This window comes from Pseudomonas sp. IAC-BECa141 (genome assembly GCF_020544405.1).
Taxonomy (GTDB): domain Bacteria; phylum Pseudomonadota; class Gammaproteobacteria; order Pseudomonadales; family Pseudomonadaceae; genus Aquipseudomonas.
On record NZ_CP065410.1, the window covers coordinates 4,120,209 to 4,350,894 of the forward strand.

The 230,686-nt window shown below is 59.9% G+C and carries 203 protein-coding genes, 2 tRNA genes, 3 rRNA genes and 4 pseudogenes (2 of these 212 only partly in view); 95 read left to right on the plus strand and 117 right to left on the minus strand.

Annotated features, from left to right (window positions below):
- The 11 genes from I5961_RS18770 to I5961_RS18820 all read right to left on the minus strand — a co-directional run.
- A protein-coding gene (locus tag I5961_RS18770) for a head maturation protease, ClpP-related (RefSeq protein ID WP_227233033.1) crosses the window boundary here: on the minus strand, positions 1 to 616 show its 5' portion. It extends 554 nt beyond the left edge of the window; 616 of the gene's 1,170 nt are visible here — the first part of the coding sequence; it begins with the start codon at positions 614 to 616; its stop codon lies off the left edge, out of view.
- The gene (locus I5961_RS18775; RefSeq protein ID WP_227233034.1) at positions 613 to 2,091 is read right to left on the minus strand and encodes a phage portal protein; all 1,479 of its coding nucleotides are present in this window, start codon (positions 2,089 to 2,091) and stop codon (positions 613 to 615) included. The genes I5961_RS18770 and I5961_RS18775 overlap by 4 nt, the downstream gene beginning before the upstream one ends.
- Complete coding sequence (locus I5961_RS18780; RefSeq protein WP_095139911.1) at positions 2,091 to 2,297, minus strand: phage head-tail joining protein; 207 nt, start codon at positions 2,295 to 2,297, stop codon at positions 2,091 to 2,093. The genes I5961_RS18775 and I5961_RS18780 overlap by 1 nt, the downstream gene beginning before the upstream one ends.
- Before the next feature lies 1 nt (position 2,298).
- Positions 2,299 to 4,344 (minus strand): phage terminase large subunit family protein, encoded by a 2,046-nt coding sequence (locus tag I5961_RS18785; RefSeq protein ID WP_227233035.1) that lies wholly within the window; start codon positions 4,342 to 4,344, stop codon positions 2,299 to 2,301.
- 4 nt (positions 4,345 to 4,348) lie between these two features.
- Entirely contained in the window at positions 4,349 to 4,939 is a 591-nt protein-coding gene (locus I5961_RS18790) for a terminase small subunit (RefSeq protein ID WP_227233036.1), read from the minus strand.
- Positions 4,940 to 5,104: 165 nt separating this feature from the next.
- Positions 5,105 to 5,449, minus strand: coding sequence for a phage holin family protein (locus I5961_RS18795; protein WP_227233037.1), 345 nt, complete (start codon positions 5,447 to 5,449; stop codon positions 5,105 to 5,107).
- Between the two features lie 526 nt (positions 5,450 to 5,975).
- The gene (locus tag I5961_RS18800; protein WP_119739013.1) at positions 5,976 to 6,335 is read right to left on the minus strand and encodes a hypothetical protein; all 360 of its coding nucleotides are present in this window, start codon (positions 6,333 to 6,335) and stop codon (positions 5,976 to 5,978) included.
- Positions 6,328 to 8,544 (minus strand): VapE domain-containing protein, encoded by a 2,217-nt coding sequence (locus I5961_RS18805; protein WP_227233038.1) that lies wholly within the window; start codon positions 8,542 to 8,544, stop codon positions 6,328 to 6,330. The genes I5961_RS18800 and I5961_RS18805 overlap by 8 nt, the downstream gene beginning before the upstream one ends.
- A complete protein-coding gene (locus I5961_RS18810; RefSeq protein WP_227233039.1) occupies positions 8,534 to 8,761 on the minus strand; it encodes a TraR/DksA family transcriptional regulator in 228 nt (75 codons plus the stop codon). The genes I5961_RS18805 and I5961_RS18810 overlap by 11 nt, the downstream gene beginning before the upstream one ends.
- Positions 8,754 to 9,272 (minus strand): phage regulatory CII family protein, encoded by a 519-nt coding sequence (locus I5961_RS18815; RefSeq protein WP_177413691.1) that lies wholly within the window; start codon positions 9,270 to 9,272, stop codon positions 8,754 to 8,756. Before I5961_RS18815 ends, I5961_RS18810 begins: the two co-directional genes overlap by 8 nt.
- Before the next feature lie 331 nt (positions 9,273 to 9,603).
- Positions 9,604 to 9,837 (minus strand): hypothetical protein, encoded by a 234-nt coding sequence (locus I5961_RS18820; protein ID WP_139055606.1) that lies wholly within the window; start codon positions 9,835 to 9,837, stop codon positions 9,604 to 9,606.
- A gap of 98 nt (positions 9,838 to 9,935) precedes the next feature.
- Here I5961_RS18820 and I5961_RS18825 point away from each other — a divergent pair, with 98 nt between their 5' ends.
- From I5961_RS18825 to I5961_RS18875, 11 genes are all read left to right on the plus strand, one after another.
- Positions 9,936 to 10,583, plus strand: coding sequence for a LexA family protein (locus tag I5961_RS18825; RefSeq protein WP_139055607.1), 648 nt, complete (start codon positions 9,936 to 9,938; stop codon positions 10,581 to 10,583).
- Between the two features lie 41 nt (positions 10,584 to 10,624).
- On the plus strand, positions 10,625 to 11,542 hold the full coding sequence (locus I5961_RS18830; RefSeq protein ID WP_227233040.1) for a hypothetical protein: 918 nt from the start codon (positions 10,625 to 10,627) through the stop codon (positions 11,540 to 11,542).
- Between the two features lie 344 nt (positions 11,543 to 11,886).
- Positions 11,887 to 12,243 (plus strand): hypothetical protein, encoded by a 357-nt coding sequence (locus tag I5961_RS18835; protein ID WP_227233041.1) that lies wholly within the window; start codon positions 11,887 to 11,889, stop codon positions 12,241 to 12,243.
- A 279-nt stretch (positions 12,244 to 12,522) separates the two neighbouring features.
- Complete coding sequence (locus tag I5961_RS18840; RefSeq protein WP_227233042.1) at positions 12,523 to 13,113, plus strand: hypothetical protein; 591 nt, start codon at positions 12,523 to 12,525, stop codon at positions 13,111 to 13,113.
- A gap of 10 nt (positions 13,114 to 13,123) precedes the next feature.
- Positions 13,124 to 13,408, plus strand: a complete 285-nt coding sequence (locus I5961_RS18845) for a phage antirepressor KilAC domain-containing protein (RefSeq protein ID WP_123595049.1) — start codon at positions 13,124 to 13,126, stop codon at positions 13,406 to 13,408.
- A gap of 158 nt (positions 13,409 to 13,566) precedes the next feature.
- Complete coding sequence (locus I5961_RS18850) at positions 13,567 to 13,884, plus strand: pyocin activator PrtN family protein (protein ID WP_227233043.1); 318 nt, start codon at positions 13,567 to 13,569, stop codon at positions 13,882 to 13,884.
- A 57-nt stretch (positions 13,885 to 13,941) separates the two neighbouring features.
- The gene (locus I5961_RS18855) at positions 13,942 to 14,541 is read left to right on the plus strand and encodes a hypothetical protein (protein WP_227233044.1); all 600 of its coding nucleotides are present in this window, start codon (positions 13,942 to 13,944) and stop codon (positions 14,539 to 14,541) included.
- Positions 14,538 to 15,080 carry a phosphohydrolase gene (locus I5961_RS18860; RefSeq protein ID WP_227233045.1) on the plus strand — a complete coding sequence of 181 codons (543 nt, stop codon included), beginning with the start codon at positions 14,538 to 14,540 and terminating at the stop codon, positions 15,078 to 15,080. Before I5961_RS18855 ends, I5961_RS18860 begins: the two co-directional genes overlap by 4 nt.
- The gene (locus tag I5961_RS18865) at positions 15,077 to 15,331 is read left to right on the plus strand and encodes a hypothetical protein (protein ID WP_227233046.1); all 255 of its coding nucleotides are present in this window, start codon (positions 15,077 to 15,079) and stop codon (positions 15,329 to 15,331) included. Before I5961_RS18860 ends, I5961_RS18865 begins: the two co-directional genes overlap by 4 nt.
- Positions 15,328 to 16,083, plus strand: coding sequence for a DNA cytosine methyltransferase (locus I5961_RS18870; RefSeq protein WP_227233047.1), 756 nt, complete (start codon positions 15,328 to 15,330; stop codon positions 16,081 to 16,083). Before I5961_RS18865 ends, I5961_RS18870 begins: the two co-directional genes overlap by 4 nt.
- A gap of 12 nt (positions 16,084 to 16,095) precedes the next feature.
- Positions 16,096 to 16,365 carry a pyocin activator PrtN family protein gene (locus tag I5961_RS18875; RefSeq protein ID WP_227233048.1) on the plus strand — a complete coding sequence of 90 codons (270 nt, stop codon included), beginning with the start codon at positions 16,096 to 16,098 and terminating at the stop codon, positions 16,363 to 16,365.
- A 246-nt stretch (positions 16,366 to 16,611) separates the two neighbouring features.
- On the opposite strand, the gene I5961_RS18880 is transcribed toward I5961_RS18875, so the two are convergent.
- Positions 16,612 to 17,262 carry a hypothetical protein gene (locus tag I5961_RS18880; RefSeq protein WP_227233049.1) on the minus strand — a complete coding sequence of 217 codons (651 nt, stop codon included), beginning with the start codon at positions 17,260 to 17,262 and terminating at the stop codon, positions 16,612 to 16,614.
- A gap of 322 nt (positions 17,263 to 17,584) precedes the next feature.
- On the minus strand, positions 17,585 to 18,676 hold the full coding sequence (locus I5961_RS18885) for a tyrosine-type recombinase/integrase (RefSeq protein ID WP_227233050.1): 1,092 nt from the start codon (positions 18,674 to 18,676) through the stop codon (positions 17,585 to 17,587).
- 102 nt (positions 18,677 to 18,778) lie between these two features.
- Here I5961_RS18885 and dusA point away from each other — a divergent pair, with 102 nt between their 5' ends.
- Entirely contained in the window at positions 18,779 to 19,798 is a 1,020-nt protein-coding gene (dusA, locus tag I5961_RS18890) for a tRNA dihydrouridine(20/20a) synthase DusA (RefSeq protein WP_227233051.1), read from the plus strand.
- A 23-nt stretch (positions 19,799 to 19,821) separates the two neighbouring features.
- On the opposite strand, the gene I5961_RS18895 is transcribed toward dusA, so the two are convergent.
- The gene (locus I5961_RS18895; RefSeq protein WP_085700470.1) at positions 19,822 to 20,655 is read right to left on the minus strand and encodes an undecaprenyl-diphosphate phosphatase; all 834 of its coding nucleotides are present in this window, start codon (positions 20,653 to 20,655) and stop codon (positions 19,822 to 19,824) included.
- A 507-nt stretch (positions 20,656 to 21,162) separates the two neighbouring features.
- Between I5961_RS18895 and I5961_RS18900 the strand changes: the two genes are divergently transcribed.
- From I5961_RS18900 to I5961_RS18910, 3 genes are all read left to right on the plus strand, one after another.
- Positions 21,163 to 21,903 carry a winged helix-turn-helix domain-containing protein gene (locus tag I5961_RS18900; RefSeq protein WP_227233052.1) on the plus strand — a complete coding sequence of 247 codons (741 nt, stop codon included), beginning with the start codon at positions 21,163 to 21,165 and terminating at the stop codon, positions 21,901 to 21,903.
- 294 nt (positions 21,904 to 22,197) lie between these two features.
- The gene (locus tag I5961_RS18905; protein ID WP_085704598.1) at positions 22,198 to 22,857 is read left to right on the plus strand and encodes a winged helix-turn-helix domain-containing protein; all 660 of its coding nucleotides are present in this window, start codon (positions 22,198 to 22,200) and stop codon (positions 22,855 to 22,857) included.
- 382 nt (positions 22,858 to 23,239) lie between these two features.
- A complete protein-coding gene (locus tag I5961_RS18910; RefSeq protein ID WP_085700473.1) occupies positions 23,240 to 24,634 on the plus strand; it encodes an undecaprenyl-phosphate glucose phosphotransferase in 1,395 nt (464 codons plus the stop codon).
- Positions 24,635 to 24,792: 158 nt separating this feature from the next.
- On the opposite strand, the gene I5961_RS18915 is transcribed toward I5961_RS18910, so the two are convergent.
- The 6 genes from I5961_RS18915 to galE all read right to left on the minus strand — a co-directional run bounded on the left by I5961_RS18915 (position 24,793) and on the right by galE (position 30,991).
- Positions 24,793 to 26,871: a YjbH domain-containing protein gene (locus I5961_RS18915; protein WP_227233053.1), complete on the minus strand. Its 2,079-nt coding sequence runs from the start codon at positions 26,869 to 26,871 to the stop codon at positions 24,793 to 24,795.
- The gene (locus tag I5961_RS18920; RefSeq protein ID WP_085700475.1) at positions 26,868 to 27,599 is read right to left on the minus strand and encodes a capsule biosynthesis GfcC family protein; all 732 of its coding nucleotides are present in this window, start codon (positions 27,597 to 27,599) and stop codon (positions 26,868 to 26,870) included. Before I5961_RS18920 ends, I5961_RS18915 begins: the two co-directional genes overlap by 4 nt.
- Before the next feature lie 29 nt (positions 27,600 to 27,628).
- Positions 27,629 to 28,294 carry a YjbF family lipoprotein gene (locus I5961_RS18925; RefSeq protein ID WP_227233054.1) on the minus strand — a complete coding sequence of 222 codons (666 nt, stop codon included), beginning with the start codon at positions 28,292 to 28,294 and terminating at the stop codon, positions 27,629 to 27,631.
- 11 nt (positions 28,295 to 28,305) lie between these two features.
- A complete protein-coding gene (locus tag I5961_RS18930) occupies positions 28,306 to 29,421 on the minus strand; it encodes a polysaccharide biosynthesis/export family protein (protein WP_176247771.1) in 1,116 nt (371 codons plus the stop codon).
- A gap of 89 nt (positions 29,422 to 29,510) precedes the next feature.
- Positions 29,511 to 29,747, minus strand: a complete 237-nt coding sequence (locus tag I5961_RS18935) for a hypothetical protein (protein WP_003226528.1) — start codon at positions 29,745 to 29,747, stop codon at positions 29,511 to 29,513.
- A 227-nt stretch (positions 29,748 to 29,974) separates the two neighbouring features.
- Complete coding sequence (gene galE, locus I5961_RS18940) at positions 29,975 to 30,991, minus strand: UDP-glucose 4-epimerase GalE (RefSeq protein WP_085700478.1); 1,017 nt, start codon at positions 30,989 to 30,991, stop codon at positions 29,975 to 29,977.
- Between the two features lie 379 nt (positions 30,992 to 31,370).
- Between galE and galU the strand changes: the two genes are divergently transcribed.
- A complete protein-coding gene (galU, locus tag I5961_RS18945) occupies positions 31,371 to 32,204 on the plus strand; it encodes a UTP--glucose-1-phosphate uridylyltransferase GalU (RefSeq protein ID WP_085700479.1) in 834 nt (277 codons plus the stop codon).
- Positions 32,205 to 32,251: 47 nt separating this feature from the next.
- A complete protein-coding gene (locus I5961_RS18950; protein WP_085700480.1) occupies positions 32,252 to 32,659 on the plus strand; it encodes a mannose-1-phosphate guanylyltransferase in 408 nt (135 codons plus the stop codon).
- Between the two features lie 3 nt (positions 32,660 to 32,662).
- Here I5961_RS18950 and I5961_RS18955 read toward each other — a convergent pair whose 3' ends face one another.
- From I5961_RS18955 to I5961_RS18990, 8 genes are read right to left on the minus strand one after another with little or no spacing between them, the layout of a single operon-like run.
- Positions 32,663 to 33,811 carry an SGNH/GDSL hydrolase family protein gene (locus tag I5961_RS18955; RefSeq protein ID WP_227233055.1) on the minus strand — a complete coding sequence of 383 codons (1,149 nt, stop codon included), beginning with the start codon at positions 33,809 to 33,811 and terminating at the stop codon, positions 32,663 to 32,665.
- A gap of 12 nt (positions 33,812 to 33,823) precedes the next feature.
- Positions 33,824 to 34,867: an acyltransferase family protein gene (locus I5961_RS18960; protein ID WP_227233056.1), complete on the minus strand. Its 1,044-nt coding sequence runs from the start codon at positions 34,865 to 34,867 to the stop codon at positions 33,824 to 33,826.
- 12 nt (positions 34,868 to 34,879) lie between these two features.
- The gene (locus tag I5961_RS18965) at positions 34,880 to 35,983 is read right to left on the minus strand and encodes a hypothetical protein (RefSeq protein ID WP_085704586.1); all 1,104 of its coding nucleotides are present in this window, start codon (positions 35,981 to 35,983) and stop codon (positions 34,880 to 34,882) included.
- Positions 35,974 to 37,206, minus strand: coding sequence for a polysaccharide biosynthesis C-terminal domain-containing protein (locus I5961_RS18970; protein WP_227233057.1), 1,233 nt, complete (start codon positions 37,204 to 37,206; stop codon positions 35,974 to 35,976). Before I5961_RS18970 ends, I5961_RS18965 begins: the two co-directional genes overlap by 10 nt.
- Positions 37,203 to 38,315, minus strand: coding sequence for a polysaccharide pyruvyl transferase family protein (locus I5961_RS18975; protein WP_039772772.1), 1,113 nt, complete (start codon positions 38,313 to 38,315; stop codon positions 37,203 to 37,205). Before I5961_RS18975 ends, I5961_RS18970 begins: the two co-directional genes overlap by 4 nt.
- A gap of 14 nt (positions 38,316 to 38,329) precedes the next feature.
- Positions 38,330 to 39,406, minus strand: coding sequence for a glycosyltransferase (locus I5961_RS18980; RefSeq protein WP_227233058.1), 1,077 nt, complete (start codon positions 39,404 to 39,406; stop codon positions 38,330 to 38,332).
- 41 nt (positions 39,407 to 39,447) lie between these two features.
- The gene (locus I5961_RS18985) at positions 39,448 to 41,670 is read right to left on the minus strand and encodes a polysaccharide biosynthesis tyrosine autokinase (protein ID WP_085700487.1); all 2,223 of its coding nucleotides are present in this window, start codon (positions 41,668 to 41,670) and stop codon (positions 39,448 to 39,450) included.
- 38 nt (positions 41,671 to 41,708) lie between these two features.
- The gene (locus I5961_RS18990) at positions 41,709 to 42,149 is read right to left on the minus strand and encodes a low molecular weight protein-tyrosine-phosphatase (RefSeq protein ID WP_011335170.1); all 441 of its coding nucleotides are present in this window, start codon (positions 42,147 to 42,149) and stop codon (positions 41,709 to 41,711) included.
- Between the two features lie 291 nt (positions 42,150 to 42,440).
- Between I5961_RS18990 and I5961_RS18995 the strand changes: the two genes are divergently transcribed.
- Positions 42,441 to 43,382 carry a glycosyl hydrolase family 5 gene (locus I5961_RS18995; protein ID WP_227233059.1) on the plus strand — a complete coding sequence of 314 codons (942 nt, stop codon included), beginning with the start codon at positions 42,441 to 42,443 and terminating at the stop codon, positions 43,380 to 43,382.
- Positions 43,383 to 43,570: 188 nt separating this feature from the next.
- A complete protein-coding gene (tal, locus tag I5961_RS19000) occupies positions 43,571 to 44,497 on the plus strand; it encodes a transaldolase (protein WP_085700489.1) in 927 nt (308 codons plus the stop codon).
- Positions 44,498 to 44,570: 73 nt separating this feature from the next.
- Here tal and rssC read toward each other — a convergent pair whose 3' ends face one another.
- The 3 genes from rssC to I5961_RS19015 all read right to left on the minus strand — a co-directional run bounded on the left by rssC (position 44,571) and on the right by I5961_RS19015 (position 47,246).
- Positions 44,571 to 45,053 (minus strand): anti-sigma factor antagonist RssC, encoded by a 483-nt coding sequence (gene rssC, locus I5961_RS19005; protein WP_024013621.1) that lies wholly within the window; start codon positions 45,051 to 45,053, stop codon positions 44,571 to 44,573.
- Positions 45,053 to 46,234, minus strand: coding sequence for a two-component system response regulator RssB (rssB, locus tag I5961_RS19010; protein WP_085700490.1), 1,182 nt, complete (start codon positions 46,232 to 46,234; stop codon positions 45,053 to 45,055). Before rssB ends, rssC begins: the two co-directional genes overlap by 1 nt.
- A 322-nt stretch (positions 46,235 to 46,556) precedes the next feature.
- Positions 46,557 to 47,246, minus strand: a complete 690-nt coding sequence (locus tag I5961_RS19015) for a VacJ family lipoprotein (RefSeq protein WP_227233060.1) — start codon at positions 47,244 to 47,246, stop codon at positions 46,557 to 46,559.
- A gap of 185 nt (positions 47,247 to 47,431) precedes the next feature.
- On the opposite strand from I5961_RS19015, the gene I5961_RS19020 reads away from it, so the two are divergent.
- Both I5961_RS19020 and I5961_RS19025 read left to right on the plus strand, forming a co-directional pair.
- The gene (locus I5961_RS19020; protein WP_085700492.1) at positions 47,432 to 48,052 is read left to right on the plus strand and encodes a phosphatase; all 621 of its coding nucleotides are present in this window, start codon (positions 47,432 to 47,434) and stop codon (positions 48,050 to 48,052) included.
- Between the two features lie 108 nt (positions 48,053 to 48,160).
- The gene (locus tag I5961_RS19025; protein ID WP_085700493.1) at positions 48,161 to 48,424 is read left to right on the plus strand and encodes a DUF4404 family protein; all 264 of its coding nucleotides are present in this window, start codon (positions 48,161 to 48,163) and stop codon (positions 48,422 to 48,424) included.
- A gap of 63 nt (positions 48,425 to 48,487) precedes the next feature.
- Here I5961_RS19025 and queF read toward each other — a convergent pair whose 3' ends face one another.
- Positions 48,488 to 49,318: an NADPH-dependent 7-cyano-7-deazaguanine reductase QueF gene (gene queF / locus I5961_RS19030; protein WP_085704574.1), complete on the minus strand. Its 831-nt coding sequence runs from the start codon at positions 49,316 to 49,318 to the stop codon at positions 48,488 to 48,490.
- Positions 49,319 to 49,379: 61 nt separating this feature from the next.
- On the minus strand, positions 49,380 to 49,913 hold the full coding sequence (locus I5961_RS19035) for a plastocyanin/azurin family copper-binding protein (RefSeq protein ID WP_085704572.1): 534 nt from the start codon (positions 49,911 to 49,913) through the stop codon (positions 49,380 to 49,382).
- 154 nt (positions 49,914 to 50,067) lie between these two features.
- Between I5961_RS19035 and I5961_RS19040 the strand changes: the two genes are divergently transcribed.
- Complete coding sequence (locus I5961_RS19040; protein WP_011335179.1) at positions 50,068 to 50,748, plus strand: heavy metal response regulator transcription factor; 681 nt, start codon at positions 50,068 to 50,070, stop codon at positions 50,746 to 50,748.
- On the plus strand, positions 50,748 to 52,085 hold the full coding sequence (locus I5961_RS19045) for a heavy metal sensor histidine kinase (RefSeq protein WP_227233061.1): 1,338 nt from the start codon (positions 50,748 to 50,750) through the stop codon (positions 52,083 to 52,085). Before I5961_RS19040 ends, I5961_RS19045 begins: the two co-directional genes overlap by 1 nt.
- Positions 52,086 to 52,208: 123 nt before the next feature.
- Here I5961_RS19045 and I5961_RS19050 read toward each other — a convergent pair whose 3' ends face one another.
- The 3 genes from I5961_RS19050 to I5961_RS19060 all read right to left on the minus strand — a co-directional run bounded on the left by I5961_RS19050 (position 52,209) and on the right by I5961_RS19060 (position 55,458).
- Positions 52,209 to 53,453, minus strand: a complete 1,245-nt coding sequence (locus tag I5961_RS19050) for a lipoprotein-releasing ABC transporter permease subunit (protein ID WP_227233062.1) — start codon at positions 53,451 to 53,453, stop codon at positions 52,209 to 52,211.
- Positions 53,454 to 53,516: 63 nt separating this feature from the next.
- On the minus strand, positions 53,517 to 54,200 hold the full coding sequence (lolD, locus tag I5961_RS19055) for a lipoprotein-releasing ABC transporter ATP-binding protein LolD (protein WP_170929775.1): 684 nt from the start codon (positions 54,198 to 54,200) through the stop codon (positions 53,517 to 53,519).
- A gap of 7 nt (positions 54,201 to 54,207) precedes the next feature.
- On the minus strand, positions 54,208 to 55,458 hold the full coding sequence (locus tag I5961_RS19060; protein WP_007953013.1) for a lipoprotein-releasing ABC transporter permease subunit: 1,251 nt from the start codon (positions 55,456 to 55,458) through the stop codon (positions 54,208 to 54,210).
- 94 nt (positions 55,459 to 55,552) lie between these two features.
- Between I5961_RS19060 and I5961_RS19065 the strand changes: the two genes are divergently transcribed.
- Both I5961_RS19065 and I5961_RS19070 read left to right on the plus strand, forming a co-directional pair.
- Positions 55,553 to 56,134, plus strand: coding sequence for a PilZ domain-containing protein (locus I5961_RS19065; RefSeq protein ID WP_085704564.1), 582 nt, complete (start codon positions 55,553 to 55,555; stop codon positions 56,132 to 56,134).
- Between the two features lie 13 nt (positions 56,135 to 56,147).
- The gene (locus tag I5961_RS19070) at positions 56,148 to 56,870 is read left to right on the plus strand and encodes a glycerophosphodiester phosphodiesterase (RefSeq protein WP_227233063.1); all 723 of its coding nucleotides are present in this window, start codon (positions 56,148 to 56,150) and stop codon (positions 56,868 to 56,870) included.
- Between the two features lie 42 nt (positions 56,871 to 56,912).
- Here the strand turns inward: I5961_RS19070 and sthA are convergent, their stop codons facing one another.
- Both sthA and I5961_RS19080 read right to left on the minus strand, forming a co-directional pair.
- Entirely contained in the window at positions 56,913 to 58,307 is a 1,395-nt protein-coding gene (gene sthA / locus I5961_RS19075) for a Si-specific NAD(P)(+) transhydrogenase (RefSeq protein WP_007953019.1), read from the minus strand.
- 197 nt (positions 58,308 to 58,504) lie between these two features.
- Entirely contained in the window at positions 58,505 to 59,554 is a 1,050-nt protein-coding gene (locus tag I5961_RS19080; protein WP_227233064.1) for an FAD:protein FMN transferase, read from the minus strand.
- 53 nt (positions 59,555 to 59,607) lie between these two features.
- Between I5961_RS19080 and I5961_RS19085 the strand changes: the two genes are divergently transcribed.
- Positions 59,608 to 60,900, plus strand: coding sequence for an MFS transporter (locus tag I5961_RS19085; protein WP_085704560.1), 1,293 nt, complete (start codon positions 59,608 to 59,610; stop codon positions 60,898 to 60,900).
- A gap of 65 nt (positions 60,901 to 60,965) precedes the next feature.
- Here I5961_RS19085 and I5961_RS19090 read toward each other — a convergent pair whose 3' ends face one another.
- Complete coding sequence (locus tag I5961_RS19090; protein WP_085700501.1) at positions 60,966 to 62,429, minus strand: glyceraldehyde-3-phosphate dehydrogenase; 1,464 nt, start codon at positions 62,427 to 62,429, stop codon at positions 60,966 to 60,968.
- Between the two features lie 354 nt (positions 62,430 to 62,783).
- Between I5961_RS19090 and mfd the strand changes: the two genes are divergently transcribed.
- From mfd to I5961_RS19105, 3 genes are read left to right on the plus strand one after another with little or no spacing between them, the layout of a single operon-like run.
- Complete coding sequence (gene mfd, locus I5961_RS19095) at positions 62,784 to 66,233, plus strand: transcription-repair coupling factor (RefSeq protein ID WP_085700502.1); 3,450 nt, start codon at positions 62,784 to 62,786, stop codon at positions 66,231 to 66,233.
- Between the two features lie 10 nt (positions 66,234 to 66,243).
- A complete protein-coding gene (locus tag I5961_RS19100; protein WP_085700503.1) occupies positions 66,244 to 66,810 on the plus strand; it encodes a CsiV family protein in 567 nt (188 codons plus the stop codon).
- A gap of 11 nt (positions 66,811 to 66,821) precedes the next feature.
- A complete protein-coding gene (locus tag I5961_RS19105; protein ID WP_227233065.1) occupies positions 66,822 to 69,512 on the plus strand; it encodes a DEAD/DEAH box helicase in 2,691 nt (896 codons plus the stop codon).
- 114 nt (positions 69,513 to 69,626) lie between these two features.
- On the opposite strand, the gene I5961_RS19110 is transcribed toward I5961_RS19105, so the two are convergent.
- The 3 genes from I5961_RS19110 to I5961_RS19120 all read right to left on the minus strand — a co-directional run bounded on the left by I5961_RS19110 (position 69,627) and on the right by I5961_RS19120 (position 72,254).
- The gene (locus I5961_RS19110) at positions 69,627 to 70,364 is read right to left on the minus strand and encodes an S-methyl-5'-thioinosine phosphorylase (RefSeq protein ID WP_007953033.1); all 738 of its coding nucleotides are present in this window, start codon (positions 70,362 to 70,364) and stop codon (positions 69,627 to 69,629) included.
- Between the two features lie 13 nt (positions 70,365 to 70,377).
- The gene (gene nagZ / locus I5961_RS19115; protein ID WP_227233066.1) at positions 70,378 to 71,388 is read right to left on the minus strand and encodes a beta-N-acetylhexosaminidase; all 1,011 of its coding nucleotides are present in this window, start codon (positions 71,386 to 71,388) and stop codon (positions 70,378 to 70,380) included.
- Between the two features lie 158 nt (positions 71,389 to 71,546).
- Positions 71,547 to 72,254: a TetR/AcrR family transcriptional regulator gene (locus I5961_RS19120; RefSeq protein ID WP_085686822.1), complete on the minus strand. Its 708-nt coding sequence runs from the start codon at positions 72,252 to 72,254 to the stop codon at positions 71,547 to 71,549.
- Positions 72,255 to 72,484: 230 nt separating this feature from the next.
- On the opposite strand from I5961_RS19120, the gene lexA reads away from it, so the two are divergent.
- Positions 72,485 to 73,093 (plus strand): transcriptional repressor LexA, encoded by a 609-nt coding sequence (gene lexA, locus I5961_RS19125; protein WP_007953044.1) that lies wholly within the window; start codon positions 72,485 to 72,487, stop codon positions 73,091 to 73,093.
- Positions 73,094 to 73,103: 10 nt separating this feature from the next.
- Positions 73,104 to 73,577, plus strand: coding sequence for an SOS-induced cell division inhibitor SulA (gene sulA / locus I5961_RS19130; protein ID WP_085700507.1), 474 nt, complete (start codon positions 73,104 to 73,106; stop codon positions 73,575 to 73,577).
- An 86-nt stretch (positions 73,578 to 73,663) separates the two neighbouring features.
- On the opposite strand, the gene I5961_RS19135 is transcribed toward sulA, so the two are convergent.
- From I5961_RS19135 to I5961_RS19165, 7 genes are all read right to left on the minus strand, one after another.
- A complete protein-coding gene (locus tag I5961_RS19135; protein ID WP_007953047.1) occupies positions 73,664 to 73,897 on the minus strand; it encodes a hypothetical protein in 234 nt (77 codons plus the stop codon).
- A gap of 106 nt (positions 73,898 to 74,003) precedes the next feature.
- A complete protein-coding gene (locus tag I5961_RS19140) occupies positions 74,004 to 74,528 on the minus strand; it encodes a DUF6586 family protein (protein ID WP_085700508.1) in 525 nt (174 codons plus the stop codon).
- Positions 74,529 to 74,699: 171 nt separating this feature from the next.
- Positions 74,700 to 77,330 carry a type I DNA topoisomerase gene (gene topA / locus I5961_RS19145; RefSeq protein WP_007953057.1) on the minus strand — a complete coding sequence of 877 codons (2,631 nt, stop codon included), beginning with the start codon at positions 77,328 to 77,330 and terminating at the stop codon, positions 74,700 to 74,702.
- A 114-nt stretch (positions 77,331 to 77,444) separates the two neighbouring features.
- The gene (locus I5961_RS19150) at positions 77,445 to 77,681 is read right to left on the minus strand and encodes a DUF1653 domain-containing protein (RefSeq protein WP_007953059.1); all 237 of its coding nucleotides are present in this window, start codon (positions 77,679 to 77,681) and stop codon (positions 77,445 to 77,447) included.
- 99 nt (positions 77,682 to 77,780) lie between these two features.
- Entirely contained in the window at positions 77,781 to 78,956 is a 1,176-nt protein-coding gene (gene fadA / locus I5961_RS19155; protein WP_085700510.1) for an acetyl-CoA C-acyltransferase FadA, read from the minus strand.
- Between the two features lie 29 nt (positions 78,957 to 78,985).
- Positions 78,986 to 81,133 (minus strand): fatty acid oxidation complex subunit alpha FadB, encoded by a 2,148-nt coding sequence (fadB, locus tag I5961_RS19160; protein ID WP_227233067.1) that lies wholly within the window; start codon positions 81,131 to 81,133, stop codon positions 78,986 to 78,988.
- A gap of 540 nt (positions 81,134 to 81,673) precedes the next feature.
- Complete coding sequence (locus I5961_RS19165; protein ID WP_085700512.1) at positions 81,674 to 82,111, minus strand: hypothetical protein; 438 nt, start codon at positions 82,109 to 82,111, stop codon at positions 81,674 to 81,676.
- 103 nt (positions 82,112 to 82,214) lie between these two features.
- Between I5961_RS19165 and I5961_RS19170 the strand changes: the two genes are divergently transcribed.
- Complete coding sequence (locus I5961_RS19170) at positions 82,215 to 82,652, plus strand: universal stress protein (RefSeq protein ID WP_085700513.1); 438 nt, start codon at positions 82,215 to 82,217, stop codon at positions 82,650 to 82,652.
- A 76-nt stretch (positions 82,653 to 82,728) separates the two neighbouring features.
- On the opposite strand, the gene I5961_RS19175 is transcribed toward I5961_RS19170, so the two are convergent.
- On the minus strand, positions 82,729 to 84,651 hold the full coding sequence (locus tag I5961_RS19175) for an ATP-binding cassette domain-containing protein (protein ID WP_085700514.1): 1,923 nt from the start codon (positions 84,649 to 84,651) through the stop codon (positions 82,729 to 82,731).
- 215 nt (positions 84,652 to 84,866) lie between these two features.
- Here I5961_RS19175 and I5961_RS19180 point away from each other — a divergent pair, with 215 nt between their 5' ends.
- Positions 84,867 to 86,795: a transglycosylase SLT domain-containing protein gene (locus I5961_RS19180; RefSeq protein ID WP_227233068.1), complete on the plus strand. Its 1,929-nt coding sequence runs from the start codon at positions 84,867 to 84,869 to the stop codon at positions 86,793 to 86,795.
- 89 nt (positions 86,796 to 86,884) lie between these two features.
- On the opposite strand, the gene I5961_RS19185 is transcribed toward I5961_RS19180, so the two are convergent.
- Together I5961_RS19185 and I5961_RS19190 are read right to left on the minus strand one after the other, a co-directional pair.
- Positions 86,885 to 87,910 carry a Fic family protein gene (locus I5961_RS19185; RefSeq protein ID WP_227233069.1) on the minus strand — a complete coding sequence of 342 codons (1,026 nt, stop codon included), beginning with the start codon at positions 87,908 to 87,910 and terminating at the stop codon, positions 86,885 to 86,887.
- A gap of 65 nt (positions 87,911 to 87,975) precedes the next feature.
- Positions 87,976 to 89,751: an ABC transporter transmembrane domain-containing protein gene (locus tag I5961_RS19190; RefSeq protein WP_170929777.1), complete on the minus strand. Its 1,776-nt coding sequence runs from the start codon at positions 89,749 to 89,751 to the stop codon at positions 87,976 to 87,978.
- Positions 89,752 to 90,010: 259 nt separating this feature from the next.
- Here I5961_RS19190 and I5961_RS19195 point away from each other — a divergent pair, with 259 nt between their 5' ends.
- A complete protein-coding gene (locus I5961_RS19195; protein WP_085613114.1) occupies positions 90,011 to 90,190 on the plus strand; it encodes a PA1571 family protein in 180 nt (59 codons plus the stop codon).
- 57 nt (positions 90,191 to 90,247) lie between these two features.
- Here I5961_RS19195 and pdxB read toward each other — a convergent pair whose 3' ends face one another.
- Positions 90,248 to 91,390, minus strand: coding sequence for a 4-phosphoerythronate dehydrogenase PdxB (gene pdxB, locus I5961_RS19200; protein WP_085700517.1), 1,143 nt, complete (start codon positions 91,388 to 91,390; stop codon positions 90,248 to 90,250).
- A 179-nt stretch (positions 91,391 to 91,569) separates the two neighbouring features.
- Between pdxB and I5961_RS19205 the strand changes: the two genes are divergently transcribed.
- On the plus strand, positions 91,570 to 92,979 hold the full coding sequence (locus I5961_RS19205) for an MATE family efflux transporter (RefSeq protein ID WP_085700518.1): 1,410 nt from the start codon (positions 91,570 to 91,572) through the stop codon (positions 92,977 to 92,979).
- Positions 92,980 to 93,029: 50 nt separating this feature from the next.
- Here the strand turns inward: I5961_RS19205 and tusA are convergent, their stop codons facing one another.
- A complete protein-coding gene (tusA, locus tag I5961_RS19210; protein WP_085700519.1) occupies positions 93,030 to 93,281 on the minus strand; it encodes a sulfurtransferase TusA in 252 nt (83 codons plus the stop codon).
- 65 nt (positions 93,282 to 93,346) lie between these two features.
- Positions 93,347 to 94,420 (minus strand): 23S rRNA (cytidine(2498)-2'-O)-methyltransferase RlmM, encoded by a 1,074-nt coding sequence (gene rlmM, locus I5961_RS19215; RefSeq protein WP_085700520.1) that lies wholly within the window; start codon positions 94,418 to 94,420, stop codon positions 93,347 to 93,349.
- Between the two features lie 222 nt (positions 94,421 to 94,642).
- Here rlmM and acnA point away from each other — a divergent pair, with 222 nt between their 5' ends.
- A complete protein-coding gene (gene acnA, locus I5961_RS19220; RefSeq protein WP_085704546.1) occupies positions 94,643 to 97,384 on the plus strand; it encodes an aconitate hydratase AcnA in 2,742 nt (913 codons plus the stop codon).
- Positions 97,385 to 97,674: 290 nt separating this feature from the next.
- On the opposite strand, the gene I5961_RS19225 is transcribed toward acnA, so the two are convergent.
- Positions 97,675 to 97,836, minus strand: a complete 162-nt coding sequence (locus I5961_RS19225) for a hypothetical protein (RefSeq protein ID WP_227233070.1) — start codon at positions 97,834 to 97,836, stop codon at positions 97,675 to 97,677.
- Complete coding sequence (locus I5961_RS19230; RefSeq protein ID WP_085704544.1) at positions 97,823 to 98,311, minus strand: SRPBCC family protein; 489 nt, start codon at positions 98,309 to 98,311, stop codon at positions 97,823 to 97,825. The genes I5961_RS19225 and I5961_RS19230 overlap by 14 nt, the downstream gene beginning before the upstream one ends.
- Positions 98,312 to 98,506: 195 nt before the next feature.
- Between I5961_RS19230 and I5961_RS19235 the strand changes: the two genes are divergently transcribed.
- Together I5961_RS19235 and I5961_RS19240 are read left to right on the plus strand one after the other, a co-directional pair.
- Positions 98,507 to 99,427, plus strand: a complete 921-nt coding sequence (locus tag I5961_RS19235; RefSeq protein WP_085704542.1) for an ADP-ribosylglycohydrolase family protein — start codon at positions 98,507 to 98,509, stop codon at positions 99,425 to 99,427.
- Positions 99,428 to 99,482: 55 nt separating this feature from the next.
- Entirely contained in the window at positions 99,483 to 99,887 is a 405-nt protein-coding gene (locus tag I5961_RS19240) for a lysozyme inhibitor LprI family protein (RefSeq protein WP_085704540.1), read from the plus strand.
- 112 nt (positions 99,888 to 99,999) lie between these two features.
- Here I5961_RS19240 and peaD read toward each other — a convergent pair whose 3' ends face one another.
- From peaD to I5961_RS19265, 5 genes are all read right to left on the minus strand, one after another.
- Positions 100,000 to 101,121: a quinohemoprotein amine dehydrogenase subunit beta gene (gene peaD / locus I5961_RS19245; RefSeq protein ID WP_085704538.1), complete on the minus strand. Its 1,122-nt coding sequence runs from the start codon at positions 101,119 to 101,121 to the stop codon at positions 100,000 to 100,002.
- A gap of 28 nt (positions 101,122 to 101,149) precedes the next feature.
- Positions 101,150 to 101,473: a quinohemoprotein amine dehydrogenase subunit gamma gene (gene qhpC, locus I5961_RS19250; protein WP_008016081.1), complete on the minus strand. Its 324-nt coding sequence runs from the start codon at positions 101,471 to 101,473 to the stop codon at positions 101,150 to 101,152.
- Position 101,474: 1 nt separating this feature from the next.
- Entirely contained in the window at positions 101,475 to 102,905 is a 1,431-nt protein-coding gene (gene peaB / locus I5961_RS19255; RefSeq protein WP_085704536.1) for a quinohemoprotein amine dehydrogenase maturation protein, read from the minus strand.
- 98 nt (positions 102,906 to 103,003) lie between these two features.
- Positions 103,004 to 104,584, minus strand: a complete 1,581-nt coding sequence (gene peaA / locus I5961_RS19260; RefSeq protein ID WP_227233071.1) for a quinohemoprotein amine dehydrogenase subunit alpha — start codon at positions 104,582 to 104,584, stop codon at positions 103,004 to 103,006.
- A gap of 583 nt (positions 104,585 to 105,167) precedes the next feature.
- Complete coding sequence (locus I5961_RS19265; RefSeq protein ID WP_085686895.1) at positions 105,168 to 105,368, minus strand: hypothetical protein; 201 nt, start codon at positions 105,366 to 105,368, stop codon at positions 105,168 to 105,170.
- A gap of 357 nt (positions 105,369 to 105,725) precedes the next feature.
- On the opposite strand from I5961_RS19265, the gene I5961_RS19270 reads away from it, so the two are divergent.
- On the plus strand, positions 105,726 to 107,216 hold the full coding sequence (locus tag I5961_RS19270) for an aldehyde dehydrogenase family protein (RefSeq protein WP_085700529.1): 1,491 nt from the start codon (positions 105,726 to 105,728) through the stop codon (positions 107,214 to 107,216).
- Between the two features lie 16 nt (positions 107,217 to 107,232).
- On the opposite strand, the gene I5961_RS19275 is transcribed toward I5961_RS19270, so the two are convergent.
- The 7 genes from I5961_RS19275 to I5961_RS19305 form a co-directional block, all read right to left on the minus strand.
- Positions 107,233 to 108,528, minus strand: coding sequence for an FAD-dependent monooxygenase (locus I5961_RS19275; protein WP_085704532.1), 1,296 nt, complete (start codon positions 108,526 to 108,528; stop codon positions 107,233 to 107,235).
- Positions 108,525 to 109,202 carry a S8 family serine peptidase gene (locus I5961_RS19280; protein ID WP_227233072.1) on the minus strand — a complete coding sequence of 226 codons (678 nt, stop codon included), beginning with the start codon at positions 109,200 to 109,202 and terminating at the stop codon, positions 108,525 to 108,527. Before I5961_RS19280 ends, I5961_RS19275 begins: the two co-directional genes overlap by 4 nt.
- Positions 109,192 to 110,910: an ABC transporter ATP-binding protein gene (locus tag I5961_RS19285; RefSeq protein ID WP_227233073.1), complete on the minus strand. Its 1,719-nt coding sequence runs from the start codon at positions 110,908 to 110,910 to the stop codon at positions 109,192 to 109,194. Before I5961_RS19285 ends, I5961_RS19280 begins: the two co-directional genes overlap by 11 nt.
- Positions 110,910 to 112,814 (minus strand): sigma-54-dependent Fis family transcriptional regulator, encoded by a 1,905-nt coding sequence (locus I5961_RS19290; RefSeq protein WP_227233074.1) that lies wholly within the window; start codon positions 112,812 to 112,814, stop codon positions 110,910 to 110,912. The genes I5961_RS19285 and I5961_RS19290 overlap by 1 nt, the downstream gene beginning before the upstream one ends.
- A 248-nt stretch (positions 112,815 to 113,062) precedes the next feature.
- Positions 113,063 to 114,088, minus strand: a complete 1,026-nt coding sequence (locus tag I5961_RS19295; RefSeq protein WP_227233076.1) for a histone deacetylase family protein — start codon at positions 114,086 to 114,088, stop codon at positions 113,063 to 113,065.
- A 3-nt stretch (positions 114,089 to 114,091) separates the two neighbouring features.
- Positions 114,092 to 115,330, minus strand: a complete 1,239-nt coding sequence (locus tag I5961_RS19300) for a Zn-dependent hydrolase (RefSeq protein ID WP_227233077.1) — start codon at positions 115,328 to 115,330, stop codon at positions 114,092 to 114,094.
- A 22-nt stretch (positions 115,331 to 115,352) separates the two neighbouring features.
- Positions 115,353 to 116,663: an MFS transporter gene (locus tag I5961_RS19305; protein WP_227233079.1), complete on the minus strand. Its 1,311-nt coding sequence runs from the start codon at positions 116,661 to 116,663 to the stop codon at positions 115,353 to 115,355.
- Positions 116,664 to 116,826: 163 nt separating this feature from the next.
- On the opposite strand from I5961_RS19305, the gene I5961_RS19310 reads away from it, so the two are divergent.
- Positions 116,827 to 117,762 carry a LysR family transcriptional regulator gene (locus I5961_RS19310; RefSeq protein WP_085704518.1) on the plus strand — a complete coding sequence of 312 codons (936 nt, stop codon included), beginning with the start codon at positions 116,827 to 116,829 and terminating at the stop codon, positions 117,760 to 117,762.
- Here the strand turns inward: I5961_RS19310 and I5961_RS19315 are convergent.
- The 3 genes from I5961_RS19315 to I5961_RS19325 are packed head-to-tail and all read right to left on the minus strand — an operon-like array spanning position 117,756 to position 120,735.
- Complete coding sequence (locus I5961_RS19315) at positions 117,756 to 118,685, minus strand: 2-hydroxyacid dehydrogenase (protein ID WP_227233080.1); 930 nt, start codon at positions 118,683 to 118,685, stop codon at positions 117,756 to 117,758. The genes I5961_RS19310 and I5961_RS19315 overlap by 7 nt on opposite strands.
- On the minus strand, positions 118,682 to 119,437 hold the full coding sequence (locus I5961_RS19320) for a class II aldolase/adducin family protein (protein ID WP_011335215.1): 756 nt from the start codon (positions 119,435 to 119,437) through the stop codon (positions 118,682 to 118,684). Before I5961_RS19320 ends, I5961_RS19315 begins: the two co-directional genes overlap by 4 nt.
- On the minus strand, positions 119,434 to 120,735 hold the full coding sequence (locus I5961_RS19325) for an MFS transporter (RefSeq protein WP_227233082.1): 1,302 nt from the start codon (positions 120,733 to 120,735) through the stop codon (positions 119,434 to 119,436). The genes I5961_RS19320 and I5961_RS19325 overlap by 4 nt, the downstream gene beginning before the upstream one ends.
- Positions 120,736 to 120,879: 144 nt before the next feature.
- On the opposite strand from I5961_RS19325, the gene I5961_RS19330 reads away from it, so the two are divergent.
- On the plus strand, positions 120,880 to 121,839 hold the full coding sequence (locus tag I5961_RS19330; RefSeq protein WP_085700540.1) for a LysR family transcriptional regulator: 960 nt from the start codon (positions 120,880 to 120,882) through the stop codon (positions 121,837 to 121,839).
- A gap of 12 nt (positions 121,840 to 121,851) precedes the next feature.
- Here I5961_RS19330 and mrdA read toward each other — a convergent pair whose 3' ends face one another.
- From mrdA to I5961_RS19360, 6 genes are all read right to left on the minus strand, one after another.
- Complete coding sequence (gene mrdA / locus I5961_RS19335) at positions 121,852 to 123,744, minus strand: penicillin-binding protein 2 (RefSeq protein ID WP_085700541.1); 1,893 nt, start codon at positions 123,742 to 123,744, stop codon at positions 121,852 to 121,854.
- Positions 123,745 to 123,946: 202 nt separating this feature from the next.
- Positions 123,947 to 124,062, minus strand: a 5S ribosomal RNA gene (gene rrf, locus I5961_RS19340).
- 156 nt (positions 124,063 to 124,218) lie between these two features.
- Positions 124,219 to 127,109: ribosomal RNA gene (locus I5961_RS19345) — 23S ribosomal RNA — on the minus strand.
- A 237-nt stretch (positions 127,110 to 127,346) separates the two neighbouring features.
- Positions 127,347 to 127,422, minus strand: a tRNA-Ala gene (locus I5961_RS19350).
- A 10-nt stretch (positions 127,423 to 127,432) separates the two neighbouring features.
- Positions 127,433 to 127,509 (minus strand) — tRNA-Ile (locus I5961_RS19355).
- A gap of 123 nt (positions 127,510 to 127,632) precedes the next feature.
- A 16S ribosomal RNA gene (locus I5961_RS19360) occupies positions 127,633 to 129,169 on the minus strand.
- The 16S, 23S and 5S rRNA genes sit together here with 2 tRNA genes alongside, the layout of an rRNA operon.
- Before the next feature lie 657 nt (positions 129,170 to 129,826).
- Between I5961_RS19360 and rhtA the strand changes: the two genes are divergently transcribed.
- Both rhtA and I5961_RS19370 read left to right on the plus strand, forming a co-directional pair.
- Positions 129,827 to 130,714 carry a threonine/homoserine exporter RhtA gene (rhtA, locus tag I5961_RS19365; protein ID WP_227233083.1) on the plus strand — a complete coding sequence of 296 codons (888 nt, stop codon included), beginning with the start codon at positions 129,827 to 129,829 and terminating at the stop codon, positions 130,712 to 130,714.
- Between the two features lie 168 nt (positions 130,715 to 130,882).
- A complete protein-coding gene (locus I5961_RS19370) occupies positions 130,883 to 131,164 on the plus strand; it encodes a hypothetical protein (RefSeq protein WP_085700151.1) in 282 nt (93 codons plus the stop codon).
- A gap of 7 nt (positions 131,165 to 131,171) precedes the next feature.
- On the opposite strand, the gene I5961_RS19375 is transcribed toward I5961_RS19370, so the two are convergent.
- Complete coding sequence (locus I5961_RS19375; RefSeq protein WP_085700150.1) at positions 131,172 to 131,741, minus strand: TetR/AcrR family transcriptional regulator; 570 nt, start codon at positions 131,739 to 131,741, stop codon at positions 131,172 to 131,174.
- A gap of 92 nt (positions 131,742 to 131,833) precedes the next feature.
- Between I5961_RS19375 and I5961_RS19380 the strand changes: the two genes are divergently transcribed.
- Together I5961_RS19380 and I5961_RS19385 are read left to right on the plus strand one after the other, a co-directional pair.
- Complete coding sequence (locus I5961_RS19380; RefSeq protein ID WP_227233085.1) at positions 131,834 to 132,562, plus strand: SDR family oxidoreductase; 729 nt, start codon at positions 131,834 to 131,836, stop codon at positions 132,560 to 132,562.
- A 37-nt stretch (positions 132,563 to 132,599) separates the two neighbouring features.
- Positions 132,600 to 133,190, plus strand: coding sequence for a 2-hydroxychromene-2-carboxylate isomerase (locus tag I5961_RS19385; protein ID WP_227233086.1), 591 nt, complete (start codon positions 132,600 to 132,602; stop codon positions 133,188 to 133,190).
- On the opposite strand, the gene I5961_RS19390 is transcribed toward I5961_RS19385, so the two are convergent.
- Entirely contained in the window at positions 133,187 to 134,185 is a 999-nt protein-coding gene (locus I5961_RS19390) for a zinc-dependent alcohol dehydrogenase family protein (RefSeq protein ID WP_227233088.1), read from the minus strand. The two genes, I5961_RS19385 and I5961_RS19390, sit on opposite strands and share 4 nt — an antisense overlap.
- A gap of 112 nt (positions 134,186 to 134,297) precedes the next feature.
- Between I5961_RS19390 and I5961_RS19395 the strand changes: the two genes are divergently transcribed.
- On the plus strand, positions 134,298 to 135,206 hold the full coding sequence (locus I5961_RS19395) for a LysR family transcriptional regulator (RefSeq protein ID WP_227233089.1): 909 nt from the start codon (positions 134,298 to 134,300) through the stop codon (positions 135,204 to 135,206).
- On the opposite strand, the gene I5961_RS19400 is transcribed toward I5961_RS19395, so the two are convergent.
- The 4 genes from I5961_RS19400 to I5961_RS19415 all read right to left on the minus strand — a co-directional run bounded on the left by I5961_RS19400 (position 135,199) and on the right by I5961_RS19415 (position 139,424).
- Positions 135,199 to 137,007: an aminopeptidase P family protein gene (locus I5961_RS19400; RefSeq protein ID WP_227233091.1), complete on the minus strand. Its 1,809-nt coding sequence runs from the start codon at positions 137,005 to 137,007 to the stop codon at positions 135,199 to 135,201. The two genes, I5961_RS19395 and I5961_RS19400, sit on opposite strands and share 8 nt — an antisense overlap.
- Before the next feature lie 57 nt (positions 137,008 to 137,064).
- On the minus strand, positions 137,065 to 138,231 hold the full coding sequence (locus I5961_RS19405; protein WP_227233093.1) for an aminotransferase class V-fold PLP-dependent enzyme: 1,167 nt from the start codon (positions 138,229 to 138,231) through the stop codon (positions 137,065 to 137,067).
- Positions 138,232 to 138,437: 206 nt separating this feature from the next.
- Positions 138,438 to 139,052, minus strand: coding sequence for a LysE family translocator (locus I5961_RS19410; protein ID WP_085700143.1), 615 nt, complete (start codon positions 139,050 to 139,052; stop codon positions 138,438 to 138,440).
- Positions 139,053 to 139,154: 102 nt separating this feature from the next.
- Positions 139,155 to 139,424, minus strand: coding sequence for a hypothetical protein (locus I5961_RS19415; protein ID WP_085700142.1), 270 nt, complete (start codon positions 139,422 to 139,424; stop codon positions 139,155 to 139,157).
- A 124-nt stretch (positions 139,425 to 139,548) separates the two neighbouring features.
- Here I5961_RS19415 and I5961_RS28865 point away from each other — a divergent pair.
- Positions 139,549 to 139,633 (plus strand): annotated as a pseudogene (locus I5961_RS28865) (hypothetical protein); the annotation flags it as partial.
- A 103-nt stretch (positions 139,634 to 139,736) separates the two neighbouring features.
- Here I5961_RS28865 and I5961_RS19420 read toward each other — a convergent pair.
- On the minus strand, positions 139,737 to 140,102 hold the full coding sequence (locus tag I5961_RS19420) for an antibiotic biosynthesis monooxygenase family protein (protein ID WP_085700141.1): 366 nt from the start codon (positions 140,100 to 140,102) through the stop codon (positions 139,737 to 139,739).
- Between the two features lie 90 nt (positions 140,103 to 140,192).
- On the opposite strand from I5961_RS19420, the gene soxR reads away from it, so the two are divergent.
- From soxR to I5961_RS19475, 11 genes are all read left to right on the plus strand, one after another.
- Positions 140,193 to 140,651 carry a redox-sensitive transcriptional activator SoxR gene (soxR, locus tag I5961_RS19425; RefSeq protein WP_085700140.1) on the plus strand — a complete coding sequence of 153 codons (459 nt, stop codon included), beginning with the start codon at positions 140,193 to 140,195 and terminating at the stop codon, positions 140,649 to 140,651.
- 235 nt (positions 140,652 to 140,886) lie between these two features.
- Complete coding sequence (locus I5961_RS19430) at positions 140,887 to 141,345, plus strand: VOC family protein (protein ID WP_085700139.1); 459 nt, start codon at positions 140,887 to 140,889, stop codon at positions 141,343 to 141,345.
- 144 nt (positions 141,346 to 141,489) lie between these two features.
- Complete coding sequence (locus I5961_RS19435) at positions 141,490 to 142,365, plus strand: alpha/beta fold hydrolase (protein WP_227233094.1); 876 nt, start codon at positions 141,490 to 141,492, stop codon at positions 142,363 to 142,365.
- Between the two features lie 254 nt (positions 142,366 to 142,619).
- On the plus strand, positions 142,620 to 143,819 hold the full coding sequence (locus I5961_RS19440) for a PepSY-associated TM helix domain-containing protein (protein ID WP_227233096.1): 1,200 nt from the start codon (positions 142,620 to 142,622) through the stop codon (positions 143,817 to 143,819).
- On the plus strand, positions 143,816 to 144,358 hold the full coding sequence (locus I5961_RS19445; RefSeq protein ID WP_085700136.1) for a thiamine pyrophosphate-binding protein: 543 nt from the start codon (positions 143,816 to 143,818) through the stop codon (positions 144,356 to 144,358). Before I5961_RS19440 ends, I5961_RS19445 begins: the two co-directional genes overlap by 4 nt.
- Positions 144,355 to 144,687: a hypothetical protein gene (locus I5961_RS19450; protein ID WP_085700135.1), complete on the plus strand. Its 333-nt coding sequence runs from the start codon at positions 144,355 to 144,357 to the stop codon at positions 144,685 to 144,687. The genes I5961_RS19445 and I5961_RS19450 overlap by 4 nt, the downstream gene beginning before the upstream one ends.
- Positions 144,684 to 145,250, plus strand: a complete 567-nt coding sequence (locus I5961_RS19455) for a DUF6162 family protein (RefSeq protein WP_227233098.1) — start codon at positions 144,684 to 144,686, stop codon at positions 145,248 to 145,250. Before I5961_RS19450 ends, I5961_RS19455 begins: the two co-directional genes overlap by 4 nt.
- A 35-nt stretch (positions 145,251 to 145,285) precedes the next feature.
- A complete protein-coding gene (locus I5961_RS19460) occupies positions 145,286 to 146,215 on the plus strand; it encodes a metal ABC transporter substrate-binding protein (protein WP_085700133.1) in 930 nt (309 codons plus the stop codon).
- Positions 146,212 to 147,042, plus strand: a complete 831-nt coding sequence (locus I5961_RS19465) for a metal ABC transporter ATP-binding protein (protein ID WP_227233099.1) — start codon at positions 146,212 to 146,214, stop codon at positions 147,040 to 147,042. The genes I5961_RS19460 and I5961_RS19465 overlap by 4 nt, the downstream gene beginning before the upstream one ends.
- Positions 147,042 to 147,941, plus strand: coding sequence for a metal ABC transporter permease (locus I5961_RS19470; RefSeq protein WP_085700131.1), 900 nt, complete (start codon positions 147,042 to 147,044; stop codon positions 147,939 to 147,941). Before I5961_RS19465 ends, I5961_RS19470 begins: the two co-directional genes overlap by 1 nt.
- On the plus strand, positions 147,942 to 148,841 hold the full coding sequence (locus tag I5961_RS19475; RefSeq protein ID WP_227233101.1) for a metal ABC transporter substrate-binding protein: 900 nt from the start codon (positions 147,942 to 147,944) through the stop codon (positions 148,839 to 148,841).
- A 159-nt stretch (positions 148,842 to 149,000) separates the two neighbouring features.
- On the opposite strand, the gene I5961_RS19480 is transcribed toward I5961_RS19475, so the two are convergent.
- From I5961_RS19480 to I5961_RS19500, 5 genes are all read right to left on the minus strand, one after another.
- A complete protein-coding gene (locus I5961_RS19480) occupies positions 149,001 to 149,225 on the minus strand; it encodes an MbtH family protein (RefSeq protein ID WP_007917715.1) in 225 nt (74 codons plus the stop codon).
- 83 nt (positions 149,226 to 149,308) lie between these two features.
- The gene (locus I5961_RS19485; RefSeq protein ID WP_227233102.1) at positions 149,309 to 150,721 is read right to left on the minus strand and encodes an aspartate aminotransferase family protein; all 1,413 of its coding nucleotides are present in this window, start codon (positions 150,719 to 150,721) and stop codon (positions 149,309 to 149,311) included.
- A gap of 141 nt (positions 150,722 to 150,862) precedes the next feature.
- Positions 150,863 to 151,348, minus strand: coding sequence for a GNAT family N-acetyltransferase (locus tag I5961_RS19490; RefSeq protein ID WP_085700128.1), 486 nt, complete (start codon positions 151,346 to 151,348; stop codon positions 150,863 to 150,865).
- 106 nt (positions 151,349 to 151,454) lie between these two features.
- A complete protein-coding gene (locus I5961_RS19495; protein ID WP_085700127.1) occupies positions 151,455 to 152,777 on the minus strand; it encodes an ATP-binding protein in 1,323 nt (440 codons plus the stop codon).
- Complete coding sequence (locus I5961_RS19500) at positions 152,777 to 153,457, minus strand: response regulator (protein WP_085704475.1); 681 nt, start codon at positions 153,455 to 153,457, stop codon at positions 152,777 to 152,779. The genes I5961_RS19495 and I5961_RS19500 overlap by 1 nt, the downstream gene beginning before the upstream one ends.
- Before the next feature lie 324 nt (positions 153,458 to 153,781).
- On the opposite strand from I5961_RS19500, the gene I5961_RS19505 reads away from it, so the two are divergent.
- Positions 153,782 to 154,465, plus strand: a complete 684-nt coding sequence (locus tag I5961_RS19505; protein ID WP_227233104.1) for a hypothetical protein — start codon at positions 153,782 to 153,784, stop codon at positions 154,463 to 154,465.
- Between the two features lie 54 nt (positions 154,466 to 154,519).
- Here I5961_RS19505 and I5961_RS19510 read toward each other — a convergent pair whose 3' ends face one another.
- Complete coding sequence (locus I5961_RS19510) at positions 154,520 to 154,780, minus strand: hypothetical protein (RefSeq protein ID WP_227233105.1); 261 nt, start codon at positions 154,778 to 154,780, stop codon at positions 154,520 to 154,522.
- Between the two features lie 26 nt (positions 154,781 to 154,806).
- Between I5961_RS19510 and I5961_RS19515 the strand changes: the two genes are divergently transcribed.
- From I5961_RS19515 to dsbG, 4 genes and pseudogenes are all read left to right on the plus strand, one after another.
- Positions 154,807 to 155,298 carry a hypothetical protein gene (locus I5961_RS19515; RefSeq protein ID WP_227233106.1) on the plus strand — a complete coding sequence of 164 codons (492 nt, stop codon included), beginning with the start codon at positions 154,807 to 154,809 and terminating at the stop codon, positions 155,296 to 155,298.
- Between the two features lie 109 nt (positions 155,299 to 155,407).
- A pseudogene (dsbD, locus tag I5961_RS19520) lies at positions 155,408 to 157,137 on the plus strand (protein-disulfide reductase DsbD).
- A complete protein-coding gene (locus I5961_RS19525) occupies positions 157,137 to 158,009 on the plus strand; it encodes a TlpA disulfide reductase family protein (RefSeq protein ID WP_227233108.1) in 873 nt (290 codons plus the stop codon). Before dsbD ends, I5961_RS19525 begins: the two are co-directional and overlap by 1 nt.
- On the plus strand, positions 157,985 to 158,755 hold the full coding sequence (gene dsbG / locus I5961_RS19530; RefSeq protein ID WP_064378573.1) for a thiol:disulfide interchange protein DsbG: 771 nt from the start codon (positions 157,985 to 157,987) through the stop codon (positions 158,753 to 158,755). Before I5961_RS19525 ends, dsbG begins: the two co-directional genes overlap by 25 nt.
- 34 nt (positions 158,756 to 158,789) lie before the next feature.
- Here the strand turns inward: dsbG and I5961_RS19535 are convergent, their stop codons facing one another.
- From I5961_RS19535 to I5961_RS19545, 3 genes are all read right to left on the minus strand, one after another.
- Positions 158,790 to 159,827 carry a hypothetical protein gene (locus I5961_RS19535; protein WP_227233109.1) on the minus strand — a complete coding sequence of 346 codons (1,038 nt, stop codon included), beginning with the start codon at positions 159,825 to 159,827 and terminating at the stop codon, positions 158,790 to 158,792.
- 32 nt (positions 159,828 to 159,859) lie between these two features.
- Positions 159,860 to 160,684: an alpha/beta fold hydrolase gene (locus tag I5961_RS19540; RefSeq protein ID WP_227233111.1), complete on the minus strand. Its 825-nt coding sequence runs from the start codon at positions 160,682 to 160,684 to the stop codon at positions 159,860 to 159,862.
- Between the two features lie 149 nt (positions 160,685 to 160,833).
- The gene (locus I5961_RS19545) at positions 160,834 to 173,832 is read right to left on the minus strand and encodes a non-ribosomal peptide synthetase (protein ID WP_227233112.1); all 12,999 of its coding nucleotides are present in this window, start codon (positions 173,830 to 173,832) and stop codon (positions 160,834 to 160,836) included.
- A 381-nt stretch (positions 173,833 to 174,213) separates the two neighbouring features.
- Between I5961_RS19545 and I5961_RS19550 the strand changes: the two genes are divergently transcribed.
- The gene (locus I5961_RS19550) at positions 174,214 to 174,768 is read left to right on the plus strand and encodes an RNA polymerase factor sigma-70 (protein WP_227233114.1); all 555 of its coding nucleotides are present in this window, start codon (positions 174,214 to 174,216) and stop codon (positions 174,766 to 174,768) included.
- A gap of 71 nt (positions 174,769 to 174,839) precedes the next feature.
- Here I5961_RS19550 and I5961_RS19555 read toward each other — a convergent pair whose 3' ends face one another.
- From I5961_RS19555 to I5961_RS19565, 3 genes are all read right to left on the minus strand, one after another.
- Positions 174,840 to 175,853, minus strand: coding sequence for a GNAT family N-acetyltransferase (locus I5961_RS19555; RefSeq protein WP_227233115.1), 1,014 nt, complete (start codon positions 175,851 to 175,853; stop codon positions 174,840 to 174,842).
- Positions 175,854 to 175,940: 87 nt separating this feature from the next.
- Complete coding sequence (locus I5961_RS19560; RefSeq protein WP_227233117.1) at positions 175,941 to 176,738, minus strand: substrate-binding periplasmic protein; 798 nt, start codon at positions 176,736 to 176,738, stop codon at positions 175,941 to 175,943.
- Positions 176,739 to 176,829: 91 nt separating this feature from the next.
- Positions 176,830 to 177,453, minus strand: coding sequence for a TetR/AcrR family transcriptional regulator (locus tag I5961_RS19565; protein ID WP_007955773.1), 624 nt, complete (start codon positions 177,451 to 177,453; stop codon positions 176,830 to 176,832).
- Positions 177,454 to 177,647: 194 nt separating this feature from the next.
- Here I5961_RS19565 and I5961_RS19570 point away from each other — a divergent pair, with 194 nt between their 5' ends.
- The 9 genes and pseudogenes from I5961_RS19570 to I5961_RS19605 all read left to right on the plus strand — a co-directional run bounded on the left by I5961_RS19570 (position 177,648) and on the right by I5961_RS19605 (position 186,929).
- Positions 177,648 to 179,438 carry an acyclic terpene utilization AtuA family protein gene (locus tag I5961_RS19570; protein WP_227233118.1) on the plus strand — a complete coding sequence of 597 codons (1,791 nt, stop codon included), beginning with the start codon at positions 177,648 to 177,650 and terminating at the stop codon, positions 179,436 to 179,438.
- A 12-nt stretch (positions 179,439 to 179,450) separates the two neighbouring features.
- A complete protein-coding gene (locus I5961_RS19575) occupies positions 179,451 to 180,320 on the plus strand; it encodes an SDR family oxidoreductase (RefSeq protein ID WP_227233120.1) in 870 nt (289 codons plus the stop codon).
- A 3-nt stretch (positions 180,321 to 180,323) separates the two neighbouring features.
- Entirely contained in the window at positions 180,324 to 181,940 is a 1,617-nt protein-coding gene (gene atuC / locus I5961_RS19580) for an acyl-CoA carboxylase subunit beta (protein ID WP_227233121.1), read from the plus strand.
- A 29-nt stretch (positions 181,941 to 181,969) separates the two neighbouring features.
- Entirely contained in the window at positions 181,970 to 183,127 is a 1,158-nt protein-coding gene (gene atuD / locus I5961_RS19585; RefSeq protein WP_085700109.1) for a citronellyl-CoA dehydrogenase, read from the plus strand.
- The gene (locus I5961_RS19590) at positions 183,124 to 183,921 is read left to right on the plus strand and encodes an enoyl-CoA hydratase/isomerase family protein (RefSeq protein WP_227233123.1); all 798 of its coding nucleotides are present in this window, start codon (positions 183,124 to 183,126) and stop codon (positions 183,919 to 183,921) included. The genes atuD and I5961_RS19590 overlap by 4 nt, the downstream gene beginning before the upstream one ends.
- Before the next feature lie 67 nt (positions 183,922 to 183,988).
- Positions 183,989 to 185,464: pseudogene (locus tag I5961_RS19595) on the plus strand (acetyl/propionyl/methylcrotonyl-CoA carboxylase subunit alpha); the annotation flags it as partial.
- Between the two features lie 135 nt (positions 185,465 to 185,599).
- Positions 185,600 to 185,950: pseudogene (locus tag I5961_RS28870) on the plus strand (acetyl-CoA carboxylase biotin carboxyl carrier protein subunit); the annotation flags it as partial.
- 69 nt (positions 185,951 to 186,019) lie between these two features.
- Positions 186,020 to 186,562, plus strand: coding sequence for an exonuclease domain-containing protein (locus I5961_RS19600; RefSeq protein ID WP_085700103.1), 543 nt, complete (start codon positions 186,020 to 186,022; stop codon positions 186,560 to 186,562).
- Between the two features lie 82 nt (positions 186,563 to 186,644).
- Positions 186,645 to 186,929, plus strand: a complete 285-nt coding sequence (locus I5961_RS19605) for a pyrimidine/purine nucleoside phosphorylase (RefSeq protein WP_085700101.1) — start codon at positions 186,645 to 186,647, stop codon at positions 186,927 to 186,929.
- A 70-nt stretch (positions 186,930 to 186,999) separates the two neighbouring features.
- On the opposite strand, the gene I5961_RS19610 is transcribed toward I5961_RS19605, so the two are convergent.
- Positions 187,000 to 187,806, minus strand: a complete 807-nt coding sequence (locus tag I5961_RS19610; protein WP_227233126.1) for an MOSC domain-containing protein — start codon at positions 187,804 to 187,806, stop codon at positions 187,000 to 187,002.
- 90 nt (positions 187,807 to 187,896) lie between these two features.
- Complete coding sequence (locus I5961_RS19615; RefSeq protein WP_003226705.1) at positions 187,897 to 188,832, minus strand: chemotaxis protein CheV; 936 nt, start codon at positions 188,830 to 188,832, stop codon at positions 187,897 to 187,899.
- Positions 188,833 to 189,284: 452 nt separating this feature from the next.
- Between I5961_RS19615 and I5961_RS19620 the strand changes: the two genes are divergently transcribed.
- The 3 genes from I5961_RS19620 to I5961_RS19630 all read left to right on the plus strand — a co-directional run bounded on the left by I5961_RS19620 (position 189,285) and on the right by I5961_RS19630 (position 191,789).
- Positions 189,285 to 189,755 (plus strand): hypothetical protein, encoded by a 471-nt coding sequence (locus I5961_RS19620; protein WP_085700097.1) that lies wholly within the window; start codon positions 189,285 to 189,287, stop codon positions 189,753 to 189,755.
- A gap of 484 nt (positions 189,756 to 190,239) precedes the next feature.
- Positions 190,240 to 191,133, plus strand: a complete 894-nt coding sequence (locus I5961_RS19625) for a sensor histidine kinase (RefSeq protein WP_227235622.1) — start codon at positions 190,240 to 190,242, stop codon at positions 191,131 to 191,133.
- Entirely contained in the window at positions 191,130 to 191,789 is a 660-nt protein-coding gene (locus tag I5961_RS19630) for a response regulator transcription factor (protein WP_085683400.1), read from the plus strand. The genes I5961_RS19625 and I5961_RS19630 overlap by 4 nt, the downstream gene beginning before the upstream one ends.
- Here the strand turns inward: I5961_RS19630 and yegS are convergent.
- Positions 191,773 to 192,690: a lipid kinase YegS gene (gene yegS, locus I5961_RS19635; protein ID WP_227233127.1), complete on the minus strand. Its 918-nt coding sequence runs from the start codon at positions 192,688 to 192,690 to the stop codon at positions 191,773 to 191,775. The genes I5961_RS19630 and yegS overlap by 17 nt on opposite strands.
- 314 nt (positions 192,691 to 193,004) lie before the next feature.
- On the opposite strand from yegS, the gene I5961_RS19640 reads away from it, so the two are divergent.
- Positions 193,005 to 193,313, plus strand: a complete 309-nt coding sequence (locus I5961_RS19640) for a hypothetical protein (RefSeq protein WP_227233129.1) — start codon at positions 193,005 to 193,007, stop codon at positions 193,311 to 193,313.
- Positions 193,314 to 193,369: 56 nt separating this feature from the next.
- On the opposite strand, the gene glp is transcribed toward I5961_RS19640, so the two are convergent.
- Entirely contained in the window at positions 193,370 to 194,596 is a 1,227-nt protein-coding gene (gene glp / locus I5961_RS19645) for a gephyrin-like molybdotransferase Glp (protein WP_227233130.1), read from the minus strand.
- Complete coding sequence (gene moaB, locus I5961_RS19650) at positions 194,580 to 195,119, minus strand: molybdenum cofactor biosynthesis protein B (protein WP_007955742.1); 540 nt, start codon at positions 195,117 to 195,119, stop codon at positions 194,580 to 194,582. Before moaB ends, glp begins: the two co-directional genes overlap by 17 nt.
- An 81-nt stretch (positions 195,120 to 195,200) precedes the next feature.
- On the opposite strand from moaB, the gene mobA reads away from it, so the two are divergent.
- Both mobA and I5961_RS19660 read left to right on the plus strand, forming a co-directional pair.
- On the plus strand, positions 195,201 to 195,803 hold the full coding sequence (mobA, locus tag I5961_RS19655; protein ID WP_085704438.1) for a molybdenum cofactor guanylyltransferase MobA: 603 nt from the start codon (positions 195,201 to 195,203) through the stop codon (positions 195,801 to 195,803).
- 78 nt (positions 195,804 to 195,881) lie between these two features.
- On the plus strand, positions 195,882 to 196,103 hold the full coding sequence (locus I5961_RS19660) for a YgdI/YgdR family lipoprotein (protein ID WP_039770418.1): 222 nt from the start codon (positions 195,882 to 195,884) through the stop codon (positions 196,101 to 196,103).
- Positions 196,104 to 196,186: 83 nt separating this feature from the next.
- On the opposite strand, the gene I5961_RS19665 is transcribed toward I5961_RS19660, so the two are convergent.
- The 3 genes from I5961_RS19665 to I5961_RS19675 all read right to left on the minus strand — a co-directional run bounded on the left by I5961_RS19665 (position 196,187) and on the right by I5961_RS19675 (position 197,869).
- Positions 196,187 to 197,080 (minus strand): pseudouridine synthase, encoded by an 894-nt coding sequence (locus I5961_RS19665; RefSeq protein WP_227233132.1) that lies wholly within the window; start codon positions 197,078 to 197,080, stop codon positions 196,187 to 196,189.
- 69 nt (positions 197,081 to 197,149) lie between these two features.
- Positions 197,150 to 197,467, minus strand: a complete 318-nt coding sequence (locus I5961_RS19670) for a hypothetical protein (RefSeq protein WP_007955735.1) — start codon at positions 197,465 to 197,467, stop codon at positions 197,150 to 197,152.
- A gap of 165 nt (positions 197,468 to 197,632) precedes the next feature.
- Complete coding sequence (locus I5961_RS19675; protein ID WP_085700083.1) at positions 197,633 to 197,869, minus strand: glutaredoxin family protein; 237 nt, start codon at positions 197,867 to 197,869, stop codon at positions 197,633 to 197,635.
- Between the two features lie 191 nt (positions 197,870 to 198,060).
- Here I5961_RS19675 and I5961_RS19680 point away from each other — a divergent pair, with 191 nt between their 5' ends.
- Positions 198,061 to 199,773 (plus strand): cation:proton antiporter, encoded by a 1,713-nt coding sequence (locus tag I5961_RS19680; RefSeq protein ID WP_227233134.1) that lies wholly within the window; start codon positions 198,061 to 198,063, stop codon positions 199,771 to 199,773.
- On the opposite strand, the gene I5961_RS19685 is transcribed toward I5961_RS19680, so the two are convergent.
- Positions 199,770 to 200,978, minus strand: coding sequence for an ammonium transporter (locus tag I5961_RS19685; protein ID WP_085700079.1), 1,209 nt, complete (start codon positions 200,976 to 200,978; stop codon positions 199,770 to 199,772). The two genes, I5961_RS19680 and I5961_RS19685, sit on opposite strands and share 4 nt — an antisense overlap.
- Before the next feature lie 318 nt (positions 200,979 to 201,296).
- Here I5961_RS19685 and I5961_RS19690 point away from each other — a divergent pair, with 318 nt between their 5' ends.
- From I5961_RS19690 to I5961_RS19725, 8 genes are all read left to right on the plus strand, one after another.
- Positions 201,297 to 201,611 (plus strand): DUF883 family protein, encoded by a 315-nt coding sequence (locus I5961_RS19690; RefSeq protein ID WP_085700077.1) that lies wholly within the window; start codon positions 201,297 to 201,299, stop codon positions 201,609 to 201,611.
- Between the two features lie 2 nt (positions 201,612 to 201,613).
- On the plus strand, positions 201,614 to 202,000 hold the full coding sequence (locus tag I5961_RS19695; protein ID WP_085700075.1) for a phage holin family protein: 387 nt from the start codon (positions 201,614 to 201,616) through the stop codon (positions 201,998 to 202,000).
- The gene (locus tag I5961_RS19700; protein ID WP_064598290.1) at positions 201,997 to 202,335 is read left to right on the plus strand and encodes a hypothetical protein; all 339 of its coding nucleotides are present in this window, start codon (positions 201,997 to 201,999) and stop codon (positions 202,333 to 202,335) included. Before I5961_RS19695 ends, I5961_RS19700 begins: the two co-directional genes overlap by 4 nt.
- 123 nt (positions 202,336 to 202,458) lie before the next feature.
- Entirely contained in the window at positions 202,459 to 203,622 is a 1,164-nt protein-coding gene (locus I5961_RS19705) for an EAL domain-containing protein (RefSeq protein WP_085700073.1), read from the plus strand.
- A gap of 68 nt (positions 203,623 to 203,690) precedes the next feature.
- The gene (locus I5961_RS19710) at positions 203,691 to 205,019 is read left to right on the plus strand and encodes a deoxyguanosinetriphosphate triphosphohydrolase (RefSeq protein WP_085704434.1); all 1,329 of its coding nucleotides are present in this window, start codon (positions 203,691 to 203,693) and stop codon (positions 205,017 to 205,019) included.
- Positions 205,020 to 205,343: 324 nt separating this feature from the next.
- Positions 205,344 to 205,982: a response regulator transcription factor gene (locus I5961_RS19715; RefSeq protein ID WP_227233136.1), complete on the plus strand. Its 639-nt coding sequence runs from the start codon at positions 205,344 to 205,346 to the stop codon at positions 205,980 to 205,982.
- 8 nt (positions 205,983 to 205,990) lie between these two features.
- Positions 205,991 to 209,635 carry a transporter substrate-binding domain-containing protein gene (locus I5961_RS19720; RefSeq protein WP_227233138.1) on the plus strand — a complete coding sequence of 1,215 codons (3,645 nt, stop codon included), beginning with the start codon at positions 205,991 to 205,993 and terminating at the stop codon, positions 209,633 to 209,635.
- A gap of 48 nt (positions 209,636 to 209,683) precedes the next feature.
- Positions 209,684 to 212,626, plus strand: a complete 2,943-nt coding sequence (locus I5961_RS19725) for an HD domain-containing phosphohydrolase (protein ID WP_227233139.1) — start codon at positions 209,684 to 209,686, stop codon at positions 212,624 to 212,626.
- Here the strand turns inward: I5961_RS19725 and I5961_RS19730 are convergent, their stop codons facing one another.
- Together I5961_RS19730 and I5961_RS19735 are read right to left on the minus strand one after the other, a co-directional pair.
- Positions 212,627 to 213,109 (minus strand): GAF domain-containing protein, encoded by a 483-nt coding sequence (locus I5961_RS19730; RefSeq protein ID WP_085700063.1) that lies wholly within the window; start codon positions 213,107 to 213,109, stop codon positions 212,627 to 212,629.
- Positions 213,106 to 213,996 carry an ATP-binding protein gene (locus I5961_RS19735; RefSeq protein ID WP_085700061.1) on the minus strand — a complete coding sequence of 297 codons (891 nt, stop codon included), beginning with the start codon at positions 213,994 to 213,996 and terminating at the stop codon, positions 213,106 to 213,108. The genes I5961_RS19730 and I5961_RS19735 overlap by 4 nt, the downstream gene beginning before the upstream one ends.
- A 124-nt stretch (positions 213,997 to 214,120) precedes the next feature.
- Here I5961_RS19735 and I5961_RS19740 point away from each other — a divergent pair, with 124 nt between their 5' ends.
- A complete protein-coding gene (locus tag I5961_RS19740) occupies positions 214,121 to 216,484 on the plus strand; it encodes a response regulator (RefSeq protein ID WP_371917935.1) in 2,364 nt (787 codons plus the stop codon).
- Here the strand turns inward: I5961_RS19740 and I5961_RS19745 are convergent.
- The 3 genes from I5961_RS19745 to msrB all read right to left on the minus strand — a co-directional run bounded on the left by I5961_RS19745 (position 216,468) and on the right by msrB (position 217,907).
- A complete protein-coding gene (locus I5961_RS19745) occupies positions 216,468 to 216,929 on the minus strand; it encodes a MarR family winged helix-turn-helix transcriptional regulator (protein WP_227233141.1) in 462 nt (153 codons plus the stop codon). The two genes, I5961_RS19740 and I5961_RS19745, sit on opposite strands and share 17 nt — an antisense overlap.
- Complete coding sequence (locus tag I5961_RS19750) at positions 216,926 to 217,411, minus strand: glutathione peroxidase (RefSeq protein ID WP_085700054.1); 486 nt, start codon at positions 217,409 to 217,411, stop codon at positions 216,926 to 216,928. The genes I5961_RS19745 and I5961_RS19750 overlap by 4 nt, the downstream gene beginning before the upstream one ends.
- Before the next feature lie 100 nt (positions 217,412 to 217,511).
- The gene (msrB, locus tag I5961_RS19755) at positions 217,512 to 217,907 is read right to left on the minus strand and encodes a peptide-methionine (R)-S-oxide reductase MsrB (RefSeq protein WP_085700159.1); all 396 of its coding nucleotides are present in this window, start codon (positions 217,905 to 217,907) and stop codon (positions 217,512 to 217,514) included.
- A gap of 225 nt (positions 217,908 to 218,132) precedes the next feature.
- Between msrB and I5961_RS19760 the strand changes: the two genes are divergently transcribed.
- Together I5961_RS19760 and htpX are read left to right on the plus strand one after the other, a co-directional pair.
- Positions 218,133 to 219,344 (plus strand): pyridoxal phosphate-dependent aminotransferase, encoded by a 1,212-nt coding sequence (locus tag I5961_RS19760; protein WP_007955711.1) that lies wholly within the window; start codon positions 218,133 to 218,135, stop codon positions 219,342 to 219,344.
- 303 nt (positions 219,345 to 219,647) lie between these two features.
- Complete coding sequence (htpX, locus tag I5961_RS19765) at positions 219,648 to 220,535, plus strand: protease HtpX (protein ID WP_085700052.1); 888 nt, start codon at positions 219,648 to 219,650, stop codon at positions 220,533 to 220,535.
- A 59-nt stretch (positions 220,536 to 220,594) separates the two neighbouring features.
- Here the strand turns inward: htpX and I5961_RS19770 are convergent, their stop codons facing one another.
- The gene (locus tag I5961_RS19770) at positions 220,595 to 221,248 is read right to left on the minus strand and encodes a thiopurine S-methyltransferase (protein ID WP_227233143.1); all 654 of its coding nucleotides are present in this window, start codon (positions 221,246 to 221,248) and stop codon (positions 220,595 to 220,597) included.
- 102 nt (positions 221,249 to 221,350) lie between these two features.
- On the opposite strand from I5961_RS19770, the gene I5961_RS19775 reads away from it, so the two are divergent.
- Positions 221,351 to 222,118 carry a DODA-type extradiol aromatic ring-opening family dioxygenase gene (locus I5961_RS19775; RefSeq protein WP_227233144.1) on the plus strand — a complete coding sequence of 256 codons (768 nt, stop codon included), beginning with the start codon at positions 221,351 to 221,353 and terminating at the stop codon, positions 222,116 to 222,118.
- A gap of 78 nt (positions 222,119 to 222,196) precedes the next feature.
- Here the strand turns inward: I5961_RS19775 and I5961_RS19780 are convergent, their stop codons facing one another.
- Complete coding sequence (locus tag I5961_RS19780; RefSeq protein WP_085700046.1) at positions 222,197 to 223,870, minus strand: DEAD/DEAH box helicase; 1,674 nt, start codon at positions 223,868 to 223,870, stop codon at positions 222,197 to 222,199.
- Between the two features lie 422 nt (positions 223,871 to 224,292).
- Between I5961_RS19780 and I5961_RS19785 the strand changes: the two genes are divergently transcribed.
- Positions 224,293 to 225,084 (plus strand): crotonase/enoyl-CoA hydratase family protein, encoded by a 792-nt coding sequence (locus tag I5961_RS19785; protein WP_085700045.1) that lies wholly within the window; start codon positions 224,293 to 224,295, stop codon positions 225,082 to 225,084.
- A gap of 145 nt (positions 225,085 to 225,229) precedes the next feature.
- Here the strand turns inward: I5961_RS19785 and I5961_RS19790 are convergent, their stop codons facing one another.
- On the minus strand, positions 225,230 to 225,985 hold the full coding sequence (locus I5961_RS19790) for a spermidine synthase (protein WP_227233145.1): 756 nt from the start codon (positions 225,983 to 225,985) through the stop codon (positions 225,230 to 225,232).
- 150 nt (positions 225,986 to 226,135) lie between these two features.
- Here I5961_RS19790 and I5961_RS19795 point away from each other — a divergent pair, with 150 nt between their 5' ends.
- Positions 226,136 to 227,482 (plus strand): class II 3-deoxy-7-phosphoheptulonate synthase, encoded by a 1,347-nt coding sequence (locus I5961_RS19795; protein ID WP_064383296.1) that lies wholly within the window; start codon positions 226,136 to 226,138, stop codon positions 227,480 to 227,482.
- A 131-nt stretch (positions 227,483 to 227,613) separates the two neighbouring features.
- Here I5961_RS19795 and I5961_RS19800 read toward each other — a convergent pair whose 3' ends face one another.
- Together I5961_RS19800 and I5961_RS19805 are read right to left on the minus strand one after the other, a co-directional pair.
- Positions 227,614 to 228,840, minus strand: coding sequence for a winged helix-turn-helix domain-containing protein (locus I5961_RS19800; protein WP_085700041.1), 1,227 nt, complete (start codon positions 228,838 to 228,840; stop codon positions 227,614 to 227,616).
- 64 nt (positions 228,841 to 228,904) lie between these two features.
- Positions 228,905 to 229,120, minus strand: a complete 216-nt coding sequence (locus tag I5961_RS19805; RefSeq protein ID WP_085700039.1) for a DUF1127 domain-containing protein — start codon at positions 229,118 to 229,120, stop codon at positions 228,905 to 228,907.
- 97 nt (positions 229,121 to 229,217) lie between these two features.
- On the opposite strand from I5961_RS19805, the gene I5961_RS19810 reads away from it, so the two are divergent.
- Entirely contained in the window at positions 229,218 to 230,072 is an 855-nt protein-coding gene (locus I5961_RS19810) for a LysR substrate-binding domain-containing protein (protein ID WP_170929765.1), read from the plus strand.
- On the opposite strand, the gene I5961_RS19815 is transcribed toward I5961_RS19810, so the two are convergent.
- A protein-coding gene (locus I5961_RS19815) for a sulfite exporter TauE/SafE family protein (protein WP_227233147.1) crosses the window boundary here: on the minus strand, positions 230,062 to 230,686 show its 3' portion. 125 nt of this gene lie beyond the right edge of the window; the window shows 625 of its 750 coding nt (coding positions 126-750); the start codon falls outside the window, past its right edge — the gene reads right to left on this strand; it ends in the stop codon at positions 230,062 to 230,064. The two genes, I5961_RS19810 and I5961_RS19815, sit on opposite strands and share 11 nt — an antisense overlap.

Genomic DNA, 230,686 nt, shown 5'->3' on the forward strand with positions numbered 1-230,686 from the left:
CTTTGACCTTGACGCCGTCGCCGATCTCATCGGCCAGACCCAAGGCCACCGCCTCATTCGCCGTCAACCAGGTCTCGGCCGCCACCAGACGGCGCAGTTCGGTTTCATCGATGTCCGGCGCCTTGGCCTTGTACGCCGCGATGATGGCTTCCATGGTCTGGTCCAACACATCGGCGACCTTGCGAAAGCTCTCGGCGTCGCCGGCGGCGTAGGTCCACGGGTTGTGAATCATCAGCATGGCGTTAGACGCGATCACCACCCGGTGCGCGCCACACACGGCCACGCTGGCTGCGCTTGCCGCCAGAGCATCGACCCGACCAGTGCAGCGCTCGCCCAACCGCGACAGCGCGTTATGCATTGCCAGCCCATCGAACAGATCACCGCCGACGCTGTTGAAGGCCGCCACTACGGGCGACACGCCGTCGTCCATGGCGCGCAGATCCTGGACAAACTGATTGGCGGTGACGCCCCAGGTACCGATCTCGCCGTAGACGAACACTTCAATCGTGCGCTGCTCGGCTTCGCCGTTAGCCTGCATGGCGTACCAGCTCTTGTCCGAGACCTGCACCCGCTCGCCGGCCTTGTTGTAAATGCGCGGTCGCGCCTGTTTGCTCATGGTTGCTCCTTGTCGTCGAATGACTCGATGACGTCGAGGGTGTTGTAGTTGAGGCCCAGGCGAACGGCCCGGGCGAGGTCGGCGGCGTTTTCCGCATCGACCGTTTCGGCGTCATAACCGGTGCGCAGCACCATCTCGCTGCGCGAGGCGAAACCGGCCTTCACTTCCATCGTGCGCGCCTGCACGTCCTGCACAGGCTGGATGTAGGCCCAGCCCTGCGGTACCCAGCGAGTACGCAGATACTCGCGTCGTCGCTGGGCGTAATCCTTGAGCACCAGCGCACCAGACAGCACCGCCATATCCATCCACGCTGCACGGACCGGCCGGCACAACTGGTGCACGTAGACGCTGAATTGCAGTTGCTCCAGCCGGCGACGAAACTCGTTGAGCACCACGCGCAAAGCACGGTCGTTGATTTCGCGCATGTCACCAGTAAGAATTTCGTAGGGCGTACCGGTGCCAGCGGCAGCGGCCATCAATTGCTGTCGCATGAAGTCCGGGTAGTTGTTGCCGGCGTCGGGCGGTTTGGAGAACTCCACCTCTTCGCCCGGGCCGAGCTCCTGCATGGTTCCGGGTTCGAGCGCGACCATCGGCGTGAAGCCATCTCGGTCCGTGACCAGCGGCGCACCGGTGACCGGATCACGCGGCATGGGACCCGATTCAGGCGTAGGTCGGGTGATGAAGCCAGCGAACAGGTTGGCCACCTCCTGGCGAAACAGCACCGCGTCATCGTAGTTGTCCAAGCTGCGCAGACGCTTGAGCACCGGCGACAAGCGCGGCACGCCACGCAACTGGCCGGGTTCCAGCGGCTCGAAGATGTGCAGCACCTGCGTGGCCGGCACGCGCACCAACTGGTTGTAGCCGGAATTCAACGACGAGGGATCGCCCGGGTGCGAGCGGTACATCCAGTACGCCACGCGCTTGCCGAGTGAGTTGAACTCGATGCCGGCACGGATCACATTGCCGTCGCGGGTTGTTTCGAACTTGTCGTGCGGCACGAACTCCGGAGCGAGCAACTGCAGTTGCAGCGGCACCGCATGACCATCGTCCATGCTACGTGGCCGCAGACGAATGAAGCATTCGCCGGAGGTTTCGACGGTGCGTGCGGCCAGCGCCTGCTGGCCATAGAAGTCGGTCAGGTCATCGGCGTCCGACTCGTCAACCCAGTCCTCCCACAGTTCCTGCAGTTGCTTACGCAGGGCGTCGTCGTCCGTCTTCGGCCGGGGGTTAATGCCGGTGCCGATCAAGTTGCTGACGCGTTTGTCGATGACGTTGAAAGCATACGGGTCGTTGCGCACTGCCGCCCGCGAACGTGCACGCAGGTTACGCAGGGCCGGAGTGTTGATGGTGTTCAAGCCACTGTCAGGTGCATCCCAGCCTGCGGAGCGACGGCCCTCCCCGGCGCCTTCGTAACTGGCCTTGATGTTCGACGGCAGCAAGAATCCGTTACGGGTTAGCGTCGGATAACGAGCCATTACAGTCCCTTGCCTCCGTGGTAAAGCCGGACCACGCGTGAACGCGGCCCGGCGGCATTGAGCAGTGAGGTGCGAATTTCTTCACGGGCCTGCAGCAGCTCGTTGATGGTTCGGTACTCGACGGTACGATCGCCGAAGCGCACGGTTTTTTCACCGCGCGCGATGGCCTTCTCGATGACGTCGAGGTGCTGTTGGGTAAAGGACATATCAGCGTCTCTTCAGATAACCGCTGGTAGAGCTGCGGCGTTGAGATGGCGAGGCTGCAGGTCGTGCGGGTGCGACAGGAGCAGCCGGTGTTGGTGGGGCCAGTTGAGCTTGTCTGACCGCAGACGGCGGCGGAGATGGCTCGGCTGTTTGGGTTTGATCAACACGCTCGGCCTGAACAGACTTGGTCGGTACATCATCGAACAACCCGGACTGCGCCAGAGCCTGCCGCACCCGATCCCAGTCGTGTTCCTGGTAACGGTTGATGCCGAGGTAGTGCGCCATCGCCAGGCAATACACCATCAGGTCGAGTGCCTCGTTGCGCTCAGCCTTGCCCTTCACCCACTCGATGCGTTTGTGGCCGCGGATGTAGCGAGCGACCTTACGCTCGGCGACGCACTGGGCGAAGAACTCATCCGGCAAGTCGTTGGCAAAATGCAGCGAACCCGGACCATCCGGGAACGGGTAGCGGTTGTAGATCCAGTCTTTCGCCGTGTCGGTACCGACGAACCACAGCTCGGCACCGTGACGTTCGGTCTGGCCTTTCCAGGTCACGTCAACCATCGACGGGCGCTGGGCAATCACCGGGCGCCCGGGCTTACTCGCGCCCTTGATGGCGAAGATGTTGCGCCAGCGACGCACGCGGCAGAACTGGTAGACTTCGTCGGTGTGGTGACCACCGGAGTCAACACCGGTAGCGAGAATCGCCAAACCGACGCCGCAGGGATGCCGGTAGCGCGCCTTGAGTTTCTCGTCCAATACCGCCCAGGTGCGTTCATCGGCCGGGTCGCCCCAAATGATCTGGTGATCAACCACCCAACGTTCCATGCCGATCCCGAAGCCCATCACCATCAGCTCCAGGCGGTTGGCCTGAACGTCGACGGCACCGGTCAGCATCATCACACCGGCCGGTATTGCGCCAAGGCTGTAGGTTTCGAGCCGCGCCCGAGCGATCAACACTTCAGCTTTGGTCTGTTCGAGCGCACTGTCCCAAACCTTGGCCAGACGGGTGTTGTAGAACACCTGCATGAGGCTTGTATCGCCTTGGGCTTGCGCTTTTTTCGCGTCTTCAAACTCTATGGCGAGCGAAGTCCAGTCCATCCAGCCTGTCGGCGAGTACAGGGCGCTGAGATGAAAGCCAACCGTCTTGCCGTCACCGGTACCGTGCGCACGCCATTCACCGCGAGCGAGCATGTCGCTCTTGTGGTGTTCCTCGATCAGCACGTCACAGTCCAGCCCGGACGCCGCGCATTTGTAATGCACGACGCTGAAATCGGCTGAATAGAGTAGGTTTTCCCACTCAAGCACTTGCATATGCCCACAATGCGGACATGGCACGTAGTAGTGACGCTGATCGCTGGACTCGAACAGATCGGCAATTCGCGAGGCGCCCTTAATCGTCGGCGAGCTGGAAAAGTAAATCTTCGCGTTGCGACCGAAGTTGGTCGCACGCGTCTCTGCCAGCCTGATGGGATCACCCTCCTGACCGACGTCGTTCTCCCAGCGGTCGACCTCGTCGCCGTAGATGTAGCGTGCCGACAGCTCCGATAGATTGGCCGCAGAACCGGCGGTGGTGACATACAGCGAACCGCCCTCGAATTCCTTGGTGTCCATCGTATTGCGTGCGTCCCGCGAGCGGGTGGCCGCGACCCGCTCGCGCAGCACTGGAGTGGCTTTGATGGTCTTGCTGATGCGCCCCGACACTCGCTTGGACAGGCCGAGGCTGGGCAACAGCGCCAAGATGTTCGACGGCGCCATATGAATCAGTCCGCCCATCCAGTTGAGCGCGATCTGGGTTTTCATCAACTGCGAAGCCACCATGGTGACCACGCGTCTGCAGGGATGAGCCGGCGACAGGCAACGCATCGGCTCACGGGCATAAGGTGTGCGCGAGGTACGGTATTGGCCGGGCTCAGGGGCACCGGTGTCCCGAGGAATCCGCATGTACTCATCGGCCCATTCATCAATCCAGAGATCGGGGTCGGGACGCAGCCCACGGAAGTAGTTCTCACGGTACACCTGTGCACCGTCAGAAAATTCCGTGTGCATAGGTTCAGTTCAATGTTAAGGCGTGATCAAGGTCCGCTGAAGAAAGGCGCTCGGCTTCCTCCAGCGTTCGACGGATTGTCGCGGTGAGGTGTTTTTCGATCTGCCAAGGATCGGTCATTGCCGCCAAGTCGTAAGACAGCTGCGGCAGCGGTCCGAACAACTGGTCGCGAAGTAATCTGCCCGCGTCGTAGGCGCCAGTCTCGACTGCCTCCCTCGACACCAGCGAACCTTGCGCCTTGCCCAGCTCGATCTCAGCCAGTTTGGCCATGTTGTGCTCGCGCAGTGCACGGGACTTCTGGTAGTCCGGATGTTTGCCGTCGACTGGGATCAGTTGCGGCGGCGCAGCCGTGGAAGTCGACTCCGTCAGGGGCGACAATTGGCTGTAAACGTCACGCTGAATCCGGTCTTGCTGGTGGCGGTCAGCGACAGCGGCCTTACTGGGGTCGCTGGTTTTATCGAGCAGAGCCTCAGTGGCTTCCAGATCGATCTTGCCATTTGCGGTGAGCACCAACCGATCCTGGCTGGCCAATTTTGAAACATAGGATTTGGCCCAACCGCGCCGGGCCGCAAACTCCGTTTTGGTGATGATTGTCATGGTTAATTCTCCAGTTCACCGGCGAGTTCACCGCCAGTTCACCTGTTCACCTCAGTTCACTAAGCTGGTGAACCGTCCGCTAACACAGTCCCGCGGGTTTCCGACCCCGTGTCCCTCAGATACCCCTAGGGTCCCCGGCGGTTTTCGGCGCACCAGATCGGTGCATCACCCCTGTTCACCCCCGGTTGGCGGGACTTCGCAGACGCCCAGCCGCTTGGCAGCCCATCGTTCGTACAACCCGATGGCCACATCGGCACCGGCCATCGCCGTCAGGCAACCCAAGGCGCCCGCCGTCCAGATCGACATGCCGGCAGCAATCATCAGCATCATCGCCGACACACCGCAGACAATGCAGGCACCGGACCGAAGCGCGAGGCGGCGCAACAACGCCCAGCCCCGCGCCCCATCCTTGTCAGCCCGCCACATCTCCCCCGATACGCCGCCGACCAGAGCCAGGACGATCACTAACCAGATCGGCATCTCTGCCAGCGCTTGTTGCTCGTTTGTCATCGCCAATCCCTAAACGCAAAAACCCGGCGCAATGGCCGGGTTTGGTGGTGTGGTGCCTGCCGCTCTCTGCGGTCGCACCTATCGAAGATGACTACTTTTTACAGGTCGATTCCGGTGGCAGCAACCCCGGTTTAATGCCACCCGGCGAATATGTGGGTAACACCGGGTGAACGCCTAGCGAATGTCGGCGAATATCCCATCCCGGCATTCTGCTGTTTCGGCGGCGTCCCATCTGTCCCACCATTCAGAATCAAAGTGGGACGCCTGAGAGCACCTAAATTCAGGGCTTCGCCCCACTGTCCTACTTATTTCTCTCCCTTCTCGTGTAAAGGAAGAATTTAAAGAACACGCATGCGCGTGAAACGCGCGTATTGCCGCCCGCTACGCTTACACGGGCGGGAGGCACTTTCTAGCGGGACGGTGGGACAGCCCAACAACGACAAGGCCCGCACCTGTCCCACGGCATCAAAACGCAGCGGGACAAGACGGGCCAGTGGGACAACAACAGCCGGACGAATGCCTGGGGTCACGCAGCCAACCCCATCATCACGCCGAAGATCTGCAGGTGTGCCTCATGCAAACGCTGGTAGTACGTGTCGCGGCCACAACCGCAGTGCGCGTACCGCAAGCGCATATCAACGTCGAGCGTGCAGTAATGCTCCCGCACAACCGTCACCAGCTCGGGCGCCAGATGCTTGGTCACGATCAGCTCGATGTCGAGAGAACTCTCCAGCGGCGCACGGAAGGCCCGCCGTCCACGGATCAGTTGCCCATTGCTCTCCATCATCATGGCAACCATGTTCCCCCCAGCAAGCCCCCCTTTCGAATGCTCGGAATGCAGCTCCTGCGCCCACAACCGAAGCAGCGAATCGATCTCCTTAATCAAAGCAAGGCTCCTGAATCGGTTCCCGCTTCAACGCCGAAGCACCGCCCCACCCTGCAGGCTTCTTGTAAGCCCACGGCCGCTGCCCACTCTTCACCAACGGCGGTAGCCGAACCCGCCGCCACCCCAACCGATGCATGATCGCCCCGACCCGCATCTGTTCCGGCTTACCCCAATGCCCGAAATCCAGTTTCAACGCACTGGTAAGCACATCGCTGCCGGTGGTGGTCTCGCCAATCTGCGACTCTTCCAGCCAGGTCAGAATCGGCCCTTCCCATTCGTCCACCACAAAGCGTTCGTCCTGCTCTTCGCCGAACATCGCCGCCTCATCCAGCGTCACCCACCAGAGGTCGCCTGCGTCGTAACAGAACACCGCCTCGGCCCACAGCTGATCGCGGATCGAACGCAACAGCTCCAGATCCACCTTGGTACACGCCACCGGCCAGTAACGCCGGTTACCGGTCGCGTCCTTCAAGTACTCGTCCTGGTTCGTCGTCCCCACGAACACGCACTGACGCGGAACGTCCATCGTGCGACGGCCGTAACTCTCGCGGTAGGTATCGGTGGACGCCGAGAAAAACTGCTTGGCCTTGGTACTCTCGGCCTTGTTGAAACTGTCCAGCTCGCCCAGCTCGACGATCCACTTGCCCCGGATCGCCTGAAAGCCGTCCTTGTCGCCGAGGGCAAACGGCGTATCCATGAACCACTCGCCGCCGAGAATACTCATCGCCGTCGACTTACCGGCGCCCTGCGCGCCCTCAAGGATCATCACCGAGTCAGCCTTGCAGCCCGGCTTCATCACCCGCGCCACGGCCGACAACATCCAGCGCTTGCCCACCTTGCTCGAGTAATCGGTGGCATTCACGCCCATGACGTCCGTAAGCCAGCTCTCCAGGCGCGGCACGCGATCCCACTCAAGCTTGCGCAGGTACTGCCGCACCGGATGAAACGCATGGTCATGCGCAACCACGCTAACCGCCTCGATCACATGTGACGCCTTCACCCGCAGGTTGTACTGCTGCGCGAGCCACTTCATCACCCGCACGTCATCGATGTCCGCCCAATCGCCCGTGCCGCCGCCATACGGTGCAGCACGCAGCTTCACGATCTTCGAACTGAACGCGCTGTAAATAATCACCCCGGCCCAACGTTCATCATTGGCCAGGATCAGCTCGACGTTCTGCATGTGCGCAATCAGCGCGCCGCTTTCACTTCGAGCCAGCATGTCCTTCCAGCCACCAGCGGCCGGCGGCTTGACCACCGCCAGTACCTGGCGACGCACCGCTTCCAAACCTTCAGCAACATGCAGGTCGTTGAAGTCGGTCCACTTGATCTCCCGCTCACCGGAAAAGATCGGCGCAACCACCTGGCCACCAACGATCAGCGCCGCGTTGTTGGCCTTCTCTTCACCAGGGTTCCACGCATCGCCATTCGGCTTCGTGGTCTTCCAGTCGTCATCCCGGCAGATGATCAGCGGGCAGCCGGCGAACCGCTCGCGCATCGCCTTACACACCACCAGCAGGTTGCCGGCATCAAACGCGATAGCCACGGTCAGCGAAGTCGCCATGTGCAGGCTTGCGCCCGTGGCGTAGCCCTCACATACCAGCACTGGCTCGCCCGGATCTGGATGCGGACCGATCAGGTGAAAGGCGCCCTCCTTCGACATCCCGTAGGGCCAATACGACTTATCCCGGCCGGTGTCTTCCTGCTTGGTTGGAAACACCACCTGCAGGCCAACAATCTCGTCTCGCACGTTGGACATCGGCACCAGGAACGCACCGGTGCGCGGCGCATACCGAACACCAATACCTACGATCTGCTTACGATCCAGATAGTCGCTACGGCCCTTCTCCGGCATGCGCTTGAACATACCCGCCGCACGCTTGGCCGCACGACGCGCTGCACTGGCAGCGATCTCGGCAGCCCGGCGCTTTGCCTCTTCCTGCCGAGCGCGCATGACCTCACGCTCTTCCGGCGACATTCGCCCGGCCTTGACCTTGATCTTCTGCGACTCACCCGAACGCCAGTCACCGAACGCGCCGAAAATCAGCGTCTCGCCCTTCTCGGTGCGATGCTCATGGGCGATGTACCAGCCGTTTTTTTCCTTGCCCTTGTCCTGTGCAGTCTTGCATCGGGTCAGCTTACCGAACACCAATGGCTGCGCAGGCTCAAGCCCGTAATCCGCGAATTGCCCCATGACCTCATCGAGCATAAATGGCCCCCAAGATCTCATCGACCTCTTGGCAGCTCACGCATTGAGTACAGCCAGGAACAGCGATGCGGCGCCCCTCAGGGATCGGATTTTCACAGTTCTCACAGAACAGAAACGAATGCGCCGCCAAAGCGGGCTTGGCGGCGTTGCGTGCAGCGAGCGCTTGATCGATGCGCTCTTGCACCAGGTCATTAGCGAAGTCAGCGATATCAGCCACGATCAACACCCCGCGTCGTCTGGTTGACATACGTGGCGCGGTTGAACAGCCCCAACAGCCCCTGAATCCCACGAAACACCTGCAGGCGAATCGCGGCTAGTTCCTCATCGGAAACAACCCCATCGCCAATGCTCTTTGCCCAGGTATCCGCCAGATCAGCCACCTGCCGGAAGTACTCGGCAATCCCGGTGGTCAACGTCTCCGGCATGTCATTGGTGTACGCCTCGGCCAGCTCCTGCCAAGTCGTGTCACCGACCAACGCATGCACCGCATCCAGAATGCGGCGATCCTTGGTCAGCTCCAGAATCTCGCCGAACTCTTGAATGTTCACCGTGTGGCTTGGGTGGGTTGGGGAAAGCTTGTGCTGCAGCGTGGTCGCATTTCGGCCGGTGGTGGCGGCGATAGCAGCGGCGCCGCCGGGGTAGTCCCTTGCAGCATGGTAAAGCGCAAGATCGAGCGGCAGAACTTCCCGCTGCGCCCGGTCTAGAGAGCTCAGAATGATACGGCTCATGGCATTAATCCTTGTAAGTTGCCAGTGCCGCGCGACATGCAGTGGTGATACATTTGCCGCGTGGCTTGAAAGGGCCCAAACGCCGGCTAGATCTTCGGGATCAATACCGGCACCGTGCCGGAGCGAACAATCCGTTGTTCACCCCTGGCGCAACAGCTGCCCAATCTGTGGTGGAAAAGGCAGCAACACCAAGGCTTCCGAGCCTTGGAAAAGCGCGATAAAGAGAGGTGGTTGCATGTGGTGTGCCCGCCTACCTATATCGCGACCCGACAGCGCTGTGGTGGTGCGTGTCGGGAGGAACTGGGCGGCCTTTGGGTCGCCTTTTTTCTACCTATGCTGCTCGAACTTCAGGATCACTCTCAACAACGCCAAAATGCTCTAAAACCTCGAACAGCGACACACTGCCCCCGCTCTCACGGGCCAGCGCTTTTATCAGCGAAACGCTCGGGTCTTTGCTCGCATACTTAACGTGGAGCCTTAGGTAACTGACCGCAATGTGGCAGCGCCCTGCATAGGCCGTAAGCGCTTCATGATTCATTTGGTTGATATATTCGCGCAGATTCATGGGTGTACCTCCTGACCCACAAATTAACCCATGGGGTTATTTTTTTCAATACCTACAAGATAATTCACCTCTAAGGTTAATACAGACAGACTCTGCTAATGAAAATTTCAGATACTCGTCTTCAAAATTTCCGCAGAGTCTTAGCTGAAAAAAAGCTAAGGCTGACCGATATCGCTGACCTGCTCAGCAAAGCGCCAGCGCAGGTCAGCGCCTTCGGAGGAAAAAACCCTACAAAAGGGATCGGTGATCAAATTGCGCGCGAAATTGAGCGTGCTTTGCATCTGCATAGCGGGTATCTCGACATGCCTTATGGGCTAGGTGAGTTCAATAACGCCACCTTGTTGAGTCATACAGGACGAAAATTGCCAGTGATGGGATCAATCGCTGCTGGAGCGTGGTGCGAACAAGAAGCGAACTTCGACCCAAGGGATGCGGAAGAATGGATCGATGCCCCTGGGCCTGTTGGGCCGCGAGCGTTCATCCTTCGAGTGGAAGGCATGAGCATGGAGCCAAAATTTATAGAAGGCGACAAGATCGTCATCGACCCCGCACTTGAGGCATTACCAGGTCATTTTGTTGCAGCCAAACGAACAAGTGATCAAGCTGCGACGTTGAAACAGCTAAGACAAGAAGGTGGTGAGCAATATCTTTTTGCATTAAACCCTGACTGGCCTGACCGGATAATCCGAATGACCGAAGAGTGGAGTATCTGTGGAAGAGCTAGATGGAAGATTTCTGACCTTTGAAATAAATCACATCACCTACAACACCAAGGACATGGATTTATATGGAAATAATTAACGGCCAAGTTTGGTACACTTACACATCAAAACTATTCAAACAGTTTGACTTGACGGAAGCCGCAAAAAAACTAATCAACTCCGACGCATTTGCTTTCGCCTCAAGAGATAACGGAGAGCTATATTACAAATCAAACAACAGGGTTGAAACCAGACAGCTATCTTACAAATTGAATGCCACAGGAACAGGCATGACCGTGACTGGTCACTCTGACTTCGTAGACAGCAAACAGAACAACTACACTTTGCTTTCTTTCTGGAAAGATATAGCTTTAAAACTTTCACGACTCAGACTATTCAGTGAGGGCTTTGGCTTTCCGGAAGATTTCATTCGCGCATTCATGAATCCCATATTCATTCGAATTGGCACAGACGAAGAATATCGTGAATTTATTCCCTACGTAAACCTATACTCTAGCGGATTAATTCAAACCACACTTATCCCAATGAACGAAAGCGACGGCGAGAGTCTGTACCCGTTCATTACTGACTCAGTCAACTTAGCGATGAGAGGTATTACGTCTGTATTAGCTACAAAGGCGTACACAAAAGAACTGTTACGCATAGATTACGATTGCTCGGGCACATTTAAAAAGCTCAGAGAAATCAAACATCTGATGACACTTGACAAAAATTTGGAATTATTTCGAAAGGAGCATGAGGCAGGCATTGAAAAACTAACTGTGTACGAGCATGTGTTGGGACCATCAATTTTATTATCCGACATATGCTTAAGCATTATGGATGTTTGCGGAAATATACTTTCCCGCCCCCGAACAGCGACACCTGAATACTGGCTTCAAAAAGCCATTAGACCTGTACTTAGAAATGGCACGTGGAGAGGAAAACCCTGCGTATATATTCAAGAACATACAAATCAAAAAACCTTTCAAACGAAAATATAGAACACAACAAAACACTTGTACAAAGTGTAATGAGCCGATGTTTCCTGAAGGACGGGAGCGATTCCTCTACAAAGCCTCTAGTAGACTTACGACTACTCAACGACTATAGCCACTTCCACTCTTTCGGGGTATCTTTATCGATAGCATCCGATTCAGCTTTAGAAGCGTTAAAGACACTAAAATCTTTTACGTTCGATAACATCATAGCAGATTGCCAAATCAAGAACGAAATAGCAGAGTACATAAACAGTTCTTATGAAGGCTTTATAGATGCAATCGGCCATTGCAACTCAAATTCGACATTATCCAAACTCAGTCTAGAGCTTATTCTATTCGAAGAACGCATGATTCGATCTTCTAGCAACTCCGGAGAAATAGCTCACTTCATAGGCACATTGAAAAATGAAGACACAATAAAAAACAATCTTTCAATACTTACTGGAAAAATGACATCAACTGACAAACTTTTAGACTTAACAGATAGAATTAGCAAAGATCAATTAAACAAGACTCTGACCATTCTTTTCGGAGTCATTGCGTCAGCCACTTTATCACCCGAACTGATCCAACCTGCAGTCAAATCGCTTGGCATCGAGTCAATCAACGCCACGGATTTTGAAATGCCACTGAAAGCTATCTGCACCACTGCAGCGCTTGTCGTTGTCTTTGTAATCGTGTGGTGCGTTAGCAAACGAAAATAGGTTAGGCGCAACCTAAAACACCCTCAAAGGTTCAATTTTCGATTGACCAGTTAACCTTTTGGGTTAATATCGACCTCACTCTTCCACCACAGAGCGAGGCAAAACCATGCACACCACAGCAACCCTACACGTCCATCCAGCTGCTGCTGACCCCTTCCGAATCTTTGAGATCCGCCGCTTGGCCCGCGAAAGCGGCTGCTCATTTGTCACCAGCAAACCGAAGCAGCAAGCTCGTACTGCCCCCACCCCATTCGATCCGAACGGCGGAGGGCACGCAGCATGATCAAGTTCAAAATCGACAACCGCACGCTGCAGTTGCTCAATGCCCAGGTCAACCTGACCGAGACCTTCAACCACGTCCTCCGGACAGCGCCCAAGCGTGAGTGCCTGGCGTTCCGGCTCAAAGTCGAACGCGGCGCAACAGAGAGCACCTTCGTCGTCGAGCTGGGCAGCGAACGCCACACGTTGACCCTGCAGAACGACAAGAAAACGCACCTCAAATTGGCCGACTTCATCGAAGAAATCGCCAATGGCCCGTTCGACGCGAGCAACACCAGCGACTTGGTGCACCGCCCGCACGCCAGCCGCGAATACGGCCGCTTCGAAGTCTCGGACAAGCAACGCGTGTTCGAGCTGGTGCGCACCGGCGGCGTGCTGAGCCTCGACATGGGCTTCGACTACCCCCTACAGGTCGCTCTGCACCGCACGCAATCACGCTCAGGTGTCACCACCATCCTGAGCATCGGCAACAAAAGCCCGCACACCCGTTGCTTCACCGCGTACGGCACCGATGTCGAGATCTACGGCAAGGTCACCGAGTCCATCAACTACCTCGCTGCAGCGGCCACCCCAGCCGCGCACGCGGCATAAGGGGGGCGCAATGGAACGCAACCTCGCCCAAGCCGCAACCCAACTCGGCCTCACCCGGCCAAAGCTCATCGCTCGCATGCGGGAAAAAGGCCTGCTGAACGAGAAGAACCTACCGGCCTACCCCAACCGCGACCGCGATTACCTGCGCATCAAGGACGGCCAGTGGTACCACGACCAACTCGGCATGCAGTACAGCCAGTCGACCAGGGTGAAACAACCCGGCATCCGCTGGCTGGCCGAACAGTTGGGCATCGACCTGCCTGCCATCCCGGCAGACAACCGTGACGTGGCCTAGGGAATACGCCCGCCAGATCATCGCCATGCGGACACGAGAGGAGCGCAACGCCGCGCTCCTCGCAGTGCCCGAACATCTGCGCGAGCTGACTAAAAGACACTGCCTGAATGCCTGGAACCACCCGGCCAGAAAACAACGCAAGGAGGCCCCACAAAGCCATGAGTAACACAGCACAAAACCCGCTGCGCCTGCACCCAGCACCGGAATCAGCCACCGTCGAACTGCTCTACCGCATCTTCGGCGACGTCCTGATCCCGCTGGACAAAGTGCGCGAGCAGTACTTCCGCAATCTCAACGAGCAATCCTTCGTCGCCGAGATCAGCAGCGGCCGCATCCAGCTCCCCATCACCACACTGGACACCAGCCGCAAGGCACCGAAGTACGCCCACATTCGCCACGTCGCCTCGCTGATCGACATCCGCGCCTACAAGGCCGACGAAGACATGAAGCGGCAACAGGACGACAGCAACGAGTAATCACCAAAACCGAACGGCTGCCACCACCAGCCAATGACATCACCAGGAGCACACCACATGACTGCAATTCAAATTTACGCGCTGATAGCAATCCTCCTCATGATGGCCGCCATCTATTGGCTCGCCTACCGGAACGGTTTCAGTAGTGGCCACGACGAGGGCCAATCACAGGGCTACAGCGAAGGCTATGACGTCGGCGGCTGCGTTGGATTTCAAGATGGAATGGAAGAAGGCAAAGCCATTCAGAGCGCTGATCACTCGGAAGAGATCCGCAACCTGACACATTCCCTGGATCAGGCGCGCGACCAGTACAAGCAGTTATACAAACACTACGAACGCGCCCAGGCTGCCTCGAAACTCGGGGAGCATGATCGTCTGACCCTTCTGGATATTGCGGAGAAGTTGCGGATAGCCGCCGCCACTTTCAACGCGCTGCGCACGGGCAAGGCCATCACTCGCGAAACGAACGCCCTACGCGATCAGGCTCTCGCCATGGCTGACTTACTGAAGCCCGCCGCAATCATAGTCGATGCAAAGGTCGAGATAGCGCCTCTTAGTATTTCTCTCAGCACTGCCGACGCGGAAAAGGCTGCCGTGTTTTTCCAACAGCTACACAAAGATGCCACCACGCATACGGCCGTAGGAGGTGCGGCATGAGCGAGATCATCACTTTCACAGGCAAGCGCGTCGACCTCTACGACCCTGAAGTCGAACTGATCGACCCGCGTGACATTGCACACGCTCTAGCCAATCTGTGCCGATTCAACGGCCACACCCGCGAGTTCTATAGCGTGGCGCAACACTGCTGCTTGGTAGCCGATCTGGTGCCAGAGGAAGACAAATTGGCTGCCCTGCTGCACGACGGAACGGAAGCTTACGTCGGCGACATGGTGCGCCCCCTCAAGCAGTGGATGACTGCCTACCAGGACCTCGAGGACTGGATATGGAAGCGCATCTGCACCCGGTTCAATCTTGACACCGAACTGCCTGCAACCGTGCGACAGGCCGACCTGATAGCACTGGCCACCGAGCGCCGCGACCTCATGCCAACCGATCCGGCTATCTGGGATTGTCTGGTTGGTATCGAACCTTCTGCCGAAACCATCCGCCCTTGGTCACCCAACGAAGCTCGACACAAGTACCAGCAGCGCCTGATGGATCAACTCGCTATCGAACACCGGAGGAAAGCGGTATGACGCACGCACAGAACGCCACCCACCGCCTGGCCGCTTTGCTCCGCAACAACAACGGGATCGCCACGCCTGTAAACAACAGCAGCTGCGCAGCAGCAAGCATCATTGCCTCTTCCCGCAGCACTGCCGAGGGACTGATACCCCACGAAAAGCTGCGCGAGGCAGCCACGCCCAAAGCAACGCTAATCGCTCAGAATCGCCCGCCCGCGCAGCTTGTTAAGGGGGATAAGCGTCCGTCATTGGAGGCCGCGTGAATGAGTTGGCTCTTTTCGCAGGCGCTGGTGGCGGAATACTCGGCGGCCACCTCCTCGGCTGGCGCACCATCTGCGCCGTTGAGCGTGATGCCTACGCGGCACAGATTCTGGCGCAACGACAAACCGATGGACTGCTCCCGCCTTTCCCGATTTGGTCTGACGTGTGCAGTTTTGACGGACGACCATGGCGAGGCCTTGTTGACGTGGTTTCGGGAGGATTTCCTTGTCAGGACATCTCGGTCGCAGGTAACGGTCTCGGTATCGCAGGCGCTCGCTCAGGACTGTGGCGGCAGATGGCACGAATTACCGATGAGGTACGACCGCGCTACGTCGACCTGGAGAACTCACCATTGCTTGTGGGAAGAGGACTTGCCGTGGTGCTCGGTGACCTTGCCGAAATGGGGTATGACACGCGATGGGGTGTTATCGGAGCGGCTGACCTCGGCGCCCCTCATCAGCGGGACCGGATCTGGCTCATCGCAGAAGGCACCCGTCAGACGCTGGCCAACACCCGTGGCGAGCATGGCAAAGGGATCCTCCCCGGCCGCATTGACTCGCCGTTCCGGGGCCGACCGCTCGAACGATCGCCTGGATCACGCCGTGATGGCACTGGATGGTGGTCATCTGAGCCCGGAATGGGCCGAGTGGCTGATGGGGTGGCCCATCGGGTGGACCGACTTAAGGCCATTGGCAACGGACAGGTTCCGGTCGTGGCAGCGAGCGCATTCAACCTATTTTGCAACAGACAATAACTAGGAGGCTGCATGAACACCCTTTTCCTGTTGATGGCCCAGTACAACGGTCAGGCAGTTATTTCCCTGGACCGAGTATGCGCCGATTACATGAATCTGACCGTGGAGAAATTCAAGCATAAACGCCTGTCGGGAGAGATCGATATACCGGTGGTTCGCCTCGGTGCCAATAGCCAGAAAGCCGGGCTCGGCATCCACCTGAAGGATCTTGCCGACTACATTGATCGACAGCGTGACAAGGCTACTCGCGAACAGAATAAATTGATGGGCAGGGCTGCATAAGATTGTGCTCAGATTTGACCTAACACAGCTACAGCTCAAATCTAAACTAATCTGATAGGCAGCTCCGTGCCATAAACAGACGTTGCTAAAATCCATAAACTGCTACACATGAACGTTTATGAGATTGCAAGACCGCCAACTGGATATGCCTGACCTACAGGCAGATGGAAATTAATAGAGGTGCCTTACTCAGGCACCTATTGGATTTTTTTAAAAAAAATTCCGGCAGCTCTGGGGGCCGTAATCTTAACCTGCGCTCTGATTTTTATATAGGGCCGACTTATGTAACTCATCTTTCAATTTTTGGAACTCGCTGCCCAGTTTCTGTACTCCGAAGTAGAAAAGAGAAAACGTTTCATACATCCCCCTGGCCGTACATATCAAATCGCTAACATCATTGGGATGTAGTGCAACCTTGTCTGACTTCATAAAAGCTTGCAAGAACTCCCCACGGCCATGCGTAAAGAGTGAAAACTTTTCGTATTGAGCCAGACCCTGCTTGGTGAACTGTATGAACGCTCCTTCCAAACCATTCTTACCTTCTTTCCCAAACTTATCGAGTGCAGTCGCCATACCAAAGAACGAAGGGAAATCCTTCTCTCCAGAAACTAATGGTTTTACATCCGTTTTTTTAGGTTTTTCGATAAGCTCCAGATATATAGCTTTGGTATATACTTCCTGAAATGAACGAAGAATTACTATAGCAGGGAAAGGTTTGAAGTTGCCGATCATCATTAAAAAAGAGTCATAAAAATGAGTGCACATCCTGAAGTAAGCACGATTCAGATTAATATAGTCATCATCAGATGGCTCTTGCTCACCATTACTTAGCTCCTCGATAAGTAGAAAGTTTTTTACAGCCTCATCATAGGTAGCTTGTAGTTCTTCAGCACTCATTCCTGCATCCTTGTTATATTGAGTTGAACGGAATCAGCGAATCCCATTAATTTTAACAACACCTGTTCTTTCCTGTAAGGCATTTTCAACAGCACGAACTTGTTATTTACTAATCAAGTAAACTCTATCCCGTTCTGCATCATCACTTCTGCGAGCGCGTCACTCAGAAAACGGGCTTAACAGCCAACGCCTGCTAATCGCTCAGAGCAGACTGTCAGATTTGATTGTGTGCTGCCAGCGAAAACCGTCAGCTCAAGTCTGAGCTAATATACCTGAGACGCAAATAAAAAAAGTAGAGCTCACGCTCTCCTTGGTTAGACATTTACATTAAAATCCTTTTCAACCATTTCCAGTTCAAATAAACATCCGCATTGCCTCGAAGATGGGTATAACGACGAAGCGAATTCCAGTCCCGATGCCCGGATACGCTCGACACTCTGGGAATGTCCCAGTCCATCTCGAACAGCCGGCTCACCCCTTCGTGCCGCAGGTCATGGAAGTGCAGGTCCTTGATACCTAGGAGCGGGCAGGCCCGGGTGAAGGATGCCGACACCGATTTACCGTTATACGGAAAGATTTCATCGGCCACTTTTGGCATAGCTTGAATGATCGCCCATGCCTCATCGGGAAGATGACACCACACGTCATTGCCGATCTTCTGCCCGGGGTTCTTCATGTCCCGCACCAGCACCGCTTGCCGGGCGCAGTCGAGATCGTCCCAACGCATTCGGGTGATCTCCTCCTGCCGGCGCGTCGAAAAGATCGCGAAGGCGATCAGCTTCGGCATATCGATCTGGGCTTTGCGTCGACTCTGCATCTCGAAGTAATGCACCATCAACTTGTCCAGCTCCTTCAGCGTCGGCCGGCGGTTGCGCTCTTTGCTCTTGCTGACCATGCCCAGCTTGCGCAACACCTTGCGCGCATCAGGCATGGCCAGAGGATCCACCTCGTAGCCCCACGCTGGCCGCGCCACAGAAAGGACCGCCCCCAAGTGCGAGAGATCATTGCCGACCGTCTGCGCCTGAACGCCGCCACCCTCTTTACCCATCCGCCACTGCGCGAACTCCACAAGCTTCTGACTGGTCAGGGCCGAGTCATCAAGGTCGCCCAACCACGTATTCTTGATCGCCTTCAGCGTCGCATTCTTGGTCTTGCCCAGCGGCCGGATTTTTTCGTACTCATCCAGGTACTGTTCGATCATCTTCCTGATCGTCACACCCTTGCGGTTCGCGCGCTCAATCGCACCGGGCTCAGCCAGCTCCGTCTCACGCCGCTTGATCCACGCCTGAGCGACCTGCTTTCGGTCGAAGGTTTGGCTTTCCTGATAAACTGTGCGCCCGTCCCGATTGATCCGTATCTGCGCCGTGTAGGCCGTCGAGTTGTCCTTGCGCTTGCGTGATGTGATCGTGCCCATTTCCAGTTGCTACATTGCCGAATTCGGTTGCTACATTGTAGCAACCGACCTCAGAAAACAAGGAAAAATGGGTAAAAACCGCTGTATAAAAGATCAGTATCAATGAATTTCGAAAAACCTGAAGCGCCCGTAAACACTAGCCATACCCGTTCCGAGCCGTCTCGCCGCTTCAGTGTGGCCCCGATGATGGATTGGACTGACCGTCATTGCCGGTACTTCCTACGCATCCTGTCGAAAAACGCCCTGCTCTACACCGAGATGGTCACCACCGGCGCGTTGCTCAATGGCGATCACGAGCGTTTCCTGCGTCACAACGAGGCCGAACATCCTCTGGCGTTGCAGTTGGGCGGTAGTGTTCCGCTGGACCTGGCCGCTTGCGCACGCATGGCGCAGGAGCACGGTTACGACGAGGTGAATCTGAACGTTGGCTGCCCGAGTGATCGGGTGCAGAACAATATGATCGGGGCGTGCCTGATGGGGCATCCGCGGTTGGTGGCGGATTGTGTGAAGGCGATGCGTGATGCGGTGTCAATTCCGGTGACGGTGAAGCATCGGATCGGGATCAACGGGCGGGACAATTATGAGCAGCTGTGCGATTTCGTCGGGACGGTGCGGGATGCCGGGTGCACGAGTTTTACGGTGCATGCGCGGATTGCGATTCTTGAGGGGTTGTCGCCGAAGGAGAACCGGGACATTCCGCCGTTGCGTTATGACGTGGCGGCGCGGTTGAAGGCTGATTTTCCGGAGCTGGAGATCATTCTGAACGGCGGGATCAAGACGATGGAGGCCTGCCATGAGCATTTGCAGACCTTTGACGGGGTGATGCTGGGGCGCGAGGCGTATCACAATCCTTATCTGCTGGCCGAGGTGGATCAGCAGTTGTTCGGCAGTTCGGCGCCGGTGATTTCTCGGGCCGAGGCGCTGGCGCAGTTGCGGCCTTATATAGCCGAGCATTTGCTGGCCGGCGGCGCGATGCATCACATCACCCGGCATGTGCTGGGCCTGGGCACCGGGTTCCCGGGGGCGCGCAAGTTTCGTCAGTTGTTGTCGGTGGATATCCACAAGGCCAAGGACCCGCTGGCGTTGCTGGATCAGGCGGCGGAGTTGCTGGCCGGGCGTTGAGGCCCGGCCTGCGCGGCTGAGGGTCAGGCGGCTGCGGCCGCCGTCCAGTTGACCCAGCCGAATTGCCAGGTCGCGAGGATCAGCAAGCCGAAGGCGATGCGGTACCAGGCGAAAGTGGCGTAGCTGTGGTTGGCAATGAACTTCAGCAGGCCGCGCACGGCGATCATTGCGAAGATGAACGCTACGACGAACCCCAGGGCGAAGACCGGCAGGTCGCTGCTCTGGAACAGTTCGCGGTACTTATAGCCGGAATACACCGCAGCGCCGACCATGGTCGGCATCGCCAGGAAGAATGAGAACTCCGTGGCGGCCTTGCGTGACAGGCCGAACAGCAGACCGCCGATGATAGTGGAACCGGAGCGCGACGTGCCCGGAATCATCGCCAGACATTGCACGCAACCGATCTTCAGCGCATCAGCCCATTTCATGTCGTCTACATGGTCGACACTCACTGCATGATCGCGCTGCTCGGCCCACAACATCACGATACCGCCCACGACCAGGGCAACGGCAACGGTGATCGGGTTGAACAGGTATTCATGAATCGTGTCGGCGAATAACACGCCGAGAATGACCGCCGGGAAAAAGGCGATCAGCAGATTGCGAGTAAAACGTTGCGCATTATTCTGGGTCGGCAGGCCTTTGACGATCTCGAAGATCTTCGGGCGAAATTCCCAGACCACGGCCAGAATAGCGCCCAGTTGAATAATGATGTTGAACGCCATGGCGCGTTCGCCGCCGAACTCCAGCAAATCGGCAACAATAATCTGGTGGCCCGTACTGGAAATGGGCAGGAACTCGGTCAGGCCTTCTACCGCCCCGAGTATCAGCACCTTGAACAAGGTCAGTAAATCCATTAATCCTCCGTCGGCACGCTCTTTTACGGCGCGCCGTTAAATGCATTCAGGCATTGAGTATCTGAAGTAAAACAATTGGCAGATGCATACCCATTGCCCGACTCGGGGACGGAGAATATGTCTTATCAAAAGCCACACTCAAGGCATGTTAATAAACGTCCGTATGTGAACTTGTCGACGTTATAGCCAAAAGACGGGCCGCCACATAAAATGTGACCCAGCTCACACTGCTCTGATACGTATGCAGTTGAGTGGTGGCCAAGGGACATAAAAACAGGTCGCGATAATTACAAAATAGTGGCACCATTCCATATTGCCACCATCTAAAGCCCCCAATTTCGTTAGTTAACAGCCCCGAAAAAATCAACTAAAAGCTTGAATCGCTTAATTATTGTTAGAAAACTCGGGAGCCACGTCTAAAATCCGCGCAAATGTTACCAATTGTCAGTCACAGACGAGAACCGGTGCTTTAACATCCCGATGTCAGCACCTTATTCGAGTCAATGCATGATGCTCACAGGTAACTTAGCGACTAGAAGCCCGCGCCGCACAAGCGACGAACCAGGTGTTCTCACTCTGGGTCGTACCCGTGGCGTGGCTGAACACTTTAGCGCGCTAATCGCCAAGCACGTGCAGTCTGATCTGGCCATTGAGGCCGACTCTTACGCTAGTTCATATCAGCAAAATGAATATCACGGCTTGTATCGGGCCATATTCATTGTCATCGACAGCCCTCAGGCGCTTGAAGACAACCTGGCATTGGTGGAAAGCCTGCGCAGCGATAACTTGAAGCCGATCATTTGTGCGGTGATCACCGGGCGCGGCGCGTTCAACAAGATCAAGTATTTCCTGGCCGGTGCCGACTTCTGTATCAAACTCAATACCTTGTCCGATGAAAGCGGCGAACTGCTGGGCGAATTCTTCAACAGTGAAGAATGGCAACGCGATACCAGCCTGGTGCTGGACCCTACCCGCATTTGCCTCTCGGACACCAGCAAGAAACTCGATATTTCCTTTGCCGAAATGAAGATCCTGCAAGCCTTTGCGCAGACCGGCAATCACATTCTCAGCCATGATGAAATCGCCAGCATCATGGGGCTCAACACCCATTTCTACGATCCTCGGGCGCTGGAAAAATCCATCAGCCGCTTGCGTGGGAAAATCAAGGACGTGTACGGTACGAACGCCATACAGAGCATTCGCGGGTATGGCTATCGTCTGATGCGGGGGTTGATCTCGACCGCCTGATTCAGGGAATCACTCTTTTTGCAGCTTACGAGGGAACGTCTGATGCAACGCACTAAAAATCCGATGTCTCACTGTTTTAACTGCGTCACATATCTAATAAAAAGCTGTCATTTGCATGAGCGCTGCAACACTTAAACATAACAATAAACCATTACTCTAAAAGCAGACCGAGTGGAACTTATCGAGGGCCATTATTGGGCCCAGACCCTGCCTATCGATTATTTCCGAGGAAAACATTGCTCGCCTGCCCATTATTTTTTTCGCCAAATTTGGTGTGTACTTTAGGAGAGAGACATGGAAACCAGCACAACCCTCCCAAGAAAATACTTTGTTGTCGTGACTAATAGCTCGGCGTCGCAACGTGAACTTGAGAACATCCTCTCCAGCGAGCGTTTCAATTCGTTTGGCACGTCTCAGGCACAAATGTTTATTGAAGGTGTTGCTTCGCCCTCTTCCACTCCGATGCTGATGGAGTTCACTTACCCACGCGGCACAAGGAAGCATGTCGCACGCAGCATCGAACATGATACCCAGCGCATATTGGCCACCCTCGAATCGGAATGGCTGGCCGCACAATCGGCGCATTCATTCCACAGTTCCACGGCCATGTCCGAAAACCCCACCGATACTTCCCGCACGATCGAATCCGACACGCCGTGCACCGAAGCCTGGCATCTGGACAATGATCAGGGTGCATTGACGAAAGAAGGCGTCGAAATCAGTCTCACCGGGCTTGAAACCGCACTGGTCCGCAAGATGCTTCACCACGAAGAGCGTGTTGTCAGTCGCGACGATCTGATCCTCAGTATCGGCCGCGAGCCGGAACAATACCGGGGACTGGAAATGTGCCTGAGCCGTCTTCAAGACAAGTTCAAGAACGCCAGCAACGGTGAACGTTTGTTTCGCGCCGTGCGCAATCGCGGTTACTGCCTGATCCAGGAAGTTGTTGCCTAAACAATATTCCTCACGCCAAGACAAACAGATACAAGTGCGATTACAAAAATAAAAAAGCACTCTGTTTGGTTTCACCCCTCCCTGGTTATACCCGCCGCCTGACCCCACCTACGATAGCAAACACAAGATTGATTATTCACCCCCTGCCTTTCGACCTTTTCTAACGTTTGAATATTGAAATTTCAAATAAGTTGGCACTGTGCCATCTTGTTAGAACTCGTCAGACAGCATCCCCGGCAATAACTTAGTCTATTGACTGATGACAGTTCCGCATACCGGCGTTGTTACCTCAGGACACTGGCTCAAACAACAATAACAAGTCTGCTTAACAACTCGGCTTTCTACTGTCGAAACCTGAATGGACGTCTTTTGGGGATATCGTATGGATCTTTCTCTTCGTATCAATCGAAACACCGGCCTCAAGGGACTGACCTTTTGGGGCCAATGGGCGCTGGCACAGAGTTTCATTGTTTCACTGTTGTTCTTTCTGGCTGAACAGCACACCGGAACCGTCGAGTTCTATTACCGGATGTGCACGATCCTCGCGGTTCTGGCGTCGGTTCCGGCCTATACATTCAGCGGCGCGTATCGAAAACGAGACAACTATCTGACCGGGCTGGGACGGCTGTTCATGGGTTGGTTCATGACCATGGCCGGGCTGGCGTTCATCGCCTTCATCTGCAAGGCCGATGCACTGTTCTCCCGCCAAGTCATCCTTGAATGGGCGGTGTACGGTTTCCTTGGCCAGGCGCTGCTTTACGCACCGCTGCATGCGTTCTCGAAGTTCTACCAGCGTTCGCGCAAAAGCGAACACAAGACCCTGATCGTCGGCACCGGCGAACTGGCTCTGGGCCTGGCGAAGAAGTTGAGCCAGCACGAAAACCTGCCGCTGGTCGGCCTGGTCAGCAACGGCGATACCCCTGGCCTGGAAGCGGACGCCCCACGCGTCGTCGGCGCTCAGGACGAACTGCTCGAACTGATCCAGGCTCACGACATCCGCCGCTTGTACATCACATTGCCGCTGTCGGAGGCTGCCAAAATCGAAGCGATGTACGTCGACCTGCTGGATGCCAACGTGGACGTGGTCTGGGTGCCAGACCTGAACAGCCTGACGCTGCTCAACCATTCGGTGAAAGTCGTGGACGGTCTGCCGGCGATCTACCTCAACGAAAGCCCGCTGACCAGTCGCCCGACCGCTGCGCTGAGCAAGAGCCTGGTGGAAAAAGCCGTCGCCCTGTTGGCCATCATTCTGTTGAGCCCGGTGCTGCTGGCCGTGGCGCTGGCGGTGAAGCTCACTTCGCCCGGCCCGGTGTTCTTCAAGCAGGATCGCCACGGCTGGAACGGCAAGGTGATCAAGGTCTGGAAATTCCGCTCGATGCGCGTGCACGATGACCGTGAAGTCAAACAGGCCAGCCGCAACGATTCGCGCATCACTCCGGTCGGTCGCTTCATCCGTCGCACGTCACTGGACGAGCTGCCGCAACTGTTCAACGTGCTGCAAGGCCACATGGCACTGGTCGGCCCACGTCCGCATGCCGTGGCGCACAACAACTACTACTCGGGCAAAATCCTCGCCTACATGGCCCGTCACCGAATCAAACCGGGCATCACTGGTCTGGCGCAGATCAGCGGTTGCCGGGGTGAGACAGATACCCTCGACAAGATGGAAAAGCGCGTCGAGATCGATCTGAAGTACATCAACAACTGGTCGCTGTGGCTGGATGTGAAGATCCTGGTGAAGACTCCGTTCACCCTGCTATCGAAGGATATTTACTGAGACGCAGGGCTTGAGAAGGCAACACCGCAAGGGGACGAGAGTCCCCTTTTTTGTGGGCGGGATTTGGGGGTTGGTCGTGGCTGTATCAAGATTCCCCTTCACCACAAACAAAAACGGGAGCCTACAGGCTCCCGCTTTAACTCCCCGCTCCCCCGAACCTACTCGGTAATCTTCCCGAAGTTGCGGTAGAACATGTCCCCTTCCCGACTGTCCGTCATCGAGTGCAGCTGGAAGCTGCGATTGAGCCGCGCACCACCGTCACGGGTCAGCGGTGCCCACACCAGGTTGGCGCGGCGCATGGTCGACATGCTCATCATTTCGTCGAACGGGATCGACAGGTACAGCCCCTTGTCGAAACTACCCTCGCCATACTCGGCGCTGCCAGCCGTGGTGATGGTCGCCCAGGCGCCAAAGCGCACGCCGTTGAAGAACTCGCGGGAGATATCCACCGTGCCGCCAAAGTCGCCGGCCAGATAACGCCCGACGCTGACGGCCGCCAGCGTGTCGAACGGCAGATCGGTGTAGCCGGTGATATGGCCGGTCCAGACCGAGTAATCACGCAGGCCGAAACCCTGGTCGAACTCACGCTGACGCACGTAGTTCAGGTCCGCACCGATCGACCAGCGCTTGCCGGTCGGACGAAACAGCACCTCGCCCCCGACCCCGGCGAACATCGACTCCAGATAACCGCCGTAGACCATGCCGTACAAATCCTTGTCCAGTTGCTCGGCGTGGCTGACCTGGAACAGCGGCATGGTGGTGTCCGACGTGGTCAGGTACTGACGCAAGTCGGTGCGCACACGGGGCAGGCCGCTGGGTGCGTCGTATTTGAACTTGTCGAAGTTGTTGATCAGGTTCTGACTGAGCAAACCGTTCCACCAGGTGTTGCGGTTGAAGCGGTACTCGGCGTCCAGATCCGCTGTGAACTGATAGAGCAAGCCATCGGGGCCGCCGACGTTCTGTTTGAAGCCCAGGCCGACGCCGTAATTGAAGTGCTGCGGCGCTTCGCTGTAGAGGGTTTTCTCGTTGCGCGGCATCGCCGGGTTGATCTCGGTGGTGCGGTGCAGCGATTCCAGCGGCTCTTCGTTGTTGATCACTTCGCGGAACGTCTGCCGGGGCACGCTGGTTTCTTCCAGCGGCAGGTCGTAGCGCTTGTTGACCACGGTGAACCAGTCGATGTCGTCGTTGACGCTGTTGTCGAGAATCCGGCTCGCGCGGCCGACGGCCTTGGGCGAATGGAAATAACGCTGCTGCTCGCCGTAGACGATCAGTTCGGAATCGCGCTGGGTGATGCGCTCGACCTTGTAGCCGGCGTTCTGCTGCAAGCGGCGCGACACGTCGGCCCAGTTGACCTCCTCCATCGTCGTGCTCGGGGCTTTCGCCGGCAGCGGTTCGGCCGGTGGGTCGAAGGTTTTGGCCGGGGCCTTGCGACTGACGAAATTGGTGTGGAACGTGATGCCGAACATCGCCGTGTTACCCCGCTCCCAGGCCGCGCTCACATCGACGGAATCGGTCACCTTGAACACCGCGCCAAGGTTGATCGGCGAGTCCTGCTTGATGATGTTGTCCTTGGGCTCGTGCTTGTAGTCGTTGCCATCGTATTCGAGTTTCAGGCTGAGGCGATCCCAGGGCGTCTGGTAACTCACGCCGCCGAAAAACCCAGGTTTGCCGCGAAAGTACGACCCGGCGTTGACGTCACCGGTGCCTTCCAGGTCTGGTCTGGTTTTGAAGCGATCACTGGCCCAGCCCAGCGGGTTGTCGAAATCGCCGCGATTACCGATGTAACCCCAGGCGATGCCGGCGCTGAAATCGAAATTGTCATAGCGTTTGTTGGCGACGAAGAATTCACTGGCAAACAAACCGGTACCACCGATGTCTCGAAAGCCCAGCGCCACTTCCGGCGCCCAGTGGCTTTCCTGCCACAGCCGGACCTTGGCGTCGACCGCCTTGTCCTTATAGCTCTGGCTGCCGCTCAGCGCTTCGGAACCGTACGGACGGTTGGTGATGGCGGTGTAGCGAAACGAGCCTTCCAGCCAGTCGAGCGGCTGCAACGAAACGCTGTATCGGCTGTACGGTTCGGTGCGGTTGGCGTTGACACTCAACTCACCGGCGGGCGACATGCGCGCGGTCGGGGTCTGCAACAGACCGGCGCCGCCGAAGTCATTCTGGGTAATGCGTGGCTCGGCATGCACCAGGCCACACGGCAGTAACAACACAGCTGCAAAACGCAAATTCAACGAACCACCTCAGCCAACTGCGTGGCAATCAATTCGGCCAACTGCTGATTCAGTTCAGGGACAGGCGGATCCAGATCATCGTTTTTCACCGGCACCAGAATCTTGCTGCCGGCCACGGGCATCTGCCCGCTCTCGCGGTTCCAGTGGGCGATACCGACCCGCCGCGATTCACCGTTGGGCTGGATCAGCCACAGATAATCAGCATCGGCGTCGGCCTCCAGCAACGTGCAGCCCTGCAGATATTCGCGGGCCTCCTGCAACGGCTGATAAGGCAAGCGGCACGGCTCGGCGACGGCGCCCAGCACTTCGACTTCATCGACCCGTTTCGGATAGATCAGTTGATCGCCATCGTCGAGACGGATGTTGCGGGCGAAACCGACTTCCACCGCCACCGGATCGAGATCGGCGATCTGCCGTCCGGTCACTGGCATCTGTCGGACCTGCTCGGTCAGGCGCTGGGCCAGCGCCGCACGACTCGGCTTGTCAAACAGCATCGCCATTCGATGCAACACATCCAGATCGAACAGCACGCCGACCTTGAGTCGCGTCTGTTCTTCGAGCAGCGACTGACGCAACAGAACGCCCGCCAGCCAGTAGCCTTCGGCGTTCGGTACGGCCTCGCCGATCACATCGCGCAAACGCCCGCCCGCCGGCAATTCGATCGGACCCGGGTTGGCGACATCACCGCTGACGATGACCGCTGCCTCGCTGATCCCGGTGAGCAACATCAAGCACGCCGAAAGCGCTCTGAGCCGCTTCACGGGACATGCCTGCGGTCAGGGGTCAGTTGCAGGATCCTGACCCGCAACTGCGAGGTCAGTTGCTGTTCACTCTGCACAATGAAGCCGTCCACCGGATCGACCCAGTAACGATTGGTCGCGCGCAGGCCGATGGCCGGCGCGTCAATCTGCTCGTCGACACGCAGCACGGTGTATTGCTTGTCGAGAATCTCGAGGGTTTCCAGGGACTTTCGGGAGAAGCGGCTGTTGAGGATGATCCCGACTTCCTGGCCCTTGTAGAGGTCGATCCAGCGGCGGCTGGTGTAGCCGTCGGTGATCTGGTGCAGACCCTGTTTGAACGGCGAGTCATCGGACAGGCGCGTGCCGTCCAGATCGCCCTCCACGCCCAGGCCGATGCTGCGCATCGCCAGGCCGTCGCGCATCAGCAGCACCTGCTTGCCGGAGGCGACCCAGAACTGCAGATCCTCTCGCTCACGCACCAGCGCCAGCACCCCGGAACCGGACGGCGTGGTCAGTTTGAGCTGGGGATACTTGACCCCGGCCACCTGCTGCGCCGACACATCGAGTTCATCCGGTCCGATGACCGACGCCTTGAGGTTGTTCAACGAAGCGCTCATCAACGGATTGCAGCCACTCAATAAGACGGCCGCCATCAGGCACACGCCCACTTTCAACGTTTTCACAGTCGGCGGCCTTATTTGCTGTTGTTACTGTATTCGCTCCAGTTCTTCGCAGCGGAAGCCCCCGTCCCGACAATCGATGCCGACGGCACCAACTGGCTGATCAGGCGATTCCAGCGAGTCACGTTGGCAGGCCCGACATAGACCACGTCCTGAGGCCGGACTTCGAAGTGCGAAGCGAGCGCCATGGCGGTCGGCGATTCGGCTTCCAGCTGGTAGATTTTTGCCGGCTCGACGTCGAGGTTTTCCACCCCGCGAATCACATACACGGCGTTGCCGTTGGAGGTGGTCTGGCTCAAGCCGCCAACCGAGCCGAGCACGTCGGACAGGTTCATGGTGGCGGTCTTGAAGCTCAGCGCACGGGGCTGGTTGACCTCGCCCATCACGTAGATGCGCTTGTTGTCGTTGTACGGCAGATACAGCTGATCGCCTCCCTTGAGGTAGACGTTCTGCAATTCGGAATCCTGCTGATTGAGGGCGTCGAGATTGAGCGGATAGACCCGCCCGTTGCGCGTCAGCATCAGCCCGGACAAATCGGCATTGTTGGTATCGACACCGGCCGAACCAAGGGCTTCGACCACGCTCAGCGGGTTGGTCGAAATCGCCTGGGGGCCGGCCTTGGTCACGGCGCCCGAGACCACGACTTTCTGGCTGGCGAAACGCAGCACCGCGACATCCACTTGCGGCTCGGCAATGAACGCCGAGAGACGTTGCTCGATGTCCGAACGCAGTTGCTGGATGGTTTTGCCCGCGGCCTGGACTTCCTTGATGTACGGGTAATACAACGTGCCGTCGGAGCGCACCAGACGGCCGTTGGCATCGATCTGCTGTTGCGCACCCGAAGGGGCGGTCAGCTCGGGATGATCCCAGACCGTGATGTACAGCACATCATTGCTGCCGATGCGATATTCGGCCGGGGTCGCCAACAACTCCGCCGGCACCGACTCCCGCTTGTGCGTGGCGCGGTTCATGGCGATGAGCTTGGGGGTGATCTGAATGAGCTCGACCCGGCTGCTTTCGCTGGCGCCCTGGCGCGTGATGCTACTGGTGCTCAGGTACTGGCCGGGGGAGAACATGCAACCTTGCAAAGCGATACTTGCCAACAATAAAAGAGAAAAACGACGGTTCATAATGGCACTACGCTATTCAAGGGCGAATCCAAAACAAAGTCACCCGACTTTCGTCGGGCGACCCTGTACTGCACCAACAGATACTTCAGTTAGTTGTGCGTGCCGGTTGTACCCGTGGTACCGGTGGTACCCGTTGTACCGCCGTTGGCACTTCCACCACTGTTGGACGCCGCTACAGCACTGGCGACCATGGCAGTACTGGCAGCAGGCGCTGTAGAAGCCGCGACACTGCCAGATACATTGGTCACTGCTGTAAGCGGCGCTTCAGCTGCGGATGCCCAGTTGCTCAACATCGTCAACAGGGCAATCGCCATCACTTTTTTCATATCAACTCCTTTCTAACATCGCACCTGAACATCGGGTGTTCGTTAGAGGTGGTAGAGTTCAAGTCGCAAAAAGCGCGAACAAGATCCGTTGTTCTTTCACAGTCTTACCCAACTGATAAAAGTCGAACGGCAGGTTTATATCTACGGACTTGCAATAGGCATTGCCAGTCTAATTTCCCGACGATATCTAACAACCTGACTGAAACTAACATTGCACTAAAACGCCATCATCCCTGATAACCCCGGGGATGATTCGATTGCCAGCGCCACGTGTCGGTGACCATGTCCTGCAAGTTGCGGGTGGCTTTCCAGCCGAGTTCCTTCGCCGCCTTGGAGGCGTCGGCCCAGCTCTCGGCAATATCCCCGGAACGCCGTGGCATCACCCGGAACGGCACTGGCTGCCCGCACGCCTTCTCAAACGCCCGCAACACCTGCAACACGCTGTAGCCGTCGCCGGTACCGAGGTTCCAGGTATGAATGCCGGTGCGGTCGGCGATGGTTTGCAGGGCTTTCAAGTGCCCGTCCGCCAGATCCACCACATGGATGTAATCGCGCACGCCGGTGCCGTCGACCGTCGGGTAATCGTCGCCGAAGATCGACAATTCCTTCAGGCTGCCGACCGCCACCTGGCTGATGTAAGGCACCAGATTGTTGGGGATGCCGTTGGGATCTTCGCCCATCTGCCCGCTGTGATGTGCGCCGATCGGGTTGAAGTAGCGCAGCAGCGCGATGCTCCAGCGCGGTTCGGACTGGCACAGGTCGCGCAGCACGTTCTCGACGATCAGTTTGGACTGGCCGTAGGGATTGGTCGGATTGCCGGTTGGGAAATCCTCGCGGATCGGCATCTGCGCCGGCTCGCCGTAGACCGTGGCGGACGAGCTGAACACCAGCCGGAACACCCCCGCCGCCGCCATCGCCTGGCACAGCGTGATACTGCCGCTGACGTTGGTTTCGTAGTATTCGAGCGGCTTGCGCACGCTCTCGCCCACGGCCTTGAGCCCGGCGAAATGCAGCACGGCATCGATGGCGTGCTGCTGGAAAATCCGGTCCAGCAGGGCCCGGTCACAGACATCCCCGCGAATCATCAGCGCACTTTTGCCGCAAATGGCTTCCACTGCGTGCAATGCCGCGTCGCTGCTGTTGCAAAGATTATCCAGAACTACAACTTCATAACCTGCTTCAAGTAGTGCAAGTGTGGTGTGCGAGCCGATATAGCCGGCGCCACCCGTTACCAGAATCTTCATAGCGCGGTCCATAGTGGGAAAAGTGCCAACTCGCGTGTCAAGCCCTGTTTGTTTAATGTGTGCCTTGATTCACACAAACAGGGCGACAACAACCAGAAACAAAAACAGTTCAATCACTGGCTATAAATATTTTTACAAGCCAAACTGTATTGCCTGGTACTTATTAGCACTCCCGCGCATTCATCACTATCAACGGATGCCGACTAAAAATAACCAATAACTGTCAAACCGACATCTCATAACATTGTCGTGTTTTACACTCATTGCTATTTGCCACTTCTCTCCCGAGTCAGGTATTAAAGTACAGCTTCAATAACTTGCAACTTTTCGTTATTGCAATAAACGATGGCAGTGCGCCATGAATGACCAGGAAACTTTTATGATCCGTAAATGTTTGTTCCCCGCTGCCGGTTATGGCACGCGTTTCTTGCCGGCCACCAAAGCCATGCCCAAGGAAATGCTGCCGATCGTCAACAAACCGTTGATCGAATACGCCGTGGAAGAAGCACGGGACGCCGGCCTGCAACACATGGCTATCGTCACCGGCCGGGGCAAGCGCGCACTGGAAGACCACTTCGACATCAGCTATGAACTCGAACACCAGATTCGCGGCACCGAGAAAGAGAAATTCCTGGCTGGCACTCGCGAGCTGATCGACACCTGCACGTTCTCCTACACCCGTCAGGTGGAAATGAAAGGCCTGGGTCACGCGATTCTCAGCGGTCGGCCGTTGATCGGTGACGAGCCCTTCGCCGTGGTGCTGGCGGACGACCTGTGCCTGAACCTCGAAGGCGACGGCGTTCTCACCCAGATGATCGAGCTGTACAGGAAATTCCGCTGCTCGATCGTCGCCATCCAGGAAGTCCCGCGCGACCAGACTCACAAGTACGGCGTGATCGCCGGCGAAGCGATTTCCGACGGTATTTACCGGGTCAACCACATGGTGGAAAAACCGGCACCACAAGACGCACCGTCAAACCTGGCGATCATCGGCCGCTACATCCTGACGCCGGACATCTTCGACCTGATCGCCGACACCCAGCCGGGCAAGGGCGGCGAAATCCAGATCACCGACGCCCTGATGAAACAGGCGCAGAACGGTTGCGTGCTGGCCTACAAGTTCAAGGGCCTGCGCTTCGACTGCGGCGACGCCGAGGGTTACCTGCAGGCGACCAACTTCTGCTACGAGAACGTTTACCTGAAGGGCCGCTGAGCGGCCCCCATTGATCCATCGCGGCACGCACATCCAACGAGGCAACCATGAACATTGCACAACATTCCGCAGAGATTGAACGTGAGGTGGACAACCTCGGGGTGATGAGCTGGTTATCCCGCCATCAGCCATTGCCCAGCGCCAATGGACCGTGGCTGGGCACTCTGCTGCTGGTCGATCGCATCGGCGTGTTTCCCTCCTCCGGGGACATTCGCCGACCGATGCGCGATCCCTGGCCCCTGCTCGCCCACCTGAAACGGATCTACAGCGAACAGGCGCTGGAGGTCGATGACCGTGACGGCCTGAAAGTGATTTTCAGCGACTGGCGTTTTCGCGTGCGGATCTGCTGCAACGACCCAGCGATCATCGTCAACGTGGAAACCCGTTGCGTGACGCAGTTGATGCCGCAGAAAACCGAAGAGCTGCTGAGTCATCTGGATCTGTTCGACAACTGACGGCTATTTCGAAGTCTCGCCACAGTTGTCCTGTGGCGAGACTTTTTGCTGTCCGCCCACGACCCAACGATAGAAGTAATCGGCAATCACCCGCCCGCCGGTGGCCGGCAGCGGATGAATCTTGTCGGGCCCGATCATGGCCGCCGCGTAGCGTTTGACGTCGGTGCCGAACGCGCATTGCAGATTGGCATAACCCAGGTGCTGCGCACGGGCCCAGGGCTCGATGACCTGCGCATACGCCGACATCGGATAGGCGCTGGAGCGGGTGGTGTCCTGACGCAGGATCAGGTTGATGCTCGCCGCCGGTTGAATCTCGCGGAGCATGCCGACCAGACCCTGAACGTTGTGCAGATACTGCTCGGGCTTCACGCCAAAACCCTGATCGTTGCCACCGAGCATGATCAGGTAAATGTCTGCGGGAATCTTCGAGACCACGGCTTTCCACTGCGCCTGCCAGCGAGCATCGTCGTGGTAGAAATCAGCGGACGCCGCGCCGGACGCGGCCAGTTTCGATACCCGAACTCCGTTCTGATCGTTGCTCAGCCACAGGCCGAACAAGGTCGGCGCGCCCTTCAGCACTTCCAGTCTGAAAGCCCAATCGGTGGCCGCCGATGTGCCGGGCAGCGGGACTTCCTGAACGCCCTCGCCTGCGAGTTTCAACGGTTGCCAGTCGGCGGAAGGTGACCAGCGATAACGTAATTCACTGGACTCACCGTTGCCGAGGTAAAGCAGTTTGGCCTGAGTGACGGCGGTGTTGATGGCGGGCGTCGGGCTGGCCTCGACTTGCAGCCAGGCGCCGGGCCGGCCAGTCACGGTGCGGCTGTCGGGGCTGGCCTGGCCGAGGCCGGAGACCTGCCAGTCGCCGCCGAAATACTTCTCGCTGCTGCGGGTGTACTTGAAATGCGTGCCGCCCAGCGCTGCGCCGTGGTTGAAGCCGACATAACCCGGCCCGGCAAACCCGACCTCCCCGGCCACGCGTTGCACCAGTCTGTTCAGGTAGAAATCCTGCCCGGCGCTGTAGCTGTCGCCGATCACCGAGATCGACAACACCTTGCCGGCCTTGCCTTCACGCCACTGGCCAAACCGCTGGCGAGCGTCGCCGACTTGCACCACCGACGCCGCTACCGGCGGAACATCATCAACAGCCAGCATGGATCGCTTCCTTCATCGGGTCTGCGCCACCGGGGCAATGGTCGCCACCGGTTTCTTTTTCGTCGCGGCACGTTCGCCGAGGAACAGCACGGAGGTGAAGTTGAACCGGCTGAAAATCATCGACAACAGCACCGGCCCGAGCAAGCCACACATCACGCCGCAGAACACCAGCACGCTTTCGTCTTTCACACCGAGGCGGCCAAGGATCGAGCGCGAAGTAGCGGCGAACAACACATGAAACAGGAAAATCGAGTAGGAATAACCGCCGAGCCAGGTCAGCGCCTTCGAGCGCATGTCACTGGACAGCAACGCAATGCACGACACGCAGCCCACCGTCAGACCGATCAGGCTGCGGCGGTCGACGATCAGCTCGCGGTCCACCGCCGCCACGTACAGCAGCGTCAACGAGATCAGCACAAACACCAGCGGACCGATCACCTTGAACGTCTGCTTCAGCTCGCTGACTTTCTCCTGGCCGATCATGCCCGCCACGAAGAACGGCAGCAGATAAATCGCCCCGTTGATGCCAAACGCGTCCAGCGCGAACGGCGGCAACAGGAACACCGCCGCCGCAAACGCGAACAACAGGTACAGACGCGTCGGCGTGCGCAGCAAACCGCGCCATTCCAGCAGGCCGACAAACATGAAAATGATGAACACCGCCTGCAGGAACCAGAAGTGGTTGATCGGCACGTAAAACGACAACAGCGCATCCATCACGCTGACGTCCTTGTTCACGCCCGGCCCCACCGCCTGCAGCACCGAGAACGGCACCCCGACGCAAAACAGCGGCACGATCAGGCGCCGCACCTTGCCGCTGAAGAACGCCGAAAAGTCATTGTTGCGAATCTTGTAGATGGAATAGATGTAGCCAGAGATGAAGGTGAACAGCGGCATGCGCACGTACACCATCGAATCGGCGATCACCCGGAACGGCGAGCCGATGTCGATTTTCAAACCACCGCCCAACGGCCCGATCACGTGATAGAGCACCAGCAACAGGCACGCCAGGCCACGCAGGGTTTCGATCTCCAGGGACTTTTTCTTGCTCGACATAAAGCACCCGCCTCAATTCAGGATTCTGGATTCAACCTTCACCGGTTTGTTCGCCCGCAGCATCAATCCCAGGCCCACGAACAACACCGGCACCACCATCGAAAAGTGCCGGGCGAACGAGCCGAAGTCCGGCTCGAACAAGCCTTGAACCAACAGGAACGCCAGCGGAATCGCGATCAGTTCCTTGGGTTTGGTCTGAATCGGCGCACCCTTGTAATCGGTCGAGGTGATGACTTTGAACAGCAGCAGCGCGGTCATGATCATCAACGCCACGAAGATCACCTGACCCGGCCCGGACAGCAGGATCAGCTCAACGGGGAACGACAACCGAAAGAAAATGATCATCGAGTCCAGGGCCTGCGAGACGAAGTCACTGCCGCTGAGCCATGAGACGATCAGCGATTTGGAACCCTCCTCGCCCGCCGTGCGCAATTCGTTGTTGCTGGCGCGAATCGACGACACCGGAAAGCCCAGCGCCAGCTGGATCGCCATCGCAACCGCCAGGTAGAACAGGAACAGCATCAGGAAGAATGTCGTGCGCGACACATACTTCTTCATCACGCAGACGCCGACCCAGGACAGCGAAAACAGAATCCAGTACGGCCGGATCAGCACGCCGTAGATCGCCGCCGAGAGGAAAAATCCGCCGCGATATTTGCGCGTCAGCGAGCTGAACAGAATGCTCAGCACCGCCACCGACACGATGATTTCCTTGGTCAGGTTTTCCAGGAAAAACGAACGGACGACACCCCACAGGCACAGGGTGCCGAAGATGGCCAACGGCATGCGCCGGAACACCACCACGGGAATGGCCGTGAGGAAAAAGTTGCAGAACATTCCGTAGGCCCAGGCGTTGGTCAGGTTGATTCCGGTGGGCCGCAGCAGGAATGCCGAACACTCGTAGGACGAGCGATCCGGCGAGAACGGGTTCCAGAAATTGCAGTTGTCGGCCCGGGCGTAGGACGACCACAGGGTCATCGCGTCCGGGCCCGGATCGCGGGGAATCAGCAGCGGCATGGCCACCGACAGAAACAGCCCGGTGAACAGGATCAGGAACGACAGCGACGAATCGAGACGGCGGCCGCGAAACTCGATGCACGGCAGTTTCAGGCCCATGACGCGACAGCCTTTTTCGCACGCGTGGCGCGAGTCAGCAGCGCAATCACGCCGAGCTGCACGATGATCGCGAAAACGTTGCCCCAGGCCGCGCCGTAAATCGAATAGTGCTTGATCAGCAGGTAACTGACCGGCACTGAAACCAATAGACAAATGGCCGCGCTGGCGAGGGACACCCGACTGTTTTTCGACGCAATCAACCCGCCCCAGACGATGTCGCCAATGGCACGCAGGGCGAAGGAAAAAATCAGCACGCCGAGGATGCCGTTGTCCGGACGCGGAACGCTGGTGGCGACGTAATCAAGCACCACGTTGAAAAACAGATAAATGCCCACCGCGACCGCCGCCGACACCGCCAGCGACCGCGCGACCCATTTGTTCACGAACAACTGCCTGACCGTGAACGGTTGCTGATCGGCCTGATAACGCTTGGCGAGCAGCGGAATGCCGACCACCGCTACCACCGCGTAAGACAACGCCTGCAAGGTGTTGGCCGCCGACCACGCGTACACATATTTACCGAGGCTGGCGTAGGGTTCGAGGTCGATGATCAGAAAGCGCTCGGCATACTGACTCAGGGCGATCAGGCCGGTGCCCAGGTAAAACGGCAACCCGGCTCTCCAAACCGCCGCCGTCGCCAGCGTTCCCTCCTCCCGCCCGCGATGAACATTCACCACGATCAGGTAACCGGCGACGATCACCAGCACGTTGGCGATGACCCACAGCCACAACACGCTGGCAATTGCGGACACCCAGCCGAGCGCCATTGCGCCCACGGCCAGCAGCGCCCAGAGCCCGGTCTTGATGAAAAACAGCAGCGCACCCGCCGTGGCTTTCTGCGCGGAAAACACGAACGAGTTGATCTCGAACGACAGATGTTCGGTGAGCAGCACCAGCGTCACGCAGGCGATCAGCGCGGTCGTCGCCTCAACCGACTGGAACAGTGAATAAATCACCACCGTCAGCACCGACAACGCCAGGCCCACGGCCAGGTACAGCAACAGCACCTTGTCCACGACCCGGCGCGAACTGCCGCCCACGCTGATCAGCCGGTTGATCTCGGAACTGAAACCGACACTGTAGAACTTCGATGCGATCAACGACGCCGCGACCACCACGCCGTAAAAGCCCAGCGCCTCGTAACCGAGGTAATGGGTGATGGCGAGCACCAGCAAGAACTTCGCGCCCAGTGCCCCGCCGCGCAGCAACAGCCGGAATATCATCGAATGACGCCCTTGATGATGTCGTCCATGGCCACGGTTTTCGCCTCGATCTCGCGGCAGGTGTCGGTCAGGCGTTTGCCGAAATTCGACAGCGCATCGGGTGCGTAAACCGTGTCGATGATGGTGTCGACATTGATGTCCCCGCCATTGATGACCCAGTCCTCGACGCCCATGTCCTGATAGGCGCCGAAGCCTTTGCGTTCATAGCTGATGTGATACGCCGGCACACCCGAAAGCAACGATTCGATCGCGCCGTGCAGGCGTACGGAAATCACCAGGTCCGGCTGGTATTTGGCCAGCGTCGCCTTCAGCGGCAACAGGTCTTCGGTGATGCCCAGTTCGCGATAAAACGCGCCGTCATCGTTACCCCGCACGGCGCTCTGTACGGCGCAGACCACTTTGCTTTTGTTCTTCAAACGCTGCAGCAGCACCTTCAGGTTGGCCACGTAGGCGAGCTTCTTTTCCTTGCTCCACGCCGGCGGTTTGCGCAGCACTACGCACACCGTCGCCGGTGTCGAGGCGCAGCGGGTGAACTTGGGTTGCTGAAGAATCTTGCCGGCCAGCGCCTGCACCGCGAGATCCGGAGCGCGGTAGACATTTTCACAGGCATCGAACAGCGCCGAGGAGCGGTTATCGCGCACGAACACTGCATCGGCGCTGGCGTAGTGGCCGACGATCTTGTCGCTGTCGCCGTGGAACGGCCCGATGCTTTGCGGCAGGTACACCGACGGCACTTTGCTGAGGATCGCGGTTTCCAGTTGCTTGGCGTGGCCGAGTTTCAGCTTGATGTGTTCGAAGGCACTTTTCGAGCGCATGTAGCCGCCACCGACGCCGACGATCAGATCGGTTTTCTTCAACAGATCCGCCAACCCGGCGTAGGACTGATTGAGGAATACCGCCTGCTTGACCCGGCCCAGGCCCTTGGCTGCCATGACCGGCGCGTCAAAACGCGGGTGCGGCAGGTATTTGAAGGAATCCGGATCGGAAGCCACGACGCTGATCGCGGTGTCTTCGCCAAAGTTGCGCTGCACCAGCGCAATGGCCAGATCGACCAGCAGACCGTCGCCGGAATTGGAGGCACTGTAGCCATGCAAAATCGTTACGTTCATGAGCGGAGTTCTACTTAATAAGAGGGAGCGGAATACACGTCGTAGGTCTGACGGATCATCAACGCGGCGCTGAAACGCTCGCGGACGATGCGCCGACCTTCGATGCCGAGGGCCGACAATGCAGGCTTCTGGATTTGCTTCAGCCGATCGGCCAGCGCCTGGTGATCCCCGGCGGGGAACACGTAACCGGACACGCCATGGGTGACCAGTTCGGGCAACGACGTGCAGTCGCTGGCGATCACCGGCAGGCCCAGCGCCATGCCTTCCAGCGGCACCATGGCAAAGCCTTCCCAGCGACTCGGGACGATCAGCGCATCGGCTTTCTGATACAGCGCGTGCACCTCGGTTGGCGTCACCCAAGGCAGATATTCCACGCCATCCAGCGGCGGACACTCGACGACGTCCTCGTTCACCGCACTGCCCACCACCGTCAGTTTCAGGTCGCTGCGCTGTGCTTCGGTGTAGGCCTTGAGCAACACGTCGAAGCCTTTCTGATAGTCGAGGCGGCCGACAAACAGCAGATGAATCGGTGCCGGATCGTTGACCTTGCGTTCGTCATTCTTGTGATCGATGCCGTTGTAGATCAGCGTCATGCGCTTGCGCTCGATGCCAAATTTCGCGGCCTTGTCCAGCTCGAACTGGCTGACGCAGATGATCCTGTCCGTGACCTTCTGCAGCACCCGCTCGATCCAGGCATAGACTTTCTGCTTGATCGGCGAGCTTTCCATCAGGAACGAAAACGCATGCGGGCAGTAGACGATTTTCGGCTTGCGCCACGGTCGCAGAAGCACGCACACGCAACGCCCGATCACCCCGGAAAAGGTGCTGTGCAAATGCACCACATCGGGTTTTTCCTTGAGCAGGACCCGCGCCAGTTGCCAGGCAAAACGCAGCAGCGACGGCACATTCCGCCCGCTGCGGGCGAAGGTGCGGATCTGCTGTTCATCGATGCCGTGCAGTTCTTTTTTCTGGTCGAGCGGGACCAGATACACCAGCTCATAGCGCCCGTCTTCCGGCGCCGCCGAAATCGTGCGGATGACCGTCGCCACCCCGCCTTTGATCGTTTCCGCCACGTGCAGTATTTTTTTCACAACCCACCCACTTTCATGCCTGTAAGGACCATCCCCGAGATTCAGGACTGGTCGGACGCGTATTCGTAGTTGTAATAGCTGCCGTTGCCGTAATAGCTGGCCGCGCGCTTCTCGACGCCGTTGAACACCGCGCCCTTCAACTCGATACCGTTCTGGGCGAAACGCCGGATCGTCATTTCGATTTCCTTGGCCGGGTTTACCCCGAACCGCGCGACGATCAGGCTGATGCCGGCTTCGCGACCGACAATCGCCGCATCGGTCACGGCCAGCAGCGGTGGCGTGTCGATGATCACCACGTCATAACGCTCGCTGAGTTGCGCCAGCAGTTCGCGGAAATTGGCGTGCATCAACAGTTCGGAAGGGTTGGGCGGGACCTGGCCACGGCTGATGAAATGCAGGTTGTCGACCTCGACCTTGTTGATCGCCTGATCGAGGGTGCAGCGCTTGACCAGCAGATCCGACAAACCGTTGGTGATCGGCGTGTTCAGCGTTTTGTGCAGATGCCCTTTGCGCATGTCGGCGTCGATCAGCACCACGCGCTGCCCGCTCTGCGCCATGACCGCCGCGAGGTTGGAAGAGACGAAGGTCTTGCCGACCTGCGGGCTCGGCCCGGAAATCATGATGCGGTTGTTGGTCGAATCCAGCGCTGCGAAGTGCAGGCAGGTACGCAGGCTGCGGATCGATTCGATGGACAGGTCCGTCGGGTTACGCAGGGCCAACAGATACGCCGGCGTGTCCGCCGCGACTTTGGCCCGGACTTTTTTGCTGTCTTCTTCCTGTTGCAGGGCGCTGTAGGGAATCGAAGCGTAGACCGGCAAGCCGAGCTGCTCGATGCCTTCCGGGCCTTCCAGGCCCTTGCTCAGGGATTTGCGCAACAGCACCAGCGCCACGCCGACGAAGGCGCCGAGGAAAGTGGCGATCAACACGATCAGGGCTTTTTTCGGTTTGACCGGGCTGGTCAGGTCGACGTCCGCCGTATCCACCAGACGCACGTTGCCCACGGCACCGGCGCGGATGATGTCCAGCTCCTGGGACTTGTTCAGCAACTGGGTGTAGATCTGCGAGGCGACTTCGACGTCGCGAGTCAGGTTGAGCAGTTCCTGCTGCGTGGCCGGCAGGTCCTGAACCTTGCCTTCCAGCGAACGCTGTTGCTGGGTCAATTCACCGATCTGGGTCATCAGCGCACGGTAGGCCGGGTGCTGTTTGGTGAACTTGCGATCCATCTCTGCCTGCTGCAGTTTCAGCTCGGAAATCCGCGTTTCGAGCGCCACGGACTGGCCCAGCACCGATTGGGTTTCCAGCGAGATGTTCACGGTCTTGCCGTGGGTCTGGTAGGCATTGAGCGCATCGCTGGCCTTGGCCAGATCGCGTTTGACCTGCGGTAACTGGCTTTGCAGGAAGGCCAGGCTCTGCGCCGCTTCGGCGGAGGTGCGGCGTACGTTCTGATCCACGTACAGCGAGGCGATCTTGTTGAGGATCTTCACCGCTTCGGCGGCATCGCTGCTGGCCAGGGCCAGACGGATGATCCCCGATTCCTTGCCTTGCTCGGAGATGTCCAGCGCGTCCTGATAGCCCTGAATGGTCACGATTCGCGGGTAGCGCACCACCTCGAAACGGGTCCCGGGGTTGGCCAACAGTTGCGCGACCTGCCCTTCCACGCCGTCCTGCGCGAAAGCCTCGCCCGCCACGCCGTCGACCAGCAGGTTGTCGTTGTCGTCCAGCAACTGGAAACGATGTTGCTCGCCGGCGATCAAGGTGAGTTTCTTGCCCAGCAATTCCTTGGGCAGATTGAGCTTTGCAAACTCCAGGCGTTCACCGCCCCAGGCGTAGCTGCTCAGGCCGAAACGCGGCGGCGCGACGCTGAGTTCGGTCTCACCGCGATAGCGTCGGGAAAGGAAGCCGCCAATCAGCGGAAAGGTATTGGGGGTGACGTCGATGTCCAGGCGCAAGTCGTCGACCGTCTTGCCGATCACCGCGCGGGATTTGATGATGCCGATTTCGGTCACCGACGGCGATTGCCCGCCGAGCATGCTGTTGAGGTCGGAAAAACCGAGCATGTCGTTCTTCTTCGGTTCGACCTGCACCAGCGCGTTGGCCAGATACACCGGCGTGGCCAAAATCGCATAGGCCACACCGGTCATCATGAATGCGCCGGTGAACGCACCGATCAACCACTTCTGGTCGATCAGGCTGCCGAAGATGCCGAGAAGATCAATACTGTCTTGATCGTTGTCGCGAGTGCCGATTACTGACGGTAACTGCATAAGTCTTTCTTACCATTCACTGAACTGAAGAATATTCATCAACGCGCCAGGCGTTGCGCCCATGAGCTAACAGCATCTTCAATCAATGCATGGGCATGAATAAAAGCGGCTTGCCCCTGGCGATACGGGTCCTGTATTTCTCGTTCGCTCTGCCACTTGCCCAGCAGAAACACTTTGCCCCTGGCGTGAGAGGCAATCTTCAGTACTTGATTAACATGTTGTTTTTCCATCACCAGAATCAGGTCTGATTCATTGACGATGTCCGCTGTCAGTTGCCGCGCCTTGAACCCTTCGGCACTGTGGCCGCGTTCTTCCAGCACCTGGCGCGCGGTCGACTCCATGCCTTCGCCGACCCGCGCAGACAGACCTGCTGAGGTCACGCTGATCGCCGAGGGTGTCAGTGCATTGCGCAACAGAAGTTCCGCTGTCGGACTTCGGCAGATATTGCCTACGCAAACGACAAGAATCTTTTTGAACAAGGTTTACTTTCCCGTGTAATGTCAATCGGCCAACATGCCTTGCACATTCGAATGAACCCGCAAGACCTTCCTTCACTCGGAAATAGATTCACCCGTTAATACCGGTGCATTAAGTACCACGGCCTTTAAAAGTCCCCCAACCAGAATTACCGGACTAAAAATAACTGTGATTTTCAGGCGAAAGTTTTCCGACAAAAAATAACATTCGTGCACTTAGTGCCCCTGTTGCTCTCGAAACTTATGTAACGAGATAACCCTCAGCTAGATGTCATTCTCATCAGGAGAGCAGACATGAAATCAGCACATCTCAAACATCTAGGGGCAGCCTTGTTGATGCTTGGAGCAGCCGCTCAGGTTCAGGCCAGTGAGTTGTTCCCGGCGCTGCCAGCGAAAACCATCGGCGTTCAGGTCAAGATTCAGAATTTCACGGCGACCGACGCCGAGCAGATCAAAGCCGCAGGATTCACTTTTGTCCGTTTCGGCGTCTGGAGCGACAGCCTCGGCGCCAAGGCCTATCAGAAACAGATCAGCGATGCGTTCGCGGCGGCGAAATCCGCAAGCCTGCCGGTTTTGATGACCGTCCGCGCCACTAAACCGTTGACTGGAGACCTCACGACTGCCGGCGAAGCCTTTGCCAACGCCGTCAGCGGGCTGGAAAAAACCTGGAGTTCGCAACTGGTCGCCATCGAAATCTGGAACGAGCCGGATCTGGGCACCTACTGGCCGACCGGCAACTTCAACACCACGTTCGTGCCGTTCATGAGCGCCATGTGCAAAACCCTGCAGGGGCAACCTCAATCCACGCCTCTGGTCGGCTTTGGCTTCGCCCGGCCGCCCACCGCGGGATCGGCATCCACCGTTGCGCTCAACAGCCTCATCGAGGCTTACCCCAATTGCCTTGATGCCATTTCCTATCACCCTTACGGCATGACAGCCACGCAGATCAGCAATGCCCAGAATTTCATTCAGCAGAACTTCCACTTACCGGGTGTGATCAGTGAATGGGGGATTTCGGCGCTTGCCTCCAACGGTGGGCCGGACGGCCAGGCGACTAAAATCTCTGCGTTCATCGCCGATGTGAAAAGGCTCAAGATCCCGCTGACTTCCATCTACGAATGGAAGAACAGCGACTCGGGAAAAGATGATCGCGAGAAGAATTTTGGTCTGTTGACCTCAGACGGCCAACCGAAACCTGCTCAAACGGCAGTCAGGACACAATTGGAGCTCGAGTAGGCGCTGCAACAGGTCAGTTGCTTTGAACCTGTCGTCTGTTTTGGCATCGTATTGATCGATAACGCGCCCCGCCTTTCAAACAGCCGTTTTCAGGTTGTTGCCGCCGGGGCGCTCGATACGCCGACATGCCCTTGAGTGGCTGTCGACGCTCGGGTAATGTCACCAGACCCATAGGACAGAGCACGCTCATGACTTCCAAGCTGGAACAACTCAAACAGTTCACCACCGTCGTGGCCGACACCGGCGACTTCGAAGCGATTGCCCGAGTCAAACCGGTCGACGCCACCACCAACCCATCCCTGCTGCTCAAGGCAGCGGCGATTCCGGCCTACGCCGAACTGCTGAACGCCAGCGTGCGCGACTGCAAGGGCGATGTCGGCCTGGCCAGCGACCGTTTCGGCGTCGCGGTCGGCCAGGAAATCCTCAAGGTCATTCCGGGCCGCATTTCCACCGAAGTGGATGCGCGCCTGTCGTTCGACAAGGACGCGATCCTCAAGCGTGCCCATCGCCTGATCGAGCTGTACGACAAGGCCGGCGTTGGCCGTGACCGCGTACTGATCAAGATTGCCTCGACCTGGGAAGGCATTCGAGCCGCCGAGATCCTCGAGAAGGAAGGCATCCAGACCAACCTGACCCTGCTGTTCTCCTTCGCCCAGGCCGCTGCCTGCGCCGATGCCGGTGTGTTCCTGATCTCGCCGTTCGTGGGCCGCATCTACGACTGGTACAAGAAGGCCAACGGCAACGACTACACCGGTGCCGACGATCCGGGCGTGCAGTCCGTGACGCGCATCTACAACTACTACAAGGCCAATGACTACAAGACCGTGGTCATGGGCGCGAGCTTCCGTAACCTCAATCAGATCGAGCAACTGGCGGGCTGCGACCGCCTGACCATCAGCCCGGACCTGATCGAGAAACTGGCGGCCGACACCGGCAAGCTGGAACGCAAACTCGCTCCGGGCCATGCCGGCGAAGCGCGCCTGAGCCTCAACGAAGCGCAATTCCGCTGGTTGTCCAACGAAGACGCAATGGCCACCGAGAAACTGGCCGAGGGCATCCGTCAGTTTGCCCGCGACCAGGAAAAACTCGAGGCGCTGCTGCAAGCCAAGCTGTAATCGGCCGAGCGCGAACGCAAAAAGGGCGAACCCTCACAGGTTCGCCCTTTTTTGTGTCTCGCGGTCTGGCCGATCAGTGCCGTTCGAGGGCATTCACCAGGTCATGGAAGGCTTCGCGGTTGGAGTCGTTCAGCCCCATGAGGATCTTGTGCGCTTCGAGCACCTTGACCCGCACTACCTCCTCAGACTGATCCTGGTCCGGCAAGTCATCGAGGCATTCCGGGCATGGCACGGGATGGTTGACGATATTGAACACCTGCTCGAAACCCATCGACTGCAACAGACGCGTGATGTCCTCGTGGGTGGTGACCACGGTCGGCAGCAGGCCGACCTTCTGCCGCGACAGGATCGACAGTTTGGCCAGCAGGCCCAGCGTGGTGCTGTCGATGCTTCGGGTTTCGGTCAAATCGATCACGATCGCGTTGAAATTCAGCGCGGTGAAGATTTTTTCAATAGTCGCATCCAACGCCGAACACAGGGTCAGGCGAACTTCACCGACGAACTTCAGGACGAAGGTGCCATCCTGCTCGGCGAACTGGATTCTACCGGTACTCATTAAAGATTCCTGCTCAACACCAACAGGGCGATATCATCCGGCATCTCCCCTAGCGTGGCCAATCCAAAAACCTGCCGCAGACCATCCAGGCTGCCGCCCGCCAACTTCACCTTTTGCGGTAAAGCGGCTTCTTTCTCTTTGAGTGTGGGCTCTGGTAAAAGATCCAGAATGCCATCAGACATCAGCGTCAGGCTGAACGTCGGTGGCAGCTCGAGCACGTGGTCTTCGTAGGTGGCTTCGTTGAAAAGCCCCACGGGCAGACCGCGCCCCTCGAGGTAGCGAACACTGTCAGGCGTGTACAACACAGGCAACGGCAGATGGCCGCCGATGCTATAGGTCAACAAACCGGTCTCCTCGTCGATGACTCCACCGACCATTGTGACGTGTTTACCCAGCTTACAACTGATCAGCCCCCGGTTGATATGACCGAGGACTTCCGAAGGCTTGAATTCCGGCAGCGTGCCGTTGCGCTTGGATTCGAACAGCAAGCGCGTGGTCATGAACTTCAGCAGCACGGTAACGAACGCCGAAGAAGCGCCATGACCCGAGACATCCGCCAGGTAGAACGCTACCCGGCGCTCGTCTACCCGGAAGTAATCGACAAAATCACCCGACAGGTACAGCGACGGGATGATCTGGTGCGCAAACCTGAATTCGTCGATGGCCCACGGACTTTCCGGCAGCATGTTCATCTGCACCTGGCGACCGGCATTCTGGTCTTCCTGGAGCAGGTTCAGGCTGGCTTCGAGTTCGCGGTTGGCCTTTTCCAGTTTCTCGCGGTAGCGCTGGTTTTCCAGCAGCAGACGCGAACGATCCAGCGCCCGGCGCACGGAGTGCTCGAGCACCGCCAGATCTTCGAGAGGCTTGATCAGGTAATCCGCCGCGCCCAGGCGCAGGGCCTCGACTGCGTCGTTCATCACCCCGGCACCCGAAACCACGATCACCGGTGTCTGCGGCGACCGCTCAGTGACCTGACGGATGAGTTCGAGACCGCCCATCTGCGGCATGCGCAGATCGCAGATGACCAAGTCGGGCGTGTCTTGCTCGAATACCTGAAGACCCTGCTGGCCGTTACTGGCCTGCAAGACGCTGAAACCACTGTCTTCCAAATAGGCCGCGAGGCTCGCGCGCACTACTTCGTCATCATCGATTATCAGCAGCGTGGCACTGGTTTTTGGCATGTGGGCAAACGGCGCCAGAATTAGGTTGGCGTAGCAGGCGGGGCAACGGCCCGGCGCAGACTACTGGATTCGCTTTCTAGCCTCTCTGCTGCACCGCTTCGGAGCGTTTGCCCCGCACACGATTGCACCAGAGGTGCCCTTCTAAGGCGCAGACGGTACTCCCATCCTTCGACCGTTTCAAGCATGCGCCGATGGTCGCTTGGAGACTTTGTTTGTCAAATCACTCGCAGTTATAAGAACAGCTTCAACCGTAACCCAATCATTGGACGCGCCCACAAAAAAGGCGACCTCGCGGTCGCCCTTTTCTGCCGATCAATCGAGATCAGAAATCGTCTTCGACCTGCCCGTCCTTGACCTTGAACTCGCGGTTCTGCAGGTAGGCGTTGCGGATGAAGGTGTACTTGTCGCCGCTGATCAGCTTCTCGCTCGACAGCAGGCTGGCGCGGGTGTCGACGATGTTCAGGCCGAAAATCGAGTTACGCACCGGCACATCGTTGATGTAGCGGTACGGGCCGGTAAAGCTGTCGACGTATTTGGACGGTGCATCGCGCAGGGTGCTCGGGCCCAACAGCGGCAGCATTACATAAGGACCGCTGCCGACGCCCCAGTAGCCGAGGGTCTGGCCGAAATCTTCGTCGCTGCGGGTGAGGCCCATTTTGGTGCCGACATCGAAGAAACCAAGCAGGCCGAAGGTGGTGTTGAAGATCAGGCGAGCGGTGTCGACGCCAGCGGCAGCCGGTTTGGCCTGAAGAATGTTGTTCGCCAGGTTGGTGACATCACCGACGTTGCGGAACATGTTGTGGATGCCGTCTTCCAGGAATTGCGGAGTAACAAATTCGTAGCCCTGCGCCAAAGGCTTCAGCGCATAGGTGTCGACGAAATCGTTGAACTCGAAGATCGGACGGTTGACGCTTTCCCAAGGGTCTTCTTCCGTTGCAGCCTGAGCGGCGAACGGCACCAGCATCACGCTGGCACATACACAAAGCTGAGCAAGAGGATGACTCAAGCGCATAGAAAACTCCTTGGATAGTACGGACGCAGCACCTGGGCCGCGGCGATAAGTGCGTCAGTATAAGACGGAAACGCTACTTTAGGCAGTTCCCCGGTAAATCCCTCCGTAGGACACTTCGTCATTGGCCTGTCATGCAACTGTCACCGATAGTGCCTAGCCTGATCGCTATTTCAGGGACGTTTTCCATGCCTCAAGCCGAAGCCTTGCCCCTCACGGCCCCGACGCTGACCGCGGTGCTGTTCGGACTCAGCGGCTGTCTGGTGGACTTCGGTGCCCGCGCCCGTCATCACGCCAGTATCGGCCCGGAACACGCCGATACCACACCCGGCGCCCTCGACAGCCTGCGCAGCCTTCAGCACCAGCAAATTCCCTGCGCCTGGCTCGACGAGCTGTCCACGGCCTGCACTCAAGTGCTGTCATCGGCGCTGCCGGACTGGATCAAACCGTCGCAACATTCGGCAACAATCAAACCATGGCCGGCGCCCAATGCCTGCTGGCAGGCGTTGATGGGCTTGAATGTCGATCGTCTCGACGGTTGCGTGCTGGTCAGCGGTGAACCGCGCCTGCTGCAATCGGGCCTCAATGCCGGGCTGTGGACCATTGGCCTGGCGTCCTGCGGTTCACTGTGCGGCCTGGCGCCGAGCGAATGGCAGGCCCTGAGCCAGAAGGAACGCGAACAATTGCGCGGCAAGGCGACGGTGCAGTTGTTCGGCCTCGGCGTGCACTCGGTGATCGATCATCTGGGCGAACTCGACACCTGTCTGGCGGACATCAGCCTGCGTCGCCTCAAAGGCGAAAAGCCCTGACCGGGATCATGCAGGTTGGCCAAGAGTGGATTAGTCTTAAGGAGAGCCATAGACCTTTGGCGCACGGCTGCGGTCTATGCCAGTGCCTCTCGATAAAAGGAAACAACCATGCCCGCTCAAGAACTGCAAAAACAGCTCAATGCCCTGCGCGAGCAACTGGATCAAAATCCTCCGCTGACCGAAGCCGAGCGCGCTGATCTACATGCGCTGATGGCACAGATCGAATCCGAAATAAAACTGGAGACCGCGACTCAAGATTCCAGCATCGCCGATGGTGTCAATCTGGCAGTTGATCGCTTCGAACTCGAACACCCTGCCATCGCCGGCACATTGCGCAACATCATGAATTCCCTGGTCAGCATGGGCATCTGAAACCCGCGAATGCAAAAAAGCCCTGCCATCACTGGCAGGGCTTTTTCATGTCCGCGAGGCGGGTTATTGACGAACCAGACGGTGGTTCGGCAGTTGCACGCTTTCGGTGCTGCGGTACGGGTTGATGTCCAGCCCGCCCCGACGCACGTAACGCGCGAACACGGTGAGTTTTTCCGGTTTCAACAGGCGTTGCAGGTCGAGGAAGATCCGCTCCACGCATTGCTCGTGGAAGTCCGAGTGCTGACGGAAGCTGACGATGTATTCCAGCAGGCTGGCGTGATCCAGCGCCGCGCCTCTGTATTCCACCACCACGCTGCCCCAGTCCGGCTGGCTGGTCACCGGGCAGTTGGATTTGAGCAGATGACTGTGCACGCTCTCCTCGACCACACGCGAATCGTCACAGCGCAGCAGTTCAGGACGCGGATGTTCGTAGTTGCTGACGCTGATATCAAGATCGTCGATGCACACGCCCGGCAGCGCGACAACACCTTCAGCTTCGACATCTTTCAGGCTGCGAACCCGCACGCCCACCGGTTTGCCGGCGGCGGCGGACAGATCCTTGACCAGCGTTGCTTCCAGGCTTTCGATATCGGCAAACGGCGTCTGGTTCAGCGAGTTCAGGTACAGCTTGAACGACTTGGATTCGATGATGTTCGGCGAATCCGCCGGAATGCTGAATTCACCGATTGCCACCACCGGTTTGCCCGACGGCAGCAGCCACGACAGCTCGAAGCAGTTCCAGAAATCCACGCCTTTATACGGCAGGGTTTCGGCGGTCAGGCCCAGCTCGGCCCATTTCGCGGTGCGCGGAATCGGAAACAGCAGGGACGGTGTGTACGTGGCGATGTATTCGCTGGACTTGCCCAGCGGCGAATGTTCGGCTGCGGGATGCATGGCGGAAACCTGACTGAAGAATCAGCGGATTCTATCAGCCTTTGCTCCCGCCTTTGAGTGCTTACTGACTGACAGTCAGTTTGCCGACCATTCCGGCCTGGTAATGCCCGGGAATGTTGCACGCAAATTCCAGGTTCACCGCTTTGCTGAAGGTCCAGGTCAACTCGGCGGTCTTGCCCGGCTCCACCAGCACGCTGTTGGGGTCGTCGTGCTTCATTCCATGCCCCATCGAGCCGTGATCCATGCCCGCCATATCGTGGGACATTTCCTTCATGCTGGTCGGCGTGAGCATGCCGCTTTGCTGCATCTGCAACATTTCCTGCTGGTGTTTTGCATGCATCGCCGCGTCGCCAAGGTTGAATTCGTGCAGCAACTGGCCTTTATTCACCAGCACAAAACGAACGGTCTCACCGGCCTTGATCTCGATCGCCTTCGGATCGAAGCTCATATCGCCCATCACCACTTCAATGCTGCGGGTGGCCTTGGCCGCCGGGGCCGGCTGGCCGAAGTCATAAGTGTGCGCCGGTGATGCCCACAGCGGCGAACTCAGCGCGAGCAGACACGCGGCAAGGGCCAGACGGTTGCGCAAAAACATAGTCGTACTCCAACAAATCAAGGTTCAGCCTGTGGGAAACTCTAGCCCGCCTGCGCTGGCAGCGACCTGACAGGCAGATTACAACTTTGTCAGGTTGGCGCTCACAGCGTGAGCCCACGGTATAACGTCCTCGTTCCCGCAACCCGAGTCGCCCATGAAACTGCTGATCGTCGAAGACCAACCGAAAACCGGCCAGTACCTGCGCCAGGGCCTGACCGAAGCCGGTTTCAACACCGAACTGGTGGCCGATGGCACCACCGGCCAGCAATTGGCGTTGAGCGGCGACTATGCGTTGCTGATCCTCGACGTGATGCTGCCGGGTCGCAATGGCTGGCAGATCCTGCAAGCGGTACGCAGCGCCGGTCTGGAAACGCCGATCCTGTTTCTGACCGCCAAGGACACCGTGGAAGACCGGGTTCACGGCCTGGAACTGGGCGCCGACGATTATCTGGTCAAACCGTTCGCCTTCTCTGAACTGCTGGCGCGGGTGCGCAGTCTGTTGCGTCGCGGCAGTTCCACACCTCAGGAAACCAGCCTGCGCCTGGCCGATCTGAGCCTGGACCTGATCCGCCGCCGGGTCGAACGCAGCGGTCAACGCATCGACCTCACCGCCAAGGAGTTCGCCCTGCTGGAAATGCTCCTGCGCCGCCAGGGCGAAGTGCTGCCCAAATCGCTGATCGCCTCACAGGTCTGGGACATGAATTTCGACAGCGACACCAATGTGATCGAAGTGGCGATTCGCCGACTGCGTCTGAAAATCGATGACGACTTCCCGAACAAGCTGATTCACACCGTGCGCGGTATGGGTTACGTCCTGGAAGAGCGTGCCGACTGATGCGCCGACTGTCCTTGAGCGGCCGGCTGGCGCTGTTGTTCGCTGGCTGCACCGCTGCGGTTTCGTTGGTTGCGGGGGTGGTATTCAATCGGGCCAGCGAAAGCCACTTCATCGAACTCGACCAGCAACTGCTCGAAGGAAAACTGCTCAGCGTGCGTCAGACGCTGTTGAGTGGTAGCGACGCCACGCACATCACCGATCAATTGAGCCAGCAGGGCGATGTCTCACTGCGCATCAGTAGCCCTGAGGGGCAGCGCTGGTTCGGCCGCTCGTTGCATGCCCCGGCGAATCTGCCGCAACAGCCTGGCCTGGCCACCATCAACGACAACGGCACCGACTATCGCCTGCTCAACGCTGCGCTTGAACCGGGAAAACCTGATTCCCCGCAATTGACCTTGTTGCTGGACATCACCCACCACCAGCACTTCCTGCAACGCATGCAGCATCTGATCTGGCTGACCGTCGGCCTTTCGGCGCTGGCCACCGCGCTGCTCGGCGCCTGGGCCGCCCGCAGCGGTCTTCGCCCGTTACGCCGCATGAGTGCGGTGGCCCGTGGGATTTCGGCGCAATCGTTGAATGCCCGACTGCCGGAAGCGCGGATGCCCGCAGAACTTGCGGAATTGGCCCACAGCTTCAACGCCATGCTCGGACGTCTCGATGACTCCTTTCAGCGGCTGTCAGCGTTCTCCGCCGACATCGCCCATGAGCTGCGCACACCGCTGTCCAACCTGCTGACCCACACCCAGGTCACTCTCACCCGCCCTCGCCCCCTCGAAGACTATCGCGAAGCACTGCACAGCAACCTTGAAGAGCTGCAATGGATGGCGCAGTTGGTGAACGACATGCTTTATCTGGCCAAGGCTGACCACGGTTTGCTGGTGCCCAAACGTGAACCGCTGGATCTGGCGGAAGAAGCCGATGCATTGCTGGAGTTTTTTGCGCCGCTGGCCGAAGACGCTCAGGTCAGCCTGAGCCGTGATGGTGCGGGGCGGTTTGCGGGTGATCGCGCGATGTTGCGCCGGGCGCTGTCGAACCTGCTGGATAACGCGTTGCGCTTCACCCCGGCCGCCGGCGAAGTGCGTGTGAAGGTGGCCGAGCAGGCGAAATCCTTGAGGGTGACGGTGGAGAACAGTGGCGAAGGGATTTCTGCAGAGTTGTTGCCGCGCTTGTTCGATCGCTTCTACCGGGCGGATCCGGCGCGCCAGGAAGGCACTAGCGAGCATGCGGGATTGGGGTTGGCGATTACTCAGTCGATCATCCGGGCCCATGGCGGGCAGATTCATTGCGAATCGGATCAGGGCTGGACGCGGTTTGTGATTGAGTTGCCCAAGGATTGAGGCCAGCAGTGCTGGCCCCTTCGCGAGCAAGCTCGCTCCCACAAGTACCGAGTCGCACCACAATTTTGTGAGCACTCCATAACACTGTGGGAGCGAGCTTGCTCGCGAAGGCGGTCTTGAAGCTTACGAATATCTCAAGGCGTGCGCCGGTTCGATCTTCGCCGCCCGCCACGCTGGATAAACGGTGGCCAGGAAGCTGAGGATGAAGCCTGCCGAGCAGATCAGCAGGACATCGCCGCCCTGCAACTCCGATGGCAGGTTGCTGACGAAGTAGACGTCCGAACTGAAGATGTGCTGCCCGGTCACTCGCTCGATCCAACCCACCATCTCACTGACATTCAGCGCGGCAATCACGCCCAGAACGCCACCGATAATGGTGCCGACGATGCCGATCACCGTGCCCTGCACCATGAAGATCGCCATGATCTGGCGCGGTGTGGCGCCGATAGTGCGCAGGATCGCGATGTCGGCACCCTTGTCGTTAACCACCATGATCAGGGTCGCGATGATGTTGAAGGCTGCCACCGCGACAATCATCAGCAGCAACAGGCCAATCATGGTTTTTTCCATCTTCATCGCGCTGAACAGGCTGCCCTGGGTGTGGGTCCAGTCATCGGCCTTGAAGTCGGCGCCGAGGCCGCTGGCAATGTCCGACGAAACTTTCGGCGCGGCGTACAGATCCTTCACCGCCAGACGCACGCTCTGCACCTGATTCGGCTCCCAGTGCTGCATGGTCGCGGCGTCGGAGACGTGGATCAGGCCCATGGAACCGTCGAGTTCGGCACCGACCTTGAACACGCCGACCACGTTCAGCCGCTGCATGCGCGGGGTGATGCCGCCCGGTGTGGTGCTGACTTCCGGGACAATCAGGGTGATCTTGTCGCCGACATTGAGGCGAAAACGCCGGGCGGTGATTTCGCCGAGCACTACGCCGAACTCACCCGGTTTCAAGGCATCGAGACGGCCCTGAACGATGTGCTGGGCAACGATCGACACCTTGCCTTCCTGGGCCGGGTCGACGCCACTGATCTGGATCGGCTGCATCATGCCCTTGTAGGACAGCATGCCCTCCATCTCGGTGAACGGCACCGCAGCCGTCACTTCCGGGTTTTTCATCGCAGCGGCGGCGACTGGCTGCCAGTCATCGATCGGCTTGACGCCGACAATGGTCGCGTGAGGCACCATGCCGAGGATGCGCGAACTCATTTCGCGCTGGAAGCCGTTCATCACCGACAACACCACGATCATCGCCAGTACGCCGAGGGCGAGGCCGATCATCGAGGTCATCGAAATGAACGAAACAAAGCGATTGCGGCGCTTGGCGCGGGTATAGCGCGTGCCTATAAAGATCGATAACGGTCTGAACATTCGCTGGGGCACCGTATAAAAATAAAAGACCCGACGCCTTTTCAGGCATCGGGTTTCAACGCGTCAGATTGGCGTCAGGCAGCCTTCATTGAGGTGCAGGACGCGGTCCATCTGGCGAGCCAGGTTCATGTCGTGAGTCACCACCAGAAACGCCGTGCGCATCGAAGTGCTGAGTTCCAGCATCAGATCCTGAATGCCTTCGGCGGTATGGGAATCGAGGTTGCCGGTCGGCTCGTCGAGCATCACCAGCCCAGGATTGTTCACCAACGCCCGGGCAATGGCCACACGCTGACGTTCGCCACCGGACAGTTCCGCCGGTTTGTGTTCCAGGCGATGGCCCAGACCGACCCGCTCCAGTAACGCCGTTGCACGCTGACGGGCTTCCGGTATCGCGGTCTTGCCAATCAGCAGCGGCATGCAGACGTTTTCCAGCGCGGTAAATTCAGGCAGCAGGTGGTGGAACTGGTACACGAACCCGAGGGCGCGGTTACGCAGCAGACCACGTTTCTTCTCGCTCAGCGCCGACAGTTCTTCACCGTCGAGCCAGACACTGCCCTTGGTCGGCGTGTCGAGACCGCCCAGCAGGTTGAGCAAGGTACTTTTGCCCGAACCGGATTTGCCGACGATCGCCACCCGCTCACCCGGATGCAGTTCCAGTTGCAGGTTGGCCAGCACTTCCACCGACTCCGGGCCTTCCTCGTAGGATTTGCCCAGGTTGCGGCAGCTCAAGATTGCTTTTTCACTCATGCCCGACTCACTCATAACGTAGCGCCTCCGCCGGCTGGGTGCGCGCTGCACGCCAGGCTGGATACAGGGTGGCGAGGAAACTCAGGACCAACGCAGCGGCGCAGACCATGACCACGTCCTGGCTCTGCACCTGCGACGGCAGGTAATCGATGAAATACACATCGGCGTTGAGGAATTTGTGTCCGATCACGCCTTCGAGGGCCGAAATCGCGGCGCTGACGTTGAGCGCGGCGAAGATCCCGACCACGGCACCGATGGCCGTGCCGACCACACCGATCACCGTGCCCTGCACCATGAATGTGCGCATGATCGTGCCCGGCGTGGCGCCCAGTGTGCGCAGAATGGCGATGTCGCCCTTCTTGTCGTTCACCACCATCACCAGCGTGGAAATGATGTTGAATGCCGCCACGGCGACGATCAGCAGCAACAGCAGACCGATCATGGCTTTTTCCATGCGGATCGCCTGATACAGGTTGCCGTGGGTACGGGTCCAGTCGCGGGCGTAGTAACGGTCTTCGCCGAGGCGCTGGGCAATGTTCCACGCCTCACGCGGCGCCTGGAACAGATCGTCGAACTTGAGGCGCAGACCTTGCACCTGATCGGGCTTCCAGCGGTGCATTTTCGCCAGATCCTGCAGGTTGGTGACGCCCAGGTAACCGTCCAGCTCACCGGCGCCGACATGGAAGATGCCGACTACGGTGAAGCGCTTCATGCGCGGGAACATGCCGGCCGGGGTCACGCTGACCTCCGGCGCGACGAAGGTGACCTTGTCACCGAGGCCCACGCCGAGCTTGGTCGCGGCCTTGTCGCCGATCACGATGCCGAAGCTGCCCGGCGTCAGGTCGTCAAGTTTGCCCTGTTTCATGAAGTTGTCGATGATCGAGACGTTGCGCTCCAGCGCCGGGTCGATGGCATTGAGCAACACCTTGGACACCTGGCCGTTATTGGTCAGCAATCCCTGCATCTGGGTGAACGGCGCAACGGCCGCCACCTGCGGGTTCTGCTTGACCTTGGCGGCCAGGCTCGGCCAGTCGTTGATGGCTTCACCGGACTCGATGGTCGCGTGGGGCACCATGCCCAGCACGCGGGTGCGCATCTCATGATCGAAGCCGTTCATCACCGAAAGCACCACGATCATCACGACCACGCCAAGGGCGAGCCCGATCATCGAAGTCAGGGAAATGAATGACACAAAATGATTGCGACGCTTTGCACGGGTATAACGCGTGCCGATAAATACGAAGAGAGGTCTGAACATGTCGGGGCTTGTTCGGAGGGAAAAGGAACGTCCTTGTGGCGGGGGTCGATAACCAGCTTTACACTCAGACCACCGCCGCTACCATGGGTTCGCCATGTCGACATTAGATGAAGAAGATCGCCGCGAATACTACCGTATCGAGGACATGATCGCACTGGAAATTCGGCCCCTGTCCGCTCCCGAAGCTGCAGGCCAGGAAGTGTTGCAGGATGCTTCCCCATTGTTCAACCTGCTCAGCGAACTGCACCTGAGCGAATTCGAGTCGCAGCACCTGCTGCGCCAGATCAGTGAACGCGACCGTGCCATCTCGGCGTTCCTGAAATCCCAGAACAAACGCATCGACCTGCTCAGCCAGGTGGTCGCCCTGACCGTGCTCGGCCATATCGGCGAGCCGCAACCGGTGATCATCTCCGAGGGCGGGGTCGACTTTCAGCACCCGACCCCGATCGCCACCGGCGCTCACCTGTCGGTGAAACTGGTGCTGATGCCCCAGGCGCTTGGCCTGTTGCTGCGCGCCCGCGTCACCCATTGCGACCGCAAGGGCGACGGCTACGACGTCGGCACCGAGTTCGAACACCTGACCGACGCCCAGCGCCAGTTGCTTGCCCGCTATATCTTGCAGAAGCAGGCCCAGGAACGACGCCTGGCCCGCGAACAAAATGAATCAGGCATTTAATTAAGGAAGAACCGTGACCCTCATCTACGGCCACCGCGGCGCCAAGGGCGAAGCACCGGAAAACACCCTGACCAGTTTTCAGGAATGTCTAAAGCACGGCGTACGCCGTTGCGAACTGGATCTACACCTGTCCAAGGACGGCGAGCTGATGGTCATCCACGACCCGACCCTCAAGCGCACCACCGACCGGCGCGGCAAGGTGGCCGAGCACACCGCCGCCGATCTGGTGACCTACGACGCCCGCAAGGGCGGCCCCGGCTGGATCAAGCCGTGCCCGATTCCGACCCTGGAAGAATTGTTCGAGAAATGTGATTTCGATCACTGGCAGCTCGAAGTCAAAAGCGCTTCACGCACCCGCGCAGCCACCACCGTTCTGGCCATTCGTGAAATGGCGGTCAGGCACGGACTGCTCGACAAGGTGACGATCACCTCGAGCTCTCGGGAAGTGTTGAAGGCGGCGCTGGATCTGGTACCGGACGTGTCACGGGGCCTGGTGGCGGAATATGCCTGGCTCGACCCGCTGAAGGTCGCCGCAAACTACGGCTGCGATATTCTGGCCTTGAACTGGACGCTGTGTACGCCGGAACGCCTGCAAAAGGCGCAACGTCAAGGGCTGCATGTGTCGGTGTGGACCGTCAACGAGCCTGCGCTGATGCGCAGACTCGCCGACTTCGGCGTTGACAGCCTGATTACAGACTTTCCCGGTTTGGCCACTGCCACCCTCGGGAATTGCTGAAATCGGTCTCCCCGGCCGGCTCAGGCCACCGGCCGGAGCCCGTCAAAAAAGCCGGTTGAGGCCGTCGTACGCCGCTACCCGATAGGCTTCGGCCATGGTCGGGTAGTTGAACGTCGTGTTGACGAAGTACTTCAGGGTATTCAGTTCGCCCGGCTGGTTCATGATCGCCTGACCGATGTGCACGATCTCCGACGCCTGATAACCGAAGCAGTGAACGCCCAGCACTTCCAGGGTTTCACGGTGGAACAGGATCTTCAGCATGCCCTGCGGCTCGCCGGCGATCTGTGCACGCGCCATGCTCTTGAAGAACGCCTTGCCCACTTCGTACGGCACTTTGGCCTGGGTCAGTTCCTGCTCGTTCTTGCCGATCGAGCTGATCTCCGGAATGGTGTAGATGCCAGTCGGCACGTCATTCACGAAACGCCAGCTGCCATTGTCAACGATGCTGCCAGCGGCCGAACGGCCCTGGTCGTGGGCGGCACTGGCCAGGCTCGGCCAGCCGATCACGTCACCGGCGCCATAGATGTTCTGCACACAGGTGCGGTAGTTCTCGTCGACTTCGATCTGGCCACGGCTGTTGACCTTGACCCCGATGTTTTCCAGACCCAACTGGTCGGTATTACCGGTACGGCCGTTACACCAGAGCAAGGCGTCGGCCTTGATCTTCTTGCCGGACTTCAGGTGCAGGATCACGCCGTTGTCCACGCCTTCGACGCGGTCATACTCTTCGTTGTGACGCACGGTGATGTTGTTGTTGCTGAAGTGGTAGCTCAACGCCTGGGAGATTTCCGAGTCGAGGAAGCTCAGCAACTGACCGCGGTTGTCCACCAGCTCGACCAGCACGCCCAGACCGCTGAAGATCGAAGCGTATTCGCAACCGATCACGCCGGCGCCGTAAACGATCAGTTTGCGCGGGGTGTGGCCGAGGCTGAGGATGGTGTCGCTATCGTAGATACGCGGGTGGTGGAAATCGATGTCCGCCGGGCGATAAGGACGCGAACCGGTGGCGATGATGATGTGCTTGGCCACCAGTTTCTCGACCACGCCGTTGGCGCAGACCACTTCGATGGTTTGCTCGTCGGCGAAGCTGCCGGTACCGAAGAACACGTCGACGCGGTTACGGGCGTAGTAGCCGGTACGCGAAGCGACTTGCTTGGAGATAACTTTCTCGGCGCTTTTCAACACATCCGGGAAGGAGAACCAGCGCGGCTCGCCGATCGCACGGAACATCGGGTTGGTGTTGAACTGCATGATCTGCCGCACCGAGTGACGCAGTGCCTTGGACGGGATGGTGCCCAGGTGGGTGCAGTTGCCGCCGACCTGGCGACGGCTGTCGACCATCGCCACCTTGCGCCCTGCTTTGGCGGCGTTCATTGCCGCGCCTTCTCCCGCCGGGCCGGAACCCAGCACCACCACGTCGTAGTTGTAGACAGCCATGCGTACTCCTCAGAACAGGCCGCGGTGCCAGCAGCACCGGCGGCTAAATCACGCCGAACGACGGCGCGAAGGAACAATTGGGGGCCAGTAGAAAACCCGGACACAGTCTATAGAAGCGTCAACGCCGCGCACATTAACCCTTGGTCGCGTCGTAGGCTACTTTTGCCTGCACTACAACGCCAGCTTTCGTACTGTTCTCAGTCAACTTTTGCGTCACTGAGCCGTTCGAAAGCGTGACTGGTGCGTGTGACGAAACCTGTATCGGCACGAATCACAAAGAATGCACCAATGTCGTGTTTTTCGGCATAGTCCCAGGCCCTTTCAGACCCGAGAATCAGCAACAGCGTCGATAGTCCATCGGCCATCAGCGTTGAAGGATGAATGACCGTGACCGACGCCAGATCGTGCAGGACCGGCGCACCGGTCCGGGCATCGAAGGTGTGGGAATAGCGCCGGCCATCCTGCTGAAAATAGTTGCGATAGTCGCCGGAGGTGGACAAGCCATAGCCATCGATGTTGATGACGCGCTCTGCCACCTGCTGATCATCTCGCGGTTCTTCCAGTGCGACACGCCATGGCGAACCGTCGGGTTTCTTGCCGGACGCCTTGAGCTCGCCGGTGGCTTGCGCGAGATAGTCATGGATGCCCAGGGCTTCGAGTCGCGCAGCAATGGCATCGACCGCGTAACCGGCGGCGATGCTGTTGAAATCCACCTCGACCGCCGCGTCCTTGCACAACCGATCGCCGTCGATACGTAGATGTTGATGACCGACCCGCTGGCGAACCTCGGCCAGTGCCGCCGCGTCCGGGACTTTTTCTTCGCGCCCCTGCGGGCCGAAACCCCATAGATTCATCAGCGGCTCAACCGTGAGGTCGTAGGAGCCTTCGCTTTGCTGCGACAGCTGTTCGCCCATGCGGACCATTTCCAGGATCGGCGCGGGCATGACCTGACAGCGATCAGCCGGCAACTCATTGAAGCGCGAGATGTCGGAGTCCGCGCGATAAGTCGACATCTGCCGGTCGACATCCGCGAGGATTTTTTCCACTTCGACACGCACTTCCTGCGGGGCAGGCAGATTGGCGTGGCGCACGTACTTGATCGAGTAAGTGCTGCCCATCGTCGGGCCACCAATAGTCTCGAGGGAATCGCCGTTGCCGCAGCCGGATAAAACCCCGGCCAGCAGCACGAGAATCCCCCACCGTCCAGTTAACAATTCTTCATCTCCCCGCAAAACCGCGCCGGCCATTATGGGCTACGAGCGCAACGCTTTCTTACAAGATTTAGAGCGAGTACCTACCCATGTCTTCCACGACCGGCAAAGGCAAGGCGATTTTTCGCGTTGTCAGCGGCAACTTTCTCGAGATGTTCGACTTCATGGTCTACGGCTTCTATGCCACGGCCATTGCCAAGACCTTCTTTCCCACCGACAGTGCCTTCGCTTCCTTGATGCTTTCCCTGGCCACTTTTGGTGCCGGCTTCCTGATGCGTCCGCTGGGGGCGATTTTTCTCGGCGCCTACATCGACCGGCACGGCCGACGTCAGGGCCTGATCATCACATTGGCCCTGATGGCGGCCGGCACCGTACTGATTGCCTGCGTGCCGGGCTACGCCACCCTTGGGGTGGCCGCGCCGCTGATCGTGCTGTTCGGCCGCTTGCTGCAAGGCTTCTCGGCTGGCGTCGAATTAGGTGGCGTGTCGGTGTACCTGGCGGAAATCGCCACGCCGGGCCGCAAGGGCTTTTTCGTCAGTTGGCAGTCCGCCAGTCAGCAAGCCGCCGTGGTGTTCGCCGGCCTGCTCGGTGTAGGCCTCAACCACTGGCTGAGCCCGGAACAGATGGGCGAATGGGGCTGGCGCGTGCCGTTCCTGATCGGCTGCATGATCGTCCCGGTGATTTTCGTCATCCGTCGCTCGCTGGAGGAAACCCCGGAGTTCCAGGCGCGCAAACATCGCCCTACCCTGCAGGAAATCGTCCGTTCGATCGGTCAGAACTTTGGCATCGTCATCGCCGGCATGGCGCTGGTGGTCATGACGACGGTGTCGTTCTACCTGATCACGGCGTACACGCCGACGTTCGGCAAGGCGGAATTGCACCTGTCTGACTTCGATGCGTTGCTGGTGACCGTGTGCATCGGTCTGTCGAACTTCTTCTGGCTGCCGGTGATGGGCGCAGTGTCTGACAAGGTGGGGCGCAAACCCCTACTGTTGGCGGCGACGATTCTGGCGATCCTGACCGCTTATCCGGCGTTGTCGTGGCTGGTAGCGAACCCGAGCTTCAGCCATCTCCTGGTTGTCGAATTGTGGCTGTCGTTTCTGTACGGCTCATACAACGGGGCAATGGTGGTGGCGCTCACCGAGATCATGCCGGTAGAAGTTCGTACGACCGGTTTCTCGCTGGCCTACAGCCTGGCCACCGCAACCTTTGGTGGTTTTACGCCGGCGGCCTGCACTTATCTGATCCATGTGCTGGACAACAAGGCGGCACCGGGGATCTGGCTCAGTGGTGCAGCGGTACTGGGCCTGATCGCCACACTGGTGCTGTTCCGTGGCAACAAGCACGAATTGCGCACGGCACAAGCCGCTATCCCCCGCTAAGGCAAATCGCGCACAAACAAAAACGCCCCGACCAGAGTCGGGGCGTTTTCATTTGCGGCTAAGGCTTAGCGCGGGAACGCTGGCGGATTTACACCGGCCATGTCTTCCATCACGCGAACCACCTGGCAGCTGTAACCGAACTCGTTGTCGTACCAGACATACAGAACAACGCGGTTGTCCTGGGTAATGGTTGCCTCGGCATCCACGACACCAGCGTGACGCGAGCCCACGAAGTCAGTGGAAACCACTTCCTGCGAGCTGACGTAGTCGATCTGCTTGTGCAAATCCGAGTGCATGGCCATCTGGCGCAGGTACTCGTTGATCTCTTCGCGAGTGGTGGCCTTTTCCAGGTTCAGATTCAGAATGGCCATCGACACGTTTGGCGTAGGAACGCGAATCGCGTTACCGGTCAGCTTGCCCTTGAGCACTGGCAACGCCTTGGCAGCTGCAGTGGCAGCACCGGTTTCGGTGATTACCATGTTCAGCGGCGCGGCGCGGCCACGACGGCTGCCCTTGTGGAAGTTGTCGATCAGGTTCTGGTCGTTGGTGAACGAGTGAACGGTTTCAACGTGGCCGTTGACGATGCCGTACTGGTCGTTGACAGCCTTGAGCACCGGCACGATGGCGTTGGTGGTGCAGGACGCCGCCGAGATGATCTTGTCGTCAGGCGTGATGTCGCCATGGTTGATGCCGTGAACGATGTTCTTCAACGCGCCTTTACCCGGAGCGGTGAGAATCACGCGGGCAGCGCCCGGGCAAGCCAGGTGCTGTCCCAGACCATCGGCATCACGCCATACACCCGTGTTGTCCACGACCAGAGCGTTTTCGATGCCGTACTGGGTATAGTCGACTTCGCTCGGGCTCTTGGCGTAGATCACCTGGATCAGGTTGCCGTTGGCGGTGATGGTGTTGTTTTCTTCGTCGATGGTGATGGTGCCATCGAACGGGCCGTGAACCGAATCACGACGCAGCAGGCTGGCACGCTTGACCAGGTCGTTTTCAGAGCCCTTGCGTACCACGATGGCGCGCAGACGCAAGCCGTCGCCACCACCGGTTTTTTCGATCAGGATGCGCGCCAGCAGACGGCCGATACGACCGAAGCCGTACAGCACGACGTCAGTGCCTTTACGCGCCGAAGCGTTCTGCTGACCAACGACATCGGCCAGTTCTTCGCGAACGAATTGTTCAGCGGTGCGGCCATTGCCTTCAGCGCGGAACTTGAACGCCAACTTGCCCATATCCACCGAAGCCGCGCCGAGCTTCAGCTCGCTCATGGCCTTGAGAAGAGGGAATGTTTCGTGGACGGAGAGTTCGCTGTCGTCGGAAGAGCGGTGGCGAGCAAAGCGGTGGGCTTTGAGAATCGCGATGACAGACTGGTTGATCAGGCTGCGGCCATAGATCGAGCTCACCACGTTGTTGTTGCGGTAGAGCTGACCGATAAGCGGAATCATCGCTTCCGCGAGTGCTTCACGGTCGATCCATTCACCAAGACACTGGTCGGGCTTCTGAGTCACGGTAACCTTCCACATGTAGGGGCAGAAAAAAGGGGCTACATTATGCCGCCGAGAACCTCTCGTAGCAATGCGCGCCTGTCGCGCAATCGGTAACAAAATCCCGTCCAAAAAAATAACGCTCTGCGCCAGCCCAGTAAAACCGGGGCTTCCAGCGCAGTCAGTTTTTCGACGACTGTTAGACGATGTCTGTAACCCTCCGTAACACCTCCGACTTTTGGCACTACATAACCGTAAAAAAAGCGCTGGTTTTTATGGTTACCACTACATTTTTCCCAAACAGCGCAGATAGACGCATCCTGCAACTGACAGGCGGCACCGGACGCCGCTACAATTACCGACTTTGTCGCAACGCCTGGAGCTCAACCTTCCGTGCCTGTTCTGCGTCTACCGCTTCTCCCTGCCGCGGCAGGTAAACAGCACTGGGGCAACCTCCCCGGTGCCGCCCTGAGCCTGGCAATTGCCGAGGCTGCCAGCGCTGCCAAGCGCTTCACGCTGCTTTTGACCGCCGACAGCCAGAGTGCCGAACGGCTGGAACAGGAGCTGAGCTTCTTCGCCCCGGATTTGCCAGTGCTGCATTTCCCGGACTGGGAAACCCTGCCCTACGACCTGTTCTCGCCACACCAGGACATCATCTCCCAGCGCATTGCCAGCCTTTATAGACTGCCTGAACTGGAACATGGCGTGCTGGTGGTGCCGATCACCACCGCCCTGCATCGTCTGGCGCCGACCAAATTCCTGCTCGGCAGCAGTCTGGTGCTGGATGTCGGGCAGAAGCTCGATGTCGAGCAAATGCGCTCGCGCCTGGAAGCCAGCGGCTATCGCTACGTCGACACAGTTTACGAACACGGCGAGTTCACGGTGCGTGGCGCGTTGATCGACCTGTTCCCGATGGGCAGCAAACTGCCGTATCGCATCGATCTGTTCGACGATGAAATCGAAACCCTGCGCACCTTCGATCCGGAAACCCAGCGTTCCATCGACAAGGTCGATTCGGTCAAGCTGCTGCCGGCCAAGGAATTCCCGCTGCAGAAAGAAGCGGTCACTCGCTTCAAGGCACGCTTTCGCGAGCGTTTCGACGTCGACTTCCGTCGCTGCCCGATCTTTCAGGACCTGAGCAGCGGCATCACGCCGGCCGGCATCGAGTACTACCTGCCGCTGTTCTTCGAAGAAACCTCGACCCTGTTCGATTACTTGCCGCAGGACACTCAAGTGTTCTCGCTGCCAGGCATCGAGCAAGCGGCGGAAAATTTCTGGAACGACGTACGCAATCGTTATGAAGAGCGCCGCGTCGACCCATCGCGTCCTTTATTGCCGCCGGCCGAACTTTTCCTGCCGGTGGAAGACTGTTTCGCCCGCCTGAAGAACTGGCCGCGCGTGGTCGCCAGTCAGCAGGATGTGGAAACCGGTGCCGGCCGGGAGCGCTTCCCGGCGCAGGCATTGCCGAATCTGGCGATCGAAGCCAAGGCCACGCAACCTTTGGCCGCGCTTTCGGCATTCCTCGACGAATTCCCGGGGCGCGTGCTGTTTACCGCCGAATCCGCAGGCCGTCGCGAAGTGTTGCTGGAGTTGCTGGATCGCCTGAAGCTGCGCCCGAAAACCGTCGACAGCTGGCCGGACTTCGTTGCAAGCAAGGATCGCCTGGCGATCACCATCGCCCCGCTCGACGAAGGCTTGATGCTGGATGACCCGGCGTTGGCACTGGTCGCGGAAAGCCCGCTGTTCGGCCAACGGGTGATGCAGCGTCGTCGCCGCGAAAAACGCGCCGACGCCAACAACGATGCGGTGATCAAGAACCTCACCGAGCTGCGCGAAGGCGCGCCGGTGGTGCACATCGACCACGGTGTCGGTCGCTATCTCGGCCTGACGATTCTGGAAATCGACAATCAGGCTGCCGAATTCCTGACCCTCGAATACGCCGAGAACGCCAAGCTCTATGTGCCGGTGGCCAACCTGCATCTGATCGCCCGTTACACCGGTAGCGACGATGCGCTGGCCCCGCTGCACCGCCTCGGCTCCGAGACCTGGCAGAAAGCCAAGCGCAAGGCCGCCGAGCAAGTGCGTGACGTCGCTGCCGAATTGCTTGACATCTATGCCCGCCGCGCCGCCCGCGAAGGTTATGCCTTTGCCGACCCGAAGGCCGATTACGCGACTTTCAGCGCCGGCTTCCCGTTCGAGGAGACTCCGGACCAGCAATCCACCATCGAAGCCGTGCGTGAAGACATGCTTGCGCCGAAACCGATGGATCGCCTGGTCTGCGGCGACGTCGGTTTCGGCAAGACCGAAGTGGCCATGCGCGCCGCGTTCATCGCTGTACACGGCGGCAAACAAGTGGCGATTCTGGTGCCGACCACCCTGCTCGCCCAGCAGCATTACAACAGCTTCCGCGACCGCTTCGCCGACTGGCCGGTGACCGTGGAAGTGATGAGCCGCTTCAAGTCGGCCAAGGAAGTGAACGCTGCGGTGGCCGAGCTGGCCGAAGGCAATATCGACATCGTCATCGGCACCCACAAGTTGCTGCAGGACGACGTCAAAATCAAAAACCTCGGGCTGGTAATCATCGACGAAGAGCACCGCTTCGGTGTCCGTCAGAAGGAACAGCTCAAGGCCCTGCGCAGCGAAGTCGACATTCTTACGCTGACGGCCACGCCGATTCCGCGCACGCTGAACATGGCAGTGTCGGGTATGCGCGACCTGTCGATCATCGCCACGCCGCCGGCGCGACGCCTGTCGGTGCGCACGTTCGTCATGGAGCAGAACAAGAGCACAGTCAAAGAGGCTTTGCTGCGTGAGCTGCTGCGTGGCGGCCAGGTTTACTACCTGCACAACGACGTGAAGACCATCGAGAAGTGCGCCGCCGAACTCGCCGAACTGGTGCCGGAAGCGCGGATCGGCATCGGCCACGGGCAGATGCGCGAACGCGAACTCGAACAGGTGATGAGCGACTTCTACCACAAGCGCTTCAACGTGCTGATCGCCTCGACCATCATCGAGACCGGCATCGACGTGCCGAGCGCCAACACCATCATCATCGAGCGTGCCGACAAGTTCGGCCTGGCGCAGTTGCACCAGTTACGCGGTCGTGTTGGTCGTAGTCACCACCAGGCTTACGCCTACCTGCTGACCCCGCCACGCCAGCAAATTACCGGTGATGCGGAAAAACGTCTGGAGGCGATTGCCAATACTCAGGATCTGGGTGCCGGCTTCGTGCTGGCCACCAACGATCTGGAAATCCGTGGCGCCGGCGAATTGCTGGGCGACGGTCAGAGCGGGCAGATTCAGGCTGTCGGCTTCACGCTGTACATGGAAATGCTTGAGCGCGCAGTGAAGTCGATCCGCAAGGGCGAGCAGCCGAACCTCGATCAACCGCTCGGCGGCGGCCCGGAGGTCAACCTGCGGGTGCCGGCGCTGATTCCGGAAGATTATCTGCCGGATGTTCACGCGCGCCTGATCCTGTACAAGCGCATCGCTTCGGCCACCGACGAGGAAGGCCTGAAAGATCTGCAAGTCGAGATGATCGATCGCTTCGGTCTGCTGCCGGAGCCGACCAAGAATCTGATGCGCATCACGGCGCTGAAATTGCAGGCCGAGCAGCTGGGCATCAAGAAAGTCGATGGCGGCCCGCAAGGTGGGCGCATCGAGTTCGCGGCGCAGACGCCGGTCGACCCGATGACCCTGATCAAACTGATCCAGAGCCAGCCAAAACGCTACAAATTCGAAGGCGCCACCGTGTTCAAGTTCCAGGTGCCGATGGAGCGCCCGGAAGAGCGCTTTAATACTGTGGAGGCGCTGTTCGAGCGCCTCATCCCGAAAACTGCTTGAAGGACGCCGCATGCGCCTGTTTCGCTCATTGACCTTGCTACTGACACTTGTAGCACCGACGGCGTTTGCCGATGACCTGTATCAGGTCGAAATGATTCTGGTACGTCAGAACGCCGTGCCGGCGATAGTCAGCCGCGCCGCACCGGAAGACTGGGCAGCCGGCGCCCAACGCTTAGGCGATGACAGCAAACGCACCCCGGCATTGAACGATGTTGTGAGCAAACTCAACGCCAGCGGCGAGTACAGCGTGCTGATGCACAAAGCCTGGCAGCAGACGCTGGGCGAGACTCCAGCCAAGGTCGCAGTCAGCGAAGGTCAGGAGCAGTTCGGCCAATTCCCTATCGAAGGCACCATAGAAATGAAGCTCGGGCGCTTTACCGACGTGAACGCCGACTTCTGGGTCAACCAGATCGACGCCAACGGCATGGTCACCGCCAGCGAGCGCCTGAAACAGAACAGCCATACCAAGAACGGCCAACTCAACTACCTCGACAACGGCCACCTGGCCCTGCTGATCAAGATCACTTCACTGACGGCACCCGCGCCTCGGGAAGCGCCTGAAGTCGTTCCGGACTGATCGAAGTCCTTATGCCCCCGCCCCTGAGTAAACCGCTGGCCTCCTCCTGGGTCAGCCGATTCAAGGAACAGAGCCTGGAGCGTGGCCGCCGCTACGCGCTGGAAAACCGGGTGCGATTCGTGCAGGTCGGCGACGCGACCATCACCGCCAGTTGCGAAGGCTCTGGCGGTAACGTCTACCGTCAGACGATTCACCTGCGTGAGTCGGCCAAAGGCACCCTGCTGATGGTCGACGCGACCTGCACCTGCCCGGTACACAGCAACTGCAAACATTGCGCGGCGGTGTTGCTGCAAGTGCAGGAAACCCTCGAATACCCCGCCGCCGCCAAAGACGCCGAACTGCTGGAAAAACTCCAGGCCGTGCTGGAAAACCGCAGCCCGAAGGCACCGCCGCAAGTGCTGGTGGATAACGTGCAACCGGTGCCACGCCTGTGGCTGGCGAGTGTCGAGTTCAGCGCGTTCGAACCACGCAACGGCAAGATGCAGCGCTACATCCAGCATCGCGCAGCGCTGTCCTTCAGTTACCTCGACGAATACGTCAGCGGCCAGAAGAACAGCGACATCCTGATTCGCCAGGAAGCCCAGACCCTGCGGGTGAAACGCCATCCGGACATTGAACAAAGCTACCGCGAGCAGCTGCGAATCCTCGGCTTTCGCATCGCCACCCGGCAGAGCAAGGCTCTGCCGGAAAGCGCCGGCGAACTTTATGAGATGGTCAACGACAGCGCCTGGCTGACGTTCACTCTCAATGATCTGCCGAAGCTGCGCACCCAGGGCTGGGAGCTGTTGGTCGACGATGAGTTCGGCTTCGACCTGACCGCCGTCGACGACTGGTACGCCACCGTCGAGCAGGCGCCGGAGCGGGACTGGTTCGATCTGGAGCTGGGAATCATCGTCAACGGTGAGCGCCTGAGCCTGCTGCCGATCTTGCTCAACCTGATGCGCTCGCATACGGAAATCCTCAATCCGGAACGTCTCGCCCGCCGTCGCGACGATGAACTGATTCTGGTGAACATCCCGCAACGCAACAGCGAGCATGGACCGCTGCAAGTCGCCCTGCCCCTCGGCCGGCTTAAGCCGGTGCTGGCGACCCTTGGCGAGTTCTATTTGCAGGAACCGGGCGAAACCACCCTGCGCCTGAGCAAGGCCGACGCCACGCGCCTGAATTCGCTGGAAGGCATTCCGCTGCTGTGGGAGGGTGGCGAGCAGATTCGCAGCTTCGCCCAGCGCTTGCGTGACATCCGCGATTACAGCGCCAAGCCACCCAAGGGGCTGAATGCGACACTGCGTCCTTATCAGGTCGAAGGCTTGAGCTGGATGCAGTCGCTGCGGCAACTGGAAGTCGGCGGGATTCTCGCGGATGACATGGGACTGGGCAAAACCCTACAGACTCTGGCGCACATTCTCAGCGAGAAGAACGCCGGGCGCCTGGATCGGCCGTGCATGGTGGTGATGCCTACCAGCCTGATTCCCAACTGGCTGGACGAAGCGGCGCACTTCACGCCGCAGCTCAAGGTTGTCGCCCTGTACGGTGCCAGCCGTAAAAAGCATTTCGAGCATCTGGCCGAATACGACCTGATCCTCACGACCTATGCATTGCTGCCCAAGGATGTCGAACGCCTGGCGCAACAGCCGCTGCATGTACTGGTGCTGGATGAAGCGCAGTACATCAAGAACCCGAACAGCAAAGCCGCGCAGGCAGCCCGAGAATTGAACGCTCGTCAGCGCCTGTGCCTGAGCGGGACGCCGCTGGAAAATCACCTGGGCGAACTGTGGTCGCTGTTTCACTTTCTGCTGCCTGGCTGGCTCGGCGACGTCAAAAGCTTCAACGCCGATTACCGCGTGCCGATCGAAAAGCGCGCGAGCGAAGTCAGACTTCAGCACCTCAACGGTCGGATCAAACCGTTCCTGTTGCGCCGCACCAAGGAACAGGTCGCGACCGAGTTGCCGCCAAAAACCGAGATCATCCATTGGGTCGAGCTCAACGAGGCTCAGCGCGACGTGTACGAAACCATGCGTCTGGCCATGGACAAGAAGGTGCGCGACGAGATCACCCGCAAAGGCGTGGCGCGCAGTCAGATCATCATTCTGGAAGCACTGCTCAAACTCCGGCAGGTCTGCTGCGATTTGCGCCTGGTCAACGACGCCACCCTGCCCGCTCGCGGCAGCACCTCGGGCAAGCTCGACAGCCTGATGGAGATGCTTGAGGAATTGTTTGAGGAAGGCCGGCGGATTCTGCTGTTTTCGCAGTTCACTTCGATGCTGTCATTGATTGAGGACGAGCTGAAAAAACGCAATATCTCCTATGCGCTGCTGACGGGACAGACCCGGGATCGGCGCACACCAGTGAAGGAATTCCAGAGCGGCAAGCGTCAGATCTTTCTCATCAGCCTGAAGGCTGGCGGTGTGGGTCTGAACCTGACGGAAGCGGACACGGTGATTCATTACGATCCGTGGTGGAACCCGGCGACCGAGAATCAGGCAACTGACCGCGCGTATCGCATTGGCCAGGAGAAACCGGTGTTCGTCTACAAGATGATTGCCCGAGGCACGGTCGAGGAGAAAATTCAGCATCTGCAGCGGGAAAAATCCGACCTGGCGGCTGGCGTGCTGGACGGGCGAAAGGCCGGGGACTGGAAGTTGCAGAGTGATGATATCGAGGCGCTGTTTGCGCCGTTGCCGGACAAGTTCGACAAGCGCTGAGATCCATGTCGGCTTGCAGATCGATTCGCGGGCAAGCCCGCTCCCACAGAGATAGCGCTCAACCTGTGGGAGCGGGCTTGCCCGCAAATGACTCGACTCGGTTTTGAGCCCGAATCAGCCCTTGAGCACCCGCGCCAACGTCGACTTCACCTTGCCCATGCCGTCGTGCAACGCCTGTTCGATTTCAGCCATGGTAATCACTTCAGTGGTCTTGCCCGCTGCCGGATTCACCACCAGCGACAAGCAGGCGTAATCCAGATCCAGTTCGCGAGCCAGCGCCGCTTCCGGCATGCCGGTCATGCCGACGATGTCACAGCCGTCACGCTCCAGTCGTACGATCTCGGCCACGGTTTCCAGACGCGGGCCCTGAGTGCAGGCGTAAACGCCTTGATCGCTGTACTCGCAACCTTCGGCAGCCAATGCAGCAATCAGTTGCTGACGCAGCGGTTCGCTGTAGGGAAAGCTGAAGTCGATGTGTGTGACATGTTCCAGGTCATCAGCGAAATAGGTGTGCTCACGACCACTGGTGTAGTCCACGATCTGATGCGGTACGCAGAAATGTCCGGTGCCCATTGCAGGATGAATCCCGCCCACGGCATTGACCGCGATGATCGCCTCGGCCCCGGCCTGCTTCAACGCCCACAGGTTGGCGCGGTAATTGACTTTGTGTGGTGGAAAGCGATGCGGATGGCCGTGGCGAGCGAGGAACAGCACTTCCTTGCCGGCGTATTCACCAATCTGAACCTCGGCCGATGGCGCACCATAAGGCGTATCCACCGCCAGCGACTGACGAATGCTCAGGCCTTCCAGCTGGGTCAGGCCAGTGCCGCCGATGATTGCGTAAACCGTCATAGCGAAAAAATCCTTAATCGATCAGTTGAGCGTCTTTGAGCGCGCCGACAGCGGTCAGCCAGCGCGGATCCTGACGGTATTCGGTGCTGGCGAACGCCTGACCGCGCATGCGCGCGATACGCGGCGACGGCTTGACCTTCATGCGCTGCGCGGCGCTAAGGGCCAGCTCGGCGGCCGCGCGGTCATTGCAAACCAGACCCATGTCGCAACCGGCACTCAGCGCCGCCTCGATACGACTGGCAGCATCGCCGACCACATGCGCGCCAGCCATCGACAGATCATCGCTAAAGATCACGCCGTCGAACTGCAACTCGCCACGCAGGATGTCCTGCAACCAGCGCCGGGAGAATCCGGCGGGCTGTGCGTCGACTTGCGGGTAAATAACGTGGGCCGGCATGACGGCGGCCAAATGCTTGCTGAGCCTGGCGAACGGCACGAGGTCGTTGGCGCGGATCTCTTCAAGACTACGCTCGTCGTTGGGGATTGCGACGTGGGAATCGGCTTCCGCCCAGCCATGGCCGGGAAAATGCTTGCCGGTGGCGGCCATGCCGGCGCTGTTCATGCCTTTTATAAACGCACCGGCGAGCAGCGCGGCACGCTCCGGATCGCCTTCGAATGAACGGGTACCGACGACGGCACTGCGCTGGTAATCCAGATCCAGCACCGGCGCGAAGCTCAAGTCGAGGCCAACGGCCAGAACCTCAGTAGCCATGATCCAGCCGCATTGCTCGGCCAGGTATTCGGCATTTGGATTGTCAGCGATGGCGCGCATGGCCGGCAGGCGTACGAAGCCCTGACGCAGACGCTGGACGCGACCGCCTTCCTGATCCACCGCCAATAGCAAGTCCGGACGAATGGCACGGATTGCGGCGCTCAGCTCGCGCACCTGGCGCGGATGCTCGATATTGCGGGCAAAAATGATCAAGCCGCCCACTTCGGGCTGGCGCAACAATTGGCGATCTTCGGCCGTCAGCCAGGTACCGGCGACGTCCACCATCAACGAGCCTTGCAGGCCAGCAGTCATAGAAATTCCTTGAAAACGAAAAACCCGTCTCCCACAAAATCACCGCCAGAGGCATGGCCCGGCGGATCGGTGATTTCAATGAGAAACGGGTTCAGGACGAGAGTCGACATGGGCGGCTAGCTTAGCGGATGTCAGCTGCCGCGCCCACCCATGGACGGTTAAACCTTGGCAGGTGTCGGCGCAGACTTGCTGCGTGGTCGCAACTGCGCGGTAGCCATTGCAGTGTCAGTGACGCCGGTTTCGGCACGCATGCCGGCTGCCAGGAACGGCACCATCAGACGCATCACCTGCTCGATGGAAGTGTTGACACCGAAATCGGTCTCGGCAATCGCGCGCAAGGCCTTGATCCCCGACATGCTGAATGCTGCGGCACCGAGCATGAAGTGCACGCGCCAGAACAGTTCGATCGGAGGAATACGCGGGGCAGCTTCGTTTACCAGCAACATGTAGCGACGGAAAACCTTTCCGTACATGTCTTCCAGATACCGACGCAAGTGGCCTTGACTCTGACTGAATGCAAGCCCCAGCAAACGCATGAAAATCGACAGATCGTTGCCGCTGCGTGGCTGTACCACCAGTGCTTGCTCGACGAGGATTTCCAGCAGCTCTTCGAGCGAAGGCTTGTTCTCTGGCTTGGCCTGGCGGCGTTCCAGCTCTTTGTCGAGGCTGATGCAGAACGGACCGAGGAAGCGCGAGAAAACCGCCTGAATCAGCGCCTTCTTCGACCCAAAGTGATAGTTCACCGCAGCGAGGTTGACCCCTGCCTTGCTGGTGATCAGACGCAATGAGGTTTCAGCGAAACCTTTTTCCGCGAACAGCTGTTCTGCAGCATCAAGAATGCGTTCAACGGTTTCCGACTGGGCCATGGCTACTCCGCCTGACAAACACTTGTTTGAAACATACGTTTCAGCCTATGCCTTGTCAAGCCTGCCAGTTCGTTTTGGGAATGGTCGGTCAGATATTTAACCACAACAAGGACGCCACATTAATCAGCGTCGTCACTGACCGTCCGGCGGCATGGCAAAAAAGGATCATTGCCAAGCCCGCTTCACTGTATATAATCCCAGTCACTGTATAAAAAGACAGAGCGATCAATATGCTTAAGCTGACGCCACGCCAAGCCGAGATTCTGGCCTTTATCAAACGCTGCCTCGAAGACAACGGCTACCCGCCGACCCGCGCGGAAATCGCTCAGGAACTGGGTTTCAAATCGCCGAACGCGGCAGAAGAGCACCTCAAGGCGCTCGCCCGCAAAGGCGCGATCGAGATGACACCAGGCGCCTCTCGCGGTATTCGCATTCCCGGCTTCGAAGCCAAGGTCGACGAATCCACCCTGCCGATCATCGGCCGAGTGGCTGCCGGTGCGCCGATTCTTGCCCAGCAACACATCGAAGAATCCTGCAACATCAATCCGGCCTTCTTTCATCCGCGCGCCGACTATCTGTTGCGCGTCCATGGCATGAGCATGAAGGACATCGGCATTTTCGACGGTGACCTGCTGGCGGTTCACACCACCCGCGAGGCACGCAACGGTCAGATCGTGGTTGCACGGATCGGCGACGAAGTCACCGTCAAACGCTTCAAGCGTGACGGCAGCAAAGTCTGGCTGATTGCCGAAAACCCCGAGTTTGCCCCTATCGAAGTCAACCTGAAAGACCAGGAACTGGTCATCGAAGGCTTGAGTGTCGGCGTCATCCGCCGCTAAAGGAGGCTTTATGCAGTTCCCACACGCACCTCAGCAAACACAACTGCCGTTGTTCGAAGCGTTTCTGGGGCAACCGCTCGCCCCCATCCTCAAGGATGTCGTCGAACGTCCGTGGAATACCGAACCCGAAGCCTTCAGCGAGCTTTCACTGCGCGGCGCGGCCGGGAACTGCCTGAGCCTGCTGGCCCCGATTCTTCGCGAACTGAGCGACGATCAGGACGCACGCTGGCTGACCCTGATTGCACCGCCTGCCAGCCTGACCCAGACTTGGCTGCGGGATGCCGGATTGAATCGCGAACGCATCCTGCTGTTACAACCCCGTGGCGCTCAAAGCGCTCAGCAACTGGCCTGTGAAGCATTACGCCTGGGTCGCAGCCACACGGTCGTCACATGGTTGAATCCACTGAGCGCAGGCGCACGGCAACAGTTGATCAGCGCCGCCCGCACCGGTGACGCTCAAAGCCTGAATATTCGCTTGGGGTGATTCAGCAACAACGCGCGCCACGTAAAGCGCAGGGCTTCTCCAAGGATAGAGAAGCCGATCTGTAGCAGTAACTGACAGACAGCAGATCAGTGAAGAACGCGCGGTCCCTCATCCTTGTCGAATTCGCCTTCAACCATACGCCCCGCCATTTGCACACCGACGCTCAACATCGCCTTGGCAATTTCAACGTGCTGGCCCTGCAGAAACGCCTTGGCATCCTCGGAGAAATCCAGAGTCACCAGAGAACCCTCGTCCTCAGCCCTGCGCAGTTCGATTCGGCCGTCTGGTAGCTCGACAATTTCTAGAAAGGACGTTGGCATATAGGTCTGTTCTCCACGAAAGGCAGGGATTATATAGACATCATTCAGGCTTCGCTCGGGATCTTGACCAGCAGCACGCCTCTCGTCGCCGCCAGTCCAGAGCCCCTCAGCACTCGTTCAAGCCTTCACGGAAGCGGATCGCCAGCCCCTTGAGGTTCTGCCGCCAGCTCTCGAGCTCTTCGCGGCTCAGCTCTTCAACTGCCTCTTCCTCATCCAGACTCACCGCCTGAATCAACGGCTGCGTCACATCACCTTTCGGTTTATGTGGAACCCGAGGAGGCTGAAACAGCGCCGAGTGCGCAGCCAGCAATTTAGCCAGCCAGGTCTCTGAATTGCTTGCCAGCTCAATCATCTCTGCCAGCTCAGGGATGGCAATCGACTCCAGCACTTCGCGGGTCAACAAGGCTTCCGCCCGCGACGCATTGGCTTGCGGCAGACGATAGAAGCCCGCGATTTCATGACACAACCCCAACAATGCACCATAGAGATGAAACAGTGCGGACTCGCGCCCGGCCTGAATCAGCGCCAGCGAATTCATCGCCCGCCCCTCTTCGGCCCTGGCCAGCGCTTCCAGCGACAAACCCGCGAAATAGATCTTCTGATTGGTACGGGTATAGAGTTCGTGGGCCATGTCGGCACTCTCCACAACGAAATAATTGCTTCACACAGGCCGGACAGTGTCATGGATCAGCCGATCCGACCGCAAGCATTAAACAAAAAGGCCGCATGAAAACCCGAAGGTTGTCATGCGGCCTTTTGAATTGAAGATGCCCGATCAGCGCACCTTCAGTTCAGCGTTTGCTCAAGCCTTGGCTTTTGCCGGACGCTTGTCTTCGACCGTCCACTTGCCACCATCGAAGAACGCTTTCCAGCCTGTTGGCTTGCCGTCGACTTCGGTCTGAACGTATTGTTCCTTGGTCTTGCGGCTGTAGCGGATCACGGCTGGCAAGCCATCCGGATCCTTCTGCGGCGCTTCGCACAGGAAGTGGTACTTCGGATCGATTTCGTCCTTGTGCGGCAGAATCTCGATCACCAGCGGAGCACGGGTCTCGCGGTTTTTCGGGAACTGGCTGGCCGCCAGGAACAGGCCGGACGCACCGTCGCGCAGAATGTAGGTGTCATTGACCTTCTCGCATTTCAGCTCGGGCATCTTCACCGGATCCATCTTCGGCGGCGCCGCATCACCGCTTTTCAGCAGTTTGCGGGTGTTCTTGCACGTCGGGTTGGTACAACCGAAGAACTTGCCGAAACGGCCGGTCTTGAGCTGCATCTCGCTGCCGCACTTGTCGCACTCCAGGCTCGGGCCTTCGTAGCCCTTGATGCGATAGCTGCCTTCTTCGATTTCGTAGCCGGCGCAATCCGGGTTGTTACCGCAGATGTGCAGCTTGCGTTTCTCGTCGAGCAGGTAGGCGTCCATTGCTGTACTGCAGATCGGGCAACGATGCTTGCCGCGCAGTACCAGGGATTCCGACTCACCCTCGTCATCCGCAGCGATTTCATCGCCCGGCACCAGGTTGACGGTGGCCTTGCAGCGCTCTTTCGGCGGCAGGCTGTAACCCGAGCAGCCGAGGAACACGCCAGTCGACGCAGTACGAATCTGCATCGGACGGCCGCAGGTGGTGCACGGAATATCGGTCATCACCGGCTGGTTGGCACGCATGCCGGCTTCCGGATTCTCCGCCACTTCAAGTTTTTTCTTGAAGTCGCCGTAGAACTCGTCCAGCACGTTCTTCCAATCGCGCTCGCCCTGCGCCACGTCATCGAGGTTCTCTTCCATGCCGGCGGTGAAACCGTAGTCCATGAGGTTCGAGAAGCTTTCAGACAGACGCTCGGTAACGATATCGCCCATCTTTTCCGAATAGAAACGACGGTTGTGCAGGGTCACATAGCCGCGATCCTGAATGGTCGAGATGATCGCTGCGTAAGTCGAAGGACGACCGATGCCGCGCTTTTCCATTTCCTTCACCAGGCTGGCTTCCGAATAACGGGCCGGCGGCTTGGTGAAGTGCTGGGACGGATCGAGCTTGATCAGCTTCATCACGTCGCCCTGCGCCATGTCCGGCAGAACGTCATCGTCACCAGGCTTGGTGATTTGCGGCAGCACGCGGGTGTAACCATCGAACTTCAGAATGCGGCCCTTGGCGCGCAGCTCGAAGTCGCCGGCAGCGACGCTGACGGTGGTCGACAGGTATTGCGCCGGCAGCATCTGGCAAGCCAGGAACTGGCGCCAGATCAGCTCGTAAAGGCGCTCAGCGTCGCGCTCCATGCCGGCCAGCTTGGCTGGCGTGGTGTTGGCGTCAGATGGACGAATCGCTTCGTGAGCCTCTTGTGCGCCTTCCTTGCTGCTGTAGACGTTCGGCGACTCCGGCAGGTATTTCTTGCCGAACTCGGTTTCGATGTAATCGCGCGCCATCGCCACGGCATCGGCCGAGAGGTTGGTCGAGTCGGTACGCATATAGGTGATGTAGCCGGCTTCGTAGAGACGCTGGGCCATCATCATGGTTTTCTTCACACCGAAGCCCAGCCGATTGCTCGCGGCCTGCTGCAGTGTGGAAGTAATGAACGGTGCCGACGGCTTGCTGCTGGTCGGTTTGTCTTCACGCTTGACGATGCTGTAGCTCGAGGACTTGAGCTTCTCCAGCGCGGCCGTCGCCTGCGCTTCGTTCAACGGCTTGAAGGCTTCGCCTTTCTCGCGAGCGACTTCGAAACGCACGGTCGAACCTTTGGCAGTGCCAAGGTCGGCATGTACTTCCCAGTACTCTTCCGGGTTGAACGCGCGGATCTCACGCTCACGCTCGACCACCAGTTTCACGGCAACCGATTGCACGCGACCGGCGGACAGGCCACGGGCGATCTTCGCCCACAACAGCGGCGAGACCATGTAGCCGACGACGCGGTCGAGGAAGCGACGAGCCTGCTGTGCATTCACTCGATCGATGTCGAGTTCGCCCGGCTCCGAGAAGGCTTCCTGAATCGCCTTCTTGGTGATTTCGTTGAACACCACACGCTTGTAGCGGCTGTCATCACCACCGATGGCTTCGCGCAGGTGCCAGGCAATGGCTTCCCCCTCGCGATCCAAGTCGGTTGCGAGATAGATGGTGTCAGCATCCTTGGCGAGCCGGCGCAGCTCTTCGATGACTTTTTCCTTGCCCGGGAGGATCTCGTACTTGGCTTTCCAGCCGTGCTCGGGATCGACGCCCATGCGCGAGACCAGCTGCTTGCGTGCCTTCTCTTTCGGCGACAGCGCTGGCGCTTCGCCCGCAGCAGCCTTGCCGCGCTTGGCGGCTGGCTCCTTGCTGGCGCTAGCCGAACCGCTGGTGGGCAGGTCTCGGATATGGCCGATACTCGACTTCACCACGTATTGGTTGCCCAGATACTTGTTGATGGTCTTGGCCTTAGCCGGGGATTCCACAATGACCAGCGATTTGCCCATGGATCAGAAAATTCCTGAATTCTAGAAGTGAAAGGCGGTTGGCGCCTGACGCGGCACCGCTATATATAGTGGCTACAAGGTGAGGTCAAGCGCAGGGTTTTGCGCGCACTCGCCTTACGGCTTCGAAAAAAGGCTCGGTTCGGCTTGCACCAAAGCAAAGCGTGGGACCTGCTCCCCGTCAACCTCGACCGACTCCAGGAACATGCTCAAGGGACGTACCCAGAAGCCGTAATCGCCATACAGGGCTTGGTAAAAGACCACTTCTTCTTCGGTCTCCGAATGCCGCGCGACACTGAATACGCGGTACTGCGGACCTTTGTAATGTTGGTAGAGCCCAGGTTGTATCGGCATGCTTCGGCCCTCACTCAAATTTTTTCAAAATAAAAACAAAAATAAGTCCGCAAAAACAAAAACCGGGGCACTTGGCCCCGGCTTCCATCGACGAGACGCTTAAACGCGTTCGAAGACGGTGGAAATGCCCTGGCCGAGGCCAATGCACATGGTGGACACCCCGAAGGTGCCGCCATTCTGCTTCATCACATTCAGCAAGGTGCCGGAAATACGGGCACCGGAGCAACCGAACGGATGACCCAGGGCGATCGCGCCGCCGTGCAGGTTAACCTTCTCATTCATCTTGTCGAGCACTTTCAGGTCTTTCAGCACTGGCAGGGCCTGTGCGGCGAACGCTTCGTTGAGCTCGAAGAAGTCGATATCGTTGATACCCAGGCCCGCACGTTTCAGTGCTTTCTGAGTTGCCGGTACCGGACCATAACCCATGATGGCCGGGTCGACACCAGCTACCGCCATCGAACGAATCACCGCCATAGGCTGGATGCCCAGGTCCTGTGCACGCTGTGCCGACATCACGATCATGCACGAAGCACCATCGGTGATCTGCGATGAAGTACCAGCAGTCACGGTGCCGCCCTTTGGATTGAACGCCGGCTTGAGAGCCGCCAGACTTTCCAGGGTGGTTTCCGGACGAATGGTTTCGTCGTAGTCGAAGGTTTTCAGGAAACCGTTCTCGTCGTAACCCTGCATCGGGATGATTTCGTCCTTGAACTTGCCTTCCACAGTCGCCTTGTGGGCCAACTGATGGGAACGCACGCCAAAGGCGTCCTGCTGTTCGCGAGTGATGCCGTGCATTTTGCCCAGCATTTCGGCGGTCAGGCCCATCATGCCCGAGGCTTTCGCCGCGTACAGAGACATGTGCGGGTTCGGATCGACACCGTGCATCATGCTCACGTGACCCATATGCTCGACGCCGCCAACCACGAAAACGTCACCGTTGCCGGTCATGATCGCTTGCGCAGCGGTGTGCAGGGCGCTCATCGACGACCCACACAGACGGCTGACGGTCTGGCCGGCCGAAGTGTGCGGGATCTGAGTCATCAGCGACGCCATGCGCGCGATGTTCCAGCCTTGTTCCAGGGTCTGGTTAACGCAGCCCCAGATCACGTCCTCGACTTCTGCAGGATCGACCTTGGTGTTGCGTTCCAGCAGTTTGCTGATCAGGTGCGCCGACATGTCTTCGGCGCGGGTGTTGCGGTGCATGCCGCCCTTGGAGCGGCCCATCGGAGTACGACCGAAGTCGACAATCACGACGTCTCTAGGATTCAAGCTCATAAGTTCACTCTCACTCTAGTTGGGGGCGCTTAACCGAAGAAGCTCTGGCCGTTCTTGGCCATTTCGCGCAGCTTCGCGGTCGGGTGGTACAGCGCGCCCAAATCAGCGTACTGGTCGGCCAGGGCAACGAACTCGGCAACACCGACCGAGTCGATGTAGCGCAGCGCACCGCCACGGAATGGAGGGAAACCAATACCGTAAACCAGACCCATGTCGGCTTCGGCGGCGGTTTCAACGATGCCGTCTTCCAGGCAACGCACGGTTTCCAGGCACAGCGGGATCATCATCCAGTTGATGATGTCTTCGTCAGTGACTTCTCGCTGCTCGTAGATGATCGGCTTGAGCACTTCCAGCACCGACGGATCGGCGACTTTCTTCTGCTTGCCTTTCTTGTCGGCCTCGTAGGCATAGAAGCCCTTGCCGTTCTTCTGGCCCAGACGCTTGGCTTCGTAAAGCACGTCGATGGCCGAGCGACGGTCGTCCTTCATGCGATCCGGGAAGCCTTCGGCCATCACGTCACGACCATGGTGACCGGTGTCGATGCCGACCACGTCCATCAGGTACGCCGGGCCCATCGGCCAGCCGAATTTTTCCATGATCTTGTCGATACGGACGAAATCCACACCGGCGCTGACCAGCTTGGCGAAACCACCAAAGTACGGGAACAGTACGCGGTTGACCAGGAAGCCCGGGCAGTCGTTGACGACGATCGGGTTCTTGCCCATTTTCTTGGCGTAGGCAACGGTGGTGGCAATCGCCTGCTCGCTGGACTTCTCGCCGCGGATCACTTCCACCAGCGGCATCATGTGCACCGGGTTGAAGAAGTGCATGCCGACGAAGTTTTCCGGACGCTTGAGCGCCTTGGCCAGCAGGCTGATGGAAATGGTCGAGGTGTTGGACGCGAGGATGGTGTCCTCTTTGACCTTCTCTTCGACTTCCGCCAGAACGGCTTGCTTGACCTTCGGATTCTCGACCACGGCTTCAACAACCAGGTCGACGTGCCCGAAATCGCCGTAGGACAGGGTCGGACGAATGCCGTTGAGCACTTCAGCCATTTTCGCGGCGGTCATGCGGCCTTTATCAACGCGGCCAACCAGCAGCTTGGCGGCTTCAGCCAGACCTTGCTCGATGCCGTGCTCGTTGATGTCCTTCATCAGGATCGGCGTACCTTTGGAAGCCGACTGATAGGCGATACCGCCACCCATGATGCCGGCGCCCAGTACGGCAGCCTGCTTCACGTCCTTGGCGATTTCGTCGTAGGCCTTGGCCTTTTTCTTCAGCTCCTGATCGTTCAGGAACAGACCGATCAAACTCTGCGCGGCAGAGGTCTTGGCCAGCTTCACGAAACCTGCTGCTTCGACTTCCAGCGCCTTGTCGCGGCCGAAGTTCGCGGCTTTCTGGATGGTCTTGATCGCTTCAACCGGGGCCGGGTAGTTCGGACCCGCCTGGCCAGCCACGAAACCTTTGGCAGTTTCGAAGGCCATCATTTGTTCAATGGCGTTCAGCTTGAGCTTTTCCAGCTTAGGCTGGCGCTTGGCCTTAAAGTCGAACTCGCCGGAGACGGCGCGCTTGATCAGCTCAAGGGCGGCATCGTGCAGTTTTTCAGGAGCAACCACGGCATCGACGGCGCCGACCTTCAGCGCGTCCTCAGGACGGTTTTCCTTGCCGGCGGCAATCCACTCGATGGCGTTGTCGGCACCGATCAGGCGCGGCAGACGAACGGTACCACCGAAGCCCGGGTAGATGCCCAGCTTGACTTCCGGCAGACCGATCTTGGCCTTGGTCGACATGACGCGGTAGTCCGCTGCCAGGCACATTTCCAGACCGCCACCCAGGGCGATGCCGTTGATCGCGGCTACGGTCGGAACGTTGAGGTCTTCGAAATCGCTGAAGATCTTGTTGGCTTCGAGATTGCCAGCAACCAGCTCGGCATCCGGCAGCTTGAAGTTGTCGACAAATTCGGTGATGTCGGCGCCGACGATGAACACGTCCTTGCCACTGCTGACGATCACGCCCTTGATCGAAGCATCTGCCTTGATGGTGTCTACGGCCTGACGCAGTTCGTTCAGGGTAAGACGGTTGAACTTGTTGACGGACTCACCCTTGAGGTCGAATTTCAATTCGACGATGCCACTTTCAAGAGCTTTAACCGTGATGGCTTTACCTTCGTAAATCATCAACTGATCTCCACGATATGGAAGCTGAACAGTACACGTCGGACGCAGGCAAATGGCTCGGCAGGACGTTTTTTCGTCGATGCTGACACCCATCCACCCGGCACACCCGCCAACGCGATAGTCGGGATTCTGTAGGAGCAGTCTGCAATACAAACGCTCAATTCATACGCCCGTTTGATTTGGGTACGCCACCTTCACGGAATTTCCGACAATTGTCAATCGCCCTAAATACGGGTTGAAATGCGACTTTGCGGTCATTTCCGTAGGACGCAGCCCGGCCACACACGCTCGCATGTGAGGGCATTCATAAGATTAATAGTTAGAAAATTCGCCCTAATTCACCGCAAGCCTTGTTTAACAGGCTACGCTGGCTGGACTACGAAGGAAAACGGGCGCACGTTTGCTGACCGGATCACACCGGATCAACGCCAAAAAGAATTTCCGGCCTGCCTGGCCAACCCCGCCCGATGAATCATGTCGGGCTTTTTATTGCGCGTCTGCCAGACGTTTCGCACCGTTGCAGCGCGAAAAGTCCGAGAGTCATGCCAGCGCTTTGAGCGTTGCATCGATTTCCAGCAAAACCGACGCGTCACCCTTCTCGCCCCAATAGAGCGCAATCATCTGCTTGTCGGCTTCGACCTTGAAAACGTTGCCCGGCAATTTTTCGAAATGATTCATCAGCAGCGGATCTTCACAGACTTCCTGCCACTGATTGACCCACACGCCCGGAGATTTCTGCCAATAGGTCCAGCACACCGGCTGCTTGCCACGCCGTGGCCGATGGTATTGCGCACACGGGTTTGGCGGCTCCTGGCTCAGCCAATGTGGCCACTCCTGCGGCGCCAGTTGCATGGCCAGCCCGATACGTCGGGCCTCCGTGCGCAAGGCTATCCGTCCACTTTGTGCACGGGACGGACGCAACCACGCCAGCGGACTCAACACCACCAGCAGGATTGACACCACCAGCCAGACCGTCATATCTCTACTCCCGAATTTGAACGAGCCCATTGCGTCACTTTGGAACCAATGCGCTTGAAACCAGCCATACTTAACAATATTGATCCCTCACGAGGAGCACCTCATGCCCTACCACCATATTCTGGTCGCCGTAGATCTGACCGAAGAGTGCGACCCTGTGATCCACCGCGCCCGAGAGCTGTCGGTGAGCAATGGCGCCAAGCTGTCGCTGGTGCATATCGTCGAACCGATGGCCATGGCCTTTGGTGGCGACGTGCCGATGGATCTGTCACAACTGCAACAACAGCAGTTCGATCAAGCCAAGGAACGCCTGGAACGCCTGAAACACAAGTACACCGAGCTCGAAGGCGCCAACTGCCACCTGACCTACGGCCAGCCGCGTCAGGAGATCCACCACTTCGCCAAGGAACAGGGCTGCGACCTGATCGTGGTCGGCAGCCATGGCCGACACGGTCTGGCACTGCTGCTGGGTTCGACCGCCAATGACGTGCTGCACGGCGCACCTTGCGACGTGCTGGCGGTGCATCTGGTCAAACGCTGATCCCACTCACTTATGAAAAACCAAAAAAGCCCGGCGCCCATCACTGGACGCCGGGCTTTTTAATGCCTGGAAACAATCAGGCGTCCAGCTCCGCCCAACGCTCCACCAGCGCATCCAGCTCAGCCTGCATCTGCTCCAGGGAGGCAATCACCTTGGCCGTCTCGGCTGGCGGGCGCTGGTAGAAGCCAGCTTCAGCCATTTCAGCCTCAACAGCAGCAATCTGCTGCTCTTTGGCGTCGATGTCTCCCGGCAAGGCTTCCAGCTCGCGCTGAAGCTTGTAGCTCAGCTTCTTCTTCGCAGCAGGAGCCGCAGCAACCGGCGCGGCAACCGGAGCCGGTTCGGCAGTGACCACCGCCGAATTCAGGTCAGCCTTGCCGGATTTGCTTTCAGTCACGCCCAACAGACGCGGCGAACCGCCCTGACGGATCCAGTCCTGATAGCCACCGACGTATTCGCGAACCTTGCCCTCGCCTTCGAAGACCAGGGTGCTGGTAACCACGTTATCGAGGAATGCCCGGTCGTGGCTGACCATCAGTACGGTGCCGTTGAAAGTCAGCAGCACCTCTTCGAGCAACTCGAGGGTTTCCACGTCGAGGTCGTTGGTCGGTTCGTCGAGTACCAGCAGGTTCGCCGGCTTGCTGAACAGTTTGGCCAGCAAAAGACGCGCACGCTCGCCACCGGACAACGCCTTCACCGGCGTGCGGGCACGCTGCGGGCTGAAGAGGAAGTCGCCGAGATAGCTCAGCACGTGGCGGCTCTGGCCATTGATATCGATGAAATCGCGACCTTCGGCGACGTTGTCGACCACGGTTTTTTCCAGATCCAGCTGATGGCGCAACTGGTCGAAGTAGGCCACGTCGATCTTGGTGCCCTCCTCCACTTTGCCGCTGGTCGGTTGCAGACCGCTGAGCATCAGTTTCAGCAGGGTGGTCTTGCCGGTGCCGTTGGCGCCGAGCAGGCCGATGCGATCGCCGCGCTGCAGCACCATGGAGAAATCGCGGATCAGGAACGGACCGCCCGGGTGGGCGAAGCTCACGTTATCCAGCACCATCACCTGCTTGCCGGACTTCTCCGCTGTTTCGAGCTGGATGTTGGCCTTGCCGGTGCGCTCACGTCGCTCGCTGCGTTCGACACGCAGGGCCTTCAGCGCACGCACGCGGCCTTCGTTACGGGTACGACGGGCCTTGATGCCCTGACGAATCCATACTTCTTCCTGAGCCAGACGCTTGTCGAACAGCGCGTTGGCGGTTTCTTCAGCGGCCAGCTCGGCTTCTTTGTGCACCAGGAAACTGGCGTAGTCGCCGTTCCAGTCGATCAGGCCACCGCGATCCAGTTCGAGGATGCGGGTAGCAAGGTTTTGCAGGAAGGAACGGTCGTGCGTGATGAACAGTACGGCGCCCTGGAAATCCTTCAGCGCTTCTTCGAGCCAGGCGATCGCACCGATGTCCAGGTGGTTGGTCGGTTCGTCGAGCAGCAGCAGATCCGGCTCGGACACCAGCGCCTGCGCCAGCAGCACGCGACGACGCCAGCCGCCGGACAACTCGGCGAGGGTCTTGTCGGCCGGCAGTTGCAAACGGCTTAGGGTGCTGTCGACCAGGGTCTGCAGGCGCCAGCCGTCACGGGCTTCGAGATCGTGCTGGACGTGCATCAGTTTTTCCAGATCAGCGTCGGTGACGATGTTCTGGCTCAGATGATGGTATTCGGCAAGCAGCGCACCCACGCCGTCGAGGCCTTCGGCCACCACATCGAACACGGTCCGCTCGTCGGCCAGCGGCAATTCCTGCGGCAATTCACCGATTTTCAGACCGGGGGCACGCCACACCGAGCCGTCATCGGGCTTCTGGTCGCCCTTGACCAGTTTCATCATGCTGGATTTGCCAGTGCCGTTGCGGCCGATGATGCACACCCGCTCACCACGGGCGATCTGCCAGGACACCTTGTCCAACAACGGCATCGCGCCGAATGCAAGGGACACATCGCTGAATTTGAGCAGGGTCATGAGCTTCTCCAAAAACCGGGCGCGCATTCTACCTGAATCGGGACCCGAGCAGGCCGGCAATTTCGCCGCTGACGCACTCTGCACAACAATTGTTGCGAACTTGTGCTGCAAGGCCGGCAAAGCTTTCGCCCCTTGCTGGCAAAAGGCTAAGCTACAGGCAATTCAGTGCAGGTTTAGGGCCGGCACTTGTCATGATTTCTCTGCCCGGATGTCTCATGCGCAGTCGCCTCTTCAGTGTTTTGTCATGTTTGCTGCTTTCCGCCGCTGCCGTTCAATCCGCCCAGGCGGTGGACCTGTCCACCCAACGCCAGTATTACGATGAAGCCAAGCGTGCCCTCGCCAAGGGCGACACCGGCCCGTATTTCCGTTACAGCCAGGCTCTGGCCGACTATCCGCTGGAGCCATACCTGGCTTATGACGAGCTGACCGCCCGGCTGAAAACCGCCAGCAACGCGGAGATCGAAAAATTCCTGGCCGAACACGGTGACCTGCCCCAAGCCAACTGGATGAAGTTGCGCTGGCTGCGTTGGCTGGCCGATCGCGGCGACTGGGCGACGTTCGTCAAGTATTACGACCCCAAACTGAATTTCACCGAACTGGACTGCCTGAACGCGCAGTACCAGATCAGCCACGACAAGAAGGCCGAGGGCTATGCCAACGCCGAGAAGCTGTGGCTGACCGGCAAATCCCAGCCCGCCGCCTGCGATGCGTTGTTTGGCATGTGGGCCGCCGAAGGTCAGTTGACCGAGCAGAAACGCTGGGAACGCGCCAAACTCGCCGCCCAGCACCGCAACTATCCGCTGGCCAACAGCCTGGTCAACGGCCTGACCACCCTCGCCCCGCGCGGCCGCCTGCTGGTGGATGTGGCGCAAAAACCGGAACTGCTCAACCAGCCGTCGCGATTCACGCCAGCCGATGAGCCGATGTCGGACGTGGTCAGCCTCGGCCTGCGCCGCCTCGCGCGCCAGGACCCGGACAAGGCCATGGCCCTGCTCGACGGATATGCCAGCAGCATGCATTTCTCCCGCGATGAAAAAGTCGCGATCGCCCGGGAAATCGGTCTGACTCTGGCCCGCCGCTTCGACAGCCGCGCGCTGGATGTGATGACCAAGTACGACCCGGAACTGCGCGACAACACCGTGTCCGAATGGCGCCTGCGCCTGCTGCTGCGTCTGGCGCGCTGGGACGACGCCTATCAACTGACCCGCCGTCTGCCGCAGGATCTGGCCACCACCAACCGCTGGCGTTACTGGCAGGCCCGCAGTCTGGAACTGGCGCAACCGCAAAACCCGGAAGCGCAGACGCTGTACAAGAATCTGTCGCGGGAGCGTGATTTCTACGGTTTCCTCGCCGCCGACCGCTCGCAATCGCCGTATTCGCTGAACAACAAACCGCTGGTGCTTAGTCAGGCGCTGATCAACAAGGTGCGCAACACCCCCGGCGTGCGCCGCGCACTGGAGTTCCACGCCCGTGGGCAGATCGTCGACGGACGTCGCGAGTGGTACCACGTCAGCCGGCATTTCAACCGTGACGAAATGGTCGCCCAGGCCAAACTGGCCTACGACCTGAAATGGTACTTCCCGGCCATCCGCACCATCAGTCAGGCGCAGTACTGGGACGACCTGGACATCCGTTTCCCGATGGCCCACCGCGACACCCTGGTACGCGAAGCCAAGGTGCGCGGCCTGCATTCCAGCTGGGTATTCGCCATCACCCGTCAGGAAAGTGCGTTCATGGACGATGCCCGCTCCAGCGTCGGCGCCAGCGGCCTGATGCAACTGATGCCCGGCACCGCCAAGGAAACCGCGCGCAAGTTCAGCATTCCATTGGCCTCGCCGCAGCAGGTGCTCGATCCGGATAAAAACATCCAGCTCGGCGCCGCCTACCTGAGCCAGGTGCACAGCCAGTTCAACGGCAACCGCGTGCTCGCCTCCGCCGCCTACAACGCCGGCCCCGGCCGCGTGCGTCAGTGGCTGCGCGGTGCCGACCACCTGAGCTTCGATGTGTGGGTGGAAAGCATCCCGTTCGACGAAACCCGCCAGTACGTGCAGAACGTGCTGTCCTACTCAGTGATATACGGTCAGAAACTCAACTCGCCGCAACCGCTGGTGGATTGGCATGAGCGGTATTTCGACGATCAGTGATTGAAGCTCGTATCGCCGATAGATCGACGTAAACAAAAATGCCCGCATCGAGAGATGCGGGCATTTTTATTGCGCCTTTGAACCTTCCGTCACATCAACTTTGCAACTGCCGCGCTGCCAAGATCGGTCAATCGATACTTTTGTGTCGGACTGTTTGGCGTTTCGGGAACTGTCATTTCAATCATTCCATCGGCCAGCGCAGGATTAAGGTAGTTGGCCCGGAAGGTTGCCTTGTGCAACAAGTCCATTTCAGCCATCAACTCGCTGATTCTCAGTGACCGACCTTGAAGAACACGCAAGAGCTTCGCTACTGGGTCGCTTACTGGGTCGCTTACTAGGTCGGTAGAAGGCTCGCTTTCGATAGCCTCACGCAACGCCAGATTCAACGCATTCAACATGTACTCCACGAACGGTGTTGACTCTGCCAGTCGGTCAGCGGCCGACAACGCCGCATAGTAATCATCCTGCTGCTCACGAATCACCGCCTCAACGGGCAAATACGCCAACACCGGCCGCCACTGGCTGAGGATCAACGTTTGCCAGAGCCGTCCCATTCGCCCGTTGCCATCAGCGAAAGGATGGATGAACTCGAACTCATAGTGGAAAACACAACTGGTAATCAACGGATGCCAGTCCGAAGCATCGAGCCACGCCAGCAAGTCGTCCACCAATTGGGCAATCCGGCTCGGCGGCGGCGCCATGTGGACCAGTTGCTCACCTCGATAGATACCGACACCTGCTCGCCGAAAGCGCCCACTCTCGTCAATCAGCCCCTGCATCAAAAGCTCGTGAGCGCGCAGCAAATCCGATCGATTACCGGGTTTCCAGTCAATCAGGCATTCATAAGCGGCAAAAGCATTGCGCACTTCCTGAATTTCTCGAGGCAAACCCAGCACCCGTTGCCCGGCCAATACAGCAGTCACCTGCTCGACGCTGAGCGTGTTGTTTTCAATTGCCAGAGAAGCCTGGATCGTTCGAATACGATTCCCACGACGCAACTGGGGTGTCTGTCGCCCGCTGTCGGCAGCCGAAAGCCGACCGATCTGCTCACTGATCTCCGCGATCAGTCCGAGCATTCGAGGCGTCAGGGTCAATGGGGGCTGGTAGCGGCTCATATCCCTTCCGAAGGCATCTCAATGGTCGCCATAGTGCCCGATGCCATCGAGCTTGGCAGCCTTATTCAATGTGTTTTCTGACCATCACTGAACTGCAACGCCGCCAACCGCGCATACAGCGGATTACTGGCAATCAACTCCTGATGCGTGCCGATCGCCACCAGTTTTCCCTGATCCATCACCGCGATCCGATCGGCGTTTTTCACTGTGGCCAACCGGTGGGCGATGACCAGTGTGGTGCGGTTTTGCATCAGGCTCGGCAGCGCTTGCTGGATCAGATGTTCGCTCTGGGCATCGAGGGCGCTGGTGGCTTCGTCGAGCAGCAGGATCGGCGCGTCGACCAGCAGCGCCCGGGCGATGGCCAGACGCTGGCGTTGTCCGCCTGACAGGCCGAGGCCGCCGTCACCCAGATGGGTCTGGTAACCGTCGGGCATTTGTTCGATGAAGTCGTGGGCATAAGCGATTTTCGCAGCTTCTTGGACCTGCTCCAGCGTGGCGGTCGGGCAGCCGTAACGGATGTTCTCTTCAACACTGCCGAAGAACAGCGCCGGGGTTTGCGAGACCAGCGCGAAGCAGCGACGCAGGTCCAGCGGATCAAGGCTCGTCAGCGGCACGCCGTCAATCAGGATCCGTCCTTCCCGGGGATCGTAGAAACGCAGCAGCAAGTCATACACCGTGGACTTGCCCGCGCCGGACGGGCCCACGAGGGCGAGGGTTTCGCCGGCGTTGATCGTCAGACTCAAGCCATCGACGGCAAGGTTTTCGGGACGCGAAGGGTAGGAAAAACGCACATCCTGCAGTTCCAGCTCACCTTTGACCCGCTCCGGCAGCGTCACCAATCCCGTGGTCGGTGGCTGGATGATGTTCTCCGAGCGCAGCAATTCGGCGATGCGCTCGGCAGCGCCGGCCGCTCGCTGCAACTCGCCAATCACTTCGCTCAAAGTACCAAAAGCACTACCGACGATCAGGCTGTAGAAAACGAACGCTGCCAGTTCACCCGCAGAAATCCGCCCGGCAATCACGTCCATACCGCCGACCCACAACATTACCGCAACGGCGCCGAGGACCAGCACGATGACCAGAGTGATCAGCCAGGCTCGCTGGAAAATCCGTTTGCGTGCGGTTTCGAACGCCTGCTCGACGGTGCTGGCGAAACGCTGTTCGTCCTGCACCTGATGGTTGTAGGCCTGCACGGTCTTGATCTGGCCGAGGGTCTCAGAAACGTAGCTGCCAATGTCAGCGATCCGGTCCTGACTCAGCCGGGAGAGGTTACGCACGCGGCGGCCGAAGATCAGGATCGGCGCAATCACCAGCGGCAGCGCGATCACCACGATGCTAGTGAGTTTGGCGTTGGTGATAAACAGCAGCACCACACCGCCAATGACCATCAGCAAATTACGCAGGAACAGTGACAGCGACGAGCCGATCACCGATTGCAGCAACGTGGTGTCAGCGGTCAGCCGCGACTGGATTTCCGAGCTGCGGTTGTCCTCGTAAAACCCGGGATGCAGGTACACCAGATGGTTGAACACCTGCCGACGGATGTCCGCCACCACGCGCTCACCGATCCAGGACACCAGATAAAACCGCGCAAAGGTGCCGAGCGCCAGGCCGAAAACCAGCAGCATGAACAGGCCGATGGATTGGTTGAGCAAGTGCGGCGACTGGGTCATGAAACCCTGATCGACCAGCAACTTGATGCCCTGCCCCATCGACAGGGTGATGCCCGCCGTGACGATCAGTGCGAGCAGTGCGCCGAATGCCGGCCAGCGATAGGGCGTAAGGAAATGAATGGTCAGGCGCAGGGCCCGGCGGTGGCGCGAGGAGAGCATCGGGATCATTCAGGTTCACGTCGTGTGCTGATGGATAGGGCCGGCCTACAGAGTCAAATGGGGTGGAACTCTGCAAATCACAATGAGTCAGGTTAATTATGACCGGCAAGACTACCCCCTAGAGGCTATTGGTCTAAGGTCCGGGTTGAGACGGACGGTCATTTCTGTTTGAGTGGAGATGCCGTTCCGGACCGACCGCAGGGAGTTGTCACAGCCTGGTCACCTGACGGATTTAACTTAGGCGCACAACCTGATGAGGAGACAGGCCATGTCCTTGCAAAACAGCAGCGATGACAAGATTGAAGTGATCCGCACCAAGCCCGGCCAACCTCTGGGTTGCTCGATCATCGACGAAAACGGGCGTGAAATTGAGATCACTGAAGACATGATCCAGGACGCATGCCGCGAACTGGAACAGCGATTGGTCAAGCCTGCCGAACAAAAGTGATATCGCCACCGTCTTCCTGACCCGGCCCCTGCAGGCCGGGTTTTTTCTGCCCGTTTTTTATACGACCACAGCACCCAGCGCCGTCACGATCTGGCGCAAGGTCGGCGAGTCTCCTTCGATTCGCACCTTCAAGCCTTCGATCTCGCGCCTTACCGGATACTGTTTGCGCAACACATCGAACGCGGCGCGTTGCTCACCGACACTGCCCAGCAGGGTGCGACGGAAATCCGCGTCGTCCCGGCGCGGGTCGTACACGCCACGGCACAACATCGCCAGCGCCCAGGCCGGATCGCTGTCGGCATGCAGGGAAACTTCCGAAAGCCAAGGTGCTGGAAGCAGATCACCGAGCTGAATGCTGGCGGGCTCACCGATAAATTCGCAGTACGCCTGATAGATCTGCGCCGTGCCGCGCTGTTTGCCATCGAGGCTGTAACCGGCGATGTGCGGCGTCGCCAGTACGCAAAGTTCTGCCAGCGCCACATCGACTTGCGGTTCGGCTTCCCAGACATCAAGCACTGCTTGCAGGTCCTCACGCTCCAGCAGCACTTCGCGCAACGCGGTGTTATCCACCACCGGACCGCGAGCCGCGTTGATCAGCCAGGCGCCGGGCTTGAGCTGCTGCAAACGCTGCTCGTCGAACAAATGCCAGGTCGCGCCATCACCGCTGCGGGTCAGCGGGGTGTGCAGGCTGATCACGTCGCACTGCGCGATGATCTGCTCCAGGCTGACATAATCGCCGCCCTCCGCCGCCTGACGCGGCGGGTCGCAGACTTTCACGTTCCAGCCCAGGCCTTTGAGCACCTTGATCAGGCGCCCGCCGACTTCACCGGCACCGACCACGCCGTAAGTGCGCTCACTCAATTCGACGCCTTCGATTTCGGCCAGGGTCATCAGGCTGCCGAGCACGTAATCGACCACGCCCCGGGCATTGCAGCCGGGCGCGCTGGACCAGGTGATGCCGGCCTCGTTGAAGTAATCGAGATCCAGGTGATCGGTGCCGATGGTGCAGGTGCCGACAAAACGCACCTTGCTGCCTTCCAGCAGTGCGCGGTTGACGTTGGTCACCGAGCGCACCAGCAATACATCGGCCTGTTCGACCGTGGCCCGGTCGATGGAGCGGCCCGGCACCCGGCGGATCTCGCCGAAACCGGCAAAAAAGGCATCGAGCAGCGGGATATTTTCGTCGGCAACAATCAGCATGGCGGGGCTCCTTGGGCGGATCGGCAGTGTAGGCGCTGGGGCTGCGATGAGCCAGCAGGCTTTGACTTCTTGATGAGGCGGGGCGATTACAAATCCGCAACAGAGGATTTTTCCTGACCATAACGTCAACGGCGTAGAATGCCCGGCCTTGCGCATCAACCCCTGTGGACGCTTTGCCTGTGAATTCCGTGACTGACCGCCCCGCTGCCGTTTCCCTCAACCGCCCTGCCCGGGTTCGCCTGGAGCTGAAAAATCTGCTCGGCCTGGCCCTGCCAATCATGATCGCGCAACTGGCGACCACCGCCATGGGCTTCGTCGATGCGGTGATGGCCGGGCGCGTCGGGCCCAAGGATCTGGCGGCCGTGGCGTTGGGTAACTCGATCTGGGTGCCGGTGTTCCTGCTGATGACCGGCACTCTGCTGGCCACCACACCGAAAGTCGCCCAGCGCTTCGGCGCCGGCACCCACAGCGAAATCGGCCCGATCGTGCGTCAGGCCTTGTGGCTGGCACTGGTGGTGGGCCTGATGGCGACCACGATGCTGTTCAGCGCCGAACCGATCCTGCACCTGATGAAAGTCGATCCGGAACTGATCGGCCCGTGCATGCAGTACCTGCACGGCATCGCCAGCGGTCTGCCGGCCGTGGCCATCTACCATGTGCTGCGCTGCACCAGTGACGGTCTCGGTCGCACCCGCCCGGCGATGGTGCTGGGCCTGTGCGGTCTGGCTCTGAATATTCCGCTGAACTACGTGTTCATTTACGGTCACCTCGGCGTACCGGCCATGGGCGGCGTCGGTTGCGGCTGGGCCACGGCGATCGTGATGTGGGTGATGGCACTGGGTCTGGCCGGTTACGAGCGCTGGGCGCCGGCCTACAAGTCGAGCGAACTGTTCAGCCGTTTCGACTGGCCGCAATGGGCGGTGATCAAGCGCTTGCTGGCCATCGGTCTGCCGATCGGCGTCGCGGTGTTTGCCGAGTCGAGCATCTTTGCGGTGATTGCGTTGTTGATCGGCAGCCTCGGCGCCACGGTGGTGGCCGGGCACCAGATTGCGCTGAACGTCAGCTCGCTGGTGTTCATGATTCCGTACTCGCTGGGCATGGCCGTGACTGTGCGGGTCGGCCAGGCTCTGGGCCGTGAAGAGCCCCGCGAAGCGCGTTTCGCGGCAGGTGTCGGCATGGGCACCGCGCTGGCTTACGCTTGCCTGTCGGCGAGCATGATGCTGCTGATGCGCGAACACATTGCGGCAATCTACACGTCGGATCCGATGGTGATTCACATCGCCGCGATGCTGATCGTGTACTCGGCGCTGTTCCAGTTTTCCGACGCGATCCAGGTCACCGCCGCCGGCGCACTGCGTGGGTATCAGGACACCCGGGTGACGATGATCCTGACCCTGTTCGCCTACTGGGGCATCGGCCTGCCGGTGGGTTACGCCCTCGGCCTGACCGACTGGCTCGGTGAACCACGCGGCCCGAGCGGCTTGTGGGAAGGCCTGATCGTCGGCCTCAGCTGCGCGGCGCTGATGCTATCGATCCGCCTGACGCGCAGTGCACGCACACGCATTCGCATCAGCCGCTCGATGGGCTGACCGGGCATAAAAAAAGACCTGCACATGCAGGTCTTTTTTTTGCTTTCCGATCAACCGGACTTCTTGCGGATCCAGTACAGAAAGGTCCCGGCCTCTTCGTGCTGCCCCACCAGTTCATGGTCAAGAAACACGCAGAACTTGGGGATGTCGCGGCGGGTCGACGGGTCGGTGGCGATCACCTTGAGCAGGCCACCGGGCACCAGGTCGCGGATGTGCTGGTGCAGCATCATCACCGGCTCCGGGCAGTTGAGGCCCGTAGCGTCGAGGGTGCCGTCGACCGGCATATTGATCATTTCACTCATGATTCACTCCTGAAACTGGCCGGCATTGTCGCCCAAGGCCGGGTGTTCGGTCACCTGTCGCGCGCTCAGCGGGCTTTGGCTTTCTTCACATCATGGCGGCGCAAATGGCAGGTCACTTCCTCGCGGTCGTGATACAGCTGCTTGCAGCCGATGTCGACCTTGATCCCGCGGGCCTTGAACCCGTCGGCGATGCGCTCGAGCAAGCGCTTCACCTCCGCGTAACGCTGCTTCATCGGCAACTTGAGGTTGACCACCGCTTCCCGGCAATGCCCCTCGCCGATCCACTCTTCAAGCATCGCGGCGTTGCGTGCCGGCTTCTCGACGATGTCGCAGACCATCCAGTCCACCGGTTGCTTCGGTTTGAAGGTGAAACCATCGGCCATCAAGTGCTGCACCAGACCGGTGTCCATCAGACTTTCGGCCATCGGGCCGTTGTCGATGGCCGTCACCAGCATGCCGCGATTGACCAGTTGCCAGGTCCAGCCGCCCGGCGCCGCGCCGAGATCGACGCCGGTCATGTCGCTGTGCAGGCGATCTTCCCACTGATCGCGGGGGATGAAATGGTGCCAGGCCTCCTCCAGCTTCAGGGTCGAACGGCTTGGCGCCTCGCGCGGGAACTTCAAACGCGGAATACCCATCGGCCACATCGCCGAGTTACCGGCATCGGCCAGACCGAGGAACACCTCACGACCGCTTTTGAAGGTCAGCAGCAGGCGCGGCTTGCCGGCGTCCTCCACCAACTTGCCGGCGCCGGTCAGGGCCTTGCGCAGCGGGCCTTCGAACTTCTTGCAGAAATTCGACAGTTCCTTGCCGTCGTTGGTGTCGACGACTTCCAGCCACAAGCTGCCACAGACCGGGAATTCAGCCATGTGCGCGAGGATCACGCTGATGCGGTCGTTTTCCGGCAGATCGATGAAAAACCCGCGCGCCCACTGGCGCGGGAAAATCAGCTCGGCGAAACGCTGACCGCGCATCAGGCGCTCGGCGCCGTCTTCTTCGGTGCAGACAAACTCGGCACAAGCGGTGGCCGGTTTGGCCTTGGCGTAGCCAGCCACGTTCAGCTGAGCGGCGAGGTCGGAAATTTCCGAGCAGACTTCGCCTTCGAAGCCTGGCCGGCAATGCATGAATAGGGTGTTCATTCTTACTCCTGGGCAGAGGGCGATCATTCATCCCCTGCGCGATGCCCAGACCCTGCGTTGAAGCAAAGCCTGTCACGAAAACCGGCGCATGATAGCCGATGTCGGAACCTTGGTTCCTGTCATAGAGTCCAGTTATTAGCCAGCTACCTAAAACAGGGCTAAGTTTTAAGCTCTATTCGTCCCCTCAATCCGTAGCCGTGCGGATTCAAAGGAGTGATCGTAATGCCGTCCCTCGATAGCCTGCACACCCTTAAGACCCTGAAAGTCGATGACAAGACTTACCACTATTTCAGCCTGCCGGATGCCGCCAAGTCCTTGGGCGATCTCGCCAGGCTGCCGATGTCGCTGAAAGTCCTGCTGGAAAACCTGCTGCGCTGGGAAGATGAAAAAACCGTTACCGGCGCCGACCTCAAGGCGATTGCCGCGTGGCTCAAAGAGCGCCGCTCCGACCGAGAAATCCAGTACCGCCCTGCCCGTGTGCTGATGCAGGACTTTACCGGCGTTCCTGCCTTGGTCGATCTGGCCGCGATGCGCGCCGCCATGGCCAGGGCCGGCGGTGATCCGCAGCGAATCAACCCGCTGTCGCCAGTGGATCTGGTGATCGACCACTCGGTGATGGTCGACAAGTTCGCCAGCGCCAGCGCCTTCGAACAGAACGTCGACATCGAAATGCAGCGCAACGGCGAACGCTACGCCTTCCTGCGCTGGGGCCAGAGCGCCTTCGACAATTTCAGCGTGGTGCCGCCGGGCACCGGGATCTGCCACCAGGTCAACCTCGAATACCTTGGCCGCACCGTTTGGACCAAGGATGAAGACGGCCGCACCTACGCCTTCCCCGACACGCTGGTCGGCACCGACTCCCACACCACCATGATCAACGGCCTCGGTGTACTCGGCTGGGGCGTCGGCGGGATCGAGGCGGAAGCGGCGATGCTCGGGCAACCGGTGTCGATGCTGATTCCGGAAGTGATCGGCTTCAAACTCACCGGCAAGCTCAAGGAAGGCATCACGGCCACCGACCTGGTGCTGACCGTGACCCAGATGCTGCGCAAGAAAGGCGTGGTCGGCAAATTCGTCGAGTTCTACGGTGACGGCCTCGCCGACCTGCCGCTGGCCGACCGCGCCACCATCGCCAACATGGCCCCGGAATATGGCGCGACCTGCGGCTTCTTCCCGGTCGATGACGTGACGCTGGAATACCTGCGCCTGTCCGGTCGTCCGCCAGAAGTGGTCAAACTGGTCGAGGCCTACACCAAAGCTCAAGGGCTGTGGCGCCTGCCCGGTCAGGAGCCGGTGTTCACCGACAGTCTGGCGCTGGACATGGGCAGCGTCGAAGCCAGCCTCGCCGGGCCGAAACGTCCGCAGGACCGGGTGTCTCTGCCGAATGTCGGTCAGGCGTTCAGCGACTTCCTCGACTTGCAATTCAAACCCACCAGCAAGGAAGAAGGACGCCTCGAAAGCGAAGGCGGCGGCGGTGTCGCTGTGGGCAATGCCGATCTGGTCGGCGAAACCGATTACGAGTACGACGGCCACACCTATCGCCTGAAAAACGGCGCGGTGGTGATTGCCGCGATCACTTCCTGCACCAACACCTCCAACCCCAGCGTGATGATGGCTGCCGGCCTGCTGGCGAAAAAAGCCGTGGAAAAAGGCCTGACCCGCAAGCCGTGGGTGAAAAGTTCGCTGGCACCGGGTTCAAAAGTGGTCACTGATTACTACAAAGCCGCCGGACTGACGCAATACCTCGATCAGCTCGGTTTTTCGCTGGTCGGATACGGCTGCACCACTTGTATCGGCAACTCCGGCCCGCTGCCGGAACCGATCGAAAAAGCTATCCAGAAAGCCGATTTGACCGTGGCGTCGGTGCTGTCCGGCAACCGCAACTTCGAAGGCCGGGTGCATCCGCTGGTAAAAACCAACTGGCTGGCCTCGCCGCCGCTGGTGGTCGCCTATGCCCTGGCCGGCAGTGTGCGCACCGACATCAGCAGCGAACCGCTGGGCAATGACCAGCAGGGCAATCCGGTGTACCTGCGCGACATCTGGCCGAGCAGCAAGGAAATCGCTGACGCTGTGAATCAGGTCAACACGGCGATGTTCCACAAGGAGTACGCCGAAGTGTTTGCCGGCGACGAACAGTGGCAAGCCATCGAAGTACCGCAAGCTGCGACGTATGTCTGGCAGGCGGATTCGACCTACATCCAGCACCCGCCGTTCTTCGACGACATTGCCGGGCCTTTGCCGGTGATCGCCGATGTGAAAGGCGCGCGAGTGCTCGCGCTATTGGGCGATTCGGTGACCACCGACCACATCTCCCCCGCCGGCAACATCAAGGCCGACAGCCCGGCCGGGCGCTATCTGCGCGAGCAAGGCGTTGAGCCACGGGACTTCAACTCCTACGGCTCACGCCGGGGTAACCACGAAGTCATGATGCGCGGCACGTTTGCCAACATCCGTATCCGCAACGAAATGCTTGGCGGCGAAGAAGGTGGCAACACGATCTACATTCCGACCGGCGAGAAACTGGCGATCTACGACGCGGCCATGCGTTATCAGGCCTCGGGCACGCCGCTGGTGGTGATTGCCGGGCAAGAATACGGCACCGGTTCCAGCCGTGACTGGGCCGCCAAGGGCACCAACCTGCTGGGGGTAAAAGCGGTGATCGCCGAAAGCTTCGAGCGGATCCACCGTTCCAATCTGGTGGGCATGGGCGTGCTGCCGTTGCAGTTCAAACTGGATCAGAACCGCAAGAGCCTGAACCTCACCGGCAAGGAAACCCTGGATATTCAGGGCCTGAGCGGCGTCGAGCTGACACCACGGATGAACCTGGCGCTGGTTATCACCCGTGAAGACGGACGTCAGGAAAAAATCGAAGTGCTGTGCCGCATCGACACCTTGAACGAGGTGGAGTACTTCAAGTCCGGCGGGATCCTGCATTACGTGTTGCGGCAGTTGATCGCCTCGTAACACCTGCAGATGCAGAAACACCGCCAGATCGGCGGTGTTTCTGTGTGGGCAGCGCACTTTTCTGCGGGCGAAAAAAAACCCGCCGAAGCGGGTTTTTCCCAAGACCATTATCGACTCCCTGTCGGCAGCGATCCTTGCTAATGGTCGATCATCCGTGATCCTGAAACACTCCCTGTGTTTCAGTTGATGAGGCTAGGTTACGCTCTGGATCCAATCGGCAATAGTCGAAATAGCTACCATCGCGTGTAAGACATTCGCCATAGCAGGCCTTCCGAAAACCCTTAGGCGTGTCAGACATCGAGTGCAGAAGCCGCCAATCCGGCGAATTTCAGCTGTCCGGCGGCGGCTTTTTGCTCGTCATCCTCCATGAACCACGCGGCAGACAGTCCGGCGAATACCAGCGCACAGCGTCCCAGCCACGGCGTGAACAGGTCGAGATCAGCTACCTTCACGCTCGCGGGAACGGTCGCTTTCCGTCAGGAAGTGCTCAAGTCGACTCAACTGCTCCTCCCAGCCCCGACTGTCCATGTAGTAGGCCTCTTTCTGGCGCACGTCGGGAATGTGCGCAAAACCTGATTCGGAGACCTTCAGCAACGTGCCGTTCTCGTAGTCCTGCAGTTCGAATTTGACCAGCGTGGTCGGTTCCTGGGAGTAGTCGATTTTCGGGTTCACCGCGTACGGGTGCCAGCGGAAGGAGAACAGCTGTTGCGGCTCGACCCGCTCCACCAACACATTCCAGAGCACATGTTCATAACCGCGGTACGTGACCTGCCCTTGCGTCCATTCGCCCGGTATAAACCGCCGGCCTTCCAGCGCAACGCCGAACCACTGGCCGAACGCCTCGGCATCGACCAGGGCACGCCAGACATGCGAGCGCGGCGACCTGAGCATGATTTTACGTTCAAAGCTGTTGGGTACTGGTTTCATACGTCACCTCCTGTTTTGAACAGTAGGCTTGTATGACCACATGTCCAATCCGAAGTTGTATCAATCCGGTGCAACGGTCGGGCTGATTGAAATATCCGGCAGTATTTTGGGGCACCGGTTCGTCAGAATGCGGACGGATCAGCACCGTGAAACTGATAACGTTCGCAACGAATTGAACGACACAAGGACGTCATCATGCAGCCCTCCCTCCCCGAACGTTACCGTGGAGCCCTGCTCGGTCTGGCCTGTGGCGATGCCATGGGAACCACCGTCGAATTCCAGCCTCGCGGCAGCTTCCAGCCCCTGACCGAGATGATGGGTGGCGGGCCGTTTCACTTGAAGCCCGGCCAATGGACCGACGACACCTCGATGGCGTTGTGCCTGGCGGAAAGTCTGCTGAACAAAAACGGCTTCGATGCCGCTGACCAGATGGGCCGCTATCTGAACTGGTGGCAATGGGGTTATTTGAGTTCGACCGGCGAATGTTTCGATATCGGCATGACCGTGAGTCAGGCGCTGGATCGTTTTCAACAAACCGGTGAGCCGTTTGCCGGCTCCACCGATCCCCACAGCGCCGGGAACGGGTCGCTGATGCGTCTGGTGCCCGTTGTACTGTTCTACTTCCCGGATGCCCGGCAAATCAGGCGATTCGCCGCCGACAGTTCACGCACTACGCATTCGGCGCCCGAATCCATCGAATGCTGCCAGCTGTTTGCCGAACTGCTCTGCAGGGCTCTGGAAGGCGAGTCGAAAGCGCAACTGCGCACTCAGCCGCAAACAATCTTCAGCCAGCCCAAGGTGGCGGCGATTGCCCGGGGCGAGTACCTGCACAAGACCGAGCGCGACATTCGCGGCAGTGGCTACTGCGTCGAATCCCTGGAAGCGGCGTTATGGTGCTTCCAGAACACCGACAGTTTTGCCGCCGCCGTCCTGCAAGCGGCGAATCTGGGCGATGACGCGGACACCACGGCTGCCATCGTCGGCCAGTTGGCCGGCGCCCACTACGGCGTGCAGGGAATCCCGTTCGGGTGGCTGGAAAAGCTGCATGACGGAGAGGAAATTGCCGCGACAGCGGAGCGGTTGCTCAACGCCTCCAGACACCGTGCACCTTGTTAGCGCCACGAAGTCGCTAAACTGCCCGGCACGTTCACTCATCAAAGCGAGATGACTCATGTCCCCACGCCTGCTTCTGGCCCTGACACCCTTTCTTTTCACTTCTGTTGCTCACGCTGCCGTGGACTGCGCCAATGCCAGCGATCAAGCGACGATGAATCAGTGCGCCGCACAAGAGAACAAGGCGGCGGACAAGGAGTTGAATACGGTTTATCAACAGATCACCGCCCGGTTGAAGAACAACCCTGATGGCAAGAAACTGCTGGTCAGCGCGCAACGGGCGTGGATCGGCTTTCGCGATGCCGAGTGCAAGTTTTCCGCATCCGGAGTGGCAAGCGGGAGTGTTTATCCGCTGATCTACAACAATTGCATCGCCTCAATAACCAAGACGCGAACCGAAGCGCTCAAACAGTATTTGAAATGTGAGGAAGGTGACATGAGCTGCCCGGTGCCGGGGGCCTGACTTTTCAGGGATTTGGAGAGCCTCTTCGCGAGCAGGCCTGCTCCCCCATTTGAACTGCATTTCAATGGGGGAGCAGGCTTGCTCGCGAGGGCGTCATCCCTGACGTCGCTAATTACCGGACGAAGATCTGTGCCGTAGTAATCGCCATATCCCCACCCGGCAGTTTGATGCTGCCGGTCTGCTTCATGGTTTCGGCATCAAAGATCGCCACATCGTTGAAGGTCCCGGCCAGGTAGATCTTGCTCCCGTCCTTGTTGAACGAAATGCAGTAGTAGGAATGATCCAGTGTCGCCGCCTGAATCAGCTTTTTTTGCTTGATGTCGTACTTGGCCAGACGATTGAGTACACCGAACATCAGGTTCGGATCCTTCGGCGAGCGCATGCCGCTGAAGTAGATCTCGGTCAACGGGCCGAAGTCAGTGGTCTCGGTCTTGCCCGTTTTCAGATCGACGCTGAACAAGCCATAAAGGTATTCGGCGGTGGCCGGGTCCTGTTTTTTGTCCTTGAACTTCGCCGCCGTGTACAGCAGCGAGAAATCGTGGCGATAGGTTTGCTGGTTCCATACGTAAAGCACGTCCGGCGCGCTGTAGTTCGGGCGTTTCCAGTGGCGGCTGGGGATCAGAACGTCGAACTTGCCGCTCTTTACATCGACCTTGTACACATCGGCGCCGGCCACATAGAGCGTACCGTCATCGCCGCTCTGCATGATCGTCAACTGCCGTGGAGCCGGAAAGCTGCGCAACGGTTTGGCGTCCATCCCGGCATCGGTGGCGTAGACGTCCAGCCGCGGCTGTTTGACCTCATAGCGGTCATTGAGCATCTGGGTCGGGTTGGCGATGGTGTACAACTCCTTGCCGTCATGGCTGACGGTAAAGGCGAACATCGACCGCGCCTTCTCCCCAGGCTGCTGGGTGATGCTGGCATGGAACACCTGCTTGCAGCTGTCCAGCTCGACACCGTAGACATCGGCGTAATGGTTGTTCAATACGTACGCGGTCTTGCGATCCGGCGAAAGCTGTACGGTGCCGGGGCCAAAGGCATCGGGCATCTTGCAGGTCTTGTACAGGCTGTCGGTCGCCAGGTCGATGACGTGCAGGTTGTTCGGGTAATTGGTGGTCAACATGTACTCGTGACCGTCTTGCAGCGCGGCGTTTTCATCGGCCAGAACCGGGAGCGAACAGGCGCTCAGAACCGCGAGTGCGGCAAGGCCGCAGGCTTTGTTGAGGCTAGGCATGCTGGAATCCTTCTTCTTGTCCGGGCAGTTACTTGTCTTTCGGGAAGACAGTGCCGAGGTTGCGCCAGTTGTCGTTGGACGCCTGGGCATCCTTGTTCCAGTCCGGGTAGGTGCTCATCATGTCCGGCACCTGGGCCGGCCACCAGCACGGGTCGGAGCAGCCATACAGGTCGGCTTCCATCGGCTGACAAAGCGACGACACCCCGCCGAACGCATCGATTTCCCAGCCCGGGTCGGTGGTCGAGGCGCAGCCAGCGACGGAGCTCATCGCCACCACTTCTTCGATGCGGTTCTCGTCCGCGGCCTGATCCAGCTTCAACGCTTTGTTATTGATTGCCTTGAGATGTTTCATATCAGTGAGCCTTGCGCGGAGTGATGTAGCTGCTGATGAACGCGGGGTTGGCGGCCATGATCCGGGTGTAGACCTCAATGCCGAAGTCGACCCAGTCACGCATCAATTCGCAGTAGTGATACGTCGGGTGGGCCGGGTCACCGTAGCGGGCATAGCTCTCGTGGTAGCAACCGCCGGAGCACAGGTTGCGAATCTGACAGTCATGGCAACCGGTGTTGGTGCGATCCAGGCGCAGGGACAGGAAGTCATTCAACTCGACCTGCTTGACGCCGCTGTGGACGTTGCCGAAGGTCGGCAGCGAGGAGCCGGTGAAGCGATGGCACAGGTTCAGTTCGCCTTTGTGATCGACCGCCAGCATCTTCAGCCCGGCGCCGCACGGCAGGGCCTTTTTGTGGCCTTCATGAATGTCGGTGATCAACTGATGCAGGTTGGAGAACCCGATATTGCGGTGTTCCAGCGCAGCCTCCAGATAACGCCGACCGAGACGTTTCATGCTGGCGAACACTTCGATCAACTCGTCGTTGGTCAGATTGAAGCTGCTGATATCGCCGGACGTTACCGGAGCAAATCCAACCTCGGCAAAACCCAGTTCGTTAAACAGGTGATCCCAGATGGTTTCAACGTCGGTGACGCCGGTGGTCAGGGTCACCCGCGCGCCGACCGGACGGCTGTTGTAGCGAGAGAGCAACATTTCGGCTTTGCGCCGCACCACGTCATAAGTGCCCTGCCCGCCCACGGTGATGCGGTTGCGGTCGTGCACGGTTTTCGGCCCGTCGATGCTCACTGACAAGCCAAAACGGTGGGCATTCAGGTAGTCCACGGTTTCTTCGGTGAGCAGCGTGGCGTTGGTGGTCATCACGAACTCGACGAACTTGCCGGCCTCGGCAAACCGCTTCTCGCAGTAATCGACCATGTACTCGATCAGCTTGCGGTTGCTCAGCGGTTCGCCGCCGAAAAACACCACGGTGAAGCGCTCTTCGTCGGGGGATTCGCGTAGCAGCATTTCGACCGAGGCGATGGCAGTTTCGACGTCCATCTTTTTGCCGGCGGACGGCTTGTCGAGGTCTTCCTTGTAGCAGTAGGTGCAGCTCAGGTTGCAGCCGGTGTTGACGTTGAGCACCACGGTGTTGATCGCCGTGCGTTCGACGCGTTTTACGGCGATGTCCGGCGTCAGCGGCGAGCCGTCGCTGACCAGTTCCAGCGAGATCAGCTCGCGCAGTGTCTCGTTGATTTCCTCGCCATTGAACCGCGCGCCGAGGCGCTGGACCAGATCCTCTGAGGAGCACCCAGGGCCGCGCAGTGCATCAATGATGGTGCCGGTCAGTTCATCGCTGGCGAACAGCGAACTGCTGGGGATATGAAACAGCATGCGGTCGGCGTCGACGTGCACTTCGTGCAGATTACGTTCGACCAGATTCAAGATAGCGCCCATTGCAAACCTCCTGTGCAAGCCCCCCCGCCTGGCGGGACTTGCGGTCATTCCGAAAAGTGTCTGAATCGCTGTCGCTCAGCTCAACTCACGTTTTAACATCAGGGAATGGGTGGATTGTTCCAGCGTTGCACGGTGACGATCAGGTGGCCTTCGCCGGTCAGGGATTTCCCTGCGTCGTCGACGGCGGCAATCACCTTGAGGTTGCCGGCATTGTTGGTGGACATCTTGCGAGCCGGATTCGGCCCGGCATCGCCCGGTGTGAACACGCCCGCGTCGGCCTGCATGGTGCCGGCGAACTTGACGTCCTCGTCCTCTTTGGCGCGCTCGTCGAAGGCTTCGACTTTCCATTGCGCCGGGAACACGCCGATGCGATATGGCTTGCCGTCGGCACCCTTACCCCACGCTTCGGCGTCGAAGCGGCCCTGGACTTTCGGCGTCGAACCACCGCCCTCGCCGATCCGTGCCACCGAGAACTCGGGCACCACTTTGACCGAGGCAATCTTGCTGTACACCGACAGGCTCGGGCCTTTCAGGCTGCCGACGCTGACTGCGCGCAGCCCCGGTCGGGCATTGGCTGCCGCTTTGACTTTGACCTTGATCCGATCGGCGCTCTGCTCGACCACTTCGACCACGTCCACGCCTTTGCCGAAATTCGGCTTGCCGCTCAGACCGCTGCCGATCAGGGTCACTTCAGTTTCGCTGCCGGCCTTCACATAACCAGGCTGTACCGCCAGCAGGCGCTGGGAACCCTGTTTGGCCGCAACGAAATCCAGACCGCGCTCATCGTGCTCGGCCTCGAACATCCGGCCCTGCATGGCGTTGCCTTGCGCGGCGAACACCTGACGCATGGTCACGCCATCGACGGTCACGTTGCCGCGCCATTCGTAGCCGCTGTAGAGGATTGCGCTGCCGTCGCCGTTGAACGGGCTGCCGTCGGCGTACTGACCTTTGACGGTAACTTTGAAGGTGTCACTGCCATCGGCGGTGACGCTCATGGTGCCGGCCAGTTCACCCTTGCCCGGCAGGTGACCGCTGAAACTCCAGTCGCCCACCAGCGCCTCGGCTTTCGGTGCGGTTTTGACCCACGTCTGCCACGCCGGATTATCCAGCGGATAACGTTTGGCCAGCAGGGGGACCATTTCCTTGCGGGCGATATCGAACCAGTCACGATCACGGGCCAGCGCCTGATACTCCAGCGACGGCCATTGGCCGAGGTGGAAATTCACCAGACGTTCCCACTCCTGGGCCGGACGCCGTTGCAGAGCGACCCGGGCACCGGAATGGCAGCGACCACACATCTGCGCGGTTTTCTCGTCGAACTGCTCAACGGTGTTCAACCGCCGTTCCAGCGCGTAACGCACGCCATCGGTTTCGCTGGGCGCCAGGCCCTGGGTGTCGGCGAGGTATTTGACCAGTGTGCGTCGATCGTCATCGCTGATCTGCAGACCGTGCATGGTCTGCATCCGGGCAATGCTCATCAGCCAGCCTTCGGGGGTCTTGCGCTGGTGGCTGATACGGCTCAACTGGTCGCCGGCTTCAGGGGTGTGACAGCCCTGGCAGGTTTCCTTGAGGATGGTCTGGGCATCGCGGGCTGCCAGGCTGTACGGCGAATGCAGGGCCACGCAAGCGGCCACGGCCAGCAGGCTGGCGCTCATGCCTGATCGGAGTCTTCTCTTCATCAACGTCGAACCTCGCACGGTGCTTTCTTATTGTTGTGGCTTATCGTTTTTTATGGTTTCTGCCGTTCGTGGCGCTGCACGAACGGAGGCAAGCGAAACGTCTGCTGTGAGCAATACACGGAGCGTGCCAGCTTGCCGATAAGCTTTTCAATCAAGCAGTTACGTGAAGATCATGGCGAAATGGCGGTGCCGGCGGTGCTGGCCGGCGTCCCATTTCGCGACAGCTGTTGCAGTCTGAGACAAGCATAGTTGTTACGGCGTCGGCGACATTGCGTCGCGCGACAGTTCGTCCGGAACCGACAGCATCACCTGCGATGAAATCTCCAGGTGACTGATAAACAAGCCCCGCACATGACGGGGCCCTGTATTGGATTGTTGACATGATCCTAGCGAACGGAATTGTCCGGGTGAACCTTGTAACGCCCACAAAACTCGCAAACCGTCGAACATTCAGCTTGCGTGTCGGCCTTGGCTGCCAATGACCCGGAATCACGCAGGGCAGCTTGAATTCGACGCTCGCGGTAAAACGCATACGTGATCAGCAAACTAAAGCCCAATGACCAAAAACACAGAATTAAAGCCGTCATGATTTATCCTCGAGCATGGCAACTGCGAAAGAGGTGGCGATCAAGAAAATACTGCTTGTAGCCATCAAGGCACCTGCCCGAATCGTATCAACATCGGTCAGATCGCCGATCAACAGCGCCGCAAACCCTGTCACCAGAAATCCAGTCCCCACGCCTATCATGAAATTGGTTAGCCATCGAATGGTTAAGTTGTTCATCGACATCCCTGTGAAGACACTGACCCGCCAAATCCATGGCAGGAAAACCCTATACACCAAGCAACTTAGCTCGTACCTCATGCCTCCACCAGTCGGTAGAAACTGTCAGACGCGCGACTTTTCCTACTCCAGAAAAGGCCCGATTTTGCTCAGGCCCCGTCGCAGCGGCATTGGCTTTGTAGGACGCGTATCTTGCTTCTCAATGGGTGTCGCGTTTTGAGACAAATTCACCCTCACTTCCACTGAAACTCTTCCTCCTTCCCCCCGTGCAACCGGGCTGTACGCCACCCTCCAGCATTTGGCACAACCATTGCGAAAGCCCCTCTCGATCCCCATCGAACAACAAGAGGTTTCGCCATGCCCCTGCCCTACCTGCTTCCTGCCACCTCGGCCTTTATCCAGCGTCCGCCGCGCATGCTGATCGGCGGCGACTGGGTCGAAGCCGCCGACGGCCAGACCATGCCGCTGCACAACCCGGCCACCGGAGAAGTACTGTGCGTAGTGCCACGCGCCACGCCGGAAGATGTCGACCGCGCGGTGCTCGCCGCCCGACAAGCTTTCGATGATTCAACCTGGAGCCGCACCCGCCCGCGCGAGCGGCAGAATCTGTTGTGGAAACTCGCCGACCTGATGCAGCGCGACGCCGAACTGCTGGCGCAACTGGAATGCCTGAACAACGGCAAGAGCGCGGCGGTGGCGCAAGTGATGGACGTACAACTGGCCATCGACTTCCTGCGTTATATGGCCGGTTGGGCGACCAAGATTGAAGGTTCCAGCGTGGATGTCTCGTTGCCGCTGATGCCCGGCGATCAGTTCCACAGTTTCATCCGTCGCGAAGCGGTGGGGGTGGTCGGCGCCATCGTCGCCTGGAACTTCCCGCTGCTGCTGGCCTGCTGGAAGCTCGGCCCGGCGCTGGCCACCGGTTGCACCGTGGTACTCAAGCCCGCCGACGAGACCCCGCTGACCGCGCTGAAACTGGCGGAGCTGGTGCTGGAGGCGGGTTATCCGGAAGGCGTCTTCAACGTGGTCACCGGCACCGGGATCACGGCTGGCTCCGCCCTGACCCACAACCCGCTGGTCGACAAGCTGACCTTCACCGGCTCCACCGCTGTCGGCAAGCAGATCGGCAAGATCGCGATGGATTCGATGACCCGGGTCACCCTGGAACTGGGCGGCAAATCCCCGACCATCGTCATGGCCGACGCCGACCTGAAAACCGCTGCGGCGGGTGCGGCCAGTGCGATTTTCTTCAACCAGGGCCAGGTGTGCTGCGCCGGTTCGCGCCTGTACGTGCAGCGCAAGCATTTCGACAATGTGGTGGCCGACATCAGCGATATTGCCAACGCGATGAAACTCGGCAACGGACTCGACCCGAGCATCGATATGGGCCCGCTGATTTCCGCGCGCCAGCAGGAGCGGGTCTACAACTACATCGAAATGGGCCGCGAAAGCGGCGCGACCATTGCCTGCGGCGGCGAGCAGTTCGGGCCGGGATTCTTCGTCAAGCCGACGGTGATTGTCGATCTCGATCAACAGCATTCGCTGGTGCAGGAAGAGATCTTCGGGCCAGTGCTGGTGGCGATTCCGTTCGATGACGAAGCCGATGCGCTGCGCATGGCCAATGACAGCCCTTACGGTTTGGGTGCCAGCATCTGGTCGAACGATCTGGCGGCGGTGCACCGGATGATTCCGCGGATCAAGTCAGGGTCGGTGTGGGTCAACTGCCACAGCGCGCTGGATCCGGCGCTGCCGTTTGGCGGCTACAAGATGTCCGGCGTCGGGCGCGAGATGGGGTATGCGGCGATCGAGCATTACACCGAGTTGAAGTCGGTGTTGATCAAGTTGTAATGACTGGGCTCATGGCTCAGGGTCTGAAACCCTGAGCCAACAGCCACCCGCGAACGGCTCGCCCCTGCTCGAGCGTCAACCCCGCCAGCACCTGATCCGCCGGCTCATCGCGCAAGCGCCGCACCAGCGGAGCCAGCTCTACGCCTTGCACATGCCAGATCCCCAGCGGCTGATCCGCCGTAATCACCACCTCGGCCTCATCGACAAACCCGTCACGCAGCACCGGCATCCGCTCGATCCGCAACGCGGAAAAATCCACTGCAGCATGGGCCACTTCGGCGTCGGGCCATTGCCGCCGCGCCTGCCAGAACGGTCGATCCAGCCAGCGCTGTTCATCGGCATAAAAGTCCCGGCCAATTCGCGCAAATCGCAAGAACAATTGCTCGACTCGCTGACGGTGAAAACGCTGGGCCAGTGCCGTCCGTTCAGGTTTGCGCAACAACGTGTTGATCACCACCGGCGCCTGCAACGCCGAGGACAGAGACTGAAAAATCCCATTGCCTGACAGCGGGTCCACCGCCATCGCGGCATCGCCAACGCGAATCCAGTTATCGCCACAAACCTGCGCCGCCAGAATCGCCGTGCTGCTGCGGGCATGCAGTTGCAACGCCGATTCCTGCCCGCCGGCAAAGAACGCTTGAGCAAAATCCGAGGCCTGCCGTCGCGCGCGGCAGTGATCGAGCAACTGCGCCTTGCTCGGCAACGCGGCACTGGCTACGTCCACGGTCCATTGCCAATAACACTGGCCGTCGTCCTGCCGCGCCATCCACGCCCAACCGTCTTCAAGGCTTTCCACGGCACTGGCCGTCACCCCCGGCGCGCCTTGCCAGCGATTGAGCAGGCTGACCGTCTCCGGCCCGCGCAGCCCCTTGCCAGACGCCGGCGCCTGTCGGCCCCGGGCTTCTACCAGAAAATCCGCCGTTAGCGTCCGACCGCCATCAAGTTCAACCCGATGACCGTCCGCCGAAGGCTGAACATTCAGGACTCGCCCTTCAATCACCTCGACCCCGGCCATCCGCAAGCTTTCCCGCAAACCGCGATCAAAGGTCGGGCGATCCAACAAAAACTCGATGTTCTGCGCATGCTGTTGGCCGTTCCATGAAACCTGTCGCTGGGACGGCAACGTGGCATCCGCCAGCGCGTGATTCAACCCGGCACCGCGCAACGCCTCCAGTACCCGTTGCGACACACCTTCGAGCGCCGCAAACCGGCGCCATTCGCTGATCAGCGTCACGGCGTAACCCAGCCGTCGCAGCCCCAACGCCACCGCCGCACCGGCCGGCCCGGCACCGAGAATCAGGATCGCAGTCATGGACCGAAACGCCGTTCAGCGCCGCGATAACCAGCGTGCCGTTTCAGCCAGTCGATCACTTCGGCATTGCTCGCCTGCGGATGCTCCAGCAGATAGCCAGCAATATGCCCGCTCAACGCTGCACACCCCAGACTGGCCCCCGACTGTCCCGGATAAGTGCCGCGTACACACGCCGCAAAATCCGCCTGCGCACTGTCGAGCCATGACCATTGCTCATCCGTGCAACGCGCGTCGCCAGTTACCCGGAGCACCTGCGGATAACTCGCCGGAAACACCGCCGCCCCCTGCGCCGGGCTCGACGCACACAGCAACACACCGCGGGCCACCGCCGCTGCGCAGGCCTCGCGCAACAGGCTGCGATCCTGGCGTAAACCCAGGCTCAGATTGATCTGCCGCACGTTCTGCGTCACCAGCCAATCGATGGCCGCAGAAATCTGCAAGGCACTGGTGACGCCGCGCTGATCGAACACCTGAGCCACGCAGATTCGCGCCGCCGGTGCCCGACGGCTGATCGCCTCGATCACCGCGCTGCCATGCCCGAGTGGATCATCGCGCAACTCCGATTCCGCCAGTCCGTCCTCCAGCAATGAGAATCGCCGCCCGGCAATCACCTGAACCCGTTGCGCTGCCGAGTGCCCGCTATCGACCACACCGATTCGCAACTCAGGCTTCATGCAGCACCGTTTTCGAAATGAGCACACCGTCGAGCAATTCAAAGCGCAGGTCGGCATCGGCCAGGGTCGACGGACGATGGCTGATCAGAATCCGCGTGCGCCCGGCAAACAAGCGGTCGATGGCTTCGATCACCTCGCGTTCAGTGGTTTCGTCGACTGCCGAGGTGGCTTCGTCCAGCACCAGAATCAGCGGATCCTGCAACAGCGCCCGGGCAATCGCGATGCGCTGTTTCTGCCCGCCGGACAACTGCTGACCGCGCTCGCCCAACGGGCTGTCGAGGCCTTCGGGCAATGACGCGATCAGGCTGTCGAGTTGCGCCAGCCGTGCGACTTCGGCGATGGCTTCGCGGCTGGCGTCCGGCACCGCGTAAGCCAGGTTGTCGGCGAGGCTGCCGCGAAACAGCACGATGTCCTGACTGACCACGGCGATGCGTCGACGCAGTTCGAACAGCTCCAGTTCACGCAGATCCACTTCGCCGAGCAGCACTCGTCCGGATTGCGGATCGTGATGCCGTTGCAGCAGATCGATCAGCGTCGATTTGCCGACGCCGGAGGCGCCACTCAAGGCGACTTTCAAACCGTAGGGAATCGTCGCCTCGATGCCACTCAACGTGGTTGGACGGCCCGGATGGCTGAAGTGCACCGCATCGAAACGCAGCGCCCCCGAAGTCGGAAACGGTTTCGGCGTGACCGGTGAAAACACCGTGGGTTCTTCGCCGCGCAACTCCATGACCCGACCGAGGCTGACGGTCATGCGCTGGATCGCCACGTACAGTCCCAACAGGCTCTGCACCGGTCCGACCGCCATCCCCAGATAGGTGGAAAACGCAATCAGCGCGCCGAGTTGCCAAGTACCCTGCACCACCCAATAACCACCGATCAAAAACGCGCAGGCACGGGACAGCGAGGTCAACGTGCCGGGCACGGCCTGGGTGAAAAATTCGGTGACTTGCAGGCGCAGCAACTGATTCATATAGCCCTGCCCGAGGTTTTCCAGGCGCCGCGCTTCACGCTGCTGCTGGCCGGCGGACTGGATGAATTTCATCACCGGCAGGGTCTCGACCATAAATGACGACATGTCTGCCGAACGCTCACGCAACTGCCGCACATCACGCTCGACCTTGCGCCGCATCCAGCGCAGCCACAGCACGTCGAGCGGAATCAGCACCAGCGCCAGCAGCGACAGTTTCCACGACAGGGTGAACAGCATCGCGATCGCCACCACCAGGCCGATCACACTGGATACCGCCGAGAACAACGAGTCCACGGCGAAGCGTTGAATCTCCGCCACATCGCCGTCGAGCCGCGACATCAAATCACCGATCCGCCGCTGGCCGTAGAAGCTCGGCGACAGCTTCTGCAAATGCCGGTAAAGGTCATCGCGCAGGGCAAACAGAATCCGCCCGGACAGCCGCGTGTGCAGATAGCGGTTGATCCCTGATAACGCCGTGCCGAGCAGGCCGGCGATGATCATCAGCACCGCGATCATGACCAGCATCGGAAAGTTGCGCGCCAGCAAGCCGTCGTCGATCAGCAGTTTGACCAGCCACGGCTGCACCAGCACCAGCAGCGACGCGCACACCGACAGTCCGAGCAGTCCGACAATCGCAAGCCGCTGCGGCCGCACAAACCCATACAACCAACGCAACGCCGCTTGCAGCGCGGCGGGGTTGTGGCTGTCGATCAGCCGCACGAACAGGCGCTGCATCACGGGCGCAACTGTTTGAGTTTGCGGTACAGGGTCGCGCGGCTGATGCCCAGAGCGTTGGCCGCAGCCGAGACATTGCCCTGATGGGTGTCGAGGGACTGGCGGATCATCTCCAGTTCGTTCTCGCGAATGCTGCCGGTCTGGGGTTTCTCGGTGGCGCAGAGTTCGTCGAGCATGCTGTCGGGCAGGTGATCGAGGGTCAGCAGCGTTTCCCCCGGCTCGCGCATCGCCAGCGCGGTACGCAGCACCATTTCCAGTTGGCGGATGTTGCCCGGCCAGTGATACGCGCCGAGCAGGCGATTGAGGTCGTCGTGCAGCACGGCGTTCGGTGCGTCGAGCTTGCTCAGCAGCCGAGTGACCAGCGCGCTGAAGTCATCGCGCTCGCGCAGGGCCGGAAGCATCACGCTGATGCCGTTGACCCGGTAGAACAGGTCTTCGCGAAACTGTTTGTCCTCGACCTGACGCTTGAGGTCGCGGTGGGTGGCGCAGATCAGCGCGACGTCGATATCCTGCTCTTCCCCGGCCCCCAGCGGCGCGACTTTGCGATCCTGCAGAACGCGCAGCAAACGCGCCTGCAGGGCCAGCGGCATGTCGCCGATCTCATCGAGGAACAGTGTGCCGCCGTGGGCCTGTTGCAGGCGCCCGATCATGCCGCCCCGACGCGATCCGGTGAAGGCACCTTCGCGATAGCCGAACAGTTCCGACTCGATCAGGCCTTCGGGAATTGCTGCGCAGTTCACGGCCACAAACGGTTTGTCGCTGCGGCTGCCGGCCAGGTGCAGGGCGCGGGCGATCACTTCCTTACCGGTGCCGGTCTCACCAAGCAGCAACACCGGCAATTCATTGGCCAGACCTTGGCGGGCCATGCGCAGGGCACGGGCATAACGGACGTTGTTGCCGGCCAGTGCTTCCAGATCGGGTTGCGCCTTGGCGGTTTTCGCCACGCTGCGCGGCGGGCCGCCGAGGTTGACCGAACGCGCCGGGGCTCGCAGGGTCTTGTAGAAAAATTCGCCCTTGGCGGTCTGCACACTGCCGACACCGCCCTGTTGCAGACGGGTCAGCAACTGCACGCCATCGACCCCGAGAAATTCCTCGCAGCGCTTGCCGACCAGTGCCGAACGCTCGGCCCGCAGCAACTGGCAGGCCTGGGCGCTGACCGCCAGAATCTGCCCGCCGAGACTGACTGCCAGCAGGCCTTGCCACGGCGATTCCAGATACTGCCGGCGACTGTGGAAGGCGAGGACGATCTGATCGGGAAAGCTGTTGTTGAACACCCGGCTCTCGATCTGGCTGACCGCCATGCTCAGCAGCGCGGTGCTGTCGTGAACGCGGCCGAGGGGGCCTTCGCGGGTCAGGTCGAGGACGCCAAGAATTTCGCCCTGAGGGCAATGGATCGGCACCGAGGTGCAGGAAAAATCGGTGAGACGGTCGAGGTAATGTTCGCCGCAATCGATCAGGGTGGGGCGCGCCTCGACCAGCGCCGTGCCGAGGGCGTTGGTGCCACGAGCGGCTTCGCTCCAGCAGGCGCCGAGGGTGATGTCCTGCAGACCGCTGCCCTTGAGCCGGTCGGCCCGTCCCTCGACGGCGAGGATAGTGGCGTCGGAATTGGCGAGGATGATCAGGCCTTCCTTGCCCTGACGTTCGGCCAGGTAATCGATGGCCGGTATCGCCGCATCGATCAGCAGGCGATTGCTCGCCAGCAATACATCGAGACTGGCGCTCGATTCCAGCGCCAGCTCATGCTTGCCATTGAAATGCACGCCGTGGCTCAGGCTGCGCCGCCACGAAGCATCGATCTCCGCACGCAACACGCCATCCGGGACTTGCCCTTCGAGATGGAGTTTTTCCCGGGCCAGCCGGGCTTCGTGGTGAGACTTGGGATCGGTTGTTTTTATAAGAGTCATCAAGCGCTCCGGAGCGGTCCGCTTTGCGCTTCTTTATATCAGCGCCCTGACGCCAATGTTTACGTTAACGTCAGGGCGATGGCAAGCACCGCAGGGCGCTAGTGTTCCAGCAGGCGGACCGGCTCAATATTCTTCGCGAGCAAGCTCGCTCCCACAGGGACTGGCATTGAACACAAATACTGAATTCAAATCGGTCATCTGTGGGAGCGAGCTTGCTCGCGAAAGCAATTGATCAATCAACTCGACTATCAGGGTTGCCAGACCTCGGCATTCACGAAAAATGCCCGGGCATTGTCTTCGAGACTTTCCAGGTGATAACCGCCCTCCTGCACGATCAGGCATGGCAGGCCCAGGCTGCGGATTCGCTCACCCAATGCTGCAAAGCCTTCACGGGTGACGGCGACTTTGCTTTGCGGGTCCAGCTCATAGATATCGAAGCCGAGCGACAGCACCAGCACCTCGGCGCCGAACTCCCGCACCGCCGTCAATGCGACTTCAAGTTGGCCAAGAAAATCCGCTTCGCTTGATCCATGAGCCATCGGCAGGTTGAGGTTAAAACCCGCTCCTGCGCCGCTGCCGCGTTCGTCGGCGAACCCGGCGACGCCCGGATAGAAGTTGGTCGGATCGCCATGCACCGAGACGTAAAGGACGTCATCGCGGTCGTAGAAAATTTCCTGGATGCCTTGGCCGTGGTGCATGTCGGTGTCGAGCACGGCGACTTTATCGAACTTGTCGCGCAACACCTGCGCCGCCACCGCCGCGTTGTTCACGTAGCAAAAACCGCCCGCTGCTTCGGCCCGGGCGTGATGCCCCGGCGGACGGCACAGCGCATAAGCCGCCGGCTCGCCATCGATCAATGCCTGAGCCCCCGCCACTGCGCTTTGCGCCGACCAGTAGGCCGAGCGCCAGGTCTGTTCGCCGACCGGGCAACTGCCGTCCGCCAGATAGCGCGCCGCCTGGGCGAGGATGCCGCGCAGTGCGTTGGGCTCACGGACGAAAATGTTCGACATCACCTCATCGCCCCAGTCTTCGGGGATTTCCTTCCAGCGTGCATGGGCTTCCTGAAGAAAGGTCAAATACGGCGCACCGTGTACCGCCAGCAACGGCGCAAGGCCTGCATCGGCAGGTTGCTCGACACTGAATCCCAGACCGTGGGCGGCCTGCACCAGGCGCTGCGCACGCTCGGGGACTTCCTGCGGCGTACGCATCTGCCCGCGCGAGTAATAGCTGCGTGGATGGTGGAGCAATTGTTCGGGGTGGAAAAAACTGCGCATGGTTCAGGCTCCCTGTTCGATTCGTCCGGCGCGGGCCAGCACGGCGTTGAGCAATACATCAGTGCCCTGCTTCACGTCTTCGGGCAACACATCTTCGGCTTCGTTGTGGCTCAGGCCACCCACGCACGGGATGAACACCATTGCCGTCGGGCAGTAACGCGCCAGGTGAATCGCGTCATGCCCGGCGCCGCTGACAATCGACTGCTGAGCGTAGCCCAGCGCATCCACCGCCTCCTGCACCGCCGCGACGCATTCGGCGTCGAATGGCGTGGCCGGGCTGATCCAATGCGGGGTAATCGTCAGGTTCAGGCCTCGGCCATCGGCAATCGCCTGCAAGCGGGCGCGGACTTGTTGCTCCATGGCAGCAATCGCTTCGTCACGGTGATGACGCAGATCGACGGTGAAATTCACCAGCCCCGGAATGGTGTTGCGCGAGGACTTGTTGATGCTCAACTCGCCGACCGTGGTCAGGCCCTCCGGCGCAAAATCCGTGGCCAGACCTTCGATTGCCTGGATCATCCGCGCAACACCGTACAACGCATCTTTGCGCAACGGCATTGGCGTGGTGCCGGCGTGGGCGGCCATGCCCTCCACGCACACATCGAGCCAGCGGATCGCCTGACCGCCCGTGACCACGCCGATGCTTTTGGCGTTGTCTTCAAGGATCGGACCTTGCTCGATGTGCGCCTCAAAATACGCATCCACCGCGCCGCCCAACGGACGCTCACCGGCGTAACCGGTACGCTGCAAAGCCTCGGCAACGCTGATGCCATCGATATCGCGCACCGCCAGCGCAGCGTTCAGATCCATGATCCCGGTGAACACTGCCGAGCCGAACATGGCCGGGGTGAAACGCGCACCTTCTTCGTTGGTCCACACCGCCACTTCCAGCGGTTTGCGGGTCTGGATATTCAGGTCGTTGAGGCAACGCACCACTTCCAGCCCGGCGAGCACGCCGTAGACGCCATCGAAACGTCCGCCTTCGGGCTGGGTGTCGAGGTGGCTGCCCATCATCACCGGCGCGGCGTCCGGATCGGTGCCGGCGCGTCGGGCGAACAAGTTGCCGATGGCATCCACACTCAAGGTCATGCCGGCTTCGCGGCACCAGTGGGCGAACAGTTCGCGGCCGGCCTTGTCTTCATCGCTCAACGCCAGACGGCAGCTGCCGCCTCGGGCTGTCGCACCGATTTCGGCCATGGCCATCAGGCTCGCCCACAGGCGTTCGCCATTGATTTTCAACATAAGGTTCTCCTGAAATTCCGGGTCAGGCACGGGCCATTTCCGCGCGATGGGCACTGGCGTGACGACGGGCGAGAGACAGCACGCAGACCAGCGAAATACCGGCGATCAGGCTGTAGAACACCGCCATCGGCCACCATTGCCCGATGAACTTGTGCGCGAGCATCGTGCCGATCAGCGGCGTCAGACCACCGGCCACCGCGCCGCAGATCTGATAGGCCAGCGAGATTGCGGTGTAGCGCACGCGGGTCTCGAACATGCCGCTGACGTACCCGGCGATCACCGCGTAGAACGACGCCATGCACACCACCGCCAGCGCGATGCCGAAGATGATCAGCGGCGCCTGGGCCGAACTGACGAGCACGAACATCGGATACGGCGAGGCCATCGCCAGCAGCGAAACCAGGCACAGGAAACGCGTCGCGCCGATCTTCTGCGCCGTCCATGCGGCCAGCGGCTGAATGCAGAACTGGATGATCGCGACGAAGAACAGGCATTCGAGAATCAGCGAACGTGGCAGCGCCAGTTGCTGAGTGGTGTAGGCGATCATGAAGGTATTGGTGAAATACACCCCGGCAATGCCCAGCGTGTTGGCGCCGATGCACAGTAACAGTGGGCGCCACGCGGTACGCAGGACTTCCATCACCGGTGCCTGCTCTTTCTTGATTTGCTTGCTGGCCTGCTCGCGGCTGGCGAGGAATTCCGGCGACTCGTTCACGCCCAGGCGAATCGCCAGGCCTACCAGCAGCAACAGCGCACTGGCGAGGAACGGCAGACGCCAGCCCCAGCTCATCAGGTCTGCTTCGGGCAAGCGGGTCACCGCGCTGAAGGCCAGCAGCGACAGAATCAAACCCGCCGGGCTGCCCAGTTGCGCGAACGACGCGAAGAAGTTGCGCCGGCCCTTCGGCGCATGCTCGCCGGCCATCAACACCGCCCCGCCCCACTCGCCGCCGACGGCGATGCCCTGGACGATGCGCAGCAGAATCAGCAGCACCGGCGCCGTCACGCCAATCTGCGCGTAAGTCGGCAACAGACCGATGCACACCGTGACCACGCCCATCATCAGCAGCGTGATGATCAGCGATTTCTTGCGGCCAATGCGGTCGCCGATGTGGCCGAAAATGATCCCGCCCAATGGTCGGGCAAAGAAGCCCACGGCGAAGGTTCCGAACGCGGCCATGGTGCTGAACAGCGGATCGTCGGAGGGAAAGAACAGCGCGCCGAACACCAGTGCGGCGGCGGTGGCGTAAATGTAAAAGTCGTACCACTCGATCATGGTGCCGATGAAGGCTGCGGCCGCCGCACGGCGCGGCTGGTTCGAAGCGTGGGGCTTCATGGGGTCGGGCTCCTTTGATTGTTTTTTTGGCAGGAGGAAAACGCTGATTCCAGGGCACTCTGGCGGTGCCTGTCGTGGGGTGATTTATCGTCCCGGGGCTATGATTAGTCAATTTTCTATTTATTATTCCGATTATTACCTCACCTTATAATCGAGAACCGCCATGGCCGAACGCGACGTACAACGCCTGCTTAACGACCGCTTGGACTGGAATCTTTTGCGCACCTTCCGGGTGATCGGCCAGGAGCTGAGCATCAGCCGCGCCGCCGCGCGCCTGCACTTGACCCAACCGGCGGTGAGCCAGGCGCTCAAGCGCCTGGAGGAGCAACTGGGTCGCCAGTTGATCGCCCGGCGCGGCCCGCGATTTGCCCTCACTGAAGTCGGCGAGCAGATCTTCGAACTGGCCGGCGAGATCTACGGGCAGATGTCCCAGGTCAGCAGCCTGCTGGAACAACCGGCCGATGAAGTGATCGGCAAGGTTCGACTGCTGATAATCAGCCGGATCTTTTCCGAGCGCTTCGATGACTTCCTCGCTGACTTTCATCGGCAGTATCCACGGGTAGATCTGGAGGTGGATGTGATGCGCAGTTCGGACATCGTCAGTGCCCTTCAGGAGAAAACCGCGACCCTCGGCCTGAGCCTTAATCGCCGCCCGCAACCGCGACTGGAACAGCGTCTGTTCCTGCGTCAGCGTTATGCATTTTTCTGCGGCAAACACCACGCGCTGTTCGGCCGAAAGGACATCGGTGAAGGCGATTTGCAGCGGGAAAATTTCGTCAGTTTCACCAGTGACCAAATTGGCGGGATGCTTTCGCCGCTGACGATTTTCCGCGATCAACAGGGCTTCAGCGGACGAATCGTTGCTTCATCGCCGAGCCTGGAAGAAGTGCGGCGACTGGTGATCGCCGGGTTCGGAATCGGTTGTTTGCCGGAGCACGTGGTAGCAGCAGACGTCGAGGCCGGATTGCTCTGGCGCCTGCCGCCGCACGAGGGGATTGCCGATGTCGACATTCATCTGTTGTGGAACCGCGACCAGCGCATGAGCCGCGCCGAGACGCTGTTCATCGAGCGATTGCAGGCCTGTCTGGCGGATCAGTAACCGAGCAGTCGATCCACGCGGTTGAGCAGCGGTTCACCGGAATTCAGACGGCGGAAGTTCTCGGCGATCTGTTCGGCGATGCAGTCATGAGACGCCGCCGAAGCCATGTGCGGGGTGATGGTCACGCCCGGGGTTTTCCACAATGGATGGTCAGCGGGCAGCGGTTCCTGTTCGAAGACATCGAGCAGCGCACCGCGCAGTTTTCCACGGGCCAGCACCTGTTGCAGATCGTCGATGTTCAGGTGCCCGCCGCGCCCGACGTTGACCAGTGCCGCGCCGTTGGCCAGACGCTCGAAGGTCTGGCGATTGAGAATGCCGCGCGTCTCGTGGGTGAGTGGCAACAGGTTGATCAGCAACTCCACGCCGTCGAGAAATGAATTGAAAGCTTCAGTGCCGTCGAAGGTCTGCACGCCCGATAAGTCCTTTTTGCTGCGCGCCCAGCCACGCACCTCGTATCCGGCGCTGGCCAGGTCTTGGGCAATCGCGCTGCCGAGCGAACCGAGCCCCATCACGCCGATTCGGAACTGATGGGCCGGGCGTTGCAGCGGTCGTTCCCAATGCTGTTGGCGCTGCTGCTCAAGGACTTGATCGAAGCCGCGATGATAGTGAATCACCGCCCAGCGCACGTACTCGGTCATGCCCTGGCGGTGACCAGGATCGACCACCCGGCATACCGGCAGATCGGGGCACGAGGGATCGTGCTCCAGGTGATCGATACCGGCTGCAACCGAGTGAATCACTTGCAGGTTGGGTAACGCGGCAAGACTGCCCGGCAGTGGAAACCAGCACGCCGCGATCTGCGCATTCACCGCGCGGGGATCATCGGCCAGCACCGCCGAGAGCTGCGGCGCACGGCGGGCAAAGGCTTCCTGCAATTGCTTGAGCAACAGCGAGTCGCGGGACATCAGTGCAACGGTGTTCATGACAGATAGGACTCGCGCTGGGATTCGATCAGGGTCAAGGCGGCCTCCCAGGCCAGGTCGATGATGTTGTCCTGTTCATCGCGGTCGAACTGTTCGGCGGTGTGGGCACAGACTTCCGGCGACGGGAAATGCAGCTCGCAACCGCCGGCAAGCGCCTGTACTTGCGCCTGGCAGGCACGCTCCAGAAAGTGGATTTCCTGAAATGCCTGGGCTACGCCGGATCCGCCGACCAGCAAGCCGTGATTGCGCAGGATCATCGCGCGATGTGGGCCGAGGTCGGCGATCAACCGCTCACGTTCATCCAGCGACAGCGCGATGCCTTCGTAGGTGTGATACGCCAGTTTTCCGTAGAACTTCAATGCATGCTGACTGATCGGCAGCAGGCCTTGTTTCTGCGCAGCGACGGCCATGCCGGCGGCGGTGTGGGTGTGGATCACGCAGTTCAGATCCGGGCGCGCCATGTGGATCGCCGAGTGGATCACGAACCCGGCGGCGTTGACCCGATGCCCGGCGTATTCAGGGTCGACGATGCGCCCGTCCTGATCGATGCGCACCAGATCGGAAGCGCGCATGCGGTCAAAGATCACGCCGTAGCGATTGATCAGGAAATGATGCTCCGGCCCCGGAATCCGCAGGGTGATGTGCGTGTCGATCAGGTCGGTCATGCGAAAGTGCGCAATCAAGCGGTACAGCGCAGCGAGCTCGCAACGGGCTTGCCATTCGATCGGGTCAATGTGGGCGGGTTTACTCACGAATACACCTCTTTGTTGGTATGAAGGACGACCGGGTTGGCCCGCAGACGAGCGAGGCCACAGACACCGATCAGCGACAGGGCCGACAGCAGCGTGAAGAACACCGCCAATGGCAGCCACTGCCCGGAAAACTTGCTGGCCAACAGCGTGCCGATCAGCGGCGTGGTACCGCCAGCGACCGCGCAGCTCAGTTGATAAGCGATGGAGATGCCCGAATAGCGCAGGTGCACCGGGAAGGCCTGGGTCATGTACCCGGCGATCACCGCGTACAGGGCTGAGAGGATCACCACCGCGACGGCGATGCCGAGGGTCATCAACAGGATGTTCTGAGTGCCGACCAGCAGGAACATCGGGTACGGCGTGACCATGCACAGCAGCGCCACCAACATCAGGAATCGCCCTTCGCCGATGCGCTCGGCGAGCAGCGCCGACAACGGTTGCGAGAGCAATTGAATGATCGTCACCAGGAACAGGCAGTCGAGAATGGTCGAGCGCGGAATGCCCTGATATTGGGTGACGTAGGTGATCATGAAGGTGTTGGTGAAGAAGAATCCTGCCGAGCCGATGGTGACGGCGGCGGCCGCGAACAGGATCTGCCGCCAGCACTGGCGGATCACGTCTTTCACCGGGTATTTGGCGGTTTCGTTGTTGTCCCTGGCCTTGGCGAATTCCGGCGATTCATGCACCCCGGAGCGGATCATCAGACCGACCATCATCAACATGCCGCTGGCCAGAAACGGCAGACGCCAGCCCCAGGCGAGAAAGTCTTCCGGCGACAGCGACGTCACCAGTCGGAACGCGATCAACGCCAGCAGCAAGCCTGCCGGGCTGCCGAGCTGGGCGAACGAGGCATAGAAGGTTTTGCGTTTGGCCGGAGCGTGCTCACTGGCCATCAACACCGCTCCGCCCCACTCGCCGCCGACGGAGATGCCCTGAATCAGACGAAGAACAATCAGACCGATGGGCGCCCAGATGCCAACGCTGGCGTAGCTCGGCAACAGACCGATTCCGGCGGTGGCCAGCCCCATCAGCGCCATCGTGACCAGCAGCATTTTCTTGCGGCCCAGACGATCGCCCAAATGACCGAACACCATACCGGCCATCGGCCGGGCGATGAAGCCAACAGCGAAACTGCCGAACGCGGCGAGCGTGCTGGTCACCGGGTCGCTGCTGGGAAAGAACACTTGCCCGAGCACCAGCGCGGCGGCGGTGGCGTAGATATAGAAATCGTAGAATTCGATGGTCGTGCCAATGAAGGCAGCGGCCGCGGCGCGACGCGGCTGAGCGGTGGAGTGCATGCAAGAACCCTGTGTATTTATAGTTTTAGGCAGGTGTCGAGGCGGGTGACAGTCGCGCTCTGTGGCGCTTGTGGGCTTTATCGCTTCCGTGACAGGATTAGTCAATTTTCAATAACTTATCTTTACTATTAGCGTGGCTACTACATGACTTCTTCCGCTAATCCCTGGGTCGGACGGCGTTTTCTCAATGATCGGCTGGACTGGAACCTGCTTCGCACCTATCTGGTGATCGGGCAAGAAGGCAGCATGAGCCGCGCCGCCGCCCGATTGCACATCACCCAATCGGCGGTCAGTCAGGCATTGAAACGTCTCGAAGAACAACTGGATTGTGTGCTGATTGCGCGCAGCGGACGGCGCTTTGATCTGACGGAAACCGGGGAAGAAGTCCTGCGAATTGCGACGGATATCTACGGTGACATCTCCCGTTTGGGCACCGTGGTCGAGAACCGCCATGACGACGTGGTGGGCAAGATCCGTATCCTCACCGTCAGTGGTGTCCAGGCGCGGCATTACGATGAGTTTCTTGCGGACTTCCACGAGACTCATCCAAAAATCGAGCTGGAAGTCGAGGTGATGGGCAGTTCGAACATCATCAGTTCGCTGCTGCAGAAGACCGCTACGGTGGGAGTGGGATTGTGTCGTTTACCGCAGCCGAGGCTGGAACAACGGGTTTTGTTTCGTGAGCGCTATGCGTACTTTTGCGGGCAGCGCCATCGACTGTTCGGGCAGCAGAATCTGACGCTGGAGCAATTGGCGGCGGAGAACTTTGTCAGCTTCACCAGCGATCAGCTCGGCGGCAATCTTTCACCGTTGACGCTGTTTCGTGACCAGCAAGGATTTACCGGCAAGATCGTCGCTTCCTCCACCAGTTTCGAAGAGATTTATCGTTTGATCTGCGCAGGGTTCGGGATTGGTTGTCTGCCGACCCACCTGGTACGAAGGGATGTCGAACAAGGTTTGCTATGGCGCTTGCCGCCGGAAGACGGAGTGGTGGATTTCGATATCCAGCTGCTGTGGAATCGCGAACAGAAGATGACCCAGGCGGAAACGGTGTTCCTCGACAGCTTCCAGCACATGCTCAGCTTGCGTGAGCCTGTGCTGTGAAGCTGCGATGGATTACACGTGGGGATCGCCCGGCGCCTTGGTCGGCGCAGCGTATTGAGGTTTGAGGTGGCCGTCCTGATCGAGTAGCCAGGCGTCCATGATCTGCCGCACCACGGGGCCTGCGACTCGACCACCGGCCTCGCCGTTTTCGATCATCACCGAAATCGCGATTTTCGGATGCTCGGCCGGGGCAAAACCGACGAACAAGGCGTTGTCACGATGGCGCTCAAGGGTTTTCTCGCGGTTGTAGCGCTCGCCCTGCTTGATCGCCACCACTTGCGCCGTACCACTCTTGCCGGCGATGCGGTATTGCGCGCCGGCCGCCGCCGCACGTGCGATACCTCGGGCGTCGTGCATCACCATCTGCATACCGTGGTTGACCTGGTCCCAGTCACGCGGATCCTTGAGCAGGATGTTCGGCATCGGGTGTTCGTCCACCGGCGCCACACCGTCGACGGTCTTGGCCAGGTGCGGACGGTTCCAGATGCCCTTGTTGGCAATCAGCGCAGTGGCTTGAGCCAGTTGCAGCGGCGTGACTTGCATGTAGCCCTGGCCGATGCCGAGGATCACGGTTTCGCCGGGGAACCAGGCTTGCCGACGCGTGGCGCGCTTCCAGGCCTGGGACGGCATCAGACCGGGCGACTCCTCGAACATGTCGAGCGAGACTTTCTCGCCGAGGCCGAACATCGCCATGTAGTCATGCAGGCGGTCGATGCCGAGCTTGTGCGCCAGGTCGTAGAAGTAAGTGTCGTTGGAGCGCATGATCGCTGCATCCATGTCCACCCAGCCATCGCCACTGTGGTTCCAGTTGCGGTACTTATGATCGAAGTCCGGCAGTTGGTAATAGCCAGGATCGAAGACCCGGGTTTGTGGCGTGACGACACCGGCGTCAAGGCCAGCGATGGCCACCTCCGGCTTGATCGTCGAACCGGGCGCGTACAGGCCTCGCAGCACGCGGTTGAACAGCGGACGGTCGATCGAGTCACGCAGCGCGGAATATTCCTTGGAGCTGATACCGGTCACGAACAGATTGGGGTCGAAGCTCGGGTTGCTGACCATGGCCAGCACTTCGCCGGTCGACGGGTCCAGCGCAACCACTGAGCCCCGACGGTCGCCCAATGCGGCTTCGGCGGCTTCTTGGAGCTTGATATCAAGGCTGAGGACGATGTTTTTGCCGGGTATCGGGTCGGTGTGTTTCAGGACCCGCAGAACGCGGCCTTGAGCATTGGTCTCCACTTCCTCGTAACCGACGTGGCCGTGCAGTTGTGGCTCGTAGAAGCGTTCGACACCGGTCTTGCCGATCGATTGGGTGCCACGGTATTCGACGGAATCGAGGGTCTTGGATTCTTTCTCGTTGATGCGGCCGACGTAGCCAATCGAGTGTGCGAAGTGTGCGCCCAGTGGATAGTTACGAACGAATTGCGGCTCGACATCCAGGCCTGGCAGACGGAACTCGTTGACTGCCAGCACGGCGATTTGTTCTTCGGTCAGTTCATAGAACAGCGTTACGGGTGTAAACGGATGGCGCGACTGCTTCATGGCCTTGTCGAAGACTGTTCGGTCTTCGGGTGGCAGGTGCAGGAGGCTAATGACCTCGTCCAGCTCCTGGTTGACGTCAGTCGCACGTTCTCTTGTGATCGTCAGGTTATAGCTGGGACGGTTATCGGCCAGCAACACGCCATTGCGATCGTAGATCAGGCCACGTGTCGGCGGGATCGGCAGGACATGGACGCGGTTGTTTTCGGAGATGGTCGAGTGATAGTCGAACTCGACGACTTGCAGGATGTACAGGCGCACAACCAGGGCGCAACTGACGGCGAAGACGAACAAGGCACAGGCGATCAGGCGTTTGTTGACCAGTCGTGTCTCTTTTTCGTGATCCTTGATAGGGATGGGTTCGGGCATTTCTGCAGCCACTCTTTGACAAAAATGAGCGCCGATCCTTGGGCGTGACATCAGTCCGTTAAAAAACGAGCTGCACCATACCAAAAACCGGGCGGTCATTTCAGAGGGATTTCCCCAATGGTTGCTGTTACGACGGTCGAGCACTTTCCTGCGGGCAAAACAAAACCCCAACTGCTTTCGCAATTGGGGTTTCGGAATTTAATCTTGACGATGACCTACTCTCACATGGGGAAACCCCACACTACCATCGGCGATGCATCGTTTCACTTCTGAGTTCGGGATGGGATCAGGTGGTTCCAACGCTCTATGGTCGTCAAGAAATTCGGGTACTGACTCGTGACCAGACGGCCTCGCTTCAGCAAATTGGGTATGTGACAGCTTTCGGTGTTTTGTGAGCGTCGAACTTTCGGTTCATTGCGTCTTCACACACCGCAATCTGGTCTCTTTCGAGTCAACAGATTGCTTGGGTGTTATATGGTCAAGCCTCACGGGCAATTAGTATTGGTTAGCTCAACGCCTCACAGCGCTTACACACCCAACCTATCAACGTCGTAGTCTTCGACGGCCCTTCAGGGAACTCAAGGTTCCAGTGAGATCTCATCTTGAGGCAAGTTTCCCGCTTAGATGCTTTCAGCGGTTATCTTTCCCGAACATAGCTACCCGGCAATGCCACTGGCGTGACAACCGGAACACCAGAGGTTCGTCCACTCCGGTCCTCTCGTACTAGGAGCAGCCCCTCTCAAATCTCAAACGTCCACGGCAGATAGGGACCGAACTGTCTCACGACGTTCTAAACCCAGCTCGCGTACCACTTTAAATGGCGAACAGCCATACCCTTGGGACCGGCTTCAGCCCCAGGATGTGATGAGCCGACATCGAGGTGCCAAACACCGCCGTCGATATGAACTCTTGGGCGGTATCAGCCTGTTATCCCCGGAGTACCTTTTATCCGTTGAGCGATGGCCCTTCCATACAGAACCACCGGATCACTAAGACCTACTTTCGTACCTGCTCGACGTGTCTGTCTCGCAGTCAAGCGCGCTTTTGCCTTTATACTCTACGACCGATTTCCGACCGGTCTGAGCGCACCTTCGTACTCCTCCGTTACTCTTTAGGAGGAGACCGCCCCAGTCAAACTACCCACCATACACTGTCCTCGATCCGGATAACGGACCTGAGTTAGAACCTCAAAGTTGCCAGGGTGGTATTTCAAGGATGGCTCCACGCGAACTGGCGTCCACGCTTCAAAGCCTCCCACCTATCCTACACAAGCAAATTCAAAGTCCAGTGCAAAGCTATAGTAAAGGTTCACGGGGTCTTTCCGTCTAGCCGCGGATACACTGCATCTTCACAGCGATTTCAATTTCACTGAGTCTCGGGTGGAGACAGCGCCGCCATCGTTACGCCATTCGTGCAGGTCGGAACTTACCCGACAAGGAATTTCGCTACCTTAGGACCGTTATAGTTACGGCCGCCGTTTACCGGGGCTTCGATCAAGAGCTTCGCGTTAGCTAACCCCATCAATTAACCTTCCGGCACCGGGCAGGCGTCACACCCTATACGTCCACTTTCGTGTTTGCAGAGTGCTGTGTTTTTAATAAACAGTCGCAGCGGCCTGGTATCTTCGACCGGCGTGGGCTTACGCAGCAAGTGCTTCACCCTCACCGGCGCACCTTCTCCCGAAGTTACGGTGCCATTTTGCCTAGTTCCTTCACCCGAGTTCTCTCAAGCGCCTTGGTATTCTCTACCCAACCACCTGTGTCGGTTTGGGGTACGGTTCCTGGTTATCTGAAGCTTAGAAGCTTTTCTTGGAAGCATGGCATCAACCACTTCGTCGCCTAAAGGCAACTCGTCATCAGCTCTCGGCCTTGAAACCCCGGATTTACCTAAGATTTCAGCCTACCACCTTAAACTTGGACAACCAACGCCAAGCTGGCCTAGCCTTCTCCGTCCCTCCATCGCAATAACCAGAAGTACAGGAATATTAACCTGTTTTCCATCGACTACGCTTTTCAGCCTCGCCTTAGGGACCGACTAACCCTGCGTCGATTAACGTTGCGCAGGAAACCTTGGTCTTTCGGCGTGGGTGTTTTTCACACCCATTGTCGTTACTCATGTCAGCATTCGCACTTCTGATACCTCCAGCAAGCTTCTCAACTCACCTTCACAGGCTTACAGAACGCTCCTCTACCGCATCACTTGCGTGATACCCGTAGCTTCGGTGTATGGTTTGAGCCCCGTTACATCTTCCGCGCAGGCCGACTCGACTAGTGAGCTATTACGCTTTCTTTAAAGGGTGGCTGCTTCTAAGCCAACCTCCTAGCTGTCTAAGCCTTCCCACATCGTTTCCCACTTAACCATAACTTTGGGACCTTAGCTGACGGTCTGGGTTGTTTCCCTTTTCACGACGGACGTTAGCACCCGCCGTGTGTCTCCCATGCTCGGCACTTGTAGGTATTCGGAGTTTGCATCGGTTTGGTAAGTCGGGATGACCCCCTAGCCGAAACAGTGCTCTACCCCCTACAGTGATACATGAGGCGCTACCTAAATAGCTTTCGAGGAGAACCAGCTATCTCCGAGCTTGATTAGCCTTTCACTCCGATCCACAGGTCATCCGCTAACTTTTCAACGGTAGTCGGTTCGGTCCTCCAGTCAGTGTTACCTAACCTTCAACCTGCCCATGGATAGATCGCCCGGTTTCGGGTCTATTCCCAGCGACTAGACGCCCTATTAAGACTCGCTTTCGCTACGCCTCCCCTATTCGGTTAAGCTCGCCACTGAAAATAAGTCGCTGACCCATTATACAAAAGGTACGCAGTCACAGAACAACGTCTGCTCCCACTGCTTGTACGCATACGGTTTCAGGATCTATTTCACTCCCCTCTCCGGGGTTCTTTTCGCCTTTCCCTCACGGTACTAGTTCACTATCGGTCAGTCAGTAGTATTTAGCCTTGGAGGATGGTCCCCCCATATTCAGACAAAGTTTCTCGTGCTCCGTCCTACTCGATTTCATGACTAAGAGACTTTCGCGTACAGGGCTATCACCCACTATGGCCGCACTTTCCAGAGCGTTCCGCTAATCTCAAAGCCACTTAAGGGCTAGTCCCCGTTCGCTCGCCACTACTAAGGGAATCTCGGTTGATTTCTTTTCCTCAGGGTACTTAGATGTTTCAGTTCCCCTGGTTCGCTTCTTGCACCTATGTATTCAGTACAAGATAACCATCTTATGATGGCTGGGTTCCCCCATTCAGACATCTCCGGATCAAAGTCTGTTTGCCGACTCCCCGAAGCTTTTCGCAGGCTACCACGTCTTTCATCGCCTCTGACTGCCAAGGCATCCACCGTATGCGCTTCTTCACTTGACCATATAACCCCAAGCAATCTGGTTATACTGTGAAGACGACATTCGCCGAAAATTCGAATTTCTCAACTAAGAGAACTCACAAATTTTACCTTAGCCTGATCACCACCAGTGAAAGTGGATCTCAGTCTATCTTTCTATCACATACCCAAATTTTTAAAGAACGATCTAATCAAAAGACTAGAAATCAATATTCAAATCGAATATTCATTTCTAAACTCTCAAACTTCGAAGCAGTTTATGGTGGAGCCAAGCGGGATCGAACCGCTGACCTCCTGCGTGCAAGGCAGGCGCTCTCCCAGCTGAGCTATGGCCCCATAACAAAATTGGTGGGTCTGGGCAGATTCGAACTGCCGACCTCACCCTTATCAGGGGTGCGCTCTAACCAACTGAGCTACAGACCCAATTTCGAGCTTGTAACTGTTAGCTCAGAGCTATCAGCTTGGAGCTTAAAGCTGCTTCTATCGTCTTCTTCAATGAATCAAGCAATTCGTGTGGGAGCTTATGAAGCAGCTGATGTCGTCGATTAAGGAGGTGATCCAGCCGCAGGTTCCCCTACGGCTACCTTGTTACGACTTCACCCCAGTCATGAATCACACCGTGGTAACCGTCCTCCCGAAGGTTAGACTAGCTACTTCTGGTGCAACCCACTCCCATGGTGTGACGGGCGGTGTGTACAAGGCCCGGGAACGTATTCACCGCGACATTCTGATTCGCGATTACTAGCGATTCCGACTTCACGCAGTCGAGTTGCAGACTGCGATCCGGACTACGATCGGTTTTATGGGATTAGCTCCACCTCGCGGCTTGGCAACCCTTTGTACCGACCATTGTAGCACGTGTGTAGCCCAGGCCGTAAGGGCCATGATGACTTGACGTCATCCCCACCTTCCTCCGGTTTGTCACCGGCAGTCTCCTTAGAGTGCCCACCATAACGTGCTGGTAACTAAGGACAAGGGTTGCGCTCGTTACGGGACTTAACCCAACATCTCACGACACGAGCTGACGACAGCCATGCAGCACCTGTCTCAATATTCCCGAAGGCACCAATCCATCTCTGGAAAGTTCATTGGATGTCAAGGCCTGGTAAGGTTCTTCGCGTTGCTTCGAATTAAACCACATGCTCCACCGCTTGTGCGGGCCCCCGTCAATTCATTTGAGTTTTAACCTTGCGGCCGTACTCCCCAGGCGGTCAACTTAATGCGTTAGCTGCGCCACTAAGAGCTCAAGGCTCCCAACGGCTAGTTGACATCGTTTACGGCGTGGACTACCAGGGTATCTAATCCTGTTTGCTCCCCACGCTTTCGCACCTCAGTGTCAGTATCAGTCCAGGTGGTCGCCTTCGCCACTGGTGTTCCTTCCTATATCTACGCATTTCACCGCTACACAGGAAATTCCACCACCCTCTACCATACTCTAGCTCGCCAGTTTTGGATGCAGTTCCCAGGTTGAGCCCGGGGATTTCACATCCAACTTAACGAACCACCTACGCGCGCTTTACGCCCAGTAATTCCGATTAACGCTTGCACCCTCTGTATTACCGCGGCTGCTGGCACAGAGTTAGCCGGTGCTTATTCTGTCGGTAACGTCAAAATTGCAGAGTATTAATCTACAACCCTTCCTCCCAACTTAAAGTGCTTTACAATCCGAAGACCTTCTTCACACACGCGGCATGGCTGGATCAGGCTTTCGCCCATTGTCCAATATTCCCCACTGCTGCCTCCCGTAGGAGTCTGGACCGTGTCTCAGTTCCAGTGTGACTGATCATCCTCTCAGACCAGTTACGGATCGTCGCCTTGGTGAGCCATTACCTCACCAACTAGCTAATCCGACCTAGGCTCATCTGATAGCGCAAGGCCCGAAGGTCCCCTGCTTTCTCCCGTAGGACGTATGCGGTATTAGCGTTCCTTTCGAAACGTTGTCCCCCACTACCAGGCAGATTCCTAGGCATTACTCACCCGTCCGCCGCTGAATCAAGGAGCAAGCTCCCTTCATCCGCTCGACTTGCATGTGTTAGGCCTGCCGCCAGCGTTCAATCTGAGCCATGATCAAACTCTTCAGTTCAAACATCTTTGGGTTTTTAAGAAACCCTAAACTTGGCTCAGCAATCGTTGGTTACATCTTTGATTTCTCGCGGAGTAACTTGTGATGCTGATAATCTTGTTGACTATCAGTCTGACTCCACAAGCACCCACACGAATTGCTTGATTCAGTTGTTAAAGAGCGGTTGGTTAAGATCTTTCGTCTCAACCGAGGCGCGCATTCTACAGCAGCCTCATTTACTGTCAAGTGATTATTTACAGAAGTTTTTGAAGATTTCTTCAACAACTTCAACCACTTGCGCTTCCGATCTCTCGTTAGCGGGAGGCGAATTCTACAGCGTTACACGCTGCTGTCAACACCTCTTTTTCTTCGCTTTCGACCGAGAAGATCAAATCGCTGAAAGCGCCCAACAAACCGGCATTTCCAACGCCTTCCAGGCTTCGATGAACTGAAGCGGCCCGCCTTCGAAACTTACTAAATCATTGAATTTAAAGGAGTTTTCCGTTTCGACTGCGCCGGAAGTGGGGCGAATTATAGAGACTCAGAATCTGCCGTCAACACTTAATTTGAGTTTTCTATCAACCTTAGGAAAACGTCGCTTCTATATAGACGCGAACGCAGTGAGTGCGCACTATATTGCCCAATACACCAGCTACCTTCTCGGATGATGCCTCGCAAATGAACGACCAACCCCGCAGCCTTGCCTCAACCCTGTTCCCGGTTGGCCTTCTATTAATAGCCATGGCATCAATCCAGTCCGGCGCCTCGCTGGCGAAAAGCATGTTCCCCATCGTTGGCGCTCAAGGCACGACAACTCTGCGCCTTATCTTCGCCAGCATCATCATGCTGTTACTGCTCAAACCCTGGAGAGCGAAGCTGACGGCAAAGTCGCTACGCACAGTGATTGTCTACGGGATGGCCCTGGGCGGCATGAACTTCCTGTTCTATATGTCATTGCGCACTGTTCCGCTCGGCATCGCCGTCGCCCTGGAGTTCACTGGCCCGCTGGCAGTCGCCATCTATGCCTCACGTCGCGCGATCGATTTTCTTTGGATAGTTCTGGCGGCCATCGGATTGCTGTTACTGATACCGACCAGCGCCACCGAAGCGGGTATCGATCTGATCGGTGCAGGTTATGCGCTGGGAGCCGGCGTTTGCTGGGCACTGTACATTCTGTTCGGTCAAAAGGCCGGCGCAGATAACGGCGTGACTACTGCGGCGCTTGGCGTGATGATCGCAGCCCTGTTCGTCGCCCCCATCGGCATCGTCCATGCCGGAAGCGCACTGCTGACACCCGCATTGATCCCGATCGCGATCGGGGTCGCGATCTTGTCCACAGCCCTTCCCTACACACTGGAAATGATCGCTCTCACCCGCATGCCCGCCCGCACCTTCGGCACGCTTATGAGCATCGAACCGGCCTTTGGCGCACTGTCGGGCCTGCTATTCCTTCAGGAATACCTTTCTTTGTCACAATGGATGGCGATCCTGTGCATTATTCTGGCCTCCGTCGGTGCGACCATGACTATGGGCAGCACTGCCAAACCCGCGATCGCGGCAGATTGAAACGGGATTGAACGAAGATCTGGCATTTGGCGCTCATTTAGGCCATGTTTAGCCTCGCAACCCAATGCCAGACATGGATTTTTTCGGATAGGGACATCAGAACGCTTCAAGCGAGAGCGCATACAGGCAGACCCGAGCGCCAGACTCGAGGCCGCCATAAGGACGGTAATGAAACGAATTTTGATACTGATCGCCATACTCGCCATTGCAGGCTGTGCGGCGACGTCGAAAACCCAGGTCAAGCATGGCAAGAAGGGGCTGCACATCAACTGTTCGGGGCTATCCTCCTCTTGGGACAAGTGCTACACCAGCGCCGCAAACTCTTGTGCACCGAAAGGCTATAAGGTCATCGCAAAATCAGGTGATGCCGTGGAGGAGCCGGGTGATTACCCCTTCGGCCTCAATCCTGCCGGTTACACCAGCCGCAGCATGATCGTCATCTGCAAATAGGCCGCCACTATTGCGCTCGCGTAGCGGCGAGCTGGTTCCCGATCTCTTCATGACAGGAACTCAGCACCCGCTGCTGAATTTTTGGCGACGCCAGCATACGCGCCACCACCAGCGCCCCGACACATTGCGACAGAATCGCCCAGGCCAGGCTGTCGCTTTCCAGAATCTGCGCCCAACTTTCCTGAAGCTTACAAATCCACAGTTCGGCCTGTTCTCGCACAACAACATCCGATCGCGCAATCTCGGCGCCCAGTGCAGGCAATGCGCAGCCCAGCTCAGGTTGCTCGACATGAGCCATGTTCAGATACAGTTTCAGGCATCGCTCCAGCCGTTCCCGATCTTGCGGACCCTGCCCGCCCAAGCGTTCCAGACTCTGGCACAACTCGCGCTCGACGATAGCCGCAAACAACGCGTCCTTGGACGAGAAGTGGCTGTAGAACGCCGCTCCACTCAGGCCGATCGCCTTCATCAGTCCATCGACACCCATTGATGAGAACCCGTTTCTTTTCGCAGAAAGCGAACTGCTTTGCAGGAGTTTCTCTTTCGTTTCCAGCTTGTGACCGGCGGAGTACCGCATGTGTTTGTCCCCACAATTGAGTGCCTTGACGCTCAGCGGATCCTAGCATAACGTTCGTTCACTTAACGATCGTTTACTAAAGGGATCCACCCATGAATAACAAGAAGGTCGTATTGGTTGTCGGTGCAGGTGATGCCACAGGTGGCGCCATCGCCAAGCGCTTCGCCAAGGAAGGTTTCATCGCTTGCGTCACGCGCCGCAGCGCCGACAAATTGCAGCCGTTGGTGGAAGCCATTCAGGCGGACGGCGGGGAAGCCCACGGGTTTGCCTGCGATGCACGTCAGGAAGAAGACGTGATAGCGCTGATCGTAGATATCGAAACCCGCCTGGGCCCGATTGAAGCATTCGTTTTCAACATCGGCGCCAACGTTCCTTGCAGCATCCTCGAAGAAACCGCCCGCAAGTATTTCAAGATCTGGGAAATGGCCTGTTTTTCCGGATTCCTCAATGCCCGCGAAGTCGCCAAACGGATGGTGACCCGTAACCGTGGCACCATCCTGTTCACCGGCGCGACTGCAGGATTGCGCGGTGCCTCAGGCTTTGCCGCATTCGCCGGGGCCAAGCACGGTATTCGGGCTCTGGCACAGAGCATGGCCAGGGAGCTTGGCCCGATGAACATCCACGTCGCCCATGTCGTGGTCGACGGCGCCATCGATACCGACTTCATCCGCGACAACTTCCCCGACAAATACGCCACCAAGGATCAGGACGGTATTCTCAATCCCGACCATATCGCCGAGAACTATTGGTATCTGCATAGCCAACCCCGGGACGCCTGGACGTTCGAACTGGATCTGCGTCCATGGAATGAGCGCTGGTAATTCCCCTCCCCGATAACAAAAACAGAGTGCAGCGAACATGAGCAAAACCGTGGAGTTTTATTTCGATCTCGGCAGCCCCGCCACCTACCTGGCCTATACCCAGCTACCAAGGATCTGCGCCGAAACCGGCGCTCATCTGATCTACATTCCGATGTTGCTGGGCGGCGTCTTCAAGGCCACCGGCAACGCATCGCCGGCAATGATCCCGGCCAAGGGTCTTTACATGTTTCAGGACCTGGACCGCTACGCCAAACGCTACGGCGTGCCCCTGAAATTCAACCCGCATTTCCCGATCAATACCCTGATGTTGATGCGCGCAGTCACCGGTATTCAACTGCGTCATCCCGATCGCTTCCAGACATTCATCGATTGCCTGTTTAAAGCGCTGTGGGTTGAAGGCCGTCCTATCGATGAGCCGGCAACCGTTGCCGCCGTGCTGACCGAACATGGCTTCCAGCCTGAAGAGGTACTGGCATTGACCAATGATGAAGCAGTCAAGGCTGCACTCAAGAACAATACCGAAACCGCCGTGAAGCGTGGCGTCTTCGGTGCGCCGAGCATGTTCATCGACAACCAGTTGTTCTTCGGTCAGGACCGGCTGGACTTCGTGGCGCAAGCCCTTCGCTAAATCTCCACCACCAGACGCCCCTGAGCTGCCTTCGTTGCCAGCAGCTCATGGGCTTCCCCGGCAGTTTCCAGCGTAAACCGACGCGGATCGAGCAACGGGCGCAATTGGCCGGACTCAATCAAGGCAGCAGCCTGTCGCAGGATCTCGCCATGATGCTCACAGCCTCGGCCGGTCAGTAACGGCAGCAAGGTGAACACTCCCGAATACGTCGCCCCACGAAACGACAACGGCGCCAGACTGTGCTGCCCCCAACCGAGACAGCTCAGCACATGCCCGCTATAGATCCGTGCTGCTTTGAAGGATGCGTCCAGCGTCTCGCCGCCGACCGTGTCATAGACAATATCGAACCCTTCCCCCGCCGTGAACCTGGCGACATAGTCCTCCACCGAGTTCTCTCGATGATCAATGAACGTCGCACCGTAGCCCTCGATGATCGAGCGTTGTCCTCCAGAACCCGTGGCATAGACTTCAGCACCGAATGCACGAGCCAGTTGAATGGCCACATGCCCGACACCGCCCGCACCACCGTGAATCAACACGTTGTGCCCCGCCCCCACCCGAGCCCGATCCACCAGACCCTCCCAAGCGGTGATCAGTATCAATGGCAAGCTTGCGGCCTCACGTGAGCTGAGGTTCAAAGGCTTACGCGCCAGCAGTCGTGCGTCCACCACTGCAAACTCGGCCAACGATCCTTGCGCGCCGCCAATGCCCGTGGCTAACGCATACACCTCATCGCCCGGCGCCCATCCCTGCACGCCCTCACCCACTGCTTCGATCACACCAGCCAGATCCAGTCCCAACACTGCCGGCAACGGTTGCCGGGCATGGGCGGCCTGCCCCGCACGAATTTTCAGATCGAGCGGATTCACACCGCTGGCCTTGATCCGCACCAGTACCTGTCCAGCCCCAGCCACAGGCCGTTCCAGGGAAACCAAGCGTAACGGCCCATTGGCCTGGTCCACCATCAGGGCTTTCATGTTCAGTGAGTCAGTCATTTCGGTCATTCCTGTCGGAGAAAGTGAAACCATGTTCCCGCAACAGGCCTATGCCGATAAGAAGCCAAATGACTATAGTGAGCATGCCGAATTGGCATGAATGAGGCGCTTTATGGACAAGCTAAACGCAATGGCCATCTTCGTCCGGGTAGTCGAACGCGGCAGTTTCTCTGCCGTTGCCCGGGAACTACACACCACCCAGCCGACTATCAGCAAAGTTCTGCGCGCCCTTGAAAATCAATTGGGCGGCAAGCTGATTGCCCGCAGTACGCGCAAGTTGTCACTGACCGATGAAGGTCAGCGGTACTACAACGAATGTCGAAACATCCTCGCAGCCGTGGATGCCGCCGAGCAGCGTTTCCAGTCCGGCAGGGAAACCGTGGCCGGTCCTCTACGAATCGGCTCATCCGTCAGTTTCGGCCGTTTGCAGATTGCCTCGCGACTGGCGGATTTTCTGCAACGCTACCCTCAGGTGCAGGTCGACCTGCAATTGAGCGATCAGAATCTGGATCTGGTCAGTGAAGGCCTGGACGTCAGCCTGCGCATCGGCGATTTGAACGACAGCGGCATGATCGCCCGACGCATCGGCACCACCCACCGGCTCACAGTGGCGACGCCCGATTACCTGCGACGCCAAGGTCACCCACAATCACCTCAGGATCTTGCGCAGCACAACTGCCTGCAATTCAACCTGCTCAGCACTCAGAACCTGTGGACCTACGAGAAGGATGGCCAATATCACGACGTACGTATCCAGGGCAATGCCCAGAGCAACAACTCCGAAGCGATCCGCGAAATGGTCTTGGGAGGACTGGGGATTTCGCTGTCACCGGTCTGGCTGTTCAGCGAGGATTTGAAGGCCGGTCGGGTGATCGCCCTGTTGCAGGACTACCAGACCCGATCATTGCCGATACACGCCGTGTCCCCGGTGAACCGTCGCCAGTCCGCCAGGGTCAACGCGTTTGTCGACTTCATGACCCGGGCGCTGGCTGCAGCGCCCGAGCTTCAACCGATCAGATAGCGGCAGTACGCGTGTTCAACCACTCCAGTGCCGCGCCATCAAGCAGCGGGCTCAGACGCTCGCGCACTTCGGCGTGATAGGCGTTGAACCACTGTTTTTCTTCCTGCGTCAGCAACGACGGTTCCAGGCAACGGGTATCGATCGGGCACAGGGTCAGGGTTTCAAACTTGAGGAACTCGCCGAATTCGCTGCTTCCCGCTTCAACGTTCATCGCCAGGTTCTCGATCCGCACACCCCAGCGGCCCGGACGATACGTGCCCGGTTCAATGGAGGTGATCATCCCCGGTTGCATGGCAGTCTGTGGTGCTGGCGCCGCCTGATAGGCAATCACCTGCGGACCTTCGTGAACGTTGAGGAAGTAACCCACGCCGTGGCCGGTGCCGTGGCCATAATCCACGTTCTCGGCCCAGATCGGCGCGCGGGCAATCGCATCCAGCAGCGGCGACAGAATGCCTTTAGGGAAATGGGCGCGGGACAACGCGATCACACCTTTCAGGACGCGGGTGCAGTCGCGTTTCTGCTCTTCGGTTGGCGTACCGACCGCCACCATCCGCGTGATGTCGGTAGTACCGCCCAGATATTGGCCACCGGAGTCAATCAGCAACAAGCCGTCACCCTCGATCACCGCGTGCTCTTCCGGGGTGGCGTGGTAATGCGGCATCGCACCATTGGCGTTGAATGCGGCAATTGTGTTGAAACTCAGCGACACATAATCCGGACGTCGCTCACGGGCTGCCGTGAGTTTTTCATCGATGGTCAGCTCGGTTATGCGCTCGCGCCCCCAGGCCGATTCCAGCCAGGTGAAAAACTCGCACAGCGCCGCGCCATCCTGCTCCATCGCCTGACGAATATGGGCGGCGTCTGCCAGGCTCTTCTGCGATTTGGCCAGCGTGGTCGGGTTCAGGCCTTCGACCAGTTTCACGCCACTGTCGAGGTTGTCCAACAGACCGCTGGTCACCCGCGCCGGATCCGACAGCAGGCTCGCGCCACTCGGAATCGCACGCAGGGCATCAGCGATTTCGCTGTAGTCACGCACGGTCACGCCGTCTTTTTCCAGCACGGCACGCAACTCTGCATCGACCTTACTCAGTGCGACAAACAGCGTGGCCTGCTGCTGGCTGATCAGCGCGAAAGAAACGAATACCGGGTTGAACGACACATCGCCGCCGCGCAGGTTGAACAGCCAGGCGATGTCGTCGAGGGTGGCGATGAAATGCCAATCGGCGCCGCGCTCCTGCAGGGTTTCGCGCAGTTTGGCGAGTTTCTCGCCACGGCTGACTGTCGCCTGCGGTGGCAGGTGCTGGTAGATCGGCGCATTCGGCAGCGCCGGGCGATCACTCCAGACTTCTTTCAACAGGTCGATGTCGGTACGCAGACTGGCGCCCCGCGCTTCGAGCTTGCTGCCCACCGTACGCGCCGACGCAACGGCCATCACCGCACCGTCAACCGCGACCACGCCACCTTCCGGCGTCTGTTCGGCGAGCCAGTCCAGCGGGCTCGGCTGACCCGGTTGCAGTTTCACCAGTTCGATGCCGCTGCCCTTGAGTTCCTTGGTCGCCTGTTCCCAGTAGCGACTGTCGGCCCAGACCCCGGCGAAATCGGGGGTGACGATCAATGTACCCACCGAGCCATGGAAACCCGACAACCATTGCCGGCCCTGCCAGTAACCCGGCAGGTATTCCGACAGGTGCGGGTCGGCGGACGGCACCAGCAACGCGTGGATACCTTCGCGGCGCATCAGTTCACGGGTGTGCGCGAGGCGCTGGGGAACCGTTCCATCGGTCAAAGTCTGGGTACTCATCATGTCTCCTGCCAATCACTTCATCGTTATTGTTCGGTGCCGTTCCAAGACGGCGAGTTAAAGCCTTGTCGCCCAGAATGCCGGAGCACTGGCGCAGGCGGTCTTGATCAGTTCTACAGCCTTGTCGACGTCTTCGGCAGTGGTGAAACGGCCGAGGCTCAGGCGAATCGTGCGCCCCGCCAGATGCGCATCGTGCCCCAGTGCCAGCAAGACGTGGGACGGCGCGTTGCTCGCGGAATTGCAGGCCGAAGTCGCGGAAAACGCAATTGAATGACTCAACGCCGCCGGGTTGAACTCGCCTTCGCTGAAGGTCAGGCTCAAGGTGTGCGGGATACGTTGAGTACTGCTGCCGTTGAGGCGCACGCCGGGCAGGCTCAACAGTTGTTCAAGCAGACGTTCGCGCAGCGCGACGATGGTTTTCTTCTCGTCATCAAAAGCTTCGGCAGCCAAGGCAAACGCCGAGCCCATGGCAGCAATCTGGTGAGTCGCCAACGTACCGGAACGCAAGCCGCCCTCGTGGCCACCACCGTGAATCTGCGCCTGCAAGCGCTGTTGCGCACGCGGGCCGACGTACAGCGCGCCTATGCCTTTGGGGCCGTAGAGCTTGTGCGCCGAAAACGACATCAGGTCCACCGGCCATTGCGCCAGATTGATCGCGACCTTGCCCGCGCCCTGAGCCGCATCGACGTGGAACAAGGCCCCGCGCCCACGCACCACTTCGCCGATGGCCGGGATGTCGTTGACGGTGCCGAGCTCGTTGTTGACCAGCATCAGCGATACCAGAAAGGTGTCATCGCGCATCGCTTCACTGACTGCTTGCGGGGTGATCAGGCCTTCGGCGTCCGGCACCAGATAGGTCACGGCGACACCGGCGTCCTGCAATTGCCGGGCGGTATCGAGAATGGCTTTGTGTTCGATCTGACTGGTGATGATGTGCCCGCCGGACACACCACGGGCCTGGGCCACGCCTTTAAGGGCAAGGTTGTTGGATTCGGTAGCGCCGGAGGTCCAGACAATCTGCTGTGCCTGAGCGCCAACCAGTTCGGCGACTTGTCGCCGAGCGTTCTCGACCGTTTGTCGGGCTTGTTGGCCGAAGGCGTGGGAACTGGAGGCCGGGTTGCCGAAGTTACCGTTGAAGCCCAGACACTCGATCATCACCTGGATGACCCGCTCGTCCACCGGGGTGGTGGCGGCGTAATCGAAATACAGCGGACGTGTGTTCATAAAAAGACTCGCAGAGCGTGTTCCGGGATCAGGAAGCTCGTGTCTACAAACGGCACGGCGCAGCCTTGTGAGCTGCGTCCGGGTTCGAGAGCGCCATCAATACCTGATCGGATGCCGTTAAAGAAGAACAACTTCATTTAAAAGTGCGTAGGAACGCTCCTGAGCGCGACTTTAACAGGCATCGGGGCGGCGGTTGTAGCACTGCGTCAGCCAAAGCTTTCAAGGAGTAACGGATACAGCGAAATCACCAGCAACGCCGCCATGCCCCAGTTGAACACCCGCAGCCAGCGACGATCCTTGAGCACGTTACGCAGCAACGTTCCGCACGCCGCCCAGACACCGACGCTCGGCAGGTTGATGATGGCAAACACCGCGGCAATCACGATCACATTGGTGAAGTAACCCTGCATCGGCGTGTACGTGCTGATGGCGCCGATGGCCATGATCCAGGCTTTGGGATTGACCCACTGAAAAGCCGCCGCGCCGAGATAGCTGATCGGTTTTGCTTCGCCCTGCTCGCTGTCGCCGACCGGGCCCGAATGGGCGATTTTCCACGCCAGATACAACAAGTACGCCGCGCCAACGTAACGCAGAGCCGTATAAAGAAGAGGATAAGTCTGGAACACCGCGCCCAAACCAAAACCCACTGCTACCACCAGCACGAAGAAGCCGCAGGTAATGCCGAGCATATGGGGGATGGTGCGGTTAAAACCGAAGTTCACGCCCGATGCCAGCAACATGGTGTTGTTCGGTCCCGGTGTGATCGAGGTGACAAGGGCAAACAGGGCGAAGCCCAGCAGCAGGTCGAGCGAGAGGGTCATGGCAGGCAGTCCGTCAGGGGTCATTCAGGTGTTGACCCTATCCCACGGCGCCGCGCAAACCCACGGACAGTTGGGTAAAACTTCGAGCAGTACAGTTGCGAATCAGCTAGGACGACCGTGCAGCTGTACGGCCCGCTCGGCGCTCATTTCACCCTTGTTGTCGAAACCGAATGTCTTCTGCGGCTGGCCGAGCAATTCGGCTTTTTTCGCGTGGTATTCCTCGAAGGACAAACCGCGACGGTTCAAGGTTTCGAGGGCTAGTTCCCGGGTTTCTTCCGCAGTGTAAGGCCGCAATTCCGGGGAAACGTGGCTCGCGCAACCGGCGAGAACAGAGACAGCGAGCATCAGCGAAACAGTCAGTAAACGATTCATGGGAGTGTCCTGGCGAGCGGTGTGTGTCGGTGGAGAAAGGCTACGCCCGGGCACGCTTTGGCAGAAATCAACGCTCTCAATAGTGGCTATCGGAATTTGGACAGGGTTGATTTCATATTTTCGTGACGGCAGTTTCCTCGGCCACAGCGCGCTACGAAGTCACCGACGAATTCCTCAAGATCTGGCGCCGCGTGTTGCGAGGCGGAGCCGCAATGTGACCCGCACGCGGCTGATCAAGATCGGCGAGTTGGCGGTGAACAAGTAGCGCCCTGTGGCCAACCCGCAAGACGAGCGCCTTATCCAGCTGCCGATCTAGCCGACCAGTTGGCAGTGCAAGCCATCGTCGTGACTGCGGGCGATGCTGCTCAGTACCTGGAATGAGCCGAAGGTCACGGTGCGCGCCTGATGAGTACGGATCAGTTGCCAGAAGTCCTGCTCGCCGGTCTCGAAACTCTGGAACGCGGCCTCTCCCGCCTCGCGGGACTGCCATTGCAGAAAGCTCAACACTCGCCGGCCATCGTCGCTGGCCTGGACGCTGGCACTGACGAAGCCGGGGTAACGCTGGGCCAGGCGTTCGGTCTGCACCGCCAGCGCCGAGACCAGCGCCGGTTGCTGGCCGGGTTCGATTTCAAATTCGATCAATTGGGTAAAGCTGCGGTTTTTCGCTGGTGCTTGCATGACATCCCCACTCTGTCAGACGAATCTTGCGATTCGAAGGCGTGCAGGGTAAAACCTCGAGTTAACTAGAGGTCAAGGGGCAATTTTCAAATGATCACTGCGGAAAATCTGCACAAGCAATTGACCGTCGGCGAAGTCGCGGCCCGCAGCGGCGTGGCGGTTACCGCCCTGCACTTTTATGAATCCAAGGGTTTGATCAAGAGCCAGCGCAATGCCGGCAACCAGCGCCGCTATCCTCGGGAGGTGCTGCGGCGGGTGGCGTTGATCAAGGTGGCGCAACGGCTGGGCATTCCACTGGCGGAAATCGGCGAGGCGCTGAAACAGTTGCCGGATAACCGCGCGCCGACGGCGGCGGACTGGAAAGTGTTGTCGGAGCAGTGGCGGCGGGAGTTGGACGAGCGGATCAATCAGTTGGTGCTGCTGCGTGATCGGCTGACCGGTTGCATCGGTTGCGGATGCCTGTCTATGGAGGCCTGCCCGCTGCGCAATCAGGGCGATGTGCTGGGCGAACAGGGGCCCGGAGCGCATTTTCTCGACGTTCCAAAGTGAAGGTTCCCACGCCACGGGTTTCGGCTTCCCGCGCGTAGTCAGCGAACAGGAACGCCAGCGCCAGCGGCGATTTTTGTGGTCGGCATTTGGGCTCCGTTCCGGCGTTGCGGGCTGCTCGTCGGCTGCCCGGTCACGGCGGCGGCACGGATCTATAGTTGAGCGACCGGCAACCCCGGCGAAGGCACACCTTCAACCTCTAATAAAAACCAGGCAACAAATAACAGGGAGCACCGCCATGAGCGTCAAACCCATTCCCGAGGGGTACCACAGCATTACCCCGTACCTCGGCATTCACAAAGCTGCCGAAGCCATCGACTTCTATAAAAAAGCGTTCGGTGCCACCGAAGTGATGCGCCTGAGCATGCCCGACGGCGGCATCGGCCACGCCGAACTGCGCATCGGCGACAGCGCGATCATGCTCGGTTCGCCATGCGATCAAGGACCGCTGAGCAATCCGGACACAGCGGTGTCGGTCGGTTTGCATCTGTACGTGACCGATGTCGACAAATCCTTCCAGCGCGCGCTGGATGCCGGCGCGACCTCGGTGTCCGAGGTCAAGGATCAGTTCTACGGCGACCGCAGCGGGACATTGAAAGATCCGTACGGGCATCTGTGGTTCCTGGCCACGCGCAAGGAGGACCTGACGCAGGCGCAGATCGAGCAGCGGGCAAAGGAAATGTTCCAGCAGGGTTAGCAACGCCGAGTGTCCATTCCCGCGCAGCGCGCGGGGATCGGCAAACACGATTCATGAACCGTCGAACCACGCTTCACGTCTTGTCATGAACGCCCGGCGATTTCAGGATGCAGGCCACTCGCCTGAATAAAGGATCACATCCAGATGTTTGCCGGATTCGTCAAAGACCAGCGCCTCGTCAACGGCGTGGACATCAGCTACCGCATCAAAGGCAGCGGCCCGGGTCTGCTGCTGTTGCACGGACACCCGCAGACCCACGTCATCTGGCACAAGATCGCCGAGCAACTGGCCGAACATTTCACCGTGGTCGCTGCAGACCTGCGCGGTTATGGCGACAGCAGTCGCCCGCCGGCCGATGAGGCTCACCTCAATTACTCCAAGCGCGAGATGGCCAGCGACGGCGTGCAATTGATGAAAGCGTTGGGTTTCGAGCATTTCTCGATCCTTGCCCACGACCGTGGCGCCCGGGTCGCCCATCGCCTGGCTCTCGATCATCCCGAGGTTGTGCAGCGCATGATCCTGCTCGACATCGCCCCCACGCTGGCGATGTACGCCCAGACCAACGAAGCCTTTGCCCGGGCCTACTGGCACTGGTTCTTCCTGATCCGTCCGACGCCGCTGCCGGAAACCCTGATCGAAGCCGATCCCGAAAGTTACCTGCGCAGTGTCATGGGCAGCCGCAGCGCCGGGCTGGCACCCTTTACCGATGAGGCGTTCAGCGAATATCGGCGTTGCCTGGAACGTCCCGGCAGCGCTCGCGGAATTTGTGAAGATTATCGGGCCAGTGCCGGCATCGACCTGGAACATGATCGCGCCGACCTCGCGGCCGGTCGTCACTTGAACCTGCCATTGCTGGTGCTGTGGGGCGCCGAGGGCACCGTCGGTCGGTGCTTCGATCCGCTCAGGGAATGGGAACAGGTGGCCACCAACGTACGGGGCAAGGCCCTGCCTGCCGGGCATTACCTCGCCGAAGAAGTCCCTGAGCTGTTGCTCGTCGAAGCGCTCGATTTTCTCTGCTGATTTCCCTCCTCCAATCCGGCGGCATGCGCTGCCGGACTGCTTAGCCCTCCTCCTCGCAAATCCGCCCCGCGCAGCCGCCACCTGCAATCGCGAAACATTTACTTTCATATCGCTTATCGGGATTTGCTTCGGTCATCCGTCTTATAGAAATGCGGGCCGGTCGCGTAGGCAAAAGCCACGACCGGCCCTTCAGGGACTGCCGCGCTGCGAAGCCCGTAGCGTCAAGTCCTCTCACTGAATCAAGACCCGTCATCATGTCGAAGAAATCCCGCTCGAAACTGTGGTTCCTGGTACACAGCTGGCTGGCATTGCCGATCTGGTTTTTCGTTCTGATCGTCTGCGTCACCGGCACGCTGGCGGTGGTCAGCCAGGAGATCGTCTGGCTGGCCAACCCGCAAATGCGCGCCAGTGCACCGTCGGATGATGCACCGCGCCTGAGTTACGACCAGATCCTCGCCGAAATTAAAAAATCCGAACCGCAGACGGTGGTGCAAAGCATCAACCGCCCGGACGAATCGCACTTTGCCCTCGACGTCGACGTCAGCTACCCCGACGGGCGTTCCTTGACGGTCTACGTCAATCCGTACACCGGCGTGATCCAGGGCACGGCGCCGAGCTTCAACTTCAAGGCGTTCACCCGCGCACTGCATGGCTGGTGGCTGGTGCCGTTCACCAACGGTTTCAGCTGGGGCTGGTACCTGGTGTCGTTCCTCGGCCTGCCGTTGCTGGCGTCGCTGGTGACCGGACTGGTGGTGTACAAGCGTTTCTGGAAAGGTTTCTTCCGCCCGACCCTACGCATTCGCCACGGCGCGCGGATTTTCTGGGGCGACTTTCACCGCCTCAGCGGCATCTGGTCGATCTGGTTCATCGCGGTGATTTCGATCACCGGCACCTGGTTCCTGATCCAGGCGCTGCTGTTTGACAACCAGATTTCCATCTCCAGCGAGCCGATCATTCCGGCCATGTCTCGCGAAGCCGTTCCGCAGTCCAGCGATGGTTTGCCCCCGCCGCGCATCAGCCTGGACCGCGCCATCGAAATCGCCCGGACAAAAATCCCCGGCTTCGAAGCCAGCTTCATCAGCCTGCCGGGCAATGCCTACGCGCATCTGGATATCGGCGGGCGCGGCTGGTATCCGCTGATGTACCAGACCGCCACGCTCAACCCGTACAGCGGTGACGTGGCGGCTTCGCGGCTGTTGTCCGATCGCACGTCGCTGGAGTTCGTCACCGAATCCATGCGCCCGCTGCACACCGGTGACTTCGGCGGTCTGTGGGTCAAGCTGATCTGGTTCTTCTTCGGCCTGCTGCTGAGCATGATGGTCCTCAGCGGGTTGTTGATCTGGACCAAGCGCACCGCGCTGGCCACGGCCAACGCCCTCAAGCGCGAGCACAAGAAACAGCGCGTACAGGCACAACCCGCCCTGCGCCGTGAAACGTCGGAGGCCAACCTGTGAGCAAGTCCACTCCTGTGGCTCAGCCTTCACGGCTGAGCGTGATCTGGCACAAATGGCGCTTCCACATCAACGTGCTGTTGCTGTTGATCCCTTTGGGCTTCATGCCCAAATACTTCGCCGACGCCTCGCTGTTTCGCGGAGACAGCGGATTGGGTGAAAGGGAGATCGGCGAAATCCAGGTCGGCCCCTGGAGCCTGCGACTGGCCGAACTGCGCAACGAGGCACCGACCCTGAGCGGGCCGGCCGGCTACATGAAAGATTTCAACGCGGCCCTCTGCGATGCCTGTGTCGACCACGTCAAGGCGACGTACCTGCGCATCGGCAAACCTCGCAGCCTGCGCGCGGCCGGGGTGATTTTCTTCGGCACGCCTTACCGCATGGGCACCCAGCTGCCGGTGCCGGAAAAGACCGCTGCCGACGCCGAACTGTGGATCACCATGGAAGGCTGGGACGGCAGCATGCATCAAGCCTCGATCCCGCTGAGCCAGGCCTCGCCTGCCACCCTCGCCTGGTTGAACAAACAAGGAGCCAAACCATGAGCCGTCCTTTCCGACTGAGCATCCGCACTGCACTGCTGGCGCTGTGCGCCGGTTTCAGCGCCAGTGCCCTGGCCCACAACCCGATGTGCGAGTGCAAGGCCATCGACGCCGAGCAGATCAAGTGCACCGGCGGTTTCTCCGACGGCAGCGGCGCGCCGGGGGTGACCCTGGATGTGATCGGCTACGACGAAACCATCCTGGTGCCCGGCAAGCTCGGCGCCGATTCGACCCTGACCTTCAAGAAACCCGGCGCCGAGTTCTACGTGTTGTTCGACGCCGGCCCCGGCCATGTGGTCGAAATCGACCAAGCGGATATCGAAGCCCCATGACCACACCGACCACCCAGGTTGTACGCCCGGCCGGTGCCGGGCACGAAACCCTCAACGTGCTGCTGATGTGCCTGCTGATCCTGGCTGTCGCCGGATCAGTAGTGGCATGGCGCGGCGTCTCCCACGAGCCCGAGCCGGTTTCCAGCCATCAGCTGGATGCCCGCCGCGACCTCGGCGCCAGCGAGCAAGGCATCTATGCCGACTTGCGGGTGACCCTCGACGAGATCCGCCTGCTGCGTGAAGAACAGCAAGCGCTGCCGACCCCGCAGGACCTTGCAGATGAAGGGTTCGCGCCATTCGCCCAGGATGCCAGCTCGGTCAGTCGTGGCGGTCATGCCTGGCAGTTGCTGGCCGACCGCGCCTACTTCGGCCACAGCCAGGCTCCGGCCGTGGCCGGGTCGTTTCTGATGCGCCTGAACGACGCCGCACCGGATATCTGGCTCAACCGCGCCACCGACCTGCAAGCGCCGACAGATCTGTCCGACACAGCGCTGTCCGCTGCCGGCTGGAAACAGATCGTCGCGCAATTCGATGCCGGCGTGACCCGCGAACATCGTCATTGAACCCTCGCCTTCATTCGAGAGAAGACCGCTTGCCCATGCCTAGTTCATCTCAACGCCGCCCCTTCCTGCGCCTGCTGCTGATCGGTCTGTGCGCCTGCCTGCTGAGCCCGCTGGCCAGCGCCGATCAGGCCAAGCGCCTGCGCATCGGCATCACCCTGCATCCGTATTACAGCTATGTGGCGAACATCGTCGGCGACAAGGCCGAGGTCGTGCCGCTGATTCCCGCCGGCTTCAACCCGCACGCCTACGAGCCGCGTGCTGAAGACATCAAGCGCATCAGCGGGCTGGATGTGATCGTGCTCAACGGAGTCGGGCATGACGACTTCGCCGACCGTATGATCGCCGCCAGCGAAACGCCGAACATCAAGACCATCGAGGCCAACGAAAACGTGCCATTGCTGGCCGCCACCGGGGTTGCCGCGCGCGGTGCCGGCAAAGTGGTGAACCCGCACACGTTTCTGTCGATCAGTGCCTCGATTGCCCAGGTCAACAACATCGCCCGTGAACTGGGCAAGCTCGACCCGGACAACGCCAGGACCTACACCCAGAACGCCCGCGCCTACGGCAAGCGCTTGCGGCAGATGCGCGCCGACGCTCTGGCCAAGCTGACCCAGGCACCGAACGCCGAATTGCGAGTGGCCACGGTGCACGCCGCTTATGACTACCTGCTGCGCGAGTTCGGTCTGGAAGTCACCGCCGTGGTCGAGCCGGCCCATGGCATTGAGCCGAGCCCGAGCCAGTTGAAGAAAACCATTGACCAACTGCGCGAGCTGGACGTGAAAGTGATCTTCTCCGAGATGGACTTCCCGTCTACCTACGTCGAAACCATCCAGCGCGAGTCCGGTGTGAAGCTGTACCCGCTGTCGCACATTTCCTACGGCGAATACACCGCCAACAAGTACGAAAAGGAAATGACCGGCAACCTCGACACCGTGGTTCGGGCGATTCAGGAGTCCGGCGCATGACTTCAAAAGAAATCGAACTCCCTGTGGGAGCGAGCTTGCTCGCGAAAGCGTCCATTCAGTCAACGTCGCCGTTGGATGAGAAAACGCATTCGCGAGCAAGCTCGCTCCCACGAGTATCAGGCCCGACTCTGGAATTCGCCGACGTCAGCCTGACCCTCGGCCGCACGACCATCCTCGACAAGGTCACCTTTCAAGTGCAGCCCGGCAGCGTGCATGCGCTGGTCGGCCCCAACGGCGGCGGCAAGAGTTCGCTGATCAAGACTCTGCTCGGGCAAATGCCCCATCAGGGCCGGCTCAGCCTGCAATGGCCCGGCGAGCCCGGCACCATCGGCTACGTGCCGCAGGCGCTGGAGTTTGATCGCGGCCTGCCGATGACCGTCGATGATTTCATGGCCGCCATGTGCCAGCGTCGCCCGGCGTTTCTCGGATTGAGCAAACGCTACGCCGGCGCCATCGGTGATGCACTGGCGCGGGTCGGCATGCAGGACAAGCGCAAGCGCCGGATGGGCGCGCTGTCCGGTGGCGAACGCCAGCGGGTGCTGCTCGCCCAGGGTCTGATTCCGGCGCCGCAATTGCTGGTGCTGGATGAACCGATGTCGGCCCTCGACGAAGCCGGGATCCAGGTGTTCGAGCGTTTGCTCGGCGACTGGCGCGCGACGGGCGTCACCGTGCTGTGGATCGAGCACGATCTGGAAGCGGTCGGGCGCCTGGCCAATCGCGTCACCGGCCTCAACCGCCGCGTGCTGTTCGACGCCACGCCACAACAGGCCCTGACCCCGGAGCGTCTGCTGACCCTGTTCTCGACCCATCCACGGAGCGCTGCCTGATGAGTTATGAAGCCTTTCGTTTGACGGTGCAGGGCTGGGCGTCGTCCGGTTACCTGCCGGAAGCCCTGGCCTACGGTTTTGTGGTCAACGCGCTGCTCGCCGGCCTGTTGATCGGCCCGGTGCTCGGCGGCCTCGGCACGCTGGTGGTGGTCAAGCGCTTCGCGTTTTTTTCCGAGGCGGTCGGCCACGCGGCGCTGACCGGCGTGGCCATCGGCATTCTGCTCGGCGAACCCTACACCGGGCCTTACGGCAGCCTGTTCGGCTATTGCCTGCTGTTCGGCATCCTGCTCAATTACCTGCGCAACCGTACCGGCCTGGCTCCGGACACATTGATCGGCGTGTTCCTTTCGGTGTCTCTGGCGCTGGGTGCCAGCCTGCTGCTGATCCTGGCGGGCAAGATCAACGTGCACATTCTGGAAAACGTATTGTTCGGCTCGGTGCTGACAGTCAACGGCAACGACCTGCTGGTGCTGGCGATTGTCGGTTCACTGGTGATGGCGCTGGCCCTGCCGTTGTACAACCGGATCATGCTTGCCAGCTTCAACCCGCAACTGGCGGCGGTGCGCGGTGTCGCGGTGAAAACCCTGGATTACCTGTTCGTGATCCTGGTGACGCTGATCACCGTCGCGGCAGTAAAAGTCATCGGCGCGATTCTGGTCGGCGCCCTGCTGGTGATTCCGGCAGCGGCCGCCCGCTTGCTCAGCCAGTCGCTCAAGGGTTTCTTCTGGTGTTCGGTGCTGATTGCCACGGTCAGCACGCTGTGCGGGATTCTCGCACCGATCGTGTTCGACCTGCCGATTCCGTCCGGCGCCGCGATCATTCTGGTCGCCGGTATCGCCTTCGCCATCGCTGCGATTGCCCGGGGCGTCGTCCCCAGTCTGAAAGGGAACCTTGGATAAATGGCTTTTTCATTGCGACAACTGACCCTGGCCATCGCCCTCAGCGGCGCAGTTTCGAGCCCTCTGCTGGCGGCCGAGAAACCGTTGCGGGTGCTGGCTTCGTTGCCCATCACTTATGGTCTGGGCGAAGTCCTGCTCAAGGGCACCGACATCAACCTCGAACGCGCTGCGCCGGCCAATCTGCCGGGCAGCCGTCAGACCGCTTACTTCACCGGGCGCGGCGCCCCCGCGCTGAGCAAACTGGCCGCCGGCGCCGACGCAGTGATCGGCGTGCGCTCGCTGTGGGCCGATGATCCGCTGTACCCGATCGCCCGCCGCAGCAATATCCGCATCGTAGAAGTCGACGCGGCGCGCCCGGTGGACGGCGCCTTGCCCGGCATTGCCGTACAACCGGGGCTCAAGGTTGACGGCCTGAACAGCCAGCCGTGGCTGGCGAGCAACAACATGGGGCGCATGGCTGACGTGATGGCAGCGGATCTGGTGCGCCTGGCGCCGAAGGACAAACCGAAGATCGAGGCCAATCTGGCGACGCTGAAACAGCGTCTGCTGAAACTCAGTGCCGACAGCGAGGCGCGTCTGGCCAGTGCCGATAACCTGAGTGTGATGAGCCTGAGCGACCACTTCGGTTATCTGATCGGCAGCCTGAATCTGGAACTGATCGGACAGGATGCGCGTCCGGATGCCGAATGGACGCCAGAAGATCTGAAAAAACTGACCGCCACACTGAAAGACAATGACGTAGCGGTGGTGCTGCACCATCGGCAGCCGTCGGACGCGGTGAAAGCGGCGATCGCCGAATCGGGCAGTCAGCTGCTGGTGCTGAGCACCGATGCGGCGGACCCGGTGGGGGAGCTGGAAGGGAATGTGGATGTGTTGCTCAAGGGCTTGAGCGGCGCGTAACGCCAGTCGCCCCCCGTTGATCGTTCCCGAAGCGGACGCAGAGCGTCCAATGAGACATTCCCACGCAGAGCGTGGGAACGATCATCAAGGCCGATCTTCCAGACATGAAAAAACCCGCTGACCGTTCTCGGTTCAGCGGGTTTCTTTTTGGCTGGAGACTTACTGGGCAGCCGCTTGCGCTTCCATCTTCTGGCGCAGGCTCAGCGGGCGCATGTCGGTCCAGACTTCTTCGATGTAGGCCAGGCATTCCTTTTTCAGGCCGCTCTTGCCGACGGTGCGCCAGCCCTCCGGCACGGCCTTGTAGTCCGGCCAGATCGAGTACTGCTCTTCGTGGTTGACCACGACTTGAAAGAGGATGTCCTCGCGGTCGAATACTGACGTCATGCTGTGTCTCCATCGCTTGAAGGGTGGGCTGCACGACGGGTGCAGCCGGGTATGTAGAAAGAACGTTCGACGCGGCGAAAAATTTACAGGCTGGCGGTCGCGGCGCTCAGCGCACGGCCGAAGACTTCGGCGACGCGATCGATTTCGGCGGCGGTAATCACCAGCGGCGGCAGGAAGCGCACCACCGCGCCATGTCGCCCGCCCAGCTCCAGAATGAGCCCGCGCTTGAGGCATTCACGCTGAACCAGAGACGCCAGACGTGCGAAGGCCGGTGGATGGCCCAAGGCATCCGGGGTGCCATTCGGATCGACCAGCTCGACGCCGAGCATCAGGCCACGACCACGAATATCGCCCAGTTGCGGGAAATCGCGTTGCAGGATGTGCAGGTGTTCACTCAAGCGTTCGCCCATGGCGGCGGCGTGTTCGCAGACCTTGTGTTCGACCAGGTAACGCATCACTGCGGAACCGGCGGCCATCGCCATCTGGTTGCCACGGAACGTCCCGGCGTGGGCGCCTGGCTGCCAGGTGTCGAGCCAGTCGCGATAGACCACCACGGCCAGCGGCAGGCTGCCGCCGATGGCTTTGGACAGCACCACTACATCCGGCGTGATGCCGGCGTGTTCAAAGGCAAACATCTTGCCGGTGCGGGCGAAACCGCTCTGGATTTCGTCGATGATCAACGCCACGCCGACCTTTTTGGTGATGCGGCGCAGACCGCGCAACCACTCGATGTCCGCCGGAATCACACCGCCCTCGCCCTGCACCGCTTCAACGATGACGGCGGCCGGCAATTGCACGCCAGCCTCCGGGTCGTTGAGCAGGTTTTCCAGGTAACTCAGGTTGGCCTTCACGCCCGCCGCGCCACCGAGGCCGAACGGGCAACGGTAGTCGTACGGGAACGGCATGAATTGCACGCCGTTGCTGAGCAATGCGCCCAACGGTTTCTTCGGACCGAGGCTGCCCATCAGGCTCAAGGCGCCCTGACTCATGCCGTGATAACCGCCGGAGAACGACAGCACGGTGCTGCGCCCGGTGGCGGTACGCACCAGTTTCAGCGCGGCTTCCACGGCGTCAGTGCCGGTCGGGCCGCAGAACTGGATTTTCGCTTCCTTGGCCAATGCGGGAGGCAAGAGGCCGAACAGGTCCTGAACAAACTGGTCTTTCACCGGTGTGGTCAGGTCCAGGGTATGCAGCGGCAGCTCATCGGCCAGCACCTGCTGGATTGCCTCGATCACCACCGGATGGTTATGCCCCAGCGCCAGAGTGCCGGCACCCGCCAGGCAATCGATGAAGGTCCGGCCCTCGACGTCCTCGACGTACAGACCCTTGGCGCGTTTCAACGCCAGCGGAATGCGCCGCGGGTAACTACGGGCATTGGATTCCTGCTGGCTCTGACGGGCCAACAACGGCGACTCATTGAACTGATACAGCGTTTCCGCCGGCGCGGAGGCGATCCGGGCCGACGACTCTTCGATAAGGCTGGTGGCGACTGACATCTCTCGACCCCTCAATACGCTATGGATAGTGACCAAAACTGCACACCAGGCAGTGCGCGTTCCGGTCGCGGGGCGCACATGCAGGTTTTCCTGTTCTGGAAACGCACCAGCGTGTTGAGGATTTACACCCTTGATCGAATGTCAGGCCGAGATTGCCAGCGCCTTGTGCATCGGCAGAGTCACAACGCCGTGTTGTATGAGGGGAGACGCCGTTTCGCGATAACCCAGGCGCCGGTAGAACGCCGCGCCGGTTCGCGTGCTGGCGAGCGTGACGCGAGGCTGGCCACGAATCCGCAGCCACCCCTCCAGATCGCCCATCAGTGCGCGACCCGCACCGCGACGAAACCACTCCGGCTGCACATGACAGAACGTGATCTCGCCATTGGCTGCGGCCATGCCGACACCGACAGGTTTGTCCTGCAGCAGCGCGATGTTCAGGTAAAGACGCGGATCGGCGAGCCAGGCGCTGATGTGTTCCGCCGATTGTCGGCGGATCCAGCGGTCGACCAGTTGTGGATCGTTGCGATGGTCGAGCGCGCAACCTACGCGAATCGAGCGCTCGAGAATCCGGCTGATGATGCCGGCGTCGGCGGGGGTGGCGGGACAGATGTAGACGGGTGCTTCCATGGCGCTGTTTCCCTCAATCCATTGAGTCAGAGACTGGAGCGACAATAACGTCGCGGCCAGCAGATGACTAATGGAGAGAGGTTACATTTGATGTGCCTGGCAAACGTCAGAGCGGTTGCAGCGGCATGGTCAGCTCGACCCGCAAGCCATCCGGGCGGCTGTCGAAATGCAGGGTGCAGGCGCAGCGTTGAACGATGGCCTGGACAATCGCCAGTCCCAGTCCGCAACCGGTGCTCTGGCCGTTGCGCCAGAAGCGCTGGGTCAGATGTTGCAGATCGTCCGGCGCAATCCCCGGCCCATGATCGCGCACCACGAAACGCACATGAGAGGCGGAGGTTTCCAGGCTCAGTTCCACCGCGCCGTCCGTCGGGGTATGTCGCAGAGCGTTATCCAACAGGTTGCGCAAGGCTGCGATCGACAACACTGCCGGCATTTGCAGGGGCGCAGCGGACAAGCGTTCAGGCAGGTGCAGCCTGATGCGCTGGCGCTGGTCGCTGGCCGAGTCCTGAATCGCCAGTTTCGCCACCTGTTCGGCACTGCACTGGACGCCGTCGTCGAACGACAGACTGCCTTCGACCCGCGCCAGCAACAGCAATTGCTCGAGGGTCCGGTGCAGGCGGTCGGCGCCCTCCTCGGCCCGGGCCAGAGACTGATCCCGTGCACTGCCTTCGGTCATGCGCGCCACTTGCAGGTGGGTCTTGATCGCCGTCAGCGGACTGCGCAGTTCATGGGCGGCATCGCCGGTCAGGCGACGTTCGCGCTCGATGGTCTTGCCGATGCGCTGGAACAACTGGTTCTGGGTTTCGAGCAGCGGTTTCAGTTCGCTGGGGAATGACTGCAACTGCAACGGCTCGAGCGAATCGGCGTTGCGGCGCATCAAGGCTTCACGCAAGCGATTGAGCGGTGCCAGGCCCTGGCCGATCCCCAGCCACAGCAGGCACAGGCAGCCGAGCAGCGCCACGCCGACCGGCACCGAGGCCGCCAGCAGGATCGACATGTTCAGGGCTTCGCGCTCGATCACACGGTCGGCGGTGGTGATCCGCACATCGCCCCGGGCCAGAGTAAAGCTGCGCCATGGCGCACCGTCGATCATCTGATCGTGAAAGCCCATCTTCCGGGCTTCCAGCGCCTGTTCCGGGTTGTTGTGGCTGCGGGCGAGGATTTCCCCGCGCAGCGAACTGACCTGACAGGCCATGCCGCCGGGAATGTTCAGTTGTTCGGCGCTGAAGTGGGTGCCTTCGCCTTTGCTCGGAATGGCCGGCAATTGCTCCAGCAAACCGGCGACCATGCGTGCCGACGCCACCAGGCGCTGGTCGAGGGAAAACATCATCTGGTTGCGCAGGTCGCTGAGCATCCAGGCAGCCGCCAGGGCCCAGATCAGCGCGAACGCGGCGCCGAGGGTCAGGCTCAGGCGCAGGCGCAGACTCATCACTTGTCAGGTTCTCCGCCATCGGCCGGGCCCAGGCGATAACCCAGCCCCCGCACGGTTTCGACGATGCCCTTGCCCAGTTTGCTGCGCAGGTGGTGGATGTGCACGTTGAGCGCGTTGCTCTCAAGTTCATCGTTGAAGCCGTAGACGCTGTCCTTCAACTGCTCGGTGGACAGCACCCGGCCACGGTTGTGCAGCAAGGCCTGCAGCAACGACTGTTCACGCCGGGACAGATCAATCGAGCGGCCTGCCAACGTGGTTTCGCGGCTGCTCGGATCATAGGTCAGCGCACCGTGCTCAATCAGGTTGACACTGCGCCCGGCCACCCGGCGCAGCAGGGTTTGCAGACGGGCGAACAATTCGCGCAGATCGAATGGCTTGAGCAGATAGTCGTCGGCACCGGACTGCAAACCGTCGACCCGGTCGGTGACAGAATCCCGCGCAGTGAGGATCAGCACCGGAATTTCCAGCCCCTGCTGACGCAGTTGCTGCAGCAGTTTGAGGCCATCTTCGTCCGGCAACCCGAGATCGAGCACCATCACGTCGAACTCGGCAACCTTGAGGATCGCCCGCGCCTTTGAAGCCGTATTGACGTGCTCGACCGTCAGGCCCTGGGCAGTCAGGCCGGCGACGATGCCGCTGGCGATCAACTCGTCGTCTTCGCAAACCAGTACGTGCATGGGGAGGTTCTCTGAATAAAAACATGAGTCAAGCAGGCAAGGATTAAGGTCAAATTATGACGAGGGATTGAGTTCAGGCAAGGCGTATTTCGTGTCGCCTTTTCCATCTGCCAAGTGCCTGACACTCCATATAACGTTAACACTTATATATTCATCCTTACCCGCCCCCCAAAAAAGCATCAACTTGAAACATACATTCCCACCTGCAACCATTCCAAATTTGAATATTCATCGATACTCTCAACATCGAAAAACACAAACACAAAACAACCAACAAAACAGGCTTATACCCTAAGCCGCCATCTAATCTAAAGGAATTGAGACATGCCAAAAATGAACAACTTTGTCGCCGTTGACTGGTGCGCTGGCCCAGACCGAATTTTCTTTTTCTTCAAAGAGCACAACTTATACTCTCGTTTCTCCTTAGGCGACAACAAAGCCGACAGTGGCTATCCACTACCGGTGAGAGGAAACTGGGGCGACCACATCATCTCCGCCGCTGATCTGCGCTTCGGCTTTACGACCACTGAACCCAGCTGGAATAACAGCATCGACCACCTCTGGCTTTTTTACTATCAGGATGATACTCCGTGTGTGTGCCAGTTCCTTCAACAGACTGACAGCGTAATCTCCAACACCACCGTTGCCGATTCCAAATGGGCCCCACTACTTCCATATTTCAAAAACATCATTGGTGTCATGCGGCGACAAACGACTTCATCCGTCGATGAACTCCGAGTACTTTTAAATAACGGGAATTACCTGTCCTACGATTACACCAGCATGACACTGGAAGTCATCCCCCTCGAAGGCAGCGACTGGGCCGACCTGGAACAATACAGTGATCGAATGATGACAGCAGTCTTGAATGACTATCCAACGTTCGATCGGTACTTTTATATTTTCCTGCACGGCAATGAGTACTTGCGATATGAGCACGAGTCTAAAAAAATACACGGCCCGATCCAAATCGACGATGAAAGTTGGCCGGGCCTCCCACACGATTGAAATCATGCAGGACGCCAGAATATTTCTGCGACGCGATTAATAGAACCTTCAACATTAACTCCCTGCACAGAATTCATATCTGGCGTTCACCAACACCCATACAAACCGCTTCAACCACAAACAACTCTTCAACCAACTAAAAGAAAAACAACCATGGATAACTTCGTCTCTATCGATTGGCGCAACGGCCCCGATCGTATCTTTTTCTTCTTTAAAGGCACCGACATGTTCGCTAGTTTCAGTCTCGGCGATAATCGTCTCGAAAAACATCACCCCATCTTGATCAAGGGGCACTGGGGGGATTTCGAACAGCACGTGGACGACCTGAGGTTCGGATTCACGTGCCAAGCCCGGACTGGCACAGTGCCGGCGGAGGCGACATGGTCTGGTTCTTTTACTACGACGGCGAAACTCCGATGGCCTGCAAGTTCTCCCAGATTACTTCAAGTGTGGTATTCAAAAAGAAACTTTCAGATACCGATTGGTGGCCACTAGGAAACTTCTTCCACAAGATTGTCGGTGTCATGCTGGATGAAAAGGCGGACGTCAAGCACACCTACTGGGTTCTACTGAACGACGGACGCTATTTCAAATACAACCCTGGAATCCCCAGAAAAGTCAAAGTACTGTCAATGGCCAATTCCGAATGGAGCTTTCTCGAAAAGTACAAAGACCGGATCGTTACAACCGCACTGAATAATTACCCGGTCTTCGATACTTATTTTTACATTTTCTTGACCGACGAAGAATATCTGAGATTTGACCTCAAGACCCGAAAAGCCAGCGGCCCCCATCCGATCGATGAAGAAACATGGCCCGGTTTGTTTGATTGACAGGTAAATTGCTCTGTGCGCAGGGGAGCGGATTGGGCGTCGCGGTTAATCATCGGTTAATCGCCGCCGCCCATTGTGCCCCTCAATTGCACAGGGACAAGGCTCCTCCATGCGTCATTTTTTTCTACTGTTTGCACTGTTGATTTCGAGTCTGGCCCAAGCGGGTAATGATCCTTTTGCGTCAAAACCGGAGTTCCTGCCGGTCGACAAGGCATTCGTGCTGACCTCGGAACGTCTGGAATCCGGTGAGACCCAGCTGTTCTGGCAAATCGCCGACGGCTACTACCTGTATCAGAAGCGCCTCAAGTTCGACGGGCTGGCGACGCAAAACGTCCCGGCCCTGCCAGAAGGCGAGTCCCATAGCGACGAGTATTTCGGTGAACAACCGGTTTACCGCCAGGGCCTCGAGCTGAAAACCCCGGCGGCCGCCACGGGCCGGATAAAGGTCAGTTATCAGGGCTGTGCCGACGCCGGCCTTTGCTATCCCCCGCAGACGCGAGTGATCGATCTCGGCGGCAAAGCCGCAGCAACGACAGATGAAGCACCGGATCAGGCACTGGCCAGCGGTCTGCAGCAGCACTCGCTGGGCTGGAGTCTGCTGGTGTTTTTCGGCCTCGGTCTGTTGCTGGCGTTTGCGCCGTGTTCGTTGCCGATGCTGCCGATTCTGGCGGGCATGGTGGTGGGCAGCGGTGCAACGCCGCGTCGCGGTTTCGCATTGGCCGGCAGTTATGTGGTTTGCATGGCGCTGGTGTATGCGGCGATGGGCGTCATCGCCGCGCTGCTGGGGCGAACCTGCAGGCGTGGTTGCAGAACCCGTGGCTGCTCGGGACGTTCGCAGCAGTGTTCGTGGTTCTGGCGCTGCCGATGTTCGGTTTCTTCGAACTGCAATTGCCGGTGGCCCTGCGGGATCGGCTGGAGCACGCCTCGCGCAGCCAGCGCGGCGGCAGTCTGGTCGGCGCGGGCGTATTGGGCGCGCTGTCCGGCTTACTGGTCGGCCCGTGCATGACCGCGCCGCTGGCCGGTGCCCTGCTCTACATCGCGCAAAGTGGCAACGCGCTGCACGGCGGTCTGATTCTTTTTGCCCTGGGCATCGGTATCGGCGTGCCGCTGCTGTTGCTGGTAACGGTCGGCAATCGCTTCCTGCCAAAGCCAGGCGCGTGGATGAATCTGCTCAAAGGCGTGTTCGGTTTCCTGTTCCTCGCTACCGCGCTGCTGATGCTGCGTCCGGTGCTGCAACCTTCGCTGTGGCTGGGCCTGTGCGGTGCGCTGCTGTTGATCGCCGCTTACAGTGCCTGGAAACAATCCGGCGGCTTTGGTCGCGTGGCGCAGTTGTTTGGCGCCGGCTCGCTGTTGCTGGGCCTGTGGGGCAGTCTGCTGGTGGTCGGTGCGGCGGGCGGCAGTGACGATCCATATCAACCGTTGCAGGTGTACAGCGCCGGACGCGCCGGATCTGCGGCGCCCAGCGGCCACGAAGCCTTCACGACGATCAAGGATCCCGCCGCCCTGCAACGCGAGCTCGACACCGCCAAAGCGCAGGGCCAGTGGGTATTGCTCGATTACTACGCCGACTGGTGCACGTCGTGCAAAGTCATGGAGAAACAGGTGTTCGGCCAGGCTCGAGTGATGCAGGCCTTGAGTGATGTGCGCTTGCTCCGACTCGACGTCACCGCCGACAATGCCGCCAGCCGCGAACTGCTCGGTCGTTATAAAGTGCCGGGGCCACCGAGTTTCGTGTGGATCGGCACCGACGGTGAAGAGCGCCGCAGTCAGCGCATCACCGGCGAGGTCGATGCCGATACTTTCCTGCAACGCTGGACCACCACCCGAGACGCCCGTTAATGCTGACCTTCACCCTCGGCACCTTTGCCATCGCACTCAACCACCTGCTGCTGATCAGCGCGCTGGCGCTGGCGACCTTCGTCGGCTGGCGGGTGGCCAAGCGCGGCGGCGACAACCCCGAGTCGGCGCTGTTCAGCCTGTTTCTGCTCGGCATGCTGGCGGCGCGCATTGCGTTTGTCGCGGTGTATTGGGGGCACTATCGCAACGATCTGTGGCAGATCATCGACCTGCGCGACGGCGGTTTTCTCGCCTGGCCGGGGGTGATCGTGCTGTTGCTGGCGGCGCTGTATCGCGGCTGGCACCGGCCGGGTTTGCGTCGACCGCTGGGTTTCGGCGTGGTCAGCGGTGTGGCGTTCTGGGTGCTGGCGACCCTGTCGCTGAACATCTACGAGCAAGGCACGCGCCTGCCGGACATCACCCTGCGCACCGCCGCCGGGGAAACCGTGAAACTCACCGACTATCAGGGCGGGCCGCTGGTGATCAACCTGTGGGCCACCTGGTGTCCGCCGTGCCGCCGGGAAATGCCGGTGCTGGAAAACGCCCAGCAACAACGCCCGGACCTGACGTTCCTGTTCGTCAACCAGGCCGAAAGCATGCAAAGCGTCGCCACATTTCTCGAAACCCAGGGCTTGAGCCTGAGCAACGTGCTGTTTGACCGCAGCGGACGCCTCGGCCAGGCCGTGGGCTCCATGGCACTGCCGACTACGCTGTTCTATAGCCCGGACGGTCGCCTGCTGGGCAGCCATCTGGGCGAGTTGTCGAACGCCAGCCTGGCCCGCGCCCTGGAAAACTTCGACACCCCGGCTTCCAGCCCGAATCCGGCCACCTCTTCTTCAAGGAAACTGCCATGCCCCGCCTCCGCCACCTGCTGACACTGACCATGAGCGCAGCCCTGCTGCACTTGCCGTCGGTCCAGGCTGCTGAAGAACTGCCTGAAGCGATCAAGAAAATCGAAGCCAAGGGCGCAAAAATCGTCGGCCAGTTCGACGCCCCCGACGGCTTGCGTGGTTACGCCGCGCAATACCAGAACCGCGGCATGGCGCTGTACCTGACGCCGGACGGCAAGCACGTGCTGCTGGGCAACCTGTACGACGCCGACGGCAATGACCTCAGCAGCGCGCCACTGCAAAAACTGGTCTATGCGCCAATGGCCAAGGAAGTCTGGGCCAAGTTCGAAGCCAGCAACTGGATTCAGGACGGCAACAAGGATGCACCGCGCACCGTGTATCTGTTCAGCGACCCGAACTGCCCGTACTGCAACATGTTCTGGGAACAGGCACGTCCATGGGTCAAGGCCGGCAAGGTGCAGCTGCGACACATCATGGTCGGCATCATCCGCGAAGACAGCCCGGCCAAAGCCGCCGCCCTGCTCGCCGCCAAGGACCCGAGCAAAGCTCTGGAAGATCACGAGAAGGCCGGCAAGGCCAGCACCCTCAAGGCCTTGAAGGACATTCCGGTTGCCGTGCAGACCAAACTTGCGGCGAACATGCAGTTGATGGAAGACCTGGAATTGCAGGCCACCCCGGCGATCTTCTACATGGACGACAAGGGCGAACTGCAACAACAGCAAGGCGCGCCGACGCCGGACAAGCTGGCGAAGATTCTCGGCCCGAAATAATGATTGGCGGCTCCGGCAAACGCTGCTGGAGCCGTCACCACTTACTGGGCTGACACCGGCCCAGGATGTCATCCAGCTCGCCTGTCGCTTCGCGCTTGAGCAAAAACTGCGTCACCTCTTGCGACCACTCCACGTCCGATAGTATGCCGGCCCAGGCATGAGTTTTTGCTGAGTGGCAGGGCCGATCATCGAAGTTGTGGATCAACGCCTGGTTCAAAGTTCGTACATCAAATCCCGGATTCCTTTCGCTTTGCAGCATCAGGGAATTGAGAACCCGTTGTTGAGTATCGGGATTCAGCGTGAATGGATGGGTTTTAGTTGAACTCAAAACGATAAACGTCGGTTTGACGTCTTCAGCCAGCGCGGCCTGCAATCGATAGTGACCGTCGATAATCACGTAAGAACACAAGGCGCCGACGTACCACAGCAAGACGGGGGGCAGGCTGTCCTCTCTCGCCTTCTTGCGCCACCACTTCATACGCCCGGCATACGGATCGACCGTGTGCAGACCAATCAGATTGCCCAAATCCCAGTCGAGCCACTCCACCGATCGTGGCTGAAGATTGTCGAGAATGCCGTCACCACGAGCTGACCATCTCGGTAAATGACTGGTCATCTCTTGCTCTGTCGAGAAATACCAGTTGCTCACACCTTCGCCACGTTGTCCTGGCACGGCCACAGGCATCATTGGCCGTGCCACCCATTGCCCGGGATAAAGAAAGTCCGCCTGATACTCCATCAGTTGGTTGATGAAGTATCGACTCCAGGCCTTCATCCGCTGCCCAGCAGGCAAATGGCGATGGTGTTCGACCTGTGCAGAGTCAATGGCAGGAACGGGTGGCGACTCCCAGTACATCGGCATCGGATTGCGTACCAGCCAGGCACCGTAATACGAAGTCGCTATCGTTCCCCAAAGCAAAGGGCTCTCGTTGAACATCAGTTTCAGACGAGCATTGTTACCCGTTCGCAGATGCAGTTGTGGTTTGCCCTGCGGGGGGCCACTTATCTCGACGCTAAGCCCACCCCATTGTCCTTGCAGATCTTCAAGATCGCGCCAGAAGAATTGCTTCACGCCAGACCCTTAAAATGAAATTCCATGCGCAATTACAGCGTATTTCGATTGCGCTCACTCAAAAAGCTGAACAACACCTCCGTCACGAATTCGGGATTCTCCAGATTGGAGATATGCCCCGCCTCCGGCACCAGCACACACGGACAGCCAATCAGCTCAGCCATTTCCTGTGCTTCCGACGGCGGGCGTGGCTTGTCCTGATCGCCGCAGACCACCAGCGTGGTGGCCGCATTCAGCTCGCCCAGACGCGGCAACAGATCATTACGGCCAAAGGTGATACGCCCCATCGGCACGATGCTTTGACGCAGACGTTCAGCAGAGTAACCCGCGAGTTTCGCGCGAAAGTCCTGATACAGCGCCGACGCTCGATCGATGCCCGGCCGGAAGAAGATCGGCACCACGATATCCAGCAGTTGCTCGGAGATTCCGCCGCTTTCCTCGATCTGTTTGAACAGCGAGAAATAGTACTGGCGAGTCGGCTCCGGCTCGACGCCGACGTAGGTGTCCATCAACACCAGTCCGTTGAGCCGCTGCGGCGCCGACAACGCCAGACGCACACCCCACATGCCGCCGACCGACAGCCCGACCAGCGAAACCTGATCAATATCCAGATGATCGAGCAAGGCCAGCGCCTGGCGCGCGATGTCGTCCAGCGAAGCAGTGCCTTCAGGCAAATGACCGGATTCGCCATGGCCCCACAGATCCAGTGCAATCACCCGATAGTGCGGTGACAACGCGGCGATCTGCGGCGCCCACATGGCCTGGTCCCACAGGTAGCTACCGGCCAGCAACACCGCCGGCCCCGTGCCTTGATCAATGTAGTGAAGCGCCTGTCCGTCAACCGTGAAAAAAGGCATCGATAACCCCCGTGGCAAAGAAACTGAAGCCCGAAGACTGAGCGGGCCGGCCTCGACAGTCAATGATATGAAAGGATTACAAAGCCTTACCTGCGACAACGGCTACAGAGAAAACCATGTTTTCTGTCGCCGTTGTCGCGGGCTGTTGTTTACAGGCCCTCCAGCTCCGCCATCAGGTCATTCAGGCGATCAACCTTCTCCTCGGTAATGTCGCTGGCCGCCAGTCCTTCGATGTAACCGGCCAGTTCCTCCACCGTGCTGCACTCGAACATCGCCCGTAGCGGTACGTCCCGTTGCAAGGCTTTCTGCACCCGCGAGGCGATCTGCGTGGCGAGCAAAGAATGCCCGCCGAGCTCGAAGAAGTTGTCGCGTACCCCGACCTTCTCGACTTTGAGCACCTCGGCCCAGATGTCGGCCAGGGTCTGTTCCAGTTCGCTGCGCGGCGCCAGGTAATCCTGGCTCTGCAACTGGCCGATCTCCAGCGCCGGCAAGGCCTTGCGATCGAGTTTGCCGTTGGCGTTGAGCGGCAACCGGTCGAGCCACAGCCAATGCAGCGGCACCATGTATTCCGGCAGTTCGGCGCGCAGGCGCTGCTTGATCCGCTCCAGGCGTTCGCTCTGATTCAGTGCGGAATCTGCGGCGACCAGATAGCCGACCAGATGCTTGCCGTTGACGCCTTCCTGCACGCCGACCGCGCCATCGCGAACTTCCGGTTGCTCATGCAGACGCGCCTCGATTTCACCCAGCTCGATCCGGTAACCGCGAATCTTCACCTGATGGTCGACCCGACCGACGTATTCCAGCACGCCGTCACTGCGACGGCGCGCCAGGTCACCGGTGCGATACAGACGCTCGCCCGGTGCACCGAACGGATTCGGCACAAACACCGGCGCGGTGCGCAGCGGATCACTGACATAACCACGACCGACACCAGTACCCGCCACACACAACTCACCTACCGCACCCAGCGGCACCAGATCCAGCGCGCCATCGAGCAGGTACAGCAAGTTGTTGTCGGTCGGGGTACCGATCGGCAGGTAACTGCCGCGAGTCGAGGCCAGGTCGACGCGGAAGAACGCCACGTCGTCCGAGCATTCCGCCGGGCCATACGCGTTGACCAGACCGATCTCCGGGTAACGCAGCAACCACTGATGAGCCAGCTCCGGTGGCATTGCTTCACCGGTCGGCAGCATCCAGCGCAGGCCGTCGAGGCTCAGACGATCCGAAGCGAGCATGCCCTGGATCAGCGATGGCACGCTTTCGAGCACGGTGATGCCCTGCTGCTGCACATGCACCAGCAAACCTTGCGGATCGTGGGCGATGGTGTTCGGCACGATGTCCACCCGCGCCCCGAACAACGGTGCGGCGAGGAACTGCCAGACCGAAATGTCAAAGCTTTGCGAAGCGGTCTGGGCGATCACATCGGCGTCGCTCAGGTTCAGGTACGGCACCTTGCTCAACTGGTTGTTGAGCATGCCGCGCTGCTCGACCATCACGCCTTTGGGCAACCCGGTGGAGCCCGAGGTGTAGATCACGTAGGCCAGGTTGTCCGGGCCGCTGAAGATGCCCGGATTCGTCGACGATACAGCGCCGGCCTGAACCTCTTCCCACACCAGCAAACGTGGTCGGTTGGCACAGCTGAATTCGTCGAGCAAGGTCGTCGCCTGTTCACGGCAAGCTTCGCTGCACACCAGCACCGGCGTGCGACTGAGTTCGATGATCCGTTGCAGACGCTGGCTCGGCAGGCCCGGATCCAGCGGCAGGTAACCGGCACCGGCCTTGAAGCTGCCGATGATCATGCCCAGCAGATCCGGATTACGTTCGCCCAGCAGCGCCACCGGTTGATCCATCTGCACCCCGGCCGCGACCAGTGCATGACCGAGACGGTTGGCGTTGACGTTCAGTTGCCCGTAGCTCAACTGCTGATCGAGGCAACTGGCGGCAATGCGTTGCGGATGTTGCGCGACCTGCGCTTCAAACAGTTCGACGTAGCTCTGCTCCAGCGGATAGTCGTGCTCACTCTGGTTGCAACCGTGGAGCAGGAAATCCTGTTCCTCATGGCCCAGCAGCGGCAGGTCGGCCATGTCGCCATGGAAGCCGTCGACCAGCGCCAGCAACAGACGCTTGAACTCACCGAGCATGCGCTCGATGGTCGACTCGTCGAAGTAACGCTGGTCGTAGGACAGATGCAGACCGAGGTCGTCGCCCGGATAGCAGACCGCCGTCAGCGGGAAGTTGGTGTGGGTACGGCCCGAGTCCGAGGTCGCATTGAGGCTTTGCGCACGGTCCAGCACCGAGACTTCCACCGGGGCGTTTTCGAACACGAACAGGCTGTCGAACAGCGGCTGGCCTTTCGGCAGTTCGCTTTGTTCCTGGATGTTCACCAGCGGCAGGTATTCGTACTCGCGCAGTTGCATGTTGCTGTCGAGCAGGTCGCTCAGCCACTGACGCACGCTGGCGCGCTGGTCGTCCGCCGGGATCTGCACCCGCAGCGCGATGCTGTTGATGAACAGGCCGACAGTGCGTTGCATCTCCGGCATCTCCACCGGACGCCCGGCCACGGTCACGCCGAACAGCACGTCGCGATCACCGCTCATGCGGCGCAGCACCAGTGCCCACGCCGCCTGGGCGAAGGTGTTGACGGTCAGTTGATGGGCCTGGGCCAGCTCACGCAGACGGGCGCCGTCCTCGACGTTCAGTCGGGTGTAGCGGTCGCCAACGATCATGCCACCGCTTTCACCGGCGTGTTCACGCAGGAACGGACGATCGCTCGGGATCGGCGTGGTGCGCTCGAAGCCTTGCAGGTTCTGCTGCCACCACTGACGTGCTTCGGCCAGGCTCTGGCGTTGCAGCCAGCCGATGTAATCGCGGTAGCGCGGTGGCTTCGCCAGTTGCGCTTCGCGACCTTCACCGAGGGCGGTATAGATCTCGAAGAAATCGTTCATCAGCAGCGACCGGCACCAGGCATCGATCAGGATGTGGTGGTTGCTCATCATGAACCAATAACGCGCCGCGCCGACCTTGATCAGGCGCAGGTGAAACGGTGCCTGATTGAGCAGATCGAAACCGGTCTCGCGTTCAGCCTTGAGCAGCGCTTTCAGTTTCGGCTCCTGCTCGGCGTCCGCAATGGTGCTCCAGTCCAGGTATTCGATCGGCGTACGACCCGGCGTATGAATCACTTGCAGCATGTCTTCGCCGACGTTCCAGCAGAACGAGGCACGCAGTGCTTCATGACGGGCGACCACGGCTTGCCACGCCTGGGCGAAACGCTCGGGGTCGAGTTCGCTGTTGATGCGATAGCGATCCTGCATGTAGTACAGGCCGGTGCCCGGTTCGAGCAAGGTGTGCAGCAGCATGCCTTCCTGCATCGGCGTCAGCGGGTACACGTCTTCGATGTGCGCCGCCGGCACCGGCAGTGCGTCAAGTTGCGCCTGAGTCAGTTTCGCCAGCGGGAAGTCCGACGGCGTCAGGCCACCAGCCTCGTCTTGCAGGCAATGTTCGATCAGGCTCTGCAACTCGCCGACGTAGGCATCGGCCAGCTCATTGATGGTCTGCGCGTCGTAGCGTTCGGCGCTGAAGGTCCAGCGCAGCAGCAGCTCACCGCCGTACACCTGACTGTCGACGCTCAACTCGTTCGGCAGCGGTGCCTGCGGATCGTGGGCCGCGCCGACCGATTCATTCAGCGGACGGAACAGCGCATCGCTGCCGAAACTCTGGTCGAACTGGCCGAGGTAGTTGAAGGTGATCGGCGCGTTCGGCAACGCCGCCATGCTCTGACGACCGGCGTCATCAGCCAGATGGCGCAGCACGCCATAGCCCAGCCCCTTGTGCGGAACGGCGCGCAATTGTTCCTTGATCGCCTTGATCGAAGCGCCCTGCCCGGCGGCTTCTTCGATGTTGTGCGGGGTCAGGCGCAGTGGATAGGCGCTGGTGAACCAGCCGACGGTGCGGGTCAGGTCGATCTCGTCGAACAGGGTTTCGCGGCCGTGGCCTTCCAGTTGAATCAGCGCCGACGGCTGACCGCTCCAGCGGCACAGCACGCGGGCCAGCGCGGTCAGCAACAGGTCGTTGACCTGCGTGCGATAGGCGCTCGGTGCCTGTTGCAACAGTTGTTTGGTGCGCTCGGCATCCAGACTCACGCTGACGGTCTGTGCGTGACGATTCTCGCGACGGCCCTCTGGGCGTTCGCACGGCAAGTCAACATTCGGACCGGCCAGTTGCGTTTGCCACCAGCTCAGTTCTTCACGCAGGGATTCACTGCCGGCGTAAGCCTGCAAGCGTGCCGCCCAGTCCTTGAAGGCGCTGGTTTTCGCCGGCAGTTTCACCGACTGATCGGCGTCGAGCTGGCGATACACGGTTTGCAGATCGTCGAGCAGAACGCGCCACGACACACCATCGACCACCAGGTGATGGATTGCGATGAACAGCCGTTGCTGGCCGTCCGGCCCATCGATCAGCACGGCGCGCAGCAGCGGGCCTTGCGCGAGATCGAGACTGCGCTGGGCATCGGCGAACAGTGCGGTGCATTTGTCCATCGACGGCACGCGAACTTGCCAAAGCACCGCTGCATCGGTCACCGGTTGATGGGCCGCTTGCCATGCGCCGTTGACCTCGGTGAAGCGCAGACGCAGGGCGTCATGCTGCTCGATCACCGCCAGCAATGCTTGCTCCAGACGGTGCGGTTCCAGCGCCACCGTCGGCTCCAGCAGCAACGACTGGTTCCAGTGCTGACGCTCGACAATCTCGGTGTCGAAGAACCAGTGCTGGATCGGCGTCAGACGCGATTCGCCGATCACCAGACCTTGCTCGGCCGTCACGGTTTCACTGCGACTGGCGACAGCGGCCAGAGTCTGCACGGTCTGGTGCTGGAACAGATCACGCGGGCTGAAATGAATGCCTTGCTGACGCGCCCGGCTGACCACTTGAATCGACAGGATCGAGTCGCCGCCCAGTTCGAAGAAGTTGTCGTTCAGACCGACCTGCTCGACGTTGAGCACTTCACACCAGATCTGCGCCAGGGTCTGCTCCAGCTCGTTGCTCGGCGCCACGTACTCCTGACGATTGAGCTCCGGATCCGGCGCCGGCAACGCGCGGCGGTCGAGCTTGCCGTTGGCGGTCAGCGGCATGCTCGCCAGCAGAATCAGATGCGTCGGCACCATGTAGTCCGGCAGTTGCATCTTCAGGTGCGACTTCAGTGCTTCGCGCAGTTCGGCTTGCTCGGCTTCGCTTCGCGAAGCGGCCTCGGTCACGAGATAGCCGACCAGTTGCTTGCCGCTCGGGGCATCCAGCGCCAGCACCACCGCTTCGCGGATCGAATCGTGATCGAGCAGGCGGGTTTCGATCTCGCCCAGTTCGATCCGGAAACCACGGATTTTCACCTGATGGTCGATCCGCCCCAGATATTCCACCAAGCCATCGGCGCGCTGGCGCACCAGGTCGCCGGTGCGGTACATACGCCCGCCATCGGCGGCATACGGGTCAGCGACAAAACGTTCGGCGGTGATGCCGGCGCGATCGTGATAGCCCAGCGCCAGACCGGCGCCACCGACGAACAATTCACCGGTCGCACCTTGCGGCACCAGCGCCAGATCGGCGTCGAGAATGTAAGCCACGCGATCACCGATCACGCTGCCGATCGGCACACTGGCGACGCCCTCTTCCAGCCTTTCAGGCGCAAGACTGGCCAGCGGCATGACCACGGTTTCGGTCGGGCCATAGGCGTTGAAGAACAGGCTCGGTTTGAACGCTGCACGAATCCGTTGCAGATGTTCGCCGGTCAGCGCTTCACCGCCGGTGATGATCATGCGCACCGGCAGGATGTCGTTTTGCGTCGCCAGGAACTGCGCCAACTGGCTGCCGTAGCTCGGAGTGAAACCGAGAATATTGATCCGATGTTCGCGGATCAGGCCGCAGATCTCTTCCGCGTCCCATTGACCTTGCGCACGCAGCACGACCTGCGCCCCGCTGAGCAGCGGCACCAGCAGACGCTCGGTAGCGGCGTCGAAGTTGATCGAATAGAAGTGCAGCTCGCAATCGTCTGGACGCATGCCGAAGCGCTCGATCACGGCCTGGCAATGCATGGCGATTTCACCGTGAGACACCACCACGCCTTTCGGCTTGCCGGTGGAACCCGAGGTGTAAATCAGGTACGCCTGATGCTGCGGCAGGCTGACAAATGGCAACTCGGTAGCCGGGTAATCGGCAAGCGCCGCGCTGTCGTCCTCCAGGCACCAGCGCGCCACGTTCGACGGCAGCTCGCCGAGGGCCTTGAACATTGCGCGATCGCTGAGCAGCAGGCCAACGCGGCTGTCTTCGATCATGTAATGCAGACGGTCGAGCGGGTATTCCGGATCCAGCGGCACATAGGCGCCACCGGCCTTGAGGATCGCCAGCAGACCGACGACCATTTCCAGCGAACGCTCCAGCGCCAGGCCTACTCGAACTTGCGGGCCGACACCGCGCTCACGCAGGGCCCAGGCCAGGCGATTGGCGCGAGCGTCGAGTTCGGCGTAGCTCAGGGTCTGCCCGGCAAAAGTCAGGGCCGGTGCGTCTTTGCGCGCCAACGCCTGTTCGGCGAACAGGTGATGAATGCACTGGTCGAGACGGCGCTCGCCCGGCTCGACGCCGAGGCTGTCGAGCAATTGCTGTTGCTCGGGCGCATCGAGCAGCGGCAGTTCGCTGAGACGTTGCTGCGGGTCGGCGATCAGCGCTTCCAGCAGGTTGCACCAGTGCCTGGCCATGCGCGCAATCGTCGGCTCGTCGAACAAGTCGGTGCTGTAAGTCAGGCAGCAACCGAGACGGTGATCGAGGTCGGTGACTTCCAGGTTAAGGTCGAACTTGGTCGCCCGCGCATCGTTGGCCAGGTACTCGACGGTCATCCCGGCGAGCATGCGGCTTTGCTGGAATTCCCAGCGCTGTACATTGCACATCACCTGGAACAACGGGTTGTACGCGGCGCTGCGCGGTGGCTGCAACGCTTCAACCAGATGATCGAACGGCAGGTCCTGATGGGACTGACCTTCGATCACGGTGTGGCGCACGTGCTCGAACAACTCGCCGACCGACATCTGGCCGTCGAGCTGGCATCGCAGCACTTGAGTGTTGAGGAACGCACCGATCAGCCCCTCGCTTTCCGGACGGATACGGTTGGCCACCGGCGCGCCGATGCGCAGATCGGTCTGGCCGCTGTAGCGGTAAAGCAGGGTTGCGAGCGCAGCCGTCATGGTCATGAACAGGGTCAGACCGTTCTGCGCGTTGAACGCCCGGACCCGCGCGGCAAGATCGTCGCTCAGGTCGAAACGGAACAGCTCGCCCTGGTGGCTTTGCACCGGCGGACGCGGACGGTCGCCCGGCAATTCCAGCAGCGGATGTTCGCGGCCCAGTTGCGCGGTCCAGTAATCGAGCTGACGCTGACGCTCGCCGGATTCCAGCCAATTGCGCTGCCACACGCTGTAGTCGAGGTACTGCACCGGCAGCGGCTCCAGCGGCGAATCGCGGTCATCGACGAACGCTTCGTAAAGGGCACTCAGCTCGCGGGCGAAGATGTCCATCGCCCAGCCTTCGGTGACGATGTGGTGCAGGGTCAGGACGAAGTAATGCTCCTGCCCGGCGGTCTTGACCAGGCAGGCGCGCAGCAGCGGACCGGTTTCCAGATCGAACGGCAGGTGCGCTTCATCGTCGGCCACTTGCTGGACTTTCTGCTCGCGCACATCAGCGGCGAGTTTCGAGAAATCCTTCCAGTCCATGCGCACGCCGGTCTCGGCATGCACCTGCTGACGGGCCACGCCGTCGACGCTCGGGAACGTGGTGCGCAGGGTTTCGTGGCGCACGATCAGCGCTTGCAGTGCCGCCTCGAAACGCCCCACATCCAGCACGCCACGCAGGCGCGCCATGCCGCCGACGTTGTACGCCGGGCTGTCCGGCTCCATCTGCCAGAGGAACCACATGCGCTGTTGGGAATAGGACAGCGGCACCGGTTTGCTGCGATCAACCTTGTCGATCGGCGGCTGCTTGTTGGTGCGGCCGCTGGCCTGGATCTGGCGAATTTGTTCGGCGAAATCACCCAGCTCGCTGTGCTCGAACAATGCACGCAGCGGCAGCTCGACGTCGCAGGCCTGACGGGTGCGAGAGATGATTTGCGTGGCCAGCAGCGAGTGACCGCCGAGGGCGAAGAAGTCGTCACGCAGGCCGACCTGTTTCAGGCCCAGCACTTCACGCCAGATCGCGGCGATCTGCTGCTCCAGCTCGGTGACCGGTTCGACGTGTTCGCGCACCTGCCATTGCGGCTCGGGCAAGGCGCGGCGGTCGAGTTTACCGCTCGGGCTCAGGGGCATTTCGTCGAGGCGCATCAGTTGCGCCGGGACCATGTATTCCGGCAGCTCGGCGGCCAGTGCGGTTTTCAGGCGAGCGGTTTGCGCGTCCTGATCTTCGCTGGTGTCGGTTGCAGTGAAGTAGCCGATCAGTTGCGGGCCGGCGACGGTTTCACGCACCAGCACGGCGGCCTGAGCGACGCCGTCCTGAGCCAGCAGTCGCGCTTCGATCTCTTGCGGCTCGACGCGGAAGCCGCGCAGTTTGACCTGCTGATCGAGACGGCCGAGGTATTCGATCACACCGTCGCCGGTCCAGCGCGCACGGTCACCGGTGCGGTACAGACGCGCGCCCTGCTCGCCCAGCGGATCGACCACAAAACGTTCGGCGGTCAGCGCCGGGCGACCGAGGTAACCACGGGCCAGGCCGATGCCGCTGATGCACAGTTCCCCCGGCACACCGGCCGGTACTGGGTTGAGATCGCTGTCGAGCACGCGGCAGACCACGTTGCCCAGCGGACGGCCAATCGGCGAACGTTCGCCATCCGCCACGGAGCAATGCCAGTGGGTGACGTTGATCGCGGTTTCGGTCGGGCCATAACGGTTGTGCAGCTGCACCGCCGGCAGTTGCGCCAGCACGCGGTTGCACAGCTCCGCCGGCAGCGCTTCACCGCCGGAGAACACACGGCGCAGGCTGGTGCATCCGGCGCTCAGCTGTTCGTCGATGAACAGCGAAAGCAGCGGCGGCACAAAGTGCAGCGTGGTCACGCCGTATTGCTGAACCAGCTGCGCGATGCGATGCGGATCGCGGTGTTCACCGGGGCCGGCGATCAGCAGGCGCGCGCCCGTGATCAGCGGCCAGAAGCACTCCCAAACCGACACGTCGAAACTGATCGGTGCCTTTTGCATCAACACGTCGGTGTCGTTCAGGCAATAGGTGTTCTGCATCCATTGCAGACGCTCGGCCAGCGCCGCGTGAGTGTTGCCGACGCCTTTCGGCTGGCCGGTGGAACCGGAGGTGTAAATCACGTAGGCGAGGTTGTCGCCGTGCAGGTGCAGGCCCGGTGCCTGGCTCGGCCAGTTCTCCAGGTGCAGGGTGTCCATGGCGATCACGCTGACGCCTTCGCTGGCCGGCAAGCGGTCGAGCAATGCAGTCTGGGTCAGCAGCAGTTCGACACCGCTGTCGCTGAGCATGTAGGCCAGGCGTTCGGCGGGGTAATCCGGATCCAGCGGCACGTAGGCGCCGCCGGCCTTGATGATCGCCAGCAGGCCGATCAGCAGTTGCGGCGAACGCTCGGCGGCGATGGCCACACAGACATCCGGGCCGACGCCTTTGTCACGCAGGTAATGGGCCAGACGGTTGGCCCGGGCGTGCAGTTCGGCAAAATCGAGACTGCCGCCGTCCCACACCAGCGCGGTGCGATCCGGGGTCTGACGCCCCTGTTCATTCAGCAGTTCCGGCAGCCATTGTTGCGCCGGGGTGCACGGGGCGATGCTCCACGCGTTTTGCTGAGTGTGTTCGGTGGCGGTCAGCAGCGGCAGGTCACCGATGGTCTGCTCCGGACGTTCGCAGACAGCCCGCAACAGGTTGCTGAAATGCTCGGCCAGACGCTCGATGGTCGCCGCGTCGAACAGCTCATCGGCGTAGTCGAAGGACAGCGTCAGGCGACCGTTTCGGTCTTCTTCGCTGTGCAGTTGCAGATCGAACTTGGCCTCGCGGCTGTGCCACGGCAGTTCTTCGGCGAGCAGACCCGGCAGACGTTTGAGCGCGCTCAAGTCGCGTTGCTGATGGTTGAACATGACCTGGAACAGACCTTGTTCGCGGGCCTGCGGGAAGGCTTCGAGCAGTTGTTCGAACGGCAAGTCCTGATTCGCCTGGGCACCGAGTGCAGCCTGGCGGGTTTGCGCCAGCAGTTCGGTGAACGGCAGACGCGAATCGACGTTGGCGCGCAGCACCTGGGTGTTGATGAAGAAGCCGATCAGGCCCTGGGTTTCCAGACGCGGACGGTTGGCGTTCGGCACGCCGATGCGGATATCGCGCTGGCCGCTGTAGCGATGCAACAGGCTCTGGAACGCCGAGAGCAGCAGCATGAATGGCGTGGATTGACAGGCTTGGGCAGTCTGGCGGATCGCATCGCTGAGGCTGATCCCCAGGCGAACGCTGTGGCGCGCGGCACTGTGTTTTTGCCTGGCAGAACGCGGATGGTCGGTCGCCAGTTCCAGGGTCGGATGCTCGTCGCCCAACTGCGCTTTCCAGTACCCCAGTTGCCGCTCGCCCTCACCTTGGGCCAGCCATTGGCGCTGCCAGCTGCCGTAGTCGGCGTATTGGGTGGGCAGCGGCGCGAGTTCGGCGCGCTGGCCTTGGGAAGCGGCGGCGTACAGGCGCGAGAACTCGTCGATCAAAACGTTCAGCGACCAGCCATCGGCGATGATGTGGTGCATGGTCACCAGCAACTGGTGATCTTCGTCATCGAGGCGAACCAGCGTCACCCACAGCAGCGGGCCTTTCTCCAGATCGAACCGGGTGCGGGCCTCGTCTTCGCGGATCTGTTGTGCGCGGGCTTCACGCTCGCTGGCCGGCAGATCGCTGATGTCGATCAGTTGCAGGTTGAACTCACCTGCCGCTTCGACCTGTTGCAACGCCACGCCGTCGCGCTCGAAGAAACGCGTACGCAGAGATTCATGACGTTCGAACAGTTGCTGGAAACTGGCGCGCAGGGCGTCCTCGTCCAGTTCGCCGCGCAGGCGCAGGGCACCGGGAATGTTGTAAGCGCTGCTGTGCGGATCGAGCTGCCAGGTGATCCACAGACGGTTTTGCGCCAGCGATTGCGGCAAGGCTTCGTGGCGCGAAAGCGCGGTGATTTCGCCCTGGGCGCTGCCGCCGTCCCGTTGCTGTTGTGCGACAGCGGCGGCGAACGCGGACAGGGTCGGGGCTTCGAACAGCAGACGCAGATTCAGCTCCAGGCTCAGCTCTTCGCGAACCTTGGCGATCACTTGGGCGGCTGCGATCGAGTTGCCGCCGAGCAGGAAGAAGTGATCGTCGGCGTTGACCTGTTTGACGTTCAATTGCTCGGCCCAGATTCTGCCGATCAATGCTTCCAGTTCGGAGGTGGACGCGGTCGAATCGCAGGCTTCAGCGGTGGCCGACGGGAACACCGCGTAGCTGTCGAGGCTGCCGTCGGCCAGACGATTACGGCAGGCCGAACGTTGCAGCTTGCCGCTGGAAGTTTTCGGCAGCGCACCCGGGTTGAGCAACACCACCACGCTTGGCGCTTCCTGATACGCCTCGGCCACGGCCTGGCGAATAGCTTTGATCAGCGCTTCGGGCGGGAGGATTTTCTGCACGCTGCGGCTGATTTCCGCCGCGATGCCGATGCCTTCTTCGCCATTCTGATTGACCGCGAACGCAGCGACGCGGCCCTTGCGCACCACCTCCACTTCGTTCTCGACCGTCTTCTCGATGTCCTGCGGATAGAGGTTGTGACCGCGCACGATCAGCATGTCTTTCAGGCGACCGGTGATGAACAGTTCACCGTCGCGGATGAAACCCAGGTCACCAGTGCGCAGCCAGGTCTGGCCGGCGTGCTGCACGAAGGTTTTGGCAGTCGCTTCGGGATTGCGCCAGTAGCCGTGGGCGATGCTCGGGCCGGCTGCCCAGACTTCACCGACGGCGTTGTCGGCGAGCGCTTCGAGGGTGTTTGGCTCGACGATCAGCACCGCATGCTCGGGTTGGCTGATGCCGCAACTCATGATCGGACTGCCCTCGCCCGCTTCGGCACGGTTCTGTGCCAGGGCTTGATCGTCCACACGTAGCGCCGGAATGCCGGTGCCGCGCGGTGTGCCGGCGACGAACAGGGTCGCTTCGGCCAGACCGTAGGACGCCATGAAGCTGCTTTCGCTGAAACCGCATGCAGTGAATTTCTCGGCGAAGCGCTCGAGGGTGTCGAGGCGGATCGGCTCGGAACCGGAATAGGCCACGCGCCAGCGGCTCAGGTCGAGACGTTCCAGCGCCGATTCACTGACGCGCTCGCTGCACAGACGATACGCAAAGTCCGGGCCGCCGCTGATGGTGCCGCCGTATTGGCTGATCGCTTCAAGCCAGCGCAACGGCCGGCCGAGGAAGTAAGCCGGCGACATCAGGATGCACGGCACGCCGCTGAAGATCGGTTGCAGCAGGCCGCCGATCAAACCCATGTCGTGGTACAGCGGCAGCCAGCTAACGATCACGTCGTCGGGGTTCACATCGATGCCGAAGCCGTGGCGGATCAGCCGTTCGTTGGCCACCAGGTTGCCGTGGCTGACCTGCACGCCCTTGGGCAGCGCGGTGGAGCCGGAGGTGTATTGCAGGAAGGCGATGTGGTCTTGCGGCAAGGTCGGTTCGGCCCAGCGCTCGGCGAGCGAAGCGTCGAGGGTATCGACGCACAACAGCGCTGGCGCGCCTTCGATTTGCTGCAGGGCGTCGCCCAGGTCGGCGCTGGTCAGCAGCAGGCGCGGTTCGGCGTCGGCGATGATCGACAGCAGGCGCTCCTGATGGTGACGCCTGGCCGACTCCGGCGGATAGGCCGGCACCGCGATCACGCCCGCGTAGAGGCAACCGAAGAACGCCGCGACGTAATCCGGGCCACTCGGAAACAGCAATACCGCGCGATCACCGAATCCGGCCTCGGCCTGCAACGCTGCCGCGATGGTGCGCGCGCGCTGATCGAGTTCGCGATAACTGAGCACCACAGCCTGTTCCTCGGTTTCGGCGAGAAAGCGCAAGGCCAGCCGATCCGGCGTCAGGGCCGCGCGGCGCTGGAGGGCTTGGACCAGAGTGCTGGGGAGTTCGAACGCGTCGGTCATGAGGTTTCCTGCCTGAATTCGGCTTGCTGATGGAATCGGGTTGGCTGCGGCATGCCCGTGCAAGGCATGCGGGACACGGTCTTCGCCGACCGTGCAAGGCATTGGAATGCGGTAGGTCCGGGGCTGCGTACCCGGATCCATTCACCAATGAGAACGGATGACGTCTTGAAATAATTAGTCGGCAGGCTGGATCACCAACGGCGCTGGGCGCTTGGGCGGAGTGCGGCGGCGTGTCGCAGTTCACGGATCGCACCGTTATGGATCATTAGTTCTCTTTCTCAATTGACAATCATTATCATTCAACATAATTTGTCGCTCGATGTGTAGGACGGCCCCGTCCCCCAGGCGTCCCACTAACCTATTGGCAGCAAGGTGATTTCCATGACGGAACAAGTATCCACAAGCAGGTGCGATTCACCGCTACTTCAGGCATTCGTCGACAATCGACTGATTCTGGTCAAGATTGCAGCCCGCATTACCGGCTGCCGGTCACGCGCCGAAGATGTGGTGCAGGATGCGTTCTTCCGACTGCAATCGGCGCCGCCGATAACGTCGTCGATCAAGGCCCAACTGAGTTATCTGTTCCAGATCGTGCGCAATCTGGCGATCGATCACTACCGCAAACAGGCGCTGGAGCAGAAGTACGCCGGCCCCGAGGAGGAAGGGTTGAACGTGGTCATTCAGGGCGCTTCGCCGGAAACCTCGCACATCAACTTCTCGACCCTGGAACACATCGCCGACGCACTGACCGAGTTGCCGGTCCGCACCCGCTATGCATTCGAGATGTACCGTCTGCACGGCGTGCCGCAGAAGGACATCGCCAAGAAACTCGGTGTGTCGCCGACGCTGGTCAACTTCATGATTCGTGATGCGCTGGTGCACTGCCGCAAGGTATCCGGCAGCCGCGCCGAGGCCATGTCCGCGAACCGTCGCTGATAAAAATCGGCCCAAAAAAAGATCGCAGCCTTTGTCGAAAGGCAGCGATCTTTTTTGTTTTCAGGGAAATGTCACACCAGCGTGCAGCGGTCGAAAAACCGCTCGCGACCAAGGATCATCAGCGCCGCGCGCTTGTGCGGGAAGTCGAACTCCTTGTCGCAATGGAAGCACTGATTGTGCATATGGCCGATCATCTTCGCGTTGTCGGCACGCGGTTCGGCGACCACTCGCTGAGTACGCGGATCATCCAGGAACAGGTAGTGCACCAGCGCCGACAGCCAGCTCGCCACCTTGTGCGGGCCGCGATGGTCTTCTTCCCCGACCAGCATGTGGATGCCGCGATCGTAATTGTCGGCATCGTAGAACGGCGCGATGCGGTCTTCCTTGGCCCAGTAAGCTTCGAAATAGGCAAACGGCTGATCATCGAAACAACCGATCAGGGTCAGGGTGTGCGGATCGGCGTCAAGCTTGCTCAGGTAATCGCGATGCTGTTCGAGGCTGCCCTCTTCCTGCCAGAAACTGGCGACTCGCGGACTGTTCTGCCAGCGATTGAAACGCGCAAGATCCTGCTCGATTTCCACCGTTCGCAGGGAAATCCAGGCACCGAGACGCGCATCGAAACGCCGGTAAACCTCACCACGCGGCTTCACCGGTCGCAGCGGATGACGCTTGCCGTTACTGATGACCATCTGCTGCGGATAACTGCCCGTCAGCGAATTGCCCAGCCACGGTTGCGGCAGTTGCCAGAACAACGTGCGCTCGCAGCGATATTCACCCGCCACTTCAGTGCCCACCAGCAAACCGCTGCGCAAGGCTTCGGTTGGCGCCTGATCCAGTTGCCAGATCAATTGCTGACACGCCGGATCACGAGCAAACAGCCAATAACAGGCCGCCCACAACGCCTGGCCTGGCGGCAGCGCGTAGCGTTCATCGATCTGGATCGGCCCCTGGCCTTCGCGATCAAGGCGCAGGCGAATCAGCGGTTGCCCGTCCAGGCTCAGGCTCAGACGGCTTTCGGTGGCATCGGCTACCAGTTGGCTGCCCGAAGGCAGGGCCAGGGCAGTCAGGTCATTCAGATTGGACATGGGTCGGGCTCACGGTAATCGTCGACAGTTCAACGATGGGACGTGAGCCGGGGCGGGAAATTTAGGCCTGGCGCGAAAAACCGTCGGTCATTGATGCGGTACCGGCACCACCGCAATCTTGTACGGATCGAAGATCTTCAGCATCTGCCCGTTGTCGCGCAGGCCCTGCAGCAGCTTGCCGAACGCTTCGCCGGTGATCGGCGCCTTCGGACTGAGAATCGCGTAGTGGTGGTAGATCTGGTCGATACGCTGGGACACCAGCAACTCGTCGCGCACTTTTTCGTTGCGCAGCAGGTAATCGAACAAATACGAGCGAGTGACCAGGGCAATGTCTGCGCGCCCGCGCAAGACCATCAGCAGGTTGCTGTCGTGGGAATAGGTCAGCGTGGCGCTGTACGCCTCCGCGAGGTATTTGGGATCGGCGTTGAAGTTGGCGAACTCATAGTGATAGCCGCTGTACAGCGCCAGCCGTTTTCCCTTGAGATCGGCGAAGTAATTCTGCTGGCGTCCGGGCTTGTTCTGCGCGACGAAAATCTCCGCGTCCTCCAGGCCCATGTCGACGGTGGCGTGGGGAATGTCTTTCCAGCCCCACTCCGGGTTTTCGAAGATCGCCATGTCGGTGCGACCATCCTTGAAATCACCGAACCGGCGAGGAATCGAGGTGGGCACCAGCTCGAAACGATAGTCGCTCTGGGCGCTGTTCAACGCCGCGACCAGTTCCGGCAGCAGGCCGGTGTCGGCGCCGTTTTCCGGGCGAATGGTGTAGGGCGGAAAATGCGCCGCGCCCACCCGAACCACTTGCGCCGCCGGAGCAGGCAATACCCATAATGCAGCCAGCGCTGCGAGCATCAGCCCGGCGGCCGTCCGAATTGGCGAAGACTTCAAAACACCCCACTCCCCGAAAAAGTACCGATCATTGCATTCAAGCTAGGCGGTTTCGCCCAGTTAGCCAGTTTCCCGGTCCGATAGAAAGCGTCTAGCGCTCTTCGAGTACCAGAATCAGCGCTTCTTCGGCCAGTTGATCCAGGCTCAGGCTGCCGCCGGCGCGGAACCAGGTGGTGGTCCAGGACAATGCGCCCGTGAGAAAACGTCGGGTAATGAACACGTCGCCACGGATGAAACCTGCCTCTTTGGCCTCGCCCAGCACTTGCAGCCAGAGGTCTTCGTAGATGTCGCGCAGCGCCAGCACTTTGGCCTGACCGTCTTCGGACAACGAGCGCCATTCATACACCAGCACCGCCATCGCTTCGCCGCTGCCGCCCATGATCGACTGCAATTCGCAGCGGATCAGCGCCAGCACCCGCTCGCGCACATCGGCGGCGTCAGCCAGGGCTGCGCGCATCAGCGCAGTGTTGTAGCGGATGGTTTCTTCCATCACCGCCCGCAGGATTTCATCCTTGCTCTTGAAGTGATGAAAGATGCTGCCGGACTGAATCCCCACGGCACCGGCCAGATCGCGCACTGTGGTGCGCTCATAGCCTTTGTTGCGGAACAGGTGGGCCGCCACTTGCAGCAGTTTGCCGCGAGCGCTGTCCGGATCGGTCAGCTGGCCGGCATCGACCAGTTCACGCATGACCCTCAGGGCTTTTTGCTCGTCCACCCGTTCTCTCCTACAGTCGATCAGTCAAATGCGTCATACCCCGCAGAAACGGCGGGGTTGCGCGGGCAATTTAAGCCGCCGGCGGTGACCAAGCAAGCGCTTGGGCAGAAGATAATTTCGCCTGTTTACAAACCAAGCGCTTGCTTGGTAGCCTCGATGCACTTCTGTCACAGGTTCCTGAGTCGGAGATCAAAATGCCCACCACGGTTCGCATCGGATGCGCCAGCGCATTCTGGGGAGACACCTCGACCGCCGCCGCACAGCTTGTGGCCGGAGGACAGCTGGATTATCTGGTCTTCGACTATCTGGCTGAAATAACCATGTCGATCATGGCTGGCGCGCGCATGAAGGACCCGCAGGCGGGATTTGCCGGCGATTTCATCGAAGTCCTCGCGCCTCTGTTGCCGCAACTGGCCGAGCAGAAAATCCGCGTCATCAGCAATGCCGGCGGGGTCAATCCAAAGGCCTGCGCCGCCGCGCTGCAAGCGGCCTGCGACAAGGCCGGCGTGGCGCTGAAAATCGCCGTGCTGTCGGGCGATGACCTGCAACCGCACTTCAAACAACTCGCCTCCCAAGGCATTACGGAAATGTTCAGCGGCGCCCCGCTGCCGCCGATGTGCGTGTCGACCAACGCCTACCTCGGCGCGCCGGGCATCGTCGAAGCGCTGCGTCTGGGGGCCGACATCGTGATCACCGGCCGGGTGGTCGACAGCGCAGTGGTCAGCGCTGCGCTGGTGCATGAATTTGGCTGGTCATGGCACGACTACGACAAACTCGCGCAAGCCGCCCTGGCCGGGCACATCATCGAATGTGGCGCGCAATGCACCGGCGGCAATTTCACCGATTGGCGCGATGTGCCGGATTACGAGCACATCGGTTTCCCGATCGTCGAAGTCAGCGCCGACGGCCAGTTCATCGTCAGCAAACCCGAGGGCTCCGGCGGGCTGGTCACCCCCCTGACCGTAGGCGAACAGATGCTCTACGAAATCGGCAATCCGCAGGCCTATCTGTTGCCCGACGTGGTCTGCGATTTCAGCCAGGTCAAACTCCAGCAACAGGGCAAAAACGCCGTGCGGGTCCACGGTGCCAAAGGCCTGCCGCCCAGCGACCAATACAAGGTCAGTGCAACCTATCCGGACGGTTTCCGGTGTACCGCCAGTTGCCTGATAGCCGGGATTGACGCGGTGGAAAAAGCCCGACGCGTCAGCCAGGCGATCCTCGACAAAACCTCGGAAATGCTCGACCACAAAGGCCTCGGGCCATACACCGAAACCCACGTCGAACTGCTTGGCAGCGAAGCCACCTACGGCCCTCACGGTCAGCGCCGGGACAGTCGCGAAGTGGTGATCAAACTCGCCGTGCGCCACCCGAACAAACAAGCGCTGATCCTGTTCTCCCGAGAAATCGCCCAGGCCGCGACCGGCATGGCGCCGGGGCTGACCGGCATCGTCGGCGGACGGCCGACGGTGTATCCGCTGATCCGGCTGTTCTCCTTCCTGATCGACAAAAGCGCCTGCACATTGCAGATCGACATCGCCGGCGAATCTCACCCGTTCGCCCTGCCCGCCCCCGCCACCCTCGACAGCCAGGATCTGCCACTGCCCCACGAAACGCCCAAACCCCAGGGCCGCGCCGATGCGAGCGTGCCGTTGGTCAAACTGGCGGTCGCGCGCTCCGGCGACAAGGGCAATCACAGCAACATTGGCGTCATGCCACGTCGTCCCGAATACCTGCCGTGGATCGCCGAAGCACTGACCCCGGCGGTGGTCGTCGACTGGATGAGCCATGTCCTCGACCCGATTCACGGTCGGGTCGAACGCTGGTATCTGCCCGGCACCCACAGCCTCAACTTCCTGCTGGAAAATGCCCTTGGTGGCGGCGGCGTGGCGAGTTTGCGCATCGACCCGCAAGGCAAGGCCTTCGCCCAACAACTACTGGAAATCCAGATCCCGGTGCCGCAGAGCATCGCCGAACAGTTCGACTAGAGGATTGGCACCATGGCGTATGAATCGATTTTCAGGGCCGATCTGTTCAGCGGCCAGACCGTCATCGTCACCGGGGGCGGCAGTGGCATCGGGCGTTGTACCGCCCACGAACTGGCAGCGCTCGGGGCCAACGTGGTGCTGGTCGGACGCAAGCCGGAAAAGCTGCAAACCGTCGCCGCTGAAATTGCCGAGGATGGCGGGCGCGCCCACTGGCAGGTCTGCGATATCCGTGACGAAGAGGCGGTGAAGGCGCTGGTCAGCGAGCTGATCCGTGAACACGGGCCGATTCACGGACTGGTCAACAATGCCGGCGGCCAGTACCCGTCGCCACTGGCCTCGATCAATCAGAAGGGTTTCGAAACCGTGCTGCGGACCAATCTGGTTGGCGGTTTCCTGATGGCTCGGGAAGTGTTCAACCAGTCGATGAGCAAACACGGCGGCAGCATCGTCAACATGCTCGCCGACATGTGGGGCGGCATGCCCGGCATGGGCCACTCCGGCGCTGCCCGTTCGGGCATGGACAACTTCACCAAGACGGCGGCGTTCGAATGGGGTTATGCCGGTGTTCGGGTGAATGCGGTGGCGCCGGGCTGGATCGCTTCCAGCGGCATGGACACTTACGAAGGCGCGTTCAAAGCCGTGATCCCGACCTTGCGCGAACACGTGCCGCTCAAGCGTATCGGCACCGAATCGGAGGTCAGCGCGGCGATCGTGTTTCTGCTCAGCCCGGCAGCCGCATTCATCAGCGGCAGCACCTTGCGCATCGATGGCGCGGCCAGCCTGGGCAGTCGCGCCTGGCCGTTGCACAAGGCGACCCACAGCGAACCCTTCAATGGTTTTCACCGGGCCTGCATGCCCGACGTTTTGAAGGACAAGGAGTAAGCCATGCCGCAGATCCAGTCCCGGCTCGACCCGCACAGCGAAGCCTTTGCCCGCAACCGCGCAGCGATGCTCGCCGCCATCGAGCAAGTCCGGCAACTCGAACAGAACCTGCTGAACAAGGCCGCCGAAGCCAAACCGAAATTCGACAAACGCGGACAATTGCTGCCCCGCGAACGCCTGAATCTGTTGCTCGACCCCGGCGCGCCATTCCTCGAACTGGCGAGCCTGGCCGGCTACAAACTGCACGACGACAAGGACGGCAGCTCGGCCGGTGGCGGCTTGATCGCCGGCATTGGTTACGTGTCCGGCGTGCGCGCCTTGATCGTGGCGAACAACAGCGCGATCAAGGGCGGGACGATTTCCCCGTCGGGCCTGAAGAAATCCCTGCGCCTGCAACAGATCGCCCAGGAAAACAAACTGCCGGTCATCACCCTCGCCGAAAGCGGCGGCGCCAACCTCAATTACGCGGCGGAAATTTTCGTCGAAGGCGCACGCAGCTTTGCCAATCAGGCGCGGATGTCGGCCATGGGTTTGCCGCAGATCACCGTAGTTCACGGTTCGGCCACCGCTGGTGGCGCCTATCAGCCGGGGTTGTCGGATTACGTGGTGGTGGTGCGCGGCAAGGCCAAGCTGTTTCTTGCCGGCCCGCCGTTGCTTAAAGCAGCGACCGGTGAAGTCGCCACCGACGAAGAACTGGGTGGCGCCGAGATGCACGCACAAGTCGCCGGCACCGCCGAATACCTGGCCGAAAACGATGCCGATGGCGTGCGTCAGGTGCGGGAAATCGTCAGCCTGCTGAACTGGAACGAGCAAATACCGTGGCTGCCCGAACCGCAATTCAAGGAGCCGCTGTATCCCATCGACGAACTGCTCGGGCTGATCCCGGACGACCCGAAAAAACCTTACGACGTGCGCGAAATCATTGCGCGGATCGCCGATGAATCGCGCTTCCTGGAGTTCAAGGGTGAGTTCGACCAGCAGACCGTTTGTGGCCACCTGAAAATTCAGGGCCGCGCCTGCGGTTTTATCGGCAACAACGGCCCGATCACGCCCAACGGCGCGAGCAAGGCGGCGCAGTTCATTCAGCTCTGCGACCAGAGCCAGACACCGCTGCTGTTTTTCCACAACACCACCGGGTTCATGGTCGGCACCGAATCGGAACAGCACGGGGTGATCAAGCACGGCTCGAAACTGATCCAGGCCGTGGCCAATGCGCGAGTGCCGAAACTGACGATCGTGGTCGGCGGCTCCTACGGCGCGGGCAACTACGCGATGTGCGGACGCGGTCTCGATCCGCGCTTCATCTTCGCCTGGCCCAACAGCCGCACCGCCGTGATGGGCGGCGCTCAGGCCGGCAAGGTGCTGCGCATCGTCACCGAAGCCAAGCAGTTGAAGGACGGCCTGGTGCCCGACCCGAAAATGCTCGACATGCTGGAGCAGGTCACCGCGCAGAAACTCGACAGCCAGTCCACCGCCCTCTACGGCAGCGCCAACCTGTGGGACGACGGGCTGATCGATCCGCGTGACACCCGCACCCTGCTCGGCTATCTGCTGGACATCTGCCACGAAGCCGACATCCGCACGTTGCAACCCAACAGCTTCGGCGTCAGCCGGTTCTGATCGCCACGGATTAAAGGAGAACAATAAAAATGATCTTCACCCCGGAACACGAAGCCCTGCGCCGCACCGTCCGCCAATTCGTCGAGCACGAGATCAACCCGCACGTCGATGAATGGGAAAAGGCCGGGCGCTTTCCGATCCACGAGATTTTCCGCAAGGCCGGCGACCTCGGTCTGCTGGGGATTTCCAAACCGGAAAAATTCGGCGGCATGGGCCTGGATTACAGCTATTCGATCGTCGCCGCCGAAGAGTTCGGCACCATCCACTGTGGCGGCATTCCAATGTCGATCGGCGTGCAGACCGACATGTGCACTCCCGCCCTCGCCCGCTTCGGTTCCGATGAATTGCGCGAAGAGTTTCTGCGCCCGGCGATCACCGGCGAGCAGGTCGGCTGCATCGGCGTCTCGGAAGTCGGTGCCGGCTCCGATGTCGCCGGGCTCAAGACCACCGCGCGCAAGGACGGCGACGACTATGTGATCAACGGCAGCAAGATGTGGATCACCAACTCGCCCAGCGCCGACTTCATCTGCCTGCTGGCCAACACCTCGGACGACAAGCCGCACGTCAACAAATCGTTGATCATGGTGCCGATGAACACGCCGGGCATCAGCCTCAGTTCACACCTCGACAAGCTCGGCATGCGCAGCTCGGAAACCGCCCAGGTGTTTTTCGACAACGTGCGCGTGCCCCAGCGCAATCGCATCGGCCACGAAGGCGCCGGGTTCATGATGCAGATGCTGCAGTTCCAGGAGGAACGTCTGTTCGGCGCGGCCAACATGATCAAAGGCCTGGAATATTGCGTCGACAGCACCATCGAGTACTGCAAGGAACGCAAGACCTTCGGCAACGCGCTGATCGACAACCAGGTGATCCACTTCCGCCTCGCCGAATTGCAGACCGAAATCGAATGTCTGCGGGCGCTGGTCTATCAGGCCACCGAGCAATACGTGAAAGGTCAGGACGTCACCCGACTGGCGTCGATGGCCAAGCTCAAGGCCGGGCGTCTCGGCCGCGAAGTCAGTGACAGTTGCCTGCAATACTGGGGCGGCATGGGCTTCATGTGGGACAACCCGGTGGCCCGTGCCTATCGCGACGTGCGACTGGTGTCGATTGGCGGCGGCGCCGACGAAATCATGCTGGGCATCATCTGCAAACTGATGGGCATCCTGCCGGGGAAAAAGAAATGAGCGCCCTGCCCGATTGCCAGACGCTGCTGCTGGAACGGCACAACGGCGTATTGCACATCACCCTCAATCGCCCGGAATGCCGCAACGCCATGAGCCTGCAAATGGTCGCCGAGCTACGCGCAATTCTGGCCGCTGTGCGCGATGACCGTAGCGTGCGCGCCTTGGTGCTCAGCGGTGCCGGCGGGCATTTCTGCGCCGGTGGCGACATCAAGGACATGGCCAACGCCCGCGCCCAGGGCAGCGATGCCTATCGCGAGCTGAACCGAGCCTTCGGGTCATTGCTGGAAGAAGCACAGCACGCGCCGCAAGTGCTGATCACCGTGTTGCAGGGCGCTGTGCTGGGGGGCGGCTTCGGGCTGGCCTGTGTCAGCGATATCGCCATCGCCGATCATCAGGCGCAGTTCGGTTTGCCGGAAACCAGTCTTGGTCTGCTGCCGGCGCAGATCGCGCCGTTTGTGGTGCAGCGCATCGGCCTGACCGAAACCCGCCGCCTGGCCCTGACCGCCGCCCGCTTCGACGGCCACCAAGCACGACGCCTGGGGCTGGTGCATTTTGTCGAGCAGGATCCACAGGCGCTCGCCGAGCGGCTGGATGAAGTGCTCGACCATGTCCTCTGCTGCGCTCCCGAAGCGAATGCCGTGACGAAAAAACTGGTGCTGGCCAGTGCCGGCCAGCCGTCAAGTGAACTGCTGGATGAAGCGGCGCAGTGGTTCAGCGAAGCGGTGACCGGTGCCGAAGGAATCGAAGGCACGATGGCGTTTGTGCAAAAGCGCAAACCGAGGTGGGCCTCTTAAAAAACATCGCGGGCAAACCCCGCGATGAGGCCCTTCCATTCACCGCCAACATTCAGGAAAAACCACCATGCCCGCCCTCCACAAGATCCTGATCGCCAACCGCGGTGAAATCGCCTGCCGCATCCAGCGCACCGCCCAGGCCCTCGGCTATCGCACGGTCGCCGTTTTCAGTGATGCCGACGCCGATGCACTGCACGTGCAGATGGCCGATCAAGCGGTGAACATCGGCCCGGCGCCGGTGCTGCAGTCCTACCTGAATATCCCGGCGATCCTCGACGCCGCCCGGCGCAGCGGTGCCGACGCCATACACCCGGGCTACGGCTTCCTTTCGGAAAATGCCGAATTCGCCCGCGCCTGCGAACAGGCCGGCCTGACCTTCATCGGCCCCAGCGTCGAAGCCATCGAACTGATGGGCAGCAAACGCCAGTCGAAAATCGCCATGCTCGCGGCCGGTGTGCCGTGCATCGCCGGCTATCAAGGTGCGGATCAGGACGACGCGACCCTGACCCGTGAAGCCGAGCGCATCGGTTACCCGCTGATGATCAAGGCCAGCGCCGGCGGTGGCGGACGCGGCATGCGGCTGGTGCACAGCGCCGAAGAGCTGCCGGCGCAATTGCGCACAGCACGCTCGGAAGCCTTGAACGGATTCGGCAGCGATGAACTGATCCTCGAACAGGCGCTGATCGAACCGCGCCATGTCGAAGTGCAGCTGTTCGGCGATCACCACGGCAATCTGATCTACCTCGGCGAGCGCGACTGCTCGATTCAGCGCCGCCACCAGAAAGTCATCGAAGAAGCGCCGTGCCCGGTGATGACCGAAGAACTGCGTCAGGCGATGGGCGAAGCGGCGCTCAAGGCCGGGCGTGCGGTGAACTATGTGGGCGCTGGCACCGTGGAATTTCTGCTCGATGCCCGAGGCCAGTTCTACTTTCTGGAAATGAATACCCGGCTGCAGGTCGAGCACCCGGTGACCGAACTGATTACCGGATTGGATCTGGTGGCGTGGCAACTGTCAGTCGCCGAAGGTCAGCCGCTGCCGCTGACCCAGGCGCAGGTGAAACTCGATGGCCACGCGATGGAAGTGCGCCTCTACGCCGAAGATCCGGCCCAGGGTTTTCTGCCGCAGACCGGGCGTGTCGAAGCCTGGGCGCCGGCGCTGGATCGCGGTGCGCGGATCGATCACGGCCTGATCGAAGGGCAGTCGATCTCACCGTTCTACGACCCGATGCTCGGCAAACTGATCGCCCACGGCGCCACCCGTGAAGAGGCGCGGCGCAAACTGTTGTGCGCAGTTCAGGACAGCGTGTTGCTGGGCGTGCAGAGCAATCAGCGGCTGCTGGCCAGCCTGTTGCAGCATCCGCAGTTCATCAGTGGGGAGTTCGGCACCGGGTTCATTGCGCAGCACTTTGCCGACCACGACTGCCTACGCGCCTGTTTGCCCAGTGCCGAAGTGCTGGCCTTGGCGGCGGCGCTGTTTTACCTGTGCGCCGCACAGCAACACCGCACCCCGTTGTCGGGATGGCGCAACAACGCCAGTGCGCCGTTGCTCTATCGCATCGGCCTCGACGCCCGCGACTGGAACGTGCAACTTCGCACCCGTTCAAATAATGCGTTTGAAGTGCAGGTCGCAGAACGTGTCATCGAACTCAGACTCGTCGAACACACTGCCGGAGCCGTGACGCTGGAGATCGATGGCCTGCGCCAGCGCCATGCCTATCGCCTGCGCGACGAGCAGCTCTGGCTGTTCACCCACCCCGGCAGCCTGCATCTGGTGGATCGAACTCATGCGGTGATCGACAGTCAGACCAGCGTCAGTTCCGGCACGTTGAAAGCCCCGATGGATGGCGCCATCATCGAAGTGCTCGTCAGCGAAGGCAGCCCGGTCAGCAAGGGCCAACTGCTGGTGGTGCTGGAGGCGATGAAAATGGAGCACCCGCTCAAGGCCGGCATCGACGGCGTGCTCAAGCGGGTGCAGGTCAAGGTCGGCGATCAGGTAAAAAATCGTCAGGTTCTGTTGCAGGTCGAGTAGTCGCCGCGCGCATCCGCAAGGTTTGACTACGCTCTGAATAATCAGGACGCGGAAATCAGGAAACCTGCGATGCCCCATTGGCTGGTCATAGATCTGGAAGCCACCACCGATGAGGGTGGCTGGCCGGTTACGGAAATGGAGATCATCGAGATCGGCGCGACCCTGGTGGATCGCGCCGGTCGCGAGCAGGATCACTTTCAGCGCTTCGTCAAACCGACGCGGCGCCCCTTGTTGACGCCGTTTTGCCGCGAACTCACGCACATCACCCAGGCCAACATCGATGCGGCGCAGCCGTTGAGCGACGTCTGGCCGGCGTTCGAGCGTTGGCTTGGCCAGCATCGGACGCGCCTTGAAGGCTGGGCCAGTTGGGGCGATTACGACCGCAAGCAGTTGCTTCAGGAATGGCAGCGGCTGCAACTCGACAGTGCCCTGAGCCGGGTGCCGCACATGAACCTCAAACAGCGCTTCGCCAAGGCCCGACGCCTCGAGCGGCCGCTGGGGCTCAATGGCGCGTTGCAACTGGCGGGCATGCAGTTCACCGGTCAGCAGCATCGAGCGCTGGAAGATGCGCGCAATACCGCCCGCTTATTGCCGTTGGTGCTGCCGCTCTAGCGCAGGTGACGGCGCCATAAGCCTTGTGCATACTGGCCGACCCTTTTTGACCCTTTTAAGCCCTTTTCAAGAGGAATCGCCCATGTTTAAAGTCAACGAGTACTTCGACGGCACCGTCAAGTCGATCGCTTTCGGCACTGCTGAAGGCCCTGCGACCATCGGCGTCATGGCCCCGGGCGAATACGAATTCGGCACCAGCCAGCGTGAAATCATGCATGTGGTCTCGGGCGCACTGACCGTCAAGCTGCCGGACAGCGCCGATTGGGAAACCTTCGCCGCGGGCAGCCAGTTCAACGTGCCAGCCAACAGCAAGTTCCAGCTGAAGGTGGCCGTCGACACCGCTTACTTGTGCGAATACCGCGGCTGAAACACCGGTTTCCTGCGCTCATGAAAAATGCCCGTGTCGAAGGACACGGGCATTTTTCGTTTCCGGCGGGTTATTCGAGGATTTCCACCGGCATGCCGACTTCAAGCCGGCCGTTGCTGTCGTTGACCAGGTTCTGGCCGAACATCGCGCCGTCGGCCTGGGCACGGGTCTTCTGCAGGGTCGCCAGTGGTTCGCGGTCTGCGCTGCGCTCACCGGTCTGCGGATCGATGGTGGTGAGAATGCATCGCGAGCAGGACTTGACCACGCGGAACTCGACCTCACCGATACGAATCCGCTTCCAGCCGTCCTCGGCGTAGGCGTCACTGCCTTCGATCACCAGATTCGGCCGGAACCGCAGCATTTCCAAAGGTCGCCCGACTTCCTGCGACAAGTGTTGCAGCGAGGCCTCGCCAATCAGCAGCAGCGGAAAGCCGTCGGCGAATGCCACTTGATCGTCGTCCTTGCCATAGCCGGCCTGCGTCGCACGGGCGCGCTCCAGCGGCACTTGCACCAGACGCGTCGGCTTGCCGATGAATTCGCTGACCCAGCGGGCCGCTTCCTCGCCGGCATCCGGTACGCGCAAGGTATCGCGCCAGATGGTTACGCCACGCAGGTCGTCGTCACCGCCGGGCAAGGCGACATCGATTGCCGAATGCCCCGCCGCGCTGAGCGTCAGGCCGCCAGTGGCATTCCATAGCGCCGACAGCTGGCTCATTTTCGCTTCGGCACGCTGGGTCAGGAACCGCCCGCTGGCCTCGTCCACCAGCATCCAGCGTCGGTCGCCCTCAAGCCCCAGTTTGTCCAGGCCGATCCTTTGCAGGACCTCGCCCTTTGCGGATTTCAACGGGTAACGATAAAGCGCGCTCAGACGCAGCATGGCCAGCTCCCTGGTGGGTCAAAAACGCCACCCTATACGAGCTTTGTCAGCGAATCAAAGGCTGACGCGGGGTCAGCCTCGAAAGGTTGATCAGGCCGGTACTTCGTCGAGCATCAGACGCTGGCGCACCACGTCGACCAGTTTGTCCGGCTGGAACTTGGAGAGGAAATTGTCGCAACCGACCTTCTTCACCATCGAATCGTTGAAACTGCCGGACAGCGAAGTGTGCAGCACCACATACAGGCCACGCAGGCGCGGGTCGTTGCGGATTTCGGTGGTCAGGCGATAGCCGTCCATCTCCGGCATTTCGGCGTCGGTGAACACCATCAGCAGTTTGTCGGTCATGTTCACCCCGGTGTCCGCCCAGGCCTTGAGCATGTTCAAGGCTTTAAGGCCGTCGCTGGCGATGTGCATCTTCACGCCCAACTGGCCGAGGGTGTCGCGCAATTGCGAGAGCGCCACGTTGGAGTCGTCCACCAGCAACACTTCGCGGCCACGGGCGCGTTCCAGCACCGGATCGTCCAGTTTGTCGCGAGAAACCTTGGCGTTGTACGGCACGATTTCGGCGAGGACCTTCTCGACGTCGATGATTTCCACCAATTGGTCGTCGACCTTGCTGATGGCGGTCAGGTAATGCTGTCGACCGGCACTGGTCGGCGGCGGCAGGATGGCTTCCCAGTTCATGTTGACGATGCGATCCACGCCACCGACGAGGAACGCCTGCACCGAACGGTTGTATTCGGTGACGATGATCGTGCTGTTCGGGCCCGGCACCAGCGGGCGCATGCCGATCGCCTGGGACAGGTCAATCACTGGCAGCGTCTGGCCACGCAGGTTGACCACACCGCAGACAAACGGGTGACGCTGGGGCATCAGGGTCAGCTTCGGCAGTTGCAGAACCTCCTGAACCTTGAACACGTTGATCGCGAACAATTGGCGTCCGGCCAGTCGAAACATGAGAATTTCCAGGCGATTCTCACCCACCAGTTGCGTGCGTTGGTCTACCGTGTCGAGAATGCCGGCCATCAATGACTCCTGGGCTTGTTCTGATGAATTCACTATTGGGGGTTATCGGCTGAATCTGGCGGATCTTGATCCCGTCACAAATCACCAACAAAATGCCACGAGCGGGCATTGATGTCACATTAACATCATGCTTTACTGGCCCGGTGAAATCATCTGCTACATTCTCTTCGGCGCGACCTCGGTTTGCGCGACAGGTTCCCGTGCCTAAGGGAATCCCCTAGTAACAATCAGGCCCAACCTGATGTTCGCGATATCCAATAGCCATTAATGTGACGCCATTCTCATTGCATGAACGGAGTCAGGCTATTGTGTGCGATCGCAGTTCAGTGGAAACACATCCTCTTGAAACCCCAGGTCCGTGCGGATGCACACCGGGGCGCGGTCTCGCGACGGTTCATGATCGTCGACACACACGGCATTCCCTCATCAGACATGACGTGGTGGAGATAAGCATGCCGAACGACCGTAGTGATTGGGCGCAGCGGTTCCCCGAATTCCTTGTCGAGGCCGAAACGCTCCTGGCCAAGTCTGAAGAATGCCTCAGCCACCTGCAGTTGATCAGCAATGACAAGGACGCCATCGACTGCATGCTCAGCACCCTCCTGAAGCTTGCGAACAAGGCCGATGCCCTGTCACTGGAGGCGGTGTCCGGATTTTCCCTGCACCTGCATGGCTTGCTCACCCAGGTACAGGATCACGTGGATTTGCATGCGCAGGCCCTGGAAGCACTGAAAGAGTGCTTCACCCTGATGGCCTGGCAACTGGAACTGGTTGACCCACGCACCGGCCAGCTTGCACTGGATGAAAGCGAACAGGCATCGCTCATAGAAGCCTTTGCCTGTCAGGTCGGACAGGCTCACTTCCAATTGCCGCTCAATGGCAAGCCGATGTCCCTCGTCACCTGGTCGGAGCACCAGGCGTAACGAGATACACCATGGGTTGTTCAGGCCCGTCAGTTCTCGCAGTCGTATGTCGCAATTGAATAGTTCATACCTGCCCGCGACCTCTTCCAATAAATAATTACGAGCGATGAATGCGGACTATCCTCTACGGATGTCAGGGTTTTCCTGTGTAAAAGAAAACTTGCGGTTGCATCGCTAATTATCGAGTCAGGTACTTCAACTTTTCCATAATGGAACCGTCGTCCAACATGGCCTGTTTCCTGACTCTTTGGACATATAGGGCAAACGCGACCAACGGTATGTTAAGTGGTATTATGCCGCCCGTTAGTTGTTTCAGTTAATGGCAATGTGACTTCAATGATCGGTCTCCAGCGAAATTGGCGCTCAATTATCGATCACTGAACCGTCTTTGAAATCAACAACCTGAATGACAGTTTTCCAGACAGAGACCGCCAGCCCTTCTGACCGGTCTGCCCGCAGCGAACATCCATTGGCTCCATCCGCTATGTACGCCAGCCTCAAGTCAATCACCACATGGCCTCCCTCCCGAGAAAATGCCCGCAGGTTCACACTCCTGTTGTGCACGGCTTCGGCCTTGGGCAGCCTGTTGTGCTATGGCTTCTCTGCGCCGTTGCCGCTCGGCCTGCTGCTGATCAACGTGGCGGCTGCCGGCTGTGTCTGGACCCAACATCGTCTGTCGCGCAAATCCATCAAGTTCCAGCCTCAGGAACTGGCCGACCGTTTGCTGGAAGTCCAGGAAAACGAGCGCCATCGCCTGAGTCGTGAACTGCATGACGATATCGGCCAGCTGCTGACCGCCGCCAAGCTGCAAAGCGAATGGCTCAAGCGCCGCCTGCCCGCAGATATGCAGGAACACTGCTCGGCCCTTTGCGAGACCCTGGAAGAAACCCTCAACAAGGTTCGCGACGTCTCGGCCATTCTCAATCCGCGGCAGTTGACCAGCCTTGGCCTGGAAGCAAGCCTGCGGGCGCATTTGCTCAAGGTATTGGCCAATACTTCGGTGCACTGGAGTCTTGATTGCCAGCAGCGCCTGAATGGAATCCCCGAAGAAATGGCGGTCGCTGCCTTTCGCATCACTCAGGAAGCGGTCACCAACATCCTTCGCCATGCACAGGCCAAAAACCTGTTGATCCGCATACAACGCCTGCCGCAGGGCCTGACCCTGCTGATCAGCGATGATGGCCTGGGCTTTTCCCCGGCAGCGAATCCGGGGCGCGAAGGACAACGGGGCATGGCCGGAATGGCCGAACGGATCGAACAACTGGGCGGCACACTGAGCGTGACCAGCGAGCCGGGCAAAGGTACTCAAATCGAAGCACTATTCCCCTGGGCGCCCCGTGCACTCGAGCGGGCCAGTACGAATAAGGTTATGCGTTGACTTGTAACTTACTTCTGGTGGATGACCACTCGCTGATCAGGGCCGGCGTACGCGCCCTGGTGCTGGATATTCCCGGTTATGCGGTGATCGGCGAGGCCAATGACGGCTCGCAGCTGCTCGAGATGGTCGAGCAGCTGTCTCCCGATATCGTATTGCTGGACATTTCCATGAAGGAAACCGGCGGACTGGAAGCCCTCCAGCGGCTCAGACGCGTACGCCCGCACGCCAAAGTGCTGATCCTCTCGATGCACACCGACCCCGCGCTGATCATGCAGGCGCTGGAGTCCGGCGCTCACGGCTACCTGCTCAAGGACACCACGGCCACCGAGCTCGAACATGCACTGGAAGCACTGCGCAACAACGAGCGCTACTTGAGCCCAGCCATCGCCCACACCGTGATCAATCAGGCGCTGACACGCAACCTCAAGCAGCAACCGGAAGTCACCGAGTCGCACAACCTGACAGCACGCCAACTGGAAATCCTGCGTCTGATCGTACGCGGCAAGTCCACACGGGAAATCGCCAATGGTCTGGGCTTGAGCATCAAGACGGTCGAAACTCACCGCTCGCAGATCATGAAACGCCTGCAGATCTACGATGTGGCGGGCCTGGTGCTGTTTGCCGTGCGGGAACAGATCATCAGTCTGGACGACTGAGCCGGGTCGTTGCGCTCAACAGCGGCGAGTCCTTGGGCAAATGCACACGCAAGGCTGCGGGGCGCGCCGCAAACCGCAGACTGTCGCCCTCCAGTGGCTCACCGTCGAGATTGATGCAAAGCCCTTCGGCAACCTTGATTTCAACCCACGGCAAACGGGTGCGCACGAACATGTTGTCGATGCCGAACCCGTCGCTGAGCAGATTTTTCAGCGTACCGACCAATTCCTGCGGCGCCGGCAGAATGCTGATATCCAGAAGACCGTCATCCACCAGCGCTTCCGGGCACAACACATGCCCGCCACCGGCCTGGCGACCATTGCCGATCCCCAGCGCCAGCAGCTCGCCACGCCAATGAAAATCCGGTCCCTGCAACTCGCCGTAGGCGGCATGCAGTTCACTGAACCGCGATAAACCGGTAAACAGGTAAGCCGCGCCGCCCAGCACTTTTTTCAGATCTTCCGACGTGTTGGCCGTCACCTGACTGCCGAACCCGCCGGTGGCCATGTTCAGGAATATCTGCCCGCCGACTTCACCCAGATCGATGTCATGGGCGTGCGCCTCAAGCAATTCGAGCGCTTCGGCCGGTTCCAGGGGTATAGCGGCCGCACGGGAAAAATCATTGGCGGTTCCCAGCGGCAACAGCACCAGACTGGCCTTGCCTGGCTGCGCCGCCAGCGCTTCGGCGATATCACGCAGGGTGCCATCTCCACCACCGGCGATGATCTGACGGTATCCCGCCGCCAACGCCTCTTCCACCAGACGCTGGGCATCGCCGGCCTCCCAGGTCAGGCGCACGGCCAGTTCCCAGCCCTGTTTACGCTTGTTCTCGACAGCGGCACGAACCGCCTCGTTGAGTGCCTGCTTGCCATGCAGAATCAACAATGCCTTGCGTTCACTCATTACGGTCACTCCCGGAATTGAATCAGTACCGGACATCTTGACCCTCAACGCGGGTAAAAAAGTCGCACACCTTCCAATTAATTCCTGACGCTCGTCCTGCCCGTCCTACATATCGGTAATTTTTCGTACAGAACGTAAGGAATCGGCTCAATTGACCCGGCCAGGTCATTGGTACAACGTGTGTCGGCGTTAGAGATCTTCAATTCAATTACACAAGGATGTGCATGTAATGAGTGGATACAGTTTCAGGATTTTCGATTTCTTGCATTCCGGCATTTGCCAACAGCCCTCAATGGCCACAGGTGGACATTTCCATGCAAAGCCATGAAGCAAGACTATCCGTGAGTCCGGTTGCCTCTCTCTCCGAAAGTCGCGCCAGTCTCAAAGACGAATTCAAATGCAGCGCCAGAAATGCTGGAGAAAGCGATATGGAGCCGCGTGTCACCGAGCTGGAAACTCACCTGAAGTACATTCGACGCGATATGGACGAAGTCAGGGGAGACGTCAAAGCCATCAAACATCGCCTGGCCTACTCGGCAGGCGCGACAACGATGGTGCTCGGACTGTTGGGCTGGATTGCCAACAGCCGGTTCGATCAACTGCTTACACTGCTCAGCCGTTGATCAGTTGAAAGGCAGGCACCGTTAAGCGACAGTGCCTGCCTTTCATATGCCTGCAATCAACCAAGAAGTTCGCTGAGTGGAATGAACGGCACCTGGTCTCCCTTGGCCAGGACTCGCCCTTCCTGCACTTCCACCAACCCCTCGGCCCAGGCAGCGCTGCGCAGGACGCCCGAGCTCTGGTTACGGTAGATAATCGCTTGCCCCTGCTCCAGACGTCCGCGCAGAAATTCACGGCGGTTACCGGCCTGGGGCCAGGCAAAGCCTGCGGTCACTGAAAACTTCAGCGGTTCGACATCCTGCACGCCCTGGCGACGCAACAGATAAGGTCGGGTCAACAAGGCAAAAGTCACCAGTGTCGAAGCAGGATTTCCCGGCAATCCAATCACAGGGACACCACGAAAATGCCCGACCGTCAGCGGTTTGCCAGGTTTGATTGCCAGCTTCCAGAGCGTCAGCTCGCCCTCTTCCCTCAAGGCGATTCCAAGGAAATCAGCTTCCCCGACAGATACACCCCCGGTTGAAAGAATCAGATCTACATCCTGAAGCGCTCCAAGTCGCGCGCGGGTGGTAGGCAGGTCATCAGGCAGAATACCGGCATCCACCACTTCACATCCCAAGCGCTGCAGCCAGCTGCACAACAACACCCGGTTACTGTTGTAGATCTGCCCCGGCCCCAATGCCGTGCCCGGCTCGACCAACTCATCACCCGTGGACAGTACCGCCACACGAACCCGGCGGACTACCTCAAGTCCTGAACAACCCAGCGATGCAGCCAACCCCTGCTCGATCGGACCGAGCCGGGTTCCGGCGGGCAATACCAACTCACCGACCGTCGTTTCCTGGCCTTGTGGACGAATGTTCTGCCCGGCCACCATCGCCTCGGTAAAACTCACGCGTTCATCGGCATGAATCTCGGTGTTTTCCTGCATCTCGACACAGTCCGCACCGGCAGGCACCGGCGCGCCGGTAAAGATTCGGGCGCAAGTGCCCGGTTTCAAAGGCTCTGGCGCCTGTCCGGCGAAAATCTTCTGACTGACCGGCAACGGCTCGCCGGTCCAGTCAGCCAGATTCAAGGCATAACCGTCCATGGCGCTGTTCGGCCACGGCGGCAGATCCAGTGTCGAAATCAGATCCTGCGCCAGCACCCGCCCCTGAACCTGAGCCAGTGGCAAAAACTCGTATTCGACAATCCGCGAGCTCTCGGCCATTTCCAGCAACCGCGCGAATGCCTCTTCAACCGGCATCAGGCTGCCGGTCTTGCCCGGCTTACCCACGGGATTCACAAGGCGCCGCCTGTTTCAAATGAGTGACGAAATTGCATGGGCGGTGGCGTGAGTCCAGTTGCTCGGCGAGGATGCCATCCCAACCGGTGCGCACTGCGTTGGTCGAGCCAGGCAGGCAGCACACCAGCGTGCCATTGGCCAGTCCCGCCAAAGCCCGGGATTGCACGGTGGAGGTACCGATATCCGCCACCGAGATCTGACGAAACAGCTCACCAAAACCATCGACCTGCTTGTCCAGCAGGCAAGCTACCGCTTCGGGGGTGCTGTCACGGCCGGTAAAACCGGTTCCGCCGGTAATCAGCACTACTTGCACGACGTCTTCGGCAATCCAGTGCGCGACTTGCGCACGGATCTTGTAAAGGTCATCTTTGAGCAGCACCCGCTGCGCCAGATGGTGGCCTGCGGCCGTCAGACGGTCGACAAAAACCTGACCGGAAGTATCGGTTTCCAGAGTTCGGGTGTCGCTGACCGTCAGTACCGCGATATTGAGCGGTACGAAAGGTACATCAGCCTTGGCTTTCATAGGCTCGTCCAGTTGTAGGAGAAACAGCCCGGTGTTATATCACAGCGCCCCCTTTTTTCGCCGCCCCTGCAGAGAGCTGCCATGACCTCGAACACGCCATTGTCACCTTGTTCCATCCTGTTGCTGGCAGGTGGGCGCGGTCAGCGAATGGGCGGCCAGGACAAGGGACTTGTGGAATGGCACGGTGAACCGCTGATCGCACATCTGCAGCGCAAGGTTCGCCCGCTGACAGATGATCTGATCATTTCCTGCAACCGCAATCATGAACGCTATGCGCCATTCGCTGACCAATTGGTGAGCGATGACGAGGAAGACTTTCCTGGTCCCCTGGCTGGCATTCGCGCCGGCTTGAAAGCCGCGCGCCATACTCACCTGCTGGTACTGCCCTGCGATGTTCCGCGAATCGATCTTGCGCTGCTGCACAGCATGCGCGAGGCGGCCAGTCTGAATTCTGAAAAACCTTTAATGTTGCGACATGACGATCACTGGGAACCGCTGCTTTGCGTGATCCCGGTGGCGCTCCTGCCCGCTTTCGAAAACGCCTGGAACGCAGGAGAACGCAGCCCCGGCCGGGTGATGCGCACACTTGATGCCCAGGCCCTGGTTTGCCCTGACAACGATCCACGCCTGGCCAATCTCAACACCCCTGAACTGTTGAGTTCGCACAACACTGTGTCAGACTGACAGCATTCAAGGAACTTGCACGCCTTGTATACGTCTCAAGCTCAGTAACCAAAAGAATTTCCCTACGGAGACACACTCATGACTCAACGGACCCTCGCCACTTTCATGCTCGCACTGGGCCTCGCCACCCTCGCCGGTTGCGCTTCGCCAACAGTGATCACCTTGAATGACGGTCGCGAAATCCAGGCTGTCGACGCCCCTAAGTATGATGAAGATTCGGGCTTCTACGAGTTCGAGCAACTGGACGGCAAGCACACTCGCATCAACAAGGACCAGGTCCGCACTGTCAAAGAGCTGTAAGCTTTCAGTTCGACAGCGGATACAGAAAAGCCCGCAACATGCGGGCTTTTTCGTGTCTGACAGATAAGGGTCGATACCCGGGATCACCAGTCCAGTGTGATCCGGCTTTCAAACTCGCGCACCTGCCCTGTGACCGGATCGATGAACCGCAACCCCTGTGCCAGCAGCTTGAGCGGATTGGCATAATCATCCTCAACGTCTTTGAGCACTTCGGGGTAAAACGGATCATTGCAGATGCTCGCCCCCAGCGACGTCATGTGTACCCGCAGCTGATGCTTCTTGCCGGTCACCGGATACAGTCCGTACCGCCATAGTTCGCCGTTCTTTTCACGAACCTCCACCGCCGTTTCGGTGTTACTCACACCTGGTCCTTCCTGCATGCGGAAAAACGGTTCACCGTCAATCATGCGGCTCTTGTGCACCAACGGAAATTCCAGCCCGGGCAGCGCGGCAGCAATGGCTTCATAGCGTTTTTCGATTTGCCGCGTCGGGAACAGCGACTGATACGCCGACCGTGTCTGTGGATTGGCAGAGAAAATCACCAGCCCGGCCGTGTGCCGGTCAATCCGGTGCAGCGGTACCAGATGAGGATTGTCCAGGCGCCGGATCAATCGGCGAAGCAGGGTCTGTTCGACGTACTCGCCCGCCGGGGTCACCGGGAGGAAATGCGGCTTGTCGGCCACCACCAGATGCTCGTCCGCGTACAGAATCGTCTCGACCACCGGGATCGGCTTTTCATCCGGCACTTCACGAAAATAGTGAATGCGCAGCCCTTCCTTGTAGGGCAAATCCAGCGGGATCGGCTGACCCTGACCATCGAGCACCCGGCCCCGGGCGATTCGATCCAGCCATTGATCGCGCCCTATGGCACTGAAATGCTCACACAGACAGTCGAGCACTGTCCGCCAACTACCGGGGGGCAGATACAGCGTGCAGGCCTGATTCTGTGCGGCGGAAAACGTGGGTGTGCTGGACATACGGAAAACTCGAACTCTCAAAGCAGAGCGGCATTATCCAACACCGGACGCAGCAGACCTAGCGCGGAATCAGGCGGGGATCGATTTGAGCGCCGCCGCCTCGGTAAATTCCTTGAGCCAGCGCAACACATCCACGGCATCCCAACGACCCGGATCGTACAAGGCGTACAACAAACCCTGATACCCAACCACATCCAGCTGCTTGTGATAGCCGGCACGCTGGAACAATGCCTCGATCTCGGCAAAGCACGTATTGAAATGAAGCTTGTTGAAGGGAGTCTTGCCTTCCGTGACCAGACCGTCCAGGCGCAATTCGTGGACGGCCTCGCGCACCACGTCAACCGACATCCCGTTCACGCTGCTTTTCAACTGTTCGACATTGACCACGGTTGCTCCCTCTGACATCCGGTTTGGCCTGAGCAATGCCTGAAAACGGCATGGCAGGCCAATCCAATTACTGTATGCGCATACAGTAACCGAATAACCCGAAAGGTGCCAAGCCGTGATTGAGCGAAGGTGACGAATGCCATTAACGCAGAAGAGGAAAAAACCTTAACGCAGGAATGCCACCACCTGATCGGCGCTGAACGGCCACCCCAGTTCCGCGCCGGTATCAACCCTGCGCAGGACAGGGATGCGCAGGCTGTAAGCCTCGAACCACGATTCGTTGTCAGCAATGTCCACCAGTTCCACCAGCAGACCATGCTCGACAAAAGGCATCAGTTCGGCCTCTGCGACTTCACACAAATGGCACCCCAGGGTGCCGAACAACTGGCATTCAGGAAGCATGTGCGTTCAACCCCAAAAATCGAGTGATCATTCTAGGCCCGCTCACAAGGCCCGTCGACCCACCCATCCGGTGCGAAAACCGGCCTTGGCAAAACCCTGACGTAAATCAGCCCACAAAATCGCCGCTTGCGCGATGCTCCGGTGTTTTTTACCTCTACGCTTGAAGAGCCTGATCTGTCCCGGAGTGTCTTGTGTTTGCCAATCTGCTGATCATTCTGGCGTCGTCGCTGGTGATGATTGCCCTGTTCCGTCGCCTGCGCCTGCCACCTGTGCTGGGCTATCTGTGCGTAGGGTTGATGGTCGGGCCGAAGGCGTTCGACTGGATCAATGAAAGCGAACATTTGCCGGATCTTGCCGAACTGGGTGTGGTGTTTCTGTTGTTTTCCCTGGGGCTGGAATTCTCCCTGTCGAAAATGATTGCCCTGCGCAAGGTGGTCTTCCGACTGGGCAGCCAGCAGGTGGTGATCACCACGGTGCTGCTGGGAAGCGTGCTGATGCTGCTGGGCATGCCTGCCACACCGGCCTTGCTGCTGGGCGCCGGCCTGTCGTTGTCATCCACGGCGATTGTGACCAAGGAGCTGGGCAGTCTCGGCGAAATTTTCAGCAGCCATGGCCAGAACGCGGTGGGCGTGCTGTTGTTCCAGGACGTGGTGGCAGTGTTGCTGCTGACGCTGGTGCCGGTGTTCGCCGGCAGCAGTGATCAGGCCTGGTACTGGGCGCTGCCCCTGACCTTGTTGAAGACCGTATTGCTGTTCTTCGGTTTGTTGCTGACCAGTCGCTGGCTGCTGCCACGCCTGTTCCAGGAAGTCGCGGCGTCCCGCTCGGCGGAACTGTTCGTGTTGCTGGCACTGGTCATTGTGCTGCTGACGGCCTGGCTGACCCACTTGCTGGGCCTGTCTCCGGCCCTCGGCGCGTTCCTCGCGGGCATGCTGCTGGGCGAAAGCCATTACCGGCATCAGATCGAGGCCGATATCCGGCCGTTTCGCGACATTCTGCTGGGGCTGTTTTTCGTCAGTATCGGCATGCTGATCGACCTGCAACTGTTCGCCAGTCACAGCCTGCAGATTATCGGCATGACCCTGGGATTAATGGTGATCAAAGGGCTGGTGGTGACGCTGCTGGTGAAATGGCGCGGCAGCGACAGTGAAACGGCCTGGCGCAGCGGTCTTGCTCTCGCCCAGGGCGGAGAATTCTGCTTCGCCCTGATGGCGCAGATGCAGCAGAACCGGCTGCTCCCCGTCGAGCTCGGCGCCCTGCTGCTCGCCGCCACCTTCTGCTCGATGCTGCTGACGCCTTTGCTGTTACGCGCCGCACCGCGCATCGCCGCCGCCCTGCACCGCAAACCCAATCAGGAAGCGCAGATCGAGGAAATCAGCGCCCTCAATGCCGGGTTCGACGGGCATGTGGTGATCTGCGGTTACGGCCGTGTCGGTCAGTCGATCGGACGCTTCATGCGCAATGCCGGGCAAACCTACGTCGCACTGGATAACGATCCGGTGCGAATACAGGAAGCCGCCACCGTCGAACGCGACGTCCACTACGGCGATTCAACCCGCGGCGATCTGTTGACCGCCGTCGGCTTGCTGCGCGCCAGGTTGCTGGTCATTGCCGTAGATCAAGCCGACGTGGCCTTGCGGGTTCTCAAGGAGGCCCGGCGTCTCAACCCGACAGTACCGATTCTGGTGCGCACCCGGGATGACAGCCAGTCGGCCGAGCTGAAAGCAGCCGGCGCCAGTGAAGTGGTGCCGGAGCTGCTGGAGTCAAGCCTGATGCTCGGTTCCCATGCGCTGATCCTGCTGGGGTTTCCTGCGCATCGGGTGCAGGAGAAAGTCGATCAAGTGCGCATCGATCGCTATCGCCTGCTTCACGGTTTTTACCCCGGAGCCGACGATGAGGAAACCTAGTCCTGGCTCACCGCGCCGATCTTGTGCAGCGACAGGTCGGCGCCGTAGTACTCCTGTTCCTGGCTCAGGCGCAAACCATGCAGTGCCTTGATCGAACCGTAGACGACAAACCCGCCGATCAGCGCCACCGCCACACCAAGGGCGGTGCCGATCAACTGGCTGATGAGGCTTACGCCGCCGAGTCCGCCCAGCGCGGTCGAGCCGAAGATCCCGCAGGCAATGCCGCCCCACACGCCACACAGACCATGCAACGGCCAGACACCCAGCACGTCATCGATCCGCCATTTGACTTGCGCCGCCGTGAAACACCAGACAAAAAGGGCACCGGCAATCGCGCCGGTCACCAGCGCGCCGACCGGGTGCATCAGGTCGGAACCGGCGCACACTGCCACCAGCCCGGCCAACGGACCGTTGTGCAGAAAGCCCGGGTCGTTGCGCCCGACGATCAACGCCGCCACCGTGCCGCCGACCATCGCCATCAGCGAGTTGACCGCCACCAGTCCGCTGACTCCCTGCAGGGTTTGCGCGCTCATTACGTTGAAGCCAAACCAGCCGACGATCAGAATCCACGAACCCAATGCCAGAAACGGAATGCTCGAAGGCGCGAACGCCACCAGCTTGCCGTCACGATAGCGCCCGTTGCGCGGCCCGAGCAGCAACACCGCCGCCAGCGCCAGCCAACCGCCCATGGCATGCACCACCACAGAACCTGCAAAGTCATGGAAGGCTGCACCGAACTGCGCAGTCAGCCAGGCTTGCAGGCCGTAGTTGCCGTTCCAGATCATGCCTTCGAAAAACGGGTAGATGAACGCTACGATCAGCGCCGTGGCGCACAGTTGTGGCACAAACCGCGCCCGTTCGGCGATGCCGCCGGAGATAATCGCCGGGATCGCCGCTGCAAAGGTCAGCAGGAAGAAAAACTTCACCAGTCCATAACCATGATCGGCACTGAGCACCGCCGCCGGTTGCAGGAAGGTCACCCCGTACGAAAGCCAATAGCCTATAAAGAAATAGGCGAGCGTCGACACCGCGAAGTCGCTGAGAATCTTCGACAGGGCGTTGACCTGGTTTTTCTGGCGAACCGTTCCGACCTCCAGAAACGCGAATCCGGCGTGCATGGCCAGCACCATGACCGCACCGATCAGAATGAACAACGTGTTGGAACTGTGAACCAGTGTGTCCACAGCGCTTTGCAGATTTTCCATGAGGAGGCAGACCCGAAGCTGAAAAAGGCACCAAAGCGGTTCATGCGCACATTTCATGCACCAAGTTGCGCCTGCGCAGTCACTGATCCGGTAGTTCGGTGAACCACTTTGGCGCACTAGGTCGATGGGCTGACATGAACCCTCATCGTCCGGGCCATGCTTTGCCCGGGTTCGCGCCCGGCAACAGCGCACTGCTACCGATCGACGCACCACGACACAGCAAAAGTTGTACCAGCCATTTGCACTGAACCTTCACACTTGGCTCATACTCGAACGCTTCAGAACGCTGCTTCAAAACGCCACTTACGGAGATCCCCCATGGCCAGCATCAAGGCAAAGACTGCTCAAGAAATCCTGATGAACGACTTCCAGACGCTGGTCAGCGACACTGAACGGTTGCTGGAACACACCGCCACGCTGGCCGGTGATCAGGCTGACGAGTTGCGCGAGCAAATCCACGAGAGCCTGCTGCGCGCACGGGAAACCCTGAAGTTGACCGAGGAGACTCTGCGCGAGCGCGGTCAGGCTGCGGTCAACGCCACCGAGGAATATGTGTCCGCCAACCCTTGGCAATCGGTGGGCATCGCCGCCGGCGTAGGGTTTCTGATCGGCCTGCTGGCCACGCGGCGCTGATCATGTCGATCGGTGAATCCGGCCCGAACACGGGCACCGCCTCCTCCACACGACGTCTGGGCGCCGCCGTTCTCGGTCTGCTGCACAGCCACGTCGAATTGTTCGGTATCGAATTGCAGGAGCAGAAGTCACGTACCGTCAGCCTGTTGCTGTTCGCCGGCCTCGCGCTGGTGTTTGCGCTGCTGTTGCTGGTTGGCCTGTCGACGCTTGTCCTGATTGTGTTCTGGGACACCTATCGCCTGGCTGCAATCATTGGTCTGTGTGTGTTCTATACCCTGGCAGCAATCTTTTGCGCGCTGCGTCTCAAGGCCGCGATCTTCGATGAATCCTCGCCCTTCCACGGCACGCTGGAAGAATTGGCCAACGACCGGGAGCGCCTGTTGCCATGAGCCTGCCTGAACTTCCGCACAACAGCTCACGCCGGGAAATGCGCAAGGCACTGATCCGTTTGCGCATGGAAATGCATCGTCAGGAAATCCGCCACGAAACCGGCCAGGTCCTGCAACCACTGCAACGCATGCGTGGCATGACGCAAAACCTGCAGGGCGGTTTCGGCATCAAGCACGCGCCGTTATGGGGCGTGGCGGCCGTGACGCTGCTGGGCTTCATCACGGGAAAAGGAGCCAAAAGCGGTGGTGTCGGCGGCTTGACCCGACTGATCCGCCTGGGCACCAGCCTCGCTCCACTGATCAAGCTGGTCATGCAGAGTTCGAGCAAACGCTGACCCTTCGCATCTGGCTGCATTCTTGCAACACCAGCGGGATTGAATCTCTTATCCGGAGATTCAATCCCGCTCGCCTATCCGGCCGGCAGAATTCGACCAGAACAAGAACGACAAGGAGGCCCCGTGATCGACGGGCAACCGCTCGCCTGCTTTCAACCTTTCATCGATACCGCCACCGGACGCATTGCAGGTGTCGAGGCACTGGGTCGTCTGCGCCAGGCCGATGGCCAACTGGTATCGGTCGGACCGCTGTTCGCCGACCCGCGCACCCCGGCCGTCGCGCTGCGCCGACTGGACCGGCAGATCCGGGATAACGCGTTGAGCCGACTGCACGAAGCGCCGCCGGACTGGTTTCTCAGCCTGAACATGTCACCGCGCTGGATCAGTCGCTTGCGTGCCGACCAGGCCTTGCCGAGCCTGAAACAGCTTGCACGGCACGGTATCGATCCACAGCGGATTGTTTTCGAGATTACTGAACTTGGCGGCAACAGCCAGCGCCTGAGCGAAGTCGTGGCCCGCTATCGCGATGCCGGTGCCCGGATTGCCATCGACGATTTCGGCGCCGGCTATTCGCAGCTTGATCGCGTGCTGGCGCTGCAACCGGACATTCTCAAACTCGACATGCGCCTGTTCCAGGCCGCCGCACTTGGCGGCCCGAGCAGTGACGTGGTCAAGGCCCTCGCGCAAATGGCCGAAAAAACCGGCTGCTGGATCATTGCCGAAGGCGTGGAAACCACGGCGCAGCTGAATTTCGCGCTGGAGTGCGGATCGCGCTACGTGCAAGGTTTTCTGTTCGCCCGGGCGCATGAGGCACTTTTCGGCACGGATGACTTCGTTGAGCGCTTTGCCGAGCTGCGCCAGTCCTACGTGCGCCAGAAGCTGGCCGAACGCAGCAGATGGATGTTCATGCGCCAGCAGCTCGGCGAACTCATGACCATCCTGCAAACCTGGGCCCAGGCCCGCGCCCCGCTCAGCGCCCTGCCACAGCTCGACGCCTTCCCGTGGCTGCTGCGCTTTTACCAATGCGACCGTCACGGCACCCAGCTGACGCCAAACCTGGAATGGCGACAAAGCGGCTGGGTCGCCGACAATCGCTACCTGGGCCACAACTGGTCGTGGCGCCCGTACTTCTATCACCTGCTGGCCGAAGGCTGGGAAGAACGGCGCCTGACGCTTTCCAACACCTATCGCGACGCCACCAGCAACCAGTATTGCCTGACCGCCGGACAGTTTTTCGATAACGGCGAGCGCCTGCTGCTGATCGACATCGATGCGGCAGGATTGTAGTTGCGCTTGCAGAGGCCAGCCTGAACCGGGAAGCTAGGGAATCAGTCACCAGACGGAGAGAATCAGCCTTGGATTGGCATACCCTGCTCAACCGCGAACGTCTCGGCAAACCCTTGCACAGCCCGCAGGAATTGGGCCGCAGCCCGTTCCATAAAGACCATGACCGCATCATCTTCTCCGGCGCCTTCCGCCGGCTGGGGCGCAAGACCCAAGTGCATCCGGTGTCGAGCAACGACCACATTCACACGCGCCTGACCCACTCGCTGGAAGTCAGTTGTGTCGGCCGCTCGCTGGGCATGCGCGTCGGCGAAACCCTGCGCCGCGCCCTGCCCGAATGGTGCGAACCGAGCGATCTGGGCATGGTGGTTCAATCAGCCTGCCTGGCGCACGACATCGGCAATCCGCCGTTTGGCCATTCCGGTGAAGACGCGATCCGTCACTGGTTCCAGCAGGCTGCCGGGCGCGGATGGCTGGACGCGATGAGCGACGCCGAGCGCGGCGACTTCCTGAATTTCGAAGGCAATGCCCAGGGTTTCCGGGTGCTCACGCAGCTGGAATATCACCAGTTCGACGGCGGGACACGACTCACCTACGCCACACTCGGCACCTATCTGAAGTACCCGTGGACCGCGCGGCACGCTGACTCCCTCGGTTACAAGAAGCACAAATTCGGTTGCTATCAGAGCGAACTGCCGTTGCTGGAGCAGATCGCCCACAAGCTCGGTCTGCCGCAACTCGAAGAGCAACGTTGGGCACGCCATCCGTTGGTGTATCTGATGGAGGCGGCGGACGACATCTGCTACGCCCTGATCGATCTGGAAGATGGCCTGGAAATGGAGCTGCTGGATTATGCCGAAGTCGAGTCGCTGCTGCTCGGTCTGGTCGGCGATGATCTGCCCGAAACCTATCGCCAGCTCGGCCCGCAGGATTCACGCCGGCGCAAACTGGCAATCCTGCGCGGCAAGGCCATCGAACACCTGACCAACGCGGCCGCCCGAGCCTTCGTCGAACAACAGGACGCACTGCTGGCCGGTACGCTGCCGGGGGATCTGGTGGAGCACATGCACGGTCCGGCCAAGCGCTGCGTGTTGAACGCCAAAGACATCGCCCGCAAGAAAATCTTTCAGGACAAGCGCAAGACCCTGCATGAAATTGGCGCTTACACGACCCTGGAGATTTTGCTCAACGCCTTCTGCGGCGCGGCCCTGGAACAGCACAACGGCCGCACGCCGTCGTTCAAGAGCCGCCGGATTCTCGATCTGCTGGGCAACAACGCACCGGATCCGCACGGTCCTCTACATACATCGTTCCTGCGCATGATCGACTTCATCGCCGGCATGACCGACAGCTACGCCAGCGACATGGCGCTGGAAATGACCGGCCGTTCCAGTCACTGACGCCTGCCCCCGCCCAATCTGCAATGGATCGGGCGGGTCTTGTGCAATAACGGCGAAAAGACAGACCTTTCCTTTTTTATATGTTCAAGAAGGCGAAACCGGAAAACCGATAATAGTTTCAGCATCGACCGCACTGCGCCCCCTCCAAACTTAAACAAGAACAACTCTTGAACATCTCACGCCTCTACCTACGTCAAACCTAGTTAACACGTAGTCTGATTCTTCTTTATTTGTAGGACTTCTCCCTGATTGCTGCTGACGGCCTGCCAGTTCATGCGAGCGTTCATTCATCTGAGCTAAGGTTCGCCCTTTATTTGCGCTCGTATGGGATTTGATTATGAACTCCGTTTTATTGTCGACGATCACCCGGTCATCCGCCTTGCCGTTCGAATGCTGCTGGAGCATGAAGGTTATAAAGTCGTCGGAGAAACCGATAACGGTGTCGATGCCATGCAGATGGTTCGCGAATGGATGCCCGACCTGATCATCCTCGACATCAGCATTCCCAAACTCGACGGCCTGGAAGTCCTGTCCCGCTTCAACGCAATGAGTTCGCCATTCAAGACGCTGGTATTGACTGCGCAATGCCCGACCCTGTTCGGCATACGTTGCATGCAGTCAGGTGCCTCGGGTTACGTGTGCAAACAGGAAGACCTGAGCGAACTGGTCAGTGCAATCAAAGCCGTACTGTCCGGTTACAACTACTTTCCCAGCCAGGCCTTGAATCCGGTTCGTCAAGATGATGTGCGCTATGTAGAACTTGAACTTTTCAAATCCGTCAATGACCGGGAACTGATGGTGCTGCAATTATTTGCTCAAGGACGCACCAACAAGGAAATAGCCAAAGGCATGTTTCTCAGCAATAAAACCGTCAGTACTTATAAAAAACGCCTCATGCAAAAACTCAAAGCCAAGTCCCTTGTAGAACTTATCGAAATGGCCAAACGTAACGCACTCGTGTGAGAGCCAACATGCCCAGTCGCTTAAAGAGTTTTCTGATTGCATTGAGTGCATGCCTGTGTATCAGCGCACCTGTCACGGTTGCATCGCTTACCTTCCAGGACTTTGTCCTGCTTGCGCGCTCGACCGACAGATCCATATCGGTCTCGCTCGAGCCCGCGCAGATGGCGTGGCTGCACGCTCGCAATGAGTTGATTCTTGGGGCCTCTGCTCCCGACTATCCGCCCTTCGACATGACCACCAGCGGGCACGACTTCGAGGGATTCACGGCGGACTACGCGGGGCTGGTCGGCCAGGCGACCGGTCTGCCGGTCAAGGTCAGGCGCTTCGCGTCTCGAGAAGCCGCGATTCGGGCATTGATCGACGGCAGCATCGACATGCTCGGCACATCCAACGGCTTCGAAGCGGAAAACCCGGACATCGTGCTGTCCCGCCCCTACGCCGTCGATCAACCGGTGCTGGTGACCCGCGAAGGCGAAACCCGCTCTCTGACCGAAGGCCTGGCCGGTCTGCGGCTGAGCATGCTCTATCACTATCTGCCGCTGGATGAGGTCAAGGCGATGTATCCCAAAGCCCTCATCACGTCCTATCCGTCCTACCAGAACGCAATCAACGCCGTCGCATTCGATCAGGCGGACGTGTTTCTCGGCGACACCATTTCCACGCACTACATGATCAGCAAGGGTTACCTGAACAACATCCGCATGGCCAATTTCGGCAAGCACGAGGCTCACGGGTTCAGCTTCGCCGTGCATCGCAACAACGCACAGCTGGTCAAAATCATCGACACCGTGCTCAAGACTGTCCCTGGCAGCGAGCGCGAAAACATCGCCAAGCGCTGGAGCGTCGGCAGCGACACACTGCTCACAGACCAGAAGCTGCAACTGACCCGACGCGAAGAACAGTGGCTGAAAAGGAATCCGGTGGTAAGTGTGGTCGTCAACGAGGCCTTCGCCCCGCTGACGTTCTTCGACAGTGATGGCAACTTTCGCGGCATCAGTGCCGACCTGCTCGAACTCATCCGCTTGCGCACCGGCCTGCGTTTCGACGTCCGCCGCAGCCGCAACGATGCAGAGATGATCAAGCAGGTTGAAAATCACCAGGCCGACCTTATCGCCGCCCTGCTGCCCACCACTCAGCGCGAGCAAACCCTGACCTTCAGTCGCCCCTACCTGGAAAACTCTTATGTCCTGTTGACCCGAAAAGCGGCCGACAGTCCGACCCACCTGGGTCAGCTCAAACGCAAACGACTGGCGATCGCCCAGGGCAATCCGATGATCGAATACCTGCGGTCCGAATTTCCACGTATCCAACTGATCGAAACACCCGACACCTTCAGTGCCGTGGCGTTACTCGACGCAGGTCAGGTCGAGGGCGCAGTGAACTCGCTGGTCATCGCCAACTACTTCATCACATCCCGCATTTTCGAACAGCCACTGCAGATCACCACCACCATCGGCACACGTCAGGCGGCCTTCTCCCTGGCCACAGCTCGAGACAACACGGAACTGAGCTCGATCATCGACAAGTCGCTGATGAGCATCACCCCCGAAGAACTGGGCATCATCAATGGTCGCTGGCGTGGCTACTCAAGTGTTTCGCAAGGCACATGGCATCAGTACCAGCGCTTTTTTTATCAGGCGATCGGCGGCGCCTGCCTGCTGTTGCTGCTGTCGCTGTTCTGGAATGCCTACATGCGCCGCCAGATCAAACAACGCAAGGCAGCCGAACGAGCCTTGAACGATCAACTGGAATTCATGGGCGCACTGGTCAACGGCACACCCCACCCCATCTACGTGCGTGACCGCCAGGGCGTGCTGAAAAGCTGCAATGACAGCTATCTCCAGGCGTTCAATGCCCGACGCGAAGACGTCATTGGCAAAAGTGTGATGCAGGGGCCATCGAACAATGCTTTCGAAGCCCTGACGTATCAGGCCGACTATCAGCGGGTAATGGCCGAGGGCAAACCGCTGGTGCTCGACCGGCCGCTGCAGATCGGCAACCGGCATCTGACGATCTATCACTGGATCCTGCCGTACCGGGACTCCAGCGGTGAAGTTCAGGGAATCATCGGCGGCTGGATCGACATCAGCGAGCGCCGCGAGCTGCTTGATGAGCTGCGCGCTGCCAAGGAGCAGGCGGACGATGCCAACCGGGCCAAAAGTACGTTTCTGGCGACCATGAGCCACGAGATCCGCACACCGATGAACGCCGTGATCGGCATGCTCGAGTTGACGCTCAAGCGCATGGACCACGCTCACCCGGATCGCTCCGGCATCGAAACGGCCTACCATTCTGCCAAGGATCTGCTGGGCCTGATCGGCGACATCCTGGACATTGCCCGCATCGAGTCCGGGCGGCTGAGTCTGAACCCCGAGCGAATCAACCTGATCGATACCGTCGGTTCTGTGGTCAGAATCTTCGAAGGGCTCGCCCGGCAGAAACACCTTTCACTGGCGATGTCCGTCTCTCCGCCGGAACTGGATGTCGATGTACACCTCGACCCGCTGCGCTTCAAGCAGGTGCTGTCGAACCTGATCAGCAATGCCATCAAGTTCACCGAAGCAGGACACATCAAAATCACGCTGGATGTTCAACCCACCGACGATCCGGAACGCTCGATGGTGCAACTGACCGTACAGGACAGCGGCATCGGGATCACGACGCAGGATCAGTTGCGACTGTTCGAACCCTTCGCCCAGGCCGGCAACGGCGGACAACGAACCGTCAGCGGCGCGGGCCTGGGACTGGTCATCAGCCGCAACCTTTGCGAAATGATGGGAGGAAAACTGCGGTTGAGCAGCTTGCCCGGAGTCGGCACACAGGTCAGTGTCTCGCTACCGATGGCCATCCTGCCTGCGCAAGTGGCGAGAGCAGAAGACGAACCGCAGATTCAGGCATCCCTCATCCCCTTGACGGTTCTGGTGGTCGATGACCATCCGGCCAATCGGCTTCTGATGTGCCAGCAGCTGGAGTACCTCGGGCACCGCTTCAGTATTGCCGAAGATGGCCAGCGCGGACTGGAGCAATGGAAGAACGGCGAATTCGATCTGGTCATTGCCGACTGCAACATGCCCGTCATGAACGGCTATGAGCTGACCCGGGCGATTCGTCAGCACGAAATGCTCACCCGCCGCCCGGCGTGCACGGTGCTGGGGTTCACCGCCAATGCCCAGCCGGAGGAAATCCAGCGCTGCAAACAGGCCGGCATGAACGAGTGCCTGTTCAAACCCCTGAGCCTGAACAGCCTGAGTCAATGGGTCGACAGCGTTAAGCCGTTGTTCCGTGCGCCGGTGTTCAATCTGCAAGGGCTCACGCTGCTGACCGGCGGCAACCCCTCCCAGACTCACCGCCTGCTGGCAGAACTGCTCAACAGCAGTCGTCTTGACCGGCAGGAGTTGCAGGCTGTGTCCCTCACACGGGACCGCCCTGCGCTGGCCGTCATCGCACACAAGATCAAAGGCGCCGCACGCATTGCCCAGGCCACACGTCTGATCGACAGTTGCGATGCACTTGAGCAGGCTTGTCAGCAAGCGCTGCCGGGGGACGAGATCGAGCGTCGCTGTAAGGCCAGCCGCCTTGCCATCCTGGAACTGGAGCAGGCACTGGAACAGCAACTGAACCGGATCAGCCAGAGCAAAGTGACCGGGGCTTAACTATGCTTGGACGCTGAGCGGTGTGCTTACCTACACGGAGAGTCCGCAATGCCCAGCCCACTGCGCCCGGAACAACGCCGGTTCCCGCTGCATGTGCACATCAGCGTCATGTTCACCTTTCTGCTGTTGCTCACCGGGGTGGTGCTGGGTCTGTTCAACTATCGACAGACCACACAGATCATCCTGTCGAGCAGCGAAAAACTGTTCAATCGCATCGAACAGGATGTACGCCTCGATCTGCAAGCCACTTATGCACCGATCCGGCATTTGCTGAGTCTGTTGGCCGACACCCCTGCCGCCCGGTCTTCCGGTCTCGAACCGCGCCTGGCGCTGCTCAAGCCGTTCAGCCAGTCCCTGACGGACAATCCGGATCTGGCCTCGCTGTATCTGGGATATGGCAACGGCGACTTCTTCATGGTTCGTCCTTTGCGCACGCCGGCGCTGAAAAACCTGCTCAAGGCACCCGAGGCAGCGGCTTTTCAGGTCTGGAGCATCGAACACGACGCCAGCGGTCAGGCGCATTCGCAGTCGCTGTTCTTCGATCAGGCCCTGTCCCCGGTCGGCCGGCAGGACAACCCCGACGATCCTTATGATCCCCGCAGCCGGGCGTGGTACATCAACGCGCGGCAGCAGACCGAACAGATCACCACCGAACCCTACGTCTTTTTCTCCACCCGCAACGTCGGCACGACACTGGCTCGACGCAGCGGTGATGACGCGGTGATCGGTGCCGACCTGACCCTCGACGCACTCTCCGCAACCCTGATCAAACACGTGGTGACACCCGCCACGGAAATCGTCCTGTTCGACGCCGACGGCAATGCCGTGGCCTATCCCGACAGCAGCCGGTTGATCGTCGATGACCGAACCGCGCGTCTGGCCAAGGTTGCCGACTTGAGCCCCGCCCTGCATGCCTTGTTTTCCGGTCACCAGGGCAATCGGATCAAGGCCGACGGCCGGCAATGGATCGTCGCCCGCAGCCAGTTGCAGGAAGGTGGACCGAAAGGCTTGCAGATGGCGTTGCTGGTGCCGGAGGACGAGTTGCTGGTCGACGCCTACCGCATGCGCTGGCAAGGCGCGCTGATCACGCTGGCCACCCTTCTGCTGTGCCTGCCGCTGGGCTGGCTGATCTCGCGAATTCTGGTCAAGCCGCTGCATGCGCTGGTCAAGGAGGCCGACGCGATTCGCAGTTTCGATTTCAATTTTCCCGTGACCCGACGTTCGCCGGTGCTGGAGGTCGACCAGTTGAGTCTGTCGATGGCCCGCATGAAAGACACTCTGGCCAGTTTCTTTCGGATCACCGACAGTCTGACCGCCGAAACCCGCTTCGCCCCGCTGCTGCAACGGGTGCTGTTCGAGACCGTGCAGATCGCCCAGGCCCAGGCGGGCCTGATTTATCTGCGCGAAAACGATGGCGATCGCATGGAACCCTGCGGTCTGGTGGTCGACGGCGAGTCCCAAAGCCTGGCCGCGTTCGATATTCAGGGGCACAACCTTGACACCGCTCCGAGTCCCGAATGGTTCCGACAACTGGCGAACGCCAACACGGTCGTGAGCAATCTGGGTTTCGAACAGGCCACCGACCTGCAGAAAGTGCTGCTGGCCATGGAATCGCCGAGGGTTCATCTGATCGGTATCCGCCTGCATAACCGGCACAACGAGACCGTCGGCCTGCTGGTACTGCTGATCAATGACAGCGGTACGGCGAGCGATCTGGAAAAGCTGCGGCCCGATCGCATCGCCTTCCTGCAAGCGGTGTCCGGGGCGGCGGCGGTGAGTATCGAGAGCCAGCGCCTGCAAGCCCGGCAGAAACAATTGCTGGACGCGTTCATTCAGTTGCTGGCCGGCGCCATCGACGCCAAGAGCCCTTATACCGGCGGGCATTGCCAGCGCGTGCCGGAGCTGACGCTGATGCTCGCCCATGCCGCAGCGGCCAGTCAGGCACCGGCGTTCAGTGACTACCAGCCGAACGAAGACGAATGGGAGGCCTTGCATATTGCCGCGTGGCTGCACGATTGCGGCAAGGTCACGACCCCGGAATACGTGGTCGACAAAGCCACCAAACTGGAAACCCTGAACGATCGTCTTCATGAAATCCGCACCCGCTTCGAAGTGCTCAAGCGCGATGCATGGGTCAGCTACTGGCAAGCCGTGGCCATGGGCGGCGATGAACGGCAACTGGCCGAGCTGCGCGACGCAACCCTGACAGCACTGGATGACGATTTTGCATTCGTCGCCCACTGCAATCTGGGCAGTGAAGCGATGGCCGAGGCCGATCTGCAACGTCTGCAACGTATTGCGCAACGTACCTGGACCCGCACGCTGGATGATCGACTGGGCTTGTCGTGGGAAGAGAACCGGCGTCAGGCACGCACCCCGGCACCGACCTTGCCGGTCAGCGAACCGCTGCTGGCGGACAAGCAGGAACATCTGCTGGAACGCGCCGAGGGCGAGCTGATTCCGGAGGACAATCCGTGGGGCTTCAAGCTCGACGTGCCGCCTTACAAATACAATCGCGGCGAGCTCTACAACCTCAGCATTCCTCGGGGCACGCTGACCCGCGAAGAACGTTACATCATCAACCACCACATGGTGCAGACGATCCTGATGCTCAGTCACCTGCCCTTCCCCGGGCATTTGAACAGCGTGGCGGAAATCGCCGGGGGGCATCACGAAAAGATGGATGGCACCGGTTATCCCAAGCGCCTGAAACGCGAAGACATGAGCCTGCCGGCGCGGATGATGGCGATTGCCGACATCTTTGAAGCCCTGACCGCCGCCGACCGCCCGTACAAAAAGGCCAAGTCCCTCAGTGAAGCGCTGGGGATCATGGCCACCATGTGCCGCGAGGCTCACATCGATGCCGAGCTGTTCGGGCTGTTCGTTCGCGATGGCGTGTATCTGCAGTACGCCACGCGTTTTCTCGATCCACGGCAGATCGATGCCGTGGACCCGGCGGCCGTGCTGCTCAAGGCAGGCCTGGCGGCGTGATCAGCAGTCGGTCAGGCGCAGGAAAATCGCCGCCAGCTGTTCGATCCCGGCCTGATCCTCGGCACCGAAACGCGCGAGCTTCGGGCTGTCGAGGTCGAGCACACCGATCAGACGACCGTCCTTGACCAACGGCACAACCAGCTCGCTGTTCGACGCACTGTCGCAGGCGATATGGCCGGGGAACGCGTGAACGTCTTCGACCCGTTGCGTTTGCAGGCTGGCAGCTGCCGCGCCGCACACACCGCGACCGAACGGAATGCGCACGCAGGCGATCTGGCCCTGGAACGGGCCAAGCACCAGCTCTTCGTTGCGATTGAGGTAGAAACCGGCCCAGTTCAGGTCATCGAGCTGGTTGTACAGGAACGCCGAAAACTGCGCGGCGTTGGCGATGAAATCGCGTTCGTCCGCCAGCAGCGACTCCAGTTGCGCGGCCAACATGCCATAGCCTTCGAGGCCCTGGCCGCTCTGTTGCAAATCAATCATGCCTTGTGCTCCAACAATTTCAGTCCCACCCAGTAACGGGCGAATTGGTATGCGCAACGTCCGTTGCGATTGCCACGACCGGTTGCCCAGCGCACGGCGAGGATGTCCAGTTGTTCGTCGCGCTCCCAGCTCAGGCCGGCCTTGGTGGCCAACTGGCCTATCCAGTGCTCGACGACGTTGAGGAAATGTTCCTGGGTAAACGGATAGAACGACAGCCACAGGCCGAAGCGATCCGACAGCGCGATCTTGTCTTCCACCGCCTCGCTCGGATGCAGCTCGCCATCGACGCGCTTCCAGTTTTCGTTGTCGCTTTCCTTTTCCGGCACCAGATGGCGACGGTTGGAGGTGGCGTACAGCAACACGTTGTCCGGCGCCTGTTCGAGCGAGCCGTCGAGCACGCTTTTCAGCACGCGGTAGTCGCCTTCGCCGGACTCGAACGACAAATCGTCGCAGAACAGCACAAAGCGCTGCGGCAGCTTGGCGATCTGCTCCACCACTCGTGGCAGGTCTGCCAGGTGATCGCGCTCGATTTCGATCAGACGCAAACCGGCCGAGGCATGTTCAGCCAGCAGCGCGCGCACCAGCGACGATTTACCGGTGCCGCGCGAACCCCACAGCAGCGCATGGTTGGCCGGCATGCCGTCGAGAAACTGCTGGGTATTTCGGCCCAGTTGCTCCAGCTGCCGGTCGACACCGATCAGGTCCGACAGACGCATGTCGAGGCTGACTTCCAGCGGCAGCAGATAACCGCTGCGACCGTCACGCTGCCAGCGTGCAGCCAGGCAGGTACCCCAGTCGATGACCGGGCGTGGAGCCGGCAGCAGCGGTTCGATCCGCGCCAGAACCGACTCGGCGCGCTCAAGAAAAGCATTCAATCGGGAATCCACGTCTTCTCCTCGGGCTCGTTCACAGTGATGATGGCGGTGCAGCGACGACACACAGCGTTCGAAACCTGTCCCGGCCCTTACTACAAGGCGCTTCGGGAACTCAGGAGTCCGTGCATGATCGACTATGCTTGAGCAGCGAAGGGAAACGGAAGTGGTTCAACACCCCATGGATATCAAATTCACCCACCGGCTGTCGTACAAACAGGCCCGGCTTACCGTGCTGGTCGGGTTCATTCTGGGCACGCTGCTCAGCCTGCTGCAAATCGGCATCGATTATGCCAGTGAAGACGCGTCCATCAACCGTGAAATCCTGTCTTTGCTGGAAATCAGTCACAACCCGGCCTCGCGCATCGCCTACAACATCGATGCCGAACTGGCGCAGGAGCTGACCCTGGGACTGCTGCGCTCGCCGGCCATCATTTCCGCACGCCTGACCGACAACAACCAGACGGTGCTGGCCAACGTCAAACGCCCGGAGCTGCAAAGCGGCTACCGGATGATCAGCGACTTCCTGTTCGGCGCCAAACGCCAGTTCGAAGACCGCCTCTATCTCGATCACTTGCCCAACGAATCCCTCGGCACCCTCAGTCTGGAAGTCGACACCTACGCGTTCGGCAGCCGCTTCCTGCGCCGGGCCGAGGTCACGCTGATCAACGGTTTCGCCCGCAGCCTGATTCTCACCGGGATCCTGCTCGCGCTGTTCTACGTGATGCTGACCAAACCGCTGGTGCGGGTGATCCGCGAACTCAGCAGTCGCGACCCGCGCAGTGCCGAACCGACCACCCTTGAATGTCCAGGCGGACACGCCAATGACGAGATCGGCGTACTGGTCAAGGTGGCCAATCAGCAGTTCGAGAACATCGCCACGGAAATCCAGCAGCGGCGCAATGCGGAAAACCGGCTCACCGATTACCTCGCGCAACTCGAAGACATCGTGTCCGCGCGTACCGCCGAGCTCAAGGCGATCAACGCGCGCCTCAGCCAGTCCAACCGGGAACTGGAAGTGGCCCGCAGCACCGCACTGGACATGGCCGAGGCACGCTCGGCATTTCTCGCCAACATGAGCCACGAGATCCGCACCCCGCTCAACGGCCTGCTGGGGATGATCGCCCTTTCGCTCGACGGCCCGCTCAACCCCGAACAACAGCAACAACTGTCCATCGCTCACGACTCTGGCAAGGTATTGGTGGAGCTGCTCAACGATATTCTCGACCTGTCGAAATTCGATGCCGGGCAACTGGAGCTCGAGCATATTCCGTTCGATCTCGGTTCGCTGATCGAAGACACCGCCAACCTGCTGTCGCAGAACGCGGCGCCGAGTGTCGAGCTGACTTGCCTGATCGATCCGTACTTCCCGGCACTGGTGCTCGGCGATCCGACCCGGGTCAGGCAGATCGTCAGCAATCTGTTGTCCAATGCCCTGAAATTCACTCGCTTCGGCCGAGTCGACGTGCGCTTGTCTACCTGGAAGGACGGTGTCCGGATCGAAGTCTGCGACACCGGCATCGGCATCGCCCAGGAAGCGCAGGTGAAGATTTTCCAGCCGTTCACCCAGGCGGGGGCCGGCATCACCCGCCAGTACGGCGGCACCGGGCTCGGCCTGGCACTGACCCATAACCTGTGCGAAGCCATGCAGGGGCGCCTGACCATCAGTTCCGAAGTGGGTTTCGGCAGTCAGTTCTGCGCCGAACTGCCATTGCCCTGCCACACCCGCGCGGTGATTCCGCCACCGTTGCACGGCAAGGTGCTGGCAATCACCAGCGCGGTCAGCGGGCTGGCAGAGCTGCTGGAAAGTCTGCTGCCGGTCTGGGGGCTGACCTACGAGCAGCGAACCCTCGACGATCCACTGCTTGGCCTGTCCCCCGACGTCATCATCACCGACTGCCCCGAATGCCTGTTCGGCCTGCGCCCGGCGATGACGGCGCCGATTCTGCTGGTAACCGCTTACGGAAGTTTCATGCCGGGTGAGGAAGCCACGGCCCTCGCGCCGTTGCAGCAGCAGGCGCGACCACTGGCCCGCAACGCGCTGTATCAGAATCTGCGCCGGACGCTGTTGCCGGACCTCTCCACCATCGACCGCGCGCGCCTCGAAAGCGTGCCGTCGCAGCGACGCGGTCGGGTGCTGCTGGTGGAGGACAACCCGGTCAACCAGTTGGTGGCCAAGGGCATGCTGGGGAAACTCGGCTGCGAAGTGGTCGTCGCCGCCCATGGTGTGGAAGCGCTGGATCAGCTGGAGCACGACGATTTCGATCTGGTGCTGATGGACTGCAACATGCCTGTGATGGACGGCTACGAAGCCAGTCGCCAGATTCGCCAGAGCGGCCGCTGGCCGCATCTGCCGATTGTCGCCCTGACCGCCAACGCCATGTCCGAGGAACGCGAACGCTGCAGGGCGGCGGGCATGAGCGACTATCTGGCCAAACCGTTTCGCCGTGAAGAGCTGGCGGCGCTGCTGGACCAGTGGATTCCGACTACGACAGTGCCTTGATCTGCCCCAGCAAGTGATCGAGACCGTCACGCAAGACATTGAGCCGGTCCAGATCCACCCCGCTGTCGCACAGCAGCCGTGCTTTCAACGGCCCGACCTGTTCACGCAGCGCTTGCCCCTGAGGTGTGAGGCTCAGATGTACTTCACGCTCGTCCCGGGCCGAGCGCTGACGCTGGACCAGCTGCAGTTGCTCCAGACGCTTTAGCAGCGGCGTCAGCGTGCCGGAATCCAGTGCCAGACGCTCACCCAGCGCCTTGACCGTGGGTTGCTCCGGCATGGTTTGCTGCCATTCCCACAACACCAGCATCGCCAGGTATTGCGGATAGGTCAGACCGAGCTGTTCAAGCATCGGCTTGTAGGCACGAATCACCGCCCGCGAAGCGGCATACAACTTGAAACACAGCTGGCTGTCGAGCTTCAGCGAATCGGCGGACAAGCTGTTCATTTGAGCAGGGCTTCGATCTCGCGGCTCAGATCCTGCGGCTTGGTAGCCGGGGCGAAGCGCTTGACCAACTGGCCGTCCTTGCCGATCAGGAATTTGGTGAAGTTCCACTTGATGCCCTGGGAGCCCAGCACGCCTGGCGCGCGTTTCTTCAATTGCACGAACAGTGGGTGCGCGTCGGCACCGTTGACTTCGATCTTCTTGAACAGCGGGAAGCTGACCCCGTAATTCAGCTCGCAAAACTCGCTGATGGCGCCCTCGTTACCCGGCTCCTGCTTGCCGAACTGATTGCACGGAAAACCCAATACCACCAGGCCCTGATCCTTGTAGGTCTGCCACAGCTCCTCAAGGCCTTTGTACTGCGGGGTGAAACCGCATTTGCTGGCGGTATTGACCACCAGCACTGCCTTGCCGGCGAAGTCGGCGAGGGTCTTTTGCTCGCCTTTGATGGTGGTGCACGGAATGTTCAACAGGTTATCGCTCATGGTGCGCACTCTTGAAAATGGATAGGCGGCAAAATAGCGAGCAATTGAATTGTGTGCAATTTAATTATTCGAAAGGCGACCCGTGGATCGCCCATTTCGGTTACTCGCGCGGCACCAGGTCCAGGCACACCGAGTTGATGCAGTAACGCAGACCGGTCGGCGGCGGGCCGTCAGGGAACACATGGCCCAAGTGCGCATCGCACCTGGCGCATTTCACTTCGGTGCGGATCATGCCGTGGCTGGTGTCACGGATTTCGGTCATGGCGTTGTCGCCGATCGGCGCGTAGAAGCTTGGCCAGCCGCAGCCGGAGTCGAATTTGGTCCTGGAGTCGAACAACGGCTCGTTGCAGCAGATGCAGTGGTAGACGCCATCGGTCTTGGTGGCGTTGTACTTGCCGGAGAACGGCCGCTCGGTGGCGCTCAGGCGGCACACGTTGAACTGCTCGGGGTCGAGCATCGCCCGCCATTCTTCCAGGGTCTTTTCAATCTTTTCCATCATCACACCTCAGCGGCTGAAAAAGCCCGATCTGTACCTTTTCCACGGATCGGGCGGCACGTATGATTGCGCCTCGTCACACGCCAGTCTGGCAGCGGGTTCCTGCGCATTCAAACGGATTGTTGGAAACCGCCGCCCAAGACACCTGCCTGTGTGAAGACGCAGGATTCCCAGCACGGTTGTCCACCCGCCGCCTGGATCGTTCATTTTCGGGATCACATCGCCATGCAGTTCAGCAAATCGAACAAGCTCGCCAACGTCTGCTACGACATTCGCGGCCCGGTGCTCAAGCACGCCAAACGCCTGGAAGAGGAAGGCCATCGCATCCTCAAGCTGAACATCGGCAACCCGGCGCCCTTTGGTTTCGAAGCGCCGGACGAAATTCTCCAGGATGTGATCCGCAACCTGCCGACCGCCCAGGGCTACAGCGATTCCAAAGGCCTGTTCAGCGCGCGCAAGGCGGTGATGCAGTACTACCAGCAGAAACAGGTCGAAGGTGTCGGCATCGAAGATATCTACCTGGGCAACGGCGTGTCCGAGCTGATCGTGATGTCGCTGCAGGCGCTGCTCAACAACGGCGACGAAGTGCTGGTGCCGGCGCCGGACTACCCGCTGTGGACCGCAGCCGTGAGCCTGGCCGGCGGTAACGCGGTGCATTACCTGTGCGACGAAGGTGCCGACTGGTTCCCGGACCTGGCCGACATCAAGGCCAAGATCACCCCGAACACCAAGGCGATGGTGATCATCAACCCGAACAACCCGACCGGCGCGGTGTATTCGAAGGAAGTGCTGCTGGGCATGCTCGAACTGGCCCGCCAGCACAATCTGGTGGTGTTCTCCGACGAGATCTACGACAAGATCCTCTACGACGACGCCGTACACATTTGCACCGCCTCGCTGGCCCCGGACTTGCTGTGCCTGACCTTCAACGGTCTGTCCAAGTCGTATCGCGTGGCGGGTTTCCGTTCCGGCTGGATCGCCATTTCCGGGCCGAAACACAACGCCCACAGCTATATCGAAGGCATCGACATGCTGGCCAACATGCGCCTGTGCGCCAACGTGCCGAGTCAGCATGCGATCCAGACCGCTCTGGGCGGCTATCAGAGCATCAACGATCTGGTACTGCCGCAAGGCCGCCTGCTGGAACAGCGCAACCGGACTTGGGAATTGCTCAACGACATTCCCGGCGTAAGCTGTGTGAAGCCGATGGGCGCGCTGTACGCGTTCCCGAAGATCGACCCGAAAGTCTGCCCGATCCACAACGACGAGAAATTCGTGCTCGACCTGCTGCTCTCCGAGAAGCTGCTGGTGGTGCAAGGCACGGCGTTCAACTGGCCGTGGCCTGACCACTTCCGCGTGGTCACCCTGCCGCGGGTCGATGACCTGGACATGGCCATCGGTCGTATCGGCAACTTCCTCAAGTCCTACCGCCAGTAACCGGCGCTCAGTGCGCAACGGCCCGAACGTTGCGCACTGTCTGATTCAGCAACACTTCTGCTCCACCCCTCCTCCAGCACCTTCTACACTTGCAACTCATATGAATCATGCGTGCCTGAGGCAATGAGACCGGGTGCCGCGTGCCTGTCATCCATAACGGTTTCGGCAGTGGGAAATGTCCCACGCCCGGCGAATCCGGTGTAGGACACAGTTTGAAATAGTCACTCGGTTGAATCGCCAGGTGCCGCACCTTATATACCCCGCAGTACGCTACATCTTTAGCTTGAGGAGATTTCTACAACCATGATGCGCATCCTGCTGTTCTTGGCCACTAACCTGGCGGTCGTGCTGATAGCCAGCATCACCCTGAGCCTTTTCGGCTTCAACGGGTTCATGGCGGCCAACGGGGTTGACCTCAACCTCAATCAGCTGCTGGTTTTCTGTGCAGTCTTTGGTTTCGCCGGTTCCCTGTTCTCGCTGTTCATCTCCAAGTGGATGGCGAAGATGAGCACCAGCACCCAGGTCATCACCCAGCCACGCACTCGCCACGAACAATGGCTGCTGCAAACCGTCGAGCAACTGTCCCGGGAGGCCGGGATCAAGATGCCCGAAGTCGGGATTTTCCCGGCCTACGAAGCCAACGCCTTCGCCACCGGCTGGAACAAGAACGACGCTCTCGTCGCGGTCAGCCAGGGCTTGCTCGAGCGCTTCAAGGAAGACGAAGTGCGGGCCGTGCTGGCCCACGAGATCGGCCACGTGGCCAACGGCGACATGGTCACCCTGGCGCTGATCCAGGGCGTGGTGAACACGTTCGTGATGTTCTTCGCGCGGATCATCGGCAACTTCGTCGACAAGGTGATCTTCAAAAACGAAGAAGGCCAGGGCATGGCCTACTACATCGCGACCATCTTCGCCGAACTGGTACTGGGCATTCTGGCCAGCGCAATCGTGATGTGGTTCTCGCGCAAACGCGAGTTCCGTGCCGACGATGCCGGTGCACGTCTGGCCGGTACGGGCGCAATGATCAACGCCTTGCAACGTCTGCGCGCCGAACAGGGCCTGCCGGTGCACATGCCTGACACCCTGAACGCCTTCGGCATCAACGGTGGTATCAAACAAGGGTTCGCCCGCATGTTCATGAGCCACCCGCCGCTGGAAGAGCGTATCGACGCCCTGCGTCGTCGCGGTTGATCAAACCGGCGCAACCATGAGAAGGCCCGCAGTGATGCGGGCCTTTTTTTGCCTGTCGATTACTGCCCGGAAATCCGGTACACCCGCTCCTCCAGCCGAGTTACGCCGGCCTGCACGAACTTCCAGCTATCACCGAGTACGTCCTGTTCTTCCAGCATCTCGACGCGCCAGACACGGCCCAGCAAACGCTGCACTTCGGCATCGTCCACGGAAAATGGCGGCCCGGGCATCTGCGACTGGTCGTAATCCAGCGTCACCAGCAGCCCTCGGCAAGTCGGCAACAGGCCCTGCAAGTGCGCTGCATAACGTTCGCGCATCGACGGCGGCAAGGCAATCACCGCCGCCCGGTCGTACAAGGCGGTGCAACCGGCCACGTCAGCCGCCGTCAGCAAGAAGAAATCCCCGCACCACAACTCGATCGCGCCGGCGCGATAAATCTTGAAGTCGCCCTGCTCGCTGACCTGCGGCTGCAATTGCTGCTCAAGGAAAAAGTCTTCCACGGCCTTCTCCGACAGCTCGACGCCGAGCACCTGATAGCCACGGCCGGCGAGCCACAGCAGATCCAGGCTTTTCCCACACAACGGCACCAGCACACGTGCCTGCGCCGGGATGGCCAGATCGGGCCAGTGCCGCTGTAAATACGGGTTCACCTCAGGCTGGTGAAAGCCGATCTGGTTCGATTCCCACTTCTTGTGCCAAAACTCCGGCTGCATGCATCCTCCCAAGAATTCGATCAAAAGGCGTTAAAACTTATATTGGAATTAGATCAATGAACTGACTGAAGATGAGCCATCTTAACGCTCAGGAACCCTTCCATGTTTCCCAGCCTGTTTATCTCTCACGGCTCACCTATGCTGGCGCTGGAACCCGGCGCCAGCGGCCCGGCCCTGGCGCGACTGGCAGCCGAACTGCCACGTCCGAAAGCCATCGTCATCGTTTCCGCCCATTGGGAAAGTCATGAACTGCTGGTCAGCAGCCATGCGCAACCGGAAACCTGGCACGACTTCGGCGGTTTTCCCCGCGCGCTGTTTGAAGTGCAGTATCCGGCTCCGGGCAATCCGCAACTGGCCCGCGAGGTCGCCGACTTGCTGACCGCCAACAACCTGCCGGCGCGTCTCGATCCGCAACGACCGTTCGATCACGGCGTGTGGGTGCCACTGTCGCTGATGTATCCGCAGGCGGATATACCGGTGGTTCAGGTTTCCCTGCCCAGCCGAGGTGGCCCGGCGCTGCAGAACCGCGTCGGCCAAGCGCTGGCCAGCCTGCGCGATCAAGGCATTTTGTTGATCGGCTCCGGCAGCATTACCCACAACCTGCGGGAACTGGACTGGCACGCCGGCCCGGAAAGCGTCGAGCCGTGGGCCCGGGAATTTCGTGACTGGATTGTCGACAAGCTTGCGGCCAACGATGAAGCTGCCCTGCACGATTACCGCCAGCAGGCACCGAACGCCGTGCGCAGCCATCCAAGTGATGAACACCTGTTGCCGCTGTACTTCGCCCGAGGTGCCGGCGGTGATTTCAGCATTGCCCATCAAGGCTTCACCATGGGCGCGCTGGGCATGGACATCTACCGCTTCGGCTGATGCCCGAATTGCAGGCAAAAAAAAATCCCCGAACCAGTCGGGGATTTTTTATGTTCGATCAATCAGCCCAAGGGCGGATCAATCTTCGCGGTAGCGACGCAGCTTCAACTGCTTGCCGGCAACGCGAGTGTCCTTCAGCTTGGTCAGGAGTTTGTCCAGACCCTCTTCCGGCAGCTCGACGAGGCTGAAGCTGTCACGCACCTGGATGCGACCGATGGCTTCACGTGCCAGACCACCTTCGTTGAGGATGGCGCCCAGCAGGTTTTTCGCCGCGATACCGTCACGCGCGCCCAGCGCGGTACGGCAACGGGCACGGCCTTCGCCCAAAGGCATTGGCGCACGACGCTCACGATCACCACGGTCCGGACGATCACCGGAACGCTCAGGACGGTCGCCACGTGGCGCGCTGTTCGGCACCAGTGGACGTTCCTTCTCGATCGCTGCCAGGTTCAGCGCCTGACCATTGGTGGCCTTGCGCAGCAGAGCGGCAGCCAGGGCACGCGGGGTGCAACCGATGTCGGCGGTCAGGCGATCCAGCAGATCACCGTGAGTCGATTCGGCGTCAGCCACCAGCGGCGACAGGCTGTTGGTCAGTTTCTTGATGCGGGCATCGAGAACGGCCTGGGCGTCCGGCAGACGCACTTCGGCAACTTTCTGACCGGTTACACGCTCGATCACTTGCAGCATGCGGCGCTCACGTGGCGTCACCAGCAGCAGCGCGCGGCCTTCGCGACCGGCACGGCCGGTACGGCCGATACGGTGCACGTAGGATTCCGGATCGTACGGCATGTCCACGTTGAACACGTGGGTGATGCGCGGAACGTCCAGACCACGGGCGGCAACGTCGGTCGCCACAACGATGTCCAGACGGCCATCCTTCAGCGAGTCGATGACGCGCTCACGCTGGTTCTGGGCGATGTCGCCGTTCAACGCGGCGGCTTTGTAGCCTTTGGCGTCGAGGGCGCTGGCCAGATCCAGGGTCGCTTGCTTGGTGCGCACGAACATGATCAGAGCGTCGAAATCTTCCACTTCCAGCAAGCTGAGAACGGCAGAAGTCTTCTGGTCAGCGTGAACCAACAGGTGAGCCTGTTCGATCGCGGTAACGGTCTGGGTCTTGCTCTGGATCTTCACGTGCTTCGGATCGCGCAGGTGACGCTCGGCGATGGCACGGATCGATTGCGGCAGGGTCGCCGAGAACAATACGGTCTGACGGGTTTCCGGCATGGCCTTGAAGATGACTTCGAGGTCGTCCATGAAGCCCAGTTTGAGCATTTCGTCTGCTTCGTCGAGAACCAGGTGGTTCACGGTCTGCAGCACTTTTTCGTCGCGACGCAGGTGGTCGCACAGACGGCCCGGAGTGGCGACAACAATCTGTGCGCCATTACGGATTGCTTTCAATTGTGGGCCCATCGGCGCACCGCCGTAGACAGCCACAACAGTCACGCCCGGCATTTGCTTGGCGTAGGTTTCGAAAGCGGTTGCAACTTGCAGCGCCAACTCACGAGTTGGGGCCAGGATCAGAGCTTGCGGCTCGCGCTTGGACGGATCAATGCGGTGCAGGATAGGCAGGGCAAAGGCAGCGGTTTTACCGGTACCGGTTTGCGCCTGACCAATCATATCGTGACCGGCGAGGATGATCGGGATCGACTGCTGCTGAATGGCCGAAGGCTCTTCATAGCCGGTAGCGACTACTGCAGCGACAATATTGGGATGAAGTTCAAGAGCGGCGAAGCCGCCGATTTCCTGGGTCATGGGTCTGCCTCTAAGTGCATCCGCAAAGACCCATGCTCCAAAGCTGCACATGCCGTGTTGAGACTCAAGAGTCGCCCTGGCAGCTTTGTCGGCGGGGATTTGCGAAAACGAATGGATGGAAAAGAATCGTCAAGGAAGAGCCCGCAGTGCGGACGTGCAGCCGAAGCTGACTTCGGGGAATTGCGCTACCTAAACGCGGCCCGGTTAAAGGCCGGCGCGCACTATACCGGAATTTGCCCAAAAAGGGAGCTTTTTTTATCGGTGAAATACAGTTGTCACCGCTGTGTAACGGGGTTTTGCGGATAATCGGGCAAAGGTCTATTTTTCAAAGACCCCGGCCCTGCGGGCGATGGCGCTTAAACGATTCACCGACATGCGACATCCGGTCGCTGCACCCTTTCTTCCCCTGCGAGGAAACACCCATGAATCAGTCCTGCCCCGGCCGCGTGAGCCGTGCGCGTGACGGTCACGTGTACTTGATCGGCCTGGACCGCGCCGCCAAGCGCAATGCCTTCGACCTCGACCTGCTCAACGATCTGGCCCTGGCCTACGGTGAATTCGAGGCTGATAAAGAAGCGCGGGTGGCGGTGGTGTTCGGACACGGTGAGCATTTCACCGCCGGGCTCGATCTGGTCAACGCCAGTTCCACCCTCGCCCAGGGCTGGCAGGTACCGCCCGGTGGCTGCGATCCATGGGGCGTGTTCGTCGGCCCCCGGGTCAGCAAACCGGTGATTGTTGCGGCGCAGGGTTATTGCCTGACCATTGGCATCGAATTGATGCTCGCCGCCGACATCAACCTGTGTGCCAGCAACACCCGGTTTGCCCAAATGGAAGTGCAGCGCGGAATCTTCCCGTTCGGGGGTGCGACGCTGCGCTTTCATCAGATCGCCGGTTGGGGCAACGCGATGCGCTGGCTGCTGACCGGCGACGAGTTCGACGCTCATGAGGCCTTGCGCCTGGGGCTGGTGCAGGAAGTCATGGCCAGCGAGGATCTGCTGCCGCGCGCCATCGAACTGGCCGAACGGATTGCCCGGCAGGCGCCGCTTGGCGTACAGGCAACCCTGATGTCGGCGCGTCAGGCGCGCTACGAAGGCGAGACTGCGGCGGCAAAAAGCTTGCCGCCGCTGGTTAAAAAGTTGCTGGCCAGTGAAGACGCCAAGGAAGGTGTGCGCTCGCTGGTGGAGCGGCGACCCGGTGTCTTCAAAGGGATCTGAAATGGGTAGCGGTCATAGCGCCGCCTTCGCGGGCAAGCCCGCTCCGACAGTAACCGCGTCGTTCATAGATCTGTGTACGGCGCTAAAACTGTGGGAGCGGGCTGGGGCCGGGCGGCGATCCGACGAAGGGGCCATCACTGACAACTCAGGTCGCCGGGCGGATGCAATTGATCAACGACTGCAACGAGTATCCCAGCCTCGGCGCCAGCGCTTCAGCTCGCGCGGTAAGTGCCTGCATGTCCAGCACCTGATCGAGATCCGCCGGCACGATGAGAATCACGTTGCCCTCCTTCACCGGCAGTTCCCAGTAATGCCGGTGATAGAGCCCGCGCAGCAGCGCCGCGCCCAAGGGTTTGCCGTCATCGGTGGCCCATTGATTGATCACCAGCCAGCCACCGGGATTCAGACGTTTCTGACAGTCACCGAGGAAATTCCACGCAAGGTGCCCTGCGCCAGGGCCGACATCGGTGTACAGGTCGACGAAGATCAGATCTGCAGGTTCAGCGGTCGGCAGCAGCTCAAGGGCATCACCGACGCGGATGTACAGCCGTGGATCATCATCAAGGCCAAGGTATTCGATGGCCAGGCGCGGTACATCCGGACGCAATTCGATGGCTTCGACATCTTCCAGCGGCAGGAACTTGAGGCAGGCCTGGGTCAGCGTCCCCGCGCCCAAGCCGAGAAACAGCGCACTCTCCGGTTGTTCATGGCACAGCGCACCAATCAGCATCGCCCGGGTGTAGTCGTACTCCAGCCAGCTCGGGTCGGCGGTAAACACGCAGCTTTGCTCGATCGCATCGCCGAACTCCAGAAAGCGGTAGTCGGCCACTTCCAGCACGCGAATCACGCCGAACTCATCCTGTACCTCGGCGAGCAACAGCTCGACGCGCTCCTCAGTCATTTCGTCTCCTGGTGGTCACCGGGCGCGGTGACGCGATGGCACCGCTTTGGTGCCGTGGCAAAGCGGCGATTGTCGGCGAAGCGGCGGGAGCAGGTCACGCACTAATTGCTGCTAACATGGCCGTCCGTGCGTAGAACCTTAGAGACCGTGATGAGCCAACCCTGGAGCCCTGACAGCTGGCGCGCCCTGCCGATCCAGCAACAACCCCAATACCCCGACGCCGCGCATCTGCGCCAGGTCGAGCAGACGCTGGCCAGCTACCCGCCGCTGGTGTTTGCCGGCGAAGCGCGCGAGCTGCGTCGTCAGTTTGCTGAAGTCACCCAGGGCCGGGCGTTCCTGCTGCAGGGCGGCGACTGCGCGGAAAGCTTCGCCGAGTTTTCCGCCGCGAAGATCCGCGACACCTTTAAAGTGTTGCTGCAAATGGCGATCGTCATGACCTTCGCCGCCGGCTGCCCTGTGGTGAAAGTCGGGCGCATGGCCGGTCAGTTCGCCAAGCCGCGCTCGGCCAACGACGAGACCATCGACGGCGTGACTCTGCCGGCCTACCGGGGCGACATCGTCAACGGCATCGGTTTCGACTCCGCCAGCCGCGTACCGGATCCGGAGCGTCTGCTGCAGTCGTATCACCAGTCCACCGCCACTCTCAACCTGCTGCGCGCCTTCGCCCAGGGCGGTTTTGCCGACCTGCATCAGGTGCACAAGTGGAATCTGGACTTCATCGCCAACTCGGCGCTGGCCGAAAAGTACAGCCATCTGGCCGACCGCATCGATGAAACCCTGGCGTTCATGCGCGCCTGCGGCATGGACAGCTCGCCGCAACTGCGCGAAACCAGTTTCTTCACCGCCCACGAAGCCCTGCTGCTGAACTACGAAGAAGCCTTCGTGCGCCGCGACAGCCTGACCAACGATTACTACGATTGCTCGGCGCATATGCTGTGGATCGGCGACCGCACCCGTCAGCTCGACGGTGCCCACGTCGAATTCCTGCGCGGGGTGAACAACCCGATCGGTGTCAAAGTCGGCCCGAGCATGAACCCTGACGATCTGATCCGCCTGATCGACGTGCTCAACCCGGACAACGATCCGGGTCGCCTCAATCTGATCGCGCGGATGGGCGCGAACAAGGTCGGCGATCACCTGCCGGCGCTGATTCGCGCGGTACAGCGTGAAGGCAAGCAGGTGCTGTGGAGCTCCGACCCGATGCACGGCAACACCATCAAGGCCAGCAGCGGCTACAAGACCCGCGACTTCGCGCAGATTCTTGGTGAGGTGAAACAGTTCTTCCAGGTTCACGAAGCGGAGGGCAGCTACGCCGGCGGTATCCACATCGAGATGACCGGGCAAAACGTCACCGAATGCATCGGTGGCGCGCGGCCGATCACTGAAGATGGCTTGTCGGATCGCTATCACACCCATTGCGACCCGCGAATGAATGCCGACCAGTCGCTGGAGCTGGCGTTTCTGATTGCCGAGACGCTGAAACAGGTCCGTCGCTGAGTTCGGAAACCTTCATTGTTTGATCGGGCCTCATCGCGGGCAAGCACGGCTCCCACAGGATCGAATTCGTACATTCAGTTTTTGAACGACTCGGTCACTGTGGGAGCTGGCTTGCCAGCGATGAGGCCGGTTCAGTCGCAGCCGATGTGGACCATAGCCAGCCGAAGCCGCCCCGCACTTTCCCGCTGGCAATTGAGCTGCACCTGCTCAAGCCCCAACCAGTCCGCCATGCGCCGCAAGTTCAGCGCCAGTGCCAGCATCCCTGCATCATCCAGCCCCGTTTCTTCCTCGTGCACCGCATGCACTGCAAGGCGCCCCGCCGCCCGTTCGGCGCGCAGGTCAACCCGCGCCGCAATCCGTTCGTTGTGCAGGAACGGCAGCACGTAATAGCCGTAGACCCGCTTGTCCTGCGGGGTGTAAATCTCCAGCCGATAGCGAAAATCGAACAGTCGCTCGGTCCGGCTGCGTTCCCAGATCAGTGAGTCAAACGGCGACAGCAATGCACTGGCCTCAACCTTGCGCGGAATTTTCGGCTCGGGCAGGCAATAGGCGATTTGCCGCCACCCGGCGACTTCGCAGGTCAGCAATTGCCCGTCCTCGACCAGTTCGGCCAGACGCGGGCGGGCATCAGAGGGATTCAGTCTGAAGTAATCACGCAGGTCTTTTTCCGTGCCGACACCCAGCGCCTGCGCCGCATGCAACAGCAAACCGCGCTGCGCCTCGGCCTCATCGGGCAATGGCTGTTGCAGCACGGAGGCCGGAATCACTCGTTCCGGCAAGTCATACAATCGCTCGAAGCCACGGCGTCCGGCCACGGTGACTTCGCCAGCGGCAAACAGCCATTCCAGCGCATGTTTTTCCGCACTCCAGTCCCACCATGGCCCGGCCTTTTCCTTGCGGGTCGACAGGCTGCCGGCGCCCAGTGCGCCCTGCTCCCGGACCGACGCCAGCACCCGGCGGATGGTGTCCTGTTGCTCACGGCCGAATCGCGCCAGTTGCTGATAAATGTCCTCACCGCGCCTGGCCCGCTGCATGCGCCAGCCCATCAACGGATACATCGACAGCGGCAGCAACGAGGCTTCATGGCCCCAGTATTCAAACAGCGAACGACGCCGCCCCGAACTCCAGGCAGCCTGGTCGAGCAAATCAGCAGAATAGGAACCGAGACGGGAGAACAGCGGAAGGTAGTGCGAGCGCACCACGGCGTTGACGGAGTCGATCTGCAACAGGCCGAGGCGTTCGATCAGCCGGTTGAGGTGCATGGCCTTGACAGCCGGCGGCTGGCGCCCGTGAAACCCTTGGGCAGCCAGCGCCAGACGTCGAGCCTGTTTAAGGGAAAAGGACAATGTCGCGGGCATGTGTACCTCCATGTCTGCTCGCAACCTACCTCACTGCAAAGGGGTTTGTGTAGCAATGGCCTCATCATTTATGCATCGGATCGTCCCAGAACGGCCTTACCGACTCATGTTCGACATCGGCTCGACTGACCCCGATGTCCTTCAGCGCTTCGTCGCTCAGACTGGCAAGCAACTCTCGTTCGCGGTGAAGTTCGTACCAGCGGCTAAACTTGTGCAGCAGATCGGAAATCAGATGGACCGGCACTCTGTCATCGCTCACATACACTTTTTGACCTTTCATCGTGTTGCCCTCCTTTAGGGATGGCTCAAGTCTCGCGCCGGAGCTACGATCAATCCAACGAATGTTTCTGATGGCATGCATCACGGAGATTCATCAATTGTCGGCGTACCCGAGTATCGATACCGATGTCCTGCGCACCTTTGTCGCGATTGCCGATCAAGGCGGTTTTACCCGTGCCGGCGAAATGGTCAACCGCACCCAATCGGCGGTGAGCATGCAGATGAAGCGTCTGGAAGAGGATGTGTTGCAGCGCCAGTTGTTCGAGCGTGACGGGCGCCAGGTGCGCCTGACCGCCGAGGGCCAAGTGTTGCTCGGTTACGCGCGGCGCATCCTGAAATTGCACAGCGAAGTTTTCAACACCCTGCGCGAGCCGCACATGGTCGGCACGGTGCGGATCGGCACGCCGGACGATTACGTGATGCGGTTTCTGCCGGGGATCCTGTCGCGCTTCGCCCAGTTCTATCCGCTGATCCAGATCGAAGTGCATTGCGAGTCGACCAAACAGTTGCTGCAACGCACGGACCTGGATCTGTCGATCGTCACCCGCGAGCCGGGCAACGAGATTGGCCAGTTGCTGCGCAAGGAACGTTTTGTCTGGGCCGAGGCGCAGAATTTCAGCGCCCACGAACAGACGCCGTTGCCGCTGGCGATGTTCAACAGTGATTGTTTCTGTCGCCTGTGGGCCTGCAATGCGCTGGACGCGATGGGCCGCGAATACCGGATTGCCTACAACAGCACCAGCCTGTCGGCGTTGATGGCTGTGGTGAGCGCGGGTCTGGCGATCACCGCGCAGCTGGAAAGCCTGATCACCCCGGACCTGCGCATTCTTGGGGCCGCCGAAAATCTGCCACTGTTGCCCGAGGCCAGCATCATGCTGATCCGCAACCTCAACAATCCCTCGCCGATCACCGAATGCCTGGCCGAGCACATCGTCGAAGGCTTCAAACTTTAAAGGCGAGCATCACCGCGGACAGCACCAGGAACCCGCAGAACAGCCCGCGCAGGAGTTTTTCCGGCATTGCGTGGGCCACTTTCACGCCCCAACTGATGCTGGCCAGCCCGCCAATGGCCAGCGGCAGGCCGATCATCCAGTCCACTTCGTGATGCACCGCGTACGTCACCAGCGTCACGCCGGTGCTCGGCAACGCCAATGCCAGCGACAGCCCCTGAGCGACCACTTGAGTGGTACCGAACAGGCTGGTCAACACCGGCGTCGCCACCACCGCCCCGCCGACGCCGAACAAGCCGCCCATGGCGCCCGACGCCGCGCCGAGCACGCCCAGCCATGGCCACGAATAACGCATCTCGGAAGTCGCTGTCTGACGCGCGCCAAACATGCGCACCAGGTTGTAGGCCGACAACGCTACAAGGAACGCGACAAAGCCGATGCGCATGGTTTGTGCGTCGATGCCCACGGCCCAGATTGAGCCGATCCACGCAAAGCAGAATCCCATCACTGCCAGCGGCAACGCATGGCGGAGTTCGATGCGGTTACGCTGGTGATAACGCCACAGCGCCAGCATCACATTCGGCACCACCATCACCAGCGCCGTGCCTTGGGCGATT

Excerpts from the sequence above, each read along its gene's own strand:
- I5961_RS19720 (WP_227233138.1), top strand. The coding sequence starts at position 205,991 with ATGCCCAGTCGCTTAAAGAGTTTTCTGATTGCATTGAGTGCATGCCTG.
- peaD (WP_085704538.1), bottom strand. The coding sequence starts at position 101,121 with ATGCCTAGCCTCAACAAAGCCTGCGGCCTTGCCGCACTCGCGGTTCTG.
- I5961_RS19380 (WP_227233085.1), top strand. The coding sequence starts at position 131,834 with ATGAATAACAAGAAGGTCGTATTGGTTGTCGGTGCAGGTGATGCCACA.
- I5961_RS19470 (WP_085700131.1), top strand. The coding sequence starts at position 147,042 with ATGAGTTATGAAGCCTTTCGTTTGACGGTGCAGGGCTGGGCGTCGTCC.
- I5961_RS19040 (WP_011335179.1), top strand. The coding sequence starts at position 50,068 with ATGAAACTGCTGATCGTCGAAGACCAACCGAAAACCGGCCAGTACCTG.
- I5961_RS19590 (WP_227233123.1), top strand. The coding sequence starts at position 183,124 with ATGAGCGCCCTGCCCGATTGCCAGACGCTGCTGCTGGAACGGCACAAC.
- I5961_RS18995 (WP_227233059.1), top strand. The coding sequence starts at position 42,441 with ATGAAATCAGCACATCTCAAACATCTAGGGGCAGCCTTGTTGATGCTT.
- I5961_RS19665 (WP_227233132.1), bottom strand. The coding sequence starts at position 197,080 with ATGTCCAGCACACCCACGTTTTCCGCCGCACAGAATCAGGCCTGCACG.
- I5961_RS19135 (WP_007953047.1), bottom strand. The coding sequence starts at position 73,897 with ATGCCAACGTCCTTTCTAGAAATTGTCGAGCTACCAGACGGCCGAATC.
- I5961_RS19770 (WP_227233143.1), bottom strand. The coding sequence starts at position 221,248 with ATGCAGCCGGAGTTTTGGCACAAGAAGTGGGAATCGAACCAGATCGGC.
- I5961_RS19175 (WP_085700514.1), bottom strand. The coding sequence starts at position 84,651 with ATGACCCTGCTCAAATTCAGCGATGTGTCCCTTGCATTCGGCGCGATG.
- I5961_RS18840 (WP_227233042.1), top strand. The coding sequence starts at position 12,523 with ATGATCAAGTTCAAAATCGACAACCGCACGCTGCAGTTGCTCAATGCC.
- I5961_RS19230 (WP_085704544.1), bottom strand. The coding sequence starts at position 98,311 with ATGAAACCAGTACCCAACAGCTTTGAACGTAAAATCATGCTCAGGTCG.
- msrB (WP_085700159.1), bottom strand. The coding sequence starts at position 217,907 with ATGGAAAAGATTGAAAAGACCCTGGAAGAATGGCGGGCGATGCTCGAC.
- I5961_RS19405 (WP_227233093.1), bottom strand. The coding sequence starts at position 138,231 with ATGAACACACGTCCGCTGTATTTCGATTACGCCGCCACCACCCCGGTG.
- I5961_RS19325 (WP_227233082.1), bottom strand. The coding sequence starts at position 120,735 with ATGCACTCCACCGCTCAGCCGCGTCGCGCCGCGGCCGCTGCCTTCATT.
- I5961_RS19785 (WP_085700045.1), top strand. The coding sequence starts at position 224,293 with ATGAATCAGTCCTGCCCCGGCCGCGTGAGCCGTGCGCGTGACGGTCAC.
- I5961_RS19600 (WP_085700103.1), top strand. The coding sequence starts at position 186,020 with ATGCCCCATTGGCTGGTCATAGATCTGGAAGCCACCACCGATGAGGGT.
- I5961_RS19545 (WP_227233112.1), bottom strand. The coding sequence starts at position 173,832 with ATGACCGACGCGTTCGAACTCCCCAGCACTCTGGTCCAAGCCCTCCAG.
- I5961_RS19795 (WP_064383296.1), top strand. The coding sequence starts at position 226,136 with ATGAGCCAACCCTGGAGCCCTGACAGCTGGCGCGCCCTGCCGATCCAG.
- I5961_RS19625 (WP_227235622.1), top strand. The coding sequence starts at position 190,240 with ATGTACGCCAGCCTCAAGTCAATCACCACATGGCCTCCCTCCCGAGAA.
- I5961_RS19060 (WP_007953013.1), bottom strand. The coding sequence starts at position 55,458 with ATGTTCAGACCTCTCTTCGTATTTATCGGCACGCGTTATACCCGTGCA.
- I5961_RS19690 (WP_085700077.1), top strand. The coding sequence starts at position 201,297 with ATGGCCAGCATCAAGGCAAAGACTGCTCAAGAAATCCTGATGAACGAC.
- rssB (WP_085700490.1), bottom strand. The coding sequence starts at position 46,234 with ATGCCAAAAACCAGTGCCACGCTGCTGATAATCGATGATGACGAAGTA.
- I5961_RS19700 (WP_064598290.1), top strand. The coding sequence starts at position 201,997 with ATGAGCCTGCCTGAACTTCCGCACAACAGCTCACGCCGGGAAATGCGC.
- I5961_RS19440 (WP_227233096.1), top strand. The coding sequence starts at position 142,620 with ATGTCGAAGAAATCCCGCTCGAAACTGTGGTTCCTGGTACACAGCTGG.
- I5961_RS18795 (WP_227233037.1), bottom strand. The coding sequence starts at position 5,449 with ATGACAAACGAGCAACAAGCGCTGGCAGAGATGCCGATCTGGTTAGTG.
- I5961_RS18880 (WP_227233049.1), bottom strand. The coding sequence starts at position 17,262 with ATGAGTGCTGAAGAACTACAAGCTACCTATGATGAGGCTGTAAAAAAC.
- sthA (WP_007953019.1), bottom strand. The coding sequence starts at position 58,307 with ATGGCTGTCTACAACTACGACGTGGTGGTGCTGGGTTCCGGCCCGGCG.
- I5961_RS19295 (WP_227233076.1), bottom strand. The coding sequence starts at position 114,088 with ATGCGCAGTTTTTTCCACCCCGAACAATTGCTCCACCATCCACGCAGC.
- I5961_RS19050 (WP_227233062.1), bottom strand. The coding sequence starts at position 53,453 with ATGTTCAGACCGTTATCGATCTTTATAGGCACGCGCTATACCCGCGCC.
- I5961_RS19730 (WP_085700063.1), bottom strand. The coding sequence starts at position 213,109 with ATGATTGATTTGCAACAGAGCGGCCAGGGCCTCGAAGGCTATGGCATG.
- I5961_RS18830 (WP_227233040.1), top strand. The coding sequence starts at position 10,625 with ATGGAAATAATTAACGGCCAAGTTTGGTACACTTACACATCAAAACTA.
- I5961_RS19500 (WP_085704475.1), bottom strand. The coding sequence starts at position 153,457 with ATGCACGTACTGGTTTGCGAAGACGACGAGTTGATCGCCAGCGGCATC.
- I5961_RS19745 (WP_227233141.1), bottom strand. The coding sequence starts at position 216,929 with ATGAACAGCTTGTCCGCCGATTCGCTGAAGCTCGACAGCCAGCTGTGT.
- I5961_RS19015 (WP_227233060.1), bottom strand. The coding sequence starts at position 47,246 with ATGCGCTTGAGTCATCCTCTTGCTCAGCTTTGTGTATGTGCCAGCGTG.
- I5961_RS19465 (WP_227233099.1), top strand. The coding sequence starts at position 146,212 with ATGACTTCAAAAGAAATCGAACTCCCTGTGGGAGCGAGCTTGCTCGCG.
- I5961_RS18960 (WP_227233056.1), bottom strand. The coding sequence starts at position 34,867 with ATGTCGAGCAAGAAAAAGTCCCTGGAGATCGAAACCCTGCGTGGCCTG.
- I5961_RS18860 (WP_227233045.1), top strand. The coding sequence starts at position 14,538 with ATGAGCGAGATCATCACTTTCACAGGCAAGCGCGTCGACCTCTACGAC.
- I5961_RS19020 (WP_085700492.1), top strand. The coding sequence starts at position 47,432 with ATGCCTCAAGCCGAAGCCTTGCCCCTCACGGCCCCGACGCTGACCGCG.
- I5961_RS18930 (WP_176247771.1), bottom strand. The coding sequence starts at position 29,421 with ATGAACCGTCGTTTTTCTCTTTTATTGTTGGCAAGTATCGCTTTGCAA.
- I5961_RS19315 (WP_227233080.1), bottom strand. The coding sequence starts at position 118,685 with ATGAACACCGTTGCACTGATGTCCCGCGACTCGCTGTTGCTCAAGCAA.
- I5961_RS19460 (WP_085700133.1), top strand. The coding sequence starts at position 145,286 with ATGCCTAGTTCATCTCAACGCCGCCCCTTCCTGCGCCTGCTGCTGATC.
- I5961_RS19185 (WP_227233069.1), bottom strand. The coding sequence starts at position 87,910 with ATGAGCCGCTACCAGCCCCCATTGACCCTGACGCCTCGAATGCTCGGA.
- I5961_RS19475 (WP_227233101.1), top strand. The coding sequence starts at position 147,942 with ATGGCTTTTTCATTGCGACAACTGACCCTGGCCATCGCCCTCAGCGGC.
- I5961_RS19290 (WP_227233074.1), bottom strand. The coding sequence starts at position 112,814 with ATGACTCTTATAAAAACAACCGATCCCAAGTCTCACCACGAAGCCCGG.
- I5961_RS19715 (WP_227233136.1), top strand. The coding sequence starts at position 205,344 with ATGGGATTTGATTATGAACTCCGTTTTATTGTCGACGATCACCCGGTC.
- I5961_RS19285 (WP_227233073.1), bottom strand. The coding sequence starts at position 110,910 with ATGCAGCGCCTGTTCGTGCGGCTGATCGACAGCCACAACCCCGCCGCG.
- atuC (WP_227233121.1), top strand. The coding sequence starts at position 180,324 with ATGCCGCAGATCCAGTCCCGGCTCGACCCGCACAGCGAAGCCTTTGCC.
- fadA (WP_085700510.1), bottom strand. The coding sequence starts at position 78,956 with ATGAGCTTGAATCCTAGAGACGTCGTGATTGTCGACTTCGGTCGTACT.
- I5961_RS19400 (WP_227233091.1), bottom strand. The coding sequence starts at position 137,007 with ATGAGTACCCAGACTTTGACCGATGGAACGGTTCCCCAGCGCCTCGCG.
- galE (WP_085700478.1), bottom strand. The coding sequence starts at position 30,991 with ATGAAGATTCTGGTAACGGGTGGCGCCGGCTATATCGGCTCGCACACC.
- I5961_RS18965 (WP_085704586.1), bottom strand. The coding sequence starts at position 35,983 with ATGGGCCTGAAACTGCCGTGCATCGAGTTTCGCGGCCGCCGTCTCGAT.
- I5961_RS19270 (WP_085700529.1), top strand. The coding sequence starts at position 105,726 with ATGCCCCTGCCCTACCTGCTTCCTGCCACCTCGGCCTTTATCCAGCGT.
- I5961_RS19570 (WP_227233118.1), top strand. The coding sequence starts at position 177,648 with ATGCCCACCACGGTTCGCATCGGATGCGCCAGCGCATTCTGGGGAGAC.
- peaA (WP_227233071.1), bottom strand. The coding sequence starts at position 104,584 with ATGAAGAGAAGACTCCGATCAGGCATGAGCGCCAGCCTGCTGGCCGTG.
- I5961_RS18975 (WP_039772772.1), bottom strand. The coding sequence starts at position 38,315 with ATGAACGTAACGATTTTGCATGGCTACAGTGCCTCCAATTCCGGCGAC.
- nagZ (WP_227233066.1), bottom strand. The coding sequence starts at position 71,388 with ATGACTGCTGGCCTGCAAGGCTCGTTGATGGTGGACGTCGCCGGTACC.
- yegS (WP_227233127.1), bottom strand. The coding sequence starts at position 192,690 with ATGAGTGAACGCAAGGCATTGTTGATTCTGCATGGCAAGCAGGCACTC.
- I5961_RS19780 (WP_085700046.1), bottom strand. The coding sequence starts at position 223,870 with ATGACCCAGGAAATCGGCGGCTTCGCCGCTCTTGAACTTCATCCCAAT.
- I5961_RS18820 (WP_139055606.1), bottom strand. The coding sequence starts at position 9,837 with ATGAATCTGCGCGAATATATCAACCAAATGAATCATGAAGCGCTTACG.
- I5961_RS19330 (WP_085700540.1), top strand. The coding sequence starts at position 120,880 with ATGACTTCTTCCGCTAATCCCTGGGTCGGACGGCGTTTTCTCAATGAT.
- I5961_RS19695 (WP_085700075.1), top strand. The coding sequence starts at position 201,614 with ATGTCGATCGGTGAATCCGGCCCGAACACGGGCACCGCCTCCTCCACA.
- I5961_RS19430 (WP_085700139.1), top strand. The coding sequence starts at position 140,887 with ATGAGCGTCAAACCCATTCCCGAGGGGTACCACAGCATTACCCCGTAC.
- I5961_RS19120 (WP_085686822.1), bottom strand. The coding sequence starts at position 72,254 with ATGGCCCAGTCGGAAACCGTTGAACGCATTCTTGATGCTGCAGAACAG.
- queF (WP_085704574.1), bottom strand. The coding sequence starts at position 49,318 with ATGCATCCCGCAGCCGAACATTCGCCGCTGGGCAAGTCCAGCGAATAC.
- I5961_RS19555 (WP_227233115.1), bottom strand. The coding sequence starts at position 175,853 with ATGTCCAATCTGAATGACCTGACTGCCCTGGCCCTGCCTTCGGGCAGC.
- I5961_RS19190 (WP_170929777.1), bottom strand. The coding sequence starts at position 89,751 with ATGATCCCGATGCTCTCCTCGCGCCACCGCCGGGCCCTGCGCCTGACC.
- I5961_RS18835 (WP_227233041.1), top strand. The coding sequence starts at position 11,887 with ATGATTCGATCTTCTAGCAACTCCGGAGAAATAGCTCACTTCATAGGC.
- I5961_RS19615 (WP_003226705.1), bottom strand. The coding sequence starts at position 188,832 with ATGGCCGGCATTCTCGACACGGTAGACCAACGCACGCAACTGGTGGGT.
- pdxB (WP_085700517.1), bottom strand. The coding sequence starts at position 91,390 with ATGCTGATTGTTGCCGACGAAAATATCCCGCTGCTCGATGCCTTTTTT.
- I5961_RS19045 (WP_227233061.1), top strand. The coding sequence starts at position 50,748 with ATGCGCCGACTGTCCTTGAGCGGCCGGCTGGCGCTGTTGTTCGCTGGC.
- I5961_RS19085 (WP_085704560.1), top strand. The coding sequence starts at position 59,608 with ATGTCTTCCACGACCGGCAAAGGCAAGGCGATTTTTCGCGTTGTCAGC.
- I5961_RS18950 (WP_085700480.1), top strand. The coding sequence starts at position 32,252 with ATGAACATTGCACAACATTCCGCAGAGATTGAACGTGAGGTGGACAAC.
- dusA (WP_227233051.1), top strand. The coding sequence starts at position 18,779 with ATGAATTTCGAAAAACCTGAAGCGCCCGTAAACACTAGCCATACCCGT.
- I5961_RS18855 (WP_227233044.1), top strand. The coding sequence starts at position 13,942 with ATGACTGCAATTCAAATTTACGCGCTGATAGCAATCCTCCTCATGATG.
- I5961_RS18910 (WP_085700473.1), top strand. The coding sequence starts at position 23,240 with ATGGATCTTTCTCTTCGTATCAATCGAAACACCGGCCTCAAGGGACTG.
- I5961_RS19455 (WP_227233098.1), top strand. The coding sequence starts at position 144,684 with ATGACCACACCGACCACCCAGGTTGTACGCCCGGCCGGTGCCGGGCAC.
- I5961_RS19195 (WP_085613114.1), top strand. The coding sequence starts at position 90,011 with ATGTCCTTGCAAAACAGCAGCGATGACAAGATTGAAGTGATCCGCACC.
- I5961_RS19100 (WP_085700503.1), top strand. The coding sequence starts at position 66,244 with ATGCGCCTGTTTCGCTCATTGACCTTGCTACTGACACTTGTAGCACCG.
- I5961_RS19640 (WP_227233129.1), top strand. The coding sequence starts at position 193,005 with ATGCAAAGCCATGAAGCAAGACTATCCGTGAGTCCGGTTGCCTCTCTC.
- qhpC (WP_008016081.1), bottom strand. The coding sequence starts at position 101,473 with ATGAAACATCTCAAGGCAATCAATAACAAAGCGTTGAAGCTGGATCAG.
- I5961_RS19370 (WP_085700151.1), top strand. The coding sequence starts at position 130,883 with ATGAAACGAATTTTGATACTGATCGCCATACTCGCCATTGCAGGCTGT.
- I5961_RS19035 (WP_085704572.1), bottom strand. The coding sequence starts at position 49,913 with ATGTTTTTGCGCAACCGTCTGGCCCTTGCCGCGTGTCTGCTCGCGCTG.
- I5961_RS18865 (WP_227233046.1), top strand. The coding sequence starts at position 15,077 with ATGACGCACGCACAGAACGCCACCCACCGCCTGGCCGCTTTGCTCCGC.
- I5961_RS18815 (WP_177413691.1), bottom strand. The coding sequence starts at position 9,272 with ATGAGCCGTATCATTCTGAGCTCTCTAGACCGGGCGCAGCGGGAAGTT.
- I5961_RS19450 (WP_085700135.1), top strand. The coding sequence starts at position 144,355 with ATGAGCCGTCCTTTCCGACTGAGCATCCGCACTGCACTGCTGGCGCTG.
- I5961_RS19610 (WP_227233126.1), bottom strand. The coding sequence starts at position 187,806 with ATGCTGCGTCTGAGCGCGCTTTATCGTTACCCGTTGAAATCCGCAAAG.
- I5961_RS19410 (WP_085700143.1), bottom strand. The coding sequence starts at position 139,052 with ATGACCCTCTCGCTCGACCTGCTGCTGGGCTTCGCCCTGTTTGCCCTT.
- I5961_RS19280 (WP_227233072.1), bottom strand. The coding sequence starts at position 109,202 with ATGAAGCCTGAGTTGCGAATCGGTGTGGTCGATAGCGGGCACTCGGCA.
- lolD (WP_170929775.1), bottom strand. The coding sequence starts at position 54,200 with ATGAGTGAAAAAGCAATCTTGAGCTGCCGCAACCTGGGCAAATCCTAC.
- I5961_RS19760 (WP_007955711.1), top strand. The coding sequence starts at position 218,133 with ATGCAGTTCAGCAAATCGAACAAGCTCGCCAACGTCTGCTACGACATT.
- I5961_RS19105 (WP_227233065.1), top strand. The coding sequence starts at position 66,822 with ATGCCCCCGCCCCTGAGTAAACCGCTGGCCTCCTCCTGGGTCAGCCGA.
- I5961_RS19540 (WP_227233111.1), bottom strand. The coding sequence starts at position 160,684 with ATGCCTTTTTTCACGGTTGACGGACAGGCGCTTCACTACATTGATCAA.
- rlmM (WP_085700520.1), bottom strand. The coding sequence starts at position 94,420 with ATGAACACCCTATTCATGCATTGCCGGCCAGGCTTCGAAGGCGAAGTC.
- mrdA (WP_085700541.1), bottom strand. The coding sequence starts at position 123,744 with ATGCCCGAACCCATCCCTATCAAGGATCACGAAAAAGAGACACGACTG.
- I5961_RS19305 (WP_227233079.1), bottom strand. The coding sequence starts at position 116,663 with ATGAAGCCCCACGCTTCGAACCAGCCGCGCCGTGCGGCGGCCGCAGCC.
- I5961_RS18785 (WP_227233035.1), bottom strand. The coding sequence starts at position 4,344 with ATGCACACGGAATTTTCTGACGGTGCACAGGTGTACCGTGAGAACTAC.
- I5961_RS19165 (WP_085700512.1), bottom strand. The coding sequence starts at position 82,111 with ATGACGGTCTGGCTGGTGGTGTCAATCCTGCTGGTGGTGTTGAGTCCG.
- I5961_RS19675 (WP_085700083.1), bottom strand. The coding sequence starts at position 197,869 with ATGCTTCCTGAATGCCAGTTGTTCGGCACCCTGGGGTGCCATTTGTGT.
- I5961_RS19150 (WP_007953059.1), bottom strand. The coding sequence starts at position 77,681 with ATGCCGATACAACCTGGGCTCTACCAACATTACAAAGGTCCGCAGTAC.
- sulA (WP_085700507.1), top strand. The coding sequence starts at position 73,104 with ATGCAGTTCCCACACGCACCTCAGCAAACACAACTGCCGTTGTTCGAA.
- I5961_RS19300 (WP_227233077.1), bottom strand. The coding sequence starts at position 115,330 with ATGTTGAAAATCAATGGCGAACGCCTGTGGGCGAGCCTGATGGCCATG.
- I5961_RS19240 (WP_085704540.1), top strand. The coding sequence starts at position 99,483 with ATGTCCCCACGCCTGCTTCTGGCCCTGACACCCTTTCTTTTCACTTCT.
- rhtA (WP_227233083.1), top strand. The coding sequence starts at position 129,827 with ATGAACGACCAACCCCGCAGCCTTGCCTCAACCCTGTTCCCGGTTGGC.
- I5961_RS18875 (WP_227233048.1), top strand. The coding sequence starts at position 16,096 with ATGAACACCCTTTTCCTGTTGATGGCCCAGTACAACGGTCAGGCAGTT.
- moaB (WP_007955742.1), bottom strand. The coding sequence starts at position 195,119 with ATGAAAGCCAAGGCTGATGTACCTTTCGTACCGCTCAATATCGCGGTA.
- I5961_RS19480 (WP_007917715.1), bottom strand. The coding sequence starts at position 149,225 with ATGACGTCAGTATTCGACCGCGAGGACATCCTCTTTCAAGTCGTGGTC.
- I5961_RS19775 (WP_227233144.1), top strand. The coding sequence starts at position 221,351 with ATGTTTCCCAGCCTGTTTATCTCTCACGGCTCACCTATGCTGGCGCTG.
- fadB (WP_227233067.1), bottom strand. The coding sequence starts at position 81,133 with ATGATTTACGAAGGTAAAGCCATCACGGTTAAAGCTCTTGAAAGTGGC.
- I5961_RS19725 (WP_227233139.1), top strand. The coding sequence starts at position 209,684 with ATGCCCAGCCCACTGCGCCCGGAACAACGCCGGTTCCCGCTGCATGTG.
- peaB (WP_085704536.1), bottom strand. The coding sequence starts at position 102,905 with ATGGGCGCTATCTTGAATCTGGTCGAACGTAATCTGCACGAAGTGCAC.
- I5961_RS18805 (WP_227233038.1), bottom strand. The coding sequence starts at position 8,544 with ATGCTCGATGAGGTCATGGGGCAATTCGCGGATTACGGGCTTGAGCCT.
- I5961_RS18985 (WP_085700487.1), bottom strand. The coding sequence starts at position 41,670 with ATGCAGTTACCGTCAGTAATCGGCACTCGCGACAACGATCAAGACAGT.
- I5961_RS18845 (WP_123595049.1), top strand. The coding sequence starts at position 13,124 with ATGGAACGCAACCTCGCCCAAGCCGCAACCCAACTCGGCCTCACCCGG.
- I5961_RS19265 (WP_085686895.1), bottom strand. The coding sequence starts at position 105,368 with ATGAACAACTTAACCATTCGATGGCTAACCAATTTCATGATAGGCGTG.
- I5961_RS19620 (WP_085700097.1), top strand. The coding sequence starts at position 189,285 with ATGCCGAACGACCGTAGTGATTGGGCGCAGCGGTTCCCCGAATTCCTT.
- I5961_RS19090 (WP_085700501.1), bottom strand. The coding sequence starts at position 62,429 with ATGTGGAAGGTTACCGTGACTCAGAAGCCCGACCAGTGTCTTGGTGAA.
- I5961_RS18955 (WP_227233055.1), bottom strand. The coding sequence starts at position 33,811 with ATGCTGGCTGTTGATGATGTTCCGCCGGTAGCGGCGTCGGTGGTGCAA.
- I5961_RS19170 (WP_085700513.1), top strand. The coding sequence starts at position 82,215 with ATGCCCTACCACCATATTCTGGTCGCCGTAGATCTGACCGAAGAGTGC.
- I5961_RS19390 (WP_227233088.1), bottom strand. The coding sequence starts at position 134,185 with ATGACTGACTCACTGAACATGAAAGCCCTGATGGTGGACCAGGCCAAT.
- I5961_RS19490 (WP_085700128.1), bottom strand. The coding sequence starts at position 151,348 with ATGGAAGCACCCGTCTACATCTGTCCCGCCACCCCCGCCGACGCCGGC.
- I5961_RS19550 (WP_227233114.1), top strand. The coding sequence starts at position 174,214 with ATGACGGAACAAGTATCCACAAGCAGGTGCGATTCACCGCTACTTCAG.
- soxR (WP_085700140.1), top strand. The coding sequence starts at position 140,193 with ATGATCACTGCGGAAAATCTGCACAAGCAATTGACCGTCGGCGAAGTC.
- I5961_RS19275 (WP_085704532.1), bottom strand. The coding sequence starts at position 108,528 with ATGACTGCGATCCTGATTCTCGGTGCCGGGCCGGCCGGTGCGGCGGTG.
- I5961_RS19235 (WP_085704542.1), top strand. The coding sequence starts at position 98,507 with ATGCAGCCCTCCCTCCCCGAACGTTACCGTGGAGCCCTGCTCGGTCTG.
- I5961_RS18780 (WP_095139911.1), bottom strand. The coding sequence starts at position 2,297 with ATGTCCTTTACCCAACAGCACCTCGACGTCATCGAGAAGGCCATCGCG.
- I5961_RS18900 (WP_227233052.1), top strand. The coding sequence starts at position 21,163 with ATGATGCTCACAGGTAACTTAGCGACTAGAAGCCCGCGCCGCACAAGC.
- galU (WP_085700479.1), top strand. The coding sequence starts at position 31,371 with ATGATCCGTAAATGTTTGTTCCCCGCTGCCGGTTATGGCACGCGTTTC.
- I5961_RS19805 (WP_085700039.1), bottom strand. The coding sequence starts at position 229,120 with ATGAAAGGTCAAAAAGTGTATGTGAGCGATGACAGAGTGCCGGTCCAT.
- I5961_RS19310 (WP_085704518.1), top strand. The coding sequence starts at position 116,827 with ATGGCCGAACGCGACGTACAACGCCTGCTTAACGACCGCTTGGACTGG.
- lexA (WP_007953044.1), top strand. The coding sequence starts at position 72,485 with ATGCTTAAGCTGACGCCACGCCAAGCCGAGATTCTGGCCTTTATCAAA.
- I5961_RS19435 (WP_227233094.1), top strand. The coding sequence starts at position 141,490 with ATGTTTGCCGGATTCGTCAAAGACCAGCGCCTCGTCAACGGCGTGGAC.
- I5961_RS19575 (WP_227233120.1), top strand. The coding sequence starts at position 179,451 with ATGGCGTATGAATCGATTTTCAGGGCCGATCTGTTCAGCGGCCAGACC.
- I5961_RS19385 (WP_227233086.1), top strand. The coding sequence starts at position 132,600 with ATGAGCAAAACCGTGGAGTTTTATTTCGATCTCGGCAGCCCCGCCACC.
- I5961_RS19110 (WP_007953033.1), bottom strand. The coding sequence starts at position 70,364 with ATGACGGTTTACGCAATCATCGGCGGCACTGGCCTGACCCAGCTGGAA.
- mobA (WP_085704438.1), top strand. The coding sequence starts at position 195,201 with ATGACCTCGAACACGCCATTGTCACCTTGTTCCATCCTGTTGCTGGCA.
- I5961_RS19065 (WP_085704564.1), top strand. The coding sequence starts at position 55,553 with ATGTCGACATTAGATGAAGAAGATCGCCGCGAATACTACCGTATCGAG.
- I5961_RS19525 (WP_227233108.1), top strand. The coding sequence starts at position 157,137 with ATGCTGACCTTCACCCTCGGCACCTTTGCCATCGCACTCAACCACCTG.
- I5961_RS18775 (WP_227233034.1), bottom strand. The coding sequence starts at position 2,091 with ATGGCTCGTTATCCGACGCTAACCCGTAACGGATTCTTGCTGCCGTCG.
- atuD (WP_085700109.1), top strand. The coding sequence starts at position 181,970 with ATGATCTTCACCCCGGAACACGAAGCCCTGCGCCGCACCGTCCGCCAA.
- I5961_RS19660 (WP_039770418.1), top strand. The coding sequence starts at position 195,882 with ATGACTCAACGGACCCTCGCCACTTTCATGCTCGCACTGGGCCTCGCC.
- htpX (WP_085700052.1), top strand. The coding sequence starts at position 219,648 with ATGATGCGCATCCTGCTGTTCTTGGCCACTAACCTGGCGGTCGTGCTG.
- I5961_RS19800 (WP_085700041.1), bottom strand. The coding sequence starts at position 228,840 with ATGCCCGCGACATTGTCCTTTTCCCTTAAACAGGCTCGACGTCTGGCG.
- I5961_RS19605 (WP_085700101.1), top strand. The coding sequence starts at position 186,645 with ATGTTTAAAGTCAACGAGTACTTCGACGGCACCGTCAAGTCGATCGCT.
- I5961_RS18850 (WP_227233043.1), top strand. The coding sequence starts at position 13,567 with ATGAGTAACACAGCACAAAACCCGCTGCGCCTGCACCCAGCACCGGAA.
- I5961_RS18905 (WP_085704598.1), top strand. The coding sequence starts at position 22,198 with ATGGAAACCAGCACAACCCTCCCAAGAAAATACTTTGTTGTCGTGACT.
- I5961_RS19415 (WP_085700142.1), bottom strand. The coding sequence starts at position 139,424 with ATGAATCGTTTACTGACTGTTTCGCTGATGCTCGCTGTCTCTGTTCTC.
- I5961_RS19485 (WP_227233102.1), bottom strand. The coding sequence starts at position 150,721 with ATGTCAGTCGCCACCAGCCTTATCGAAGAGTCGTCGGCCCGGATCGCC.
- dsbG (WP_064378573.1), top strand. The coding sequence starts at position 157,985 with ATGCCCCGCCTCCGCCACCTGCTGACACTGACCATGAGCGCAGCCCTG.
- I5961_RS18825 (WP_139055607.1), top strand. The coding sequence starts at position 9,936 with ATGAAAATTTCAGATACTCGTCTTCAAAATTTCCGCAGAGTCTTAGCT.
- acnA (WP_085704546.1), top strand. The coding sequence starts at position 94,643 with ATGCCGTCCCTCGATAGCCTGCACACCCTTAAGACCCTGAAAGTCGAT.
- I5961_RS18935 (WP_003226528.1), bottom strand. The coding sequence starts at position 29,747 with ATGAAAAAAGTGATGGCGATTGCCCTGTTGACGATGTTGAGCAACTGG.
- rssC (WP_024013621.1), bottom strand. The coding sequence starts at position 45,053 with ATGAGTACCGGTAGAATCCAGTTCGCCGAGCAGGATGGCACCTTCGTC.
- I5961_RS18895 (WP_085700470.1), bottom strand. The coding sequence starts at position 20,655 with ATGGATTTACTGACCTTGTTCAAGGTGCTGATACTCGGGGCGGTAGAA.
- I5961_RS18970 (WP_227233057.1), bottom strand. The coding sequence starts at position 37,206 with ATGATATTCCGGCTGTTGCTGCGCGGCGGGGCACTGGGCGCGAAGTTC.
- I5961_RS18885 (WP_227233050.1), bottom strand. The coding sequence starts at position 18,676 with ATGGGCACGATCACATCACGCAAGCGCAAGGACAACTCGACGGCCTAC.
- I5961_RS19495 (WP_085700127.1), bottom strand. The coding sequence starts at position 152,777 with ATGAGTCTGCGCCTGCGCCTGAGCCTGACCCTCGGCGCCGCGTTCGCG.
- I5961_RS19740 (WP_371917935.1), top strand. The coding sequence starts at position 214,121 with ATGCTTGAGCAGCGAAGGGAAACGGAAGTGGTTCAACACCCCATGGAT.
- I5961_RS19080 (WP_227233064.1), bottom strand. The coding sequence starts at position 59,554 with ATGGCCGGCGCGGTTTTGCGGGGAGATGAAGAATTGTTAACTGGACGG.
- I5961_RS19180 (WP_227233068.1), top strand. The coding sequence starts at position 84,867 with ATGCGCAGTCGCCTCTTCAGTGTTTTGTCATGTTTGCTGCTTTCCGCC.
- I5961_RS19750 (WP_085700054.1), bottom strand. The coding sequence starts at position 217,411 with ATGAGCGATAACCTGTTGAACATTCCGTGCACCACCATCAAAGGCGAG.
- I5961_RS19140 (WP_085700508.1), bottom strand. The coding sequence starts at position 74,528 with ATGGCCCACGAACTCTATACCCGTACCAATCAGAAGATCTATTTCGCG.
- I5961_RS19025 (WP_085700493.1), top strand. The coding sequence starts at position 48,161 with ATGCCCGCTCAAGAACTGCAAAAACAGCTCAATGCCCTGCGCGAGCAA.
- tusA (WP_085700519.1), bottom strand. The coding sequence starts at position 93,281 with ATGAGTGAAATGATCAATATGCCGGTCGACGGCACCCTCGACGCTACG.
- I5961_RS19375 (WP_085700150.1), bottom strand. The coding sequence starts at position 131,741 with ATGCGGTACTCCGCCGGTCACAAGCTGGAAACGAAAGAGAAACTCCTG.
- I5961_RS19685 (WP_085700079.1), bottom strand. The coding sequence starts at position 200,978 with ATGGAAAATCTGCAAAGCGCTGTGGACACACTGGTTCACAGTTCCAAC.
- I5961_RS18920 (WP_085700475.1), bottom strand. The coding sequence starts at position 27,599 with ATGTTGCTCACCGGGATCAGCGAGGCAGCGGTCATCGTCAGCGGTGAT.
- I5961_RS19395 (WP_227233089.1), top strand. The coding sequence starts at position 134,298 with ATGGACAAGCTAAACGCAATGGCCATCTTCGTCCGGGTAGTCGAACGC.
- tal (WP_085700489.1), top strand. The coding sequence starts at position 43,571 with ATGACTTCCAAGCTGGAACAACTCAAACAGTTCACCACCGTCGTGGCC.
- I5961_RS18790 (WP_227233036.1), bottom strand. The coding sequence starts at position 4,939 with ATGACAATCATCACCAAAACGGAGTTTGCGGCCCGGCGCGGTTGGGCC.
- I5961_RS19420 (WP_085700141.1), bottom strand. The coding sequence starts at position 140,102 with ATGCAAGCACCAGCGAAAAACCGCAGCTTTACCCAATTGATCGAATTT.
- topA (WP_007953057.1), bottom strand. The coding sequence starts at position 77,330 with ATGGGCAAATCGCTGGTCATTGTGGAATCCCCGGCTAAGGCCAAGACC.
- I5961_RS19790 (WP_227233145.1), bottom strand. The coding sequence starts at position 225,985 with ATGACTGAGGAGCGCGTCGAGCTGTTGCTCGCCGAGGTACAGGATGAG.
- I5961_RS19505 (WP_227233104.1), top strand. The coding sequence starts at position 153,782 with ATGCCAAAAATGAACAACTTTGTCGCCGTTGACTGGTGCGCTGGCCCA.